The organism is Baekduia sp., assembly GCF_035685985.1.
In the GTDB taxonomy this organism is placed as follows: Bacteria; Actinomycetota; Thermoleophilia; order Solirubrobacterales; family Solirubrobacteraceae; genus Baekduia.
This window is the reverse complement of record NZ_DASRZV010000033.1, coordinates 169,320-365,972: the sequence shown is the minus strand read 5'-3', so window position 1 is coordinate 365,972 and position 196,653 is coordinate 169,320. Positions and strand designations below refer to the sequence as shown.

The window sequence follows — 196,653 nt, the reverse complement described above, 5'->3', positions numbered from 1 at the left end:
CGCGGTGAGCCGGGCGGTCAGCGAGGCGCCGTGGGCGCTGGCGATCGTCCGGGACACGGCGGTCACGCCGCTGCCGCTGAGCTTGACCTTGCCGGCGCCGAGGCCCGCGAGGCGCAGCGTGATCGAGCGGCTGCTGGTGGTGGTCTTGGCCACCGACAGCGAGCAGTCGGCCAACGACATCAGGCCCTTGCTCTTGACCACCTTGCCGGTCTGACCGGTGAAGGCCGCGACCGAATCGTCCTGGGCGGCGCAGATGTTCTCGTTGCCGACCAGGATCCCGTGCGCCCCGCCGGCCAGGTCGAGCTGGAAGCTCGTGACCGGAGCGTCGGGGATGTCGTCGAACGTCGTGACGAGGTGACCCGCGTCATCGACGGTCGAGCTGGCCCAGAGGTCCAGCGACACGCCCTCGCCCTCGAGCTTCAGCCAGAGGTTGGGGAACGTCTTGCGGACCTTGCCGGTGGTCGTCGTCCGCGTGGCCTCGACGAAGTACACCGGGCCGGTCAGGGCCTCGTGCAGCGCCGGGGTCCGCACCGTGGCCTGGCCGACGATCGAGCCCTCCGGGCAGGCCTTCGCGGCCGCCTGCTCGGGCTTGCACAGCGCCTGGGCGTTGTCGGGATCCAGCGACATCGACAACGGCAACGTCACCTTCACGTTGCGCAGGCCCGACTCACCGGACTGCTGCGTCAACCCGGCCACCAACGCCGGATGCCCGCCGTCCTTCAACTCCGACCTGCCGCTCAGGCCGAGCGTGAGCTTCGGCGCCAACGGCGTCGAGGCGCACTCGCCCACCTGGTAGCGCGTCAGGACCGGAGCGGCCTGGCCGGCGGCCGAGGCCACCGTCGTGCCCACGCTCGTCGGCGCGCAGCTGGTCGGGTTGATCATGAACCCGGGCCGATCGACGGTCACGTTGATCGTCCGGTACTGCAGCGGGAAGCCCTTCAGGATCTGCGGCAGCGGATCGCTCTTGATCGTCACCTGCGCCTTGTTGGCATCCACGAACAGCGCCGCACGCACCACGACCGTGCCGAGGTCGTACGGACCGGCCTGCGCCGGCACCACGATGCTCAACGAGAACGGCGCACCCTTGTACGGACCGCCCAGGTACACCGCCGTCGGCGCCTTGCCCGCCTGCGGCAGCGTCACCGGGTTGGCACCCGGGCCCACCGAGACCGTCGTGTGACCGATCTGGCTGTCGGCACCGCACGTCCCCGCCGCGGCCTGCGCCTCGGCGCACAGCGGCACGTCGGACAGACGGGCCAGCAGGCCCTGCGGCAGCGCGACGTCCAGCGACTGGATGTTCGGCTGGCCGTCCGGCTTGCTCACCGACAGCGTGAACGGCGACGAGGCGCCCGCGACGCTGCTCGCGTTGCCTGCCGTGACCGACGGCGTGAACGCGCCGCCCTTGTCACAGGCCTGGTCGACCGTGATCGGCGAGGTCCGCGCCGTGGCGTCGTCCGACGACCACGGCGTCAGGGCCACCGACGCCGACGAGGTGCCGCAGGCGACCGGGTTGCTCAGGACCGCACGGGGGCCGCCCGTGAAGTTCAACGAGATCCTGCTCGACGCCAGCGGCGGCAGGTCGTCGAACGTCGTCGTCACCCGGCCGGTCGCCGGATCGGTGTCGACGCGGCCCACCATCTTCAGCCGCACGTTGCCGCCCTCGACCACGAGGAACAGGCGCACGAGCTGATCGGCCGTCGGCGTGCCGAGGTAGATCCGCCCGGTCATGTCGTCGGCCAGCAGCGGCGTCTTGATCGACGCCGTGCCGATCTCCGACGCCCGCGGGCACGTCGCCGGGTCGTTGTCCTCCAGCCCGAGCTGCGCGTCGGCGCAGCCGACCAGGCCGTCGGCGGCCGACGGCGACAGCGTCATGCCCTCGGGCAGCGTGACCACCGCGCGCTTCAGCGGCGGCGTCGCGTTGGCGGACGCGTCGGTGGTCTGCGGGATGTCGATGTCGACCCCGAGCCCCGTCGGCGCGCCGGCCTCCGAGCTGCCGGGACGCACGCTCACCGTGGGCGTGAACTTCTCCTTGTCACAGCCCGTCAGCGCCGGGATGTCGGTGTCGAACGTCCGGAACTCGTCGACGTGCGTCCAGCTGTTCATCGTGAACTTCGCGCTGGTGGCCACGCCGCACTGGGACCCGTTGTTCATGAACGGGCGCAGCCCCACGCCGCTCTTGAAGCCGGCGGCCGGGAACGGGTTGAACGGGTCGGTCGTGCTCTGGCAGCCGCCGAGGTAGCACAGCGCGGTCCGCTCCGTGTCGTGGGCGGGCGACCCGGGCGTGCCCCAGAACATCATGTCGACGCCGAGCAGCGGGATGACCTGCGGCGTCTGCGGGATGTCCAGCGTCAGCCCGTGGTCGTCGGGACGCAGCGAGGCGGTCAGGTGGATCGGGATGATCAGCGCGGAGAACCCGAACTGCGCGATCGTCCCCTGCGCGGGCTCCATGTTGTAGACCGGCGTCTGGACGTCGCCGTAGAACACGAGGCTCAGCGTCACGGTGCCGACCTGCGTGTCCGCCGGGCAGACCGGGAACTCGATCGGCTTGCACGTCGGATAGGCCTGCGGGTTGCCGATCAGGCCCGGCGGCAGCTCGACCTTGATGTCGCGGACGTTCTCGTTCGGCACGTCGGTCGGCATCCCGCCGAAGTCCCCGGGCCCCTGCTCGAAGCGGAAGGCCGTGCGGACGTCCGGGTGCCCGCCGGCCTGCGTGGTCGACAGGTCGACGTGGAAGCTGCCGGGCTCCAGGCCCCAGTCGGCGGCGCGCGCCGAGCCGGCCAGCAGCAGCAGCAGCAGCGCGGCCAGCAGCGCCAGGCAGGCCGCGGCGATCCCGCCGCGCGTCGCCCGGGACATCCAGGTCATCGTCTTCTCCTCCGTCAGCGCGATGGCGCTCTGGTTCGTGTGAGCGGTCATCAGCGCGCCGCCTTCTTGCTCGTCGCCTTCTTGGTGGCCTTGGCGAACTTGAGCTGCACGCTCGCCGACGCGGCCCGGCCGTCGACGGGCGTGAACTGGACCTTCAGGGCCGCGGTGATGCTGCTGTGACGGGCCAGCGACCGCTGCCACGCCTTGGTCAGCGCCACGCGCACCGAGTAGGTCCCGGCCTTCAGCACCGTGCGCTTGGCCGTGCCGACCCGCGCGCCGCTGACGCGGATCACACCGCCGCCCGGCACCTTGGCCCGCACGAGCGCGCTCGTGCCGCGGACGGTGCCCGAGGGCTTGCTGACCTTCGGCTTGCTCGACACCGGCGCGGCCTCCGCCGGCGGCACGAGGTTGCCCGGCCCGGCGAAGCTCACCGTGGCGATGACCGGCGGAGCCGGCGGCGCCGTCAGCGGGCCCTGGCAGGCCGTGGCGCACGGATCGGGCGTCCGCGCCACCGGGAAGCCCCCGCCGATGCGGGAGGCCCAGAGCTTCTGGTAGGGGTCGGTCGAGTCGGGCGACAGCGCGCCGCCCTGGGTGAAGAAGATCGTCGACCCGTCGAGGCTCATGCCGCGCGACACGCCGGGCGTCGGCTCCGTGCCGCTGGAGAGCAGCACGCGCTTGCCGTCCTCCCAGGCATAGGTGTCGGTGATCCCGTTGGTGTCACGGGGATCGAGCGCCCCGGTGGTCTGGAAGACCACGGTCTGGCCGTCATCGCTGATGAACGGCTCCCGGACGCGGTGCCGCCGGAACGAGCCGCCCGAGTCCGAGCCGATCGACACGCCGAAGGCGTAGATCGGCAGCGGCGGCGTGACCGGCGCCTCGACCCCGCCGGGCGGCGCGCACGTGGCGCAGACCACGGTGCCGTCGCGGCTGACCCGTCGGATCTCGACGCTGGTGTTGGTGCCGGCCACGGGATCGAAGCTGTCCCCGTAGGCCAGGTAGCTGCCGTCCGTGGTGAGCATGCTCGCGAAGGCGCTGCCGCCGTCTCCGGGCCGCAGCCTCGGCGCGATCTTGTAGGTCCCGACGAGGTGCAGGGCGCCGTCGTCCCAGAGGAAGATGTTCGGCTTGCCCGGCTGGCCCGCGCCGCCGAGCGGCTGGTCGGCCTCGAACCAGACCGTCGAGCCGTCGGGCGAGACCTGCGTCTGGTCGGCGGTGACGACGCCGTCGGTGATCCGGGTCAGCTGCCCGTGGTCGGAGACGTAGAGGTCGGTGGCGCCGTTGGTGTCGCTCGCCTGCAGCTTGGCGTCCGTCGTGAAGAACACGCGCGAGCCGTCAGGGCTCATCCCGATGTACGTGGCGGTGCCGTCGGCGCCGCCGGAGACCGGCGTCGTGATGTCGGTCGACGTCCCGTCGTGCCACAGCACGAGGTGGCTCGGGACCGGCGTCGCCGGCGAGCCGACCGCGCAGGCCGGGGTCGCGACGACGACCGTGCTGCCGTCGGCCGAGACGCCCATCATCCCGTTGTCGGCCAGGCCGATCGTCGAGAGGTCCTCGCGGCTGAAGTCCGTCGAGGGGTCGTCGGCGCAGTCGGCGCCGGCGTAGCGCGACATGTCGACGTCGATGGGCTCGAAGCCGCCGGCCACCGACCAGCGGAAGAGGCCCGTGTTGCTCTCCAGGCCGGGGACGGTGCCCGTGGGCACCCGCAGGACCAGGCGGCTGCGATCCGCCGATCCGGCGAGGTAGAACGGGCGCTGCGGCCGGTCCAGGCCCGAGTCCCAGGTGATGATCTTCGTCGTATGGCCGTCGTGCTCGGTCAGGAGCCCCTCGGTGTAGCCGGGCGTCGGGTCATACGGCGAGCCGTCCTCCCAGACGACCGTCGACATGTCGGGCGACACGTCCCGGAAGACGACGGTGCCGTTGTTGATCCCGCCGTCGATCCGGGTGACCCTCCAGCCGTCCGCCGTGCGCGTCGAGAGCTTGAAGTCCAGCGGGAACGTCTCGTCGAGGTAGATCGCGTGGTTGCCGTCGAGCGAGCCCCACGCGACGCCGCTCCAGGAGGGGGTCGCCAGCTCGGTGCCCTGCGAGTCGGCCGGCGAGACCGGCTCGATGCCGCGCTCCGCGGCCTGGGCGATCCCGGGCACGGCGAGCGCCCCGGCCGCCGCCAGCGGGACGAGCCCGCGAATCATCGCGTGCCTCATGCGACGCCGCTCCCGTCATGGCGCCCGACGGCACGCCGACGGCGCGCGGCCGCCCGCTGATGCTGCTTCATCGACTTTCCTCCTCCACAGAGACAAGAGCCACCGGCCATCCAACCCCTAACGGCCTTCAGAAACGCGGGCGGCCCCCAGTGCGCCAACCGTAAACACAACGGTTCCTATTCGTCAAGCTCACCCATCGGACGACCGTTGGGAAGCTGAGGAAATCCCTGCAAATGAGCTACGAATCCACCGGCGGGAGCACCCTTCCCCGCCGGCCTGGAGTGCGTCGAAGACGCTCATCAACGGAGCCGCGGACGCAAAAATCCCCGCGTTCGGCGACCCCGGCGACGGCATCCGCCGCCGGGCTCAGCGGGTCTTGGTCGTCCGCGCGAGGCGGTGGCCGCGGCGGTCGTAGGCGCTGATCGACGCCACGGCGCTCGTCGAGGTCGCCATCAGGTCGCCGCCGAAGTAGCGGACGTCCATCTTCAGCACGTGGCGCCAGCGCTTGGGGCCGGACCGGACGGGCAGCTTGAGGTGCTTGCCGTCCTTGAAGACGACGCGGATCTCGTGCGCCTTGGCCGTGACGATGCCGCCGATGACGGCGCTGGTCGGCGTGTCGCCCGCGCGCGCGGTCGAGACCAGCGGGAAGAGCCCGTGGTCGACGCGCAGGCTGCCCGCCGCGCAGCCCGACGCGGTCCCGCCGGCGGCGCCGGCGGCGGCCGGCTGGACGTCCAGGTCGAGGCAGACGCCCGCGACCGGCCCGATCTTCTCGTGGCGGATCGACAGCTTCCACGTGCCCCCGGCGGCCACCGAGCCGTGGAGCAGCTGGGTGTCCTGGGCCGAGGCGCTGCCGGCCACGGCGAGCGGCGCGGCCAGCGCGGCGCCGACGAGGAGGGTGCGAAGCGTGGGGAGGGTGGGGAGGGTGGGGAGCACGGCCCGAACATAGCCAGGATCGGCGGAGCTGAATCCTGGGCCCGCGGCGCGTTCGCGACGCCACGCCCCGGCGCGCGCTCCCGTCATCGGCATGCAGTTGGTGGATGCAGGTTCTGCATGCAGTCCGATGCTACGGTGGTCCCGTGAGCGAGACCGGCGACGTCTACGCGGCGATGCGGCGCGACATCGCGCTCCTGCGCCTCCTCCCCGGCGCGCGGCTGGCGGAGCATCCGCTGTCGGAGCGCTACGGCGTCAGCCGCACGCCGATCCGCGAGGCGCTGCGGCGCCTGGAGGCCGAGGGGCTGATCGAGACGCAGGGCCTGCGCCGCCGGGTGCGCCCGCTCGACGTCGCGGAGATCGAGGACGTCTACCGGACGCGCACGGCCCTGGAGCGGCTCGCGGTCGCCCAGGCGTGCGAGCGCGCCGACGAGGAGGCGATCGAGCGGCTCGCCGCCGACGCCGAGCCGCCGCCCGACGCCGGCGAGGACGCGTTCGCCGCCGACGTCCGCTTCCACACCGGGCTCGCGGCGCTGTCGGGCAACGCGTTCCTGATGTCCTCGCTGGACCGCGTCAACGACCGCATCGCGATCGTGCGGATGGTCGACTTCGGCCACGCCGAGCGGATCGCCGTCACGCGCCGCGAGCACGAAGCGATCCTCACCGCCGTGCGCCGGCGCCGCGCCGACCGCGCCCAGCAGCTCGTCGCGGCGCACATCGAGGGCGCGATGCGCAACGTCCGCGCGCTGCTGGCCGAGGCGCTCACGCGCATCTACCTCGACGCGCCGGCCGAGCCGGTGGCCGGCGCACGATGAGCGCGCTGATCCTGACCGGCGCCGTGACGGCCGACGGCGCGCGCCGGGACCTGGAGGTGCGCGACGGGCGCATCGCGCGCGTGGCCGCGCCCGGCGCGCTGGGCGCCGAGGCCGGCGCCGGCGCCGGCGCGACGCTGCTGGACCTCGGCGGCGCGGTGGTCCTCCCCGCGTTCGTCGACGGCCACATCCACCTCGACAAGTCGTTCGTCGGGACGTCGTGGCGCCCGCACGAGCCGCAGGAGACGCTGGCCGGGCGGATCGCGGCCGAGGCCCGCGCGCTGCGGGAGGTCGAGCGGGAGCTGCCGCTGGCCGAGCGCGCGCTGCGCCTCGTCGATCGCGTGGTCGCGCACGGCACCGGCGCGCTGCGCTCGCACGTCGACGTCCACCCCGACGTGGGCGTGAGCGCCGTCGAGGCCGTCGTCGACGTCGCGCGCCGCTGCGCGGACCGCGTCGACGTCCAGGTCGTGGCCTTCCCCCAGCGCGGCGTGATCGCGAGCCCGGGCACCGCCGAGCTGCTCGACGCGGCGCTGCGGGCGGGCGCGGACGTCGTCGGCGGCCTGGACCCCGCGGGCTTCGACGGCGACGTCGAGGGCCAGCTGACGACGGTCTTCGACCTGGCCGAGCGCCACGGCGCGATGGTCGACATCCACCTCCACGACGACGGCGCGCTCGGCACCTTCCAGCTGCGCCGCATCGCCCGGCACGCCGCCGACCGCGGGCTGGCGGGCCGCGTCGCGGTCAGCCACGCCTACGCGCTCGGCGCGGTCGACGCGGACGAGCTGGCGCGCACGGCCGAGCAGCTCGCCGCCGCCGACGTGGCGATCATGACCAACGCGCCGGGGACGGGCACGATGCCGCCGGTCCTCACCCTGCGGGCCGCCGGGGTCACGGTCTTCGCCGGCAACGACAACGTCCGCGACGCCTGGTGGCCGTACGGGTCCGGCGACATGCTGGAGCGCGCGATGCTGATCGGCTACCGGCAGGGCCTCTACACCGACGAGGAGCTCGGGGTCGCGCTGGCCATGGCCACCACCGAGGCCGCCGGCGTCCTGGGGCTGGAGGGCTACGGGCTCCACGAAGGGGCCCGCGCGAACCTCGTCGCGGTCGACGCGCGCACGCCCGCCGAGGCCGTCGCCTGCCCCGGCGCGCGCCTGCTGGTGCTCCACGACGGCCGCGTCGTCGGCGGCACGCGGGCCGCCGACGGCGCGGGCCTCACCCGGTCCGCGCCCGCAGCGCGTTGAGGATCACCGCGACGTCGATGCGCGTCGTTGACGCCGTCGCCGACCATCATCACCGGCCGGTCGGCGGTCCCGCGCACCACGTCCAGCTTGCCCTCGGGCGTGCGGTCGGCGTGGACGGCGTCCAGCCCGAGCGCGGCGCCGATCGGCTCGGCGATCGCCGCGCGGTCGCCGGTGACCATGGCGACGTGGGCCACGCCGGCGTCGCGCAGCGCCGCCACCAGCGCCCCCGCGTCCTCGCGCACGTGATCGCGAGCGCATGCCTTCCGGCCGTCACCGCCGCTCGTCCCCGTCGGGCAGCGCCCGCTCGATCGCGTCCAGGCGCCGTCCGAGCGCGTCCAGCCGATTCATCACCTGTCGTTCGAACTCGTGCTCGTGGTCCCACTCCGGGCTCTCCTCCTCGCGGACGAGCAGCGAGGCGATCGCGGCCGTGGTCAGCGTCATCAGCGCGAAGCCGGAGACCATCAGCACGGCCGAGAGCAGCCGCCCGCCGGTCGTCTGCGGAGACCCGCCGACGAAGCCCACGGTCGTCATCAGCGACAGCGCCCACCAGACCCCGCCCCAGTACGTCGACACCGTCCGGCTCTCCAGGGCCACGAAGCCCCCGCCGGCCGTCAGCACGATGACCGACGCGAGCACGAGCAGGAACGCGACGCGATGTCGCCGATGGCTCACCATGGCGCCCCGTCCTGCGCGGTCCCGGTCATACCGTGACCTTGCCCCCGCGCCCCGCGCGCGACAACCCACGCCGTCGATGTGGGCGCCTACGGAGGAGCGACGCGCCCGTCGTCAGTCACGCACCGGCAGCATCCGGTCGACGAGGTCCCAGTTGTAGGACGCCGTCTGCTCGGCGCTCAGCGAGGCCGGCGGCCGGACGTTGCCGCCGAAGCGATCGCAGATCGCCGCGACCGCGCCGCTGGCCACCAGCAGGCGCTTCTCGGACCGCCAGCCGGTGCGCGCGCGGATCAGCGCTTCGAGGATGCTCGCGTAGTGCGACCGCATCGCGCTGATCCGGTCGGCGTCCTCCGCGGCGAGGTTGTCGATCCGCTGCTCGTCGAGGAGGATCAGCTCGTTGGTCCGCGCGAGCTCGGGATGCTCGACCTGGAACAGCGTGTGCCGGCGCACGATGCCTTCCAGCCAGTCGCCGGAGGGCTCGTCGTCGAGCGGCCCGAGCACGGCGTGGAAGAAGCGCCCGAACGCATAGAGCACCGCCTCGGCGAGGATCCGCTCCTTCGAGCTGAAGTGGTTGTAGAGCGACGGGGCCTTGATGTCGGCGACCGCGGCGAGGTCGCGCATCGTGCAGGCCTCGAACCCCTTGCGGCCGAAGAGGTCGATCGCGGCGATCACCACCTGCCGGCGCGTATCGGTGCGCAGGCCGTTGACCGGCTCCAGGTCGTCCCCGAAGCCCTCGAGGATCCGCGCCCGCGCGGTCAGGATCTGCGAGCGCGCGCGTGCGGGCAGCTCGCGCCCCGGAGACTCCGACGAGCCGACATCCCGAGGCTCACCGGATGGTCCGCTCAGCGTCGACGTCATGGCGTGCATCTTGCCACGTCGCGCCGACGCGGCGCCCGACGAGCCCCGATTCGCCGTCGTCCCTAGGAACGAACGATTGTTAGTCTACGCGGCGCATGTCCACGCACTCCGCAGACCTGTCCTGGTTCGCGCTGCGCGACCGCCTGGCCGCCGGCAGCCCGCTGATCCTCTCCGTCGGCTCCTTCGAACAGCACGGACCGCACCTGCCGATGGCCACCGACTCGATCATCGTGGAGGCCCTCGCCACGGGCGTCGCCGAGGCGGTCGGCGGCATCACGCTCCCCGTCCTGCCCTTCGGCGCGCCGTCGCGCCCGCGGTCCGGCGGCGGCCCCGCGTTCCCGGGCCCCGCGCTGCGGCTGCCCACGCTGCTGGCCGCCGTCGAGCAGATCGCCACCGACGCGCTCGCCGTCGGCGCCACGCGCCTGGTCGCGCTCTCCTGGCACTGGGAGAACGCCGCCATCCTCTGGGACGCGCTGCACGGCCCGCTCGCCGGGAGCACGACGGCGCGCGCGTTCCTGTTCGACGCGCCCTGGGACTACCTCACGCCCGAGCTGGTCGAGGAGCTGTTCCCCGGCGAGGAGCCCGACTGGCCCTCCGACCACGCCGGGCACCTGGAGACGGCGATCATGCGCCACCTCGCGCCCGACCTCGTCGGCGAGCCGCCGGCACCGGTCCCGTTCGCGCCGCGCCGCGGCTACGACGTCCTGCCCACGCCGGCCGACGCCGTGCCCGGCACCGGCGTCGTGCTCGACGCGCGGGCGATGACCGCCGCCACCGGCGAGCGCTGCGTCGCGGCGATGGTCGACGGCATCGCCGCGGCGATCCGGGCGGAGGGCTGACCCTAGGGGTACAGCCCGCGCGCCCGGTGCGCGTCGACCACGCGCTGCACGGCGAGGCACAGCGCGCCGGTCCGCAGGTCGACGCCGTAGGCCGCCGCGCACGCGACGACCGCCTCCAGCGCGGCGACCAGCCGCGCCTCCAGCCGCTCGGCCACCTCGGTGGCCGGCCAGGACATGGCCTGCAGCCCCTGGACCCACTCGAAGTAGCTGACGATCACGCCGCCGGCGTTGGCCAGGATGTCGGGCACGACCATCACGCCGCGCTCGGCGAGGATCGCGTCCGCCGCCGCCGTCGTCGGGCCGTTGGCGCCCTCGACGACGACGCGGGCGCGGACGTCGTCCGCGTTGCCCTCGTCGAGGACGCCCGCCACCGCGCACGGCACGAGGACGTCGCAGTCGGCGACCAGCACCGCCTCGCGGTCGGTGGGCGCGCCGACCGGCGCGTCGGCCAGGGCACCGCCCGCGTCGAGCCACTCGCCGAGCGTGGCGATCGCCAGCCCGTCCGGGTCCACGCGGCCGCCGCCGGCGTCGGCGACCGCCACGACGCGCATGTCCGGATCGCCGGCCAGCAGCTCGGCGACCGTCCGGCCGACGTTCCCGTAGCCGCTGATCGCGACCCGCACCGGCGGCGCCTGCCCCGCGAGCGTCGCGGCGCGCCGCAGGCACGTGACGATCCCCGCGCCGGTCGCCGCACGCCGAGGCGCGGTGCCGCCGACGATCGTCGGCTTGCCGGTCACCGACGCGCCGACCGGATGACCCATCGCCGTCGAGTAGGTGTCCATGATCCAGGCCATCTCGCGCTCGCCGGTGTTCATGTCCGGCGCGAGGATGTCCTTGTCGGGCCCGATCAGCGGCGCGATCTCGCTGGCGTAGCGGCGCGTCAACCGCTCCAGCTCGGCCGCGCTCAACTCGGCGGGATCGCAGCGGATCGCGCCCTTCGCCCCGCCGTAGGGCAGGTCGACGAGCGCGCACTTCCACGTCATCAGCATGGCGAGCGCGCGCACGTCGTCGACGGTCGCGCTCGGGTGGTAGCGCAGGCCGCCCTTGCCGGGGCCGCGGGTCGTGCTGTGCTGGACCCGCACCCCGGCGTAGGTGCTCACCGACCCGTCGTCACGACGGATCGGCACCGCGACCTCGAGCGTCCGGCGCGGGCGGCGCAGCATCTCGTGGGTCCCCTCGTCGAGACCCAGGATGGAGGCCGCCCGCGCCAGCTGCAGCTGGGCTTCGTCCCAGGCGCTAGCGGAAGACCGCGTCGATGTCGGCACGCTGGAACGTGGGCTCCGAGTCGAGGACGCGATCGCTGATCACCTGCAGGATCGCCAGCGCGGCGTAGCGCGCGGTACGCCCGCCGCCGACGTCGTACTGCGGGATCATCTCGGCGACGTCGAACGCGCCGACGAGCTCGAACTCCGGGATCACGCCGATCGCCTGGAGCACGTCGCCCGAGCTGAGGCCGTCGACCGAGATCGAGTGGGTGCCCGAGGCGAACGCTCCGTCGGTGCAGTCGATGTCGAACGTGACGTACACCGCGTCGGCGCCCTCGGAGGCGATCTCCAGCGCCTCGCGCATCGTCTCCACGACGCCGCGGCGCCGGATCGAGTCCACCGTGTAGGCGGCGAAGCCGCGGTCGCGGCAGAGCTCGAGCTGGTCGGGCTCCATGACCCGCGACCCGCTGATCCCCCACCACACCATCTTGCCCACGGCCTCGTGCTCCGAGATCCGCCGGGCGAACGTGCCGTGGTTGTAGCGGCCCATGTCCTTGAACTCGTCCCAGAGGTCGAAGTGGCCGTCCAGGTTGAGGAAGCCGACCTTCGCGCCCGGCTTGCGCGCCTGCACGCCGCGGACGAACCCGAGGAACGAGGGGTACGGGATGTAGTGGTCGCCGCCCAGGACGACGGGCATCGCGCCGTTGGCGGCGATCTCGGCCACCGGGTCGGCGATCGCCTCGGTCTGGGCGTGGACGTCGTCCTGGTGGAGGCGCACGTCGCCGGCGTCGAACAGGCGCGGCTCGTCCGGGACCTTCCAGACGTTGCCGGTCGCCACGTCGACGTAGCCGGACTGCCGGGTCTGCAGCCCGTAGTAGCCCGCGAGGTACAGCGACGCCTCGCGGATGGCCCGCGGGGCGTAGCGCTGGCCGTTGCGGCCCAGCGTCCGGGAGTCGATCGGCGCGCCGAGGACGACGGCCGATCCCTCCGGCGCGTCCTCCGGCCGGATGGCCGGGGAACGGTAGAACGTGGTGGGTCCGGCCCACCAGTGCACGGTGTCGCGCTGAGGCATGTTCGCGATCTCCTAGCGGACGAAGAGCTCGACCGGGACGTTGTTGAGGATCTCGGGACCGTGCTCGGTGATCAGCACGTTGTTGCCGAGGCCGATCGTGACGCCGTCGGCGTAGGACAGGCCCGGCTCCATCGTGATGACCTGGCCGGCCTCGATGACGTGGTCGTCGCCCTTCATCAGGCTCAGGCCGCCGATCCAGATCGGCGGATAGGAGATCTCCATCGAGAAGCCGAAGCGACCCCACGTGTTCTTCTCGTAGCCCGAGTGCAGCTGGGCGACGAGCTCGACGAGCTCGCCGACGGTCGCGCCCGGCACCATCGCCGCGGTCGCCTCGTCGAGCGCGCGCTTGGCGACGTCGTAGATCTCCTTGGTCTTGGCCGGCGGCTCGCCGATGATCGCCGTGCGCGAGATGTTGCAGTGGTAGCGGCGCTTGACGCCCGACACCTCCATGTAGATGGTGTCGCCCGGGCGCAGGATCTTGCCGGTCGGCGTGCCGTGCAGCGTGCCGCGGGCGTCGACCAGGAACGGGTAGGCGGGGAACTCGCCGCCGTTGAGCGCCGTCGCATGCTGGATCGCGGCCATGACCTCGAAGTCGGTCACGCCCTCGCGGATCGCGTTGATGCCGGCGGTCACGCCGAGGTCGGCGATGTGCGCGGCGTGACGCAGATGCTCGATCTCGGCCGGGCTCTTGACGAGGCGCAGGTCGTCGACGACCTGGGTGACGTCGACCGCCTCGGCGTCGCTCAGCGCCGCGCGGATGTCGAACGCGAACTGCGGGCGCAGGTGGTAGGACATCAGGTTGAGGCCGACGCGCTTGGGCTTGTCGAGCCCGCGGTCGCGCAGCGCGTCCATGGTGTTCTCGGTCTGGTCCTCATGGGTCCAGACGACGCGCACGTCCTCGACCCAGCAGGTCTCGTCGCACAGCGCCAGCTCCGCCTTGTTGCACAGCAGCGTCAGCGGCTCGCCGTCGTCGGCCGGGACGATCAGCGTCTGGTGGTAGAAGACCGACGTCGGGTCATAGCCGGACAGCCAGTTGTAGTGCTCGGGCTGGTTGAGCAGCAGGAGGTCGACGTCGTTGGCGTGCATCCACTCGCGCGTCTTGCGGACGCGGTCCTGGTACTCCTCCAGGGAGACCGCCATCCGGGGCGCGATGCGCGCCCCCTTGGGCGCCTGGGTCAGGGCTTCGATGCTCATGGGGTCCTTCTCGGTCGTGGGGGTGGTTCGGGTTCAGGCGACGATCGTGCGGCTCTGCTCGCGCAGGAACTGCGGGACGTAGTACGGGCCGAGCCCGCCCTTGCCGGTCGTGCCGCTGGACTTCCAGCCGCAGAACGACTGGGTCCCGGGCCAGGCGCCGGTGGTGGCGCCCGCGCCGCGGTTGACGTAGACGATCCCGGCCTCGATGCGGTCCAGGTACTCGTCGATCTCGGCCTGGTCGGTGCTGAAGAGCCCGGCGGTCAGGCCGTAGTCGGTGGCGTTGGCCTCGGCCAGCGCGTCCTCGAACGAGGCGACCCGCGTCACCGTCACGAACGGCAGGAAGAGCTCTTCGCGGGTCAGCGGGTGGCCGTACGGGAGGTCGGCGACGACGGTCGGCTCGACGTAGTGGCCGTTGAGGTCCGGCCGCCCGCCGCCGGCGACGATCCGGCCGTCGCGCTCGGCCGCGGCGACCGCGCCCTCGTAGCGCGCGACCGCCCGCTCGTTGATGACGGGCCCGACGAACGAGCCGCCGTCGAGCGGGTCGCCGACCCGGCCGAGCCGGCGCGTCGCCTCGGCGAGCGCCGCGACGAACGCGTCGTGGACGGCGTCGACGACGATCGCCCGCGAGCAGGCCGAGCACTTCTGGCCCGAGAGCCCGTAGGCCGCGCGGGCGACGCCCTCGGCCGCCTTGGCGACGTCGGCCGACGCCGTGACGATCGCCGGGTTCTTGCCGCCGAGCTCGGTGAGCGCGGGCCGCGCGTACGGGCCGGCGTGCATCTTGGCGACGATCTCGCGGCCGACCTTGGCCGACCCGGTGAACGCGGCGCCGTCGACGTCGGCGTCGACCAGCAGGCGCCCCGCGTCGGCCCCGCCGTGCACGAGGTTGAAGGCCCCGGCGGGCAGCTCGCCGGCGCCCAGCACGTCGGCCAGCAGCGCGCCGGTCCACGGCGCGTCCTCGGACGGCTTCAACACCACCGTGTTGCCCGCGACCAGCGCGGCGACGCTCATCCCCAGCGTCAGCGCGAACGGGAAGTTGAACGGGCCGACGACCGCGAACACGCCGAACGGCCGCAGCGTCTCGGTGTTCCTCTCGCCCTCGACGTAGGACGCCAGCGGCTCGGTGTAGCCCTCGTTGTCGGCGACGTGTCCGGTGTAGGTCCGGATGAGCTCGATGCCCTCCTGGACCTCGAGGATCGCCTCGGTCCGCGTCTTGCCGGTCTCGAGGCTGACGACCGCCGCGATCTCGACGTGGCGCTCCTCGATGGCGTCGGCGACGCGGCGCAAGCGCCGCACGCGGTCCTCCCAGCCGGCGCGGCGCCACGGCGTCGCGGCGTCGCGCGCCGCGGCGACGGCCCGCGCGACGACCGCGACGGTCGCCTCGTGCGCACGGCTGGCGATCACGTCGAGGTTGGCGGGATCGCGGCGCTCGAAGATCTCGCCCTCGGCGATCGGCTCGCCCGCGATCAGGTGCGCCAGCAGCGGCGCCTCCCGCTCGCGACCCGCGGCGAGGCGCGCCTCGAACTCCCCGTCGAGCTGGGCGTCGATCGCGCCGCTCGTGTATGTCAACCGCACGGCCATGTGATGCCGGCCCCTCCTGCGTCGGTGTACGAACTAACGCTCGTTAGTCTTCCACAGCGCGCGCTGGATCGTCAAGCCGACGACCGAGCGCGTCAGGAGCCGGCGCGCAGGCCGCCGACGACGAAGTCGGCGTAGATCTCGCCGATGCGCTCGGGCGAGAGCGCGCCGCCCGGCTTGAACCAGACGTCGACGCCGGTGCACATCGTCGCGATGCCGAAGCCGACGACCCGCCGGTCGCCCATCGCCCAGGCGCCGGCGGCCTCGCCCTCCTCCAGGAGGGAGAGGAGCACGGCCTCGTAGGCGTCGCGGACCTCGAGCACCGTGCGCCGGTTGGGCTCGGTCAGCGCGTGCAGCTGGTCGTCGGCCACGCGCGCGGCGTGACGGTGCTTGGCGTGGAACTCGACGTGCCAGCGGACCAGCGCGCGCAGCCGCTGCTCCGGACCCGCGCCGGCGGGCATGCGGCCGGTGAGGCCGTCGGCCAGCGCCTGGGCGGTGTCGAAGCAGATCCGGAAGAGGATGTCCTGCTTGCCCGGGAAGTGGTTGTAGAGGCTGCCCGCCTTGACGCCGACGCCGCCGGCGATGTCGCGCATGCTCGTCGCGTGGTAGCCGCGCTCGTAGAAGAGACGGGTCGCGACTTCGCGGATGCGCTCTTCGGTGGACATGGGTTCAGCGGTCGCGGTCATGGTAGCAATGCGAACTAACAGTTGTTAGGATAGCGGCCCGCCACCGGTCAGCGCGACCGGACGTCAGAGGCGGCAGCGACAGGGGCAGCGACATGACGATGCGAGACGACCAGCGAATCGGGGTGGCAGGGCTGTTCGCGGCGCGCTCGATCGCGGTCTTCGGGGCCTCCGACCGCAGCCTGCTGCACCGCACGACGCTCGAGAACCTGCTGGCGTCCGACCGCGGTCCCGTGCTCGGCGTCAACCCGCGGCGCGCCGAGGTCCTCGGCGTCCCCTGCGTCCCGCGCGCCGCGGACCTCCCGATCGTCCCGGACGCCGCCCTGATGCTCGTGCCGGACGCCGCGCTCGAGGGCGCCGTGGACGACGCGTTGGCCCACGGCATCCGCACGTTGGTGGTCTGCGGGCTGGACGACGGGCCACGGCAGCTGCCGGTGGTCGATCGGATCGCCCGAGCGGTGCGGAGCGCCGGGGCGCTCATGGTCGGCCCCAACTGCGTCGGCGTCGCCGCGCCGGGCGGGCTGTCGCCGTGGATCGGCTCGATCCCCGCCACGGTGACCCCCGGACCCATCGCCGTCCTCTCGCAGTCGGGCGCCGTCGGCGAGGCGATCGTCGGGCTCGGCCCGCGGCTCGGGCTGCGGATGGTCGCGACGCTCGGCTACGAGGCCACCGTCGACGTCGCCGACTTCTGCGCGTTCCTGGCCGACGACGACGCCACGCGCGCCGTCGGCCTGTTCCTGGAGACCGTGCGCCGGCCGGACGCGCTGGCCGCGGCCGCGTCCCGCCTCGCTCGCGCGCGCAAGCCGGTCGTCGCGCTCAAGGTCGGCCGGTCCGCGGCCGCCGCCGCGTCCGCGCGCGCCCACACCGGGGCCGATGCCGGGACGCCCGAGGCCTTCGCGGCGCTCGCGCGCGCGTCCGGGATGGTGCTCGTCGAGGACTACGCCGAGCTCGTCGAGGCGCTCGCGCTGCTGGACCGCGTCGGTCCCCTGCGCGGCAAGCGCGTCGGCGCGGTGACGTACTCCGGCGGCGAGGCCGCGCTGCTGGCCGACGTCGCCGAGCGCGTCGGCGTGCCCTTCGCGCCGGTCGACCCGGGTCTGGCCGCGCGCCTGCGCGACGCGGGGCCCGCCGGCCTGAGCGGGGCCAACCCGCTGGACGCGTGGTGCAGCGAGGACATCCTCCCGACCTTCCGCCGCGCCCTGGACGCGATGGCCGCCAGCGGCGACTTCGACCTGCTGGTCGGCCAGGCCGACCTCACGCCGCACATCGGCGAGATGGAGCGTCGCAACGCCACGCTGATGGCGCAGGCGCTCGCCGAGGCCGGCGCCGCGCACGGGATCCCCGGCGCGCTGCTCTCGATGCAGGCGTCCGAGCCGCCGCCCGAGGTCGACGCGATCGCCCGTCGCGACGGCCTGGCGCTGCTGCGCGAGCCGCGCGCCGCCCTGCGGGCGATCGGCGCGCTCGCCGACTGGCGACCCGCGGAGGTCCCGTCGGCCGTGCCCGTCGCCTGAGCTACCGCGGCGGCCCGGCCTCGACCCGGCGCCGGTGGTCGGCGAGCGTCGTCAAGACGGGGCCGAAGTCGTCCTGCAGGACCTCCAGCCACCACGTCGCGCCCGCCGCGGCGTAGCGCTGGGCCAGCGCGCGCGCCGCCGCACGGTCCGGCGGCGAGATCCCCGCGTGGACGACGTCGCGCGCACCGGTCGTCACGGCGACGCGACGGACCTGCTCGGGCGTCAGCTCGTGCCCCGCGCCCCAGCCCTCGCCGATCAAGAACGCTCCGTCGTGGCGCCCCGCGCGCGCCAGGGCGCCGGGCTTGTCGTGCGTGCCGCCGACCCAGATCGGCACCCGCACCGGCGGGTCGATGAGCCGGGCGCCGCGCAGGCGCCACGTCCCCGCGTGGTCGACCGCCTCCCCGGCGAGCAGCCGGCAGACGAGGTCGATCCCCTCGTCCAGGCGCCGCCCGACCTCGCGCGGGGTCGGGCGGTCGCCGAACGCCCGGAACTCCTCGGGCACGCCGCGGCCGACCCCGAGCACGGTCCGGCCGGGGGCCAGGCGCTCCAGCGTGGCCACCTGGTGCGCGAGCTCCCACGGCCGGCGCCGGGCCACGGGGACGATCAGCGGCCCCAACACGATGTCCTCGGTCGCCGCCGCGACCGCGCCGAGCGTCGTCCACGGATCGGCGGTCGGCTCGCCCTCGACCACGACGTGGTCGTAGAGGAAGAACCCGTCCCATCCGGCCCGCTCGGCCCGCCTCGCCAACCCCACCAACGCGGCGGGGTCGGCGAGCGAGCCGTAGCTCGCGCAGTACACGGCGTGCCGCATGGCGCCGATCCTACGCCGCGGCGAGGGCCTCCCGACGGGGCGCCAGGCGGGCGCCGTCGCCGATCGCGCGCGGCTCGCCGTGCAGGATCCAGTCGGCCGCCAGCTCGCCGAGCACGGGCGACAGCTGGATTCCCGAGCCGCCCGCGCCGCCCGCCACGATCACGCTGTCGTCGCCGGGCGCCGGGCCGACCTGCGGCACGCCGTCGGGGCTGATCGGGTACAGGCCCGCCCAGCCGTGGGCGAGGCTCGACTCCCGCAGGCCGGGCAGGCGCGACGTGATCTTCTCGGCCACCTCCTCCAGGAAGTCCGGGCTCGCCGAGCGCGCGTAGTCGTTCGGGTCGGCCGGCTCCTCGTTGGCCTCTTCGGTGTGCAGGCCGGCGATCAGCTGGCCGGGTCGCTCGTGGCGGAAGTAGAGGCCGGTCTCGCCCGAGTGCGGCGTGTAGTCCATGACCGACGGCACCACGTAGGGCAGCGGCGCCGCGAGGTGCACGACGACCGCCTCGTGGCGCTGGGGCATCAGCGGCATCTCGGTGCCCAGCAGCCCCGCGACGCGGGCGCCCCAGGCGCCGGCCGCGTTGACGACGACGTCGCACGCGAACTCGCCGCGCGCGGTGATGACGCGATGCCCGCCGCCCGGCTCGTCGGCGACCTCGCGCACGGCGTGACGCCCGAGCACCTTGACGCCGAGCGCCTCGCCCAGCTCCACCAGCAGGCCGCAGTAGAGATGGCCGTCGATGAAGCCGTCGCTCGGCCCGTAGAGGCCGCCGTCGACGTCGTCGACGCGCATCTCCGGGATCATCCGGCCGATCGCCGCGCGGTCGAGGACCGTCGCGTCCGGGACGCCGAGCTCGTGCTGGATGCGGACGGACTCCGCGAAGCCGGCCAGCTCCTGCTCGCGATGCGCGAGCCGCAGGTAGCCGTTGCGCGTGACGTGCAGCCCGTGCTCGCGCTCCAGCTCGTTGAAGAAGCTCATCGTGCGGACGCGCAGCTCGATGTCGAGCGGCGTGACGTACTGCGTCTCGATGATCCCGACCGACAGGCCGGACGAGCCCGCGGCCGGATGCTCGGCCTCGAGGACGGTGACGTCGGTGACGCCGCGGCGGGCGAGGTGCAGCGCCGTGGCGAGGCCGACGGCGCCGCCGCCGATGATGCAGACGGAGGGGTTGGACATGATGATGAACTACTCCTGGTCGAGGGATTCGAAGGCGTCGGCGACGGCGGCGGTCGTGTCCTCGTCCATCGGGGTCGAGAGGCACAGCAGGCCGTTGACGGAGATGAGCACGCCCTTGGCCCACAGCCGCCACCACAGCGCGGTCGCGTCGGGGACGTGCACGCGCAGCAGCGAGCCCTGGCCGGTCACCGTCCAGCCCTGGGCGGCGAGGCGCTCGCGCAGCGCGTCGCCGAGCGCGTTGAGCCGGTCGATCGCGGTGGCGTCCAACAGCCGCATCGCGGTCGTGCCGGCGGCGAGCGTGACGGGGTTGGCCGAGAACGTGCCGCCGTGCCCGACGGCGTCGTCGCGCCGCGGGTCGAACGCGTCCATGATCTCGGCGCGGCCGCCGATGGCGCCGACGGGCAGGCCGCCGCCGATGATCTTGCCGAGCGTCGTGATGTCGGGCTCGACGCCGTACTGGCCCTGCAGGCCACCGAGGCCGGCGCGGAACGTCAGCACCTCGTCCCACAGCAGCAGGATCCCGCGCCGGGCGGTCTCGGTGCGCAGGAGGGTGACGAACGCCGGGTCGGCCGGGCGCAGCCCGGCCCGGTTGGGCATCGCGTCGAAGACGACGCACGCCAGGCGGTCGCCGTGCGCGTCGAGCGCCGCCACGAGCGCGGCCTCGTCGCCGACCGGAACGGTGACGACGTCGTCCTTCACGCCCTGGGGCACGCCCCGCGCGCCGTGCTGGACGACCGCGTCAGCGCTGCCGTGGTAGCACCCCTCGAAGCGCAGGATCGCGTCGCGGCCGGTGACCGCGCGGGCCAGCCGGATCGCGACCATCACGGCCTCGGTGCCGGAGTTGGCGAAGCGCCAGCGATCGGCGATCGCGACGCGTTGCGAGAGCAACTCGGCGAGCTCGATCTCGTGCTCGGTCGGCAGGCCGAACGACGCGCCCGCGTGCAGCGCCCGTGCCGCCGCCTCGGTCACCTCCGGGTGCGCGTGGCCGTGGATCAGCGACGTGTAGTTGTTCTGCAGGTCGATCACCTCACGCCCGTCGGCGTCGCGCAGCACGTGGCCGCGGCCGCTCGTCGCGTAGGGCGGGTGGGGCGCGACGAACAGCGTCGTGCGGGAGTTGCCGCCGGGAAGGTGGCCGAGCGCGCGGTCGTAGAGCGCGTCGGCGACCGGCAGCGCGGGGATGGTGCTCGTGCTTGCCATGGGCGGAGTGTAGACTAACTAATGTTCGTTTGTCAGGTTTGGACGACATCCCACCCAAGGCCGCGATCGGCTACGCGCTCGCGCTCGGCGGCTCGATGCTGTCGGGCCTCAACGGGTCGATCGGCCGCTACCTCACCGACGACGGGCTGAGCCCGTGGCGGCTGACCGAGCTGCGCTCGGCGATCGCCTTCGGCGCCCTGGCCGTCGCCGTCGCCGCGTGGCGGCCGCGCCTGCTGGCGATCGGCCGCGGGCACTTCGGCGCGATGCTCGCGATGGCGCTGGCGATGACGACCGCGCAGGCCGGGTACTTCTACGCGACCACGCGCATGGCGATCGGCGTGGCGCTCGTCGTCCAGTACCTGTACCCGCTGCTGATCCTGCTGTGGCTGACCGCGGCGCACGGCCGCCGGCTCGCGCCGTCGCTGTGGGCCGCGATGGCCGTCTGCCTCGTGGGCAGCCTGCTCGCGGTCGGCGCGATCGGCGGCCACGTCGACGCGGTCGGCGTGCTGGCGTCGGTGGTCTCGGCCACGGCGTTCGCCGTCTACATCGTCGCCGCCGAGCGCGCCGGCGACGACCACCACCCCGTGACCACGACGCTCTGGACGTTCGGGATCGCGACGCTCGTGTGGTGCGTGGTCCAACCGGTATGGACGTTCCCGGGCCACGTCCTCGGCCACGGCCACTGGGCGCTCGGCGTCGCCGTCGGCACCGTCGGGACGCTGCTGCCGTTCGCCTCGATCGCCGCCGCGGTGCGCTTCGCGCCCGCCGCGCGGATCGCCGTGCTGCTCACCGCCGAGACGGTCTCCGGCGCGGCGTTCGCCTACATCTTGCACGGGGAGCGGCTGAGCGCGATCCAGCTCGCCGGCGGCGCGCTGGTCGTCGCCGCGCTCTGCTGGGTCCAGCTGCAGCCCCAGGACGCCGTCACCGAGGCGGTGCCGCGAGCGCGGCGACGTGGATGACGCCGTCCGGCGCGGGCAGGATCGCCAGCCCGCGCCGCGCGCCCTCGCGGCGGCGCAGCAGGTCCGCGAGGCTGACGACCAGTCGAGCGCCGCTGACGCCCTCCGGATCGCCGATCGCCAGCGAGCCGCCGTCGACGTTGACGCGCCCGGCCGCCGCGCCCAGGCGCGTCAGCCAGCGCGCCGCCTCGGTGCCCGACGGCTCGTGCAGCTCGATCAGGTCGACGCCGTCCCAGCCCCAGCCGAGGCGGTCGACCAGCGCGTCGAGCGCGTCCTCGCGCAGCGTCTCGACGGCGACGACCTCCGCGAGCGGCGCCGCCGCGGGCACCGTGCCCGGCGCGGCGAGCAGGACGGCGGCCGCGCCGTCGGCGAAGCCCCCGGCGACCGGATGCTCGTCGTGGTCGACGCCCGCGACGGCGATCACCTCGCGCGCGAACGCGCCGCGATGGAACGCGGCGATCCAGCGCGTCTGCGTGGCCTCCAGCGCCGTCGCGGCCTGCGCGCTGCCGTCGTCGCCCGGGCGGTCGGGCACCGGCGCCCCGGACATCCGCGCCACGGCCACCGCCAACGCGACCGGCGAGCTCCCGGCGGCCACGGCGCGGGTCGCCGCGGCGACCGCGTCCATCCCGCCCGCGAACGTCGCGGCGACCGCCTCGCGGGGCACCCCGGAACGTGACAGCAGCGGGTCCACCACGCCCTCCACGAGGGCGGCGGCCTCCACGCCGGCCAGGCCGCCGCCGCGCGCCCCGAACGGGGAGCGCGCGGCGTCGAGCACCAGCACCGGCGTCGTCGCGTCGCCGGCCATCAGCCGGCGCTGATCGGCCAGAACACAGGCTGCTGGTCGTCGTAGGTGGTGTAGCCCGTGAGCGACTTGGAGGCGATGAGGTCGGCGCCCAGCGCGAACATCGGGATCATCGGGCGCTCGCGCGTCACGATCTCCGACAGCTGGGCGTACTCGGCCGTGCGCTTGGCCTCGTCGGTCTCGGTCCGGCCCTGCTCCAGCAGCGCGTCGACCTGCTTGTTGCAGTACTTGGTCCAGTTGAAGAGGTTGCCGCACTTCACGAAGAACCCGAGGAAGTAGGCCGGGTCGTTGAACGGCGACCCGTCGCGGATCAGGTAGGCCTGGGACTTGAAGCCCGACACGCGGTCGATGAACGCGGAGGCCCCGAGCGTGTGGATCTTCATGGCGATCCCGATCTGCTTCAGCGACGCCTGCAGGATCGTCGCGACCTCCTGCTGGAACGCCTCGCCCGACTTGACGTCGAGGGTGAACGACGAGCCCTTGGCCCCGGCCGCGGCGACGAGCCGCTTGGCCTGGGCGACGTCCGGCGGCCCCGGCTCGAGCTTGGGCGAGTAGGGCATCGCCGGCGGCATCGGGCCGTCGAACGCCTCGACCTGGCCATAGCCCAGCTGCGCGACGAGGGCGTTGCGGTCCAGCGCCAGCGCCACCGCCTGCCGCACGCGGACATCGTCGAACGGCTTGACCGCGTTGTTCATCCCCAGGTAGATGAAGAACGGGCCGATGTCGTCGACCAGCGTGCGGCCCTGGCTGATCGACTTGGTGTCCTTGGCCGGGACGCCGTAGGCCATGTCGAGCTCGTTGGCCCGCACGAGCGTCTCCAGCGTCGTCGGGTCGGTCACGACCTTGATCGACACCCTGTCGTTCTTGGGCGTGCCCTGCCAGTAGCCCTTGCGCGCGACGAGGTCGATCTCGCTGTCCGGATCGTCGCCGGGAGCGATCGTGTAGGCGCCGGTCCCCGCGGTGTGGCGCGCCAGCCACGCGTCGCCCGCCTTGCCGAGGCCGCCGTGCTGGGTCAGCAGCTTGCGGTCGACCGGGCTGAGGCCGGTCTGGGTGAGCTGGCCGAGGAAGATGGGGTTCTTGGCGGCCAGCGTGATCCGCACGGCGTACTTGCCCAGCGCCGCGATCGACTTGACCGCGGCCTCGTCGCCGAGGGTCAGCACGTAGGCCTGACAGCCCTGCTTCTCGAGCACGCGCTCCAGCCCGTAGACGACGTCGGCCGACGTCATCGGGTTGCCCGACGCGAACGTGACGTCGTCGCGGAGCCTGAAGGTGTACCGCAGGCCGTCCTTGCTGACCGACCACGACTTGGCGAGGTCGGGCACGATCTGCCGCCGGCCGTCGGCGCCCTTGCTCGCCGAGTACTGCACGAGCGTGTCGTAGGTGTTCTTGACGACCGCGTACTCGTACTGGGTCGTGCACGCCAACGCGGGGTCGTAGGTCGAGATCCCCGAGCTGATCGCCACGCGGACCGTGCCCGCGCCGCCGGCGCCGGAGCCGCCCGCCGCGTCGGAGGCTCCCCCGACCGGCGTCGTGCCGCCGCATCCCGCGGCCGCCAGCGCAGCCGCCATCATGACCGCGCAGACCGCGGCCCCGCTTCTCCTCGCCATCGCCTTCTCCGTCTTGTGAGGTTCAGTATTCGTTGACCCTGAGCCACTCGGCGTACTCGGCCAGGCCGCGCTCCAGGTCCCACGCCGGGCGGTAGCCCAGATCGCGGGCGGCGGCCTGCAGGTCGACCGCCGCCACGCGGTGGTCGCCGAGCTGGTCGAGTGGGAGGTCGCCGGGCCCGACGTGCAGATCGGCGCCCGGCACCAGCGCGGCGACGCGCTCGGCCAGCTCGCCGAGGGACGGCCACTCGGGACCGGCGACGTTGTAGGCCGCCTGCGTGACCTGCGCGGCGGGCGCGTCGGCCGCGAGGATCCCGGCGGCGGCGACGTCGCGCACGAAGACCATCGGCAGCGGGTGGTCGGCGCCCTGCTGGAGGCGGAACGGGCGGCCGTCGAGCGCGGCGCGGACGAGGTCGTGCGTGTACTCCTGCATGCGCTGGCCCGGGCCGTAGACCCAGTGCACGCGCAGCGAGAGCACGTCGAAGCCGTACAGCCCGCGGTAGACCTTGCCGAGCAGGTCGCCGACGACCTTCGACACGCCGTAGGGCGTCGTCGGGTCCAGGACCGCCTCCTCGGAGACGATGCCGTCCTGGAACCCGTAGATCGAGGACGACGAGTAGTTGACGACGCGCTCGACGCCGGCCAGACGGGCGGCCTCGTAGAGCTCGACCGTGCCCATGGCGTTGGCGTGGATCGTCGCCACCGGCATCTCGACCGAGACGTCCGGATGGGAGATCGAGGCGGTGTGGATGATCTTGCCCACCCGCTGCTCCTCGATCACGCGCGCCAGCCGGGTCGCGTCCTGGAGCTCCCCGTGAGCCGCGATGACGCCGGGCTCCCCCGGCCACCAGTCGCGGTCGTAGGTGACGACGGGCCGCCCGGCGTCGACGAGCTGCCGGACGATCCAGCGGCCCACGTAGCCGCGGCCGCCGGTGACGAGGACGCGATCGCGATCAGCCATGGGACACCCGGATCCGTGGGTCGGCGACGCCGTAGAGGACGTCGGTGGTCAGCGAGAGCAAGCTGTAGGTCAACGCGCCGAGCAGGATCGCGCCCTGCACGGGGGCGAAGTCCTGGGCCACGATCGACTGGGCGACGTAGCCGCCGATCCCCGGCCAGTTGAACACCGCCTCGACGAGCAGCGAGCCGGCCAGCAGCTCGCCGAAGTACAGGGTCGACAGCGTCAGCACGGGCAGCAGGGCGTTGGGCAGCGCGTGGCGGAACAGCACGCGGCGCTCACCGGCGCCCTTGGCGCGGGCGGTCCGGATGAAGTCCAGCCGGTACACGTCCACCGTCGAGCGCCGCACGATCCGCGACAGGTACGCCGCCAGCGGCACCGCAAGCGTGATCGCCGGGAGGACGAGGTGCGCGACCGCGTTGCCGAAGGCGGTGAGGTCGCCGTGCAGCAGCGCGTCGATCGTCAGCAGCCCGGTGACCTTGGGCGGCACGGGGATGTTGCCGTCGAGGCGCCCGAACGGCGCGGGCGCCCAGCCCAGCCAGGTGAAGAACACCAGGATGAGCACGAGCCCGAGCCAGAACGGCGGGGTCCCGAGCCCGAGCACCGCCCCGGCACGCGACGCGCGGTCGACCCACCGCCGCCGCCCGGCCGAGAGGACCCCGACGGGGATCGCGATGAAGATCGACAGGAAGATCGCCGCCAGCGCCAGCTCGAGCGTCGCCGGGATGCGGTTCGACAGCTCCGCGCTGACCTGCGTGTGCGTGCGCCAGGACGTGCCGACGTCGCCGTGCGCCAGGTCCGACATGTAGTTGACGTACTGGACCGGCAAGGGCTTGTCGAGCCCCATCTCGGAGCGCAGCGACGCGACCGCCTGGGCCGACGCCTGCGGGCCGAGCACCTGTCGCGCCGGGTCGCCGGGCGACACCCGCAGCAGCAGGAACGCGATCAGCGACGCGAAGAAGAGGACCGCGAGGGTCGCCCCGATGCGGCTAATAATGAATCTTGCCATAAGGATCGAAGTAGTCACGCATCCGCTCACCGAGCGCGACGCTGAGGCTGACGAGGACGAGGATCCCGACGCCGGGGATCACGGAGATCCACCACTGGCCGGAGGTGAGGTAGGTGCGGCCCTCGGTGATCATCGACCCCCACTCGGGGCTGGGCGGCTGGACGCCGAGGCCGAGGAAGCCGAGGCCCGCGATCGCGAGCACCGCGTAGGCGACGCCCAGCGACGCCTGGACGCTGACGCCGCCGAGGACGGACGGCAGGACGTGGCGTAGGAGGATGTGCATGCGCGACGCGCCGAGCGCGCGCTGCGCGTCGACGAACTCGCGCGACTTGAGCGACAGCACCTCCGAGCGGACCACGCGCGCGTACCAGGGGATGCCGGTGATCGCGACGGCCAGGCCCGCGGGCAGCGCGCCGGGGCCCATCGCCAACGCGAGCGTCATCCCCATGATGAGCGCCGGGAACGCGAGCAGCCCGTCGAGGAAGCGGCTGATGACCGAGTCCGGCCACCCGCCGTAGAAGCCGGCGAACGCGCCCACGAACGTCCCGACGACCGCCGCCCCGAGGACCGACGTCACGCCGAGCAGGAACGAGATCCGCGCGCCGCCGAGGAAGCGCGCGAGGACGTCGCGGCCGAACTCGTCGGTGCCGAAGGGGTGCGCGCCGCTCGGGGCCTTCAGCGCGTTGGAGAGGTGGACGGTCGACGGGTCGGCCCGGTAGGCGAAGGGGCCGAGCACGGCGATCGCCAGGAAGAGGCCGAGGCCGATCAGCACGCCGCGGAATCCGGCGTCGTGGGCGGTCGCCCAGGCGAGCGCGAGGCGCCGCGGCCGGCGGCGGGCGGGACCGGCGGCGGCCCCCGTCACGGGGTCGAGGACCTGCTGGCTCATGAGGCGACCTCCGCCATCGCGATCATCGCGCCGTCGGGCAGGTGCCGGGCCTGCTCGTCGGTGAAGTGGCAGGCGGCCGCGTGACGGCCCCCGTCGGTGGCGCGCAGCTCGGGCCGCGACGCGGTGCACGCCTCCGGGTTCCCGAGCCGCTCGCGCAGCCAGCAGCGCGTGTGGAACGGACAGCCCCGCGGCGGATCGGACGGGCTCGGCGGATCGCCGTGCAGGACGATCCGCTCGCGCGTGCGCTCGCGCTCGGTGTCCGGGATCGGGACCGCCGACAGCAGCGCGGCGGTGTAGGGATGGCGCGGCGCGCGGTAGACGTCCTCGGCCGGGCCGTGCTCGACGATCCGCCCGAGGTACATGACGGCCACCTCGTCGGCGATGTGCCGGATCACGGCCAGGTCGTGGGAGATGAACAGGTAGGCGACGCCAAGATCGCGCTGCAGGCGCTCCAGCAGCGCGAGCACCTGCGCCTGGATCGAGACGTCCAACGCGCTGACCGACTCGTCGAGGACGATGACGTCGGGCTCGACCGCCAGCGCGCGGGCGATGCCGACGCGCTGACGCTGACCGCCGCTGAGCTCGTGCGGCAAGCGGCGCGCGAACGCGGGCGTCAGGCCGACGAGCGACAGGAGCTCCTCGACGCGGGCGCGGCGCTCGTCCTCGCTCGTGACGAGGCCGTGCAGCTCCAGCGGCTCGGACAGGATCCGCTCGATCCGGTGGCGCGGCGTGAGGCTCGCCTGCGGATCCTGGAAGACGATCTGCAGCCGGCGGCGCACCGGGCGCAGCTCCTTGTCGCTCAACGACGAGACCTCGGCGTCGCCGACGGTCACCGTGCCGTCGGTGGGACGGGTGAGCTGGAGGATCGCGCGGCCCAGCATGGTCTTCCCGCAGCCGGACTCCCCCACCAGGCCAAGCGTGGTGCCGGGCGCCAGCGCGAGGTCGACGCCCGCCACCGCGTGGACCGAGCTGGTCCCGCCGAACAGGCCGTCGCGGCGGCTGAACGTCACCTCCAGCTCGCGCGTGCGCAGCACGGGCTCGCCGGCCCCCGCCCGCTCCGGCACCACCGCCGGCGCCGGAGCGAGATCGGGGCTCTGGGCGGGCGCCGCCGCGCGCCGGCGCGCGTCGCCCGACAAGGGGTGGTGGCAGGCGACCCGCGCGTCCCGGGGCGTCGCCCCGGCGACCGGCGCCAGCGGCGGGCGCCGCGCGCACGCGTCGGTCGCCGCACGGCAGCGGGGCGCGAACGCGCAGCCCGCGACGACCTCGTCGGGCAGCGGCGGCGTGCCGTCGATCGGCCGCGGGCTCCCGCCCCCCGGCAGGTCCAGGCGCGGCAGCGAGGCCAGCAGCCCGGCCGTGTAGTGGTGCGAGGGGTCGCGCAGGATCTCGGCCGTCGGGCCGGACTCGACGATCCGTCCCGCGTACATGACCACGACGCGATCCGCGACGCGGCTCACCACGCCGAGGTCGTGCGTGATCAACAGGACCCCCATGCGCAGGTCCCGCTGCAGCGACTGGATCAGCTCGAGGATCTGCGCCTGGACCGTCACGTCGAGCGCCGTCGTCGGCTCGTCGGCGATCAGCATGGGCGGGTCGGCCGCCAGCGCCATCGCGATCATCGCGCGCTGGCGCATGCCGCCGCTGAACTGGTGCGGGTACTCGTCGAAGCGCTTGGCCGGGTCCGGGATGCCGACCTGCGTGAGGCGGGCGATCGCCATCTCCTTGGCGGCCGGCGCCGACATCGGCGCGTGCAGCCGGATCGCCTCGACGATCTGCTCGCCGACGCGCTTGACCGGGTTCAGGCTCGACAGCGGGTCCTGGAAGATCATGCCCGCCGTGGCGCCGCGGAGCGCGCGCAGCTGCTCCTCGTCCACGCTGGTGAGGTCGTGGCCGGCGAGGGTGCCGGCGTCCATGCTGATCCGGGAGCCCGCCGGCAGCAGGCCGAGCGTGGCCAGCGCGCTGACGGTCTTGCCGGAGCCGGACTCGCCGACGAGGGCGACGACCTCCCCGGCGGCGACGGAGAAGCTGACGCCGCGGACGGCATGGATCGGCGCGTCGGCGGTCCCGAAGTCCACCTTGAGGCCGTCGACGGAGAGCAACGTCTCTCCTTCGGCGGCGTTCGGGACCGGGTGACGCGCAGGGCTTGAGGGCTCGGGACGACTGGGCATCTCTCGTGGTCGCATCAGACTAACGAACGTCCGTTAGTCTACGCCGCGGATGGTCCCAGCGTCAAGCTCGACCATCCGCGGCGCCGTTTCGCCTGCTACTTCGTGATGTCGAAGAAGTGCGCGGTCTGGTCGTCGTAGTACGTGTAGCCCTTGAGCTGCGGGTCCACGACGATCGTGTGGTTCTTGGCCATGACCTCGATGTACGGCGCGTCCTGGATCAGGCGCGCGTCGATCCGCTTGTAGAGGTCGCCGCGCCGGGCGGCGTCGGCCTCGAAGCGCGCCTGGGCCAGCTGCGCGTCGACGCCCTTGTCGCAGTAGCGGACCCAGTTGAACGAGTCGCCGCAGCGCGCCTGGTAGCTGAGCAGGTAGCCCGGGTCGTTGACCGTCGGGCCGTCGTCGATGATGAACGCCTGCGCCTTGTAGTTGTACACCTTGTCGGTGAACGCCGACGAGCCCAGCGTCTGGACCGTCAGCGTCACACCCACGTCGCGGTAGGCGTCCTGCAGCACGGTGGCGATCTGCTCGTGCGTCGACTGCCCGCTCTGGACGACCAGCGTCAGGTGCAGGTGCGACGCGCCGGCCTCGGCCAGCAGCCGCTTGGCCTTCGCGGGGTCGTGCCCCAGCCCGGGCAGGTTGGGGTAGAACGGCATCGCCGGCGGGATCGGTCCGGAGAACGCCTTCGCCTGCCCGTAGCCGAACGCCTCGATGATGTCCTGCGCCGGGAACGCGTAGCTCAGCGCCTGGCGGACCCGGACGTCGTCGAGCGGCTTCTTGTCGGCCACCAGGCCGATGTAGGTGACGAACTGGCTCGGGAACGACAGGACCTTGCCCCCGGCCGCCCGCAGCGACGCCAGGTCCTTGGGCTGGATCCCGTAGGCCATGTCGACCTGGCGCGAGCTCGTCAGGAGCTTCAGCGTCGCGGGGTCGGTGACGATCTTGATGTCCACCTCCCCCGGCTTGGGCGCGCCCCGCCAGTAGTCGTCGCGCGGCGCGAGCACGATCTCGCTGTCGGGCTCGTAGGAGGCCAGGGTGAACGGCCCGGACCCGGCGGTGTGGGTCGCCAGCCACTTGGCGCCCTGCTTGCCGGCGCCGCCGTGCTGGTCCAGCAGCTTGCTGTCGATGATCGACGCGGCCCGGGAGCTCATCGTCTCCAGGAAGATCGGGTCGGCCTTGGCGAGCGTGATCTGGACCGTCGTGTCGTCCACGGCCCTCACCTTGGTGATGTTGCCGGTCAGTCCACCGGTGACGACGAACGCGGCGCACGCGTCGAGGTCCAGCAGGCGCCGCAGGCTGTACTCGACGTCGCGCGCGGTCACCGGGTTGCCCGAGGCGAACCTGACGCCCGTGCGCAGCGTGAAGGTCCAGACGCGCTTGTCGGCGCTCGACGTCCAGCGCGTGGCGAGCATCGGCCGGACGTTCGAGCCGTCCGCCTGACCGCCGGGCGCCGGCGCGACGAGCTGGTCGTAGGTGTTGCGGATGATCGTGTAGCCGAACTGCTCGCAGGCGTAGGCCGGGTCCAGCGTCGCGATGCTGGTGTTGAACGCGACGTTGATCGTCGGATGCCCACCGCCTCCCCCGCCGGCCGGCGCGGCCGCGCCGTCGCCGGGCGCCCCCGTGGGGCTGGTGGCGCCGCCGCAGGCGGCGAGCGCCAGGGCCACCACCGGCGCGGCGAGCGCGATCATTCGTCGCGTGACGTGCATGTGCTCCTCCTCCGTTGCTCTATGAACTAACGATCGTTAGTCTCGCCTTGCGCGTCGCCCGATGTCAAGCGGCGCACCCGACCAAGGAGTAGGAGATGGACCCCAAGACGCTCGTGCGCACGTACGTCGAGCGCGTCTGGAACGGCGGCGACGCCGCGGCGGTCGACGAGCTCGTCGCCGAGGACTACGTCGCCCACGACCCCGCCGACCCGGCGCCCGTGCGGGGCCGCGAGGCGCTCAAGGCGCTGGTGCGCGGCTACCGCGCCTCGTTCCCCGACCTCGTCAACACGATCCACGCGCAGGTCGCCGAGGGCGACCTCGTCGCGACGCGCTGGTCGTCGACCGGCACCCACCAGGGCCCGGCCTTCGGCCTGGAGGCGACCGGCCACCGGCGCGACGTCACCGGGATGATGTTCATCCGCATCCAGGGCGGGCAGGTGGCCGAGGAGTGGCACAACTGGGACACGATCGGACTGTTGCGCCAGCTCGGCGGCCTGCCGGCCGGGACGCCCGGGACGCCCGGGACGGAGGCCTGAACCGCGAGCCGGCCGCCGTCCGGACGACGGCGGCCGGCGCCACGGCTCCCGTGGTCCCGCGTCAGCCGCCGACCGACATGGTGCGGAACAGCGGCTGCTGGTCGTCGTAGTAGACGTAGCCCTTGAGGCCGGACGCCGCGACGACGACGTTGTTGGGGGCGAAGATCGGCAGGTACGGCGCGTCCTGGTCGACCTCGGCCGACAGCCGGGCGTAGGCCGTCTTGCGCCGCTCGGGGTCGAACGATCGACGGCCGGTCGCCAGGTCGGCGTCGACCTTCTTGTTGCAGTACTTCACCCAGTTGAAGGCGTTGCCGCACGCCACGAAGTACCCCAGGAAGTATGCCGGGTCGTTGACCGTGCCTCCGTCCTTGATGATGTACATCTGCGACTTGAAGCCGTCGACCTCGTCGCTGAACGCGCTGGCGCCCAGCGTGTTGATCTTGATGTCGATGCCCAGCGGCCGGTACGCGTTCTGCAGGACCGTCGCGATGTCGGACTGCAACGTCTCGCCGGATTTGACGTCGAGCGTCACCGCCGCGTGCGCCACCCCGGCCTGCCGCAGCAGGGCCTTGGCCTTGGCCAGGTCGGGCGGCGACGGCTCCAGCTTGGGCGAGTAGGCCATCGCCGGCGGGATCGGCCCGCGGAACGCCTGCGCGTAGCCGTAGCCGAAGCGGTTGGCGAGCTCCTGCGCGGGCAGCGCCGCCTGCAGGGCCTGGCGCACCCGCACGTCGTCGAACGGCGGCTTGCCGTTGTTGAGCCCGACGTAGATGTAGAACTGGCTCGGGTCGGCGAACACCTGCTTGCCCTGGGCCTTCATCGTCTTGACGTCCTTGAGCGGGATGCCGTATGCGAGGTCGACATCGCCCGAGTTGACCAGCGTCTCCAGGGTCGTCGGGTCGGTGACGATCTTCAGCGAGACGTGGCTCGCCCTCGCCGGGGCGCCCCAGTACCCCTTGCGGGCGCTGAAGTCGACCTCGGTGTCGGGCTCATAGGACCGCAGCGTGTAGGCGCCGGTGCCGGCCGTGTGCTTGGCCAGCCAGCGGTCCCCGGCCGCGGAGTCGCCGCCGTGCTGCTCCAGCAGCTTCTCGTCCACGACGCCGTTGCCGGTCTGGGCCAGCAGCTGGAGAAACAGCGGGTCCGGCTTGCGCAGCGCGATCCGGACGGCATGGTCGTCGACCTTGGTGATGGCCTTGATCGCCTTGGGGTCGCCGGTGGTCAGCACGTACTGCTGGCAGCCCTCCTTGGCGAGCACGCGCTTGAGCGAGAACACCACGTCGTCGGCGGTCATCGGGTTGCCGGACGCGAACGTCACGCCGGTGCGCAGGTGGAAGGTGTAGGTCCTCTTGTCGGCGCTCAGCGTCCAACGGTCGGCCAGCGCCGGCTCGACCCGGGCCGTCCCGTTGGCGTCGCGCCGGGTGCCCAGCGTGACGAGGTTGTCATAGGTGTTCTTGACGACCACGTAGTCGTAGGTCGTGCAGGCGAACGCCGGGTCGGCCGTGGTGATCGCCGAGTTGACGGCCACCGAGAGCGTGTCCCGCGCGGGACCGCCGCCGGCCGTGCTGGTCGAGCCGCAGCCGGCGGCCGCGAGGGCGGCAGCCAGCGTCACGGCAGCGGCGAGCGCCCCGCGTGGAGCCGCGGATGGGAACGGCATCTGTCTCTCCTCTGGGTTGGTGAGCTACGAGCGCAAGCGCTCGACCTCCGCGCCCGCCCGCAGGACGGTCGCGTCTTCGAACATCCGGCCGACGAGACCCGCGCCGACCGGGAGGCCGTCCACCGAGCCGCACGGGACCGAGAGGCTCGGATGGCCGGAGACGTTGAAGGGTGCGACGTTGTTGGCGCTCTCCAGGCCGATGGCCAGGAGCAGGCGGTCGTCGGCGCTCATGCCGCTCGGCTTGGCCGGGGCGCGCATCGGCGTGGTCGGCATCAGCAGGACGTCGACCTCCTCGAGCGCCGCGTCGTAGGCGCGCGCGAGCACGCGGCCGAGGTTCTGCGCCTGCGCGTAGTACCGGATGCCGTGGTGGCGCGTCAGGTACTCGCCGGCCAGCATCGTGACCTTGACCGTGTCGGGCAGGCCGGCCGCGGCCTCGCGGCGCAGCGCGTGGATGCGCTCGGCCAACTCGAGGTCGAACTCACCGCGGTGGTTGGTCCCGGCCTCGTCGGCGAGCAGCAGCGCCGTGAGGCCCTGCAGGCAGACGCCGTTCCAGATCGCCATGCCGTCGCGGTGCAGCGGCACCGAGACCTCGCAGATCTCGTGCCCGGCGTCGGCCAGGGGCTCGGCGATCCCGCGCACGAGGTCGTCGACCTCGGGCTCGGAGGCGCCGGGGATGCCGAAGGCCTCGGTCAGCAGCCCGATGCGCAGCGGCCCGTCCTGGCTCAGCGCCGCGGCGTGGTGCCAGGCCGGGACCGCGCCCTGCCGAGGGTCGCGCCCGTCGCCTCCCGCGATCGCGTCGAGGAGTGCCGCGCAGTCGGCGACGGTGCGCGCCATCGGCCCCACCGAGTCGAGCGTCAGCTCGACCGGGAAGATCCCCGTGTAGGGCACGAGCCCGAAGGTCGGCTTGAGCCCGACGCAGCCGCACCACGACGCCGGGATGCGGATCGAGCCGCCCTGGTCGCCGCCGAGCGCGAGGTCGACCTCGCCGGCCGCGACGACGACCGCGCTGCCGCTGGAGCTCGCGCCGGGCAGGCGCGACCGATCCACCGGGTTCTCCGGCAGCGGCTCGGGGTAGCCGATCAGGCCGGCGCCCTCGCAGCAGAACGCCGGCACGGCCGTCTTGCCCGCGATCCTCGCCCCGGCGTCGAGCAGGCGCTCGACGACGGTCGCGTCGCGCGACGGGCGGAAGCCGTCGAGCAGCGCCGAGCCATTGAGCAGCGGCGCGCCCGCGAGCGAGATGTTGTCCTTGAGCGCGACGGTGCGCCCGGCCAGCGGCCCGCCGGGCCGCCCTTCGATCGCGCAGCGCCACACCCACCCGTGGTGCGGGTTGTCGGCCGGCGCGGGGACGGTCCCGCCGCGGCCGTCGACCGGCGTCGGGACGGGCGCGTGCTCGGCGGCCAGCGCGTCGAGGCGCTCGCGGTCGGCGAGCAGCTGCTCGCCGACCGAGGTCAGCACGCCCAGCGCGTCCGGCCCGAGGCCGAGCCCGAGGTCCTCCGCGATCCGCGCGAAGGCGGCTCCCACGTCCTCGCCCATGTCAGTCCGCGCTGTAGCCGATGGTCATGCCGCCGTCGGCCATCAGCTCCGCGCCGGTGACGAACGCGGCGCGATCGCTGCAGGCGAAGGCGATCACCTCGGCCACGTCCTCAGGACGGCCGAGCCGGTTGAGCGGGCTCTGCGCGGCGGCACGCGCGCTGGACTCCTCGAGATCACGGTCGTTGGTGTACACCTCGCGCAGTCCGGGCGTGTCGGTCGCGCCCGGGATCACGACGTTGGCGCGGACGTTGTCGGCGCCGTGGTCGACCGCGATCGACCGCATCAGGCCGACGATCGCGGCCTTCGAGGCCACGTAGGCGGCGGCGTCCCGGCACGAGCGCACCGCGCAGTCGGAGCCCAGGCCGACGATCGCCCCGCCGCCGCGCGCGATCATCGACGGCAGGACCGCGCGCGCCATCAGGTAGGTGCCGCCGACGTTGGTCTGCAGCGAGAGGTCCCACTCGAACGGCTCGGTGTCGAGCACGCCGCCGCACGGGTGCAGCGTGTGGTTGGCGACGAGCACGTCGACGCCGCCCCAGCGACCGGTGACCGTGCCGACCGCCTCCGTGACGGCCGCGGCGTCGGTGACGTCCACCTGGACGCCGACGGCCTCGCCCCCGCCGGCGCTCACCTCGGCGGCGATCGCCGCCACGCCGTCGCCGTGGCGGTCCAGCAGCGCGACCTTCGCGCCACGCGCGGCGAGCAGGCGCGCGGTCGTCTCGCCGATGCCGCGACCGGCGCCGGTGACGATCGCGACCTTGCCCGCGAACTCCTGCACTTCACTCACTTCGTCGTTCTCCTGGTCTGCGTGGGAGGGGTCAGAGGCGTACGGCGGCCAGCTCGCGCTCGAGCGCGTCGGCGTACACGGCCAGGCCGCGCTCGACGGTCCACCGCGGCTCGTATCCGAGGTCGGCCCGCGCGGCACCGAGGTCGATGGCCGGCAGCTGGTGCAGCGGCAGCGGCCCGGGACCGATCTCGATCGTGGCCCGCGGATAGCGCGCGCGGACCAGGTCGGCGACCGTGCCGAGCGTCGGGACCTCGGGGCCCGCGACCGTGTAGGCCGGCCGCGCCGGGCCCTCGGCCAGCAGCGCCCGCACCGTGCCCTCGGCGGCGTCGTCGATGTAGATCAGCGGCAGCGGGTGGTCGGTGCCGGACTCCAAGGTGTAGGGCTTGTCCGTGATCGCGGCGGTCAGCATGTCGCCGACGAACTCCGGCATCCGGTTGCCGGGGCCGTAGGCCCACGTGAGGCGCAGCGAGCGGACGTCGAAGCCGTGCAGGCGCGCGTAGACCTCGGCCAAGTGCTCGGTGGCGAGCTTGGTCACGCCGTAGGGCGTGAGCGGCCGCAGCGGCACGTCCTCCCGCACGACGCCCTCGACGTGGCCGTAGACCGACGAGCTGGAGAAGTTGACGATCCGCGTCACCCCCGCCAGGCGCGCCGCCTCGAACAGGTGCACGGTGCCCATGACGTTGGCCTCGAACGTGGCGATCGGCGCGACGAGCGACACGTCGGGGTGCGAGATCGCCGCGGTGTGGACGATCGCGTCGACCGCGTGCTCTCGCAGCGCCCACAGCAGGCGCGGCGTGTCGTAGAGCTCGCCGTGGACCGGGACGACCGGCCCGTCGGAGACCCAGTGGTCGCGGTCGTAGCTGAAGACCTCATGGCCGAGGGCGACCAGGCGGTCGACCGCGCGGCGGCCGACGTAGCCGCGACCGCCGGTGACGAGGACGCGCATCAGGACCCGACGACCAACAGCACGAGGCCGACGACCACGGCCACCACGACGACCGCCGCCAGCACGAGCGGGCTCCCGAGGTCCACGAGCTCCTCGTCGTCGGCACGGACGGGCACCGGCAGGTGCGGGCTGGCCGTGTGCAGCCGCCGGCGCTCCTGCTCCTTGTGCGCCTCGTTCATCATGCGTTCGAACATCTCACTCCCATTGGCTAACGAACGTTTGTAAGCCCAGCATATTCCGACCGCGCCCGGCCGTCAATGACGAAACTAACGCTCGTTAGTCCAAGGCCCCGCTCAGGCCAGCGGGAGGACCGGCTCGGGCCGGACGCCGATCGCGGGCGCCTCGGCCTCCGCCGCCGCGCACGGGACCAGCCGCGGGCCGCGCGGCCCGAACACGTGGCGCGGCTCCGGGAACGCGAGGAGCAGCGCGAGGTAGACCGCGCCGGACACCGCCAGCGACGCGAAGAAGCTGAGGTCGACGCCGCCCGCGACGTTGCGCAGCGGTCCCGCGACGAGCGTCGTGTTGGCGAGCAGCAGGCCGGTCGCCGCCCCCAGCCCCCAGGCGGCCAGCGCGCGCGCGTTGAAGCCGCCCGTGAACCAGTACGCGCCCCCGCGCTGCCCGCGGTTGAAGACCTGGAGGTCGTCGGCGAGGTAATGGCCGCGCCGCGTGAACGCACCGATCAGCATCACCGCCGTCCACGGCGCCGAGAAGATCAGGATCAGCGTGGTGAAGGCGTCGACCGTGTCGACCATGTTGAACACGAATCGGCCGAGGAACACCAACATGATGGAGACGGTCCCGATCGTGAGGGTCGCCTGCAAGCGCGAGAACGCCGGAACGACCGACGAGAAGTCCAGCCCGGTCCCATAGAGCGAGGCGGCGCCGCCGGCGATGCTGCCCGCGAACACGACCACGACCAGCGCGACGACGTACCAGTCGGGCGCCGCGCCGACGAGGCCCGCGACGTAGTTGGCGGGATCCGGGACGAGCGTCGCCGTCGCCGCGCCGAAGACGAACGGGACCAGCGAGGCGAGCTGCGACAGGAACGTCGCGGCCATGAGCCGGCGCGGGGACTCCGTCTCGGGCACGTAGCGCGACCAGTCGCCGAGGAACGGCCCGTAGGAGATGCCGTTGGCCATGACGATCAGCAGCGCCGCCGTCCACGTCGCGGCGAACCCGCCGACGGCGTAGCCGTGCGCCGAGGGACCGGCGCCGAGGTGGAAGTGCCCGGCGAACGCGGGCACGCCGAGCAGCAGCAGCGCGGCGAACAGCGGCGCGATCAGGCGGCTCGCGGCCAGCAGCCAGCGGTAGCCGACGACGCAGATGGCGAAGATGCTGCCGCCCGTCAGCGCGTAGCCGGCCGCCGCGGTCCAGCCCGAGCGGAGCCCGGGCGCGAGCCGCGCCAGGCCCGCGGCGAGCGCGTCGCCGCCGACCCAGACCGAGATCGTGAAGAACGTGATCGCGATGAGCAGGGAGAGGAACGAGCCGACGATCCGACCGGTCACCCCGAAGTGCGCCCCGGACGTCACGGCGTTGTTGGTGTGCGTGCGCGGGCCGAAGATCGCGAGCGGCATCAGCACCACCGCGCCCGCGACCACCCCGAGGACGATCGCCGTCAGCGCCGCCCGGAAGCTGAGCCCCATCGCGACCGGCAGCGTGCCGAGCACGACGGTCGTCGTCGTCATCGTCGCGCCGACGGCGATGCGGAAGAACTCGCCGGCGCCCGCCGTCCGGTCCCGGACAGGGATCGGCTCGACGCCATGCTCCTCGATCGCGCCGCGGGCAGCCCTCGTCTCCTCGTCCATGTCGCCTCTCCCCCGAGTCAAGCCATACGAACGCGCGTTAGCGTAGGCGGCGCGCCGGGTCGGCGTCAATCGCCGGGCTCAATCACCGCCGTAGGAGAGCGTCATCCCACCGTCGACGATCAGCTCGGCGCCGGTGATGAACGACGACCGCGGGCCGCACAGGAAGCCGATCGCCTCGGCGATCTCGCCGACCTGGCCGATGCGCCCCACGAGGCTCTGGTCGGCGCAGGCCCGCAGGCTCTCCTCCAGCGTGCCGCGGGCGGCGAAGGCCGAGCGCAGCAGCGGCGTGTCGGTGACTCCGGGCGTCACGATGTTGGCGCGCACGCCGTCGGCGCCGTGGTCGACGGCGATCGAGCGCATCAGCGCGTTGAGGGCGGCCTTGGTGGCCACGTAGGCCGCCGCGTCGCGGCAGCTGCGCACCGCGCAGTCCGACGAGACCCCGACGATCGCGCCGCCCCCGGCCGGGACCATCACCCGGAGCGCCTCCTGCGCGCAGGCGAAGGCGCCCGTGAGGTTGACCGAGAGCGTGAGGTCCCACTGGTCCAGCGTCGTTTCGAGCACCGAGCCCGCGCCGTGGACGGCGTGGTTGATGACGAGGCCGTCGATGCGGCCGAGGAGCTCGACCGCCTCCGCGAAGGCCGCGCGGACGCGCTCGGCGTCCCCGAGCTCGGCCACGACGCCGTGGACCTTGGCCCCCGCGTCCCGAAGCGCGGCGACCGCGCCGCGCAGCGCGACGGCGTCGCGGTCGAGCAGGACGACGGCCGCGCCGCGCCGCGCCATCAGCTCGGCGGTCGCCTGGCCGATGCCCCGTGCGGCGCCGGTGATCGCGATGACGTGGCCCCGGAACTCCTGGGCGTCGTCCGTGGTCGGGTGCGAGATGATCGACATGATCGAAGACTAACTATCGTTCGTTCGTCTTGCTGGGCCGCGCCGCCGATCGCGAGACCGCGACGCTCGCGACGACCACCAGGACGACGCCGGCGGTCGCGCGGGCCCCGACGTGCTGATGCAGCAGCAGCGCGCCGAACAGCGTCCCGACCGCCGGCTCCAGGCTCACCACCGTCCCGTAGGCGCGCGCCGACAGGCGCCGCAGCGCCTCGAACTCCAGGCCGAAGGCCACCCCGACGGTGATCGCGCCCCCGGCCGCGGCGAGCAGCAGGTGACGGGGCGCGAGCAGCGCGGCCCCGGCCGACGCGAAGCCCACGGGCGCGACGAGCACCGCGGCCACGGCGACCGCCAACGCCAGGCCGGTCCGACCCGGCAGGCGCGCGCCGGAGCGCTCGGCGACGACGAGGTAGGCGGCCCACAGGATCGCGTTGCCGACGGCGAACGCGTAGCCGCCGAGCGAGCCCTGCCCCACCTGCGCGGGCGTGACGCCGACGACGAGCGCCACGCCGGCGAAGCCCAGCAGCGGCCACGCCGCCGCACGCGCGGTCCGCACGCCGAGCAGGCTCACGCCGAGCGGGCCCAGGAACGACACGGCCAGCGCGACGGCGAGCGGCAGCCGCGCCACCGCCTCCATGAAGCAGATCGTCGTGCCGGCGACGAGCAGGCCGAAGCGCAGGACGTGCAGCCGGTCGGCGCGGTCGAGAGCGCGCGGCGCGGGCCGCGTCGCGGCCAGCAGCACCGCGGCGCCGGCCAGCACGCGCACGCCGGCGGCGCCCAGCGCGCCGACCGCCGGGACGACCTGGATCACCAGGACGTTGCCCAGCTGGATCGCCACTATCGCCGACACGGCGAGACCGAGGCCGGCGGCCGCCGCGCCCGGCGGCCCGCCGCCCGGACCGGTCATGCCCGCAGGACGACGGCCAGCCCCTGCCCGACCCCGATGCAGATGGCCGCCAGGCCGTACCCGCCGCCGCGGTCCCGCAGCTCGTGCGCGAGCCGCCCGACGATGCGGGCGCCGCTGGCGCCGAGCGGATGGCCGATCGCGATCGCCCCGCCGCGGACGTTGACGATCTCCGGGTCGAGCTCCGGCCAGTCGCGCAGGCAGGCCAGCGCCTGTGCCGCGAAGGCCTCGTTGAGCTCGACCGCGGCGAGATCGCCCCACCCGATCCCGGCGGCGCGCAGCGCCTTGCGCGCGGCCTCGACGGGGCCGATGCCGAAGACGTCGGGGTCGACGCCGTGCCCCGCGCGGGCGACGATCCGGGCCAGCGGCTCGCGCCCGAGCCGCCCGGCCGCGGCCTCGTCGCCGAGCAGGAGCATCGCCGCGCCGTCGTTCAGCGGAGAGGCGTTCCCGGCGGTCACGGTGCCGCCGTCCACGAAGGCGGGCTTCAGGCGGCCGAGCCGCTCCAGCGAGCTGCCCGGCCGGATGCTCTCGTCGCGCGGGAGGTCGGCGCCCGGGACGGCGACCACCTCGCCGTCCAAGACGCCCGCGTCCCAGGCCTCGGCGGCCAGGCGGTGCGAGCGCAGCGCGAACGCGTCCTGCTCCTCGCGCGAGATGTCGTAGATGTCGGCGAGCTTCTCGGCGCCGGCGCCGAGCGAGATCGTCCAGCGCCGCTCCATCCGCGGGTTGACCATCCGCCAGCCGAGCGTCGAGGAGTGCAGCGTCTGCTCCGCCGCCGGGAAGCCCTTCGCCGGCTTGAGCAGGATCCACGGCGCGCGGGTCATCGACTCGACGCCGCCGGCGACGACCACCGATGCGTCACCCGCCGCGATCGCGCGCGACCCCTGGATCGCCGCCTCCAGCGAGGACCCGCACAACCGGTTGACCGCCACGCCGGTGACCGACGTCGGCAGCCCCGCGAGCAGGACCGCCATGCGGGCCACGTCGCGGTTGTCCTCGCCGGCGCCGTTGGCGTTGCCGAGAACGACGTCGTCGACCTCGGCCGGGTCCAGCGCGGGCGTGCGCTCCAGCAGCGCCTTCAGCGCGTGGGCGGCGAGGTCGTCCGGGCGCACGCCGGCCAGCGCGCCGGAGTAGCGGCCGAAGGGCGTGCGCACGGCATCGATGATGTAGGTGTCGCTCATCGGGCGATCAGCTCCTCGAGGGCGGCGCGCTCGGCGTCGGTGGCGGGCGCGGTCTCGGTCAGGCCGGCGGCGACCCGGAGGTCCCAGCCCGTGCTCTGGCGCACCTGGTCGACGGTGACGCCCGGGTGGATCTCGGTCAGCGTCAGCTCGCCGTCGGCGCCGTCCGGCTCGAGGACGCCGAGGTCGGTGATGACCGCGACGGGCCGCGCGTCGGTCGTCAGGAAGTCCAGCTTCTCCACGAACGTGCGCTCGGAATGCGGCGCCACGACCATCACCCGGCGGCAGCCCCGTGCGATCTCGGGGGCGCCGCCCGCGCCGGGCAGGCGCGTCCGCGGCGCGTCGTAGTCGCCGATCACCGTGGAGTTCAGCGCGCCCCGGGGGTCGATCTGGGCGGCGCCGAGGAACGCGACGTCGATCCGCCCGGGCTGGATCCAAGCGTTGAACATCTCGGTCACCGGCACCACGAGGTCGGCCGTCGCGGCCAGCTCGCCGTCGCCGATCGACAGCGGGACGCGCCGGGGCTTGGCCCCGATCGTGCCCGACTCGTAGACCAGCACCAGCTCCGGGTTGACGATCTCGCGCGCGAGGATCGCCGCCGTCGAGGGACGCCCGACGCCGATGAACACCGATTCGGCGTCGGCCAACCGCCGCGCGGCGACGATCGTCTGCAGCTCGCCGCTCACAGGACGTCCTCCTCCATGTAGGCGCGGAACGCGTCGCGGTCACGCGATACCTCGTCCCACCGCTTGTAGAAGTCGTTGTCGCGCTCGCCGATGCCGTGCGCGTAGGACGGGTAGGCGCCGCCCGGGACCTCGCTGACGGCGTCGACGACCCATGCCGGGATGACCACGCCGCCCGGTCGCGGCTCCAGCTCGTCGACGATCCGCTCGACGGTCACCAGCGACCGCCGGGCGGCGAGCACCGCCTCCTTCTGGACGCCCGGGATGCCCCACAGCTGCACGTTGCCCCGGCGGTCGGCCTCCTGCGCGTGGACGATCGCCACGTCGGGGTTCAGGGCCGGCACGGCCGCCAGCTCCTCGCCGGTGAACGGACAGATCACCGACGTCACGTTCGTCCGTCCCACGAGGTCGGTCCCGGAGTAGCCGCGCAGCACGGCGAACGGGAGCGCCGCGGCCCCGGCGGCATAGCGGTTGGCCATGCCCGCGTGCGAGTGCTCCTCGATCTCCACCGGCGTCGGCCACCCGTGCTCGACCACGTCGCGGATGCGATGCAACGAGCCGACGCCCGGGTTGCCGGCGTAGGAGAAGACGAGCTTGCGCGCGCAGCCCATGCCGACCATCTGGTCGTACAGCACGTCCGGCGTCATCCGGATCAACTCGAGATCCCTGCGGCCCTGGCGGATCACCTCGTGCCCGGCCGCGAACGGGATCAGGTGCGTGAAGCCCTCCAGCGCGACGGCATCGCCGTTGTGGACGAGCTCGGCGATGGCTTCGGAGAGGGAGACGATCTGCGTGCGACTTCGCGCGGCGGGCAAGCGGAGACCTCTGGCGATGGGGAAAATCGGATATGAACTAACGATCGTTAGTCTACCCGAGAACGCGGGTCATCGGGAGGCTGGACCCACAAGGGACCCACGCCGGCGCTCAGAGCAGCGGCAGCCCCTTGACCACGTCGACCTGGATGACGCGCGGCCGGTCGTCGGCGATCGCGTCGCGCAGCAGCACGCGCAGCTGCTCCAGGTCGGCGGCGTGGTCGCTGTGGACGCCGTAGGACGCGGCGGTCGCGGCCACGTCCAGGCCGGGAAGATCCAGCCCGGGGACGCCGTGGACCTGCGCCATCGAGGCGAACCACTTCAGGATCGAGTACTCGTCGTTGCGCAGGATCAGGAACGTCACCGGGATGTTGTAGGCCTGCGCGGTCCACAGACCGGTGATGGCGTACTGCGCCGATCCCTCGCCGAGCACGCAGACGACCGGACGCGACGGGCTCGCCAGCCGCACGCCGATCGCCGCGGCCAGCCCGAACCCGAGCCCGCCGCTGGCGCCGAAGTAGTAGCTGCCCGGTCGCGCCAACCGGACGCGGTCGCGGAAGAGCAGCGTGCTGGACGGCGACTCGAGCACCACGATGCCGGAGTCCGGAAGGACGTCGGCGAGCGCCTCATAGGCGTGGGCGGGATGGAGCCGACCGTCGGGGTCGCTCTCCTCTCGGACGCGCTCCGCCGCCGCTGGCGCCGCGATCGTGGTGGCGCCCCGCGGCGGGAGCGCCGCGAGCAGGGCGGCGAGCGTGAGGCCGACGTCGGCGACGATCGCGTCCCCGGCCGGCGCGCGCGCCGCCTCGTCGGGGTCATCGGTCACCGCCAACAGCTCGGTGCCGGCGGGCAGGGCCTCGCCCGGGATGTAGGGGTAGTACGGGAAGACCGACGAGCCGAGCACGAGCACGAAGTCGTGCCGGCCCAGCACCTGGCCGGCCGGCCCGATGGCCGGCGGCAGGACGCCGCGAAACCGCGGGTGGGACTCGGGGAACCCGAGGCGACCGCCGCCCGGCGCGGGCGTCGCCCAGACCGCCATGTCCTGCTCCTCGGCCAGCCGGATGGCGTCCGGCCACGCGTTCGCCGCGTCGATGCCGGGCCCGGCGACGAGCATCGGCCGCTCCGCTGCCGCCAGGCGCCGCGCGAGGTCGGCCACCGCCGCCGGGTCGGGTGTCGCGCGCCCGGTCACACGCCGGGCGACGAGCCGCCCGGCGGTCGCGGGATCGACCGGCTGCGCCCAGTCGTCCATCGGCACCGAGACGAACGCGGGCCCGGCCGGCGGCAGGCTCGCGAGGTGCAGCGCGCGAGCGAGGGCCGCGGGCACGTCCTCGGCCCGCGGCGGCTCGAAGCTCCACTTCACGTAGGGCTGGGGAACCTCCGTGGCGCGGTAGTTGGTGAGGTTGGCCTGCAGCGTCTGGTACGGCCGCACCTGCTGGCCGGCGGTGATGAGCACGGGCGACTTGTTGGCCTTGGCCGTGAAGATCGCGCCCATCGCGTTGCCGACCCCCGGCGCGGTGTGGAGGTTGGCGTGCGCCACCCGCCCCGACGCCTGCGCGTAGCCGTCGGCCATGCCGACGACCACCGCCTCCTGCAGGCCCAAGATGTAGCGGAAGTCGTCGGGGAAGTCGGCGAGCATCGGCAGCTCGGTCGAGCCGGGGTTGCCGAAGATCGTCGTCATCCCATGCGCGCGAAACAGGTCGAACGCCGCCTCGCGCACGGTCAGCATGCGGCCACCCACTCCTCGACGATCCGGCGCAGCGTGGGCAGCGGCACGGAGCCGCGGTCCAGCAGCACGGCGTGGAAGCGGCGCACGTCGAAGCGCGATCCGAGCCGCGCCTCGGCCAGCGCGCGCAGCTCCACCAGCTCCCGCCGCCCGATCGCGTAGCCGAGCGCCTGGGCGGGCGCGGCGATGTAGCGGGCGACCTCGGCCTCGGCGAACGCGGGCGGGAGCGGGACGCGACGCAGCAACTGGCTCGTCGCCTCCCCGCGCGACCATCCGAGCGCGTGGAGGCCCGTGTCGATCATGAGCCGCGTGCTGCGGAAGAGCCGCAGGACGAGCGCACCCAACCGCGCCTCCGTGGAGGAGTAGAGGCCCGCCTCGTCGGCCAGCTGCTCGGCGTAGAGCGCCCAGCCCTCGCCGTAGGCGGTGATGAACCCGAGGCGCTGCAGATCCGGCAGGTCGGTCAGCTGCTGAGCGCGCGCCATCTGCAGATGATGCCCGGGAACGGCCTCGTGGAAGGCCAGCGCCTCCAGGTTCCAGCCGCTCCCGGTCTCAGGCATGTTGGTGTTGAACCAATAGGTGCCGGGGACGCTGCCGTCCAGGCGCGGCGGCGTGTAGTGCGGCGCGTGGCCGGCGGCGGCGAGATGCGGCGCCATCGCGGCGACGTCACAGCGGCCGGGGATCGGTCCGTCGACCCACGCCGGGATGGCGTCCTGCGCGCGGGCGACGGCCGCGCGCGAGCCGGCCATGGCGGTTTCCGCGGGCACGCCCGCTCCGGAGCGCAGGAAGGCGGCCATGATCTCCTCCATCCCGTCGCAGCCGATCTCGCGGCCGAGCGCGACGACCTCGTCGGTCACCGACTCGACCTCGGCCAGGCCGAGACGGTGCACGTCGCCCGGAGCCAGGTCCAGCGTCGTGTGCGCGCGGATCAGGTTGATGTAGTCCTTCTCACCGTCCGGGAGATGGCAGAGGCCGCACCGGTCGTCGGCGCGCACCGGCAGGCCGGCGACCGCGTCGCGCCAGTCGGCGAGCGCCGGGCGGACCTCCGTCTCGACGAGCTGCCGGAGTCCGGCCCGCCAGCGCGGCTCCCGGTTCCATCCGGGTGGCGCCGGAACGCTGAGCAGAACCCCTCCCGCCTCGTCGGCCAGGTCCTGCTCGACCTGCGCGATGGCCGCCCGGACCAGGGACCCGACCGGCCGCCGGCCCGCCTCGGCTCCGGCGCGCAGCCGCTCCACGTGCCGGCGCAGGTAGGCGGACATCTGCCGGCAGCGCTCCAGGTAGGCCTCGGCCTCCTCCGGACGGGCGGGCGTGGTCCGCCCGGCCGCCGTCAGGATCGCCGACGGCCCTTCGACCATGCTCGTCGACACGACGTGGTCCAGCCCGTCGCTGGCGAGCAGGCGCGCTTCGCGATCGGCCGTGGCGAGCACGACCTCGCGCGTGATCGACGCGTGCGGCTCCAGGCCGTCGGCCGGGAGCACCCGCGCGCGGACCGACAGCTCCTCCAGGGCGGCGCGATAGCGCTCCTCGGCCTCCGGCGACAGGTCAGGAACCCGGTCGTCGTAGGTCGTGAGCCCGTCCTCGCCGGCCAGGAAGGGCCGGTGGTCGCGCCAGAGGCGGTGCAGCTCGTCGGCCAGCGCGGCAGCGGCGCTCATCGCACGACCGCGGCCGTCGCGAGGGCCTCGCGCGCGTCGTCCAGCGCGACGACCAGGGGCGTCTTGCCGGTGTCGGCGGCCCGGGCGAAGACCCCGTCGAGCCGGGCGCCGATCTCGCGCACCCGCGCCATCGCCGTGTCCTCGGGCAGGTCGTCGAGCGTCACGCCGACCTCGAAGACGACGCCGCCGGCATTGACCACGAAGTCCGGCGCCCACGTGATGCCGCGCGCCTGCAGCTCATCGGCCCAGCGCTCGTCGACGAGCTGGTTGTTGGCCGGGCCCACGATGGCCGCGCACCGCAGCCGGTCGATCGTCTCGGCCGACACGACGCCGCCGAGCGCCGCCGGGACCAGGACGTCGACCTGCGCGAAGCTCGCCTCCGCCGGCGCCAGCCACCGCGCGCCCAGCTCGTCCGCGACCGCCCGCTTGCGCGCGTCGATGTCCGAGACGACCAGCACGGCGCCCTCGGCCGCCAGCATGTGCGCCAGCGGCAGGCCGACGTGCCCGAGGCCGACGACCGCGAACCGGCGGCCGCTCAGATCCCCCGAGCCGAACGCGTGGCGAGCCGTCGCCCGGATGGCCTCCAGCACGCCGACGGCCGTCGGCTCGGGCCCGCCCGCGCCACGCTCGACCCGGGGCCGGGACGTCCAGCGGGTCCGGCCGCGCACGACCTGGATGTCCTCCGGGCCGGTGCCGACGTCCTCGCCGACGTAGTACTGGCCACCGAGCCGCTCGACCGCGTCGCCGAGGTCCTCCATCACCGCGACCCGGCGCGCCGGGCTCAGCTCGGCGCCCGGCGGCAGCGCGATCACGGTCTTGCCGCCTCCATGGTCGATGCCCGCCGCGGCGCACTTCAGCGACATCGCCGACGACAGCGCCAGCGCGTCGGCCAGCCCGTCGCGCCAGTCGGGATAGCTCCACAGGCGGCAGCCGCCGACCGCCGCGCCCAGCTTCGTCGAGTGGACGGCGATGATGATCGGCAGCCCCGAGGCGCGGCCGCGCTCGACGACGACCCTCTCGTGCTGGAGCCCGGTGTCGCTGCTCATGCTCTCTCTCCCGCTTCGACGATGGCCTGCATGACGTCCCGCCGGCGCTCGAAGCCCACGGTGTGGGCCGCGCCGTCGACGATGTGCTCGTGGACCTCGGGCAGCGCGCGACCGACCGCCCGCGCCACCGCCAGCGGCACGTTGACGTCCTCGGTCCCGTGCCAGAGATGGGCCGGCGTCGCGACGTCGGCCAGCCCGAACCCCCACGGGCGCGCGAACAGCGCCAGCTCCTGCGCCGCGGCGCGGGTGCCCTGCCGGAACGCGTCCGGCACCGCGTCGAGCCGCAGGCGGTACTCCGGGTCGGCGGTGGCACGCCGGTCGGCCGGCGGGCCCGTCGCCTCCATCCGCGCCGCCAGCCGCGGGCTCATGCTCGCGCGGCGCATCACGCCGAGCGGCAGCCGCAGGGTCACCGGCACGCAGCGGCTCAGCCAGAAGAACATGACGTTGCTGCGCCGCATGCCCTTGCGCACCCAGCGCTCGTGACCGGGGCCCATGGCCGCCAGCAGGACGAGCGTCGTCAGCCGGTCGGCCAGGACGAAGCCGAGCGCCAGGGCGTGCGGGCCGCCGCCGGACTCGCCCACGACCGCGAAGCGTCCCACGCCGAGGTGGTCGGCGAGCTGGGCGACGTCGTCGGGCCAGTCGCGCAGGGTCCGCCCCGGCGCGAAGTCCGAGTGGCCGTACCCCGGCCGGTCGACCGCGATCCACCGCACCCCGCCTTCGGCGGCGGCGCGGTCGTAGCAGCCTCCGGCCAGGCCGGACTCGGGCGTGCCCGGCATGTAGAGGCACGGGACGCCGTCCGGGTCGCCGAACTCGTACCACGCCAGCTGCCGGCCGTCGCGCAGCCGCATCGTCGCAGGGTCCGGCCTCACGGCCGGCGCGACCGTGGAGGTCATCGGCGCAGCCGCACGCTCATCGGCAGCACCCCGTAGTAGTTGGTGTCGAGCTCCGTCTTGGCCGTGCCCCAGACGGGGTAGTCGGAGAACGCGAACGGCACGACGTCGGCGTCGCGGACGAGCGCCGCGTCCGCCTTGGCCCACAGCCCGCAGGTGGTGGACGCGTCGGCCTTCAGCGCCTGAGCGGCGGAGGCGGCATAGGTGGGGTTGCCGATCGAGGCGAAGTTCTGACCGCCCTTGGCCGGGATCGGGCCCGCGAACGTCGGATAGGTCTGGGACGGGTTCTGGCCGTCGACCGGCACCCAGGCGATGTCGAAGTCGCCGGCCTGGAAGACCTGGCGCAGCATCTGGGTGTCGGTCTCGCCCTTGGCGACGACGTCGACGCCCGCGGCCTTCCACTGGCGGACGGCCAGCTCGGCGGCCGCCGCGGCGCCGGGGCCGAGCTTGGAGAGGTACAAGAACGTCAGGCGCTTGCCCGCCAACCCCGTCAGCGCCGTCTTCGCGGCCGCGGTGTCGGTGGCGGGCACGTTGCCGGTGACGGTGTCCTGCCCGCACGGCGAGACGCCGGTCAGACGGGTCGGCGCCGTACCCAGCCCCGAGGTCGACGCCTTCCGCAGCGCCGGGAGGTCGAGCGCCTGGGTCAGCGCGCGGCGCACGGCCGCGGGCTGCGTCGGCCGACCACCGGCCTGGTTGAAGAACAGCTCACCGAACATCGACAGCATCGCGTGCCGCGACAGCCCGGCGGCCTTCACGCGGCGGGAGTCGGGACCGGCCACGACGGCGGCCCCGAGCTCGCCGCGCAGCAGCAGGTTCGCCGCCGTGGTCTCGTTGTTGATGACGTCGACCTCGACAGCGGCGGGCAGGCCCTTGACGGAGGTCGAGGCGCCATCCGGGCCCCAGGCGTAGCCCGCTCGGCGCCGCAGCTGGTACTTCGATCCGGGGACGACCGAGCCGAGCACGTAGGGTCCCGTGCCGTCGGCGCCGCGGACCAGGCGCTTGGGGTCCTTGAGGCCCTTGGCGCAGACGATCGGCAGGTTGGCGACGCCCTGGAGCAGGAACGGCGCGGGCTGCGAGAGCTTCAGCGTGACCGTGCCGCCCTCGTCGTCGGCGGTGGCACGCGTGCCAGGCGGGACCGTGATGCCGATCAGCGGCGACGCGCTCTCGGGGTCGGCGACCTTGTTGATGTTGTCGGCCACCGTACGGGCGGTCAGCGCAGCGCCGTCCGAGCAGGTGACGCCCGGCCGCAGATGGAACTCGGCCGTCGAGCCGTCGACGCTCCAGCGATCGGCCAGCCCGGAGACGAAGCCGCTGCCGTGCTCGTGGATCAGCGGGTCATAGGTGAACAGCCCGAGCTGCTGGACGACGCCCAGCTGGCTGGCGTGCGGGTCGAGGCTGCCGGGGTCGGCGTTCAGCGCGAGCTTGAACGTGCCGTCGGTCGCCAGGTCGCCGGCGCCGGCGCCGGAGGCCGGCGCGGCGGTGCCGCCCCCGCCGCAACCGGCGATCGCCAGCGCCGCCAGAGCGGCGAGGCCGGAGATCGGCGTCAAGCGCCGCAGCGGTGGTACGGATGACAGCATGGAGACCTCCTAGGTCGCCGGTGACTGGGAAGGCACGGCGGGCGCCGACGGCGCCGGCGCGAGCCGGGGAACGGCGGCGATGAGCGCCGCGGTGTAGGGGTGTTGCGGCGCGGCGACCACCGCGCGGGCGTCGCCCTGCTCGACGACCGCGCCCAGATGCATCACGGCGATGCGCCGGCTGATGTGGCGCACGGCGGCGATGTCGTGGGTGATGAACACCATCCCGAAGCCGCGCTCGCGCTGGACCTCGCCGAGGAGGTTGAGCATCGCGCCGCGCGCGGAGACGTCGAGCGCGGAGGTCACCTCGTCGCAGATCAGGAAGTCCGGCTCGCTGCCCAGCGCGCGGGCGAGCGCGACGCGCTGACGCTGCCCGCCGGACAGCTCGCGCGGGCGGGCCTGACGACGCACCGCGGCCAGGCCGACGGCGTCCAGCAGCTCGCCGACACGCCCAGGGCGCGCGCTTCGCGCCACCCCGGCCGCCGCCAGCGCGTCGCCGAGCAGCTGCTCGACCGAGAGGGTCGGGCTCAGCGACGCGGCCGGGTCCTGGAAGACCAATTGGATGCGGCGCAGCGCGTCGCGTCCGCGCCGACGTCCGAACGGCTGTCCGTCGAGCTCGACGCGCCCGGCGGCCGGCGGGACGAGGCCGGCGAGCGCGCGGGCGAGGGTCGACTTGCCCGAGCCCGACTCGCCGACGATCCCGAGCGTCTCCCCGCGCGCGACCGCGACGTCGACCCCGTCCACCGCGACCACACGGCGCCGGCGGTGGCCGAACGCCACGGTCACGTCGATCGCGGCGAGGCGGCTCACGCGCCGACCTCCCGCGCCGCGGCCGGCGCGACGGGCCCGCGCACCTCCTCGTCGCGATGCAGCCAGCAGGCCGCGCGATGGGCGGGGCCTACGGGTTCCAGCGGCGGGGCCTGCTCGGCGCAGCGCACGTGGACGTGCGCGCAGCGCTCCGCGAACGGGCACCCCCGGTGGTCGTCCGCCGGCCGCGCGACGCCGGGAATGGTCGGCAGCGGCGTGCCCGGCTCGCGGTCGAGGTCGGGAAGGGTCGCGAGCAGCGCCCGCGTGTACGGGTGCTGGGCGCCGTCGGGCAGCGCGGCGACCGGGAGATCCTCGACGACGCGCCCCGCGTACATCACCAGCACCCGGTCGCAGACGCTCGCCACGACCGCGAGGTCGTGCGAGATGAACAACAACGCGCAGCCGGTCTCGGCCACGGCCTCGCGCAGGACGTCGAGCGTCGCGCGCTGCACCGTGACGTCGAGCGCGGTCGTCGGCTCGTCGGCGATCAGCAGCTCGGGCTCGGCGGCCAGCGCCATGGCGATCATCGCGCGCTGCTGCGTGCCGCCGGAGAGCTCGTGCGGATGCTGGCGCAGGCGCAGCGACGGCTCGGTGACCTTGAGCGCTCGCAGTGCCTGCTCGGCACGTTCGAGGCGTTCGCGGCGCCGCGGCGCGCGCACGGCCTCGGCGAGCTGCGTGCCGATCCGCAGCACCGGGTTCAGGGCGCGTCCGGCGTCCTGAAAGACCATGGCGGTGGGCGCTTCCGCGACGGTCGCGGTGCTCCCGACGTGCAGCGCGTCGGCCGTGACGTGGCTCTCCGGCGGCGCGAGGCCGGCGAGCGCCAGCGCCGTGAGGCTCTTGCCCGACCCCGACTCGCCGACGAGCCCGACGCGCTCCCCCCGCGCCACCGTGAAGCTGACGTCGCGCACGACCGTCAGCGGCCGGTCGTGCTCGTCGGCGAAGCCGATCGTCAGACCCCGCACGTCGGCGACGAGGCCCGGGTCGCGCACGGCGGCGGCGCTGAGGACCCCTGCGCGGCTGGAACGACGGCCGGCGGAGCGCGGTGCGGTCGCCGTCGCCCGCGCGCGATCCCGCCCGAGCGTCTCCCCCAGCAGGTTGAAGGTCAACCCGACGAGGAGGATCGCGGCGGCCGGCCCCAGCGCCGCGGCGGGCGACGTGTAGATCTCGGGGAGCCCGGCCTGCAGCAGCTGACCCCAGTCATAGGACGGCACCTGGACGCCGACGCCGAGGAACGACAGCTCCGAGAGCACCACCAGCGAGCCGCCGGCGGCGAGCGTGAGGCTCACCAGCAACGGCGCAGCGACGTTGGGCAGGACGTAGCGCGTCAGGATCCGCGCGGGTCGCATCCCGAGCAGGCGTGCCGCGCTGACGTGGTCGGCCGCCACGACGGAGGCCCCGAGCGTCTGCACCAGGCGACCGAAGATCGGCCCCATCGCGAAGCCGACGGCGAGCATGGCCCCCACGGCGCTCGCCCCGAAGATGACCGCGAAGAACAGCGCCAGCAGCAGCGAGGGGAAGGCGACCAGGACGCCGAGGAGCGCCGCGAACGGCGCGCCGAAGCGCTGGGCCAGCGACGCGCCCCCGAGCACCACCCCGAACGCGGCGCCCACGGCCGTGGCGCCGAGGGCCAGCGCGAGCGACAGGCGTGTCGCCACGAGCACGCGCGCGAAGATGTCGCGCCCGAGGTTGTCGGTGCCCAGCGGATGGCTGAGCGACGGGCCCTCCAGCAGCGCGTCGACCCGCGGGCGGTCCGCGGCGTGGCCGGCCAGCAGCGGCCCCAGGATCGCGGCGGCCGCGATCACGACGACCAGCGCGAGCCCGACCCGCTCGGCCGCCGAGCGACGCCGCGGATCGATCGACGGGCGCCTCATCGATCCGCCACGGTCGTCCGCGGGTCGATGGCCGCCAGCGCGACGTCCACCAGCAGATTGGCCAGGAGGATCACCGCGCCGTAGACCAGGACGATGCCTTGCACCAAGGCGTAGTCCTTGCCGGTGATCGACGTCACGATCGTCGCGCCGACTCCCGGCCAGGCGAAGACGTTCTCGATGACGACGGTGCCCGCGATCAGCGAGCCGAGCAGCAGGCCGCTGACCGTCAGGGCCGAGGTCAGCACGTTGGGCAGGACGTGCTTGAGCAGGATCGTCGTGGAGCGCAGGCGCTTGCCCCGCGCCGTGCGCACGTAGTCGGCGCGCGCCGCGTGCTCGGTCTCGCTGCGCACCAGGCGCGCGACCACCGCGGTGGGACCGGCGGCGAGCGCGGTGACGGGCAGGACGTAGGAGTCGAGGCCCCCACGCCCGGCGACCGGGAACCAGCGCCACGAGACGGCGAACACGTACACCAACCCCACCGCGAGCAGGAGCCCCGGGAGCACGGCGAAGAAGCTGGTGGCCGTCGAGAAGGCCAGGTCGGCCGGCGACGCGCCGCGACGTGCGCGATGGGCGCCGGCGGCGAGGCCGAGCGGCACGCCGAGCAGCAGCGTCAGGAGCGCGGCGGGGATCGCGATGCCCAGCGTCGCCGGCACGCGGTCGGCGAGCACGTCGGCGACCGGCTGGCGCATCGCCACCGAGGTTCCGAAGTCGCCCGCCAGGACGCCCTTGACGTAGTCGGCGTACTGGCGCGGCAACGAGCGGTCCAGCCCCATCGACGCCCGCGTCCGGTCGACGACGGCCTGGGAGGCCGTCGGGCCGAGCGCCGCCCGAACGGGATCGCCGGGCACGAGGTGGACCATCGCGAAGGCGGCGGTGACGAGCACCACCAGCGACAGCAGGAACCGGCGCAGGCGGCGCACGACGAACCGCGGCCCGGCGTGGTCGCCGAGGCGCCAGGAGGAGGGCGCGCGAGGCGACGCGACCGAAGGCGGGAGCGGGGTCATGCGAGCCATCGAGATAATGCGATTACGCAGATGATCGCGTTACCGTAATCCCGCTATGCCAAGATGTCAACCGTGACCAGACCCTCCCCCGCGACCCGCCTGTCCCGCATCGAGACCCAGGAGGCCAACCGCCGGGCGCTGCTCGACGCCACCCGCGAGGTCGTGGCGGTGGGCGGTGCGGCGATCCGGCTGGAGGTGGTCGCCGAGCGGGCCGGGCTGACGACCGGCGCGATCTACTCGATCTTCGGGAGCAAGAGCGACCTGCTGGTCGCGCTGCTCGCCGACGAGCTGTCGCGGGTCGACGAGGCCGCCCCGTTCGAAGCCGATCCGTCGCTGACGCTGGCCGAGGTCATCATCCGCTATGTCGAGGCGTGGCAGGCCGCCTACGCGGGCCCGTCGAAGGGCACGACGGCCTTCGAGCTCCAGGTCTTCCTCTCGGCCCTGGAGGACGAGCGCCTGCTGGCGCAGCTCAGGGAGGCGCTGGACGCCGACCTCCAGCGCCTCGTGGGGTTGCTGGTCGACCGCGTGGTGGACCCGGCGTCATCTCATCGCACGACGCTCGCCGAGGCGACGGCCGTCGCGACCGCGATCAAGGCCGTGCTCACCGGCTTCGGCCTGCGCCGGCCCGTCACCGGCGACACGGACGCGCTGGCCCGGGACGCATGCGTCGCGCTGGCGGGCCTCGTCGGCTAGGACTCCAGCCGCCGGCGCAGCGCGGTGAGGAACTGCGCTGCGTAGATGCCGTCCAGCGCCCGGTGGTCCCAGCCGAGGATGGGGTTGGCCATCGGGCGGATCGCGATGCTCTGGTTGCCGTCAGCGTCGGTGACGACGACGGGGCGCCGGACGATCGCCTCAGGCTCCAGCTGCTTGGCGCGGGCGCGCCTGGCGAGGTCCTCGACCTGGCCGGCGCGGGGCACTCGGTGTCGACCTTCTCGGTGGAGACCTCGCAGAGGGTCTCGTCGACGTCGACGTCGACGGCGTCGCCGACGGGCCGTCGAGGTCGTCGAAGGCCTGCTCGGCGACCTGCGCACCGAGGCGCATCACCATCATGAACCGCAGCAGCGCGACGCGGTCGGCATCGGCAAGGGCCACGTCCGGCCGCGACGCCACGCTGAGCGCCGTCACGCGACGCCGCTCTCGCGCGCCGACGCCGCGCCGCCCGTGATCCGCGCCTCCGCGTACTCGACCGCCAGGTCCAGCGGCGTGCGGCCCACCGCCAGCGCGTCGTCCAGCACGCTGTCCGTACGCCGTATCGCGTCCACGACGAGCCGCTCCACGTCCTCCTCCGCGAGGTCCTGCGCCTCGCCCGCGACGTGGATGATGCCGCCGCAGTTGGCCAGGAAGTCCGGCACGTACAGGATGTCGCAACCGGCGAGGCGGTCGGCGACGTCCGTCGCCTCCAGCTGGTTGTTGGCGGCGCCGGCGACGACCGCGCAGCGCAGGGAGCGCACGTTCGCGCGGGTGATGGCGCCACCGAACGCGCACGGCGCGAGCACGTCCAGCTCACGGACGACGAAGTCCTCGGGCTCGACCGCCCGAGCGCCATGGGCGACGGCGACCCGGGTCGCGCGCCCGGCGTCGACGTCGGTCAGCGTCACGTCGGCGCCCGCCTCGACGAGCAGCGCGACGAGCGCCTCGCCGACGTGGCCCGCCCCCTGGACGCCGACGCGCACGCCCGCGAGGTCGGGGCGATCCAGGCGCCGGCGAACGCCGGAGACGATGCCCCCGAAGACGGTGCGCGCCGTGACCGGCGAGGGATCGCCGCGCCCGCCGAAGTCCACCGGGAGGCCGGCGACCCAGCGCGTCGCCGACCGGACAGCCCGCATGTCGGCGGTGGTCGTCCCGACGTCCTCGGCCGTCGTGTAGCGGCCGCCGAGCTCCTCGATGACGCCTCCGACCGCGCGCATGCGCGCCGCACGGGCGCCCGGCCCCGACCACCCACCGTCGTCGATCAGGACCGCCTTGCCCCCGCCGAGATCGAGGCCCGCCGCGGCGTTCTTGAGGCTCATCGCCCGTGCGAGCTCCAGCACGTCGGCGCAGGCGTCGCCGAGCGTGGCGTACCGCCGCAGGCGCAGGCCGCCCATCGCCGGGCCGAGCGACGTCGAGTGGATGGCGATCGCCCCCGACGCTCCGGTCTGGGCATCGTTGAAGATGACCACGCGTTCGTGCTCCACAGCACCGCTCTCCTCGAACATGACCCGAGGCTACGGGCGGCCCGCGGCGCCCGGACCCGCATCCGGTCGCCTCTCCGGGATGCCCGGCTCGACAGCCGTCGAGCGCGGCGCCCCGGCCGTCAGCGATCGCGCGGAGCGCCGCCCATCCGCCAGAGCCGCAGGCCGAGGTGGAGCTCCAGCCGGTCCGCGCCCGAGCGGACGTCGACTCCGGCGACCTCCTCGATCCGGCGCAGGCGGTTGTAGAAGCTGGAGCGATGGATGTACAGCTCGGCGGACGCGGCGGCCACGTCACCGGCGTGCTCGAGGTAGGCCTCGAGCGTGGGAACCAGCGACGCCGCGTCGGGATCGGCCACCAGCCGGCGCACCGCCTCCGGGATCAGCGACGCCGGGTCGCGGTCGCCGACCAGCTCGCCCAGGAGCCGCGTCACGCCCAGCTCGCTCCAGAGCACCAGGCGCCCGAGGTCGGGCATCGACGCACCGAGCCGCGCCGCGCGTCGGGCCTGTGCCGCGGCTGCCGGCAGAGGCTCGATCGACCCCATCAGGTCGCTCACTCCGACCGCCACCGACACGCCGTCGAGGTCGGCCAGCTCGGCCTCGGCCGCGGCCAGCAGGGCCGCGGCGTGGCGTCGGATCTCCGCCGCCACGCCGGCCGAGAGCACGATGCGCGCGCCGCGATCATCGATCAGGGCCATCTGATGCCGCGGGCCGATGCCGCGTCGCAGCTGGTCCACGGCCTCGGTCATCCGCACGTCGACGCCCGGCGGCAGGACCGCGCCCGGCGCCACGAAGACGTCGACGACCAGCACCGCGTAGAGCGCGTCGGGTGCGATCCCCGGGGGGCCGGGGACGGGGCCGCCCGGCGCGCGGTCCAGCGCCTGCCGCACCCAAGCCGCCTCGCGGCGGCGCTCCTCGTTGGTCTGCTGGCGCTCGCGATAGAGCTCCTGGGCGAGCTCCGCGACGACGCGGCGGGACAGCTCCAGCTCATCCTCGGTGAGCGGCGCGTCGTCCTCGAGCAGCCACAGGAACCCGAGCAGCCGGTCGTGGAAGCGCACCGGGATGCTCACGCGCCGAACCATCTCGAACTCGGGGTTGGCCGGCACGTGGACGACGTCGCGCGCGTCCATCAGCCCGAGGCCCTCCAGCCACCGGGTGACGGCCTCCGGCGCCTGGCGCCCCAGGATCGAGGTGCGCCGGACCGAGTCGACCTCGTGCGTGTGCGAGCTGTAGGCGATCGCGCAGAACCGCCGGTCGTCCACGCCGACGGGCCGCTGCAGGCGCTGCGCGAGGCTGTCGACCAAGGTCTGGATCTCATTCACGAGCGACCGTCCCACTCGACCTGATCCGCCGCGGCGCCGCCCGGCAGGATCATCGGGAAGCACGCCTCGCCCGGATCGACGCGGACGTCGAGCACCGTAGCGCGATCGGCCTCCAGGGCCGCGGCCAAGGCGTCGCGCAACTCGCCCTCGGTGTGGACGTCGTGACCATGAGCGCCGTAGCCGCGGGCGATCGCCGCGAACGACGGCATTCCCGGCCGCAGGTCGGAGTGCGAGCGGCGCTGGTCGTAGAACATGGTCTGCCACTGGTCGACCATGCCGAGCTGCCCGTTGTTGAGGATGATGACCACCACCGCGATCTCGGCCGCGACGGCGGTGCCCAGCTCCTGCAGCGTCATCTGGAACGAGCCGTCGCCGTCGATCGCGACCACCGTCGCGTCGGGGCGGGCGAGCTTCGCGCCCAGCGCGGCGGGCAGGCCGTAGCCCATCGTCCCGAGGCCGCCCGAGGTCAGGAACGAGCGGGGCGCGTCGACGCCCAGGTGCTGCATCGCCCACATCTGGTGCTGACCGACGCCCGTGGTCCAGATGACGTCGCGGCGCGCGGCGGTCGCGGCGGCCGCGATCCGCAGGACGTCCTGGGGCTTGAGCGGTCCGCCCGCCACGCCCGGCGCGTGGCGGAGCGGGTGGCGGCGCTGCCAGCCTGCGAGCTCCTCGCGCCAGGCCTTCCGATCGGCACGGGCGACCGGCCCCAGCCGCGCGGTCATGGCGCGCAGCACGCCGCCGAGGTCGCCGTGGATGGCGACGTCGGCGTGGCGGATCTTGCCCAGCTCGTGCGCGTCGACGTCGATGTGCACGACGCGAGCCCCGGGGGCGAACGCGTCGACGCGGCCGGTGACGCGATCGTCGAAGCGCGCGCCCGCGGCGATGATGAGGTCGGCATCGTGCAGCGCGCGGTTCGCCGCGCGGGTCCCGTGCATGCCCGGCCAGCCGACGAAGAGGCGATGGCGTTCGGGGAAGGCACCCTTGCCCATGAGGGTCGTGACGACCGGGACCTGCGCCCGTTCGGCGAGCGCGCGCACGTCGTCCGCGCAGCCCTGCGCGCCGCCGCCGACGTAGAGGACGGGCCGCCGCGCCCCCGCCAGCTCGTCGAGCGCGCGGGTGACGGCGCGGACGTCGACGTCGCCGGGCGCTGCCGGGCTCGCCCCGAGGCCCGCGGTCGCCGTTGCGCCGGCGACGCGGCCGAGCACCGCCTCCTGGACGTCGCGTGGGATGTCGACGAGCACCGGTCCCGGCCGCCCGGCGCACGCCAGCGCCACCGCGTGGGCGATCGTCGGACCGACGTCAGCGACATCGCGCACCGGCCAGGCACCCTTGACGAGCGGCCGGACCACCTCGACGATGTCGCACTCCTGGAACGCGTCGGTGCCGATCAGATCCGAGCGCACCTGCCCCGTGAGGCAGACCAACGGCGTCGAGTCCATCCGTGCGTCGGCGATCGGCGTGACGAGGTTGGTGGCCCCAGGCCCGGAGGTCGCCAGCACGACGCCCGGCCGGCCCGACGCACGCGCGTAGCCCTGGGCCATGTGGCCCGCGCCCTGCTCGTGGCGAACGAGGACATGACGCAGCGTCGTCCCCCGCGCCAGCGCGTCGTAGATCGGGAGGATCGCGCCGCCGGGCATGCCGAAGCAGACCTCGACGCCCACCTCCTCCAGCGTGCGCAGGACGATGTCGGCCCCGCGGAGGCCGAGGGACGACACCCGCGCCGAGGCGGACGGTTCAAGCATGGGTCGAGAAGGCAAGGCAGAGCATCCCTGTTTGGGCGTGAGCGGATCGACGAACGAGCGGCGACGGCGAGGCGATTGATCGCGTGTCGCGAACGAGGAGCGGGCGCGGATCGGCCGCGTCGAAGCGATTCCCCTAGCGGGGAATTCGGCCCAGGCGCGAGAGCACCGACGTAGCGGCCATCGCGACCCTCAGCGCGTTGGGGCTCTCGGAGCGCATGCCCGGCGCAATCTACGCTCGGCACGGCGACCGCGGAGTCGACAGCTGTCGATGCGCGACCGGCCGGCGATCGTCAGGTGTTCCGCCGCGTCCCGCGGCTCCACCGCTCGAATGCCCTCAGCGGCGACCGCAGCGGCCCTCGGCGTCCGTCGGCGTTCAAGCCGTCGTCGCGCGACGAGCCGGTCGCGCTGGGTCCGCCGGCGGCTGGTGCGACGGGGAGCATGCGCGGGAGAAGCGGGCCCGGGCGACGACCGCTCTGCCGCACGCGATCGAGGGTCCCGATGGACCCTCGCGGACCCTCAGGCCCGCGCTGTCGTGGTTGGCGGACCGGCCCGCCAACGAGAAATCCCCGCCCAAGGGCGGGGATCTGAAGTCCTACAACCAGAGCCCTCTGCCGGATTCGAACCGGCGACCCCTTCCTTACCATGGAAGTGCTCTGCCAGCTGAGCTAAGAGGGCGTGGGGAAGCGGAGTTTACCGAGAACCTGCCGGTTGGCAGGGCGCGGAGACGGAGATGGGCGGGCGTGCAGAGCAGGAGACACGCCCGCCCATCTCGTCCTGCGGCACGAGGAGGTCCAGAGCAGGGAAGACCGCCTCGCTGATGTGGGACGAATGTGGCCGACGCACCAGAGGGGACCTGGTGAAGGGGAAGTGTCGGTGGGGGCTTCGTCCGTTGTACTCAGAGAATCGGCGCCGCCTAACGGCGTCCTCATCCCCCGGTCGAGGGAACTTCGCGCGGCGCGGCGCGCGCTCACTCGACCAGGCCGCGGCGCATGCCCTCGGCCACGGCGGCCGCCCGGTCGCTGACGCCGAGCTTCTCGTACACGTTCTTGAGGTGCGTCTTGACGGTCTCGGGGCTCAGGTGCAGCTCGCGGCCGATCGACGGCGCGCTCTGGCCGCCGGCGGTCAGCCGCAGCACCTCGAGCTCGCGCGGCGACAGCAGCGGGCGCTCCCAGACCGGCTCGGCGACGTCGACCTGCAGCCGGTCGCCGCGGGCCGCGGCGGCCACCGCGTCGCAGATCGCGTCGCGGTTGACCTCCTTGGACAGGTACGCCATCGCCCCCGCGGCCAGCGCCTCGCGCGCCTCGGGCGGCAGCACGGTCGCGCTCAGCAGCACGACCGCGGTCGGCAGGTCATCGCGCTGGACCGCGCGCAGGACCGTGTGCCCGTCCAGCCCCGGCATCTTGACGTCGAGCAGCGCGACGTCGGGCTTGAGCACCCGGATGTCCTCGAGCGCGGTGCGTCCGTCGTCGGCTTCGCCCACGACTTCGAACTCCGGCCTTCGCCGCAGCGCGAGCACGACGCCATCCCGGAAGACGGGATGGTCGTCTGCCACATAGACCCTGACCCTGGTGCCGTTGCTCATGGCGTCCCTGCCGCCTCCCACGACGGCACCCCCAGGATTCTAGAGCTGTCGGTCAACCCTCCGTCAGGCGGGGGTCGCCGAGCGCTCCTTCGCGGTCACCGTCGTGACCGGCAGCCCCAGCCCGCCGACCTTCGACGGCAGGTCCAGATGCAGCCACTTCGACACCCGCGCGGGCAGCGTCGAGATGATGATCTCGTCGAAGCCGTGCAGGTTGACCGCGTCCTGGACCGCGTTGAGCGGCTCGGGAACGCCGATCAGGCCCGTGACGGGACCGCCGGCCGCCTCCTCCAACAACGGCAGCGCCAGCTCGAGCACCGCCAGGGCGGCGTCGTCGGGCTGGTCCTCGGCGTCGACGACCCGGTGCAGGCCGCGCGCGGTCTTGGGCACCAGCAGCGTGAACGCCGCGGGCCCACCGGCGGCCCGCTCGCGAACCGCGTCCAGGAGCGCCGGGGTCGCGGCCGTGCGGTGGGCGACGACGAGGACTCGGGCCGGCGTGGAGGACTCCATCAGGAACTCCTTGTGCTCGCGGGTGTGGACGGGAGCCATGGTCCCACCGCGAGGGCCCGCGCGCCAGCCGGAAGCGTCGGTCGCTCCGGTCCCGGCGCGCGGGGTGCCGCGAAGACCCGCTAGGAGCCCTTGGAGACCTTCTTGAGGTCCACGACGAAGATCAGCGGCGCGTCGGCCGGGATCGTCGGGGGCGAGCCCGCGGAGCCGTAGGCGAGGTCCGACGGGATGACCAGCACGCGCCGGCCGCCGACCTTCATGCCCGGGACGCCCTGGTCCCAGCCCTGGATGACCTGGCCCTGGCCGATCGTGAACTCGAACGGCGTGCGGCCCTTCTTCCAGGAGGTGTCGAACTCCTTGCCGTTGCTGAAGAGCGTGCCGACGTACTGGACGGTGACCTTGTCGCCGTCCTTGGCCTCGGCGCCCGTGCCGACGACGACGTCGGAGCCCTGCAGCTCCTTCGGCGCCGCGCCGGTCGCCTTCGGGACGTCGGGCTTCTTGCCGAGGTCCGTGCTCACGCCGGTGACGCTCGTCTGCGCGGGCAGCGGCTCGCCCGGCTGACGGGTCTTGATCGACGACTTCGTCGACGCCAGCTCGGCGGGCAGCGTCGTCGCCGGATCGCCGTCGATCTTGGAGCCGTCCTTGCGGAAGCCGTCGCTGTTGTCGCTGCCGCCGCAGCCGGCGACGGCGCCGCCGGCCAGCGCGAGCACGCTCAGGGACAGTGCGATGTTGCGGATTCTGGTCATGAGGAAGGCGGCATGCTAACCGCAATTTCTTAAGGGAAGGTGGTCGGGCCGATACCTTCTGGCAGGTGTCCAACGAGGGTCGGACGATCGACGAGCCGCCGCCGGCGCCCGAGCATCGCGTGTTCGACCAGGACGGCGACGCGACCCGGCGCACGTGGCTGGCCAGCGAGCGGACCGTCCTGGCCTGGCTGCGGACCGGCCTGACCGCGACCGCCGTGGCCCTCGGCGTCGGCAAGGTCGTCCCGGACCTCAGCGCCGGCGGCGTCCAGTGGCCGTTCATCGTCCTCGGCGCCGGCTACGCGGTGCTGGGCGTGCTCATCGTCATCTACGGCCTGTGGCGCGGGCGCGAGGTCGATCGCGCGATCCGCGCCGGCGAGTACCTGCCGATGGACGCGCGCGTGATGTGGCTGATCGGGGCGCTCTCGATCGGCATGGGCGTGCTGACGACCGTCGTCATCATCGCCGACACCTAGTGTCCGGGGCCCGCCTACGCCGCGGCGTCCGGCGCCGGCCACGGCGCGCGCACCGTGCGGAACCGCCCCCAGCCCGGCACCTGCGCGTAGGCGTCGCGCGCGTGGTCGGCGTCACGGTCCACGGACGCGCCGTGCGCGGCCGCGACCGGATCGGCCGGGTAGCGCACGAGCTTGTCGGGCGTCCGCGCGCCGACCATCAGGATCGCGCACAGCTCGTCGCCGGCCGCGCCGACGAGGATGTGCCGCGTGCCGGGCGGGCAGTGCAGGTAGTCCCAGCGCCGCATCGGACGCTCCTGGCCCTCGACGATCGCGACGCACGCCCCGGAGAGCACGAGGAAGCCCTCCTGGTCGCTCTCCCAGTGGTAGAGCCCCGGCGCCTCGCCGGGCGGCAGGACGTGCACGCCGATCCCGAACTGGCCGAAGCGGCCGTCGTCGGGCTCCAGCAGCGACCAGGTGCCGGTGCCGCCGTTGTCGTCGGTCTGCCACGCCGCGTCGGCGACGTTGAGGATGAACCAGCCCTCGCCCTCGGGACGGAGGCCGGCGTCGGTCTGCGCCAGCGGTGCCTCTCGCATGACGCAGACCGTAACGGCCGAGCGGGCCGGCTCCGTCTACCGGTAGACGACCCGGCGGGTGATGTGGACGCGTCCGTAGACCGTGGTCGCGGGGGCGATCGACGAGCCCGCGAAGTGGATCCGGATGCGGTAGTAGCCCGTGCGCTTCTGCTTGAACGACTTGGTGAACGTGCCCTTGGAGGAGACGTGCACCGAGCCGATGGACTTGTACTTGCCGTAGCGGTTGTGGGCGCCGCGGCGGGCCATCGCCAGCGTGATCTTGCCGCGGATCTGCGTGTCGCGCAGGTAGCCCTTCATGGTGTACTTGGGCCCGATCGAGTCCGGGAACGACACCGAGCTGAGGTCGAACGGCGTGATCACCCGGACCGTGACCGGCGTGCTCCACGGCGTGGCGTACTGGCCGTTCTTCGCGCGGGCGACGATCGTGTAGGTGCCCGGCGCGCTGAACGTCAGGTCCAGCATGCCGGTCGTCGAGTTGACGTAGCCGGCCGACGACGCGCCGCTGATCGAGCCGTCGGGCGCGAGCACCGCGCCGGCCGCGTACTGGACGTCGTAGCCCGTCGCGCCCGGGTTGAGCGCCACCGGCAGCGAGAGCGTGTTGGTCGAGTAGGAGTTCGGGCTGCGGCGCAGGAACGGGCCGGAGGGCCCGGCGATCGCGGTCGCGCCGTTGATCGCGAACACGAACGTCTGCGTCGACGTCGGCGACTTGCAGCTCGTGTCGGCCTTGGCGTAGTTGTTGACCGTGACCGTGTAGTTGCCGTTGCCGCGGTAGTCGAGGTACCGCGTGTAGTTGTCGTTGAGGTAGCAGTTCAACGGCGTGGCCACCGAGACGCCGTCCGGCCCGGCGACCGAGAGCGTGAAGTAGCCGTTCTTGTCCGCGAACCCGACGCCGACCGTCGGCGACATGTTGCGGATCGGGGTCGCGGTGCCCGCGGCGAGCGCGACCGGGTTGTTGTCGTCACCGGTGACGGTGACGGCGGCCGTCGCGGCGTGCGCGGCGGCGCTGCCCGTGAGGGCGAAGAGGATGGACGTCGCCGTGGCGGCCATGCCGCGGCGAAGACGCGAGTACTGCAATTCGGGTGCCTCCCTGTCTGGACCAGTGCGGGAACCCCTGTTCCCCGTCAGACCCGAAACCGAACCAACGTGTTCGAGTTTCGGTGCCCGAGGCGCGAAGGCCTAGGCAGGCAGCAGGATCAGCAGCACGCCTGCCCCGGTGTGGTCCAGCGCAGCCAGCGCGTCCGGATCGGCGTCGACCAGCGCGCGGAACGGCGCCAGCTCCTCGGGGTGCGAGAGCGCGTTGTCGCAGGCCAGCAGCGCCGGGCGGCGCGTGACGCGCTTGAGGTCGTCCCAGTAGCCCGGGTACTCGGGACGCTCGGCGTCGAGGAAGACGACGTCGGCGGTCGCGTCGGGCAGCTGGGCGAGGACCGCGCCCGCGTCGCCGATCTGCAGGTCGACGAAGTCGGCCAGCCGGGCGCGCGCGAGGTTCCTCGCCGCCTGCGCCGCGCGGGCCGGATCCAGCTCGACCGACGTGACCCGGCCGCGGTTGGCGGCGACCGCCTCGGCCAGCCAGATCGTCGAGTAGCCGTTCGACGTCCCCAGCTCCAGGACGGCGCGGGCGCCGAGCGTCCGGACCATCAGGTTCAACAGCGCGCCGGTCTCCGGCTCCAGGTTGCGCAGCCGCAGCAGCCGGTCGTCGTGCTGGGCATCGTGCTCGCGCCCCTCGCGATGGAGGTCGTCGAGAAGCTGGAGGAGCCGGTCGTCCATCGCTGCGAAGTGGCGGGAGAAGGATTCGAACCTTCGAAGGCGTAGCCACCTGATTTACAGTCAGGCCCCTTTGACCGCTCGGGTATCCCGCCAGAGCGAGGGCGAAGTTTAGCCCACTGAGGCGCAACCTTCGGGCGCGCCCTACGGTCATAGATCCCGATGGCCGCCGCCATCAGGAAAACCACCTGCCCTCCTTCCTCCTCGGAGCTTTCGCCCTGATGGCCGTCGACGCACTCCCCCCTGCCCTGCCGCCCTCGATGCTCGCCGGGATGGGCGACGACACGCTCGTCGGCCTGATCGCCGCCGGCAGCGACGACGCGTTCGCGGCGCTGGACGAGCGCTACCGGCGGCGGCTGGTGCGCTTCGCGCGCGGGTTCGTGCCCGGCGGCCAGGCGGATGCCGAGGACGTCGTGCAGGAGGCGATGGTCCGCGCGGTGCGCGCGCTGCGCAACGGGTCGCGGCCCGAGTCGCTGGGCCCGTGGCTGCACCGGATCACGCGCAACTGCGCGCTGGACCTGACGGCGTCGCGCCGTCGCCATCCGGTCGTCGAGCTGGCCGACCACGCCCACCCGCCGACCGAGGACGCCGAGGCGGCCGTCGAGCGGTCGATGGGCGTGCGCGGCCTGGTCGCCGACGTCGGCCGCCTGCCCGACACGCAGCGCTCGGCGCTCGTGCTCCGCGAGCTGGAGGGCCGCTCCTACGTCGACATCGCCGACGAGCTGAACGTGACCGTGCCCGCCGTCAAGTCGCTGCTGGTCCGCGCCCGCGCGGGCCTGAAGCGCGCGCGGGACGACCGCCGCGTCGCCGCCTGGATGCCGCTGCCGCTGCTCGGCCGCCTGGTCGAGCGCGTGAGCACGCTGTGGGAGCCGGTCGCCGCGTCGGCGACGCCGAAGGTCGCCTGCGCGGCGGTCGTGGTCGCCGGGTCGCTGCCGGTGGTCTCCGGCGGCACCGCCGCCACGCCGCACGCGCCGAAGTCGGCCAAGACGCCCGCCGCCACCGCCGCGGTCGTCCACCGCGCGACCGCGACCGCCGCCGCGCCGACCACGCCGCCGCCCGCCAAGACCACCGAGTCCTCGGCGCCGGCCAAGGCGCCCGTCGCCCACGACGCCGCGCCCGTCACGATCCCCGACGGCCTGCGTCAGGACTGCGCCGACGGCACGATCGACCAGCACTGGTCCCAGGCCGTCCTGCGCGCCGCCATCGCCCGCTCCGGCTCCTGGACCGGCGAGTACGGCTCCTGCCGCCAGGCGCTGCTCCAGGCCTCCTGGGGCGACTGACCCTCGAAGCCGCTGCGCGCGCCGGCGCGTCGCGGCGCGGCGCGAGCCGTCGCTTAAAAGTGAGAGGCCGCGCTCCCCAGCGCGGCCTCTCGGGAAAGTGAGGGATGCGCTCCCCAGCACACCCCTCTGACCCCTCTCCTCCTCCGGGAAAATTCTCCCCGGACTACGAGGCGTCCCTAAGGCGCTGGGCCTCGGGGAGCGACTCGAGCTTTTTCAAGGTGTGGTTTTCGATCTGGCGAATTCGCTCTCGGGTGACGTTGAAGGCGCGACCGACCTCCTCAAGGGTACGCGGTCGACCCCCCGTGAGTCCAAAACGCATTTCGATGACCTCGCGCTCGCGCTGCGGCAGGGCCGCCAGAGCGCGGTGCACGTTCTCCTTGCGCAGGTTCTCGGCGGCCAGCTCGAACGGCGATTCCGCCGTCTGATCCTCGACGAAGTCGCCCAGCTCGGACTCCTCCTCGTCGCCGATCGGCTTCTCGAGCGAGATCGGCTGCTGGCTCATCCGCAAGATGTCTCGCACCTCGCGCGGCGTGCACTCCAGCTCGCCCGCGATCTCCTCAGGCGAGGGCTCGCGGCCGAGCGACTGGACGAGCTGGCGCTCGACGTGCACGACCTTGTTGAGCTTCTCGACCATGTGCACCGGGATGCGGATGGTCCGGCCCTTGTCGGCGATCGCGCGCGTCACGGCCTGGCGGATCCACCACGTCGCGTACGTGGAGAACTTGTAGCCGCGGCGGTAGTCGAACTTCTCGACCGCGCGGATCAGGCCCAGCGACCCCTCCTGGATCAGGTCCAGGAACGTCAGGCCGCGGCCCAGGTAGCCCTTGGCGATGGACACGACCAACCGCAGGTTGGCCTCCACCATCGCCTGCTTGGCCGCCATGTCGCCGCGCTCGATGCGCTTGGCCAGCGACACCTCCTGCTCGGCCGTCAGCAGCGCCACGCGGCCGATCGAGCGCAGGTACAGCCGCAGGGAGTCCAGGGACGGCTCGACCGTCAGGTCGATCTCCGGCTTCTTGCGCGTCTCGGTCGAGCCGTTGTTGTTGGACTGCCGTGCCTCGGCGGCCGCCTCGGCACGCCCGCTCTCCGACGTCACCGGCTTGCCGTCGGCCGTGACGATGGAGATCCCCTGCTCGTCGAGATGCGCGTGCAGCTCGCTGAGCTGCTCCTTGGTGATCTCGACCTCTTCGAGCGTGGTGGTGATCTGCTCGATGGTGAGGAACCCGCGCTCTTGCCCTTCGTGGATGAGCGTCCGGAGCTCGTCGAGCTCCGCGATGGGTGCCTCGTCAGCGAGTAGAACGTCGGTCTTGGTGCTCAACCCGATCCTTGTGGACGTCGTTCCCGAGCCCCGCGCCCCCAAGCGCCGGACCCCTCTCCTCTTCCCTGTACTGCGAACGCGGAACGCACCCCTGGGTGCAACGTGCGGATGCAGACCCGCAAAGGCTGAGCCATAGGTCCTCTTCGTGCTCTGACGGAGGGGCTCGTAGCCGACGCCGGGATTGTTAGCACAGGTTAGGACGGGCAGGGAATCCCAAAAACTGGTGGCGATAGGCTGAAAAGCGTCATGCAGCCGACCTCGAGCGTCGTTCCCTCCCCAGACGTCCAGGCCCAACGGCCCACCGTTCACGTCTCGCTGTCCCGCGTCGGGGTGACGAACGTGGAGAAGGTGATCCGCATCGCCCGCGACGGCGAGGAGCAGTTGTACTGGGCCAAGCTCGACTGCTTCGTCGACCTCGGACCGCTCCAGAAGGGCGCGCACATGTCGCGCTTCGAGGAGACGGTCAACGACGCGATCGGCGAGGTGATCCTTGGTTCCTCCGCATTCCGGGCCGAGGAGCTGGCCCGCCGGATCGCCGAGCTCGTGCGCGACCGCCAGGACGCCAAGCGCGCCGAGGTCACGATCGCCGCGCGCTACCCGGAGCACAAGCCGGCGCCGGTCAGCGGCATCCAGACGCAGGAGCTGTACACGATGTTCGGGACCGCCGTGGCGACCGAGCGCGGCACGCGCCGGCTGATCGGCGTCGCCGCCCAGGGCATGACCGCCTGCCCGTGCGCCCAGCAGCTCGTTGCCGGAGCGGCAAGGCAACGTCTGTCGGCGGACGGCTTCGACGACGACCAGATCGCCCGCGTCTTCGAGCACGTGCCGGTGGCGACCCACAACCAGCGCGGCCTCGGCACGCTGCACATCGGCTGCCCCGAGGGCTGGACGGCCGACATCGACGCCGCCCGGCTGCTGCGCATCGTCGAGGACTCGATGTCCTCGGAGATCTACGAGATGATGAAGCGCTCCGACGAGGGCGCGGTCGTCGAGAAGGCCCACCGCCGCCCGCGGTTCGTCGAGGACTGCGTGCGCGAGATGGTCAAGGGCGTCGTCGAGGGGCTGGACGGCCTGGCGCCGGGCGCGTTCGTCTCCGCCCGCCAGGAGAACCTGGAGACCATCCACCAGCACAACGTCGTCGCCGAGCGCTTCGGCCTGCTGAGCGAGCTCACGCACGAGCTGGAGTCCGGCGAGCACGCCGAGCGCCACACGACGATGCGCGAGTGGCTCGACGGCCTGAGCTGAGCTGACGCGGACGGCGGCGCTCAACCCGCCGCCGGGGATGCCGACGTCCCAGGTGTGGGGCGCCGCTCTCAAGGACAACTCCTGCGCATCGTCGCGGTCGCGGTCGCCTACGCGGCCGCCGTCCGCCTCGCGCTGGCGCTCCCGGTCCGCAGCGAGCTGATCGCGGTCTGGCCCGCCGCCGGCGTGGCGCTGGGCCTGCTGCTGCGCGGCGGCCTGGGCCTGTGGCCCGGCGTCCTGCTCGGCGCCTTCGCCGGGAAGGTGACCACCGACGGCGCCGCCGCCACGCTCGGCGGCGCGATCGCCCCGACGCTGGAGGTCGTGCTGGCCGTCGGGCTGATCGAGCGCTTCGTGCGCCCGGCGATGGCGCAGCGGCCGGCGCTCGGGCGCTTCGTCGCGGTCGTCGTGCTGAGCGTCTCGGCGCTGCTCAGCGGCGCGCTCGGCCAGACCGCGCTGGCGCTGGCCGGCCACCTGCGCAGCCCCTGGCCGGACGCCGTCGCGCGCTGGACGCTCGGCGACCTCTGCGGGATGATGCTCGTCGCCCCGCTGATCCTCGCCGTCGGCCGTCCGATCCCGCGCCCGCGGCCGCTGCGCGTCGCCGAGGACCTGCTGGCGGTCGCCGTCCTCCTGGCCGCCGCGCACTCGATCTTCTCCCGCGGCCACGGCCAGATCTGGCTGCTGATCCCGCTCGGCGTCTGGCTGGTGCTGCGCGGCTCGACCGCGTCGGTCGCGCTGGGCTCGATCGGCCTGACGCTCATCAGCGTCCCGATGACCGTCAACCACCAGGGGCCGCTGGCCTTCGGCGGCGACGCCGACGTCCTGCACGCGCAGGGCTTCGCGGTGCTGATGTCGGTCTGCCTCTACCTGCTCTCCGCGCTGACCACCGACCGCCGGCGCATGCTGGCCGAGCACGAGCGCATGTCCTCCGAGGCGGCCGCGCTGCGGCGCGTGGCGATCGCGGTCGCCGGCGGCGCCGGGCTGCGCGACGTCGCCGAGCTGGCGGGCCGCGAGATCGCCGAGCTGATGCGCCTCGACGTCGGCGTCGTCGTCGCCTTCGAGCCCGCCGGCGACCGCGTCCACGTGATCGGCCAGGGCGCCGCCGACGGCGCGCCGATGCCCCACCAGCCGGACTTCGTGACGATCCACCCGGGCAGCGCGATCGACCGCATCCGCCGCACGCGCCGACCCGAGCGCTTCGACGAGCGCGCCGCGCTGACCCTGTCGATGCCGCCCTTCCAGCAGCGCGTCGCGGCGCCGATCGTCGCCGAGGCGCGCCTCTGGGGCGCGCTGATCGTCTGCACCGCGCGCACCGACGACCTGCCGTCCGACACCGAGGCGCGGCTGCTCGGCTTCGCGGAGCTGATGGGCATGGCGATCGCCAACGCCGACGCCCGCGCCCGCCTCGTCGCGCAGGCGACGACCGACCCGCTGACCGGCCTGGTCAACCACCGCGCCTTCCACGAGCGCCTGCGCGAGGAGACCGCGGTCGCCCGCCGCCAGGGCCACGACCTCTCGCTGGCCGTCTTCGACCTCGACCGCTTCAAGCAGGTCAACGACACGCTCGGCCACGTCGGCGGCGACGTCGTCCTGGCCGAGACCGCGCGGCGCATGGCCGGCGCGGCGCGCGCCGGCGAGATCGTCGCGCGCATCGGCGGCGACGAGCTGGCGCTGCTGATGCCGGGCGTCGGCGGCGACGCCGCGCACGCCGCCGCCGAGCGCATCCGCCGCGCGGTCACCGCGCGCCCGTTCGACCTGGCCGGGGCGATGACGATGTCGGCCGGCGTGTGCGACCTGACCCAGACCGACGACCCCGAGGAGCTGCTGCGCCTCGCCGACGGCGCGCTGTACTGGGCCAAGGCCCACGGCCGCGACACCTGCGTGCGCTACTCGCCGCAGGTCGTCGAGGAGCTCAGCGCGGCCGAGCGCGCCGACCGCCTGGAGCACGCGCGGGCGCTGGCCGCCCTGGGCGCGCTGGCCCGCGCGATCGACGCCAAGGACCCCGCGACGATCCGCCACTCCGAGCGCGTCGCGGCGCTGGCCGGCGAGCTGGCCGGCGAGTCCGGCTGGCGGCCCGAGGACGTCGCGCGCCTGCACGACGCGGCGCTCGTCCACGACGTGGGCAAGATCGGCGTGCCCGACGCGGTGCTGTCCAAGCCCGGGCGGCTGACCGACGAGGAGTACGAGACGATCAAGCGCCACGCGGACCTCGGCGCGCGGATCGTGGCGGGCATGCTCGACGTGCAGCAGACCGCGTGGGTCCGCGGCCATCACGAGCGCCACGACGGCCGCGGGTACCCCGACGGCCTGGTGGGCGACACGATCGCCGAGGGCGCGCGCCTGCTGGCGCTGGCCGACGCGTGGGACGCGATGACCGGCGCGCGGGTCTACTCGGAGGCGATGTCGCCGGCCGACGCGCTGGCCGAGGTGCGCCGCAACGACGGCGCGCAGTTCCACCCCGACGCGGTGGCGGCGCTGGAGCGCGTCGCGGCGCGCGGCGGGCTGGACGACCTCTCGGCGGCCGCGGTCACGCCTGCCGCCGCGGCGTAGGCGCGGGCGCCGCCTGCGGCGGCACCGCTCCGGCGGACGGCGTGGCGGAGGCCTTGGCCTCCACGCGGCGCCGCCGCTCCTCCTCGGCCTCGCGCAGCATGCGCCGCAGGCCGAAGAAGTAGTCGATCCCCGAGATGACGGTGATCGCGACCGCGGCGTAGACGAGCAGGTCGACCCAGACCGGCGTCGGGTCGAAGGCGATCAGGAAGAAGATCGCCGCGACCTGCACGATCGTCTTCACCTTGCCCCAGCCGGCGGCCGGGATGATCACGCCCTGGGCGGTGGCGACCATGCGCGTGATCGTCACGGTCAGCTCGCGGGCGACGATGACCATCGCGATCCACGCCTCCAGCCGCCCGAGCGAGACGAGCGCGAACAGCGCGGCGACCACCAGCAGCTTGTCGGCGATCGGGTCCATCAACTTGCCGAACGAGGTGATGGAGTTGCGGGTGCGCGCGAGGTAGCCGTCGAGCGCGTCGGTCGCCGACGCGGCGGCGAAGACGATCGCGGCCAGCACGTCGTTGCCGGTCTCCCCCAGCAGCGCGACGACCAGCACCGGGACCAGGAGGATCCGGACGACGGTCAGGACGTTGGGCAGGTTGAGCGGGAGCATGCGCGGGCGAGCCTCGCCGCCCAGTATCGCCGAACCGCGCGCCGGCTACGCCTCGGGCGCCGCCGGGACCATCCGCGAGACGCCGACCGACGCCGCCACGACGAAGCCGATCGCGACCACGTCGCGCGCGCTGAGCGACTGGCCGAGCACGATGAAGCCGGCGAGCCCGGCGACCGCCGGCTCGATGCTCATCAGCACCCCGAAGACGTTGGCGGGCAGCCGCCGCAGCGACTCGGTCTCCAAACTGTAGGGGATGACGCTGGACAGCAGCGCGACGCCCGCGCCGAGCGCCAGCCACTGCGGGTGCAGCAGCGTGACGCCCGCCTCGACGACGCCGGGGACCAGCGGCACCAGCGCGCCGACGACCATCGCCAGCGCGACGCCCTCGCTGCCGTGGAAGTCCGCCGTCGCGCGCTGCGCGATCAAGATGTAGGCCCCCCAGAACGCGGCGGCGACCAGCGCGAGGAGCAACCCCACCGTGTCGATCCCGGTGCCGAACGGGTTGGACAGCAGCACGATGCCGATCGCCGCCAGCGCGGCCCACACGAGGTCCAGCCGGCGCCGCGACGTGACCACCGCGACGGCCAGCGGCCCGGCGAACTCGATCGTCACCGCGACGCCGAGCGGGATCCGGTCCAGCGCCTCGTAGAACGACAGGTTCATCGCGCCGAGCGTCAGCCCGAAGGCGAGGATCAGCCGCAGCTCGCCCGCCGAGCGGCCGCGCACGCGCGGCCGGAACAAGGCCATCAGGATGATCGCCGCGAACCCGAGCCGCAGGACCGACACGCCGGCCGGCCCGAGGTCGTCGAACAGCGTCGCGGCCAGCGCCGCGCCGAACTGGATGGACGTGACCCCGCCCAGGACCAGGCCGATCGGCGGAACGCGACCGAGACCCGGCAACCCCTGGGTGGGAGCTGTCTGAGACCCCGGCTCCACGCCGGGCACGGTAGCGCCGCCCACGCCGGCGTGGCCGCGGACGCGGGCGCCCGCGCTCGACGAGCCGGGATGGCGCGGTCGCCCCCCGGCGCGGAAGACGTCGATCGAGATCGCCGCGTCGTCCTCCAGATGCCGGCGCAGCCCGGACCCGACGAGGAGGGAGTCCGTCCCGCGGCCACGACCTTGACTTGGAGCGCGCTCGAAGTCCTACCGTGCGGGGCATGGCCACGTCGATGACGATCTCGGAGGCCGCGGAGGCCTCCGGGCTCACCGCCCACACCCTGCGCTACTACGAGCGCGCGGGCCTGCTGGACCCCGTCGGCCGCGAGGCGGGCGGACGGCGCGTCTACGACGACGCCGACCTCGCGCGCATCGCGTTCCTGACGAAGCTGCGCGCGACCGGCATGCCGATCCGCCAGGTCCGCGAGTACGCGGACCTCGTGCGCGACGGCGAGGGCAACGAGCGGGAGCGCCTGGCCCTGCTCGAGGAGCACCGCGACGCCGTCCGCGAGCGGCTGGCCGAGATGGAGCGCCACCTCGAGCTCATCGACTTCAAGATCGACCTCTACCGGGAGAAGCTTTGACCGACATCATCAAGAAGCGTGAGCTGGGCGACCTCGAGGTGCCCGCCCTCGGCCTCGGCTGCATGGGGATGAGCGCGTTCTACACCGGCGACCGCGACGACGAGGAGTCGGTCGCGACGATCCACCGCGCGCTGGACCTGGGCATCACGTTGTTGGACACCTCGGACATGTACGGGCCACACACCAACGAGGAGCTGGTGGGCCGCGCGATCGCCGGGCGCCGCGACGAGGTCGTGTTGGCCACCAAGTTCGGGATCGTGCTGAACCCGGACGACCCGGGCGCGCGCGGCGTCAACGGGCGGCCGGAGTACGTGAGGTCCTCGGCCGAGGGGTCGCTGCAGCGCCTCGGCGTCGACGTGATCGACCTGTACTACCAGCACCGCGTCGACCCCGACGTGCCGATCGAGGAGACCGTCGGCGCGATGAAGGAGCTCGTCGACGAGGGCAAGGTGAGGTACTTGGGTCTCAGCGAGGCCGGGCCGGACACGATCCGCCGCGCGCACGCGACGCACCCGATCGCCGCGCTGCAGACCGAGTACTCGCTGTGGTCGCGCGACGTCGAGGCCGACATCCTGCCCACGCTGAAGGAGCTGGGCATCGGGTTGGTGGCCTACTCGCCGCTGGGCCGCGGGTTCCTGACGGGCGCGATCAAGTCCTATGACGACCTGCCCGAGGACGACTACCGGCGCACGAGCCCGCGCTTCACGCCCGAGAACTTCGACAAGAACCTCGAGCTGGTCGCCGTGGTCGAGCGCCTGGCCGCCGAGAAGGGCGCGACGCCCGCGCAGCTGGCGCTCGCGTGGGTGCTGGCGCAGTGGGACGGGATCGTGCCGATCCCGGGGACCAAGAAGCGCTCGCGGCTGGAGGAGAACGCGGGCGCGTTGGACGTGGAGCTGAGCGCCACCGACGCGGACGCCATCGCCGCCGCGCTGCCCGAGGCCGCGGGCGGGCGCTACGGCGAGGCGATGCTGCCGCTGCTCGGGCGGTAGTCGGCAGTCGCTAGCGTCGCGCGGGTGCCCGTCGCGCCGCCCGCCACCTTCGCCGAGCTGCCCGCCACCGCCGCCCGCGCCCTGCGCGACGGGCGGCGGCGCGTGGCGGTCGTCTTCCTCGACGCCTTCGGCTGGACGTTCGCGCGGCGCCACCGCTCGCACCCGTTGTTGATGCGGTTGGCGAGCGACGGCGTCCTGGCGCCGATGGCCTCGCAGTTCCCGTCGACCACGGTCGCGCACGTGACGACGATGCACACCGGGCTGGGCGTGGGCGACCACGGGCTCTACGAGTGGCAGGTCTACGAGCCGGGCGTCGACCGCGTGATCCGCCCGTTCGTGGCCAAGGACCTGGTCGACGTCGACGTCCGCGGCCTGCTGCCCGAGGGGTCGAGCTTCTACCAGCGCCTGGCGACGACCTCCGGCGTGCCGTCGCGGGTCTGGCAGCCGTTCCCGCGCTCGGTGTACGACGAGGCGGCCGTGCGCGGCGCGCCGACCGAGCGCTACGACGGCCTGGCCGAGGGCGCGCGCTCGCTCGCGTCGGCGCTGGCCTCCTCCGACCGCCTCTACGCCTACCTCTACTTCGACGGCATCGACGCCACCGGCCACGTCCACGGCCCCTCCTCGCCAGAGTTCGACGACGCCTGCCTGCGCGCGCTCGACGCCGTCCACGCCGCCTTCTTCGGCCCCGACGCGCCGCCGCTGGACGACACGCTGCTGATCCTGACCGCCGACCACGGCCAGATCGACGTCTCCCCCGACCGCATCGACGACGTCGACCTGCTCGTCCCGGGCCTCGCCGACCGCCTCACCGCCGGCCCCGCCGGCTCACCCCGCGACCTCTTCCTGCACGTCGCGCCGCGGGACGTGCAGCGCACCATCGCCGACCTCACGACCGCGCTCGGCGACCGGGCGACCGTCCACCACGCGCCGGACCTCTTCCCCACCGCCGGCCCACGCCTCCTGCGCCGCCTCGCGCCGATCTGCGTCCTCCCGGCGCCGGGCCGCACCGCCTGGCTCTCGACCCACCACGGCACGTCCCAGACGTTCCTCGGCCACCACGGCGGCCGGACGCCGGAGGAGGCCACCACCACCTTCGGCGCGCTCGTCCTCTGACGCGCGCCGCCGGTGGAGCGTGCCCCGAGAACGACGAAGGCCTCCGCGCTCGTCGCCGAGTGGCGCCTGAACTCGCCACTCGGCGACGACCACGGAGGCCGTCGTCCAAAGAACGTTCTAGCGTGCGACCGCCACGGGGAAGGGCCGGAAGCCCGGGTGGCGGCCGGAGTCGACGACCAGCATGTCGACCCGGCAGGACGCGCGCCAGCGCAGCTCGCGGGCCAGCGAGGTCCATCCCGCGGGCACCACGATCAGCTCGGCGTCGTGCTCGCTCGCCACGGCGCAGAGCGCCGCGACCAGCCCGCACCGGCGGACGTGGCCGTTGACGGTGAGCCCGGCGGCGCTCAGGGCACCCTGGACGTCGGCCAGGACCGCGTCCACCTCGGCGCGCCGGCCCAGCGTCCGTGCCAGCTCCTGCGCGCGTGCGCCCGGCGGCTCCCATGCCGCCACGACGTGCACGGTGCCGCGACGCGCCTCGGCGACCGCGCCGGCGTACCAGGCGGCCGCTTCCGCAGCCGGTGAGCCGTCGGCGGGGACGACGATGTTCGAGGTCATGATGGCGGTCTCCAGCATCGCTTCAACTCTTCCGTGCACCGGCTAGGCGTTCACTCCGACGGAACGGCGTTCATCGGGCCCACGGAACAGCTGGTTCATCGCTCTCAGCGGTTGTGCGCGGCGGCTGTGTCCAATACGGTCGCGCCCCGTCATGGAAGGCCAAAGCACCGGACGACGGAAGGTCGCGATCCTCGGCGGCGGCGCGGGCAGCCTCACGGCCGCCTTCGAGCTGACCGCCACGCCCCAGCTGCGCGAGACCTACGAGGTCACCGTGCACCAGCTCGGCTGGCGGCTGGGCGGCAAGGGCGCCAGCGGGCGCCGGAACGTCGGCGGCGCCGAGCGCATCGAGGAGCACGGGCTACACGTCTGGTTCGGCTTCTACGAGAACGCCTTCGACGTCATGCGCCGCGTCTACGAGGAGCTCGACCGCCCCGCGGACGCCGCGCTGCGCACCTGGCGCGACGCGTTCCACCCCTGCGACGAGGTCGTCCTGCTCGACGACACCGACAAGGGCGGCCGCTGGATCCCGCGCCGCTTCCACTTCCCGCCCAACGAGGGCACGCCGGGCCTGCCGACCACGCCGCCGGACCTGCACCGCCTGCTGCACGACGCGATCCGCCAGCTGCGCCTCGTCGAGCCGCCCGAGCACGCCGCGCTGAGCCTCAAGGCGCTGGACAAGTTCTTCGACGCGTTCCTGGCGGGGCTGGAGAAGCTGCTCGGGGCCGGCGACGACTCCGACATGGCGGACCTCTTCGAGCGCTTCCTGAAGTTCGCCAAGCCGATCCTGCACCTCGGCGACCACGACGGCCACGGGCCCGAGGAGCCGCTGGTCTGCAAGTTCCTGCGGATCCTCACCGACGTCATCTGGGCGATCACCGACGGCGACCGCTACGCGATGACCTTCGACCTCACCTCGACGGTCTTCCGCGGCATCCTCACCGACCACCTCGACGACCGCGAGGCCGGCGGCTTCGCCCAGGTCAACGACATCGAGTTCACCGCCTGGCTGGCGCGCCACCGCGCCCGCCCCGAGACACTGGCCGAGTCCCCGATCCTGCGCGCCTTCTACCAGCTGTGCTTCGCCTACGAGGACGGCGACCGCGCCAAGCCGTGCGTCGCCGCCGGCAAGGCGCTGCAGGCGATGCTGCGCATGTGCCTGGGCTACCGCGGCTCGATCATGTGGAAGATGCAGGCGGGCATGGGCGACGCGATCTTCGCGCCGATCTACGAGGCCCTGAAGGCCCGCGGCGTCAGGTTCGAGTTCTTCTCCGAGGTGACCGACATCGGCGTCGGCGAGGACGGCGCGCTGGTCGACTCGATCACCGTGCGCCAACAGGCGCGGATCGCCGCGGGCGCCACCGAGTACGACCCGCTGCTCCCCGACGCCGGCGGCCTGCTGTCGTGGCCCGCCGAGCCGCTCTTCGCGCAGCTCGACGGCGACGAGGACGAGCTGCGCCAGATCCGGTTCGAGGCCTGCGAGGCCGTCCCGGACGCGACCACGCGGACGCTGCGCCGCGGCGAGGACTTCGACCTCGTCGTCTGCGGCATGTCGATCGCGTCGCTGCCCGGCGTCACCGACGCGATCGCCGCGACCGACCCGAAGTTCGCCGCCGCCATGGAGCACGGGCACACGGTCGCCACGCAGGCGCTCCAGGTCTGGATGAAGCGCGGTCCCGAGCAGCTCGGCGTCAAGCCGCTGGGCATGGTCTCCGGCGGCTACGTCAAGCCGCTGGACACGTTGTGCGACATGTCGCACCTGCTCCCGCGCGAGGCGTGGCCGGAGGAGACCGGCGTGACCTCGATCGGCTACTTCTGCGGCACGATGCGCCAGCCGCCCGGCGACACGCAGGAGGCCGCCGACGAGCGCGCCTACGACGAGGGCCTGGCGCACCTGCGCGAGCACGCCTGCGTGCTGTGGCCCGGCGCGGCGTGCGGCGACCCGTCCGGCTTCGACTGGGACCTGCTCTACGACCCCGAGGAGCGCGACGGCGAGGCGCGCGGCCGCGCGCAGTACTGGCGCGCGAACATCTTCGGCAGCGAGCGCTACGCGATCACGCCGCCCGGCTCGGTCGAGCACCGCATCCGCCCGTCGGAGGCCCGGGCCGCCAACCTGGCGTTCGCCGGCGACTGGACCCGCAACGGCGTCTGCGGCGGGTCGGTCGAGGCCGCCGTCACCTCCGGCAAGCTCGCCGCCCAGCACCTGTGCGGCAGCCCCGCCGTCGTCCCCGGAACCGAAGGCTGGCTGGAGTCAGACTGATGAGCGACACCCTTCCCGACTACGTCGAGTACGGCGGCCTGGCGGTGGCGCCCGGCCCCCTGCAGTGCGACGACACCACGTTGTACGTCTTCGGCCTGCAGGCCGACCACGCCAAGCTCGACGCGCTCTGCCGGCGGGTCTTCCGCGCGCCCACCGGCGGCGCGGTCGACTACCGCCCGCTCGGCGACCAGGTGATCCTCACCTTCGGCGTCGTCGGCGCCATCCGCCCCACGCTGGAGCCGTGGCACTCGATGGGCGCCGTCCGCGAGCCGCAGGTCGGCTTCTGGATCCCGGTCGCGCGCGTCAGGCACGAGGGCGACAAGCTCGTCGGCCAGGACTTCGGGATGTTCTGCGCGGCCATGATGTTGGACAACCCGATCTCGCTGCTGAGCGGCCGCGAGGACTACGGCTACCCCAAGACGATGGGGTGGCAGTCGATGCCGGGCGACGACGATCCGGCCGCGCCGTTCACGCTCGACGTCTTCGGCATGAACTTCGGCGGCGACGAGGCGCCCGAGCGCCGGCGCCTGATGGAGCTGGCGCCGGTCGGCGAGGAGCTGAGCGAGGCCGAGCTGGCGATCGGCGACATCCACGCGATGGCCAAGTGGTTCAAGAACCTGCTGTTCGACCAGCCGCAGGTCGACCTCGGCCTGCACTTCGCCTACGAGTTCGGCAAGGCGCTGCACGACAGCACGGTCAACCAGGTCTTCCTCAAGCAGATCCGCGCCACCGAGGACGGCCGCCGCGCCGACATCCAGCAGGTCGTCGTCGCGCCCGCGGTCACCAAGAACATCAAGGTGACCCAGCTGCGCCACGACTACGAGTGCGTCATCCAGCACCTGGACAGCCACCCGCTCCACGAGGAGCTGGGGATCGTGCGACAGCAGCGCGTCACGCTCGCGCTGCGCATGCACTTCGACTTCCTCATCAAGGCCGGCCAGGTGCGCTGGAGCGCGCCGGGCACGACCGACGGCTAGCGACGTCCGAGGCCGCCCACCACCGTGCGAACGAGCCGCCAGGCGCGTTCGCGCCGCGAAACGAGCCCTCTGGGCGAGGCTTCGCCTAGCGCTCGACCGTGACCCGCCACGAGTCCGGCCCCGACGGGCCGGGCTCGTAGGCGCAGAAGACGCCGGTGCGGATCGAGCGCTCGAGGTGGTGGCCGAGGCGCGCGTCGTGCTCGGCGATCGCCTTGACCGCGCCGCGGATCGCCCGCGTCACGTTGACGCGGGCGCGCTCGGCGGCGCTGCCCGCCTTGCGGTCGCGCCCGCCGAGGCCGACCGCGCGGGCCAGCTCCTGGCCGATGAACTCCAGCTCCTCGCGCAGCCGCGCGGCGCGCTCGACGTCGTGGAAGCGCTCGGCCTCCTCGAGGTCCTCGCGCAGCTCCTCCAGCCGCTCGCGGTAGGCGGCCTTCGCCGCGGCGTCCAGCAGCTCGCCCGCGTCGCCGCCGGCGGCGCCCAGCGCGACGTCCTGCCCGCCGGCCGACCGCCCACGCGCGGCCGCGTCGACCGGTCCGCCGACGAGGTCGATCGAGTGGACCTCGACGTCGGGGCGCTCCAGCAGCGTCGCGAGGTACTGCAGGCCCTTGCGGTTCTTCAGGCGCACGGTCTCCGTCCCGGTGACCGTCCAGAACTCGCCCTCCAGGCGGAAGGTCGCGCTCGGCGCGGCGGGCGCGGCGGGCTCCGGCGGGACGGCCTCCGCGCCGCCCGCCCCGGTGGGCGGCGGCGTCCGCGCCGCACGCGCGCCGGGGTTGGGCATCACCGGGATCGGGAGCGCGCTCAGCGCCTTCTCGTAGCCGAGCAGGCCCGCGGCGCGGCGCGCCAGCGTGGCGCTGCCCAGCCGCTGCGCCGCGGCCGCCGCGCGCTCCAGCAGCGCCCGGCCGCGCTCGCGATCGCCCGGGCCGTCGCGCAGCAGCAGCAGCCGGGCGGTCGCCAGCTCGGTGCGCGCGACCCAGATCGGCGCGCGCAGCTCGGCGTTCAGCTCCGCCGCGCGGCGCAGGTGCTCCTCGGCCTCGGCGTACCGGCCGATGACCGACGCGGTCGCGCCGAGGTGGTGGTCGACGCAGCCCCACGCCGAGATGCCCGAGTAGACGACCTGGCCCGCCCACGGCTCCAGCAGGGCGTACAGGACCTCGGCGGCCGCGCGGTCCTGCAGGTGCGCGGCGACCTCGGCGTAGATCGCCAGCCCCGGCAGCCACGTCACGTCGGGCGGCAGCTCGGAGAAGTTCGTGGACGTCTCGTGGCCGAGCAGGCGGCGCGCCTCGTCGTCGAGGTCGCCCTCGCAGCAGGCCATCGCCAGGACCGCGCGGAACGCCGGGATGCCCGGGTTCTCGGCCACGACCTGGGCGATCAGCGGCTGCAGCTCGGCCAGGCGGCCCTGCTCGTAGCGGATGTTCGTCAGCTGCGAGGTGAAGAACGACAGCGCGTCGGGCTGCGCGGAGAGCGTCGCGATCTGCAGCGCCTCGTGCGCGTGGTGCTCGGCCTCGGCCAGCGACCCGGCGATGATCTCCAGGTTGCCCTGGTCGTAGGTCGCCAGCCAGCGCATCGTCGGCTGCCCGAGGCGCTCGGCCAGCGCGGCCTCGTGCTCGACGTCGCGCCAGGCGTCGGTCAGCCGCCCGGCCTCGACCAGCGCGGCCGCGCGCCAGTGCACGGCGTGGAACTCGGCGACCGGGTCGCCGGTGCGCCGGGCGGCGCTGACGTTCTCGTCGCTGTTGGCCAGGCGCTCCTGGAGCGTCTCGGGCATCCACAGCGTCACGAAGCGCAGCGACAGCACGCGGCTCAGCGCGGCCGGGTCGTCCAGGCGCCGCGCGAGCGCCAGCGCCTCGTCGCTCAGCGCGACGCGCCGCGGCCGGTCGGCGGGCGAGAACGCCAGCTCGGCGGCCAGCGTCGCCAGCAGCACCGCGCGCTCGGGCGAGTCGGGCTCGCCGACGGCCTCCAGGGCCTCCTCCAGCGCGTGCAGGCGCTCGTCGTCCACGACGCCGGACGCCGACACGAAGCCGCGCGAGTTGGCCAGGACCGCGCGGATCAGGCCCGGGCCGTCCTTGCGGCGCCGGGCCAGCGAGGCGGCCTCCAGCAAGGTGGTGCGGAACTCCGGATCGCCGGACTGGCGCTGGGCGTCGCCCAACCCCACCAACAGCTCGAAGCGCACCTCGTCGTCGGCGCCGGTGACCTGGTCGAAGAGGTCCAGGCCCTGGCGGTACCAGTCGACCGCGTCGTCGGGCGCCAGCTGGCCGACCGCGTGCTCGCCGGCCCGCTGCGTGTAGCGCAGCGCGCGCTCCAGGTCGGCGGGCTCGGCGTTCAGCCAGTGGCGCGCCAGCTCGCCGACGCGGGAGCCCGGCTGGGCGGGCGCGCCGTCGCCGTCGGTGAGCATCGCCTCCAGCGCCTCGGCCGCCCGGCGGTGCAGCCGCGCGCGGCGCGCCGGGCCCAGGCCCTCGTAGAGCGCGGTGACGATCAGCGCGTGCGCGAAGGCGTAGCGGTCGCCCGGACGGCGCGGCGGGATGATCAGCGCGGCCTCCGACGCCGCGTCGACGGCCTCGGCGACCGCGTCGGGCCCGCCGTCGACCATCTGGCCGACCAGCTCCAGGTCGAACTCCTGCCCGACGATCGCCGCCGCGGCCAGCGGGTCGCGGACCGCGTCGCCCAGCCGCGCCAGCCGCCGCTCGAGGACGTCGCGGACCGAGCCCGGCATCTGCGCGGTGGCGAGGTCGTCGCCGTGGTGGCGCAGCATCTCGGTGACGAAGAACGCGTTGCCCGACGTGCGGCGCTGCAGCGTGCGCGCGGCGTCCAGGCCGGCGGCGTCGAGCGCGTGTCCGGTGGTCTCGCGCGCCAGCTCGGCGACCTCGCCCGCATCCAGGCCCGTGAGGTCCACGCGCGCGACGTCGGGCTCGCGGTGCAGGTCGGCCAGCAGCTTGGCCAGCGGATGGTCGTCGTCCAGCTCGGTCGAGCGGAACGTCGCGATGATCGTCAGCCGCAGGCGCAGGTCGGAGGCCACGAGGTGGCGCAGCAGCAGCAACGTCGGCGTGTCGGCCCACTGGACGTCGTCGAGGAACAGGACGACCGGCCGCTGGGCCTGCTCGGCGCCCAGCAGCCCGGCGACCGCCGAGAACAGCAGGTAGCGCTCGGTGTCGTTGTCGACGCCGCGCGGCGCGGGCGCGTCCGGGCGGCGCCGGCCCAGCGCCGGGACCAGGCGGCACAGCTCGCCGCCGTGCTCCTCGACGTGGCGCTCCAGGACCGCGTCGGCGGCGTGGTCGACCAGGTGCGACAGGGCCTCCACGAACGGCTGGTAGGGCATCCGCAGGTCCTCGTCGCAGCGGCCCTGCAGGACGGTGGAGCCGCGCGCGTGCGCGGCGACCGCCAGCTCGCGCGCGAGGCGCGACTTGCCGATGCCGGGCTCGCCGCCGAGCAGGATCACCTGGCGTCCGCCGTGCGCCGCGCGGGCGACCAGCGGCTCCAGGCGGCGGCGCTCCTCGGCGCGGCCCACGAAGTGCTCGGGCCGCGCGACCTCCAGGCGCACCGGCAGCGGCACGACCGGCTCGGGCAGCGGCTCCCAGCGGATCTCGGCCGCGGCGTCGGGACCACCGAGGCGGCGCGGCTTCTCCAGGTCGAGGTCGTCGTGAGGGCGCAGGCGCTCCCACAGCGGCGCGTCGACGAGGATCTGCCCGGCGCCCGCCAGCGCGCAGAGGCGATCGTCGCGCCCGGGCTCCAGGGCCGCGGCGATGCGCAGCACGCCCGGGACCGCCGCGGTGCGGTTGTCGGCCTCGATCCGCTGCTGCAGCTCGATCGCGCACAGCGCCGCGGCGTGCGCGTCGGCGAACGCGACGCGCAGCGCGTCGCCGTCCGGGCGGACGTCGGTGACCGCGTCGAAGGTCGCGACGACGGCTTCGAGCAGCGCGAGCTGGCGCCCGCGCGCCTCGGCACCGCCCGCGAGGGCCGCGCTCAGCTGGATCGTGTGGTGCTCTGGCTGCTCTGGGTCTCCCATGCCCCCGGCTCCGTGACGGGCCGTCCGACGCCCGCATCATGACGAAGCCGAGGGGCATGAGAGAGGTGCGGCTCGGAATGTCCGGAGGAGGTGTCCATCCCGGGTCCGTCCCTGGACTGCTCGGAGCGCGTCATCCCCGCCGCGCTCCGAACCGCTGTTCTGTCGTCCTACGCCCCTCTGGCGTGACGTCGCGTGGAACGCCGTTCAAGCGCGACGAACAGCTCGGGACGGACGGATGAACGACGCCGAAACGCAACCGCTAGGTTGTGGGCATGCCCATGGTCCCGATGGTGATCGAGCGCACCGCCCGCGGCGAGCGCGAGTACGACATCTACTCCCGGCTGCTCAACGAGCGGATCATCTTCCTCGGCTCGGCGATCGACGACCAGATCGCCAACCTGGTCGTCGCGCAGCTCCTGCACCTGGAGTCGTCCGACCCCGACAAGGACATCTCGATCTACATCAACTCGCCCGGCGGCTCGATCTATGCCGGCCTGGCGATCTACGACACGATGAACTTCATCAAGCCCGACGTGTCGACGATGTGCGTCGGGATCGCGATGTCGATGGGCTCGCTGCTGCTGATGGGCGGCGCGCCGGGCAAGCGCTACTCGCTGCCGAACTCGCGGATCCTCATCCACCAGCCGTCCTCGGGCTTCGAGGGCCAGTCGTCGGACATCGAGATCCACGCCAACGAGATCATCAAGACGCGCAAGCGCGTCGACGAGATCTACGCCAAGCACACCGGCCAGCCCGAGGAGAAGGTCCACACCGACATGGAGCGCGACCGCTTCTTCAAGCCCGAAGAGGCCGTCGAGTACGGCCTGATCGATCGGGTCATCGAGCACCACTAGCCGGGTCGCGTTTGCGCGCCGCCCGCCCGCGCCTGACGGCCCCGACCGGAGCTTGACGGGCTGGCGCCCGCCTGCGCTCGCCCGGGACCGTCAGCCACGACCGTTCGGGGCGCAATCGCGACCCGGTAGCTCAACCCCGAGGGCCTCGCGCAAGCCTGCGCGGCCCTCGTCGGTCACCCGCAGCACGCGCTTCTTCGGCTCGGGGCGGGTGACCCAGCGGCGCTCCAGCAGCTCGCTGAGCAGCGCCGCGCCGAGCGCGCCGCCGACGTGCGGTCGGCGCTCGGACCAGTCGATGCACGCGCGCGCGGTGGCGCGGCGGGCGCCGAGGACCGCGTCGACGTCGAGGCCGAAGGCGCCCAGGCGCTCCGCGCCGCGCGGGGTGATCGCGAACGCGCCGTCGCCGAGCGTGACGACCTCCGCGGCCACCAGCCCGTCGGCCAGCGCGACGCCCGCCTGGCCCGCGAGGTGGTCGTAGCAGGAGCGCGCGGCGCGCAGCGCCTCGCCGTGGTGCCACTGGCGCAGCGTCGTCGGCCGGCGCGGCGGCGACAGCGCGGCCAGCGCCTCCAGCGCGCGGCCGACCTCCGGGCCCGCCAGCCGGACTTCGCGGCGGCGCCCGACGCGCTCGGTCACCACCAGCCCGCCGCGCTCCAGGCGGTCGAGGTGCTCGGTGGCGGTCGACGGCGCGATCGACGCGGCGACGGCCAGCTCGCGCGCGGAGTGGCGGCCGCCGTCGAGCAGCGCGTCGAGCATCGCGGCGCGCGACGGGTCGGCGATCAACGCGGCGGTGGCGGCGAGGTCGACGTCCATGCGTCGCAGGCTACGCCCGCGACGCATCGGCCTGGGCCGAAGCGTCGCCCGCCCGCGTCGCCCGCCGGCGTCGCCCGCCGCGCCGCCTCAGCGGCGCCGCGTCAGGCCGTCTTGCAGGAGGCCGGACGCGGGTGCGACTTCAGCACCTTCTCGAACGCCACCGGCTGCGCGGTCATCACGCCGTCCACGCACCAGTCGATGAGCTTCTTCCACGTCGTGGGCGACTCGCCGTCGTCGCTCAGCCACGTGTGCCACGCGTAGCCGGCCTGGTGGGCGCGCAGGACGTTGCCGGCGGTCGTGACCTCGAGCGTCTGGCCGTTGAGCTCGTAGGTGATCGGCAGCTGGAAGGCGACCACGCCGTCGCCCGGCGACGTGCCGCCGAGCAGGAAGTTCGCGCTGCCGCCGATGCCCGGCGCGACCGGGATCGCCGGCGCGAGCTGGTGGAAGCGGTCGACCGCCTCCTGCTTGAACGACACCACGATCAGGTCGCGGCGCTTGGAGGACTTCAGCAGCGCGCCCAGCACGTCGGCGTTCTTGAGGTACTCCTCGACCGCCTCGGCCTTCGTGCGCCCCTTGATCTCGATGTTGATCGGGGTCTTCGGGAACGCCTTCAGCACGGCCTTCAGCGTCGGGACGCGGAAGTCGGAGGCCTTGTAGCCCTTGGGCGCCTTCCTCTTGCCGGTCGCCACGCCGCGGAACGTGTAGGACTTCGCCTTGCGATCGTGCCGGTAGGCGTTGGCCGTCGACGCGTGGAACCAGTAGGCCCCGTCGAGCTTCTCGACCTGCGCCAGCGTGTGCGACGCGATCGTCCCGCTGCCGTTGGTGACGCGGTCCAGCGTCGTGTCGTGCATGACCACGACCTGGTCGTCCTTGGTGACCCCGACGTCCAGCTCCAACATGTCGGCGCCCGCCTTCAGGGACTGCTTGAAGGCGTACATCGTGTTGGACGGGAACTCGTCCTCACCGCCCTGGTGGGCGATGTTCAAAGGCTTGGCCTCGATCCAAGGGTTGGTCGCGGCGCGCGCCCCGGCGGGGACGGCGAGCGACAGCATCAACAACAGCGGGACGGCGACACGGCGATGGGACATCGCGCCGCAGTCTGTCACATGGCGACGTCGGCGATCGCGTGCTCGATCGCGCCGAGGCCCTCGATCTCGATCCGGACGCGATCGCCGCCCGTCAGGAAGCGCGGCGGGTCCATCGCCTGGCCGACGCCGGGCGGGGTGCCGGTGAGGATCAGGTCGCCGGGCTCCAAGGTGATGGCCTCGCTCAGGAAGTCCACCACCTGCTGGACGCCGAAGATCAGGTCCGACGTCGAGGAGTCCTGGCGCGGCTCGCCGTTGACCCACGTCCTCAGCGCCAGCGCGTGCGGGTCGGCGACCTCGTCGGTGGTCGTGATCCACGGGCCCCAGGGGCACGAGCGGTCGAAGCCCTTGGCGCGCGTCCACTGGCGCTCGCGCTTCTGCAGGTCGCGCGCGCTGAGGTCGTCGGCGACCGCGTAGCCGGCGACCGCGCCGCCCGCGCCGATGACCACGGCCAGCTCGCCCTCGTAGTCCAGCCGTCGGACGACCGCGGGGATCGCGACGTCGTCGTTGGGCGGCACCGAGGACGACGGCAGCTTCATGAACACGATCGGCGCCTCCGGCACCTGCTGGCCGGTCTCGGCGGCGTGCGCGGCGTAGTTGAGGCCGATCCCGAAGATCGCGCGCGGGCGCGGCACCGGCGCCAAGAGGCGGACGTCGGCGAGGTCATGGGTCGGACCGTCGGCGGGCGTCCGATCGCCCGAGGTCAGGCGATCCAGGACGGTGGTGCCGTCGGCGAACGCGACGATCGCGTCCCCGCGCACCTCCCCGGCCAGCGGCGTGTCGGATCCGGCGGCGACGAACGTGGCGAGCTTCATGGGCCCGCGGACCCTACCCGCCTGGCGTCCCTCTCAGGCCGCCGGGCGGGCCGGACGACCTACGAGGCGCGTGCCGCGCGACGGGCGCGACGGCGCTGGGCCGCGGCGGCGCGACGACGATCGGCCGGGCTGGCGGTCGCCTCGTTCTCCTCACGACGCTTCGCCCACTTGGCGCGCTCTTCGTCGCTCATCTTGCGGATCGTCAGATCCCCCGAAGAGACCTGGTCCTTGATGCGCTCGAGCTTCGCCTCGCGCGCGGCCTGATCCCGCTCTCGCTGCGTCTTTGCCATGCCTACAGGGTACCCCGCCGAAAGCGGCGTTAGTGACGATGGTCGCTAACGTGCGTTCCCACCGGATTCGCGCTCAAGTTCCAGGCTCCACGGCCGATCGACCGGGGGAGATGAGCTGGTGGCGCCGCGACACCGAGGAACGCGTGCGCGTCCTCGTCCCGCGGGTGACGACCGTCGAGGCGATCGTCGTGCGCGCCGTCGAGGGAGCCGCCGAGCTCGCGCTCGCGCAGACCAGCGACGTCCCGCCGCGCTTCCTGCACCGCCGCCGGGCGACGATCGTCCCGCTGAGCGGCGACGGCCGCGTCGACGGCCGGCTGCTGGCCGTGCCCGGCGCCGGCGGGCGCGTCCGCGACGACCTCCTGCACTTCCTGCAGGCCGTGGTGCCGCTGGCGCCGCCGCGCACCGAGCCGCAGCGCCGCGACGACGCGCGCGTCGACCTCGTCCGGCCCGTGGCGATGATCCCCGAGGGCTTCAAAGTCGGCTGGCTGAACGGCTTCACCCGCAACGTGTCGGCCGGCGGCGTGCTCGTCGCGGGCGCCGACGCGCTCGGCCCCGGCGACCGGCTGCGGCTGCGCTTCGAGCTGGACTCCGAGGAGGACCTGATCGACCTGCTCGCGCGCGTGGTCCGCGCCGACGACGCGTGGGGCCTGCGCGGCCTGCGCCTGGAGCGGCTGACCGACCGCGAGCGCGAGCGGATCGTCAAGTTCGTCTTCGCCCGTCAGCGCCGCGCGCTGGCGGAGCTGCGCTCGCGGTCGGCCTGAGCGTCGCGCCTACCGGCGGTCGCGCACCTCGTCGGGCGCGGGCTCCGACTCGCGCTCGCGCACGAAGCGGCGGTGGTCGCCGGGGAGGTCCTCGTCGGCCAGCCCCTCCTCGTGCAGCGCGGCGCGCGACTCGTGCAGCTCGGCCTCCGCGCGCTGGGCGCGGGCCTCGCGCTCGGCACGATCGGCGTCGGCCATCCGCTCGCGGGCGACCTCGCGGTGGGCGCCCGCGACCTCCTCGCGACGGCGGGTGATCTCGCGCTCGCGCGAGCGGGCGCGCATGCGCGGCATCGCGACGGCGAGCAGCGCGATGATGACGACCGCCACGACGACGATCGCGATGATGAGTCCGGTGGACATGAACTCCTCTCCCGTGGGACGTTTGACTGCCCGTGGCGTACCCGGAGACCGCCGATGCGAAATCGGGCGCGTCCAGCGTCCACCTTCTAGGGTGGGCGGCGCATGCACGGAATGCTCGGGACGATCCTCGCCGCGGCCGGCGGCGGCTCCAGCGGCTTCGGCGGCGGAGGCGGCGGTGGTGGAGGCGGCTTCGGCGGCGGAGGGGGCGGCGGCTTCGGCGGGAGCGGCGGCAGCGGCGGGTTCTCGCCCGTCATGTTCCTGGTGATCGTCGTCATCGTCCTGCTCGTCTTCGCCTACTCCGGGCTGAAGACGATGCAGTACCGGGCGCGCCGCGCCGCGCGGGAGCGCGCCACCGTGCGCGCCGCCGCCGAGGCGGCGACCGACGACGCCGACTTCGATCCCGACACCGTCCGCACCGAGGCGTCGCGGCTGTTCCTGGCGATCCAGCGGCGCTGGTCGTCCAACGACATCGAGGGGCTGGAGCAGCTCGTCGGGCCCGACCTGATGGTCGAGTGGCGCCGCCGCCTGGAGGACTTCCGGCGCAAGGGCTGGCGCAACCACTGCAAGCCGCACGGCGCGCCGAAGGTCGAGTACATGGGGTTGGTCAACCGCGAGGGCGAGGACGAGGATCGCGTCGTCGTCCGGATCACCGCCTCGATGGAGGACTACGTGGTCGACCAGCGCGGCGACGTCGTCAACCGGACCGGGGAGCGCAGCACGCGGACGACGCTGGTCGAGTGGTGGACGCTGCACCCGCCCGGCGACCGCTGGCGCCTGATGTCGATCGAGTCCGACGCCGAGGGCCGCCACAACCTCGACAGCCCGCTGATCGCGACGCCGTCGGCCGACGCGCGCGTGGCCGACGAGGCGGTCGTGGAGCTGGCGACCGCCGACGCGGTGACCAGCGTCTCCGACATCGCGCCCGCCGAGCTGGAGGAGGACGCCCGCGCCGCCGCGCTGGACCTCGCGCTGGCCGACGGCCGCTTCGCGCCCGACGTCCTGGAGGTCGCCGCGCGCCACGCGGTCGAGGCCTGGTCGGAGGCCATCGACGGCGCCGACGACGCGCTCGAGGCCCTCGCCGAGCCGGCCGCGGTCGCCGCGCTGCTGCAGACCCAGGGCAACCGCCGCCTGGTCGTCCGCGGCGCGCGCGTCGAGCAGCTGCGGATCTCCGGGCTGGACCCGCACGCCGAGCCCGCGACGATGACCGCCAGCGTCGTCATCAAGGGCATCCGCTATGTGGAGGACCGCAACTCCGCGGCGGTCCTGAGCGGCAGCAAGACGGCGCCGGCGACGACCGCGCAGCGCTGGACGTTCGCGCTGACCGGCGACGAGCGCACGCCCTGGCGCCTGGTCGGCGTGGCCTAGGCGGCGGCCATCAGCGCCGCCACCAGCTCGCCGGACCCGGAGGCCATGAGCGCGCCGACGAGCGTGCCGATCAGCAGGCCGCGCACCTCGTCGCGCGTGAGGTCGTCGTGCTCGATCCAGTCCAGGCAGGCGCCGTCCATGAACCACAGCCAGCCGCGCACGGCGGTGCGCGCGCCGGGCGGCACCGGCGTGCCCGCCCCCACCACGCCGGCCATCAGGCGCTCGGCGGTGGCGCCGCGGACGTCCTCGACCATCGCGCGGATCTCCGGCACCTCGCCGGCGGTGATCATCAGCTTGGCGTAGGCCTCCGCGTGCTCGCCGATCCAGCCCAGGTAGGCGTCCAGCGAGCGCTCCAGCTGCTGGGCGGGCGGCAGCGACGGGTCCGGCCGGGTGCGCGCGACGAGGTCCTCGGCGGCCGCCTGCAGCGTGGCCTCGAAGTAGGCCTGCTTGGACGGGAAGTAGTGGTACAACAGCGCCTTGGAGATCCCGGCCTCCTTGGCGATGCGCGCCATCGACAGCTCCGAGTACGCGGCGCTGGTGAACAGGCGCTCGCCCAGCGCGACGAGCTGCGCGCGGCGCTCGTCGACGTCGAGCCTGCGGTAGGCGGGGCCATCGGGCACGATCCCGACGCTACTGCGTCACACTGCGCGCAGTGCGCCCGCGTCACGTCCTGCTCGCCGTCGCCGCGGGCCTCGCGCTCGCCGACGCGTCGATCGTCACGCTCGCGCTGCCCCAGCTGCTGCGCGAGCTGGACACGACCGTCGAGGGCGTCGCCGCGATCCTCGGGGTCTACACCGTCGTGCTGGCCGCCGCGCTCGTGCCGGTGGAACGCGCGCAGCGCCGGATCGGCGCGCCGCGCACGGCGGCCGCCGGCCTGCTGGTCTTCGGCCTCGCCTCGCTGGTGGCGGGCGCCAGCTCGTCGCTGGGGCTCCTGCTGGCCGCCCGCGCCGTGCAGGCGGTCGGCGGGGCCGCCGCGCTGGTCGCCGCGTTCGCGCTGCTGGAGCCGTCGGGCGCGGCGGGCGAGCGCGGGCGGCGCCTGTGGCTGGGCGCGGCGGTCCTGGCCGCGGCGGTCGGCCCGGCGCTGGGCGGCGCGCTGACCGAGGTCTTCTCGTGGCGGGCCATCTTCTACTTCCAGGCGCCGGTGGCCGCGGTCGCCGCGGTGGTCGCGCTGGCCGAGCCGCGCCGGGACACCGCCCCGCGCGAGCGCGCGCAGCGCCTCGCGCTCGGCCCCGCGATCGCGCTCGCGCTCGTCTCGGCGGCGCTGACCGCCGTCCTCTTCCTGTTGGTGTTGCTGCTCGTCGCCGGCTGGGACGTGCCGCCGCTGCGGGCCGCCGCGACCGTCACGGTGATCCCGCTCGGCGCCCTGCTGGGCTCGCGGCTGGGCGGCAGCGCCCGGACGCGCGCGACCGCCGGCTGCGCGCTGGTCGGCGCCGGCGTCCTGGCGCTGGCGTTCCTGCCCGACGCGCACCTGTGGTGGACGTTCGCGCCGCAGGCCGCCGCCGGCCTGGGCATGGGCCTGGCGCTGCCGGCGCTCGGCGGCGACCTGCTGCCCGAGCGCGACGCCCGCGACGCCTCGCACCTGCTCGTCCTGCGCCACGTCGGCATCGCGTTCGCGCTCGTCGTGCTGGCGCCGATCGTCAGCCACGACCTCCAGGCCGCGACCGAGCGGGCCAAGGAGCGCGGCGTCGCGGTCGTCCTGGACGCCAAGCTGCCGCCGACCGAGAAGCTGCGCCTGGCGCCCGACCTGCTGGCGGGCGTCGACCAAGAGCAGCCCCGCCACGGGCTGCGCGCGGCGTTGGCCGCGGACCGGTCGACGATCGACCAGCAGTACGCCAACGCCTACCACCAGCTCTCCGAGCGCGTCGACGACACGGTCGTGCTCGCGGTCGGCGAGGCGTTCCGCACCGCGTTCCTGGTCACCGGCGCGCTGGCGCTGCTGGCCGCCGTGGCGGTCCTCCCGCGCCGCCGGCCGAGCCAGGTGCTCGCCGCCGCCGCGGCGAGCGCCGTCCTGCTCCCCGTCGCCTACGCCGAGCTGCACGCGGTCTTCGCGCCCAAGCCGGTGCGGCTCGCCGACCCCTGCCACCCGCGCCCGCTGCCGGACACCGGCGGCATCGAGGGCTTCATCCAGGACCGCGCGCTGGAGCTGCTGGACACGACCGCCTGCAAGGCGGGGTCCTCGCGCGAGCAGCTGGTGCTGGCGCTGGCCGACAAGAGCGAGCGCAAGCGCTTCGAGCAAGAGCATGGGGTCGATCCGCGCTCGCTGAGCGGGATCCTCCAGACGCTGCTGGGCTAGGCGCCCAGGAAGCGCGCCACCGCCGGGCGGTCGTCGCCCGCGCGCACGAGCACCTGGACCTCCGAGCGCGCACGGCTGCTCAGCGGCACCGCGACGACCGTCGCCGGGCGGATCTCCGCCGCGCTGGCGGGCGCGATCGTCACGCCGACGCCCACCCCGACGAGGTGGAAGATCGTCACCCAGTTGGAGGCCTCCTGGACCACGCGCGGCTCGAAGCCCGCCGCGCGGCAGGGGTCGAGCAGGTTGCGCCGGTAGGCCAGCGCGCCCGCGCTGACCGGGTAGAAGACGAACGGCTCCTCGCGCAGCGCGCTCGGCGACAGCCGCCGGCGGGCCGCCAGCGCATGCCCACCGGGAAGCACCGCGACGAAGCCCTCGGTGGCCAGGACCGTCGTGTCGACGCCGTCCAGCGCCTCCGCGTCGCGCACGATCCCGACGTCGACGTCCCCGGCCATCAGCCGCCCGGCGATCTGCGACGTCTGCCCCTCGTGCAGCCGCGTGTGGACGTCCGGGAAGCGCCGGCGGAACGCCTGCAGCCGCTCGGGCACGCCGAGCGAGATCGCCGAGGAGACGAACCCGACGTCGAGCGTGCCCGCCTCGCCGCGACCGATCCGCGCGGCCTCGTCGACGCCCTCGCGCGCCGCGTCCAGCAGCCGCCGCGCGCGGACCAGGAACGCCTCGCCCGCCGCGGTCAGCGCGACCGACCGCGACGTCCGCGCCAGCAGCGGCGCGCCGACGATCTCCTCCAGCCGCCGGATCTGCTGCGACAGCGGCGGCTGGGCCATGTGCAGCCGCCGCGCGGCGCGGCCGAAGTGCAGCTCCTCGGCGACCGCGACGAAGTAGCGCAGATGGCGCAGCTCCAGCTGATCCATATGCGGACGATATCGATGGCGTCACATCGAGATATTGGACATCTCGCCGACCGAGGCGGAGCATCCTGTTCGTGACCGTGATCGCCATCGACTCGATCGCCACCCCCGAGGACGCGGCCGCGTTCGCGCGCCTCAACGAGGAGTGGATCACCACGCACTTCGCCCTGGAGGCCAAGGACCGCGAGACGCTCGCCGATCCGTTCGGGCGCTACGTCGCGACCGGCGGCGACGTCCTGCTGGCGCGCCACGGCGACGAGGTGCTCGGCTGCGTCGCGCTGGAGCCCGAGGGCGACGGCGGCGACTTCGAGCTGTCCAAGATGGCCGTGGCGCCCGCCGCGCAAGGCCATGGCCTCGGCCGCCGGCTGCTGGAGGCCGCGATCGCCCGGGCCCGGGAATTGGGCGCGTCGGCGCTCTTCCTGGGGTCCAACCGCCGGCTCGGGCCGGCCGTCCACCTCTACGAGTCGGTCGGTTTCGAACACGTCGCGCGCGAGGACATCGGCCCGATGCCCTACGACCGCGCGGACGTGTTCATGCGGCTGGAGCTGGAGCGGCCCCGGCCCGAGGAGGGCTAGTGTCGTGATTCATTCATTCGGTCGCAGCTTTCCGGGATGCTCGGCCCCGTCAGGCGGTCGTCGATGACCGCAGGCGACCCCTTGGGTCGTTGAGGATCGGCGACGAGCGCATGGCGGCGGCGAGCGCCCGGAGGCGGCCAGCGAATGAATGAATCACGACACTAGAGCAGCTCCGGCAGCGCTTCCTGCGGGTCCCCGTGCAGCAGCCAGCCGTTGTCGGTCCGCTCGACCAGGCCGCGGCGCGTGAGCACGCCCAGCGCGGTCGTCACCGACGGCCGGCGCGCGCCGACGAGCTTGCCGATCGTCTCGTGGGTCAACGAGAGCGGCACGCGCACGCCCTGCGGCGAGACGCGGCCCCAGCGGTCGGCCAGCAGCCACAGCAGCACCAGGACGCGCGCGTCCACGCGCGGCACCTGGGCGATGGCCCGCTGCACGCTCAGCTGCCGCGAGCGGCGCACGGTGCGGCCGACGAGCGTGTCGAGCATCGACGGCCAGCGCCCGGCGACGGCGGCGAAGCGCCGGTCGAGCACCGCGACGCGCGCGGGCTCGAGCACCGACCACGTGACGCTGCCGGGCAGCGGCTCGAGCGACAGCTCGTCGTCCCACGGGCGGATGACGTCGCCCTGGCCGAGCAGCTCGGTCGTCGAGCGCTTGGCCAGCTCGACGTCGCGGGTGATGAGCCCGTCGAGGACCAGGAGCCCGATGGCGGGCGCCGCGCTCTCGCCGTTGGGCGAGGGGAACTCGAACGGGCCTGTCGGCAGGGCGTGCACCGCGGCGACGGCATGTCGCCGGGCCAGGTCACGCGCGTCCCCGCTGAGGCCGGCCCCGAGCTCCGGATCGGCGTCGAGGATCGAGATCAGTGGACGTGAGGTCATTGTCTGACTGGACACCAGGACTCCGGTCTTCCCCGTCTGATCCGAGACAAACACGGTTGCGGGGTGGTGAAGCGGACGACGGCAGAGAACGAACCGGAAAACCGTTCGCTGTCGCTTGGTTTCCAGAGCTCACCAACCGATGTCCTTCATCGGACATGTAGAACAAGCGACCCCTAACCACCATAGGGCAGTTCGGGAGCGTTGCCGAGCTTTGAGCGCCCCGGGGTCGTCGGAGAGCGTGGCACCATGGACGTCCCATGGACTCGCTGCAGGGCCAGCTGCTGATCGCCGCGCCGACGATGTCGGACCCCAATTTCGCGCGCACCGTCGTGGCGATCGCCAACCACGACGACGACGGCGCGCTGGGCATCGTCCTCAACCGGCCCTCCGACACCGAGGTCGTCGAGGCGGTCCCCGAGCTTCAGGGCGTGGTCGACACCGACGAGGTCGTCTTCGTCGGCGGGCCGGTCCAGCCCGCGTCGATCGTCGTCCTGGCCGAGTTCGAGGACCCCGAGGAGGCCGCGTTCCTGGTCGTCGAGGGGATCGGGCTGGTCAGCGACCGCACCGGGCTGGACCGCCTCGGCACCGCCACCGCGCGGCGCCGCGTCTACGCCGGCTACACGGGCTGGGGCCCGGGCCAGCTGGAGTCCGAGCTGGAGCGCGAGGACTGGATCGTCGAGCCCGCGCTGCCGCAGGACGTCTTCGACGACGACCCGCTGGACCTGTGGACGCGCGTCCTGGAGCGCAAGGGCGGCCAGTTCCGCCTGCTGGCGCGGATGCCGATCGACCCGACGGTGAACTAGACCCCCAACCGCCCTCAGCTCGCCAGCAGCGCGATCACCACGACGGCGACGATCCCGACGCCGATCAACCCGTACACGATGGTCTGCGCCGGCCAGTTGCGGGCCCAGTGCGCGGCGTCGGCCTGGTCGCGCGTGTGGTGGCCCTCGGGCGGCGTGCCGACCCAGTCGTCGTCGTCTGCCATGTGCGGGTTGTACCCCGTATCGTCCGACATCGTGGCCAAGAAGAAGCCCGCACGTCCCACGCGTCCCAAGAAGAGCGCCGAGCCGACGACGGCCCAGCTGCGTCAGGAGTACTACGCCCGCCGCGCCGCCGAGCAGGCGCTGGAGGAGCTCGGGCTGCGTCTGGAGGATCGAGAACCCGCCAAGGGCGACGCCCACTGGTGGGGCGCGGCGCGCGACGCGCTGGACCGCCTGGAGATCATCCACGCCGCGTGGCGCTTCGCCGGGCTCAACGGCTACGCGCCCGAGCCCGAGGACTTCGACCCCGACCGGGGCTGGCCGACGGCCGAGGAGGTCGAGGCGGTCTTCGGGTCGTGGGACAAGATGCTCGACGAGTCCGGGCTGGACGGCGCGATCTTCAGCGTCATCGTCGAGAAGGCGCTGAGCGCGCACGAGCAGCTGCAGGCGCGCGAGAAGGAGCTGGAGCTGCGCGCGGGCAAGCTCGAGGCCGAGGCCAAGAAGATCCCGGAGCTCAAGCGCCGCGAGGAGGTCGCGCGGGCCAAGCGCGACGAGGCCGACGACGCCCGCGCCACGGCCGAGGCGGCGCGCGACGCGCTGACCCGCGAGCGCGACGCCGCGCAGGCGCGGGTCGCCGAGCTGGAGGCCGAGGTCGCCGAGCTGCGCGCCGCCGCCGCGGCCGCCGAGGACAGCCCGCCCGCCGAGGGCGAGCTGCTGGAGGAGATGGAGCGCGCGCTGGCCGACGCGGCCGCCACCCAGCAGGCGCGCGACGAGCTGCACGACCGCATGGAGCGCCTGCGCGCCGAGCGCGAGCAGGACCGCCGCGCGATCGCCGAGCTGACCCAGCTGCTGGCGCGCGTCGACGCCGAGGGCGGCGAGGCGCCCGACGGCGGCGCCGTGGCGGGCGCCGAGGACGAGACCCCGCCCGCGACCGTCCTGGAGGCGGTCGAGCGCGCGGCGGCCGAGAGCAAGCACCTGCGGTTCGCGCCCAAGGCCTTCGAGACCGCCGCCGAGTCGCCCTTCCGTCGCCCCGGCCTGGTGCTGCGGACGCTGCGGTCGCTGGACGACCTGGCCGGCCGCTACGCGGAGGGCGACATGGGCAAATCGCTGGTCCAGGCCGCCGCCGAGCACGGCATCACCCAGTACAAGCACGACATCGCCGAGACCACGCGCAAGCGCTACGAGGACGACTACTCGTTCTTCGTCGACGGCCCCGGCTCACCCAAGCTCTGGGTCGGCCCCCACATCGGCCTGGGATCGGGCAGCGGCGCGCAGTTCATCGCGCGGATCTACCTGCACGTCGCGGACGGCAGCGACCCCGAGGTGCCGCGGGGGATCTACGTCGCGGTCGTGGGTCGGCACCTGCCGGACACGACGACGTAGGCGGTGGCGCCTGTGCGCCACCCCCTCCCACCCTCCGGCTAGCCCCCGAATCGCTCGTGCACCGTCCCCGCCGTGGGTACCGTGGCGCGCGATGAGCCGGACCGCCGCCGTGATCGACGAGGATCTCCGCCCGCTGCTGCGGGGCATGTCCCACGCCTACGCGTTCTGGGTGGCCTTGGTCGCCGCCGTCGTCCTGACGGCGATGGTGCCCAGCGGCACGGCGCGGGTCGGGGCGGCGGTCTACGGGATCGGGCTGTGCGGGTTGTTCGCGGCCAGCGGGACGTATCACCGCTGGCGCTGGGATCCGCGCTGGCGGCCGCTGCTGCGGCGGATCGACCACTCGACGATCTTCGTGTTCATCGCCGCGAGCTACACGCCGGTCGCGCTGCTGGCGATGCACGGGACGCTGCGCTGGGTGATCCTCGGCGCGGTCTGGGCGGGCGCGGTCGGCGGCGTGACGCTGTCGGTCGCGTGGATCGACGCGCCCCGCGCGCTGCAGGCCCTGCTCTACGTCGCGCTCGGCTGGACCGCGCTGGTCGCGATGCCGCAGCTGATCGACGCGCTGGACGTCGCGCCGCTGCTGCTGCTCGCCCTCGGCGGCGTCCTCTACTCCCTCGGCGCCGTCGTCTACGCCACCCAGCGCCCGGACCCCTGGCCCCGCGTCTTCGGCTTCCACGAGGTCTTCCACGCGCTGGTCATCCTCGCCGCCGCCGCGCAGTTCACCGCGCTGGCCGGCTGGGTCTTTCCGTAGACACGCGGTGATTCCGCGCGACCTCGGTGGTGGGGTTGCGCGGTGGCCGCCGACCATCAGCGCAGCGTTCCGGTGTTCGGACCGTTCTGCCGTCTGGAGGCGCCCAAGGGCCAGGACGCAAATACAGTCGTCCTTCAGGTCCTGTCGGGCGAGATCTGGGGCGAGGAGGCGCGTGCCGGCGACGGTCCCACCGTCCAGGCCTACGCGCGCCCGCTCCGCGCGGGAGAGCGTGGCATCGAGTTCTGGGCCTTCCAGGCGCCCGACACCCTGTTCGGCCCCCGTCCGAGCTGGCGGACGCCGGGTTCCCACCTGGTGATCGAGTCGGAAGGCGGTCGCGAGGTGGCCAAGCTACGGGTAGCCTTCGTCCGAGTCAGCCAGGATCTCCTTCATGCCTCAACCGCCCTCTAGCCCCGTCACCTGGGACAGCCGGCCGCGGTTCTTCCGCGCGAATCCGGACGCGACGATCGCGTTCAACCGCGTGGGCTGGCAGCGGCTCGGCGCGGCGTTCGCCGAGGAGGACGACGAGATGGGCGGCGTCGCCTGGCGCGCCACCGGCGTTGCCGAGGACGAGGCCGGGACCTTCCGGTTCGCGGTGATGGACTACGACGAGGACACGACGTTCCTGCTCGTGGCGCCGGACGGCGACGAGGCCGTCGAGCACGTGCTCGCGGCGCTCGAGCGCGCGGGCGTCTCGCCCGCCGCGGTCCTCGAGCGCCTGCCCGTGGCGCAGCCGCCGTCGCTGGAGGAGCGCGTCGCCGAGCTGGAGCGGTCGATGGCCGCGCTGGTCGACGGCGCCGCGGGCCCCGCGCAGACCAACTGAACGCCACCGTTCCTACTTCCTGGTAGCTTTGGCCGCATGGCCAGCACCGCCGAGACCCCCGACGCCACCCAGGCGCCCGCCGAGCCGAAGTTCTCGCTCGCGCTCAACCAGGATCAGAAGGACCTGAGGGACTGGGTCCACGGGTTCGCGGAGGGCGTCGTGCGCCCGGCCGCGGAGGAGTGGGACGAGAAGGAGTCCACCCCGTGGCCGATCATCCAGGAGGCCGCGAAGATCGGCCTCTACGGGTGGGAGTCGATGCAGCAGTTCGCCGCCGACGAGAGCGGCCTGACGCTGCCGATCGTCCAGGAGGAGCTGTTCTGGGGCGATGCCGGCATCGGCATGGCGATCATGGGCACGGGCCTGGCCGCGGCGGCGATCGCCGGCCAGGGCACGTGGGAGCAGGTCATGGAGTGGGTGCCGCGCTGCTACGGCACGCCTGAGGACGTCAAGGTCGCCGCGTTCTGCGCCTCGGAGCCCAACGCCGGCTCCGACGTCTCCAACATCCGCACGACGGCCAAGTACGACGCGGCCTCCGACACGTGGACGCTCAACGGCCAGAAGGCGTGGGCGACCAACGGCGGCATCGCCGACGTGCACGTGATCATCGCCCAGACCGACAAGGAGCTGGGCTCCCGCGGCCACGCCGCGTTCGTCGTCCCGATCGAGACGCCCGGCATCGAGCAGGGCGCCAAGGTCAAGAAGCACGGCCTGCGCGCGTCGCACACCGCCGACGTCCACCTCGACGACTGCAAGATCCCCGGCGCCTACCTGCTCGGCGGCAAGGACAAGCTCGACGAGCGCCACGCCCGCATCCGCGAGGGCAAGAAGGGCAAGACGCAGGCCGCCATGCAGACCTTCGAGGCGACGCGCCCGATCGTCGGCTCGCAGGCCCTGGGCATCGCGCGCGCCGCCTACGAGTACGCCCTGGCCTACGCCAAGGAGCGCGAGCAGTTCGGCAAGAAGATCATCGAGAACCAGTCGATCGCCTTCGCGCTGGCCAACATGAAGATGGAGATCGACGCCGCCCGCCTGCTGGTCTGGCGCGCCTCGTGGATGGCCCGCAACGGCATCCCGTTCGAGAACGCCGAGGGCTCGATGTCCAAGCTGAAGGCCGGCGAGGTCGCGGTCTGGGCCACCGAGCGCGCGATCCAGATCCTCGGCGGCAACGGCTACACCCGCGAGTACCCGGTCGAGCGCTGGCACCGCGACTCCAAGATCTACACGATCTTCGAGGGCACCAGCGAGATGCAGCAGCTGGTCATCGCCCGCGCGATCTCCGGCATGCGCATCTCCTAGGCGGCCGACCGCCACCACCTGATGTCACGCGCGAGGGCGGCGCATCTGGGACCCGAGCTGCGCAGGCCGCTCGTCCTGGACGCCGCCCTGCCGCTGTTCGCCGAGGACGGCTACGACGCCGTCTCGATGCAGGCGATCGCCGACGCCGCCGGCGTCTCCAAGCCCGTGCTCTACTCGTGCTACGCCTCCAAGGAGGAGCTGTTCGACGAGCTGATGCGCCGCGAGGAGCGCAAGTTGTGGCACATGGTCGAGGACTCCGTCCCGATCCCGGGCGCCCTGGGCGAGAAGGAGGACCTCCTGCGCCACGGCCTCGCCGCGCTGCTGCGCGCGGTCGCCCAGGCGCCGGACGCGTTCCGCGTGCTCTACCTCCAGCGCCACGGCGAGACGCGCATCGAGCGCGGCCGCGAGCACTGGGAGCAGCGCATGTCCGAGGTGCTGGCGGCGTGGACGCGGCTCCCCGACCGCGAGACCGCGCTGCTGGGCCGCATGTTGGTGGCCTTGGCCGAGCTGGGGTTCCGCGTCCAGCTCGAGGAGCCGGGCCAGTGGGAGCCCGACGCGCTGGCCGCCTACCTCGCCCGCGTGGTCGTGCGCGGGATCCCGAGGTCGGACTGAGCGCGCGACGCCGCCCGCCGGTCAGAGCGCGTCAGCGATCCGCGCCGCCACCGCGTCGCGCGCGGCGTCGTCGGCGTACTTGGTGCGCGGCCAGAAGAACCCGCGCAGCCCGTCCTTGAAGTTGCGCGGCACGACGTGGCAGTGCAGGTGCGGCACCGACTGGCTGACGACGTTGTTCATGGCCACGAACGTCCCGGCCGACCCCATCGCGTCGGGCACCGCGACGCTCAGCCGCTGGACGAGCGCGAAGAACGGCTCCAGGCGCGCGGGCGGCAGGTCGGCCAGCGTCTCGACGTGCGTGCGCGGCACCACGAGCGTGTGGCCCTCGAACAGCGGCCGCGCGTCCAGGAACGCGACGTGGTCGTCGTCGGCGAAGACGATCGCGGCGGGCAGCTCGCCGGCGACGATCCGGCAGAAGACGCAGTCGTCGGCGGGCATCGTCCATGACACCCTATGGGCCGATGTCCGGTTCCGCGTCCCACGAACGTCACCGCCAGGAGATGACGTTCGACGCGATCCTCACAGAGCAGGCCGGGCCGCTGACGCGGCGCCTGGCGCGGATGGTCGGTGATCGCGAGACCGCCGAGGACCTGCGCCAGGAGACGCTGGCGCGCGCGTGGCGCCGCGGTCCGCGCGACGCGTCGCCGCCGGTCGTGCGCGCGTGGCTGCACCGGACGGCGACGAACCTCGCGCTCGACGAGCTGCGCCGCCGCAAGCGCCGCGAGCACGTCCCGCTGCGCGAGACGCTCGCCGCCGCGGGCGGCCACGACGGGCAGCGCGACCCGCTGCTGGCCGACGCGCTGGCGTCGCTGACCGCCCATCAGCGCCTGGTCCTGCTGCTGCGCTTCGAGGCGGGGCTGTCGCTGCGCGAGGTCGGCGCGCTGCTGGACCTCGGCGAGGACGCCGCGCGCAAGCGGGTCGCGCGGGCGCGCGCCGCGTTCCTGGAGGCCTACCGCCAGGCGGGCGACGACGACCCGCGCCCGACGATCCTGCTGCTGCTCGGCCGCGAGGACCCGGCGCCCTACGAGGCGTGGCTGCGCGCGTCGGGCGCGCGCGTGCGGACGGTCGCGGGCGGCCAGGCCGGGCTGGACCTCGCGGGCGCCGACGGCCTCGTGCTCGGCGGCAGCGAGACCGACGTGCACCCGAGCCTGTACGGCGAGCCGGTCGGCCCGCACGTCGGCGCGACCGACCTGACGCGGCACCTGCGCGACCTCGCCGCGCTGCGCCACGCGCTGCGTAGCGGGCTGCCGGTGCTCGGCGTCTGCAGCGGCACCCAGTTGTTGAACGTGTTGCACGGCGGCACGCTGCACCAGGACCTGCCCGCCGCCGGGTGGGACGCGCTGGACCACCGCGACGAGCATCCGATCGCCACCGCCGACGACACGCTCGCGCGCCGGCTGATCGGCGGCCGCCCCGGCGTGGTCTCCGAGCACCACCAGGCGGTCAAGCGCCTGGGCCGCGGCGTGCGCGTGACGTCGGTCGCGCCCGACGGCCTGGTCGAGTCCCTCGAGGTCCCGGACCACCCGTTCGCGCTCGGCGTCCAGTGGCATCCCGAGCGCTGCTCAGGCGACGTCGGCCGCCGGATGGCCGACGCGCTCGTGGCGGCCTCCGCGGCCTAGTAGCGCCGAGCAGGCCGACCGACGGCGCCTTCGTGTCGCGGAGGAACACGAAGGCGCCGTTGGTCGCCGGGATGTCCGGTCGAGGCGCGCGCGTCGTGGTGGGTCGACAGGTCGACCCGCGGGATCGCGGCGGGCGCGGTGGACGCGAGGGCGGCGCAGCACGCGAGCGCGATGACGGCGGCGAGGACGACACGACGGCGGACGGACATGGCCGCGCGACGCTATGGCGCGCCCGCGGCCGGCCGTGTGAACGAGATGGGGCCAGGGCGTGAACGACCCGAGAAGGTCGCCCGGCCTCCTAGGCCCCGCGCGGTGCCACCGGCTCGCCCGCGTGCGACGTCTCGGCGCCCGCCGGCGTCCCGGTCGCGCCCGACCGCGTGTTGCGGTCGGTCAGCCGCTCGACCGGCAGCACCGGCGCCACGTCCGGCGCGCCGAGGCGGGCGGCGTCCGCGCCGAGATCGTCGTCCTGCTCCTGGGACTGGCGCTCGGCCCGCACGCGCGCGGTGTAGTGCTCGACCTCGCGCGCGACGTGCGCCTCGTCCCAGCCCAGCGGGCCGGCCATCAGGCGCGCGGCGGGCTCGGCGGCGCTGAGGCCGCGATCCCAGGTCTCGATCGACGTCCGCGTCCGACGCGTCAGCACGTCCTCCAGGTGCGCGGCGCCCTCGTGCGTGGCCGCGTAGACGACCTCGACCTTGAGGTAGTCGTCGGAGCCCGGCAGCGCCTCGCCCAGCGACGGGTCCTCGGCGATCAGCGCCAGCAGGTCGTCGATCAGCGCGCCGTAGCGCCGCAGCAGGTGCTCGATGCGCGCGACGTGCACGCCGGAGGACTCGGCGATCCGGTGGCGGGCGTTCCAGCGCGCGAGGTAGCCGTCGGCGCCGAGCAGGCCGACGCGCTCGGTGATCGAGGGCGAGATCTCCTCCTCCAGCCCATGGACGGCGGCGTCGACCGCGTCGGCGGCCATCACGCGGTAGGTGGTGTACTTGCCGCCCGCGACCGCGACGAGCCCCGGCACCGGATGGGCGACGATGTGCTCGCGCGACAGCGCCGACGTCTGGTCGGACTCGCCGGCCAGCAGCGGCCGCAGCCCGGCGTAGACGCCCTCCACGTCGTCGTGGCCCAGCGGCGTCACGAGGTAGCGGTTGACGTGGTCCAGCAGGTAGTCGATGTCCTTCTTGGACGCCGCCGGGTGCGCCTTGTCCAGCGTCCAGTCGGTGTCGGTCGTGCCGACGATCCAGTGCCGGCCCCACGGGATCACGAACAGCACCGAGGTCTCGGTCCGGATCGTCAGCGCGGTGTCGCCGTGGATGCGGTCGCGCGGCACCAGCAGGTGCACGCCCTTGGACGCCCGCACGTGGAACTGCCCGCGCGCGCCGACCATGTCCTGGGTGTCGTCGGTCCACACGCCGGTGGCGTTGATCGTCTGGCGCGCGCGCAGCTCGATGATCGAGTCGTGGTCGCCGGACTCCAGGTCCACCACCTTGACGCCGGTGACGTGCTCGCCCTCGCGCAGGAAGCCGACGGCCTGCGCGCGCGTGGCGACCTGGGCGCCGTAGGCCGCCGCCGTGCGCGCCAGGAACATCGTGTGGCGCGCGTCGTCGACCTGCGCGTCGTAGTACTGGATCGCGCCGGTGAAGCTGTCCTTCTTCAGGGCGGGGAACTTCTTCAGCGTCTGCGTGCGCGTGTAGTGCTTCTGGGCCGGGACGCCGCGCGCCCGGCCCAGCGCCGTGCCCATCGTGTCGTACAGCACCAGGCCCGCGCCGATGTACGGGCGCTCCCAGCCGCGGTGGCTGAGCAGCGCCAGGAACGGCAGCGGGTGGACGAGGTGCGGCGCGATCCGGTCCAGCAGCAGCGCGCGCTCGTGCAGCGCCTCCTTGACCAGCGCGAAGTCGAGCTGCTCCAGGTAGCGCAGGCCGCCGTGGATGAGCTTCGACGAGCGCGACGAGGTGCCCGACGCGAGGTCGCGCGCCTCGACGAGCGCGACGCTGAGCCCGCGCGTGGCGGCGTCCAGCGCGGCGCCCGCGCCGACCACGCCGCCACCGACGATCGCGACGTCGAACTCCTGCTCGTGGAAGCGGCGCAGCGCCTCGGAGCGGGTCCGCGGGTTGATGGCTCCGCCGGCTGAGTCAGACATCGTCATCCAGGCTAGTCGGGAATCACCCAGCGTCCGGAACGCTGCAGCGCCCGGCGCCAGTCGCTCAGCAGCGACTGCCGTTGGTCGTCGCCCATCTTCGGCTCGTAGCGCTTGGACTCCGTCCACAGCGACCGGACGTCGTCCTCGGTCCAGAGGTCGGTCGCCACGCCCGCCAGGTAGGCCGCGCCGAGCACGGTCGTGTCGGCGATCTCGGGCACGACGACCGGCACGCCGAGCATGTCGGCCTGGAACTGCATCAGCCAGCCGTTGGCGGTCGCGCCGCCGTCGGCGCGCAGCTCCTTGAGGCGGACGCCGAGCGCGGTGTTCTGCGCGCGGACCGCGTCGACCGACTGGTAGGCGATCGCCTCCAGCGCGGCGCGCGCGATGTGCGCGCGGCCCGAGCCGCGGGTCAGCCCGACGATCGTGCCGCGGGCGTAGGGATCCCAGTGCGGGGAGCCCAGGCCGGTCAGCGCCGGGACGAAGTACACGCCCTCGTTGGAGTCCAGCGAGGCCGCCATCTGCTCGGTGTCGGCCGCCTGGTCGATGATCTTCAGGCCGTCGCGCAGCCACTGGACGCCCGCGCCGGTGACGAACATCGACGACTCCATCGCGTAGTCGACGCGGCCGCCGATGCCCCACGCGACGGTCGTGATCAGGCCCTGCTCCAGGACCGGCGGCCCGTCGCCGGCGTTGGCCAGGAGGAAGTTGCCGGTGCCGTAGGTGTTCTTGCTCAGCCCCGGCTCCAGGCAGGCCTGCCCGTAGAGCGCGCCCTGCTGGTCGCCGACCATCGCCGCGACCGGGACCTTGCCGCCGAACTCGGTCGTCTCGCCGAGCACCTGGGCGTTGGGGACCGGCTCGGGCAGCGAGCCGATCGGGACGCCGAGCGTGTCGCACAGCTCGCCGTCCCACGCCAGCTCGCGGATGTTGAACAACAACGTCCGGGAGGCGTTGGAGTAGTCGGTGGCGTGGCGGCCGGTGAACTTGAACAGCAGCCACGAGTCGATCGTCCCGAAGGCGGCGTCGGGGGAGACGCCGCCCTCCTTGATCATCCACTCGTACTTGGTCCCGCTGAAGTACGCGTCGAGCACCAGGCCCGTGCGCTCGCGGAACATCGACTCATAGCCCTCGGCCTTCAGGCGGTCGCAGCGGCCCGCGGTGCGCCGGTCCTGCCAGACGATCGCGCGGTGCAGCGGCTCGCCCGAGTCGCGATCCCACGCGACCGCGGTCTCGCGCTGGTTGGTGATCCCGATCGCCTTCAGCTTGGACCCGTCCAGCCCGGCCTCGTCGAGCGCCTCGTGGCAGACCTTCTTGGTGACCTCCCAGATCTCGGCCGCGTCGTGCTCAACCCATCCGGGGCGCGGGAAGAACTGCTCGAACTCGGAGTAGGCCGAGGTGACGACCTTGCCCTTCTCGTCGAAGATGAAGGCACGAGAGCCGGTCGTGCCCTGATCGATCCCCAGGATCATGTGGTGCTGCTCCTTCTCTCCGGATCCTCGGCGAAGCGCGTCTTCTCCTCGACGGTCTCCGCCCCCACCTCGACGTCCGTCGCGGGCGCCACGCCCCGCGCCAGCAGCACGTCGCGGATGAACACGTCATAGATGATCGCGCCTATCAGCGCGCCGACCAAGGGGGCGACGATCGGGATCCACATGTAGCTGGACAGGTGGACGTAGTCGCCGGGGACGGCGTTCTTGCCCCAGCCTGCGGCCCAGGCCAGCAGGCGCGGCCCGAGGTCACGGGCCGGGTTGATCGCGTAGCCCGAGTTCGCGCCGAACGAGATGCCGATCCCGACGACGAGCAGGCCGACGATGAACGGCGCGACGTTGGCCTTCGGCGGCTGGTTGCGCTCGTCGGTCAGCGCGAAGATCACGCCGATCAGCAGCGCGGTGCCGATGACCTCGTCGAGGACCGGCCCCCACCAGTTGTGGAAGTACGGCGCGGGGAACGTCCCGAAGATGCTGTAGGTCGTGATGCCCTGCGCGCCGCTGCGGCTGGCGATGTGGTTCGCCGCGTTGTAGGAGTCGATCGCGACGTGGTAGTTGAAGTACACGATCGCCGCGCCGACGAAGGCCCCCAGGAGCTGTGCCGCGCTGTAGGGCAGCACCTTCGACCATGGGAAGCCCCGTCGCACGGCGTTGGCCAGGGTGACGGCCGGGTTGAGATGCGCGCCGGTGACTCCACCGGCGACGTAGACGCCGAGGGCGACCGCCAACCCCCAGCCCCAAGCGATGAGCAGCCAGTCGCCGCTGGCCTGGAAGATCTCCGTGCCGCGACCGGACTGGTTGAGCGCGGCCACTGCCATTGCCACAGAGCCCGTGCCGAACAGGATGAGGACGCAGGTGCCGAGAAATTCGGCGGCCAGCTCTCCGGGGAGGGTTGCCCGCCATCGGGCCGTTGGGCCCGTAGGTGGATGACTGGACACCGTGGTTGGGTGCCACGGACGGTCCGCCGGCAAACGCCGGCCGCGCTCATGCGGCGCGCAGACGTCGTTCGGGACGCTCGTCGGCGTCGGGCTCGACGCCCGTGATCGCGCGCAGGGCGGCGACGCAGCGCGCGTCGAAGCCGGTGCCGGACTCCGCGACGAGCAGGCTCATCGCGCGGCCGGGCGTCCAGGCGCCGCGGTAGACGCGCGGCGAGACGAGCGCGTCCCAGACGTCGGCGACGGCGAGGATCCGCGACTCGAGGTCGATCTGGTCGCCCCGCAGGCCGTCGGGGTAGCCGCTGCCGTCGAGGCGCTCGTGGTGGCCGCGGACCGGGCGGCGGATCCGCTCGGGGTGGCCGAGCTCGCGCGCGAGCTCGTCGCCGTGGACCGGATGGCGCTTGATGACGTCCATCTCGGCGTCGGTCAGGCGGCCGGGCTTGGTGAGGATCGCGTCGGGCGTGGAGAGCTTGCCGATGTCGTGCAGCAGCCCGGCCAGCGCGAGGTCGCGCAGGCGGCCGGGCGCCAGCCCGAGGTGCTCGCCGATCTGCACCGCGTACTCCGCGACGCGGCGCGTGTGCTCCTCGGTCGAGACGTCCTTGGCCTCCAGCCGCGCCATCAGCACGCGGACGCGGGCGCCCAGGAACGCCTCCTCGGCGGCGACCAGCTCGGCCGCGGCGAGATCGCCGACGAGCGGGTGCGACGGGCGCCCGCGGTGGACGTCGAGCGCGACCGGGACGCCGACGAGCGTGATGCCCAGGAACTCGAGCGCGTGGCCGGTCCACCAGATCCACGTGCCCTGCTGGAGCATCAGGACGGGAACCAGCGCGAAGCCGAGCCAGACCGTGCCGACGACGACGACCAGGTCGGCCGTGCGGCGCGTCAGGGCGTAGGTGCGGACGGTGCGCGTGGCGACGATCGCGAACAGCAGCTCGCCGATCGCCAGCAGCGCGATCGCCTCGGGCGAGTCGTAGCCCGGGACGGCCGGGATCCGGTCGGGCATCGCGAACGCGATGCCGCCGACCGCCGCGATGCCGACGAGGATCGTCACGAGCGCGACCGTGACCCGGCGCAGGTGCTCGGGGCCGCGCAGGGACGGCAGCGCGGCGACCGTGAGGATCGCGCCGCCGACCGGCAGCGCGAGGCCGCCCGCGACCTGGACGATCCCGTTGGGGCCGATGACCACGCCGGGCGTCGCGAGGCCGTGGACGAGCAGGATCAGCGTCATCGCGGCGAACGCGCCGCCGGCGATGACCGCGCGCGTCTCGCGCCGCCGGAAGCCGGCGACCATCAGCGTGACCGAGCACAGGCCGGCGACCAGCGAGCCGACGGCCATGATCCCGAGGTGCTCGCGGGCGGTGATGGGCGCCTTGTCCTCGCTGACGAAGAAGTGCATGACCGCCGCCGGGACGGCGGCGCTCGCGGCGATGAGCGTGAGGTTCGACCCCAGGCGGCTGCGCAGCAGTCGGTCCACCACCGGGTGTGTCGACCGTGGTCGGACGGCCTTGAGGTCCGACGGCGCGTGGTCAGCGCGTGGCGGTGAAGCGCAGCGTTCCGGAGGCGCAGCGCTGACCGGTCGCGATCGACCCGACGACGCGCACGGTGCCGGTGATGCGGTGGGTCCGACGGCGCAGCACGCCGCGGACCGTCACGCGCTGGGCCTCCTCCCCCGCGCGGAACGTGAAGCGGCCGTCGGCGCCGACGCGCGCCCGGCCGGCCTCGCGGACGACCAGCGGGCCGATGTCGCCGAACGTCCGGCACCGGTAGCGCGCCAGGCCCGCGCGCACGGCGACGACCGACCGGCCGGCGACGTCCAGGACGATCCGCCGGTGCTCGGTCGTGTGCCCGGTGTAGGGGACGGCGTCGGCCAGCACGGCCATGCAGGGTGGCAGACGCTCTCGACCGGCGGTCGGACGGCCGGGCGCCCGGCCGCCGGGCGCCGCCGCGGCGCGAGGCGACGGTCAGCCCGCCAGCGCCTGCTCCTCGACCATCCGGCGCTGGACGTCGCTGAGCGGCGGCAGCGGCTCGCCGCGCTGGAGCCTGGCGGCGGCCGCCGCGAGCGTCAGCCCCGTGCCCGTGAGCACGGAGCCGACCAGCGGCGGGACGTCGGCGCCGCAGACGCCCGAGACGCAGTCGGGGTCCCGCGGGTCGCTACTCGACGGGCTGCCCATTGGCGGTCAGCGTCACGGGGATGTTGCCCCGGGTCGCGTTGGAGTAGGGGCAGACCTGGTGGGCGGCCTTGACCAGCTCGACCGCGGCGGCGTCGTCCACCGACGGCAGCGAGACGTCGAGCTGCACCGAGAGGTCGAAGCCCTTGCTCTCGTTGGGGTGCAGCGACACCTTGCTGTCGATCGACACGTCGCCGGTCTCCGCCTTCGTGCGCCGCGCGACCGCGCCCAGCGCGCCCTCGAAGCACGCCGCGTAGCCGACCGCGAACAGCTGCTCGGGGTTCGTGCCGCCGCCCTGGCCGCCCATCTCGGTCGGCAGGCGCAGGTCGACCTCCAGCGCGCCGTCGGTCGTCTTGCCGTGGCCCTCGGCGCGACCGCCGGTGATCGTCGCCTCGGCCGTGTAGAGCGTCTTCGCCATGACCCGACCATAGCTCGCGGCGCCGCGCCTCCCCGCGCGCGTGGCTCAGGCCGCGGGCGCGGGCGAGACCACGATGTCGCGCTCGGCGTCGAAGCGCGCCAGCGCCGGGAAGGCCACCACGATCAGCGCCACGCCGGCGATGCACGCCAGGCCGCCGGAGATCACCGACGCGCGCACGCTCGTGAGCGCCGCGACCGAGCCGGACTCGACATCGCCCAGCCGCGGCCCGCTGGTCACGACCATCGTGAACACCGACGACATCCGGCCGCGCAGGTGGTCGGGCGTCACCGACTGGTTGATCGCCGAGCGGCAGACCGCGCTGACGCTGTCCGCCGCGCCCGCCAGCGCGAGCATCGCCGCCGCGATCCACAGCGACGACGCGATGCCCGCCAGCGCGATCGCGACGCCCCAGGCGACGACCGCCCAGATGACGATCAGCCCCAGGCGCCGCGCGTGGCTGAGCCAGCCGGTCGTCAGCGCCGCGACCGTCGCGCCGGCGGCGACCGAGGCATACAACAATCCGGTGCCGCTGGCCCCCGTGTGGTAGACGCTGACCGACAGGACCGCGAAGAGCGCGCGCGGCATCCCGAACGTCATCGCCACCAGGTCGATCGCGAAGGACCCCATCAACGCGTGGTTGCCGCGGACGAAGCGCAGGCCGTCGCGGATCGACGCCCACACCTTCTCGGGCGCGGCGGCCGCCGCCTCGGCGCTGATCCGCGGCGGCTGGGGCGACATCATCCAGACCGCGCCGAGGATCGCCGCGCAGCTGGCCGCGTCGATCGTGTACGCCGCGCCGAGGCCCAGCACGCCGATCAGCACGCCGCCCAGGCCCGGGCCGACGACCATCGTCAGCGTGTTGAGCCCGTAGTTGAGGGCCAGCGCGCTGCGCAGCCGCTCCGGCGCGACGAGGTTGGGGACGATCGAGCCCGCGGTCACGTTCTGCACCGCGCCGAAGCCCGCCATCGCGGCGCCCAGGACGTAGAGCAGGACGAGCGGCGGCGAGCCGACGTAGGCCAGCGCCGCCAGCGCGGTCGCGCCGAGGATCAGCGCGGCCTGGATGCCCAGCAGCATCCGGCGCCGGTCGTGGCGGTCGGCGAACGCGCCGCCCAGCAGCGCCATCGTCATCAGCGGCACCAGCTCGACCGCGCCCAGCAGGCCGGTCAGGAACGCCGACCTGGTCTCGACGTAGAGCTGGTAGGGCAGCGCGACGAGCGTCGCCTGCGTGCCCAATCCCGTGACGAGCTCGCCGGCCAACAGCAGGCGCAGGTCACGGGACTCGCGCAGCGAGGAGGTGTCGACGGCGATGCGGGACGGCACGGGCGGCCCGCCACGATACGCAGAGTCGTAGCCTTCAAGCCGTGAAGCCCGAGATCCACGTCCTCGGCCTGTCGATCAAGACCTTCGGCCTGTTCTTCGCCCTCAACTTCGCGGCCTGGGGGCTGCTGGCCGCACGGCGGCTGAAGGAGCTCGGCAAGCCCGTCGACTGGGCCTACGAGCTGGTGACGGTCGCGCTGATCGGCGGCCTGGTCGGCGCGCGCGGCTACTACCTGCTGCAGAACCACGACTCGCTGAGCGTCGGCGACCTCTTCGGCGGCTCCGGGCTGATCTGGTACGGCGGCCTGGCCGGCGGCGTGATCGCCGTCCTCTACTGGGCCCACCGCAAGGACTTCCTGTCGCTCGCGCTGGTCGACATCGCGGGCCCGTGCCTGGCGCTCGGGTACGCGATCGGGCGGATCGGCTGCCAGGTCTCCGGCGACGGCGACTACGGCAAGCCGTGGGACGGGCCGTGGGCGATGGGCTACCCGCACGGCACGGTGCCGACGGCGCCGGGCGTGACCGTCCACCCCACGCCGATCTACGAGACGCTGATCATGGGCCTGCTGGCCTTCGCGCTGTGGCAGCTGCGCGACCGCGTCCGGCCCGGGCTGCTGTTCGCCGGCTACCTGGTCGGCGGCGGGCTGGAGCGCTTCCTGATCGAGTTCCTGCGCCGCAACGAGCACGTCGCGCTCGGGCTGACCGCCGCGCAGCTGGAGTCGATCGGGCTGATGGTCGTCGGGCTGATCTGGGTCGCCTACGTCAAGCGCCGCCACGGCTCGCTGATGCTGCCGCGCGACGAGGCCGACGCCGCGGTCGCCCAGCGGCGCGCGCGGTGGGCGGCCGGCAGCGCCCAGGCGCAGCCGGCGTAGGCGTAGCGCGAGCACGCGCGCGGCGCGGGCATCGGGCGCGAGCCCGGACCCGCGAGCCGCCGGAATGTGACCGCGCCGGGGGAGTCTGGGGAGGTTTTCGCGTCGAGGGTGCGCAGAGTCGTTGAGCGCTTCGCAATTCCTGATGGCTCGATTATCGTTCGGCGCGATCGCCGTGCCTTGGACGTCCGCTTGCCCTTCACGCCCTGCCTCGACGTGACCCTGCGCGTGCCCGCCGTGCCCGCGGCGCCGCAGGCGGCCTTGCGACTAGAGGCCGACTTCGTCGAGCTGTCGCGCGATCCGCATCGCTGGGCGTTCCGCTCGCTGCACGCCGAGGTCGAGGACGGCGACCTCGTCGTGCACGCGACGCTGCTGGAGCCCCTCGAGGATCTGTATGGCGTCGACCCCGACGGCGACCAGCCCGAGCAGGCGGCGACCGATGTCGTGTTGGCCCTCCTGAACGCCAACTGCCCCGCGTGGCGGGCGCTCGACGTGCGTGACCAGCGCGTCAGCGCCCACACGCGAAGGGTCCGCCGCCGGTTCTTCACCGCGCCGGCCTGAGCGCCCCAATAGGCTCGGGCGCATGGACGACGAGCTGCTCGACGTCTTCGACGAGCGCGGGTGGCACGTCGGCGTCAAGCCGCGGGCCGACGTGCACCGCGACGGGGACTGGCACCAGGCCTTCCACCTCTGGGTGGTCAACGCGGACGGCGTGCTGCTGCAGCGGCGCGCGCGCGACAAGGCGTCCTGGCCCGGATACCTCGACGCGTCGGCGGCCGGGCACCTGATCGCGGGCGAGGCGGTCCGCGACGGGCTGCGCGAGGCCGAGGAGGAGCTGGGCGCGGCCTACGCGTTCGACGATCTGGAGTCGCTGGGCATGCACCGGGTGGACGACGCGGAGCGCTCCGGCGTCGTCAACCGTGAGCTGCAACACGTCTTCGCGGTGCGCGACGCCCGCCCGCTGGAGACCTGGCGCGACTTCGACCGCGTCGAGTTGGACGGCCTGGTGTTGGTGGGGCATGACGGGTTCCTGGAGCTGGCGCGCGCGCTGGAGGCGGGCACCGATCGCGGCGAGGACCTCGCCGTGCCCGCCCGCGCGTGGGACGGCGTCGCGGTCGTCGACGCGCGGGTCACACCGGGCGAGCTGGTCCCCGCGCCGTACCTGTCGACGATCGCCCCCGCGCTGCGACGCCTCGGTCGTCGTCGCTGACCGCGCACCGGGCCGAAACGGCCCGGCGACACGGACTTAGCGGTGAGTACCAGGAATCTGTGTGCGATTTCTCGCGATTCCCCCCGGTTAAGGGATTGACGCGGGTGGTACGCCTTTGCACAATTCAGGCACGCGAACCTGCGCAGAAACTGCGATCACCGTCGCCGCGCTCGGATAAGGTTCGCTCGTACCGCCAATTACCTGAACGAATCTGGACGGACAGTGAAGCCCATCACAGCGATTGATGACCCCCGCTACGTCAAGGCGATGAGCCATCCGGTGCGGGTCCGGATCATGGCCATGCTGCAGGAGCGGAAGGCGTCGCCGAACGAGCTCTCTCAGTGGCTCGGCACGACCCTCGGCGCGACCGCGTACCACGTGCGCACGCTCCACAAGCTCGGCCTCATCGAGCTCGTCGACGAGACCCGCGTGCGCGGGGCCGTGGAGCACCACTACAAGGCCAAGGCTCGCCCGAAGGTCACGCAGGAGAACTGGTCCAAGGCGTCGCCCGTTGCAAAGCAGGCCGCGGTCGGCTCGCAGCTGAAGATGCTCGAGGACTACACCAACGCCTCCGCGGCGGCCGGCGGCTTCGACCGCAACGACGCGGTGCTCGAGCGCAAGACCGCGCGCCTGGACGAGAAGGGCTGGAACGCCCTGACCGCCGAGGCCGCCAAGTTCCTCGAGCGCATCGACAAGATCGAGGCCGACGCCGCCAAGCGCATCGCCAAGGCCGGCGACGACGGCGCGCTCGACGCCGGCGTCGTCCTGCTCGGCTTCGAGTCGGTGCCGCTCTCGACGCAGATCCCGGAGTCCACGAAGAAGCGCACGCCGATGAAGAGGACGCGCCGCGCGTCATAACGCCGAGCGGCAACGCGCCACCCTTGGGGCGGCCTCGCGCCGCCCCTTCGGAAGTTCTTCAGCGCGCCCCCGGAGACGCCAACGGCCACAGAGCCGGCGTCACCGGGGGCGTCGCTACATCGGTGAGGATCTACTCACCAATGTCCTGCCCCGGACGGGGCGGTGCCTAGGCCAGCGTGAAGCGGCCCACGAGCTCCTCGAGCTCGGTGGCGGAACGGGCCAGCTGCTCGGCCGAGGTGGCGATCTCGGTGGCCGACGCGGAGGTCTCCTCGGTCGACGCGGAGACCTGCTCCGCGGAGGCCGACGACTGCTCGGCGACCGCGGCGACCTCGTTCATGTCGCCCTGGACGCGCGTGGCGGCGGCGTCGATGGCCGTGATCGCCTCGTCGATCTGCTGGACGCGCTCGGTCATCTCCTCGATCGAGCCGCCGATCGCGACGAACGACTCGCGCGCCTGCTCGACCGTCTGGGCGCCGTCGTCGGTCCGGGCCTGGCCCGCCTCGACGACCTCGACCGCGCGGCCGGTCTCGGACTGGATCTCGCCGATCAGGCCCGCGATCGACGCGGCGGCCGACTGCGACTCCTCGGCGAGCTTGCGGACCTCCTCGGCGACGACCGCGAACCCGCGGCCCTGCTCGCCGGCGCGGGCGGCCTCGATCGCGGCGTTGAGCGCGAGCAGGTTGGTCTGCTCGGCGATCTGCGTGATCGTGTCGATGATCCCGCCGATCTCGCCGGACTTCTCGCCCAGCGCGCGGATCGCGCCGGTGGCCTCCGAGGACGCCTCGCGCACGGCGGACATCGCGTCGGTCGCCTGGCGCACGGCGTCGGCGCCGGCGGTCGCCAGCTCGCGCGCCCGGTCGGCGGCCTGAGCGGTCTCGTCGGCGCGGCGCGTGCCCTCGGCGGTCGCCGCGGTCATCTCCTCGGTGATCGCCTTGGTCGAGCCGACCGCGCGCACCTGGCGCTCGGTGCCCGACGCGACCTCGCCGACCGCGTGGGCGATCTCGGAGACGGCGCGGCCGGTCTCCTCGGAGGTGGCGGCCATCTGCTGGGACGCCGACGAGACCGTCGACGCGGTCCCCGCGACCTGGCCGATCAGCCCGGCCAGCGCCTCGCGGGAGGCGTTGTAGGAGGTGATCGACGCGCCGGTGGTCTCGCGGACCGCGTCCACCGCGCGGGCCAGCTGGCCCAGCTCGTCGGAGGAGGTGTCGGCCAGCGGCTCGGTCGTGGGCGCGATGGTGGCCGTGAGGTCGCCGGCGGCGAAGCGGTCCAGCGCCTCGCGCAGGTCGGTGGTGTCGCCGTCGCGCAGCTGGCCGAGGCGCTTGACGACCGCGCCGATGCGGGCGGCCATGCGGCCGGAGATGACCCAGGCCATCGCGAAGGCGAGCAGGAGCGCGAGCGCCAGGCCGATGACGATGTTGCGCTTGGCGGCGTTGGCGTTCTGCTCGGACTTGGCCGCGAACGCGGCGGCGGCCTTGACCTGGGCGGTCTGCCACGCGGTCATCGCGGCCTTGACCTCGTCCCAGACCGGGTTGTCGATCGCGGCGGCCGCGGCGTCGAGGTGCCCGGCGTTCTGCAGCTTGACGAACGGCGCCGCGGTGCGCTTGTACTCGTCGACGACGCGCAGGAGCTTCTGGGCCTGCGCGTAGGTCGGGTCGCCCTTGCCGATCTTCCGGTAGAGCGCGGCGATCGTGTCGTCGTCGCCCCGCAGGTCGTCGAGGACGTCCGCGCGGTCCTTGGGCCCCACCAGCAGGTAGTGCATCTGGTCCTTGCGGATCTTGTTGGTGACCGTGGTGACCTCGCCCATGCGCTCGGTCGACGGGACGGTCTTCTGGCCGAGGATCTTGACGTCGTCGCTCACCTTGCTCAGGCGGGTGAGGGCGAGGCCGCCGATGGCGGCGGTCAGGAGGAACATCGCGGCGAAGGCAGCAAGCAGCTTGCCGCGGACGGAGAAGCTCATGACCGCTGGGGTCGGCCGGCCTTCGCCCCCGTTGATCCCTCGGTCGGGGGACGGACCTTCAAGTGGGGCTTGAGCGTTCCGGATCTTACGCCGACCTGGCGCCGAGACGCTCTCAGTCGCGCGGCACGAGACGCACCTTGGGCGGCATCTCGAACGGCTTGGGCGGCGGCGCGTCGGCCGGGCGAAGGCGCGTGCGGCCGGCACGACGCTCCAGCGAATGGCCCGCCAGCTCCACTTCGTAGAGGGCCTGCGCGGGCATCTGCAGGCCCTCCCGGCGCATGTCGGCGACGGTGAGCCCGTCGTCTCCCGCCTCCTCCAGGAGCCTCAGCGCGAGACGGCCGTCGGGGGTGGTCAGCGGGCGAGCGGTGGTCATGCGGACAGGCAGGCTAACGCCCGTCCCGGCGCACCCGCTCTCGAGGCGCCGCGGGCGCCGGACGCTCGGCGAGCTCTCGTCCGCCGTTGAGGTGGCTTTCAGGTTCGCGCGCTGAAGTGCCTGCCATGACCCCGATGACGACCCTGCCCGAGGCCGCCGTCGACGGCCGCACCGCGGTAATCGACGCACTTCCCCGGGTCTCCTACCGCGACCGACGCCACGGCGTCGCGGCCGAGCGTCCCGCCCCCGGCCGGTACCTCGAGGTCGACGACGGCGCCGAGCGCCTGCTGCTCCCGCTGCGGCACGGCACGACGCACGTCGGTCGCTCGTTCACCGCCGACGTCGTGCTGGACGACATGTCGGTCTCGCGCCGCCACGCGATCGTCCACCAGCGCGCCTCCGGCGTCCGGATCCTCGACGACCGCAGCGCCAACGGCACGTTCGTCAACGGCCGGCGCGTCAACGAGGCCGACCTGCGCGACGGCGACGTCGTCGTGCTGGGCCGCGTCGTGGTGACCTACCGGGACGTGGCGGTCTAGCGACCGCCGCGCTCAAGGCGCGCGCGGACGGGACCGACCACCGGGGCATGTCCCCGGTCCAGACGACGGCGCACGCGCGCGCGATCGAGCGGTTCGAGGCGGGCGCGCCCGCGGAGGCCGCGGCGCTGCTGCGCGACGCGATCGACGCGGGGCCGCTGAACGACCTGGCGGTGATGCTGCGCGCGGCGGGCGACCACGACGGCGCCCGCACGGTGCTGGAGGCGGCGCGGGTCGTCGCTCCCGAGGATCCCGACGCCGCCGCGAACCTGGCCGCGCTGGCCGCCGAGCACGTCGACGCGGCGCCGGACGCGCGGCGCGCCGCGCTCCTGCGGGTCGTCGGCGAGGCGGCGCGCACGCACCTGGCCGACAACGTCGACCACCTCTTCGACCCGTGGGGAGCCGCGCTGCCGGATCCGGCCGGCGAGGGCGAGCGGATCGCCCGCCAGCTCGCGGTGCTGGACCGCTGCGACGTGCTGTGGGACCGGATCGGCGACGAGGCCTCGCGCGCGCTGCTGCTGCGCTTCCTGGCCTACCGTGCGCTGGGCCCGGCGCACGTGCGCCTGCAGCTCGATCCCGTCGAGTACCGGCGGGCGGTGATCGGGATGACCGCGAAGATCGTCCGCGGCGTCGGCCTGGCGGGCATGCCGGGGATGCCGTTCGAGTGGGCCCACCACCTGTATGACTTCACGCCGACCGGCACGCCGCTGGTGCTGTCGGGGCCGCCGCTGCCGCTGGCCTCGACGATCGTCTTCTCCCAGTACGCCTACCGCGACGAGGCGGCGGCGCCGATGGCCCGGCCGCGCGCGGGCGACGTCGCGCTGGACGTCGGCGGCTGCTGGGGCGAGACCGCGCTGTGGATGGCGACGCTCGTCGGGCCGTCCGGGCGCGTGCACTGCTTCGAGCCGGGCCGCTCCAACCTCGGGCTGCTGGCCGACAACCTGGAGCGCAACCCGGGGCTGATCTCCCGCGTCAGCGTCCACACCGATCCGCTCGGCTCACGGGCCGGCGAGGAGGTCTGGTTCGACGACGCGATCGCGGCGTCGACCAAGGCCCACGCGTCGGCCGAGGGCGCGCGCGGCACGGCGACCCCGGCGACGACCGACACCATCGACGCGATGGTCGCCCGCGGCGCGCTGGACCGCGTCGACTTCATCAAGATGGACGTCGAGGGCGCCGAGCTGGAGATCCTCAAGGGCGCGGCCCACACGCTGCGCACCCAGCAGCCGCGCCTCGCGCTGGCGACCTACCACCGCCCCGACGACGTCGCCGTCTTCCCCGCCTTCCTCGCCTCGCTGGGCCTCGAGTACCGCTGGTACCTGCAGTGCTCGACGATGACCGACGTGGACACGATCGTCTTCGGCGTCCCCGCGGCGGCGTAGCGCCGCGCTCCCCCGCCCCATCGACGCATGACACCCCGCCGTGGGCGCGAGTCCGCGCGCGCCCAGTTCTTGACAGCCGAACAGTTACGATATATCGTGATACTCGTTCGATAGGTCATAGACAGACGAAAGGAGTCACCACATGACCGGTGCCTCATACGCAGCGCCGCATGGGCGCTGCCACCACAAGGGCCGGGGGATGGGCCGCATGGCGTTCCCCGAGCTGATGGCGATGATGGGTCCGGGTCGCGGGCCCGAGGGCCGTGGCGGCCCGTGGGGCCGGGACTTCGGCTTCGGGCCGTTCGGCCCCGGCGGGCCGGGTGGTCCGCGCGGTCGCGGTCGGCGCGCCCGTCGCGGCGACATCCGCGCCGCGATCCTGCTCCTCCTGGCCGAGGAGCCGCGCAACGGCTACGGCCTGATGCAGGAGATCGAGGAGCGCAGCGGCGGCGTCTGGCGTCCGAGCCCCGGCTCGGTCTACCCCGCGCTGTCGCAGCTGGAGGACGAGGGCCTCGTCCGTGCCACCGAGCACGAGGGCCGCAAGTCGTTCGCGCTGACCGACGAGGGCACCGCCCACGTCGAGGAGCACCGCGAGCGCTTCGGCACCCCGTGGGAGACGGTCGGCGAGGGCGCCCACGACGAGCTCCACGACCTGCGCCGCTCGGCGCAGGCGCTGGCGATCGCCGCGATGCAGGTCGCGCAGACCGGCACCAAGGACCAGCTCGGGGAGGCCAAGGCCATCCTCGAGGAGTCCCGCCGCCGGCTCTACCGCCTCCTCGCGGGCGACGCGCCCGCCGAGGGCGACGAGTAACCCGCTCGCCCCGCCTCACCCCTCTCCCCTCCGCGGCATCGCGACGGCCCGCCTCCCCGGCGGGCCGTCGCGCGTCGGGACTACACCACCAACTTGCCGGGGTTCAGGACCCCGGCCGGGTCCAGCCGCCGCTTGACCGCGCGCAGGACCTCGACGCCCAGCTCGCCGTCCTCGGCCACCAGCCAGGGCGCGTGGTCGGCGCCGACGGCGTGGTGATGGGTGAGCGTCGCGCCGGCCGCGGCCAGCGCGTCCATGACGGCGGCCTTCGCCCGCGTCCACTGGCCGACGGGGTCGTCGGCGTCGCGGCGGGCCAGGACCGTGAAGTACAGCGACGCGCCCGCCGCGTAGAGGTGCGAGACGTGGCAGGCGACCAGCGGCGAGTCGCCGTCGAGCGCCTCGCGCAGGACGTCGCCGACCCGCGCGTGCAACGCCATCAACTCGCGCCACGAGGTCGCGGTCTCCAGCGTCTCGAGCACGAGCCCGGCGCCGAGCAGCTCGTCGCGCAGGCGCGGGGCGCGGAAGCGCCCGTGGCGCCAGGACTCCGCGGCGGTCTCGCCGAGCGGGACGGCGCCCGCCGCGTCGAGGATCGCCGACGCCGCGGCCGCGCGGTGGTCGACGTCGCTCGCGAAGCCCTCCCAGCCCAGCAGCACCAGGCAGCCGCCGGCGTGATCCTCGCCGCCGCCGCCCGTCGCCACGCCCATCGCGGTCTCGACCTCGTCGCTCAGCCGCGCCAGGTCCGGCCGCGGGCCGCGCTGCGCCAGCGTCCTCAGCACCTCGACGCCGGTCGCCAGGTCGGCCACGCGCCAGCCCTCGTGGCGGCGCGCCTCGGGCACCGGGCGCACGCGCACGGTCACCGACGTCACGACGCCGAACGCGCCCTCGGAGCCGAGGACCAGCTGCTTGAGGTCGGGCCCGGCGGCGCTGCCCGGCGCGCGGCCGAGGTCGAGGTCGCCGGCCGGCGTCGCGACCCGCACCCGCTCGACGAGCGCGTCGAAGCGCCCCCAGCCGGTCGACAGCTGCCCGGCCGAGCGGGTCGCCGCGTAGCCGCCGATCGTCGCCCGCTCGAAGGACTGCGGCACGTGCCCGAGCGTGAACCCGTGCGCGCCCAGCAGCTCCTCGGCGCGCGGGCCGGTCAGGCCGGCTTCGAGCGTCGCGGTCCAGGAGACCTCGTCGACCTCGACGAGCCGATCCAGCCGCCGCAGGTCGAGCGCGATCACCGCCGAGTACCCGCCGCGCTGGGGCGCCACGCCGCCGACCACGCTCGTCCCGCCGCCGAACGGCACGACCGCGACGCCGTGCTCCGAGCAGGCGGCCAGGACCGCGGCGACCTCGTCGTGCGTGCCCGGCAGCACGACCGCGTCGGGCGCCCGCGGCGGCTCGGCGGAGCGCCGCACGAGGTCCAGGTAGGACATGCCGTTGGCGTGCGCGGCCCGCGCGGCCTCGTCGCGGACGACGTGCGCCGCGCCCACCGCGGCGGTCAGCGCGCCCGCGGCGGCGTCGCCCAGCGCCGACGGCCCGACGTCGAGCGTCACGGCGGCCGGGGACGGCGCGGGCGGGGACGTCGCCTCGACGCCGAACGCCTGCGTCAGCAGCGCGCGCAGCTCGTCGCCGACCAGCGGTCGGTCGTCGGATGGGGCCCACGCGGACGCGGGATCGAAGGTCTGCTCGCTCGTCACGACGACCGATGTTACATTGACGGACGAAATGTCACACGGCCTGCTCAACGAGTCGCAGCGCACGGCGGACCTCATTGCGCTGCGCGAGCCGCGCGCACCGCTCGACGTCCTGGTCATCGGCGGCGGCGTCACGGGCGCCGGCGTCGCGCTGGACGCGGCCTCGCGCGGCCTCAGCGTCGCGCTCGTCGAGCGTCGCGACCTCGCCCACGGCACCAGCCGCTGGTCGTCCAAGCTCGTCCACGGCGGCCTGCGCTACCTGGCCCAGGGCGCGTTCGGCATCGCGCTGGAGAGCGCGCGCGAGCGCCACGTCCTGCTCACGCGCACCGCGCCGCACCTCGTGCGCCCGATCCGCCAGGCGATCCCGCTCACGCCGCAGGTCGACGCGCGGGCCGAGCGCGTCACGCGCATCGGCCTGTCGCTGGGCGACGGCCTGCGCCGGATCGCCGGGACGTCCGCGGGCGAGCTGCCGCGCGCCCGTCGCGCCGACGCCGCCGAGATCCTGCGCTTCGCGCCCGGCGTCTCCCCGCGGGGCCTGCGCGGCGGCCTGATCTCCCACGACGCCCAGCTCGAGGACGACGCCCGCCTGGTCGTCGGCCTCGCGCGCACCGCCCACCTGCACGGCGCGAAGGTCGTCACCCGCTGCTCGGCGCTGCAGGCCACCGGCTCCGGCGCGCGCCTGCGCGACGAGCTGACCGGCGCGACCTTCGACGTCGACGCCCGGCACGTGATCAACGCCACCGGCGTCTGGGCCGGCGAGCTGGCCGACGGCCTGCGCCTGCGCCCCAGCCGCGGCACGCACCTCGTCGTCGCGCTGGAGCGCCTCGGCGGCCTGGCCGGCCAGGTCAGCGTCCCGGTGCCGGGCGAGCGCAACCGCTGGGTCTTCGCGATCGCGCAGCGCTCCGGCGTGGCCCACGTGGGCCTCACGGACGAGGCCGCACCCGGCCCGATCCCGGACGTCCCCGAGCCGCCGGCCGCCGACGTCGAGTTCCTCATCGACACGCTCAACGCGACGCTCGCCACGCCGCTGACCCACGACGACGTCCTCGGCGCCTACGCGGGCCTGCGCCCGCTGGTCGAGGGCGACGAGTCCACGACCGCCGACCTCTCGCGCCGGCACGCCGTCGTCGCGGCGCCCGACGGGCTGATCAGCGTCGTCGGCGGCAAGCTGACGACCTACCGCAGGATGGCCCAGGACGCCGTCGACCGCGTGACCGACCGTCCGTGCCGCACGCGCGACCTCCCGCTGGTCGGCGCCGCGCCGCGCGACGCGCTGGCCGCCGTGGCGGCGCCGGCGCGCCTGGTCGACCGCCACGGCACCGAGGCGCCTTCCGTCCTCGCCCTCGCCGGCGGCGACCCCGCGCTGCTGGAGCCGGTCCTGCCCGGCGGCGACGTCCTCAAGGTCGAGGTCCTGCACGCCGCCCGCGCCGAGGGCGCGCTGGACGCCGACGACATCCTCGATCGCCGCACCCGGATCGGCCTCGTCGCTGCCGATCGTCAGCGGGCGCGTCCAGTCGTCCAGGCGCTGCTCGACGAAGGTCGTCAAGCTTCCGCGGCGTGAGCGACGCCACGACCGACGCCATCCTCGACGCCACCCGCGCCTCGATCCTCGACTTCGGCATCCGGCGCACGACGCTGACCGACGTCGCGCGCCGCGCCGGCGTGAGCCGGATGACGGTCTACCGCCGCTACCCGGACGTCGACGCGGTGCTGCGCGACCTGATGACCCGCGAGTTCCGCGCCGGGATGGAGGAGGTCGCCGCCCACCTGCCCGGCGCCGACGGCCGCGCCCGGGTCAAGAACCACATCTTGGCCTCGGTCGCCGCGTTTCGCGCCAGCCCGCTGATGGCGAAGGTCATCGAGGCCGAGCCCGAGCTGCTGCTGCCCTACATCCTGGGCCGCATGGGCGAGACGCAGCGCGCGGCGATCGGGCTGCTCGGCGTGGAGATCGCCGACGGCCAGATCGACGGCTCGATCCGCGCGGGCGACGTCCGCGTGCTCGCCCAGTCACTGCTGCTGATCGCGCAGTCGTTCGTCCTGTCGTCGGGGATCGCCGAGGACGTCCCCGAGGCGGCGCTGCGCGAGGAGCTGGGCCGGATCGTGGACCGCGTGCTGGCGCCCTGAGGCGCCCTAGCCCAGCGCCTTCACGAAGGTGATGAACAACACGAGCAGGACCAGCAGCGCGAGGATCGCGGCGATCCGCGCCGCCCAGTCGGCCCGTGAGGACTCCTGCGCGTGCTCGCGCGCCACGCGCTGGACGGGCACCGGCGCCGCGACGCCCGCGGGCCGGGCCAGCGCCCGGTCGCGCTCCGCCTCGGCGTCGGCCAGCCGCCGCCGGACCTCCTCCAGGCGCGCGTCGGCCTGCTCGCGCTCGCGCCGCGCGGCGTGCTCGGCCGCACCGTCCCGCTCGGCCCGCGCGGCGTCGCGCTCGGCCAGCGCCTCGGCGACCGCGCGCTCGCCGTCGCGGCGCGCCCGCTCGACCGCCGACTCGTTCTCGCGCCGCGCCTCGTCGCGCTCCTCCAGCGCCTGGCGGCGCCGGTCCGCCGCGCCCTGGGCGGCCTGCTCGCGCTCGCGCAGCTCCTGACGCAGCGCGTCGCGCTCGCGGAGCGCCCGATCGCGCGCCTCGGCCGCCGCGTCGCGCTCGGCCCGCGCGGCGTCCCGCTCGGCCAGCGCCTCGTCGCGCTGGCGCAGCTCGCCGCGGACCGCGTCGCGCGAGGGCCGGGCGGCGATCTCGCGGCGCGCCTCCTCCAGCTCGGCGGCGAGGCCGTCGCGCTCGGCGTGCGCCTCGTCCCGCGCGACCCGCGCCTCGTCGCGCTCCTGACGCGCGGCGGCCAGGCGCTCGTCGTGGTCGGTGATCCGGCGCGCGCGGCCCTCGCGGCGCGGCGCGGGCGCGCGCTTGGCCCGGGGCGCGGGCGCGGGCGCGGGCGCGGGCGCGGACGCGGCCGTCGGTGCCGCCGTCGGCGCCTCCTCGCCGCCCAGCGGCACGACGATCGACGGCGTCACCGCCAGCTCCAGGGACGCGACGTCGGGCGCGTCGCCGTGCCACGGGAACGCCGCCTTCCACGGGCGGCCGTCCTCCGCGGGCCACGGCTTGTGGTCCAGCGTGGCCAGCAGCGTGCGGTCGCGGTCGGACGCGTCGCGGATGACGAGCGCCGGGCGCACGAAGCGCACGCCGCGGACCCCCGACCAGGTGCCCTCGACCTCCAGCCGGTCGTCGCCGACCGCCTCGACGCGGGTCAGCGCGAACTCCGGGCTCATGGCGCCCGGTATGCCCGCTTCGCGCGGGACGCTACCCCCGGGCCATGTGGAAGCCGCGCGCCATCACGCCGTCCAGCTGGTCCTCGGACAGCGGCCCGGGCTCCAGCGGCGTGTGCCGGGCGCGCAGGCCGTCGAGCAGCAGCGTGAGGTAGCGGCGCCAGATGTCGGGCGAGACGTCGTGCGCGTACTCCATGACCGCCGTGACCATCAGCTGCAGCGTCGGCAGGTCGGTGACGTCGACGTCGTCGCGCAGCTGGCCCGACGCGCGGGCGCGCTCGAAGAGCCTGTCGACGGACGGCTTGATCCGCTCGCGCGCGCGGGCGACGCGCTCCTGGCCGTGCGCGGTGCTGAACACCAGCTCCTTGAGCGCGCGGTCGTGGCAGTGCAGCTCCAGCGCGCGCTCCATGAACGTCGCCAGCGCCTCCCAGCCGTCCTCGATCGACGCGGCCTCCTCGGCGATCCGACGGACCTCGTCGATGCGCTCCTCGAAGAGCGCGTCGACCAGGGCCTCCTTGTCGGGGAAGCGCCGGTAGACGGTGCCGACGCCGACGCCCGCGTGCTCGGCGACCGCGTCGAGCGTCGCGCTCAGGCCGCGCTCGCCGAAGACCTCGGCGGCCGCCTCGAGGATGCGCCGCCGGTTGCGCTCGGCGTCCGCGCGCAAGGGCTTCTGCGGCTCGGGGGTGGTGGTCGTCGTGCTCGACGTCACACAGCGAGCGTACCAAAAGCGGAGATCAGGTCTCCAGTTCTGTGCTAGCCTGTCGATGAGAACGGAGGAAGCATCTCCGCTTCTGAACTGCCACTCCTCTCCCCACTCCCCTTCCATGACCCACGCAGACCCTCATCACGATCGCCGCTGGCTGATCCTCGCGATCCTCGGCATGGCCCAGCTCATGGTCGTCCTCGACGCCACGATCGTGAACATCGCGCTGCCCAGCGCCCAGCACGACCTCGGCTTCGGCGACTCCGACCGCCAGTGGATCGTCACCGCCTACGCCCTCGCCTTCGGATCCCTGCTGCTGCTCGGCGGCCGCATCGGCGACCTCTTCGGCCGCAAGTGGGTGTTCATCACCGGTCTCATCGGCTTCGCGGTCGCGTCCGCCGTCGGCGGCGCCGCCCAGTCGTTCGGCATGCTCGTGGCCGCCCGCGCCGCCCAGGGCGTGTTCGGCGCGCTGCTCGCGCCCGCCGCGCTGTCGCTGCTGGCCACGACGTTCACCGACCCGTCCGAGCGCAACAAGGCCTTCGGCGTCTTCGGCGCGATCGCCGGCTCCGGCGCCGCGGTCGGCCTGCTGCTCGGCGGCGTGCTCACCGAGGCCCTCGACTGGCGCTGGTGCCTGTACGTGAACCTCGTCTTCGCGGCCGTCGCGGCGTTCGGCGCGTTCACCTACATGGTCAACCAGGCGCACCCCGACAAGCCCAAGCTCGACATCCCCGGCACGCTGACCGCGTCGGCCGGCCTGTTCGCCCTGGTGTACGGCTTCTCGCACGCCGAGCAGTCCAGCTGGGGCGACGCGACCACGATCGGCTTCCTGGCCGCCGGCCTCGTCCTGCTGATCGCGTTCGTCGCGATCGAGCGCGTCGTCGCCCACCCGCTGATGCCGCTGCGCGTGGTCCTGGACCGCGACCGCGGTGGCTCGTACCTCGCGATGGGCCTGTCGGCGATCGCGATGTTCGGCGTGTTCCTGTTCCTGACGTTCTACCTCCAGCAGACGCTCGGCTTCACGCCGATCCAGTCCGGCCTGGCGTTCCTGCCGATGTCGGCGGTGATCATGGTGACCGCGACCGTCGGCCAGACCCAGCTGCTGCCGCGCGTCGGCCCGCGTCCGCTGATCGGCGTCGGCCTGACGCTCGGCGCGGTCGGCATGCTCTACCTGACCGGCATCGGCCTGCACAGCTCCTACTGGACGCACGTGCTGCCGGGCCTGATCATCATGGGCGCGGGCATGGGCAACGTGTTCGCCCCGGCGATCTCCGGCGCGACGCTCGGCGTCGACCCGGGCGACGCCGGTGTGGCCTCCGCGATGGTCAACGTCATGCAGCAGGTCGGCGGCTCGATCGGGACGGCGCTGCTGTCCACGCTGGCCGCCAGCGCGACGACCAGCGCGATCGCCGACGCGGGCCGCCCGACGGCCGACGTCGTCGCCCAGGCCGCGGTCCACGGCTACACGACCGCGTTCTACTGGTCGGCCGCGATCTTCGCGGTGGCCGCCGTGGTCTGCACCGCGCTGCTGCGCTCCGGCGCGCGCCAGGTCGACCCGGCCGCCGAGCCGGTGCTGGCCCACTAGGGCCGCCCAAGACGGATCGGGAGAGGATCCGAGGAAGGCGTGGTGGTCGCCGCTGTCCCGACGGCGGCGGCCACCCACGCCGGATCGCGCTCCTAGTGCTGCAAGATGGCCCGCGCGGCGTGCAGCGTCGCCGCGGCCGTCACCCGGCAGACGTAGTACGCGACGGGGACGAGCACCAGGCCGGCCGCCGCGCGCGCGACGTTGGCGCCCAGGCTGTGCGCGTTGAGGAACTCGAGCGTCGCGTTGGGCTGGTCGTCGTTGTCGGGCAGCGACCAGTACCAGGCCGGCGAGGTCAGCAGGCCCAGCGCCGTCGACCAGGCGGTGACCGCGATCGTGAAGCCCGCGATGCCGATCGGGAGCATCAGCAGCCCCCAGAGCGCGTCGCGCCAGGCGCCGAGGTCGGTCGCCGCGGCCTTCGTGCGGGCGATCGGGCCGCCGGTCCAGGGGCGGCGGGTGCGGCTCACCGGCATGCCGGCCTGCGAAGCCCGCCAACGCTCGGCGTCGCCCATCCCGCGCGCGGCGTAGAGCGTGGCGAGCAGGACGGGGATGCCCAGCAGCGTGATCGCCAGGCCGCCCGCGAGCGAGAGCCCGGTGACCAGCACGGTGAACGTGACCACGCCGGCGGGGAGCCCGACGAGGAGGTAGGTCGCGTCGCGCCCGGCGGTCACGGCGTAGGCGCCGAGCCGGCGGCCGCTCGGCTCGATCGGGGCGGTCGGGGAGGAGGAGAGGGTCGTGGTGGCCATGTCCACCATGTTCGCCCCGCGCCGCCCACCACACCATGCGGGGCACCCGCGTCCCCGCCCTCCGGAAATCCCGACTACCGCGCGCGGGTCGTGACGCCGCTAGCGCCCCACCGCCGAGCCGCTGCCGCCGCCGAACTCCTCGCGCAGCTCGCGCTTGAGGAGCTTGCCCGACGGGTTCTTGGGCAGCTCGTCGACGAAGTGCACCGACTTGGGCAGCTTGAACGGCGCCAGGCGCTCGCGGGCGTGCGCGAGCAGCTCGTCCTCGGTCGCCGGCGCGCGGGTGACGACGATCGCGGTGATCGCCTCGATCCAGCGCTCGTGCGGCGTGCCGATCACCGCGACCTCGGCGACCGCCGGGTGCGTGTACAGCGCCTCCTCGACCTCGCGGCTGGCGACCAGGACGCCGCCGGTGTTGATGACGTCCTTGACGCGATCGACGACGAAGAGGTAGCCCTCCTCGTCGATCCGGACGAGATCGCCGGAGTGGAACCAGCCGCCGGCGAAGGCCTCCTCGGTCTCCTCGGGCTTGTCCCAGTAGCCCGTGCACAGCTGCGGCGAGCGGTAGAGGACCTCGCCCTGTCCGGCGCCCTCGATCGCCTGCCCGTCGTCGTCGATCACCTTGACCTCCACGAACAGCACCGGGCGCCCGGCGGAGTCGGGCCGCGCGTCGTGCTCCTCGGGACGCAGGACGGTCGCCAGCGGCGCGATCTCCGACTGCCCGAAGGCGTTGTAGAACCCGACGCCGTCCAGCGCGCCGCGCAGCCGCTGCAGCACCGGCACGGGCATGATCGACGCGCCGTAGTAGGCCTTCCGCAGCGCGCTCAGGTCGCGCGTGGCGAAGTCCGGGTGCTCGCTGATCGCGATCCAGACGGTCGGCGGCGCGAACAGCGCGGAGATGCCGTCGCGCTCGACGCGGGCCAGGATGTCGGCCGGGTCGGGCTTCTCGACGACGTGGTTGGTCGCGCCGAGCATCAGGTAGGGCATCAGGAACGCGTGCATCTGCGCCGAGTGGTAGAGCGGCAGCGGGTGCAGTGGGACGTCGTCGGCGCGCATGTCGAGCGCCACGACGCACGAGACGTACTCGTGGACGAACGCGCGGTGGGTCATCATCGCGCCCTTCGGCGCGGCGGTCGTGCCCGACGTGTACAGCAGCTGAACCAGGTCGTCGTCCTTGACGACGACGTCGTCGAGGTCCGGCACCTCGCCGGTCAGCGCCCATCGCAGGACGTCGTCCTGGCCGTCGGCGCCGTCGCGCAGCGTGCCGATGCGCCGCACGTCGCCGAGGTCGTCGGCGATCGCCTCGACGGCCGCCATCAGCGCCGGGTCGGCGAACAGCCCGGTCGCGCCCGACTGCGTGACGATGTAGGCCAGCTCGCCCCCGACCAGGTTGTACTTGACGGGCACGTGCACGAGCCCGGCGCGGGCGCAGCCGAGGTACAGCAGCAGGTAGGCGTCGGAGTTCGTGCCCAGCGCGGCGACGCGGTCGCCGTGGGCGAAGCCGGCCTCCAGCAGGCGGCCCGCGACGCGGGCGGTGGCGGCGTCCAGCTCCTCGTAGGTCCAGCGGCGCTCGCCGAACACGAGCGCGGTCCGGGTCGGCCGGCGGCGGGCGCTGCGGCGGACGAGGTCCGCGACGGTGCTCGGCATCTCGTGGGACATGCCGAGAACCTATCCGGCCGTGGACCCCCGGACGACCAGCTCGGACGGCAGGACGACGTTCCTGGGGCGCTTGCCCCGCAGGCGCGCGAGCAGGAGGCCGAAGGCGGCGGCGCCGAGGGCCTCGGCGTCGAAGCGCACGCTGGTGATGTCCAGCAGCCGGGCGACGTCGAGGTCGTCGAAGCCGACGACCGCGACGTCCTGGGGGACGCGCAGCCCGAGCTCGCGGGCGGCGGCGACCAGGCCGGAGGCCAGCAGGTCGTCGTCGGCGAAGAACGCGCCGGGACGGTCCGGGCGCTCCAGCAGCCGTCGCGCCTCGGCCATCGCGCTCGGCGCGTCGAAGTCGGCCTCGCCGACGACCATCGCCTCGGGGTCGATCCCGAGCCGGCCGAGGTGGGCGGCCCACCGCGCGCGGCGGCGGTCGAACGTCTGGCCGCCGGCCCGGGACCGCAGGTAGCCGATCTCGCGGTGGCCGAGCTGCTGGAGGTGGGCGAGCGCCGCGTCGGCGCCGGTCTCGACGTCCAGGCGCACGAACGGGATCCGCGGCTGCTCGTACTCGACGATCACGACCGGGCGGCTGCCGGGCTCGCGCAGCGCGCGCGGCACCTTGGCGGCGAAGAACAGGAAGCCGTCGATCGCGCCCTCGGCCAGCGCGACCGCCGAGCTGTCCCGGCCCTCCGCGCCGTAGTTGTCGTCGATGAGGACGACGACGTGGCCGGCCTCGCGCGCGGCGCGCTGGGCGCCGCGCAGCGTGCGCCCGAAGAACGGGTGCGTGACGTCGCGGACGACCAGCCCGACCGCCGACGCCGTGCCGCTGCGCAGCGCGCGCGCCGCGGCGTTGGGGCGGTAGCCCAGCTCCTTGGCCGCGGCGCGGACCGCGTCCTGCGTGGCCTCCGAGACGCGCCCGGGGCCCTTGCCGGAGAGCACGAGCGACACGGTCGTCTGCGAGACGCCGGCCCGCTTGGCCACGTCGACGCTCGTGACCTTGCGCGAGCGCGACGAGGCGGCACCGGAGACCGGCTGGGGCTGACGAGCGTTCGGGGCGATGCCCGGATCACACCACGCCGCGCCGCGACGCGTCGGGCGCGCGCTTGCGGAGCCCGCCTGGCGATGGGTAGTCATACGTAGTACCGTTGTACGTATGACTCCTCTCCCCCTCCCCCGCTCCACCGGCCTTCTGGCCCGCGGCGCGCTGCTCGCGCTGGTCGTCGCGGGCTGCGCCGGGACGGCCGCCTCGCGGGACCGGACGACCGCCCCCGCCCCGGCCCGCACCGCCGTCCTGGCGGGCGCCGACGCCACGCCGGCGGCCGTCGACGCGGCGACCGGACCCTCCGGCGGCGCCACCGCGACGGCCGTCGTGACCGTCCGCCGCGCCTCCGGCGCCCTCGACGCCCAGGCTCAGGCCACCCGCCTGGCCGCCGAGGGCTACGACACGATCGTCGGCGTCGGCGCCGAGGCCCGCGCCGCCGTCTCCCAGGCGGCCGCCGCCGAGGTCGGCGACGCCGACACCGTCTGGCGGACCCGCTGACCGCCCGGGAGGCGGGCCGAGCGCGGCCCGCCCCCCGAAGGCCCTGGGACGCACCACGGGAGGCCCCTTGTAACTAAGGGACGCTTTACCGGCGCCCGCCTTTCGCGCCGGTTCGGGTACGGGCCACCCCACCAGCCGCCTCATTGGGGGACCCCCTGATGCGCCCCCAGCCATGGCGCGACAGCCTGTCGCGACCATGCTCTCCCCCTCCTCCATCTCCCCTCGCGCGGCGCTGCTCGCGCTGGCGAGCGCGGGCCTGCTCGCGCTCCCCGGCGTGGCGTCGGCCGCCACCGTCACCTCCGACGGCACGACCGCGACCATCAACGGCACGGACGCGCCCGAGGAGATCGACGTCCACTACGACGGCGGCCAGCTCACGTTCGGCGGCTCGGTGGCCCCGGGCGCCGGCTGCACCGGCGATCCCGGCAGCGTCACGTGCCACGCGGGCAGCGGCGGCGTCGTCGGCAACCTCGCCGGCGGCGACGACCGGGTCCACTCCTACCTCACCGGCGCCCCCGCCAAGTACGGGCGCTACGACCTCGGCGCGGGCAACGACTTCGCCGAGGGCTACGGCTCCGAGGTCGTCTACGGAGGCCCCGGCAACGACGAGATCGACGGCCTCGACGGCGACGACGAGATCGACGGCGGCCCCGGCAACGACAGGCTCAGCGGCGGCGCGGGCGCCGACATCCTGCGCGGCGGCGAGGGCGACGACACGATCTCCTCGGACCCGATGGAGCACGACAGCCCCGACGTGATCGATGGCGGCCCCGGCCGCGACACGATCGTCGACTGGATGCGCGGCGACCCCGCGACCGAGCAGCTCGTCACGGTCACGCTCGACGGCGTCGCCGACGACGGCTTCCCCGGCGAGGGCGACAACGTCATCAACATGGAGGTCGTCGAGTCCTACGGGTCGCTGCGCTTCATCGGCACCGACGGCGACGACGTCGCCTCGGCCTCCGAGGTCGGCAACCGCGCCGAGCTGTTCGGCAAGGGCGGCAACGACCAGCTCAAGGGCACCGACCGCGACGACGTCATCGACGGCGGGCCGGGCGACGACACGATCACCGGCGGCTACGGCAACGACACGATCGTCGGCGGCCCCGGCCGGGACACGATCATGGGCGACCGCGACAGCCGCTGCAACGAGCTGCACTGCGACATCTCGCCCGGCTCGGCCAACGACACGATCGACGCCGTCGACGGCGAGGTCGACACGATCTCCTGCGGCCCGGGCAACGACACGGTCAAGGCGGACGCGATCGACGTCGTCGCCGCCGACTGCGAGACGGTCATCCGCGCGGGCGTCACGCCGGGTCCCGGCCAGACGCCCGGCACCCCGCCCAAGAACGGCGACAAGGGCGGCTCCAAGGCGGCCGAGCGCCTGAAGCTCTCGGGCAAGCCCACGCTGAAGACGTTCCTCAAGAGCGGCCTGACCGTCACGGTCAGCGGTCGCAAGGCCAACGCCAAGGTGTCGGTCTCGGCCAAGCGCGGCGCCAAGGTCGTCGCCCAGGGCTCGGCCAAGGCCTCCAAGAGCGGCACGGCCAAGGTGAAGGTCAAGGTCACCAAGGCCGGCAAGCGCGCGCTGCGCAAGGCCAAGACGGTGAAGCTCACGATCGTCGCCGGCAGCGACCGCCTCACGGTCACGCTGAAGCGTTGACCGTCAACTCTCACCAAAACGGTGCATTTGTGGCGCGTCGGCCCGAGGACCCCTCGCCAAGGCCGGCGCGCCAACTTCGCTCCGGCGCCGCGTGATCTTCGGCTCGCCGCCGTGTCTCGAGCGCTGGAATCGGTCCGTTCCGGGCCCGTGGAGCGCCCAGCCGCGCCGTCGATTCCTCAGCCCTTTGGACGGCGCGGCGGGGCCTTTGCGCGGACCAGAACTGGAATTTCTTTCAGCGCGGTCATTGCACACAGCAGTGAGTGTCGTTACAGTGGCGCGCCACTCGTCACATCGTCAACATCGCGGCACCACCGCGACCCGGGACGTCATGTCGCTCACCCCGCCTCACCCATCCGATCGCCTCACGCCTCCTCCGGCACCGCAGGAGGAGGCCTCGGCCGTCCGGCCCGACGATCCGGACGCTCGGCTGGAGGCGGCGGTCGTCGCGGCGCGCGAGGCGGCCGTCCGCGCCTTCACCTCCGCGTTGGACGGCGACGGCCGCGGCGCCGCCGTGGTCCCCGAGGTCCGGCTGATGATCACCGCGACGCGCGGCAACCCCTCGGGCGAGTACTCGACCAGCGAGGTCCGCTTCGCGGCGCCGGACGGCGTGGCGATCAGCCACCACGACAAGGTCGCGATGGCGCTGGCGAGCATGAAGGCGATCTCGCCGGAGATCTACTCCACGATGATGGCCGGCATCTCGCGCGGCCGCCGGGTCACCCTCGGGGGACTGCGCGCGTGCCTGAAGGCGGCGGCCCGCTAGTCGGCGGCCGGCTCGCCGGCCGTGGCGACGATCGCCTCGAGCGTCGCGACCAACGTCGGCCAGCCGCGGTACTTGGACGCGAACACGCGTCGCAGCAGGTTCGGGGACGCCTCGGCGGGCTCCTGCCGCACCAACTCGATCAGCCCCGCGGCGGAGAGCGCCCGCATCGCGTGGTTGACCCGGTCGAAGGGCTCGGAGAGCTCGTCGGCCAGCTCGGATGCACTCCGTGGACGCTCTTCGAGCGCCAGGAGGATCGGCAGCCGCACCGGATGGCGGAGCTCCGCCAGCATGCGGGCGGCCTGATCGGACACGACGTCCACGCGCTCGCTCAGCATTTCCCAACGACAGGAGCTTGAAACGCATGGCCTCGGCACGCGAGCAGCAGAAGCGACGCAAGACCCTGCGCCCTCATCCGGCGCGCGACCAGATCGTGGACGCGATGCGCAGCTACGGACAGCCGATCAGCCCGACGCGGCTGGCGGAGGTCACCGGCAACACCTTGGGGTCGATCGCCTACCACGTGCGCACGCTGCTGGCGGCGGGGGTCGTGGAGCTCGCCGAGGAGGGGCGCGTGCGCGGCGCGGTCGAGCACTTCTACGCGTTGGTCCCCGTCAACGAGGCGGAGATCAACGACCCGCTCGTCGGCCTGCAGAAGCTGTGCGGCGTGCTGACCCTGCCCACCGGCGAGAACGGGTACCCGCAGCCTGTCCCGCTCGACGACGAGGCGCGCGCGCAGATGCAGAAGCTGCTGGACACGATGCGCCCGAAGGTGCAGCGCATCGTCCGCGAGACCGCCAAGCGCGCGGCGGCCGGCCGGTAGCCGCGATCCACTCCGCGTCGTCACCCGTTTCCTCCCTGGCCACGCATTCGGAGCATTAGGGCCACGAGGCGCGAAGTTGTGACAAACGCACGACGACGAACTTTGTGACCGACGTTGTCCGAGCACTTGCTCGCGACCGCACCTCGCAAACTCCGGCACTTCCGCGTCCGACCCGACCACGGCCCCTTCTACGATCGGGGGCCGTGCCCGAGCCCGACCGCCATGACCGCGAGCTGGACGCCTGGGTCCTCGCCGCGGTCGCCGAGCTCGACGTCGACGGCCTGAAGCTCGGGCTCGGCGCGCGCGAGCTGCCGGTCCCCGGCGTCGCCGAGCGGGCGGGGCTCGACGAGCGCGTCGTCGGCGTCGTGGCCGATCGGCTCGCCCAGCGGGGCCTCGTCCGCCTGCTCGACCACGCCGACCCCGCGCGCGTCGTCCTGACCCCGGCGGGCCGGCGCGCGGCCGCCGACACGCCCAAGCCCGCGCGGGCCCCGGCGCCCGACGGCTCCCGCTTCGTGTTCCTGCGCCCGGCCGCGCCGCAGGGGCCGGCGGCGCCCGACGACGAGCAGGTCTGCGACTTCCACCCCAAGCGCCGGCGCAAGGGCGTCCTGGACGACGGCGGCGAGCACTGCGACGGCTCGGGCTGGATCGTCGACCCGGCCACGCGCGAGAGCCGCCCGTGCCGCTGCCGCCCGCTGCGCATCGCGCGCAACCGCGACCGGCGCCTGGGCGGTCGGATCACGACCGAGATCCTCAACTACGGGCTGGCGTCCTCCCTGCACCCCGAGCTGCACCCGGCGCTCGTGCCGGTCGTCGCGCGCTGGACCGCCGACGTCGACGCCCAGCTCGACGCCGGTCGCGGCCTGTGGATGACGGTCGCCGGGTGGGACCGCCGCGTGGCCGCCGACGCCCTCGACGAGGACGCGCGCCCGCCGCGCACGCAGGCCGAGTTCGAGGCGGCCGCCGCGCGCGCCGGCCGCCTGCTGGACGCCGACGCGCTCACCGACCAGCGCCACCGCGAGCAGGCCTCGCGCGCCGGCGGCGAGCTGAGCCTGATGGAGGTCCGCAAGGTCGCCGAGACCGCCGCCGGGTCGTCGGCCGCCGCGATCGCCCGCGCCGCCCACCACGCCGGCCGCGGCGTCGCGCTCTACTCGCTGTCCTCGCTGTACCGCAGCCTCGTGCACCTCTCCCGCCACGGCGGCTACCGCGAGCGCCTGGACGCGCTGCGCACCGCCGACCTCGTCGTGCTCGTCGGCCTCGACCACCAGGTCCTGCGGCGCGCCGCGCCGTGGCAGCGCGACTGGCTCTCCGAGCAGCTCGAGCTGATCGCGATCGGCCGCTACGAGCACCTCAAGTCCACCGTGATCGTCTCGACCGGCTGGCCGCTGGAGCACCTCCAGGAGGCGCTGTCGCCGGAGACCTTCCACCGGCTCGCGTGCGCCGCCGGCGAGCCGCTGCCCGCCCGCCGCCCGCCCGCCGCCACCCCGTCCCCCGCCGCTACCGTCACCTGAGGACCGCGATGCTCGACCCCGACTTCGACTGCCCCAACGGCTGCGACGCCAACGGCTTCCTCTTCGACGAGGTCACCCGCCAGGCCTATCCGTGCTCCTGCCGCGAGGAGCGCCTGCGCCGCCGCGCGCACGGCGACATGGAGGCCTCGGTCGGCCGCTACGCGCCGCCGCGCTTCCAGGACCTCGACTGGTCGAGCCTGCCGCTGAGCGGGATCGCCGAGCGCCACACGGCGGCGGCCACGCACGTGCGCCGCTTCGCCGAGCGCGTCGGCGACAACGTCCGGCAGGGCCGCGGCCTCTGGCTGCTGGGCAACAAGGGCACGGGCAAGACGACGCTGGCCTACTACGTCGCCCAGCAGGCGCGCGCGGCCGGCCTGAGCGTGCTGACGCGCAACACCACCGACCTGCTCAACGAGCTGCGCGACTCCTACAAGCCCGACGCGCAGCCGACGACGCGCCAGATCATCGACGCGGTCACGCACGTCGAGCTGCTGCACCTGGAGGACGTCAGCGTCCCCCGCCCCAACGACTGGGTGCTGGAGCAGCTGTACACGATCGTCAACCGCCGCTACGAGCACAACAAGGCGATCGTCTTCACCTCCGACACGCCCTTCGGCCAGGCGCTCAAGCCCGACGCGCTGGCCGACCACATCGGCGAGCGCACCTACTCGCGCCTGATGCAGATGGTCGGCGACCCGATCCTGATGACCGGTCAGGACTACCGCCTGACCGTCGGCGCGTAGGCGTAGGCGTTGGCCTAGGCCTACACCTTCCGGAACACCGAGCGCAGCGTCGGCTGCAGCACGCCGACCGCGTCCTCGGAGGCCAGCGCGCCGGCGCGCAGCTGGTCGCCGGCGGCGTGCATCAGCGCGAAGTAGGTCGCCAGCAGCCAGCCCACGGTCAGGTCATCGCGGAACTCGCCGGACGCCTGCCCGCGGGCGATGAGCGCGCCGATCGGCTCGTGCAGCGCCCGGTGGGCCCGGTCCATCGCGGCGGGCGTCAGCACGTCGGCGGCGCCGCGCGCGATCCCGCCGCCGCGGTCGAGGTGGTCCCACGCGATCGCGGTCAGCCGGTCGAGGGCCTCCAGCGCGGGGCCCTGGTCCAGCCGCGCGTCCTCCAGGGCCGCCTTCGCGCGGTCGATGACGCGCGTGACGACGCCCTCGACCAGCGCCTCCCGCGTCGGGAAGTGCGCGTACAGCGTGACGCGGGAGACGCCGGCCGCGGCCGCCACCGCCGACATCGACGACGGGGCCCCGCGCGTCAGCAGGCCCTCGGCGGCGTCGAGGATCGCCGCGGCGTTGCGCTCGGCGGTCGCCCGGCGGTGGTCGGTGCTCGGCACGGATCCCACCGTACTCAGTGGGCGGCGACGCGCACCCCGGGCGCGGGCCTCACGGCGGGCGCGGCGACGAGCGCCAGCACGGCCAGGGCGCCCGCGATCGCCGCGGCGACGACCATCGCGTGCCCGAACGCGAACGCCGTGCCCGCGGCCGAGGACAGCACCGCCACGCCGAGCGCCGCGCCGATCTCGTGCGCGGTCGACATCAGCCCCGACGCCGCCCCGGCGCCGTGGTGGCCGACGCCGCTCATCGCCGCGATCTGCACGGCGGGCAGCGTGACGCCGAAGCCGACGCCGAGCGCGAGCATCCCGGGCAGGACGTCGGCCGCGTAGGAGACGTCGGCCGCGCCCGGGGCCGACGCGCACAGCGCCGCGCCGACCGCCGCGACCGTCAGCCCGCCCGCGATCAGCACGCGCGAGCCGGCGTGGCCGATCGCGTGCGAGGTCAGGTGCACGCCGGCGCCGATCGCCGCGACCAGCGGCAGCAGCCCGAGGCCGGTGTCGATCGCCGACCAGCCCAGCGCGCCCTGCAGCTCGACCGACAGCAGGAAGAACGTCCCGGCGATCAGGCCGGTCCCGCCGAGCATCGCGACCGCTCCGGGCGCCAGCGCCGGGACGCGCCAGACCGCCGGGGCCAGCAGCGGGCGCGACGCGCGGCGCTCGACCGCCGCGAAGACGCCGAGCAGCGCGAGGCCCACCGCGCCGACGACCAGCGTGCGCGCGGCCAGCCAGCCGTGGTCGGCCGCGCCGGAGATGGCGTACACCAACGCGACCAGGCCGGCGACCGACGTGGCGGCGCCGGGCAGGTCGAGGTCGCGCACGCCGCCGGGCCGGGCGGCGTCGAGGCCGCCGGCGCGGCCCGGGCTCGGGATCACGCGCGGCGCCAGCAGCGCCGCGGTCAGCCCCACCGGCACGTTGACCCAGAACACCCACTCCCAGCTCAGCCACGACGTGAGCATCCCGCCGGCGACCGCGCCGACGCCGATCCCGGCGCTGGCCACCGCGCCCCAGACCGCCAGCGCCCGCGCGCGCTGCTCGCCCGGGTAGGTCGTCGTCAGGATCGCCAGCGCGCTGGGCGTCATCAGCGCCGCGCTCGCGCCCTGCGCGGCGCGCGCGCCGATCAACGAGCCCGCCGACGGCGCCAGGCCGCAGGCCAGCGACGCGCACGAGAAGCCGACCAACCCCATCAGGAACGTCGTACGGCGCCCGACGACGTCGGCCAGGCGCCCGCCCACCAGCAGCAGCCCGCCGCTGGCCAGCACGTACGCGGTGACGACCCACGCGAGGTCGCCGGGCGCGAACGACAGCGACCGTCCGATCGACGGCAGCGCCACGTTCACGATCGCGATGTCCAGGACGACCATGAACTGCGCCACGACCAGCAGCGCCAGCACGTCCCACGATCGCCTTCCCTCTACCTTTACATTCATGTCAAGGCAGGCTAAGCCATGGTTGACAGCGTTGTCAACCCATCGGCGGACGGGCCGCCCGCTACCGTCTGATCGCCATGGCGCTCCTCCGCATCGGCCTGGTCCTCCATCCCGTGCGCGACACCTCGGCCCAGGTCCGATCGATCCTGGACTGGGCCTCGGCCCACGACTGCGAGGTGCTGGTGCGCGGCGCCGACGCCCCGCGGGCGGCGATCGACGGCCTCCGGGTCGTCGCCGACGACGAGACGTTCGCCGCGCAGGCCGACGGCCTCATCAGCCTCGGCGGCGACGGCACGATGCTCGGCGCGCTGCGGCTCGTGGCCCGCGCGCCGGTGCCGGTGCTCGGGGTCAACATGGGGAACTTGGGGTTCCTGGCCGAGGTCGGGCCCGACGAGCTGCCCCAGGCGCTGGAGCGCCTCAACGACGACAACTTTACGATCGAGCCCCACAGCTGCCTGGAGATCCGCTACGGCGACGGAGGCACCGCGACCGCGTTCAACGACGTGGCGATCTCGCGCGTGCCGGGCAGCGGCTGGGTGCAGGCCTCGATGGCCGTCGACCGCCGCCGCTACGGCTACTACCGCTGCGACGCGCTGATCGTCGCGACGCCGACCGGCTCGACCGCCTACTCCTACGCCGCCGGCGGCCCGGTCATCTCGCCCGCCGCCGCCGGGATGCTCGTCACGCCCGCCTCGCCGCAGTCCGGCATCAGCCGCCCGCTGTTCCTCTGCCCGCAGGAGGAGCTGCGCCTCGACCTGCTCTCCGACGCCGGGCGGCCCGCGCTGGAGATCGACGGCGCGGTGTGCGACCGCCTCGGCCCCGGCGACGGCATCGACGTCCGCTGGCGCTCGGACGCCGGGCTCGTCGTCCGCCTCGACGCCGCGGCCCACGAGGAGCGCCAGCGCCTGAAGTTGTCGCTCTTGGACCTGCCGCTGCTGCCCGACGAGCTGCGCGAGCTGGGCCCGCCGCCCACCCCGGTCGACCCGCCGACCGAGATCCGCTGACGCCGCCGCGCCGCGCCGCGGCGCCGCACGCCGCTAGCCCAGCAGCTCCTCCAGCACCGCGGCCAGCGCCTCGCGGTCGGCCGCGGCCACGCGCGGCAGCCCGCCGGTGGCGCGCGTGATCATCACCCCCAACAACGCCGCGACGACGACCTCGGCGCGCAGGCCCGGGTCGACCACGCCGGCCTCGCGCAGCCACGTCTCCAGCGGCGCGGTGACGTAGGCGCGCAGCCGCCCGCCCAGCTCGTCGCGGGTGGCGGCGTCCGTGTCCGGGTCGCTCAGCGCGCGCAGGACCGGCCCGACGCCGTGCTCGTCGACGCGCCGCAGCATCGCGTCGATCACGTGGCGCGGCGAGCGGCGCTCCGCGGGCGGCTCGGCCGCCGCCGCGGCGGCGGTCGCGGACGCGGACGGCGTGGGCTCGACCGAGAGGCGATCCTGGTCGAGCACCGCCTGGTACAGCTCGGCCTTGCCGCCGAAGTAGCGGGCGATCAGCGCCTGGTCGACGCCGGCGCGCTCGCCGATCGCGCGGACGGTCGTGCCGCGGAAGCCATGGGCGTCGAACAGCTCGCGGGCGGCGTCCAGCAGCGCCTGGCGCGTGGCCGCGGCGTCACGACGCCGGGCGGTGGGCGATCCCTCGCTCATGCCGCGAGCGGGGAGGGTAAGTCAGCGGGCGATGACACGGCGCGCCCGAAGGTACCAGGCCCGGTGGCGCGCCCTCGGCGTTCCGACGCCCTCAGCGCAGCGTCAGCGCGCCGCCGCGAGTGCGCAGCGTGGCGTGGTCGCCGTCGACCTCCAGGCCGCCGCCCAGCGCCGCGTCCAGCACGTCCTCCAGCCACGTCAGCACGGCCTCCTCCGGCAGCGACGCGGTGTCGCGCGAGAGCAGGAAGCCGCGCTTGCCGAGCAGGAGCGTGATCGCCCGCGCGTGGGCGGAGACGAGCACCAGCGGCGCGCCGGCCTCGTCGGACAGCGTGAACCAGACGCCCATCGGCGCGCCGGGCTCGCGCAGCTCGATCGACGCGTCGCGATGGCGCGCGACCGTGCGCTCCACGACCGGGGCCAGCCGCGCGCGGAGCTCGCGGGACGATTGCTCGAACTCCTCCGGCATTGCGAGCGAACCTTAGCGGTCGACCGGACCAGAAGCCGGTGCGTTTTGTGAAGGTTTGAGGAACTTCGGGAACGTCCGGGTTTCACACCCGCAGCGCGAGGACCGCGGCGAGGTCGTCGGCCTCGGCGGCGGTCTTGTCGGGGCGGTAGCGCAGCACGCGCGCGAAGCGCAGCGCGACGCCGCCCGGGTAGCGCGGCGAGGTCTGCACGCCGTCGAAGGCGATCTCCACCACCAACTCGGGCTTGACGTGCACGATGTAGCCCTTCTCGGTCGAGACCGCCAGCTCCTGGAGGCGCTCGGTCTGCCAGGCCAGCAGCTCGTCGGTCAGCCCCTTGAAGGTCTTGCCGAGCATCACATAGCCCTTGCCATCGGGCGCGCGCGCCCCGAGGTGCAGGTTGGAGAGCCAGCCCTTGCGCCGGCCGTTGCCCCACTCGGCGGCCAACACCACCAGGTCCAGCGTGTGGCGCGGCTTGACCTTCAGCCAGCTCGCGCCGCGGCGGCCGGCGGCGTAGACCGAGTCGATGGCCTTGACGACCACGCCCTCCTGCCCGGCGGCCAAGGCCTCGTCGAAGTGCCGCTGGGCGACGTCCGCGTCGGCGGTGACCACGCGCGGGACGCGCAGCGCGGCGTCGGGGACCGCGGCGCGCAGCGCCTCGTCGCGGCGGCGCAGCGGCGCGTCCAGGAGGTCCTCGCCGTCGAGGTGCAGGATGTCGAAGAAGACCGGCACGACGCCGGGCGCGCCGGAGGCGATCCGCGAGGAGGTCACCTGGAAGGGCTCGGGGCGGCCGTCGGGACGCAGCGCGATCGCCTCGCCGTCGAGCACGACGCGCTCGACCGGCAGCGCGCGGACGGCGGCCACCACCGCGGGCAGGCGGTCGGTCAGGTCGTCCAGCGAGCGCGAGGCGACGACGACGCGCTCGCCGTCGCGGTGGACCTGGATGCGCGCGCCGTCGAGCTTGTGGTCGACGACGGCCTCGCCGGCCTTCTCCATCGCCTCGGCCAGCGACGCCGCGGGCGAGGCGAGCATCGGCTTCAGCGGGCGGCCGACCTGGAGGTGGAAGCGCTCCAGCCCGGCGGCGCCCTCGCGCAGCGCGGCCTCGGCGACCACGCGCGCGTCGCCGCGCAGCATCGTCGCGCGGTCGACGGCGGCGCGCGGCAGCCCGGTGGCGACGGCGACCGCGTCGGCCATCACGCCCGCCAGCGCGCCCTGGCGGATCTCGCCGGACAGGAGGCCGCGCAGCAGCGCCTGCTCGGGCTCGGTCGCGCGCGCGAAGAGGTCGGTCAGCGCCGCCCGCCGCGCCGCCTGCGAGCCGGCCCCCGAGATCTCCGAGAGCCGCTCCAGCGCGACGTCGACCTCGCCGACGGTCAGCGACGCGTCCGCCGCCGGCTCCGGGAGATCCCGCAGCGCGGCCCAGCCGACGCCGGTGCGGCGCTGGCGCGGCTCGCCGCTGAGGTACGCGACGCCCGGCTCGACCTCACCCGCGTCCAGCCGGCGCAGCGCCTCGCCGAGCAGCTCGGCCTTGCGCTTGCGCGAGCGCGTCGCGCCGACGGCGAGCGAGGTGGTGGCCAGGTCCGCGAAGAGCACCGCGCGGAGGCTAGCCTTCGGCCGCCGCCAGGTGTCCGATCGCCTCCAGCTCGGCCTCGACCGTCGCCATCTGCGCGTCGAGGACGGCCGGGTCGTCGAAGGCGGGGTCGCCGAGCAGCAGCGTGAAGGCCAGCTCGGCGCCGTCGCCGTTGGGCGTCACGCGCAGGAAGGCGCCGCGGCGGGTGTCGCCGGGGCGGATCAGGTCGGCCGTCCCGGCGGCGGCGTCGGCGCGCAGCGAGACCGGGAAGCGGACGTCGCCGCTGGTGATCAGCCAGCGCTCGTCGCCCTCGTGCTCGGCCGCCGAGGCGAAGGCGGGCGCCCACTCCGGCAGGCGCGCGCCGTCGGCGATGACGGCGAAGACGGCCTCGGGCGGCGCGGGGATCGATCGCGTCCGGGTCTCGGCGCGGACGGTGGAGATCGTATGCATGCGCAGATCGTATGCAGACTCCTATCGTATGGCAAGACGTATGCTTCGCCGGTGCCCGCCGACGACCAGGACCTCGCCGCGCTCTGCGCGCGGCTCGGCCGGCGCCTGGCCGACGCCGAGCGCCCGATCCTCGACGCGCACGAGCTGTCGATGTGGGACTACGTGGTGCTGTCGCACCTGGCGCGCGCGCCCGCGGGCACGCAGCTCGCGCTGGCCCGGGCCATCCGCTATGACAAGACGCGCCTGATCGCGCTGCTGGACGGCCTGGAGGCCGCGGGGCTGATCACGCGCGCGCCCGACCCGGCGGACCGGCGGGCGAAGGTGGTGGCCTTGACGCCGGAGGGCGAGGCCCGCCGCGCCGGGGTCCAGCGGGAGATCCGCGCGATGGAGGCCGACGCGCTCGGCGCGCTGCCCGAGGCCGAGCGCGCGCGGCTGCGGCGCGCGCTGGCCCGGGCGGTGGACGCGGTCGGCCGGACCCCGCGCGCGAGCGGGTAGCGTCCGCTCCGTGTTCGACCACGTCACGATCCGCGTCTCGGACCGCGCCGCCTCCGAGGCGATCTACGCCGAGCTGCTGGAGACCCTCGGGCTCGAGGTCACCTACAGCACGCACGCGTTCGCCGAGTGGCGCGACTTCTCGATCGCCCAGGCCGACGAGGCCCACGCGGTCACGCGCAACGTGCACCTCGGGTTCGTGGCGCCGTCGCGCGAGCAGTGCGACGCGTTCTGGGAGGCCGGCCGCGCCGCGGGCCTGGCCGACGACGGCGCGCCCGGCGAGCGCCCGCGGTACGTGGAGGACTACTACGGCGCGTTCCTGCGCGACCCGGACGGCAACAGCGTCGAGGCCGTCCACTACGGCCGCATGCGCCACGACGGGATCGTCGACCACGTGTGGCTGCGCACGCGGGATCTCGCCGCGGCCGCGAAGTTCTACACGTCGATCCAGCCCGCGGTGGGCTACGAGTACGACGACGGCACGCCGGGCGAGATCACCGCGCGCACGCCGGAGCGCGGCGGGTCGATGACGTTCGTGCCCGTCGCCGCCGGCGAGGCGGTGACCGAGCACGTGCACTTCGCGTTCCCCGGCACCGAGGAGCAGGTGCGCCGCTTCCACGACGACGCCACGCTCGCCGGCTACCGCGACAACGGCGCGCCCGGCGAGCGCCCGCAGTACCACCCCGGCTACTACGCGGCCTACATCTTGGATCCCGACGGCCACAACGTCGAGGTCGTCGACCACCACCGGGACGCGTGAGGCCGCGCACGGCGACCGCCGGCCATGTACGGGCGCGCGCCGGAGTGGGTACGCCATCGCCCGATGGCTCCCCGCTCGGTGCACCTGGAGGACGGCGCGCGCGACGAGGGCGCCGACGCGTTCCGCCTCCTGCACGACGCGCTGGAGGAGACCGGGCGCGCGGCGATCGGCCGCTTCACGTTCCACCAGCGCGAGCACGTGGTGGCGATCCGCGCCTACGAGGGCGTGCTGGCGCTGCACACGATGCGCTTCGCCGACGAGCTGGTGGTGCGCAAGGACCTCGACGCGCCGCGCGCCGCGCGCCGGCGCCGCGCCGAAGCAGAAGGAGCTGGACCTCGCCGAGAAGCCGGTGGAGTCGCTGTCGGAGGACTTCAAGCCGGGCCGGCTGCACGACGAGTACCGCGAGGCCGATGGCGCGCGGATCGAGGTCCGGCGCTTCTGCGCCAAGGAGGACGCGGAGGTCGCGCTGGAGGACATCGGCCACGCGTACGAGCTGGACTCCGGCAAGACGGTGGTGTTGACCGACGCCGAGCTGGACGCGGTCGCGCCGAAGAAGACGCGGACGATCGAGATCGCGTCGTTCGTCGACGCGCGGGAGATCGACCCGATCCTCTACGACCATCCGTACTGGCTGCTGCCGACCGGCGACTCGGCCGGGACCAAGCGCGCCTACCGGCTGCTGGTCGAGGCGACACCGCGTCGTTCGCGCGCGGCGGGCGCAACCCGCAGCGGATCCGCGATCCGTCGGCCGGGCCCGCGACCACGGCGCTATGGCGTGCCTGACTGCGGCGACTCGAGCGTCGTGCTCCGGACGCGGTGGTCGGCGTCCAGGTGGATGCGCCAGACCTGGCGGTCGGTCGAGCCGCGGCCGTAGGGCAGGTCGTAGTCGATCTCGGTGAGGCCGTCGCGATCGGGCGGGCCGAGCGTGGCGACGACGTCGGTGTCGGACCTGCCCTGGATCTGGTGGCAGTCCCGCAGCCCGTCGAGCAGCTGGACGCGGCGGTCGTAGTCGGCCTTCGACCACAGCGCGGGCGTGACGCGGAACGTGTCGCAGTCGACGCTGGAGGAGTCGTCGTGGTGGAGGGCCACCAACGCGACGAAGGCGAGCACGACGACCGCCGCCCCCGCGGCGAAGACCGTCAGCAGGCGGCGCGGAGACGATCCGATCACGGGCGCCAGCTTGACAGCCCGGCCCGCAGGAACGCGTCGGCGCGTCCGGCGCGCACCTCGACGACCGACCGCGCGCGCCGGGCGGCGCGGTGGGAGCGGCGCCCCACGTCGCGGTCCACGCGCAGCACGCTGCCGTCGCGCGCCAGCCAGACGAGGTCGAGCGCGAACCGCATGCCGAAGGTGTGCACGGAGCGGGTGCGCGGCAGGTGCAGGCCGACCGCGTCGGGGAGCGCGTCGAGCCCGGCCAGCCCACGCAGGCGCGCCAGCGACGTCGCGGCCTCGACGACGACCAGGCCGTCGTCGAGCGTCGTCGCGGGCAGCCGCGCGAGGCGGGCGGGAAGGTCGACCACGCCGGCCTGCCTAGCCGCGCACGCGGCCCGCCAAACGCGCGCGGTCCGGGGCGGGGGCCACCGGGCCTACGCTGGGAGGCGTGGACCAGGGTCCGCCCACCTCGCCGCCCGTGTCGCCCTCGGCGCCGGGCCAGCCCATGCCGGCGGGCCTGGACGCGCGCAAGCTCGCGCGGCGGGCGGTCCAGATCGCGCTCGCGCTGGCGGTCCTCGTGGCGGTCGCGGTGCTCGCGCCGGGCCTCGGCGAGGTGCGTGACCGGCTGGGCGCCGCGTCGCCCGGCTGGATCGTCGTCGCGGTGGCCTTCGAGGTCCTGTCGTCCTTGTCCTACGTGTTGATGTTCCGACCCACGTTCTGCTCGCTGATGACCTGGCGGTCGGCGACCGAGCTGGGCCTGAGCGAGGTCGGCACGGGCTCGCTGGTGCCCGCGTCCGGCGCCGGGGGCGTGGCGCTCGGCGCGTGGGTGCTGTCGCGCGCGGGGATGCGGACCGAGACGATCGCGCGCCGCTCGGTCGCGTTCCTGTTGTTGAAGTCCTCGATCAACTTCGTGGCCGTGGCCGCCGTCGGCATGCTGGTTTTCGCCGGCGCCATTGGGCCATCGCAATCGGTCTGGCTGACGCTGCTGCCCGCCGCGCTGTCGGTGCTGGCGATCGTGGCGATCGCCGCCGTTCCGAGGATCCCGGCCGGCCGCCCGGCCGCACCCGACGACGGCCGCGCGCGCCGGCTGTGGCGGGCGACGCGCGCCGCGCTGGTGACCGGCACCGCCGAGGCCGGCGTGCTGCTCAAGCGCAGGGACCCGTGGCTGATCGCCGGGATCGTCGGCTACTGGGCCTGGGACAACCTCGCGCTGTGGGCGAGCTTTCGCGCCGTCGGCGACACGCCCGGCGCCTCGGTGATCTTGTTGGGGTACCTGATCGGCCAGCTCGGCGGCCTGCTGCCGATCCCGGGCGGCATCGGCGGCATCGACGGCGGGCTGATCGGGACCCTGATCGTCTACGGCGCCGACGCGTCGACCGCCACCGCCGCGGTGTTGGCCTACCGGATCATCCTGTTCTGGATCCCGCTGCTGCTGGGCGCCGTGGCCTTCGCGTCGCTGCGCAGGTCCATGCGGCGTCCGGCGGGGTTCATCCCCTGCGCGGACTGACGTGCGACTCGACCGCCCGTCCATTCCGTATGTGATCTGAGCATTCGGTGGTTGCGCGCAGCGCGGACGATCGCGAGGATGTCCGCCGTGATCCGCCTGCGAAGCCTCTTTGCCGCCTGCCTGCTGCTGTCGATCGCCGTCGCCGCCCCGGCGCGCGGCGCGACGACGATCGGCGACACCACGACGCCCGTCAGCGCCCCAGGTGGCGGACCGATCATCGTCGTCCAGGCCACGGACCCCAGCGACGCGTCGTACGCCGTGCCAGCGGGCGGCGGCGTGATCACCTCGGTGGCAGCGACCACCTCGAACCCCACGACGTTCCTCGTCGTCCGACCGGGAGGGGCCGCGTCGTACACGGTGGTCGGCACCCAGGCGCTGACCGCGCCCGCCTCGATGACGCTGGCGACCGCGTCCACGCGCATTCCCGTCGAGGCCGGCGACCGGCTCGGCATCTTCGTGCCCTCGGGCTCGGGGACCGCCGCCGCCTCGGACCCCGTCGCGGGCTACGCGACGTTCGCGGCCTCCACCGCGCCGACCTCGGGGCAGACGCTCTCGAGCCCGGACGCGAGCGGGCTGTCCCGCGTGTCGCTGTCCGCCACCGTCGAGCCCGACGCCGACCACGACGGCTACGGCGACGAGACCCAGGACTCCTGCCCGTCCAACCCGGCGATCCACGTCGGGCCGTGCGCGACCGACCTGTCGGTCCGGGCCTCGGTCGCGCAGTCGACGATCGCCCAGGACGACGTGACGACGATCACGGCGCCGATCAGCGCGAGCGACGCCGAGGCCACGGACGTGACGGCGACCCTGAGCGTCCCCGGCGCCCTGGCCGTCGTCGCCGCCGTGGCGCCGGGCGGCGACTGCGAGAACGGCCCGGCGGGCTACGTCTGCCCGGTCGGCGACATCGCGGCCGGCCATCCGCGCAAGGTGTACCTCGTGGTCCGCGGCGCCAACCCCGGCGCGTGGACGGTCGGCGTGAGCGTGAGGACGCCGGTGACCGACACCGACCCCCAGAACGACTCGGCGTCGGTGGGCGTCACGGTGACGACGCCGCCGGCGAGCGGGGGATCGCCGCAGGTGCCGAGCGATCCGGGACCGAAGCTCTGCACGGTCCCCTCGCTGAAGGGCAAGACCGCCGCGGCCGCGAGGACCGCGCTGACCAAGGCCGGCTGCGCCGCGGGCAAGGCCACCGGGTCGAAGGCCAGGAAGGCCAAGGTGAGGTCCCAGACGATCCCGGCGGGCGTGCAGGTCCTCGCCGGGACCAAGGTCGGCTACGGGCTCAAGGCGCCGGCGGTCAAGAGGAAGGCGCCGAAGAAGCGCTGACGCCGCGCTCGCGCAGCAGCTCGACCGCCGTCCGGCCGGCGGTGCCGATCGCCGCGTCCGCGCGCGGCTGCGTGGGCGCGGGCGAGCCGGTCTGGGTGAGCACGCGACGGCGTAGCGGCCGCCGTCCGGGTACTCGACCACCCCAACTTCGTGGCGCATGGTCGGCAGCGTCGCGGTCTTGCCGCTCACGCGCACGTCGTCGGACGGGAAGCCGGACGCGAGCCGGTGGGGCCAGACCTGCAGCGAGAGCACGCGGCGCATCTCCGCGCAGGCCCGCGGTGAGGCCGCCTCGTCGCGCCAGATCGCGGCCAGCAGCGCCGTGAGGTCGCGGGGCGAGGCGCTGGAGGTCTGGTCGGGATCCAGGAAGCGCAGGCTCCGCGGGTCGCCGACGCGCGCCGCCGCGTCGGCGGGGGCTGGCGCCGCCGGTGTCCTCGCGCAACATGATGAACATGTCGCGCAGCGTCTGGCGGACGGCGATCCCGGGCAGGCCGAGCGCGCCCATCTCGACGGTCACGCGGTCGACCCCGACCGCATCGAAGAGCACGTCGGCGGCGGCGTTGTCGCTGACGGTGATCATGAGCAGCGCGAGGTCGCGCAGGCTCAGCGTGGCCGGGTCGGAGGACCGACAGGCCGGTGAAGCCGAGCGTCCGGCCCTCGGCGGCGATCGTCCGCTGGGCGGTCGGGTCCAGCTCGCGCGCGTCGGCCAGGCGGTGGAAGGCGACGAGCAGCGCGACCTTGGCGATCGAGGAGATCGGCACGCGGGCGTCGGGGTCGTGGCCGACCTGACGTCGATCGCGACCGCGATCCCGTCCGCGTCCCAGCGCCTCGCCGCCGCCCTGGCGCCCGGCCAGCGCGGCTGGATCCACGCGCGCGGCCATCGCCCGCTCCCGCGTCCCGGCGCCGCAAGGCGCCGTGGCCCACGCCGCCGCCATGATCGGCCAGGACCGCATCACCGCGACCCCGCTGGCCATGGCCTCCGTCGCCGCGACCGTCGCCGACGGCCGCCGGCGCTCCCCGAGGCTGCTCGCCGACGACCGCTCGGTGACCGGCCCTCCCCTCCCCTCCTCCGAGCTCGCTCCCCTCCGCTCGCTCATGCGCGGCGTCATCACCCACGGCACCGGCGCCTCGGCCCTGGCCGGCGCGGCCGGCGACGTCATCGGGAAGTCCGGCACCGCCGAGTTCGGCGCCGGCGACCCACCCCCGACCCACGCCTGGTTCATCGCGGCCCGCGGCGACCTGGCGGTCGCGGTGCTGGTCGAGCGCGGCCGCTCAGGCGGCGCGGTGGCGGCGCCGCTGGTGGCGCGGTTCTTGGAGGCCTACGGCGCGGGGTAGTGCGACCCCTTCATTGCGAGCGCCACTCGGATGCGCTCAGTAGTTGAAGGAGTTGTGTCGTTGCCAGTCAAGTCGCTGCAAAGCTCAAGGCTTTGCGGACTAGACATGGATGGAGTGTAACCGGGCGGAACGGACTTTGGGACCCAATGTGGCCCCTGAGATTGGGCTGCGGCACCCGAGACGCCTCTGCCGCCGGACGACAACTTAGCGTTCAGCCATGGTACCCGTCTTGTTCTCGATCGAGTGGAAGCGCCAGGTCGAAGACGACATGGCCAGCGGCGAGCGGATGCAGTCGTTGCACGACATGTTGATCCAACTCCGCGACCCGGCGTACGTCGCGTCGGCTGCCATCGTCCCCGCCATCACCCAACGCTGGGGTCACCGCGGCTACGACTGGTATGACGCGGCCGCGGTCGACGAGGTGGCATTCCTCGCCAAGGTCGGCCTACTCGCGATCGCATGGGTGCCGGTCGGCGCCGTCCCCGGCAAGGATCGCGAGCAGCGACTCAACCAGGAGCGGCTCGACGCGATCGCCTCTCCGTTTGGGGCCACCTTTCTCGGCGGCGCCGGCGACAGCGACGGCACGCTCGGATGGGACTCGCCTATTGAGCTGATTCATCAGCAGGGCGACGGCACGGAGCTGCACCTCAAGTACGAGCCGACGAGCATCCCCCTCGAAGTCGGGCACGTCGCCCCGGAAACCGTGCCGTGGCACATCCGATACGAAGGCGGCGTCGCCCGCTGGCCCTATCGCTCCGAGTCGATCGCGCTCATCCTGACTACACGCCGCTATCCGGGACGCGCCGCCGGCAGCGCGCTATACCCCGACATCATCTCGGGCCGGCGGGTTGCGGACGAAGGCTTTCCGCTCGACGCCGGATAGTGGCGCGCCCGCTGCATGCGGTCACTCGGGCTGCTGGCGGTCGGAGGCGACCCGATGTGTCGAAGAACCACGCTCAGGTCGCCGGCGAGCTCAGCTCGGCCAATCGCGATGTCTTCGCCTCGCTCCTTCCGCTATCAAGACGAAAGGCGAATGCGCTCAGCCCACTGCGGTCGAGCGGCGACCGCAGAAGGAGTCACACCGATCGGGAAGGTACGCTGCCGTCCTATGGACCTCAAAGAAGAGATTGACCAGCGTCGTCGAGAGATCCACACAGAGGGTTATCCGATGTCCGTCGGCGAGATGCTCAACGTTTATCGCGACGGCGATCTCGACATCCACCCTGAGTTCCAGCGGTTCTTCCGCTGGAGCGACGCTCAGAAGTCGCGGTTCATCGAATCTCTTCTCCTCGGGATTCCGATTCCGTCCGTATTCGTCCATCAACGCCAGGACGGCGTGTGGGATGTCATTGACGGGCTTCAGCGCCTCAGCACGATCTTTGAGTTCGTCGGAGTCCTGAAGGACGAGGACGGCAGCTCGAAGCCGCCAAGCGTCTTAGAGGCAACCGAGTACCTGCCATCACTTGCGGGCCTCCGATGGGAGGCCGACGCCAGTCACAACGGTCTATCCCCCGAGCACCAGCGTCTCATCAAAAGAGCCGCGATCGACATCAAGATCGTGAATCGGGAGAGCGACGAAGACGCGAAGTTCGACCTGTTCCAGCGTCTCAACACGGGCGGTTCTCAGTTGTCGGACCAAGAGGTGCGCAACTGCCTTCTCATCATGGAGAACCCAGAGTTCTACCGATGGCTGACCACGCTTCAGGCAACGTCGGCGTTCCAGAACACGGTCGCGGTTTCGGATCGCGCGAAGGACGAGCGGTACGACGCCGAACTCGTGATCCGCTTCCTCTCGCTCAAGGACTCAACGACTGAACAGCTCCGCGGCGTCGGCGATATGAAGGACTTCCTAGACCGGCGTTCTCGAGGGTTCGCCCGGGACGAGTCCTACGATCGAGATGCGGAGACCCACTCCTTCGAGCAGACGTTCACTCTTCTCGATGAGGCGCTCAGTGACCAAGCATTCCGTCGCTATGACGCAGCAAGCGGCAGAACGCGCGGAGGGTTCTCGGTGTCAGCCTTCGAGGCAATCACGATCGGTGTGAATACACACCTCGATGAGTGGCTCGCGATGAATGCAGACGCCAGAAATGACGAGCTTGTGAAGCGCTCGCGTCAGCTGTGGTCTGACGCAGAGTTCCGCAACAATTCCGGAAGCGGGATTAGAGCCTCGGGTCGAATCCCGAAGACGATCCCTCGGGGCAAAGAACTCTTCAAGCCGTGAAGCTGCGCAGCCTCCAAGAGTTCGAGGACGCGATCGATCGCGAAACCGCGTGGCGCAAACGCGAGCTGTCAACCGTGCTCAGTCAGGCGCGGGCCGCGCGAACTCCGCTCCAGCCTACGGCACTGCGATCCGGCGTCGCGCTGCTGTACGCACACTGGGAAGGATGGATTAAGCGCGTTGCCGAGATGTACATCGACTTTGTGGGCCAGCAGCGCTTGGCACACGATCAGTTGAGTGCTCCGTTTCTGGCGCTTGCGCTGAAGGTGCGCATTAGCGATCTAATCGAGGCGAAGTCGGTTGGTCTCCACGTTGCGTTCGCTGAGTTCCTCCAAGCCGATCTGTCAACACGAGCGCGGCTAGTCGGCCAAGGTCACGTCCGCACAGAGTCGAATCTGAGCTCTGCGGTTCTTCGCGACATAGTCGATCGGCTAGGTCTCGACTATCAGCCCTACGAACTCCAAAAGCAACTCATTGACCAGCGCATGGTGGAGACTCGAAACCACGTCGCACATGGCGAATACCTCGATGTGTCGCTGGCGGACTTCGAGACGCTCCACGATGAGGTAAGTCGGATGCTCCGTGTCTTCACCGCGGACGTGCTCAACCACGCGGCCTTGAAGAACTATCGAGCGCCGGGCGCCACCATCCCGGTCGGCCCCTAGGCGACACAGTCTGAGCGGCGCTAAGCGGGCACTGAGACCGACGAGGCGTAGACGGTCTCGCCGACCATGTTGCCATCGTCGTCCTGCGCGGTGAGGAAGACCTCGGATGCGGACTCGGGTTCGGCCTGGGCGATGCCGGCGAGGCAGTCGAGGGCGGCGGCGCGGTCGGTGAACGCGTCGAGGAGGTTGCCGGTGCTGTCGAAGATCGAGTACGTCATCGCGTCTCTTGGAGCAGGATAGGGCTCAGCCGGTGGCTTCCACAACATCGGTCACGCAGGTTGCGAGCTGAAGAGGGCGACCCCAAACGGACCAGTGGGCGGGGCCGCCGGTCTTTGCAACGCAGAGGCCGAGGTCCGGTAGGAGATCGATCGCCGCGACGTGGCCGCCGAGCTTCGGCACACGACGGGCGAGTTGGGCGGCAACGTCCGCTGAATCGAACATCGACAGCGCCATGTGGATCACCGCGGCGCGATCCTCTGGACCTCGAGGCGGTCGCCCCTGCTCGTAGTGCGACAGGAACGCTTCGCCGAACCGCTCGTCGTCCCGAGCACGGCTCACCCGATACAGCCGCTGCGGCTCCTCGACGACCTCCACCTCGACTGACCGCAGCAGCGACATCGGACCCGGCATCTCGCGTCACCGTACCGAGCGCCTCGGCGCTTGCAGACCGCAGGCGGCGCCCCGCCCTTCGGAGCCCGCGGTTCCCAAGCCACCAGGACCGGCGCACACACTTGCACTGGGTGCGGAGACGCTGGCCAACGGCCTCAGATTGACCTCCGACACCCGGTTGGCCGGCACCCTCGATTGGGCGCCGGCCAGTGCTCAGGGTCAGTCCCCGAGGCCGAACGTTTCAGCGTGCTCGTAGCCCATCAACGTCTCGCACCAGGCGTTGGCAGCTGCCAGTGCCTCGCGCAGGAGGCGCGGATCGCCGTCGACCTCATCGACGAAGTGATGGACGATGTCACGGAAGCGGTCGACGGCGGTGATCGTCGCGAGGACGATCTCGGTGCCGAGGAGCCATGTCGGTCCGGTCACGATCACTCGGTCGCCTTCGTGTCGATCGGGGTCCGCGAGCTGATCGAGGAGGCGTCGGGTCGCGCCCAACACCTCATCGGGCGTCCGGCGGTCGACGCGTTCGAGGTCGGTGGCGTCGCGGACGGCTGCCTCGGCGTCTCGCAGGCGCTCGCGAAGCTCGACTTCGAGGCCGGGGATCTCGCGCTCGCGGAAGCGAACGGTCAGGTAGGCGGGGCTGCCGCTTCCGGTGACCTTCATCGCGCAGCCTCGCGATCACGCAGATGGATAGCGTGCGAATTGCTCATGGAGTTGACGCTCCTTGGGCCATGCCCCCGGCCGTGTGAGCGGCGCGGGGGCGCTTTTCAATTGTGGAGAGGGACCTCTCCTGACCTCTTTAGGGCGGGGCGAAGGGAAACTCTCCCCCCTCCGGTCCGAACGTGTCCGCCGAGTAACGCGGCGACGCTCGGGTCAGGATGCCGACCGAGCCGCTCGGATGAGGTCGCTCGCCGGCACGCGTGGCTGGCGCCGGTGTTCGGCGAAGACGTGCGCGTAGGTCTTCAGCGTCTCGGTCGGGGAGTGGCCGAGTTGCTCGGCGAGCTCGACGATCGAGGTGTTGCCGTCGCGGATCATCAGCGAGGCGAAGGAGTGGCGGAGGTCGTAGGGGCGTGGGCGGCCGAGGTCGATTGCCTCGGTCGTTGCGTTGAAGCGACGGCGGCGCCAGTTCTTCCAGTCGTCGGGTGTCATCCATCCGCCGTCCGCCCGCCCGAAGAGAGGTGCGTCGCGTTGGGTGATGTCCTTCATGTCGCACCAGGTCATGATGTCGGCGCGAAGCTCGGGCAGGAGGTCGACGGTCCGGTAGACGCGGCCGGTCTTCTGCATCTTCAGCGACCCGTAGGAGACCGCCTGCTCGACCAGGATGGTGTCCTCGCGGATGTGCCGTCGCTCAAGTGCTATGCCTTCGCCTGGCCGGACGCCGGCGTAGGCGAGGACGCTCACCAGCGTGGCGGAGAAGTGGTCGCCGTCCGCGAGGAGCGCACGTCGTAGCCGCTCGACGGTCGCTGGGTCGAGGACCTCGATCGCGCGCGTCCGCCCCTGGCGCGGCTTGCGCACGACCGAGACCGGATTGCGCTCGGCTTCACCCCATTCGACACCGAGCGTGAACATGGCCTGCAACAACACCATCGCTCGACGCACGGTCTCGCGGCCGATCCCGTTGGCCAACATGTCGGCCCGCCACTGCGCGACCGACCGCGGCGTGATCTCGTCCAGCGCCATGTCGCCGAAGCGTGGCGCGAGGTGGCGGGCCCAGCAGCGGTCGTAGCTGACGATCGTCGCCCGGGCCAGCCGCGCGACGGCGTCGGCGCGGTAGGTCGGCCACAGCGCGGCCAAGGTGTTGTCCTTGACCGCGCCGCCGATCGTCCCGTGCTGGGCCAGCTCCAGCGCAAGACGCGCCCGCTCCAGGTCGGCCTCCTCGAACGTGTCGAAGCTCAGCCGCCGGCGGGCGCCGGCCTGATCCGTCCAGCGCACGGTCGGCGTCGTCGAGATCGAGCCGTCGGTGCGACGCCGACGGCGCAGCTCGACGCGCGGCTTGCGCGCATCAGAGGCGACGGTCATGGCGCCTCGCCATCATCGTCGGAGAACAGCCAGCGGTCCAGGTCCGCCGGGCGGATCCGGAACGCGCCACGGGCGGCGTTCGCGCCGCGGACGCGCCCGGCACGCAGCGCGCCGCGGTCGATCGCCCGGCGGATCGTTCGCTCATGGCACCGGACCCGCTCGGCGGCCTCGGCGATCGTGAGGTATCCCGGCGATGACGCCTCTGGCGAGGTCTCATCGTCGAAGGGCAGTTCGAGCTGTGTCATCCCTTCCCTAGTCGAATGAGAAGGCGAAACACCCTCGCCCAATCTCAGACGCGAGCAGCCGGGACAGACCTCGAAGGGACTCCCTGGGACCCCGTTCTGCCCCAACAACCGGGGGTCAGCGGGTTGCGCGGCACCCTCGGTCGGGTGCGAATTCAGCGCATTTGCAGCGACTCCCTGCCGAAGCCGACGATGGGACTCGAACCCATGACCCCTTCATTACGAGTGAAGTGCTCTACCAGCTGAGCTACGTCGGCACTGACGGAGGCAGATGCTAGCGATGAAGGACGGTTCGTGGGGCCTTTGCGACGGGAGATCGTGACAGTTGGCGTTCTGGGTCTGACTCGACGGTGTGGTGGCGCGGTTTGGACCGGGTGTCCGGACAGATCTCGGCGTGGTGTGCCGAATGCTTGGACGTATGCCGTTCAGGGATGGTTCGTCGCAGGCTCTCACCCGCTCCCGGCTGGCCGTCGCCGCCCGGCTGGCCACCAAGCTCGCGCCGCTGGACGACCCGCAGGCGATCGCGCGGACGGCGGTGGACGAGCTGCATCGGGCCTTCGGGTTCTTCCTCGCGGTCATCCAACGGCTCGACGACGAGCACCGCGTGCTCCGGGTCGTCGCCGCCGCCGGGCCGCTGGCCGCCTCGCCCGACTTCCTCGCCCACGAGCAACCCCTTCATGAAGGCGTCAACGGCCGTGTCGCGCGGACGGGCCGGCCGGCGGTCATCCCGGATACGGCCCAAGATCCGGACTACCTGCGCCGCGACCCGCGCTCGGACCCCGGCTCGGAGCTGTCGCTCCCGATCCACGTCGACGGCGCCATCTGGGGCGTCCTGAACCTCGAGCAGCTCGCCACCCACGCCTTCGGCGACGACGACCTCCTGCTGGCCGACGCGGTCGCCGCCCAGGTCGGCGCCGCGCTGCACCGCGCTCGGCTCACGAGCGAGCTGGAGTCCTCCTTCGCCTCCACGCTCGGGATCCTCGCCGACGTCCTGGAGACCAAGGACGCCTACACCGCCGACCACGCCGACGAGGTCGCCGCCCTGGCGTTGCGGACCGGTCGCGCGCTCCGCCTCGACGAGGCCGAGCTGCGCTCCCTGCGCTACTGCGCGCTCCTGCACGACATCGGCAAGATCGGCGTGCGCTCCGAGATCCTCACCAAGCCTGGCCGGCTCACGCCCGACGAGCTGGAGGAGATCGAGGAGCACTCCGCGATCGGCGACGCCCTCCTCAGGCGCATCCCGCTGCTGGCCGGCGTCGCGCCGCTCGTCCGTGCCGTCCACGAGCGCCACGACGGCGCCGGCTACCCCGACGGGCTCCAAGGCAAGGCCATTCCCTTGGCGTCCCGCATCGTCGCCGTCTGCGACGCCCTGCACGCGATGACCTCCGACCGCCCCTACCGGCGCGCGCGACCCCTCCGAGCGGCCCTCGCCGAGCTGCGCCGCTGCGCCGGGACCCAGTTCGACCCGGAGGTCGTCGCCGCGGTCGTCGCTCAGGCCGCCACGGGCGCCTCGGCCCCCGCCGCGGCATCGCCTTCGGCCGCGGCCGCGGCGGCCTCCGCGCGCCGCGCCCGGCGCTCCTCGCGCATCAGCAGCAGCGCCGGGACGAGCGCCAGCAGGATCCCCAGCAGCGACCACGTGTAGGCGTTGGCGAACGCGGCGCCCAGCGGGTCGGCGAAGCGCTCGCGCACCGCCGCGGGCAGCGTCCCGCCGACCGCGCCGTCGGCGCCCCCGCCGCCCGCGACCGACCCGACGTTCGACTCCAGCGAGTTCTCCAACACCACCGTCAACACGGCCACGCCCAGCGAGCCGCCGACGCGCTGCAGGACGTTCAGCATCGGCGTCGCGCGCGGCACCTGCGCGGCGCTGTCGAGCGTCGCGTAGGCGGCGGCCATCGCCGGCATCATCGTCGCGCCCAGGCCGAGGCCACGCACGACCAGCGACCCCATCAACACGCCGTAGGACGTGTCGCCGCCGATCACCGCGTAGGGCACCGTGCCCGCCGCCAGGATCAGCAGGCCGACCGGCACGATCCGGCCCGGGCCGATGCGGTCGGCCAGGCGCCCGGAGATGCTCATGCCGATCGCCGTGCCCACGCCCTGCGGGGCCATCAACAACCCGGCGTGCAGCGGCGACTGGCCGCGGACCACCTGGTAGTACAAGGGCAGCAGGATCATCGAGCCGAACAGCGCGCCGCCGATCAAAAACGTCGTCGCCGCCGCGGCGCTGAAGCCGCGCCCCGCGAACAGCCGCACCTCGACCAGCGGATGCTCGATCCGCAGCGCGCGCACCACGAACGCGGCGACGAGCACGACGCCGACCACGATCGGCAGCCAGGCGCTGATCGTCGCCAGCGTCCGGTGCGTCCCGACCTCGCTCAGGCCGAACACCACCGACGCGACGCCGACCGGCAGCAGCGCCAGCCCGATCTTGTCCAGCGGCGGCGTCTCGTGCCCCGCCTCCGACGCGCGCCCCGCGGCCCGGCCGCGCGGGAGCAACTTATAGGCCAGCACAAGGCCGACGGCGCCGACCGGCACGTTGACGAAGAAGATCCAGCGCCACGACAGGTTGTCCACCAACAACCCGCCGATCACCGGCCCGATCACCGGCCCCATCAGCATCGGCACGCCGATGACGCTCATCACGCGCCCCATCCGCTTCGGCCCCGCGGCCTGGGCGAGCGTGATCATCCCGATCGGCATGATCATGCCGCCGGCCAGCCCCTGCAGGACGCGGAAGCCGATCAGCGTCCCGGCCGACCAGGCGATCCCGCACAGCGCGCTCGTCGCCACGAACGACGCGACCGCGGTCATCCACACGCGGCGCGGGCCGAAGCGCTCGGCCATCCAGCCGGTCAGCGGGATCACCGCGGCCAAGGCCAACAGGTAGCCGGTGCTGACCCACTGGATCGTGGCCAGCGAGACGTCCAGGTCGTCCCGCAGCGTCTGCAGCGCGACGTTGACGATCGTCGCGTCCAGGATCGACATGATGGCGCCGATCACGACGACGATCGCGATCGGCCGGACGTCCTTGGGCAAGCCCTTGCTCACTGCGTCTCCTCGAGTTCCTCGTAGGCCGCCGCCAGCCGCGACAGCACCTTCGCGGCGGCGCGCCGCTCGCCCGGCGACAGCTGCGCGAACAGCGCCCGGCGCCGCGCCAGCTGGCGCGTGCGGTGGCGCTTCAGCGCGTCGCGCCCGGCGGCCGTCAGCGCGATCCGGACCGCGCGGCGGTCGTCGGCGGCGCGGTCGCGCGTGACCAGCTCGCGCTCCTGGAGGCCGTCGATCATCCGCGTCGCGGTCGGCGCGCTCACGCCGGCGGTCCGCGCCAGCTCGCGCAGCCCGAGGGCGCCGTCGAGCAGCGGGCACAGCAGGTCGTGCTGGGACGGCGTCAGGACCGCGTCGGGCTCGACGCGCACGCGGGCGCGCTTGGCGGCGCGGACGAAGTCGTCGAAGGCCTGCGCGAACGCGGCGAGCTGGGCGTCGTCGGCAGCGACGGCGTCGGTGGCGGCGGTCATCAGGTCGTTAGCAGGCTAACAAAACTCGTTAGCGCCCTAACGACCTCGGCGCGACTAGCGTTCGCGCGGAGCCGTGGCCGCCCCCACCTTCGACCTCCAGTCGCACTCGACGTTCTCCGACGGCACGCTGCCGCCGCGCGAGGTCGTCGCGCGCGCCGCGGCCGCCGGCGTCGAGCTGCTCGCGCTGACCGACCACGACACGGTCGACGGCGTCGCCGAGGCCCTCGGCGCCGCGCGCGACCACCCGGGCCTGCGGCTCGTCCCGGCCACCGAGCTGTCGTCGATCGACGGCGACCACGAGGACCTGCACGTCTGCGGCTACGGCGTCGACCACACCGACCCCGCGTTCCTGGACACGCTGGAGCGCTTTCGCGCCGACCGGGCCGCCCGCGCCGACCGCATGGCCGCCGCGCTGCGCGACGACTGCGGCTTCGCGCTCGACACGACGGTCCTGGACCGCAAGCGCGCCGCGGGCCTGCCGATCGGCCGCCCGCACCTCGCGCGGGCCGCGTTCGACCACCCCGACAACGCCGCGCGCATCGCCACCGAGGGCCTGGCGGACTTCGGCAAGCTGCTGGAGGCCTACCTGATCCCCGGCGCGCCGGCCTACCGCCGCCGCACCACGCCGACGGTCGCCGAGGCCATCGAGGCCATCCACGCCGCCGGCGGCCTGGCGGTCTGGGCGCACCCGTTCTGGGACGTCGAGGACCCCGACGAGGTCGTCGCCGCCGTCGAGCGGTTCTCCGGCGAAGGCCTCGACGGCGTCGAGGCCTTCTACGTCACCCACACCCGCGCGCAGACCGAGATCGCCTACCGCGCGGCGCGCGACCGGGGCCTGATCACGACCGGCTCCGCGGACTTCCACGGACCCGACCACCCGCTCTTCCACCGCTTCCGCGCCTTCGACCTGTACGGGTTGACGCCCGCGCTCGGCGACCTGGCGACAACCTGAACGGACGTCGAGCCGGACATCGCCGAGCAGGCCGCGTCGACTAGCCTGCCCCGCCGACCATGGACGCACTCCAGGCCATCATCCTGGGGATCGTGCAGGGGCTGACCGAGTTCCTGCCGATCTCCTCCACCGCGCACCTGCGCCTCGTCCCGGCCTTCGCCGGCTGGCACGACCCGGGCACCGCGTTCACCGCGGTGGTGCAGCTCGGCACGATGGCGGCGGTGCTCCTCTACTTCCGCCAGGACCTGTGGAACATCGCGCGCGCGTGGCTGCGCTCGCTGCGCGACCCGCGGGCCCGCGGGACGCTCGACGCGCGCCTGGGCTGGTACCTGATCGTCGGCACGATCCCGATCTCGATCCTCGGCCTCGCGCTCAAGGACAAGATCGAGACCGACGCCCGCCAGCTCGTGCTGATCGGCATCGCGATGATCGTGCTCGGCGTCATCCTGGAGATCGCCGAGCGCGTCGGCCGCAAGCGGCGCGAGGTCGCGTCGCTGACGATGCGCGACGGCATCCTGATCGGCTGCGCGCAGGCCTGCGCGCTGGTGCCGGGCGTGTCGCGGTCGGGCTCGACGATCTCGGCCGGCCTGTTCCTCGGCCTCACCCGCGAGGCGGCCGCGCGCTACTCGTTCCTGCTCAGCGTCCCGGCGGTCGTGCTGTCGGGCCTGTTCGAGCTGAAGGACGTCGGCAGCGGCGGCGGCGCGGGCGCGGTCCCGACGATCATCGCCACGATCTTCGCGTTCATCGTCGGCTACGCGTCGATCGCGTGGTTGTTGAAGTACCTGGCCCGGCACCCGGTGACGATCTTCGTCGTCTACCGGATCGTGCTCGGCGTCGTGGTGCTGACGCTGGTCGCGACCGGCGCGCTGAACGGCTGACGCCGGCTAGGACAGCACGCGCTGCGTCTTGGAGGCCAGCGCCTCCAGGGCCAGCTCCTCGGACGGGTTGAGGATCTGCATCGTGCGCGCCTCCTCGACCAGGGCGACCGCGTCGCGCAGCCGGTGCGACGAGGCGGCCGTCGTCTCGGCGTCCTTGGCGACCTGCTGGGCGCGGTCGGTGTGGTGGACCAGCTCGGGCGCGCCGTCCTTGACGACCGCGACGTCGCGCAGGTAGAGGCCGACCAGCTGCAGCGCGTGGTCGAGCGTCGCGGCGTGCGCGCGGCGGTGGGCGCGCTTGCCGAGCGTCTCCCCCTCGCGCTTGACGCGCCTGGCCTCGCGGTCGGGCAGCAGCTCGGCGTCGGCCGCGACCTGCTCGGCGACCGCGGTCGCGGCGATGTCCCCGCGGACGCGCGCGAGGTCGAGGATCGCCGTGTGCGGGCGGTCGGCGCCGACCGTGTGGTGCAGCGCCGCGCGGGCGAACTTCTCGGAGGCGTCGCGCAGCGCGGGCCCCTCGGCCAGCGCGAGCGCGATCGCGCGGGTCGCGTCGCCGAGCGCGAGGCGCGCGCAGGCGTCGGCGGTCAGCGGCGGGACGCCGTGCTTGCCCTGGAGGCGATCGCTCAGCTCCCGCGGCGTCGCGGCCTCGAAGCGCACGAGCTGGCAGCGGGAGAGGATCGTCGGGAGCATGTTCCCGAGCTTGTTGGTCAACAGCACGAGGTGCGCGAACGGCGGCGGCTCCTCAAGCGTCTTGAGCATCTTGTTGGCCGCCTGGTCGTTCATCGTGTCGGCGCCCTCGATGACGAAGACGCGGCGACGGGCCTCGAACGGGGTGCGCGACGCGGCGCCGATCACCGGCTCCTCGATGTCGCCGACGAGCATCTCGGCGGCGCCGCTCGGGGTGACCCAGGTGAGGTCGGGATGGACGCCCTCGATCGCCCGCCGGCGCGCGTTCTCCGGGTCGCTCGCGCCCTCGGCCAGCAGCTCGGCCGCGAACGCGCGCGCGGCCTCGCGCTTGCCCGCGCCGGCCGGCCCGTGGAAGAGGTAGGCGTGCGACGGGTGGCCCTGCGGCGGGATCGCCGCGTCGAGGACCGAGCGGGCGTGCGGATGGCGTTGGACGACGGCGAGCATGGCGGCGTCGTCAGGGTACTGTCACGCGCTCATGACGCTGATCGCGGTCGAGGGGATCGACGGCGCGGGCAAGACCACGCTCGCGGCCGGGCTGGCGGCGGCGCGACCCGAGGTGGTGGTGTTGCGCGAGCCGGGCGGCGCGGCGCTGTCGGAGCGGGTCCGCGCGCTGGTCGCCGATCCGGCGCTGGACGTCGACCCGCGCGCCGAGGCGCTGCTGTTCGCGGCCGCGCGGGCGCAGCTGGTGGCCGAGAAGCTGGCGCCGCTGCTGGCGGCGGGCAAGACGGTGGTGTTGGATCGCTACGTCGACTCGTCGCTGGCCTACCAGGGCGCGGGGCGCGAGCTGGGCGTCGGGGAGATCGCCGCGCTGAACGCGTTCGCGACCGGCGGCCTGACCGCGGACCTGACGTTCTACCTGCGCGTGCCGCCGTCGGTCGGCGCGGCGCGCCTGAGCGGCGGGCGCGACCGGCTGGAGCGCGCGGGCGCGGCGTTCTTCGCCCGCGTGGTCGCCGCCTACGACGCGCTCGCGGAGGCCGCAACGGACCGATATGTGGTGCTGGACGCCACCCAACCGCCCGACGCGGTGTTGGCGCAGGCGCTGAAGCACCTGCAATAGCCGGTCTTCCGGCTACGATCGGCAGGCGACGCCGGATGGGCTTCGCGCCCCGTTCATGTCTCCGCGCTTCGAGGTCGAGTCCTTCGAGCAGATCCCAGCAGGCCCCGGCACGGTGCTGCTGCGGATCGCTGGTCGCTGGTTCGGGGAGACGCGCGAGCGGCTGGCGGCCCCGTTGCTGCTGCTCGACGACGGGCGCCGGACGCACCGGCTGACGCCGCTTCCGGGGCCCGACGAGATCGCGCCGCTGTCCGCGCCCGACGGCCCGGGATGGCGCGCGGCGTTCAGCGCGCCGGCCGAGGTCGTCAACGGCGCGCGGGTCGTGTTCGCGCTGCAGGCGGGCCCGCACATCGCCGACCTGTCGCGGCCCACCGGGCGCGGCGGGCGGGTCGTGCCGATCGCCGCGCCGACACCGGCCCCGGCCATGGCGCGGCCGTCCTCCGAGCGCGAGCGCCGCCGCGGACGCGGCCGCCGTCCCGAGCCGCGCTCGGAGCTGGACGTCGGCGCGTTGACGTCGGCCTCCGACGTCGCGGCGCTGCACGCGCACCTGGCCGAGGAGCGCGCGGCGCGGGAGACCGCGGAGCGGCGCGCGGGCGAGGCGCACGCCCTGGCCCAGCAGGCGGCGGCCGAGGCCCAGCGGGCGACCGAGGTCGCGCTGCGCGCCGAGGCGGCGCGAACCGGAGCGGTCGAGGCGCTGACCGAGGAGCGCGTCCGGGCGTCCGAGCGCGCGGCGGCCGAGGAGGAGCGCGCGCGCGAGGACCGCGACCGCGCCGCGCGGGCGGCCGACCAGGCGCGCCAGGCGGTCGAGGTCGCCCACGAGGCGCGGCGGGCGCTCCAGGAGCGCGAGGACGAGGTCGCCGAGCTGCGCGCCGAGGCCGAGCGGGCGTCGCGCGCGGCGCGGGCGGCCGAGGCGCGGCTGGCGGCGGTCGACGAGGCGCGGCGGGTCGCGGAGGAGCGGGCGACCGAGTTGTCGTCCTTGCGCACGCGCGCGGAGTCGCTCGACGAGGAGCGGGCGAGCGCCGCCCTGGCCGCGGGCGCGGCGCAGCGGCGCGCCGAGCAGGCCGAGCAGCGGATCCGGGCGCTCGAGCAGAAGCTCGGCGAGGCCGAGGCGCTGGCGCGGCGCGCCGAGGCGGCCGCGCGCCGGGCCGACGAGCTGACGACGCGGGTGCGCGAGGAGCGCGCGGCACGCCGCGAGGCGGAGGCCGAGGCGCAGCGGGCCGCGCGGGAGACCGCGGACGAGGCGGCCGCGCGGGCGGCGATGCTGTCCTCCGAGCTGCGCGAGACGCGGCGCCGGCTGGAGGCCGACGGGGCCGCGCGGCGCGAGGCGGAGGAGCGCGCGCGGGCGGCGGCGCAGGAGCTGGAGGAGGTCCGGGCACGCGCCGCGGCGGCCGACGAGCGCGCGGCGCTGGCCGAGCAGGCGACGGCCGGGCTCGCACGGCTGGAGGCGCAGCTCGCCGAGGCGCGGGCGCGGGCCGACGAGGTCGACGCGCTGCGCGAGCAGGTTGATGGCCTTGTCGCGCAGCGCGACACGCGCGACGCGGCGGCGGCCGAGCTGCGGGCACGGCTGGAGGAGACGGCCGGCGCCCGCGACGCCGCGCGGGCCGCGCTGGACGAGGCGCGCGCCGACGCCGAGGGCGCCGAGCAGGCGCTGCGCGCCGACGCCGACGACCTGCGCCGCTGGCTGGCCGACGCCGAGCAGCGCGCCGGACGCGCGGCGGCCGAGGCGGCGGCGCTGCGCGAGCGCCTCCAGGAGGCCGAGCGCGCGGCGGGCGAGGAGGCCGAGGCGCAGCGGGCGCGCGTCGCGGCGGCCGAGCGCGCGGCGGCCGCCGAGGTCGAGGTCCTGCGCGAGCGGCTGACGGTCGTCGAGGCGCAGGGCGAGAGCGAGGCCGCGACGCTGCGCGAGCGGCTGGTCGAGCGCGAGCGCGAGGCGACCGCGCGGGTCGCCGAGGTCGAGGCGGCGCTGACGCGGGCGCGCGAGACGGCGGCCGAGGGCGTCGCGGCGACGGAGCGGGAGCTGGAGGAGGTCCGGTCGCGCGGCGAGGCCGAGGTCGCGGCGCTGCGCGCGCGGCTCGACGAGACGCGCGCGGCGGGCGCGGCCGAGGCCGACGCGCTGCGCGAGCGCCTGCGCGAGGCCGACGCCGCGGCGGCCGCCGAGGCCGAGGCGCTGCGGCAGCGGTTGGAGGACGCGGAGGCGACGGCGACCGAGGTCGTCGACGACCTGCAGGCCGAGCTGGCGCAGGCGCGCGAGGACGCCGACGCGGCGCGCGCGGAGCTGGAGACGGCGCGCGCCGAGGTCGACGCGCGGGTGGTCGCGGCGCGGGAGGAGGGCGACGCGCGGGCGGCGGCCGCCGAGCGCGCGGGCCGCGAGGCGCTGGAGGCCGCCGAGACCGCGGCGCGCGTGGCCGAGGCCGACCTGCGCGCCGGCGCGCGCGAGCGGATCGAGGAGCTGGAGTCGCGGCTGACCGCGGCGCGCGAGGCGAGCGAGCGGGCGGTCGCGGCCGCCGAGGCGACCGCCGCCGAGGAGGTCGCGGGGCTGCGTGACGACGTGGCGTCCGCGCGCGAGCGGGCCGACGCGGCCGAGGCGAGCGTCGCCGGGCGGATCGAGGCGCTGGAGGCCGAGGCGGCGGAGCGGATCGCGGAGGCGGAGGCGGAGGGCGAGCGGCGGGCGCAAGAGGCCGATCGGGTCGCGTCCGAGCGCGTGCGCGAGGCCGAGGAGCGCGCCGCGGAGCGCGCGGAGGAGGCCGAGCGCTCGGTCGACACGCGGATCGCCGAGGCGCGCGCGGAGGCCGCGGAGGCCGTCGCCGAGGCCGAGCGGCTGAGCGCCGCGGCACGCCGCCGCGCCGACGAGCAGGTCACCGCGGCCCGCGGCGCGCTGGAGCGGGCGCGGGCCGAGGCGGTCGCGGAGGTCCGCGACGAGCTGGAGGCCGAGCGCGCGCTGGCGGCCGCGCGGGTCGAGGAGGTCCGCGGAGAGCTGGAGGCGACGCGCGCCGAGGCCGCCGCCCGGATCGAGGAGGCCGAGGCCGCCGCGCGGGCCGCGCGGGACGAGGCGCGCGAGGAGGCCGAGGCGGCGCTGTCCGCCGCGCGGGACGAGGCCGACGCGCGGCTGGCCGCGGCCGCGTCGGCGCACCTCGAGGCGCGCGACGAGTTGGCCGGTCGCCTGGCCGACGCCGAGCAGCGCCTGAGCGCGACGCAGGACGCGTTCGCCGTCGAGCGCGAGCGCCATGCCGACGAGCTGGAGCAGGCCCGCGCCGAGGCCCGCCGCGACGCCGAGGAGCGCCTGGCGGCCACGCAGGACGCGCTGGGGCAGGAGCGTCAGGAGCACGAGGCGGAGGTCACGGCCCTCCAGGACCGGCTGGCCGCGGCCGGCGAGGCGGCCGAGCACGACGCCGCGCGGCGCCTCAGCGCCCTGCGGGCCGACCACGCCCGCGAGGTCGCCGCGCTCACCGAGCGCCTCGAGGCCGCCGCGGCGGAGCTCGCGAGCGAGCGGGCGACGCACAGTGATCATCGCTCAACGCTCGAAGACGATGCGGAATCCCGCGTCGTCGCGATCCAGACCGCCGCCGAGGACCGCGCCCGCGCCGTCGAAGGCCGGCTCGCCGCCGCGCACGCCCGCCTCCTCGAACGGGCCGCCGAGGACGACCACGCGTCCGCCCTCGAAGCCGACCTCGCCGCGACCCGCGCCGACGCGGAGCGCCTGGCCGCCGAGCTGGAGGCCGCGCGGGCCGAGGCCGAGGAGCGGACGGCGGCGCACGCGGCGGCACGGCAGGCCGACGCCGAGCGCGCCGCCCTGGGGGCGCGCATCGCCGAGCTCGAGGCCACCGCCACCGAGGCGGGCGACCGCGAGCAGGACCTTCACCACCAGCTCACGGTCGTTCAGGACGCCCTCGCCGAGAGCCGCGAGCGCGAGGCCGACCTCGCCGCGCGCCTCGACGACGCCGCGGCCGGCTCCGAGGACGACGTCGCGCGCCTCGCCGCCCAGCACGACGCGCTCCAGGCCGCGATCGCCGCCGCTGACGCGCGCGAGGCCGACCTGCAGGAGCACCTGCGCGCCGCCCATCAGGCCGCCGACGAGGCCGCCGCGCGCGAGGCCGCGCTGCAAGATCGCCTGCAGGCGGCCGAGACCCACGCCTCCGAGCGCGAGGCCGCGCTGCAGGCCGAGATCGACCAGCTCCAGGCCGCCGCCCGCTCCGCGCGCTCGGCGCCGCCGCCGAGCCCGTCGGACCCCGACCCGTCCGCCGAGCTCGTCGCCTTCGAGCACGGCGACGACGAGGACCGCACGCTGCTGGCCCCCGAGGTCCGGCGCGAGCGGATCATCGTCCTGGCCCTGCTGTTCATCGCGGTCGTCTGCGGCGTGGCGATCGTCACCGGCGGCCTCACTGACGTCCTCCACTAGCCTTTCCCTCCGGATGCGCCGCCGCCGGACGACCCAGGCCCTCGCCTCTGCCGCCCTCGTCGCGGCCCTCGCGCTGCCCTCGGCCGCCTTCGCGCAGGACGCCTCGACCACCGCCCCGGAGACCGCCACGTCGTCGCAGCCCAGCGACTCGGCCACGGTCCCGGACGCGTCGCAGGCCGTCCCGGGCACGACCGCCGGCGAGCCCGCCGGAGAGCCCGCGCCGTCCACCGCCGCTCCCGCCACGACCGCCGCGCCGGCCACGACGGCCGCCCCCGCGAGCGCCAACGGAAGTCCGCCCGCGGACAGCGCCGGCGACAAGACCGCGATCCTCCTGATCGCGATCATCGGCGCCGTCCTGCTGGCCGCCGCGCTCGCCTGGGGCGCCGCCCGCTGGTGGGCCTACGAGGCTCCCTGGTGGACCCGCTGGCGCCATGCCACGGCTGAGGCCGGCTGGCGCACGTCGGCCGCCTGGGCCGAGTTCCGGGACTGGCTGCGGCTCGGCCGCTAGCCGACCGAACGTGGCCGATGGCCGCTCCCCGGGCCTACACTGAATTAAGCCCGAAATAGCGGGCACGCCCCCTCGCGAGGGCGCTTTTCCATCCGCCCGATACGCCACCCTGCTCGACCCACCTTCACAGGTATCTCGAGCAGCGGCGGGCCGGCCGCGAGGAAGGAACACGAGGTCCATGGACACAGCACCGCAGACCACCCTGGCACCGGAGATCACCCCGGGTCGAGCGCTCACGATCGAGCGCTATTTCACGACGTCCGGCGTGGCTCCGTTCGACACCGTCGAGTGGGAGCTCCGCACCGCCGCGGTCGGCTCCTTCCGACAGGACGACGTGGAGTTCCCGAAGTCCTGGTCGCAGAACAGCACCAACATCGTCGCGCAGAAGTACTTCCGCGGCCAGCTCGACTCGCCCGCGCGCGAGCGCTCCGTCAAGCAGATGATCGGCCGCGTGGCCGGGACCATCGCCGACTGGGGCCGCCAGCGCGGCTACTTCGCGACCGCCGAGGACGGCGACGCGTTCCAGGACGAGTTGACCTACATCTTGCTGCACCAGATGGCGGCGTTCAACTCGCCGGTCTGGTTCAACGTCGGCTTCGAGGAGCAGCCGCAGTGCTCGGCCTGCTTCATCCTCTCGGTCGAGGATCAGATGGAGTCGATCCTGGACTGGAACACGCGCGAGGGCAAGATCTTCCGCGGCGGTTCCGGCTCGGGCATCAACCTGTCCAACATCCGTGGGTCGATGGAGCCGCTGACCAAGGGCGGCACGGCTTCCGGCCCGGTCTCCTTCATGCGCGGCGCCGACTCCTGGGCCGGGACGATCAAGTCCGGCGGCAAGACGCGCCGCGCGGCCAAGATGGTGGTGCTGGACGTCGACCACCCGGACATCGTCGAGTTCATCGAGTGCAAGGCCAAGGAGGAGGACAAGGCCGAGGCCCTGCGCGACGCGGGCTTCGACATGTCCATCGACGGCGACGGCTTCAAGTCCATCCAGTACCAGAACGCCAACAACTCGGTCCGCGTCACGGACGAGTTCATGCAGGCGGTCGAGACCGACGCCGAGTGGCGCACGATCGCGCGCACGACCGGCAAGCCGATCGGCGAGCCGCTCCGCGCGCGTGAGGTCATGCGCAAGATCGCGGAGGCCGCGTGGCGCTGCGCCGACCCGGGCGTCCAGTACGACACGATCATCAACGAGTGGCACACGTGCCCGGTCTCGGGGCGCATCAACGCGTCGAACCCGTGCTCGGAGTACATGCACGTCGACGACTCCGCGTGCAACCTGGCGTCGCTGAACCTGATGAAGTTCCGTCGCCCCGACGGCACCTTCGAGGTCGAGAAGTTCTCGCGCGCGGTGGACGTCGTGTTCCTCGCGCAGGAGATCGTCGTCGGGCCGTCGAGCTACCCGACCGAGGAGATCGGCGTCAACGCCCGCGCGTTCCGCCAGCTGGGCATGGGCTACGCCAACCTCGGCGCGTACCTGATGGCCAACGGCATGCCGTACGACTCGGAGGCGGGCCGCGCGACGGCCGCCGCGATCACGGCGCTGATGACCGGCCGCGCGTACCTGGAGTCGGCGAAGGTCTCGGCGGCGATCGGCCCGTACGAGCGCTACGCGGAGAACCGCGAGGACCACAACAAGGTCATGCGGATGCACCGTGACGCCACGGCGCACATCCCGGTCGGCGTCGGCCGCGACGACGCGCTGCTGGCCGCCGCCCGCGAGGTGTGGGACGAGGCGGTCGAGGTCGGCGAGGCCCACGGCTACCGCAACGCGCAGGCGACGGTGCTCGCGCCGACCGGCACGATCTCGTTCCTGATGGACTGCGACACGACCGGCGTCGAGCCGGACTTCTCGCTGGTCAAGTACAAGGAGCTGGTCGGCGGCGGCTCGATGACGATCGTCAACCGCACGGTGCCGCTGGCCCTGCAGACGCTCGGCTACGCGCAGCCGGAGATCGACCAGATCGTCGCGCACATCGACCAGTACGGCACGATCGTCGAGGCGCCGGGCATCAAGGACGAGCACCTCGAGGTCTTCGACGTGGCCGTCGGCTCGCGCGCGATCTCGCACATGGGCCACATCAAGATGATGGGCGCGATCCAGCCGTTCATCTCGGGCGCCATCTCCAAGACGGTGAACATGCCGAACACGGCGACGGTCGAGGACATCGCCGAGGCCTACACCGAGGCGTGGCGCCTTGGCGTCAAGGCGCTGGCGATCTACCGTGACGGGTCGAAGACCGCGCAGGCCCTGCGCACCGACGCCCAGAAGGAGGAGGCCGCCGTGCCTTCGCTCGACTCGGAGGAGTTCGCCGCCGCCGTCAAGGACGAGGTCGCCAAGCAGCTGGCGGCGATCGGCCCGCGCCGGAACAAGATGCCGAAGGAGCGGCAGTCGATCACGCACAAGTTCAACATCGGCGGCCACGAGGGCTACATCACGGCCGGCATGTACGAGGACGGCTCGGTCGGCGAGATCTTCATCACCGACGTCGGCAAGGAGGGCTCGACCCTCCGCGGCATGATGAACTCGTTCGCGACGGCGATCTCGATCGCGCTGCAGTACGGCGTGCCGCTCGAGACGCTCGTCTCGAAGTTCGCCTACATGCGCTTCGAGCCGGAGGGGATCACCCAGAACCCGGAGATCCCGTTCGCGAAGTCGATGCCCGACTACATCATGCGCTGGCTGGCCTCGCGCTTCCTGGACGCCGAGATCCAGGAGGAGCTGGGGATCATGACCCAGGAGGTCCGGGCCAAGAAGATGGCCGAGGACGCGGGCTTCTCCAACGACACGGCCGGCCCGGTGGCCAACGGCAACGGGAACGGCAACGGCTCCGCGCCCACGGCCTCGGCTCCGGCCACGCCGGCTCCGGCGCCCGCCGCGTCGACGCCGCAGCCGCCGACCTCCGCGCTCACCGACACGCCGCCGGTCCGCCCGGCGCGCCTCGTCGGCCTCGAGCTGGGCCCGGCCTGCCAGAACTGCGGGGGCATGATGCAGCGCACCGGCTCCTGCTACACCTGCTCCTCCTGCGGCAACAACACCGGTTGCGGCTGAGCACCAGCTGATCCGCCAGGGTCATCCAGCTCGCTGCCGGCCCGCAGCGAAGCTCGTCGAAGGGGCGCCCATCGGGCGCCCCTTCGCCGTTCTCTCCCCGGATGGCCGTCCGATGTGGCAAGCTGACCGCTGCGCGTCGCTACGTGGCGCGGCGTGGCGCGGCGCTGCGTGCGGTGGCGCGGCGCTGCGCTTCGCCGCGCGGCGCACCGCTTCGCGTCACTGCCCCCTCTCCTTCGGACCGATGCCGATCACGCACGACATGCCGTTCCGCGGTCAGGCCCACCAAGCCGTGGTGGAGCAGCTCCTGGCCGACCACGCGCAGGTGATCGCCGCGGGCAGGCCTCGGCTCTCCGTCGTGGCCGGCGCGCCCGGCGTCGGCAAGAGCCGGGTGCTGCTGGAGCTGTACCGCGCGCTGGCCGCCGACCAGGACGACCCGGCGTACTGGCCGGCGCCGGACGCCGAGTGGAGCGGCTATCCGCCCGACGTCCAGCCGGGCAAGGCGCTGATGACGTTCTTCTGGTGGGGCATCTCCTGCCCGTCGCCGGCCGGGCAGCGCACCGTCCAGATCCTCGGCGACCGGTTCACGCAGGTCGCGGTGCACGGCGAGATCCTGGTCGCCGAGCAGCGGGTCGCGACGACGGCGTCCGGCGAGGTCACAGGCGGCGCGAAGGACCTCGCCGCCGGCGTCCTCAGCGATCTCGTCCCGGGCGGCGCCACCGCGGTGGCGCTCGGCCGCTCGCTGCTGCGGGTGGTCGGCGCCGGCGCGCGCGAGCGCTCGCTGCGCCACCGGCTGGCCGAGGGCGCGGTCCTCGACGCCACCGACGCCGAGCGCCGTGACCTGGTCGAGCGCTCCGTCGAGATCCTCGACCTGCTCGCCGAACGCGTCCCCGTCGTGGTGGCTGTCGACGACGCGCAGTGGAGCGACCCCAGCCTGCGTCGGCTGCTGGAGGAGATCAGCGCCGGCGTCGGGCCGGTGCACGTCGTGCTCGTGCTGCAGGAGGCCGCGATCGACGACCCGTGGCTGGCCGAGCTGATGGCGCGCTTCCCCGCCCGAGCGCTCCACGACCTCGGCGAGCTGAGCGAAGGCGACGCGCTCGCGCTCGTCTCGGGAGCAGCGCCCAACGGGCCGCTTGCGGTCGCGCGGGCGCTGGCCCGCAAGTCGTCGGGCAACCCGCGCAGCCTGTCGCTGCTCCTCCAGCTGGCGCAGATCCACGACGGCGAGATCCGGGCCGGCCTGACCGACGTCGCGGAGATGGCCGACCGCTTCGCCGACCAGCTCGCGGTCGTCTGGGACGAGATCCTGCCGCCGTCCGTGAAGCGCGTCCTCAGCGCGGGCGCGCTGACCGCGACGCGCGCGGGCTCCTTCTACGTCCCGCCCGTGCTCGACGCGCTGCCCGCACTCGACGCGCTGCCCACGCTCGATGGCGAAGCCGCGACCGCCGACGGCCTCCGCGAGGTCGTCGCGTCCGCCACCCGCCGCGGCTGGCTTCAGCGGCAGGGCGACGTGGCGCGGTTCGACCAGCCCCAGCACGGGACCGTCGCCCGCACGCGCACGGTCCTGCTGCGCGACCAGCGGGAAGCCGTGCTCGACGACGTCGCCGGCCGGCTCGTCGAGCTCGGCCGGACCCGCGCGATCGACCGGCTGCCGCTGGACGCCCGGCGCGTCGCGCTGGAGACGCACGTGCGCCTGGCCCGCGACGGCCGGATCGACGACCCGCTGGTCGCCGCCGACGCGGCGTTCGACCTGTCGGCCCTGCTCGCCGAGGCGGGCGACACCACGGCCGCCCTGCCGCTGCGGCGCGAGGCCATCGACTGGGCGCGACGCGCCGGGGTCACCGATCGTCAGCTGCTCAACCTGCGCAGCACGCTGCTCGACCTCCTGCGCCGCGAGGGGCACGAGGAGGAGCTGGACGCGCTGCTGGACGAGCTGGCCGCGACGACCGACGAGGAGACCGCGCCGCTCTGGCAGCTCAACGCGCTCGCGCAGCGCTTGCGGAGCGACGGCCCGACGGCGGAGGGCGTCGACGAGCTGCGCCGCCTCGCGCGGCTCGCCGACGACGAGGATCCGGGCGGTCGCCTCGCGCTGTTCGCGCACGCCAACCTGGGGTACTTCCTCAACCGCCTCGAAGAGCACGACGCGGCGCTGGCCGAGTACGAGACCGTGCGCGATCGGATCGAGCGCGGCGCGACGCCGGGCCCCGAGCTGTCGGTCTTCCGCACCGACCTCAACATCGCCGCGACGCTCCGCTACCGCGACGGGATCGCGGCCTCGCTGGCGGCGTTCGACGCGCTCGACGCCGTCGCCGACGACCGTCAGCGCGAGCAGGCCACGATCGCGCGGCTCAACATGCTCGTCAGCGCGGTCGAGGCCGGCGCGAGCTTCGACGAGGTCTTCGCGCCGTTGGAGGAGGCCTTCACCCGCGCCCGTGCCGAGCTCGGCTCCGGCCGCCGCGCCGTCCGCGGAGCGGTGAACGTGCTCGGCAACCTCCTGCTCACCGCGGGCCGGGTCGAGCAGGCGTTGGACTGCTACGAGCGGTTCCCGACCCGGCTCGGCCTGCCGTCGGCCGACGACGTCGACGCCGCGACCACCTTCAACCACGCCTCGGCGCTCATGCGCCTGGAGCGCGACGCGGAGGCGGTGCCGCTGCTGGAGGGCGTCATGAGCGCGACGATGCGGTCCCAGCCGCCCGGCAGCGAGATGAACTACACGGTGGTCAGCCACCTGGTCCACGCGGCGGCCGAGGCCGGCCGCGACGACCCGCTGACGGCCGCCGTGATCGCCTACGCGCTGGCGCTCGGGAGCGCCGACGCGTGGGGGCAGCTCGCCGCCGAGCGGCTGCACGCCCTCGACGCGACGACCCGCGACCACGGCCACCCCGGCCGCGTGCCGGAGGCGTTGCGAGAGGCGGGCGCGCTGCTGGTCGGGTTGGGCGACCCCGTCGGCATCCTGTACACCGGCCTGTGGGCCGCCAACATGTTCCTGATGGTCGAGCGCTACGACGACGCCGTGCCGGCGGCGCACGCGAGCATCGCGGCGGCGACCGCGCTCGGCCACGAGGACGCGCGTCTGGCCGCGCTGATCACGATCGGCGAAGCCCAGCGCGCGCAAGGCCAGACGACCGCCGCCCTCGCCACGTATCGCGAGATCGCCGACGCCGCCGCGGCCGGGACGCCGCCCGGCGACGTCGCCCGCCGGCGGCTCGCGGAGCTGCGGGGCACCTGACCCGCGGCGGCGGACCGCCCTCCGCCTATCCTCGGACGCGATGCTGGTGATCGCGCGCTGATGGCCGTCTACGTCGACGACGCGTTCGTCCACGCCGACTGGGGTCGGTGGACCGGGGGCGGCCACCTGCAAGCCGATGCGGTCGAGGAGCTGCATGCGTTCGCGGCCGCGCTCGGCCTGCGTCGCGAGTGGTTTCAGAGCCGTCCCGGCCGTCCCGACCGCGACCACTACGACCTCACCCGCGACCTCCGCGACGCCGCGATCCTGGCCGGCGCGATCCCGGAGACGGCACGCGAGGGCGTGCTGCGCCGCCGCGCCCTGCGCCCTCGCCGCGCCGCGCGCTGAACGGCCCGGGCGCCCCGCGATCACCGTCCCGGCTGGGCGGCCTCGATCGCTCGGCGGCCGTGGTCGCTGAGCGACCAGGCGTTGCGGCGGCCGGCGCGCGCGTGGACGATGAGGCGTTCGCGGGCGAGGCGGTGCAGGTGGCGGCTGATCTGGCTCTGATGCCGGACACCGATCGCGGCCGCGACCTCGTCGTTGCTGGCGTGCGGGTGGTCGCGCAGATGCAGCAACGTGCAACGGGCGAGGTGGGTGAGCGCCGGAGGCACCGGCGCGCGGCGCTCCGAGATCCTGCGCCGTGCCGCCACGCGCGCGTGGCGCTGAGCGCGCGCTCGTCCGACGTATGGCGCGAGGACGAGCGTGACCGCGGGGACGGCCAGCCCGTCGAGCTTCCCGCCGGTGACGCCGCCGCGCTCGGCCGCGCGGTGCTGGACCAGCTCCGAGAGCGCGCCCACCGCGCCGATCGCCGCCTGCGCGAGCCGCTGGTCGTCGATCGCGCACGGCACGCCGTCGAGGAAGGCGACGAGCCGCTCGATCAGCTGCCGTCGCGCCCGCAGCGCCCGGGGCATCGCGGTCGGCGGCTGGACGACGCAGAGCCGACCGATCGCCGGCCGCTGCGCCATCACGTCGAGGAACGCCACGACCAGCGCGGCGACCGCGGCTCCCGGGTCGCGAGCCGCCAACGCCGCGCCGCCCGCCCGCTGCTCGAGCAGGGCCCACAGATCCTCGTAGGCCGCCTCCGTGGCACAGGCCAGGCCGTCCTCGGCGCTGACGAACTGCTGGTAGAAGGTCGCGCGGCTCACCCCCGCGCGATGGCAGACGCGCGCGACGGTGACGCCGCCCGTGCCGTGCTCGACGGCGACGTCACCCATCGCGGCGAGGAGCCGCGCCCGTGGCGTTCGCGGCCCGACGAGCCTCGAACGACGCACGCCGCTCCTCGCCCCGTCCGCTCAGCGCTTCGCGGCCGCGCCGCGCAGCACGATCGTCTTGACCACCTTCTTGGCCTTCCCGCCCTTGGGCGTGAAGGCGACGGTCAGCTTGACCCGCACCGCGCGGCCCCGTGCCAGCGCCGTGCGGGTCGCCCGCGTCAGCGGCAGCGCGAGCGTCGCGGCCGTCGCTCCGGCGATCGTCCGGCGCGCGGTCGCCACCCCGTGGCCCGACGCGCTCAACCGGCCCGCGCCGATCCCGCCGACCGTCACGCTCAGCGCCTTCGATCCCTGAGCGGTCTTGACCACGCCGAACCCGCACGGCGAGCCCAGCGTCACCTTCGCAGAGGCGGGCTTCCCGCTCTGGGCGGTGAACGTCGCGTCGGCGACCTGGTTGCGCGTGCAGATCCCGTCGCCGGAGGACACCGCGAGGATGCCGTGCCGGCCGCCGGCGATCGTCAGGTCGAAGACGCTGAACGGCGCGTCCGGCAGGCCGTCGAACGTCGTCACCAGCCGGTCGTTCTGGACCTCGGAGCCGGCCCACACGTCGACGGTCACGCCGTCGGCGGCCAGCGGGATGAACAGCTTGGGCAGCGTGGTGCGCACGCGTCCGCCCGGCAGGACCCGCTCGCCGCGCACGAAGTACACGGGCGTCGTCAGGTCGTGGGCCAGGATCGACCGCGCTCGCGCGGTGCCGACGATCGACGTCGCCGGGCACCGGCGGGCCGCCGCGTCGACCGGCTCGCAGAGGCCCTCCGCGTTGGTGGCCTCCAGCGCGAGCGCCAGCGGCAGGACCACCCGCACGCGGCGGCTGTTGGCGTCGGCGGCCCGCGTGGTCAGGCGGGCGGTCAGCGTCGGGTGCTTGCCGTCCTTGGTCTCGCCCTTGCCGCTCAGCCCGATCGTGAGCTTCGGCGCGTAGCCGAGGTCACCGCACCCGCCGACCTGGAACCGGTTGGCCAGGTCGACCGCGGCGCCCGCCGCCGACGTCACGTGCGCGGCGACCTGCTTGGGCGCGCACGACGTCGGGTTGACCATGAACCCGGCGCGGTCCAGCGTCACGTTGAGCTTCTGGAGCCGCAGCGGGATCCCCTGCAACATGGTCGGGATCGGATCGCTCTTGACCGTCACGTGCGCGTCGGTCGGGTCGATGAACAGCGCCGCGCGCACCACGACCGTGCCGAGGTCCAGCGGACCGGCCTGGGCCGGGACGACGAGCGACAGGCTGAACGGCGCACCCTTGTACGGGCCGGCGAGGTACACCGCGGTCGGCGTCCGGCCCGGCTGCGGCACGTAGAGCGGGTCCGTCCCGGCGCCCGTCGCGACCGTCACGTGCCCGACCTGCGACGCGGCGCCGCACGTGCCGGCCGCGGCCTGCGCGTCCGGGCAGAGCGGGACGTCGCCCACGCGGCCCAGCAGCCCGGCGGGAAGCGTCACGTCCAGGCCGCTGAGGTCCTGCTCTCCGTCGGGCCGCGCCACGGTCAGCGAGAACGCCGACGCCGCGCCGGCCGCCGGGACGACGACGCCCGCCGCCAGCGCCGGCTCGAAGCGGGCGCCGCGGTCGCAGCCGTCGCGCACGACCATCGGGCTGTCGACCGACACCGGCGTGTCCGTCGCCCACGACGTGAACGTCGCGTGCGTGGTGTAGGTCCCGCACGTCCGCGGGGCCGCCAGCACCGCGCGGCTGCCCGCGCGGAAGCTCAAGGTGAAGGTGTCGAACGGCAGCCGCGGCGCATCGTCGATCGTCGTCGTCACCTGGCCGGTCGCCGGATCGGTGTCGATGCGTCCCGGCAGCTTGATGACGATGCCCGTGTCCGGGTCGCTGATCGCGATGTACATCGCCAACAGGTTGTTATAGGGATTGTTCTGCTGCTGCGCGAGGTAGATGCCGCCGCGCAGCGGGTGGTCGACGAGCGGCGACACGACCTCGACCGTGCCGATCTTGGCGGCGTCCGGGCAGGAGGCCGGGCGGTCGCTGCCGAGGTCGACCTGCGCCGGCGCGCAGCCGACCAGCCCGGCGCCCGAGGAGGTGTTGACGGTCACGCCCTCCGGCAGCGTCACGACCGCCTTGCGCAGGTGCGCCGCGGCGAGCCCGTCGGGGTTGTCGTTCTGCGGGACCGCGAGCTGCACCGCCAGGCCCGCCGGCGCGCCGGCGTCGGTCGTCGTCGGCGTCACGTCCAGCTTCGGCGTGAACGGCAGCCGGTGGCAGCCGCTGATCGGCACCGCGCCGGCCGAGGTCCGCGTGGACGTCAGGCCCGGCGTCTGCCACGTGGTCGCCGTGGCGGCGGTCGTCAACGGCGCCGAGCAGGACGTCGGCATCGTCAGGAACGGCCGCCGCGACAGGCCGGTCTTGCACGGGTTGCCGGTACCGGGGCAGGACCGCTCGTCGTCGTGGGACGGGTCGGCAGGGACGCCCCAGAGCGTGACGGTGCTCCTCATCAGCGCCAGTCCCTGCGAGATGTCGGCCAGCCGGGTGTCGAGCCCGTAGTCGCCGCCGGAGCGAACCGCAGCGTTGAGGTGGACGACCTGGCCGAGCAGGTTGAACGCGAACTGCGCGGGGTGTCCCGGCTCCGTCTGCATGTTGAAGAGCGGAAGCTTCTGCGCGAGCTCAAAGCCGGTGAGGTCCATCACGACCTCGGCGGTTCCGACCTGCGTGGAGTTGGGACAGCCCTGGCCGCCCAGGTCACTCCCCAGGTCTTTGGGAGCGCAGGCGCCGACCGCGAAGGGATTGCCCATCAGCCCGGGCGGGAGCGAGACGGTGATGTCCCGCGGGCTGCCAATCGGATGGAAGCTGCCGTTCTCCTCGCGGGTGTTGATGCTGAAGCTCGTGGTGAACGCGTACGGGTGGGCGCCGGCCTGCGCGACCGGCGTGCCGTCGGCGTTCGTCCACGTGGTCGCGAAGGACGCCAGGCCGAAGTCCGCAGCCGACGCGGACGGCCCGCCGACGGCGAGCGCCAGCAGGCACACCCACAAGGCGGCGAAGGCGTGCCCGGGGCGGATGACGGGACGGCGGTGCATGGGGCGGTGGCTCCGATCGGTGGCGCGGACAGGGACGGGGGATGCGGACAGGGCAGCCATCACTTCCCGCCCTTCGACTTGGCGGCCGGCTGGGTGAACGTGATGCGCACGGTCACCGACGAGGCCGCGCCGCTCTTGGGCACGTAGCCCACGCGCGCGCTGACCACGAGCCGGTGCTTCTTGCGCAGGGTCGCCTTCGCCTTGGCGCTGAGCGTCACGGTCACGTTGACCGTCTGCGCCTTGCCCACCGACTTCTTGGTGGCCTTGATCCCCGCGCCCGAGAGCGAGACCCGTCCGGCGCCCGGGACGCGGACCGCCAGCCGCGCCGTCGTGCCCTTGACGGTCTTCGGCTTGGTCGCCGTCACCTTGCGCGCGGCCGCCTTCGGCGTGTCGGGCGCGTCGGGCAGATCGCCCGGCCCGGCGAACGTCACCGAGCCCGCCAGCGGGATGACCGGCGGCGCGGGCACCGGCCCCTGGCACGTGTCGCCCACGCACTCGGGCGGCGCGGGCGGCGGGTTCTGCCCCGCGAGCCCGCCGCCGACGCGGGCGTCGTACATGTCGACGTACTCGTCGCGGTCCTGCGTCACCAGCCGGGCGCGCGTGGTGAAGAACACGTCGTCGCCGGTGGCGCTGGCGTCGGCGAAGGACGCGTCGCTGTCGGTGCGCCCGTCGGACAGGAGGTACGGATGCCCGTTCTGCCAGAGGTAGACGTCCTGGCGGCCGTTGACGTCCCCCGGCACCAGCGCGTCCTTGGACTGGAAGACCACCCGTCCGTTGTCCAGGACGTTGCGCGTCGCGTAGGGCGGCGCGAACGGCGGAAGGATCCCGTCAGACAGCGACGAGGCGGCCTGCGACGCCGCACCGCTGGCCCGGCACGAGACGCACGTGAACGTCCGCGTGTCCGTGTCGTAGCGGTACACCTGGTCGTGGCCCCCGGTGTCGCTGTCCGGCGTGAGCGCCTCGCTGGTGAGCGCGAGGAGGTACTTCCCGTTCGGGCTGATCCACACGTGGTTGGCGTCGTCGGCGCGCACGTGATGCACGACACCGTGGCGGTACACGTACTGCTCGATCGGCGTCGACGCCGAGGAGGTCGGGCTCTCGGTGCCACGGAGCGTGAACACAGAGGTGTCGCCGTCCGCGCTGACCGCCTGCACCTGCACGAGCTGCTGCCGGAAGCCCGGTGCCTCGACGTCGACGCCCGCGGTGATCGTGTCGACATGGCCGTCGGCCGCGTCGAAGCGGTAGAGCTCGGCGCGGTTGGCTTGAGCCTCCGGCGTCACGCTCGCGGTCGAGCTGAAGTAGATCTCGGAGGCGTCGTCGCTCATCCGAGCGAACGAGGCGGAATGGCCCTTGGACACCGACACGCTGCTGCCGTCGGCGTCCCGCAGCCGCAGCTCGCCGCCGTCCTGGTACACCAGGCGACGCCCGTCGGACGAGACCACCGAACCAGAGTCACCGCTCGACGCGACCTGCGCGCCCGGGATCAGGCGCAGCCCGTCTGCGGCGGTCCACGAGTAGATCTGGGTCACGCCCTCGGTCGCGTCCGCGGTCAGCGCGTGCGTCTCGACGAGGTACATCCGGCTGTAGTCCGGTGCCCCGCCGAGGACGGGGGCGGCGGAGACGCCCATCGTGATGTCGGGGTTGCTCCCGAGCAGCGTGTACGCGCCCGTCGCGGTGTCGCGCAGGTAGTAGTGGCCCACGCCCGGCACCGCGTCGGGCGTCAGGGCGAGCACCGAGCTGACGACGGCGTGCGAGAGGTCCGGCGAGACCGCGTGGACGTCGCCGCTGTTGACCGCCGGGGTCACCTCGGCCCGCGGGTCGATCACCCGCGTGAGCCATGCGTCGGCCGTGCGCGAGCTGACCGGGACGTTGAAGCGCGTGGAGGCGTCAGCGCCAGGGAAGGCGCCCACGACGGCGTAGGCGATCGCGCTGCCGGAGGCTGTGGCAAACGTCGCCGCCGGAGCGCCGCCGGTGCTCTCCGGGTTCTGGACGGCGTTGCCGTTCTTCTGCACGGGCGAGACCTGCTCCCACCCGCGACCGTCCGGCAGCCGCAACGCGGTGTCGCCGGTGTCGGTCCTGAACGTCCGGTCGGGGCCGTGGGTCGTCCCCTCCGCGTTCCGCGCGACGACGCGGTAGTGGTAGGTCGTGTCCGGGGCCAGCTCATCGAGCTCGGCGTCCGCCCGATGCTCGAAGCCGTCGCCGGACACCGTGCCCGCCGCGGCGGTGAAGCCGTAGCTCGTGGTCGTCCCGTATTCGACGCTCACCGTCGCGGTGTCAAAGCCCGGATCCACCAAGCCGCGCAGGGTCGCGCCGGTGAGCCCCACGTCGCGGGCGGAGCTCGCCGCGACCTCCGGCGCCATCGGGCGCGACGCCATGATGGCCAGCCGATCCCGCGCACGGTCGACGACGTAGTAGGCACCCCCATGCGTGCCGGGCAGAGAAGCCGACGGGTTGTAGGCGGAGCCGGAGGCATCAGCCACGAGGCCCTCGCCGAACGAGCTCACGCGATCGGCGCCGTCCCGGTCGACCGTCTGGAACCGCGTCTTGCCGAAGCTGGACCATCCGACGAGCAGGACGGCGTGCGGCGCGTCGGCGGCCACGATGCGCGGCGGGGCGGATTGGAAGAGCCGCCCGAGCCCGGTCCCGAACGCGTCGAAGCGGTACAGGCCGCTCGCCGCGCCGTTGTCGTCACTGAGGAGCATGTCGCCGTTGCCGTCGAACGCGACGACGATGGGCCTCGACGTCTGCGCGGGGAAGTCCGTCAGTGGCGTCCCGGACGCGTCGAACCGCAGCGTCTGGCCCGGCGCGGTGACGTAGACGTCCCCGTCGGGGGCGACCTCCAGGACATCGACGCCGGCGACCAGTGTGTTCCCGTCATACGGCGTCCCCGGGAACGTCCGCACGAACGCGCCCGCTCCCGTCAGCTGCGCGATCGTCCCGCTGCCCTGGCTGCCGACGTACACGTCGCCCGTCGTCTGGTTGATCCCGATCCCCGTCGGCTGGTCCATCTGCCCGTCGCCGTCGCCCGCCAGGCCCGCCTGGCAGCCCGAGGTGCAGACCTCCAGCGCCGGCAGGCCGTCGTCGACGCCCCAGCCGATCGCCGAGATGAAGGTGCCGTCGGCCGCGAAGCGCTGGATGCGGTTGTTGTCGGTGTCGGCGACGTAGACGTCGCCGGTGCTCTCGTTGACGGCCACGCCGCCCGGAGCGTCGAACTGGCCGGCGCCCGTCCCGTGGGTGCCGATGGGCGAGTCCGGCATCGCGCTGAGCTCGGCGTGAGCGGCCGGCGCGGCCATGAGAACGACGACCAGCGCCAGCGGCGCGGCGAGCCTCCGCCGCGCGGAACCGAAGACGTATGACACGAGCACCTTCCTGTTGACCTCTGCGAAGACGACGACCCCTGTCGCGGCCTTCGGGGAAACGACGGCGGTGTACGGTTGCGATGCGATGAGCACCACGCGCGTTTCCAGCCCTCGCTCCCCCGGCATGCTCGCGACGACCGGCGGCTCTCCGGCCGCCGGCGGCGCAAAGCTATGCGGGGCGACCGAGAGTGGACAAGCCTCTCGTGCGGATGTTCCAATGCGTAGTGTTCCGGTGCGCAGGATCGTCGCCGCGCTGGCCGCCGCGGCCGCGGCGCTCGCCGCCGGCGCGACCGTCGCCGCGCGGGCCGCCGCGCCCGCCCGGGAGCACGTGTCGCTGTCGCTCGTGCGCAAGTCCGGGACCGACTTCCGGCACCAGGGCACGGCCACCGGCGTCGTGCCCGGCCGCGTGACGTCGCGCATCCGCCTGCGCGCGCTGTCGCTCTCGGGCACGGTGACGATCCGCGCCAAGCGCGGGACCGTCCAGCTCCGGATCGACGGGACCACGCGCTCCGGCGGCGTCCGCTCGCGCTTCGAGGGCAGCGCGATCCTCACCGCCGGGACCGGGCGCTACGCCAAGGCCAAGGGGCGCGGCACGTTCACCGGCGTCGTGAACCGCCGGACGTGGGCGGCGACGATCGACGCGCAGGGATCGCTGACGTATTGACCCGGCGCGGCACGGCAAGGCGGATCGCCCTCGGCGTCCTGGCCGCGGCCGCGCTGTCGGGCGCCGCTCGCGCGGATGCCCCGCCTCGCCCGTCCCACGCGCGGGCCGCCGCCCTCGTCGACGCCGAGCTGCACGTCGCGTTCGACCGTGACGCGCGCCTCGGCCGGCCGACCGGCATCGCGCTCGACCTGCGCGTCGACCTCCGCCACCAGCCCGCGCGGATGACGGCGATCACGATCCTGGCGCCGGCGGGCGTCGACGTGGCCACCAGCGGTCTGGGCCTGGCGACCTGCCGGCCCTCGGCCCACGCGCTGAGCGACGTCCTGGTCCGCGGCCACCGGCTCCCGGCGTGCCCGCGCAACTCGGTGTTCGGCCGCGGCGAGGCGACGGCCAGCCTGCGCAGCCGTCCCGACGAGACCGTCGGGGCGACCGGCGCGGTGCTGCTCGCCAACGGCCCGCCGTCCGGCGACGCGCCGGGCGTGGTCGCGGTCGTCGACACGCGCCATCCGCTGCGCGCGCAGCTCGTCTTCGCCGGCACCCTGCTCGAGGCCCCGTTCCCGTTCGGCCTCGGGATCCACCTGCCGCTGCCCGACATCCCGCGCTCGCCCTTCGGCGCGCCGGTGTCGCTGACCCGTCTGCGCTTCACGCTCGGAGGCAAGGACATCGTCTACTCCGAGGGCTCGCGCCGCTACCGCCCCGGCGGGCTGCCGCTGCCGACGCGCTGCCCGCGCGGCGGGTTCCGCTTCCGCGCGACGATGACCTTCGCGGACGACACGTCGCGCGCCGTGGGAGCGACGATCGCCTGCTCGGCGGTCCGGCGCCCTTGACATCCGGCGACATCGGCGGTGTAAGGTCCAGACACCGCGACGTACCTGAACGGTCACGCCTTTGTCCGCATCAACCCGCTACGCCGTGCTCGGTCTCGTCGCTCGGCGCCCCACCTACGGCTACGCGCTGCTCCAGCAGCTTCGTCGTTGGTCGGTGGACCCCGACTCGGTGCGCAGCTCCTCGGTCTACACGGCGCTGACCCGGCTGGAGCAGGACGCGCTCATCGAACCGCTCGGGCCGGCGACGGCCAGCGGGACCGACCGCCAGCCACGGCTCACCTACGGCGCCACGCCCGCCGGCGAGCAGCGGTTCGCCGAGTGGTTGGCGACCGCGCCCACGTCCTACGACGACCTGCGCCTGCGCATCGCGCTGGCCCGTCCCCGCGACCTGCCGTTGTTGGTGGAGTTCGTCGTGGCCGCCGAGGAGGCGTGCCTGCAACGCCTCCAACAACTCGACGTCCCGTCGCTGGAGTCGCTGACGACCCGGCTGGCGCCGTGGGAGGCCGTGTCCGGTGCGATCCTCGGAACACTCGACACCGCCGAGCTCGCGGGGCGCGCGAAGTGGTTGCAGGAGGTGCGCGTCGCGCTGGACTCCCTGCGCGAGTACCCCGACCCGGCGGGCACGTGACCGCGCTGCTGGCGTTCGAGGCGGTCCGCAAGCAGCACTGGCGGGGTCGGCGCGCGGTGACGATCCTCGACCGCGGCGAGCTGACGCTCGCGCCGGGCGAGCTGGGCGCGATCTGGGGCGGGCGCGGCGCGGGCAAGACGACGCTCGTCGAGCTGGCCGCCGGCCTGCAGGCCCCCGACGAGGGCCGCGTGCTGTTCGACGGCCGCGACGTCGCGCGGCTCAGCCGGCGCGAGGCCAGCGCGCTGCTGCACGCCGACATCGGGATCGCCACCAGCCTCGGCCCGGCCAGCCCGGGCCTGACCGCGCGCGACTGGGTCGGGATGGCGGTCATGGACCGCCTCTCGTCCCGCGAGGCCGCCCGCCGCGCCCATCTGGCGCTGGAGCGCGTCGGCGCGGACGACGTCGCCGCCGAGCCGTGGCGCACGCTGTCGGACGGCGAGCGCACGCTCGTCGCGATCGCGCGCGCCATGGTCCGCGCGCCGCGCCTGCTGCTGGTCGACGACCCGAGCTCGGGCCTCGGCCTCCTGGAGCGCCGGGCGATCATCGAGCTGCTGCGCTCGATCGCCCAGCAGCCGGGCGTCGCGGTCCTCATGACCGTAGGCGACCTCGCCGACGCCCAGGGCGTGGACGTCACCTGGTCGCTGGCCGGCGGCCGACTGACCGGCCGGCGCGCCGGCGGTGCGACCGTCGTGCCGTTCCCGAGCGCCGCCGCCGATGGCTGACGCCAACGGCCACGCCGGGACGCTCGAGCTCCGCGGCCTGGTCAAGCACTACAAGACGGGCACGGACGTCGTCCGCGCCGTCGACGACGTCTCGCTGACCGTCGCCCCCGGCGAGCTCGTCACGCTGTTCGGCCCGAGCGGCTCGGGCAAGTCGACGCTGCTGTCGCTCGCGGCCGTCGTCCTGCGGCCCGACCGGGGCGGCGTCCACGTCGGCGGCCGCGAGGTGTCGGCGCTGTCGGAGCGCGACGCCGCCCGCTACCGCCTCTACGAGCTGGGCCTGATCCGGCAGGCCGCCGAGCTGCTCGGCGGCGCGTCGGCGATCGACAACGCGGCGGCCAAGCTGTGGGGCACGCGGCTGAGCGTGCGGGCGGCGCGCGACCGCGTGACGCCGCTGCTGGAGCGCCTCGGGCTCGGCGACCGGCTCGACCACCGCCCCGACCAGCTGTCGATGGGCGAGCGCCAGCGGGTGATGATCGCGCGGGCGCTGTCGACCGACCCGCGCGTGCTCCTGGCCGACGAGCCGACCGGCAGCCTCGACACCCACCGCACCCACGAGGTGCTCGAGCTCCTGCGGTCGTTCACCAAGCAGCGCTCCGTGGCGACGCTGCTGGTCACCCACGACGCGCGCGCCCTCGCCTATGCCGACCGCGCCTTCACCCTCCAGGACGGCCGCCTGGCCGAAGGGGGGCCCGCCGAGCGATGATCGCGGAGCGCTGGAAGCCGCTGCCGGACCTCCCACCGCCGGGCCGCCTGCGGGTCGCCAACGTCCTCGCGCTCTACCGCGTGCGGCTGCGCCACCGCTGGCCGCAGGAGCTGCTGGCGATCGCCGGGATCGCCGTCGGCGTGGCGCTCCTGTTCGCCTCGCAGGTCGCCAACACGAGCCTCTCGGGTCCGGTCCACCAGCTCACCCGCGGGATCGTGGGCACGAGCCAGCTCGCGGCGGTCGGCCGGGGACCCGACGGCTTCGACGCGGCCGCCTTCGCCGAGGTCAGCCGGCTGCCGGGCGTGCGACGCGCCGCCCCCGTGCTGCAGGCGCAGGCCGAGATCGTCGGGCCCCGCGGCGCGCGGGCGCTCACGGTCTTCGGCGCCGATCCGCGGATCGTGCGCCTGCGCGGCACCCTCCTGCAGGGCTTCAGCGCCGACGACGCCGCGCGGGAGCAGGCGCTGATCCTCCCGGCCCGGATCGCGCGGACGCTCGGCGTCCGGTTCGGCGACCACGTCTCGCTGCACATCGCCGGCCGCACGGTCCGCACGCAGGTCGCCACGGCCGGCCGCGACGCGATCGGCGTGCTGAGCGACACGACGATCGCGCTGGCGCCGCTGGCCTACCTGCAGCGCGTCACCGGGCTGCGCGGGCGCGTGTCGCGGATCCTCGTCGAGGCGCAGCCGGGCGCGGTCGACGACGTCGCGGCGTCCATGCGCCGGATCGCCGGCGGGCGCTTCGCCGTGACGCCCGCCGACCAAGAGGCGCGGATGTTCGAGAAGGCCGCCGAGCCGATCAGCCAGGCCACGACGATCTCCAGCGCCGTCGGCGCGCTCGTCGGCTTCCTGTTCGCGTTCTGCGCGCTGCTGGTGACCGCCGCGAGCCGACGCGCGCTGGCCCTCGACCTGCGCCTGGACGGCTACACGCCGCGCCGCGTCGTGGCGGTGGTCCTGCTCGACGCGGCGATCCTCGGGGTCGTCGCGAGCGCCGCCGGACTCGCGCTCGGCGAGTTGCTGTCCCGGCGCGGCTTCGGCACCGACGTCAGCTACCTGGCCGGCGCGTTCCCGATGGGCGACCAGCGGGTCGTGACCGCGAGCAGCGTCATGATCGCCGTCGGCGGCGGGCTGCTCGCCGCGGCGCTCGGCGTGCTCGCGCCGCTGCGGGCGACGCTCGCGCCGCCCCGCCGGGAGCCGGCGCGCCCCGGCCGGCGTCACCGGCCGTGGGAGGCGGCGACCGGCGTCGCGCTCGTCGCGGCCGCCGCGGCGGTCACGGTCTTCGCCCCGAACGCCGCGCTGGCCGGGCTGATCGCGCTGGGCCTGGGCCTGATCCTGCTCGTCCCGGCGTTCCTGGGGGCGGTGATCGGCGCGCTCACGCGGCTCAACGCGCGCCGCGCCCGCGTCGTGGTCGCCGTGCAGCTCGCGCTGCCGCACCTGCAGGCGCCCGAGTGGCGCGCCCGGACGCTGGCGATCGCCACGACGGGCGCCGTCGCCGTCTTCGGCGCCGTCGCCCTGCAGGGCGCGCGAGCCAACCTCCAGGACGGGCTGTTCGCGGTCGCGCCGGCGCTCGACGACGCCGCCGACGTCTGGGTCCTGCCGCGCGGCGCGGGCGACCTGTTCGGAACCACCGCGGTGCCCGATCGCTCAGCGCTCCTGCGCTCTGTCCCGGGCGTGCGCGCCGTCAACGCCTACCGCGCGGGGTTCCTCGACGTCGGCGACCGTCGGGTGCTCGTCTTCGCACCGCCCGCCACCGACCCGGAGCCGGTGCCGTCCGCGCAGGTCCGGACGGGCGACCGCCGGGCGCTCACCGCGCGCGTCCGCTCGGGCCGATGGGTGACGCTCTCGCGCGCGCTGGCCGACGCCCTGCACGTCGGCGTCGGGGACCGGGTGACGCTCCCCACGCCGCGGCCCGCGACCGTGCGCGTCGCGGCGATCACCACCAACTTGGGGTGGACGGGCGGGGTCGTCTTCCTCGACGCCGCCGCCTACGCGCGGGCGTGGGGCACGCGCGCGGTCGGCGCCTACGAGGTGCGGGTGGCGGGCGGCGCCGCGGGCGCGAACGCCGCGGCGCGCCGGATCGCCGCCGCGCTGGGCCCGCGGTCCGCGCTGCGGGTCGAGACCGCGCAGGCCCGCGCCGTCCGCCAGCGCACCGTGATCGGCAGCGGGCTGTCGCGCCTGCGACAGGTCGCCTCGCTCACGCTGCTGGCCGCCGTGCTGGCCATGGCCGCCGCGATGGCGGGGCTGCTGTGGCAGCGCCGTCCGGCCGTCGCCCGCCAGAAGCTCGACGGCCACGGGACCGGGCTGATGTGGCGCTCGCTGCTGGCCGAGAGCGCGACGCTCTTCGGCACCGGCTGCCTGGCCGGCGCGCTGTTCGGCCTGCTCGGGCAGATCCTCTTCTCGCGCGGCCTGGAGATCATCAGCGGCTTCCCGGTCGAGCTCGGCGTCCGGCCCGGGATCGCCGCGGCGAGCCTCGGTCTCGTGGTCGGCGCGGCGCTGGCCGTCGTGGCCGTGCCCGGCTACCTCGTCGCCCGCGTCCAGCCGTCCCTGCGAGGCGAGGGCTGACCGCCGTGACGCGCGACGTCGCGCCGCTGACGCCCGCCCAGGCCCGCGCGCTGGCGGTGGCGACGGGTCGCGAGCTGGGCTGGGGCCTGCGCGTCGTCCGCCGTGAGGTCGCCGGGTGGCGGCGGGCGGCCGAGCGCGTCGCCGACCCCGTGCTGCGCGAGCACGCGATCGGCTCGCTGCGCCGCAAGCGGACGCTGGTCGACGGCGCCGCGTTCTACTGGACGCTGCCGCCCCGGCGCGATCTCGGCCTCCTGCGCCTGCTCGTCGCCTTCCAGGTCCTCGCCGACCTGCTCGACGAGATCAGCGAGCGCACGGCGGGCACGGGGGACGGCGAGCTCATGGGCGTCTTCGCCGAGGCCGTGGACCTCGGCGTGCCGGTCGGCGACCACGACCCGTACATGATGGCCTTGATCGACGCGTGTCGCGCCGGCTGCGCCGCGCTGCCCGGCTACGGGCTCGTCCGACGCGAGCTGCCGCGGCTGACGCGCCAGTGCGCCGCGCTGGACCTGCATCACATCGCCGAGCCCGGAGCGCGTGCCGAGGCGCTGCGGCGGTTCGCGTCGGCCGAGTTCGGCGCCGAGCACGACGCGACCTGGTTCGAGCAGACCGCGGGCGGAGCGTCGGCGTTGAGCATCATCGTGCTGCTGGCGCTCGCGGCCGACCCGCGGACGTGCGAGCGCGACGTCGAGGCGGCCCTGGCCGTCTACGGCGGCTGGGTCGCGACGCTGAGCATGATGCTCGACAGCTACGTCGACCAACGCGACGACGCGCGCTCGGGCCACGTGAGCTTCATCGCCTACTACGGCGACCAGGACGAGGCGCTCGCGCGCGTCGCCCACCTCCTGGACCGGTCCCTGCGCGGCGCGGCACGGCTGCGCGACGGCGAGCGCCATGTGCTGGTCATCGCCGCGATGACGGCGATGTTCCTGTCCCGCGACAGCGCGACCCACCCCGACCTCGCGTCCGGGACGCGCGCGCTGGCGGCCGCCGGCGGCCGGACGACGCGCGTGCTCCTGCCCGCCCTGCGCGCCTGGCGCGTCGTGTACGGCCAACGGGCCGGCTGACGACGCCGACCCGTCCCCCGCCGCTCGGTGCGGTATACCCGCACGCCAATGCCCCAGGACGTCGAGCTGTACCAGCGGACCTACTCCACGCTTCTGCGATCGCGTGGCGAGACGAAGCTGCGGATCCTCGAGTCGTCGCACATCGCGATCGAGTCGTCCCTGCACCCGCTGGCGGGCGGCGACGACCTCGACCTCGGCGCGTTCCTGTACGCCACCCAGCGGCTGCCGGCCAACATCTACAAGGGCCGCGTCGTCATCCTCGGGCAGGAGGAGGAGCAGTTCGCGGCGGTCAACCTGCCGCTGGCCGACTGGCCGACGACCGAGGCGCCGGCGCGCCGGCGCCAGTGGCACGAGGGGCCCGACGGGCAATATGGGGTCCTTCTCTCCTCGACCTCGGACGTCGACGACCTCATCCCCACGCTGGTCGCCTACCAGATCGAGTGGAACAAGCTGCGGCGCAAGCTCAACGCGATCGGCTGGCCGCGCCCGCAGGGCCTGCCCGGCGCCGCCGAGTGCGCGCGCGTCCTCGGCGGCAGCGTCGAGGACTGGGAGCGCCTGCAGGAGGCGTGGGGCACCGCGTTCGCCCGCCGCCTCGGCGAGGTCGCCGCGGTCAACCTCAGCCTGCGCGTCCGGATGCTCGGCGGCTCGCAGGTCTCCTACGCGCGCCTGGCCCGCCGCTGGTGGGCGCCCGTCGCGCGCACGTTGGACGACAACGACCTGCACGACGCGCCGATCTACTTCGTCTCGTCCAACACCCACTCCTTGGTCAACCTGCTGTCCGGCGACGCCCGGACGCGCGAGGCCGAGCTGGTCGACTGGGTCGAGCGCGCCGGCCCGCACGACCTCAAGGACGAGCTGCGCGCGTTCCGCGAGGAGCGCACCGCCGGATCGTGGAACAACTTCCTGTACTTCCTGGCCCGCGAGCACGCGCAGGCCGGGCCCGGCACGCGGTCGCGCCGCCAGGCCGAGGCGGCCCAGGGCATCGTGCACCGCAACTCCGAGACCGGCCTGCGCGTCGCCGCGCAGGTCATGCCGCTGGCGACGCTCGACCCGGCCCAGCTCGACGACCGCCTCGGCGAGGTCGACGCCGACGCGCTGCGCGCCTCCGACGCGGTCATCGTCAACATCGACTACCCGCTCGGCCTCGCGGCCTACAACATCCTGCGCGAGATCGCCGAGGACCGCGAGAGCCTGCGCGGGATCTACGTGCTCGGCAAGGCCGCGACGCTCAACGCCGACGTCGGCGACGTGATGATCTCCAACACGATCTACGACGAGCACTCCAACACGACCTACTGGCTGGACAACGCGTTCGGCTTCGACGACATCGCGCCCTACCTGCGCTTCGGCTCGGGCCTGGACAACCAGCGCGCGGTCACCGTCCGCTCGACGTTCCTGCAGAACCGCTCCTACCTGGACCGCTACTACCGCGAGGCCTTCACGGTCGTCGAGATGGAGGCCGGCCCCTACTGCGACGCGGTCTACGAGCTGACCGAACCCGACCGCTACCCCAACGGCGAGCAGGTCAACTTCGCCAAGCTGCCGATCGACTTCGGGATCGTCCACTACGCCTCGGACACCCCGTTCACCCAGGCCCGGACGCTCGGCGCGCGCGGCATGTCCTACTACGGTATGGACTCCACCTACGCGACGTCGATCGCGATCCTGCGGCGGATCTTCGTCCTGGAGGGCGCACTGGACTGAGGAAGCCTGACTGCTGGGATGGGCGGATCGATCGCCGCGTTCGCGGACTCGAACATCCATCGACTTTCGCGATCCTGTCCGCGCTCCAACGAGCGCCGACGCGCCCGCTCATCCTCCGATCGGAGGAGCCGACAACGGGGTCGTAACCCCCTCCCCTTCCCTTCCCCGTAGTCAGGAGTCGTTTCTTCGTGGCCTCCCGCCGCTTCCCCATCGGCGCCAAGCTCACCCTGGGCTTCGCCATCGTCCTCGCGCTCGCCGCCGCCATCGGCCTGGGCGCCCTGTCCCGCATGGGCACCATGCACCACCGCGCCGCGGTCGTCGCGACGGCCGACCTGCCGTCCGTCCGCACCATCGACGCCATCCGCCTCGCCGAGGCGCGCGCCCGCTCCAACGCCATGTCGGCCGCGCTCGTCGCCGGCGACCCCGTCCAGCGCCGCGACTCCCAGAAGCGCGCCGACGACTTCGCCGCCGAGGCCACCACCGACTTCAAGGCCTACACCAAGCTCGTGGTCGACGCGCGTGACCGCGCGCTCATGACGCAGGCCGACGCGGCATGGCAGCGCTACCTGACGCTCGCCGACCGCATCGCCGCCCTGACCCGGGCCGGACGCCGCGACGACGCCGCTCGGGTCCTGCTCGGCACCGGCCGCGAGGTCTTCAACGCCAGCCAGGACCAGCTCGAGCGCTGGGCGTCCTACAACTCCAGCCTGGTCGCCACCTCGATCAAGGCCACCGACCGCTCCTACAGCTCGGCGCGCGCGTTCGTGCTGATCCTGCTCGCGCTCGCACTCGCCGTCGGCGCGGTCACCGCCTTCCTCATCACCCGCGCGATCCGCAACGGCGTCAGCCGCGTCGTCCAGCGCCTGACCACGCTGCGCGACCACTGCACGACCGAGCTGAGCGCCGGCCTGACCCACATGGCCGACGGCGACTTCACCTACCAGGCGGAGTCCCGCACCGAGCCGATCGAGCCCACCTCCAACGACGAGCTCGGCGACCTGGCGCTGGCCGTCAACGCCGTCCGCGAGAACACCGCCCACTCGCTCGACGCCTACAACCGCAGCCGCCACGCGCTCGGCGACATGATCGGCCGCGTGACCGGAACGGCGATGCAGGTCGCCTCCGGCTCCGAGCAGGTCGCGACCGCCTCCTCGGAGTCCGGCCGCGCCGTCGAGGAGATCGCGCACGCGATCGGCGGCGGCGGCGCGAGCGCCGACGGCTGCGCCGCCCACGCCGACCGCACGGCCCACGCGGCCGGGGCCGCCCAGGAGGCCGCGCGCCACGGCAGCGAGCTGCTGCGCCAGGTCAGCTCCGCGATCGACGCCACGCACGCGTCCTCCCGCCAGGCCGTCGACGCGATGGAGAAGCTCGGCGCCCAGTCCGACGAGATCGGCGGCATCGTCTCCACCATCTCGGGCATCGCCGAGCAGACCAACCTGCTGGCGTTGAACGCCGCCATCGAGGCCGCCCGCGCCGGCGACCAGGGCCGCGGCTTCGCCGTCGTCGCCGACGAGGTTCGCAAGCTCGCCGAGGAGTCGCAGGCCGCGGCCGCCTCGATCGCCGAGCTGATCGCCCAGATCCAGTCCGACACCGGCGACACGATCGCCGCCGTCCAGGCCGGCGCCGAGCAGACCGAGGCCTCCACGACCACGGTCGCCGAGACCGAGCAGGCCTTCGGCGCCATCGACGCCGCGATCAACGACGTGCACTCGCGCGTCAGCCAGATCGCCGCGACGCTGGAGGAGGTCTCGGCCTCCACCGAGCAGACGTCCGCCTCCACCCAGGAGATCTCGGCCAGCGCCCACTCGCTGGCCACCAACGCCCAGGACCTCCAGGAGCTGACGCAGCGCTTCGTGCTGCACGTGTAGCCCCGCCCGACCGCCCCGGACCGGCCTCCTCCGTCGCGCGGAGGAGGCCGCGCCGGAGGCGTCACCGGCGCGACGCTCCAGGCCGTGGTGTCGTTTGCCGATACCGAGGGCAGGACAGGAGGGCGACAGCACCACGTCCCTGCGAGCCGCTAGCGTCATTCCCATGGTCAACGCCGAGATCCGCACGCTTCACGCCGCCGACGGCACCCCCGTCTGCAACGTGTCGTTCGACCTCTCGGCCCAGCAGCTCGCCGCCACGTACCGCGCGGTCGAGGCGATCCGCCTGCATCGCCACCAGAACGCCGAGCTGAGCACCGACGACGTGCTCGCCCTGCGCGAGCTGACCGGCGTCTCCGACGAGCTGCAGCGCCTGGCCGAGGCCGAGGCCCACGCGACGCTCGTCCTGCCGCTGGCGCGCTTCGCCGCGCTGCACGACGCGCTCACTGAGTGGGTCGCGCTGGCCGACGAGCGCGGATGGATGCGCGAGGACGACGCCGCGATCCACCCGATGGTCGCCGCGCTGCTGGACCCGATGGGCTCGCTGCGCGAGGACGCGCTGCACGCGGTGCTGGGCGAGGACACGCCCGCCCACGCGCACGACCTCGACGCCTGACCCGCGCGGTCGGCGTCGATCGCCTAGGCATCGGGTTGACCCCGCGCGCGGCGCGGGCGTACCGTCACGGCTGGGGGACGCCGTGAAAGGAGGCTCTCATGAGCCGCATGTACATCGACTGCCGCGAGATGCCGAGCGAGAGCGGCTGCGACCTGGCGATGTCGGGCAGCGAGGAGCACCTGCTGGCCGCCGCCGTCGTCCACGCCATGACCGCCCACGGCCACGAGGACTCGCCCGAGCTGCGCGAGGGCATCCGCGCCGCGATGAAGCCGGAGGTGCCGAGCGCGCTGGCCTAGCCCGTGTTCCGAAGGCCGAACGCGATCCTGGGGATCGCCCGACGGCGATTCAGCCGGTGTTCCGAAGGCCGAACGCGATCCCGGTCACCGTCGCGAGGAGCGGCGCGCGGTCGGCGGTCGCGTCGGCCCGCGTGCGCCGCAGCAGCTCGACCTGGAGGTGCGACAGCGGGTCGACCCAGGGGTCGCGGTGCAGCAGGCGCTCCTGCAGCGCGGTCGCGCCGGCGAGCAGGCGGTCGGATCCGGTGATCGCCAGGACGCTCTCCTTCACCCGCGCGTGCTCGGCGACGATCCGCGGCCAGAAGTGGTCGCGCAGCGGCGGGTCGACGAGGCGCAGGTAGCGCTCGGCGACGCCGAGGTCGGTCTTGAACAGCGCCATCTCGAGCGTCGAGATCAGCGTCGCGAAGAACGGCCAGCGCGCGTGCATGGCGCGATAGCGCTCGAAGTCGCCCTCGGCCAGCGCGGTCCCGGCGCCGTACCAGGACGGCAGCAGCACGCGGTTCTGCGTCCACGCGAAGACCCACGGGATCGCGCGCAGCGACTCGATCGTCCCGTCGCCGCCGCGCGACGGCGGCCGCGAGCCGATGTTCAGCTCCGCCAGCGCCTCGATCGGCGTCATCTGGAAGAAGAAGCGCGCGAAGTCCGGGTCGTCGTAGACCAGCGCGCGGTAGGTGTCGCGCGAGCGCGCCGCGAGCCGGTCGAGGTCGGCGCGCCAGTCCTCGGGCGCCGGCGGCCGCGCGATGTTGGAAGCCAACAGCACCGCGCTGAGCGTCTGCTCCAGCGAGCGCTCGGCCAGCTCCGGATGCCCGTAGCGCGCGGTGATCGTCTCGCCCTGCTCGGTGATCCGGATCCGCCCGCGCAGCGAGCCGGTCGGCTGCGCGACGATCGCGCGGTACATCGGGCCGCCACCGCGCGACGTCGACCCGCCGCGGCCGTGGAACAGCTCCAGCTCCAGGCCCGCGTCGGCCGCCTGGCGCGCCAGCTCCAGCTGCGCGCCGCGCAGCGCCCACTGCGAGGCGACGAACGACCCGTCCTTGCCGGAGTCCGAGTACCCCAACATGACGACCTGGCGGTCGCCCTGCTCGCGCAGCAGCTCCCGGTAGGCCGCGTTCCCGTACAGCTTGGCCATCGTCGCGGTCGCGCGGTCGAGGTCGTCGAGCGTCTCGAACAGCGGCACGAAGCGCAGGTCCAGCGCGTCGCCCGCGCGCTGCGCCAGCCAGCGCGCGCCGAGGACGTGCGACGGCTTCTCGGTCATCGACACGATCAGGCAGCGGACGACGTCCGGCCCGTAGGCCTCGGACGCCAGCGCCGCGGCGTCCAGCGCGGCGACCAGCTCGCCGGCGGTCCCGTCCGGGCGCCGCTCCAGCCCGCGGGCGCCCGCGGCGATCGCCTCGGCCAGCAGGCGCTGGCGCTCCTCCTCCCCGGCCTGCGCGAACCCCGGCAGCAGCGCGCCCACCGCGGCGTCGACGACCACCGCGTTCTGGCGCAGGTCGAGCCCCGCGAGGTGGAAGCCGAAGACGTCGACCTGCCACAGCAGCCGCCGGATCGACCCGTGCGCGACGTGCTCGGAGCCCAGCGACCCGCGGACCAGCTCGAGGTCGGCGCGCAGCGCGGCGGGCGAGTCGTAGCCCGCCTGGCCGGCGCCGTCGAGCATGTTGATGATCCGACGCTCGATGAACCCCAACTTGGTCCGCAGCGGCTCCCAGTCGTGATGGGGTCGCTGCAGGACGCGCGCGGTCGGCAGCTCGCGCGCGTCGCGCTGGAGCGACGCGGCCAGCTCCGGGGTGATCGCGATGTGGCGCTCGGAGTGCGAGAAGCGCCGGGCCAGCCGGGCGATCCGCGCGCGCAGCATCCGCAGCGCGGCGCGGCGGTGCAGCTCGATCGTCCGCATGACGGTCTCGGCGCCGACCTCCGGGTGGCCGTCCATGTCGCCGCCCGGCCACGAGGCGTACTCAAGGACCTTGCCATGAGCGGGCAGCGGACCGAGGTCGCGCTCCAGCTCCTCCAAGATGCCCGGGACCGCGTCGTAGATGACCGACTCGAAGACGTACAACGTGCGCCGCACCTCGTCCTCGACGTGCGGACGGGCGCGGCGGACCTCGTCGGTCTGCCACCAGATCGTGAGGATCTCGCGCGCCTCGGCCAGCAGGCGGCGGCGCTGGGCGCGGCCGGTGCGCGGGTCCTCGACGCGGTCCAGCAGCGCGGCCAGGTCCCACTGGTGGTCGAGCACCGAGCGCCGCGACGCCTCGGTCGGGTGCGCGGTCAGGACCAGCTCGACGTGCAGGGCGCGCAGCGCGGCGGCGCGGTCGACGTCGTGCTGGGCCAGCAGCCCGGCGGTCTCGGCCAGCGACTCGCGCTGGACCGTCCCCTCCGCGTCGTAGGCGCGGCGGCGGCGCAGGCGCTCGCGCTCCTCGGCGATGTTGGCGAGCTGGAGCTGCAGCGAGCAGGCGCGGATGATCGGCTCCAGGTCGCCCTCCGACAGCTCGTGCAGCCGGGCGAACAGCGCGTCGCCGGCGGGCGCGTCGCCCTGGCGCACGCGCGCGGCGGTCGCGTGCAGCCACTGCACCGTGTCGGCGAAGTCGCGGCCGCACTGCTCGGTCAGGACCTCGTGGACCAGGCCTTCGAGGAGGTCGACGTCGGCGGCATCCATCACGTTCAGCCACGCTAGTGCCCGAGGGGCCGCGCTTCGATGGGCGGCCGGTCAGAATGCACCCCAATGGACCTGCGACAGCTCGAGTACTTCGCGGCCGTCGCGCGCCATCGCCACTTCCGCCGGGCCGCCGAGTCGCTCTACGTGACGCAGTCGGCGGTCTCGCAGGCGGTGCGGCGGCTGGAGGCCGAGCTGGGGATCGAGCTGCTGCGGCGCGTCCCCGGCGCGCAGCCGCCGGTCGAGGTGACCCCGGCGGGCGCCGAGCTGCTGGCGCGCGCGGAGGCGATCCTGGCCGACGTCGCGCGGGCGCGCGCCGCGATGGACGAGCACGCGGGAACGCTGCGCGGCGGCGTGCGCGCGGCGGCCACGACCGGCGACGCGCTGCGCCTGGCGCCGGTCCTGGCGCGCTTCGGCCGGCAGCATCCGGGCGTCCGGATCGCGCTGCGCCACGGCGGCGCGAGCGAGATCCTGGAGCTGGTCGCCACCGGCGCGGTCGACGTCGCGCTCGCGTCGCTGCCCGAGGGCCTGGCGGCGCCCGACGGCGTCGAGGCGACCGCGCTGCGCGCCGAGCGCCTCGTGCTGCTGACCGCGCCCGACGACGAGCTGGCGGGCGCCGGCGGCGTGCGGCTGTGGGACGTCCGCGACCGCCCGTTCGTCCTGGCCGAGCCGGGCACCGGCCTGCGCGACTCGGCGCTGCGCGCCTGCGCGGCCGAGGGCTTCGGGCCGGTCCCGCTCTTCGAGGTCGGCGAGCCGACCGCGGTCCGGCTGCTGGTCGGCGCGGGCCTCGGCGTGGCGCTCGTGCCCGCGTCCTGGACCGAGCAGGCCGGCCCGGAGGTCGGCGTCGCGACGGTCGCCGGGACCGCCGCGACGCACGCGCCGTCGCTGCTCGTGCGCCGCGACGGCGCCCCGCCGGTCGCGCAGCTGCTGGCCGCGCAGGTCCGCGCGGCCTGACGCCGCGCGCCGCTAGAGCACCTCGGCCAGCTCGGCCTCCAGCTTGCGCCGCGGCCGCGAGCCGACGAGCTTCAGCACGGGCCTGCCGTGCTGGAACACCATGAACGTCGGCATCGACAGGACGCCGTACCGGGCCGCGACGGAGGGGTTGGCGTCGCAGTCCAGGCCGACGACGCGGAGGTCGTCGCGCTCGGCGGCGAGGTCGTCGAGGATCGGGTGCATCGCCCGGCACGGCGGGCACCAGGCGGCCCAGAAGTCGACGAGGACGGGGACGTCGGACTCCAGGACGTCGGCCTGGAAGGACGCGTCGGCGGTCTGGGAGAAGGAGACGGTGGTCATGGCTCCGAGTCTGCGGCGCAGCGCGCCGGCGGTCGACGCCGATCGCTGATCGAGTCCAGTAGCGCACGTCATCGGGTTGACACCCCACCGCGACTCCGGACCCGCCGAGTGGTCCCCTGACGGTGATGTCCTCCTTCCGCCGCCTGCTGCCGCTGTCCCTGCTCCTGGCGCTCGTCGTGCCCACGACCGCCGGGGCCCGCATCCCGATCCGCGTCGGGATCGGCGACCAGGACGCGTCGATGTTCAGCCAGTCCCTGTTCCAGCGCGCGAAGTTCCAACGCGTGCGGTACTTCATCGCGTGGAACGCGATCGACTCGCCGACGGCGCTGCAGAACGCCGACACGTTCATCGAGACCGCGCGCGCCAACCACTTCAGCGTCCTGCTGCACATCTCGACCGACGACTACACCATCAAGAAGGCCAAGCTCCCGAGCGTCGCGCAGTACCGCTCGAAGGTCGGCGCGCTGGTGCGCCGCTACCGGGCGATGGGCGTCAAGGAGTTCGGCGCCTGGAACGAGGTCAACCACGCCAGCCAGCCGACCTACCGCTCGCCGGCGCGCGCCGCGGACTTCTTCCGCGTGATGTACCAGTTGGTCAAGCCGAGCTGCCCCAGCTGCGGCGTCGTCGCGCTGGACGTCCTGGACCAGACCGGCGTCGAGCGCTACATGACGTCGTTCTACCGCCACCTCTCGGCGACCTACCGGCGCCGGGCGACGATCGTCGGCATCCACAACTACGGCGACGTCAACCGCAAGCGGACGACGTTCACGCGCAACATCATCCACATCACCCACCGCTACAACAAGCAGACGAAGATCTGGTTCACCGAGACCGGCGGCCTGGTCAAGTTCGGCCGCAGCTTCCCGTGCTCGACGACGCGCGCGGCGTCCCGGCTGAACAACATGTTCTCGCTCGCGCGGACCTACCGGACGGCCGGCGTGCAGCGCATCTACATCTACTCCTGGCAGGGCCCGGGCTGCCAGGCCCGCTTCGACGCGGGCCTCGTCGGACCCACCGGCGCGGCGCGCCGGGGCTACAACACCGTGCGCCGCCAGCTGTCCAATTACCTGCGCTGAAGCGCGCCGCGTCACAATGGGCGGTCGGATGGCCGACCTTTCGACAGGCAGTGAGTTCGCCGGCTGCCGGATCGAGGGGGTCCTCGGCCGCGGCGGCATGGGCGTGATCTACCGCGCCACCGAGCTGCGGCTCGGGCGGCCGGTCGCGCTCAAGCTCATCGCGACCGAGCAGGCGTCGGACCCCGACGTGCGCGAGCGCTTCGAGCGCGAGGCGCGGCTGACCGCGGCGATCGAGCACCCCAACGTCGTGCCGGTCTACGCCGCGGGCGAGGAGGACGGCCACCTCTACCTCGTCATGCGCTACGTGCCGGGGACCGACCTGCACCACCTGCTCAAGGAGCACGATCCGCCGCGGCTTCAGCCCGCGCGGGCGGCGTCGATCGTCGCCCAGGTCGCCGACGCGCTGGACGCCGCGCACGCCGCGGGCCTCGTCCACCGCGACGTCAAGCCCGCCAACATCCTCATCGGGGGCGACCACGCCTACCTGAGCGACTTCGGGATCACGCGCGTGCAGGCCTCCGACACGCGGATCACCGACAGCGGCAACTGGATCGGCACCGTCGACTTCATGGCGCCCGAGCACCTGCGCGGCGAGCCGACCGACGCGCGCGCCGACGTCTACGCGCTGGGCTGCGTGCTGTACACCGCCCTCACCGGGCGCCCGCCGTTTCGCCGCGAGACCGTCCCGGCGACGATCACCGCGCACCTGCACGACGCGCCGCCGCGGCCGTCGCGCGACGCGCCGGGGATCCCGGTCGCGTTCGACTCCGTGATCGCGCGGGCGCTGGCCAAGGACCCGGCCGACCGCTACCCGAGCGCCGGCGACCTCGGCCGCGCGGCGCGCGCGGCGGCCGCGGGCGAGCGGATGTCGACCGCGCGCGGGTCGGTGGCCACCGGCGCCGCGACGCCCGAGGAGGCCGAGCCGACGCGCATGGCGCCCGTGCCGGGCGCCACGGCGGTGCTGGAGCGCCCGACGACGGCGGCGCCGCGCGACGGCGACGGCGCGGACGCCGATGACGGCGCCGCCGACCGCGACGGCCACGGCTCCCGGCCGCGGCGTCCGGTCGACGTCAAGGTCCAGCGCGGCCGCGGGCGCAAGCAGGCGCTGGCGGCGACGATCGTCGTCCTGCTGATCCCCGCCGTGCTCTTCGTCAACTGGGTGGCGAGCACCGGCAGCGGGGTGAAGACCGGGCCGCTGAGCGCGAGCGAGGTCCGCTCGGCCGCGCAGGCCTTCGCGACCGCCTACACCAACGAGGACCCCACGGCGCTGCGCCGGGTCCTGACGCCGGGCGTGCGCCGCTACGGCACGACGCCCGGGGTGCAGCGCGGGCGCGTCGCGGTCGTCGACACCTACAAGTCACAGTTCGCGGCCGACGAGGTCCAGAAGTACGAGCTGTCGGACCTCGAGACGACCGGCGGGACCGCCGGCCGCGCCGAGGGCAGCTACACCGTCCGGCGCGGCAACGCGGCGCCGATCACCGGCCGGATCGTCTTCCTGATGGTCCGCCGCGACGGGCAGCCGCGGATCGACCTGATCGCCACCGAGCCGCGCCCGGCGTAGCGCCGCGGGGTCGGCTCAGCACTCGCGCGCCAGGTGCACGACCACGGTCGTGCCCGGGCTGACGCTCGTGCTCGCGGCGGGATCGGTGTCGCAGACCTTCGGCGAGCCGCCGAGCAGCTGGTCGAA

Annotated in this window: 180 protein-coding genes, 3 tRNA genes and 5 pseudogenes (1 of these 188 cut by a window edge); 79 read left to right on the top strand and 109 right to left on the bottom strand. The window is 73.9% G+C overall.

What is annotated here, in order from left to right; all coding sequences use genetic code 11:
- From VFG42_RS23200 to VFG42_RS23190, 3 genes are all read right to left on the bottom strand, one after another.
- On the bottom strand, positions 1-2,913 hold a 2,913-nt coding region (locus VFG42_RS23200; protein WP_324911204.1), incomplete at its 3' end, for a hypothetical protein.
- Positions 2,913-5,045 (bottom strand): hypothetical protein, encoded by a 2,133-nt coding sequence (locus tag VFG42_RS23195; protein WP_324911203.1) that lies wholly within the window; start codon positions 5,043-5,045, stop codon positions 2,913-2,915. The genes VFG42_RS23195 and VFG42_RS23200, both read right to left, overlap by 1 nt.
- A 378-nt stretch (positions 5,046-5,423) precedes the next feature.
- A complete protein-coding gene (locus VFG42_RS23190; protein ID WP_324911201.1) occupies positions 5,424-5,990 on the bottom strand; it encodes a hypothetical protein in 567 nt (188 codons plus the stop codon).
- A gap of 143 nt (positions 5,991-6,133) precedes the next feature.
- Here VFG42_RS23190 and VFG42_RS23185 point away from each other — a divergent pair, with 143 nt between their 5' ends.
- Positions 6,134-6,802, top strand: coding sequence for a GntR family transcriptional regulator (locus VFG42_RS23185; protein ID WP_324911199.1), 669 nt, complete (start codon positions 6,134-6,136; stop codon positions 6,800-6,802).
- Positions 6,799-8,043: an amidohydrolase family protein gene (locus tag VFG42_RS23180; protein WP_324911198.1), complete on the top strand. Its 1,245-nt coding sequence runs from the start codon at positions 6,799-6,801 to the stop codon at positions 8,041-8,043. The genes VFG42_RS23185 and VFG42_RS23180 overlap by 4 nt, the downstream gene beginning before the upstream one ends.
- Positions 8,044-8,123: 80 nt before the next feature.
- Here VFG42_RS23180 and VFG42_RS27465 read toward each other — a convergent pair.
- The 3 genes and pseudogenes from VFG42_RS27465 to VFG42_RS23165 form a co-directional block, all read right to left on the bottom strand.
- Positions 8,124-8,237 (bottom strand): annotated as a pseudogene (locus VFG42_RS27465) (hypothetical protein); the annotation flags it as partial.
- Positions 8,238-8,313: 76 nt separating this feature from the next.
- The gene (locus tag VFG42_RS23170) at positions 8,314-8,718 is read right to left on the bottom strand and encodes a potassium channel family protein (protein WP_324911196.1); all 405 of its coding nucleotides are present in this window, start codon (positions 8,716-8,718) and stop codon (positions 8,314-8,316) included.
- Positions 8,719-8,829: 111 nt separating this feature from the next.
- Positions 8,830-9,573 (bottom strand): TetR/AcrR family transcriptional regulator, encoded by a 744-nt coding sequence (locus tag VFG42_RS23165; protein WP_324911195.1) that lies wholly within the window; start codon positions 9,571-9,573, stop codon positions 8,830-8,832.
- A 95-nt stretch (positions 9,574-9,668) separates the two neighbouring features.
- Between VFG42_RS23165 and VFG42_RS23160 the strand changes: the two genes are divergently transcribed.
- Positions 9,669-10,412 carry a creatininase family protein gene (locus tag VFG42_RS23160; RefSeq protein ID WP_324911194.1) on the top strand — a complete coding sequence of 248 codons (744 nt, stop codon included), beginning with the start codon at positions 9,669-9,671 and terminating at the stop codon, positions 10,410-10,412.
- A 2-nt stretch (positions 10,413-10,414) separates the two neighbouring features.
- Here VFG42_RS23160 and VFG42_RS23155 read toward each other — a convergent pair whose 3' ends face one another.
- The 5 genes from VFG42_RS23155 to VFG42_RS23135 form a co-directional block, all read right to left on the bottom strand.
- Positions 10,415-11,575, bottom strand: coding sequence for a Glu/Leu/Phe/Val dehydrogenase (locus VFG42_RS23155; protein WP_324911193.1), 1,161 nt, complete (start codon positions 11,573-11,575; stop codon positions 10,415-10,417).
- Positions 11,576-11,648: 73 nt separating this feature from the next.
- Positions 11,649-12,689 (bottom strand): arginase family protein, encoded by a 1,041-nt coding sequence (locus VFG42_RS23150; RefSeq protein WP_324911192.1) that lies wholly within the window; start codon positions 12,687-12,689, stop codon positions 11,649-11,651.
- Between the two features lie 12 nt (positions 12,690-12,701).
- On the bottom strand, positions 12,702-13,883 hold the full coding sequence (locus VFG42_RS23145) for a Xaa-Pro peptidase family protein (RefSeq protein ID WP_324911191.1): 1,182 nt from the start codon (positions 13,881-13,883) through the stop codon (positions 12,702-12,704).
- A 33-nt stretch (positions 13,884-13,916) separates the two neighbouring features.
- The gene (locus VFG42_RS23140) at positions 13,917-15,461 is read right to left on the bottom strand and encodes an aldehyde dehydrogenase family protein (protein ID WP_324911190.1); all 1,545 of its coding nucleotides are present in this window, start codon (positions 15,459-15,461) and stop codon (positions 13,917-13,919) included.
- A 92-nt stretch (positions 15,462-15,553) separates the two neighbouring features.
- Complete coding sequence (locus tag VFG42_RS23135) at positions 15,554-16,123, bottom strand: TetR/AcrR family transcriptional regulator (protein WP_324911189.1); 570 nt, start codon at positions 16,121-16,123, stop codon at positions 15,554-15,556.
- A 143-nt stretch (positions 16,124-16,266) separates the two neighbouring features.
- Between VFG42_RS23135 and VFG42_RS23130 the strand changes: the two genes are divergently transcribed.
- On the top strand, positions 16,267-17,649 hold the full coding sequence (locus VFG42_RS23130; protein WP_324911188.1) for a CoA-binding protein: 1,383 nt from the start codon (positions 16,267-16,269) through the stop codon (positions 17,647-17,649).
- 1 nt (position 17,650) lies between these two features.
- On the opposite strand, the gene VFG42_RS23125 is transcribed toward VFG42_RS23130, so the two are convergent.
- Genes VFG42_RS23125 through VFG42_RS23115 form a run of 3 tightly spaced genes read right to left on the bottom strand, consistent with a single transcriptional unit; the run spans position 17,651 to position 20,828 of the window.
- Positions 17,651-18,460: an LLM class flavin-dependent oxidoreductase gene (locus tag VFG42_RS23125; RefSeq protein WP_324911187.1), complete on the bottom strand. Its 810-nt coding sequence runs from the start codon at positions 18,458-18,460 to the stop codon at positions 17,651-17,653.
- Positions 18,461-18,470: 10 nt separating this feature from the next.
- Positions 18,471-19,631: an FAD-dependent oxidoreductase gene (locus tag VFG42_RS23120; protein ID WP_324911186.1), complete on the bottom strand. Its 1,161-nt coding sequence runs from the start codon at positions 19,629-19,631 to the stop codon at positions 18,471-18,473.
- A 9-nt stretch (positions 19,632-19,640) separates the two neighbouring features.
- The gene (locus tag VFG42_RS23115; RefSeq protein ID WP_324911185.1) at positions 19,641-20,828 is read right to left on the bottom strand and encodes an aspartate aminotransferase family protein; all 1,188 of its coding nucleotides are present in this window, start codon (positions 20,826-20,828) and stop codon (positions 19,641-19,643) included.
- Positions 20,829-20,866: 38 nt separating this feature from the next.
- On the opposite strand from VFG42_RS23115, the gene VFG42_RS23110 reads away from it, so the two are divergent.
- Positions 20,867-21,787, top strand: coding sequence for an EamA family transporter (locus tag VFG42_RS23110; RefSeq protein WP_324911184.1), 921 nt, complete (start codon positions 20,867-20,869; stop codon positions 21,785-21,787).
- On the opposite strand, the gene VFG42_RS23105 is transcribed toward VFG42_RS23110, so the two are convergent.
- The 7 genes from VFG42_RS23105 to VFG42_RS23075 all read right to left on the bottom strand — a co-directional run bounded on the left by VFG42_RS23105 (position 21,750) and on the right by VFG42_RS23075 (position 30,908).
- The gene (locus VFG42_RS23105; RefSeq protein WP_324911183.1) at positions 21,750-22,589 is read right to left on the bottom strand and encodes a hypothetical protein; all 840 of its coding nucleotides are present in this window, start codon (positions 22,587-22,589) and stop codon (positions 21,750-21,752) included. The genes VFG42_RS23110 and VFG42_RS23105 overlap by 38 nt on opposite strands.
- Positions 22,589-24,193 (bottom strand): ABC transporter substrate-binding protein, encoded by a 1,605-nt coding sequence (locus tag VFG42_RS23100; protein WP_324911182.1) that lies wholly within the window; start codon positions 24,191-24,193, stop codon positions 22,589-22,591. Before VFG42_RS23100 ends, VFG42_RS23105 begins: the two co-directional genes overlap by 1 nt.
- Before the next feature lie 22 nt (positions 24,194-24,215).
- Complete coding sequence (locus tag VFG42_RS23095) at positions 24,216-25,151, bottom strand: NAD(P)-dependent oxidoreductase (RefSeq protein ID WP_324911181.1); 936 nt, start codon at positions 25,149-25,151, stop codon at positions 24,216-24,218.
- Positions 25,144-26,157, bottom strand: a complete 1,014-nt coding sequence (locus VFG42_RS23090) for an ABC transporter permease (protein ID WP_324911180.1) — start codon at positions 26,155-26,157, stop codon at positions 25,144-25,146. The genes VFG42_RS23095 and VFG42_RS23090 overlap by 8 nt, the downstream gene beginning before the upstream one ends.
- Entirely contained in the window at positions 26,138-27,043 is a 906-nt protein-coding gene (locus VFG42_RS23085) for an ABC transporter permease (RefSeq protein WP_324911179.1), read from the bottom strand. Before VFG42_RS23085 ends, VFG42_RS23090 begins: the two co-directional genes overlap by 20 nt.
- Positions 27,040-29,139 carry an ABC transporter ATP-binding protein gene (locus tag VFG42_RS23080; RefSeq protein WP_324911178.1) on the bottom strand — a complete coding sequence of 700 codons (2,100 nt, stop codon included), beginning with the start codon at positions 29,137-29,139 and terminating at the stop codon, positions 27,040-27,042. The genes VFG42_RS23085 and VFG42_RS23080 overlap by 4 nt, the downstream gene beginning before the upstream one ends.
- Positions 29,140-29,303: 164 nt before the next feature.
- The gene (locus VFG42_RS23075; RefSeq protein ID WP_324911177.1) at positions 29,304-30,908 is read right to left on the bottom strand and encodes an ABC transporter substrate-binding protein; all 1,605 of its coding nucleotides are present in this window, start codon (positions 30,906-30,908) and stop codon (positions 29,304-29,306) included.
- A gap of 95 nt (positions 30,909-31,003) precedes the next feature.
- On the opposite strand from VFG42_RS23075, the gene VFG42_RS23070 reads away from it, so the two are divergent.
- Complete coding sequence (locus VFG42_RS23070; RefSeq protein WP_324911176.1) at positions 31,004-31,444, top strand: ester cyclase; 441 nt, start codon at positions 31,004-31,006, stop codon at positions 31,442-31,444.
- Positions 31,445-31,505: 61 nt separating this feature from the next.
- Here VFG42_RS23070 and VFG42_RS23065 read toward each other — a convergent pair whose 3' ends face one another.
- The 19 genes from VFG42_RS23065 to VFG42_RS22975 form a co-directional block, all read right to left on the bottom strand.
- Positions 31,506-33,050, bottom strand: coding sequence for an ABC transporter substrate-binding protein (locus VFG42_RS23065; protein ID WP_324911175.1), 1,545 nt, complete (start codon positions 33,048-33,050; stop codon positions 31,506-31,508).
- A 69-nt stretch (positions 33,051-33,119) separates the two neighbouring features.
- The gene (locus VFG42_RS23060) at positions 33,120-34,628 is read right to left on the bottom strand and encodes an amidase (protein ID WP_324911174.1); all 1,509 of its coding nucleotides are present in this window, start codon (positions 34,626-34,628) and stop codon (positions 33,120-33,122) included.
- Between the two features lies 1 nt (position 34,629).
- A complete protein-coding gene (locus VFG42_RS23055) occupies positions 34,630-35,415 on the bottom strand; it encodes an SDR family NAD(P)-dependent oxidoreductase (protein ID WP_324911173.1) in 786 nt (261 codons plus the stop codon).
- Positions 35,416-35,446: 31 nt separating this feature from the next.
- Entirely contained in the window at positions 35,447-36,361 is a 915-nt protein-coding gene (locus VFG42_RS23050; protein ID WP_324911172.1) for an SDR family oxidoreductase, read from the bottom strand.
- Positions 36,361-36,543 carry a hypothetical protein gene (locus tag VFG42_RS23045; RefSeq protein ID WP_324911171.1) on the bottom strand — a complete coding sequence of 61 codons (183 nt, stop codon included), beginning with the start codon at positions 36,541-36,543 and terminating at the stop codon, positions 36,361-36,363. Before VFG42_RS23045 ends, VFG42_RS23050 begins: the two co-directional genes overlap by 1 nt.
- A gap of 111 nt (positions 36,544-36,654) precedes the next feature.
- Entirely contained in the window at positions 36,655-38,166 is a 1,512-nt protein-coding gene (locus VFG42_RS23040; protein WP_324911170.1) for a purine-cytosine permease family protein, read from the bottom strand.
- A gap of 78 nt (positions 38,167-38,244) precedes the next feature.
- Positions 38,245-39,054, bottom strand: a complete 810-nt coding sequence (locus VFG42_RS23035; RefSeq protein WP_324911169.1) for an SDR family oxidoreductase — start codon at positions 39,052-39,054, stop codon at positions 38,245-38,247.
- Positions 39,055-39,067: 13 nt separating this feature from the next.
- Entirely contained in the window at positions 39,068-39,958 is an 891-nt protein-coding gene (locus VFG42_RS23030) for an EamA family transporter (RefSeq protein ID WP_324911168.1), read from the bottom strand.
- Positions 39,955-41,133 carry a thiolase family protein gene (locus tag VFG42_RS23025; RefSeq protein WP_324911167.1) on the bottom strand — a complete coding sequence of 393 codons (1,179 nt, stop codon included), beginning with the start codon at positions 41,131-41,133 and terminating at the stop codon, positions 39,955-39,957. Before VFG42_RS23025 ends, VFG42_RS23030 begins: the two co-directional genes overlap by 4 nt.
- Positions 41,130-41,816, bottom strand: coding sequence for a CoA-transferase subunit beta (locus tag VFG42_RS23020; RefSeq protein WP_324911166.1), 687 nt, complete (start codon positions 41,814-41,816; stop codon positions 41,130-41,132). The genes VFG42_RS23025 and VFG42_RS23020 overlap by 4 nt, the downstream gene beginning before the upstream one ends.
- Positions 41,813-42,628, bottom strand: a complete 816-nt coding sequence (locus VFG42_RS23015) for a CoA transferase subunit A (RefSeq protein ID WP_324911165.1) — start codon at positions 42,626-42,628, stop codon at positions 41,813-41,815. The genes VFG42_RS23020 and VFG42_RS23015 overlap by 4 nt, the downstream gene beginning before the upstream one ends.
- A 109-nt stretch (positions 42,629-42,737) precedes the next feature.
- Positions 42,738-44,348 (bottom strand): benzoylformate decarboxylase, encoded by a 1,611-nt coding sequence (gene mdlC / locus VFG42_RS23010; RefSeq protein WP_324911164.1) that lies wholly within the window; start codon positions 44,346-44,348, stop codon positions 42,738-42,740.
- Positions 44,342-45,994: a DUF885 domain-containing protein gene (locus tag VFG42_RS23005; RefSeq protein ID WP_324911163.1), complete on the bottom strand. Its 1,653-nt coding sequence runs from the start codon at positions 45,992-45,994 to the stop codon at positions 44,342-44,344. The genes mdlC and VFG42_RS23005 overlap by 7 nt, the downstream gene beginning before the upstream one ends.
- Positions 45,991-47,040, bottom strand: coding sequence for a Glu/Leu/Phe/Val dehydrogenase family protein (locus VFG42_RS23000; protein ID WP_324911162.1), 1,050 nt, complete (start codon positions 47,038-47,040; stop codon positions 45,991-45,993). Before VFG42_RS23000 ends, VFG42_RS23005 begins: the two co-directional genes overlap by 4 nt.
- Positions 47,037-47,909 (bottom strand): alpha/beta hydrolase, encoded by an 873-nt coding sequence (locus VFG42_RS22995; RefSeq protein WP_324911160.1) that lies wholly within the window; start codon positions 47,907-47,909, stop codon positions 47,037-47,039. The genes VFG42_RS23000 and VFG42_RS22995 overlap by 4 nt, the downstream gene beginning before the upstream one ends.
- Before the next feature lie 20 nt (positions 47,910-47,929).
- Positions 47,930-49,507 (bottom strand): ABC transporter substrate-binding protein, encoded by a 1,578-nt coding sequence (locus VFG42_RS22990; protein ID WP_324911159.1) that lies wholly within the window; start codon positions 49,505-49,507, stop codon positions 47,930-47,932.
- A gap of 9 nt (positions 49,508-49,516) precedes the next feature.
- Positions 49,517-50,314 (bottom strand): ABC transporter ATP-binding protein, encoded by a 798-nt coding sequence (locus tag VFG42_RS22985; protein WP_324911158.1) that lies wholly within the window; start codon positions 50,312-50,314, stop codon positions 49,517-49,519.
- Entirely contained in the window at positions 50,311-52,182 is a 1,872-nt protein-coding gene (locus VFG42_RS22980) for a dipeptide/oligopeptide/nickel ABC transporter permease/ATP-binding protein (protein WP_324911157.1), read from the bottom strand. Before VFG42_RS22980 ends, VFG42_RS22985 begins: the two co-directional genes overlap by 4 nt.
- Positions 52,179-53,186, bottom strand: coding sequence for an ABC transporter permease (locus tag VFG42_RS22975; protein WP_324911155.1), 1,008 nt, complete (start codon positions 53,184-53,186; stop codon positions 52,179-52,181). The genes VFG42_RS22980 and VFG42_RS22975 overlap by 4 nt, the downstream gene beginning before the upstream one ends.
- Before the next feature lie 72 nt (positions 53,187-53,258).
- Between VFG42_RS22975 and VFG42_RS22970 the strand changes: the two genes are divergently transcribed.
- Entirely contained in the window at positions 53,259-53,879 is a 621-nt protein-coding gene (locus VFG42_RS22970; protein WP_324911154.1) for a TetR/AcrR family transcriptional regulator, read from the top strand.
- Here VFG42_RS22970 and VFG42_RS22965 read toward each other — a convergent pair.
- The 8 genes from VFG42_RS22965 to VFG42_RS22930 form a co-directional block, all read right to left on the bottom strand.
- A complete protein-coding gene (locus VFG42_RS22965) occupies positions 53,876-54,103 on the bottom strand; it encodes a 2-oxo acid dehydrogenase subunit E2 (protein ID WP_324911153.1) in 228 nt (75 codons plus the stop codon). The two genes, VFG42_RS22970 and VFG42_RS22965, sit on opposite strands and share 4 nt — an antisense overlap.
- A gap of 204 nt (positions 54,104-54,307) precedes the next feature.
- Positions 54,308-55,381, bottom strand: a complete 1,074-nt coding sequence (locus tag VFG42_RS22960; protein ID WP_324911152.1) for a Glu/Leu/Phe/Val dehydrogenase dimerization domain-containing protein — start codon at positions 55,379-55,381, stop codon at positions 54,308-54,310.
- A gap of 98 nt (positions 55,382-55,479) precedes the next feature.
- The gene (locus tag VFG42_RS22955) at positions 55,480-56,676 is read right to left on the bottom strand and encodes a helix-turn-helix domain-containing protein (protein WP_324911151.1); all 1,197 of its coding nucleotides are present in this window, start codon (positions 56,674-56,676) and stop codon (positions 55,480-55,482) included.
- Entirely contained in the window at positions 56,673-58,418 is a 1,746-nt protein-coding gene (ilvB, locus tag VFG42_RS22950; RefSeq protein WP_324911150.1) for a biosynthetic-type acetolactate synthase large subunit, read from the bottom strand. The genes VFG42_RS22955 and ilvB overlap by 4 nt, the downstream gene beginning before the upstream one ends.
- 602 nt (positions 58,419-59,020) lie before the next feature.
- Positions 59,021-59,093 (bottom strand) — tRNA-Thr (locus tag VFG42_RS22945).
- 292 nt (positions 59,094-59,385) lie between these two features.
- Positions 59,386-60,000 (bottom strand): response regulator transcription factor, encoded by a 615-nt coding sequence (locus tag VFG42_RS22940; protein ID WP_324911149.1) that lies wholly within the window; start codon positions 59,998-60,000, stop codon positions 59,386-59,388.
- Positions 60,001-60,063: 63 nt separating this feature from the next.
- On the bottom strand, positions 60,064-60,546 hold the full coding sequence (locus tag VFG42_RS22935) for a hypothetical protein (RefSeq protein ID WP_324911148.1): 483 nt from the start codon (positions 60,544-60,546) through the stop codon (positions 60,064-60,066).
- Positions 60,547-60,626: 80 nt separating this feature from the next.
- Positions 60,627-61,250 (bottom strand): FKBP-type peptidyl-prolyl cis-trans isomerase, encoded by a 624-nt coding sequence (locus tag VFG42_RS22930; protein ID WP_324911147.1) that lies wholly within the window; start codon positions 61,248-61,250, stop codon positions 60,627-60,629.
- 65 nt (positions 61,251-61,315) lie between these two features.
- On the opposite strand from VFG42_RS22930, the gene VFG42_RS22925 reads away from it, so the two are divergent.
- Positions 61,316-61,723 (top strand): YidH family protein, encoded by a 408-nt coding sequence (locus VFG42_RS22925; RefSeq protein ID WP_324911146.1) that lies wholly within the window; start codon positions 61,316-61,318, stop codon positions 61,721-61,723.
- Between the two features lie 14 nt (positions 61,724-61,737).
- Here VFG42_RS22925 and VFG42_RS22920 read toward each other — a convergent pair whose 3' ends face one another.
- The 4 genes from VFG42_RS22920 to VFG42_RS22905 all read right to left on the bottom strand — a co-directional run bounded on the left by VFG42_RS22920 (position 61,738) and on the right by VFG42_RS22905 (position 64,151).
- Positions 61,738-62,295 carry a cupin domain-containing protein gene (locus tag VFG42_RS22920; protein WP_324911145.1) on the bottom strand — a complete coding sequence of 186 codons (558 nt, stop codon included), beginning with the start codon at positions 62,293-62,295 and terminating at the stop codon, positions 61,738-61,740.
- 36 nt (positions 62,296-62,331) lie between these two features.
- Complete coding sequence (locus tag VFG42_RS22915) at positions 62,332-63,342, bottom strand: hypothetical protein (RefSeq protein ID WP_324911144.1); 1,011 nt, start codon at positions 63,340-63,342, stop codon at positions 62,332-62,334.
- A 129-nt stretch (positions 63,343-63,471) separates the two neighbouring features.
- The gene (locus VFG42_RS22910) at positions 63,472-64,059 is read right to left on the bottom strand and encodes an O-methyltransferase (protein WP_324911143.1); all 588 of its coding nucleotides are present in this window, start codon (positions 64,057-64,059) and stop codon (positions 63,472-63,474) included.
- A gap of 10 nt (positions 64,060-64,069) precedes the next feature.
- Positions 64,070-64,151, bottom strand: a tRNA-Tyr gene (locus tag VFG42_RS22905).
- Positions 64,152-64,277: 126 nt separating this feature from the next.
- On the opposite strand from VFG42_RS22905, the gene VFG42_RS22900 reads away from it, so the two are divergent.
- Positions 64,278-65,336: a sigma-70 family RNA polymerase sigma factor gene (locus tag VFG42_RS22900; RefSeq protein ID WP_324911142.1), complete on the top strand. Its 1,059-nt coding sequence runs from the start codon at positions 64,278-64,280 to the stop codon at positions 65,334-65,336.
- A 163-nt stretch (positions 65,337-65,499) separates the two neighbouring features.
- Here VFG42_RS22900 and VFG42_RS22895 read toward each other — a convergent pair whose 3' ends face one another.
- A complete protein-coding gene (locus tag VFG42_RS22895; RefSeq protein WP_414642455.1) occupies positions 65,500-66,612 on the bottom strand; it encodes a sigma-70 family RNA polymerase sigma factor in 1,113 nt (370 codons plus the stop codon).
- 288 nt (positions 66,613-66,900) lie between these two features.
- On the opposite strand from VFG42_RS22895, the gene mptA reads away from it, so the two are divergent.
- The gene (mptA, locus tag VFG42_RS22890; RefSeq protein WP_324911140.1) at positions 66,901-67,899 is read left to right on the top strand and encodes a GTP cyclohydrolase MptA; all 999 of its coding nucleotides are present in this window, start codon (positions 66,901-66,903) and stop codon (positions 67,897-67,899) included.
- 54 nt (positions 67,900-67,953) lie between these two features.
- Positions 67,954-70,443, top strand: coding sequence for a diguanylate cyclase (locus tag VFG42_RS22885; protein ID WP_324911139.1), 2,490 nt, complete (start codon positions 67,954-67,956; stop codon positions 70,441-70,443).
- Here VFG42_RS22885 and pgsA read toward each other — a convergent pair.
- Both pgsA and VFG42_RS22875 read right to left on the bottom strand, forming a co-directional pair.
- Entirely contained in the window at positions 70,421-71,056 is a 636-nt protein-coding gene (gene pgsA / locus VFG42_RS22880; RefSeq protein WP_324911138.1) for a CDP-diacylglycerol--glycerol-3-phosphate 3-phosphatidyltransferase, read from the bottom strand. The genes VFG42_RS22885 and pgsA overlap by 23 nt on opposite strands.
- A 45-nt stretch (positions 71,057-71,101) precedes the next feature.
- Positions 71,102-71,992 (bottom strand): EamA family transporter, encoded by an 891-nt coding sequence (locus tag VFG42_RS22875; RefSeq protein ID WP_324911137.1) that lies wholly within the window; start codon positions 71,990-71,992, stop codon positions 71,102-71,104.
- Positions 71,993-72,213: 221 nt separating this feature from the next.
- Here VFG42_RS22875 and VFG42_RS22870 point away from each other — a divergent pair, with 221 nt between their 5' ends.
- The 3 genes from VFG42_RS22870 to VFG42_RS22860 are packed head-to-tail and all read left to right on the top strand — an operon-like array spanning position 72,214 to position 74,678.
- Positions 72,214-72,576 carry a MerR family transcriptional regulator gene (locus VFG42_RS22870; protein WP_324911136.1) on the top strand — a complete coding sequence of 121 codons (363 nt, stop codon included), beginning with the start codon at positions 72,214-72,216 and terminating at the stop codon, positions 72,574-72,576.
- 8 nt (positions 72,577-72,584) lie between these two features.
- A complete protein-coding gene (locus VFG42_RS22865) occupies positions 72,585-73,565 on the top strand; it encodes an aldo/keto reductase (protein WP_349260450.1) in 981 nt (326 codons plus the stop codon).
- A 24-nt stretch (positions 73,566-73,589) separates the two neighbouring features.
- Complete coding sequence (locus tag VFG42_RS22860) at positions 73,590-74,678, top strand: alkaline phosphatase family protein (RefSeq protein WP_324911134.1); 1,089 nt, start codon at positions 73,590-73,592, stop codon at positions 74,676-74,678.
- 117 nt (positions 74,679-74,795) lie between these two features.
- On the opposite strand, the gene VFG42_RS22855 is transcribed toward VFG42_RS22860, so the two are convergent.
- Complete coding sequence (locus tag VFG42_RS22855; protein ID WP_324911133.1) at positions 74,796-75,251, bottom strand: universal stress protein; 456 nt, start codon at positions 75,249-75,251, stop codon at positions 74,796-74,798.
- 133 nt (positions 75,252-75,384) lie between these two features.
- Between VFG42_RS22855 and VFG42_RS22850 the strand changes: the two genes are divergently transcribed.
- Positions 75,385-77,490, top strand: a complete 2,106-nt coding sequence (locus tag VFG42_RS22850; RefSeq protein WP_324911132.1) for an FAD-dependent oxidoreductase — start codon at positions 75,385-75,387, stop codon at positions 77,488-77,490.
- Positions 77,490-78,467: a hypothetical protein gene (locus VFG42_RS22845; protein WP_324911131.1), complete on the top strand. Its 978-nt coding sequence runs from the start codon at positions 77,490-77,492 to the stop codon at positions 78,465-78,467. Before VFG42_RS22850 ends, VFG42_RS22845 begins: the two co-directional genes overlap by 1 nt.
- Before the next feature lie 85 nt (positions 78,468-78,552).
- Here the strand turns inward: VFG42_RS22845 and VFG42_RS22840 are convergent, their stop codons facing one another.
- Positions 78,553-82,464 carry an ATP-binding protein gene (locus VFG42_RS22840; RefSeq protein WP_324911130.1) on the bottom strand — a complete coding sequence of 1,304 codons (3,912 nt, stop codon included), beginning with the start codon at positions 82,462-82,464 and terminating at the stop codon, positions 78,553-78,555.
- A 272-nt stretch (positions 82,465-82,736) separates the two neighbouring features.
- Between VFG42_RS22840 and VFG42_RS22835 the strand changes: the two genes are divergently transcribed.
- Entirely contained in the window at positions 82,737-83,318 is a 582-nt protein-coding gene (locus VFG42_RS22835; RefSeq protein WP_324911129.1) for an ATP-dependent Clp protease proteolytic subunit, read from the top strand.
- Between the two features lie 90 nt (positions 83,319-83,408).
- Here VFG42_RS22835 and VFG42_RS22830 read toward each other — a convergent pair whose 3' ends face one another.
- The 4 genes from VFG42_RS22830 to VFG42_RS22815 all read right to left on the bottom strand — a co-directional run bounded on the left by VFG42_RS22830 (position 83,409) and on the right by VFG42_RS22815 (position 86,315).
- On the bottom strand, positions 83,409-84,125 hold the full coding sequence (locus VFG42_RS22830) for a winged helix-turn-helix domain-containing protein (protein ID WP_324911128.1): 717 nt from the start codon (positions 84,123-84,125) through the stop codon (positions 83,409-83,411).
- 101 nt (positions 84,126-84,226) lie between these two features.
- The gene (locus tag VFG42_RS22825) at positions 84,227-85,213 is read right to left on the bottom strand and encodes a glycerophosphodiester phosphodiesterase family protein (protein WP_324911127.1); all 987 of its coding nucleotides are present in this window, start codon (positions 85,211-85,213) and stop codon (positions 84,227-84,229) included.
- Positions 85,214-85,227: 14 nt separating this feature from the next.
- Positions 85,228-86,025, bottom strand: a complete 798-nt coding sequence (locus VFG42_RS22820; protein WP_324911126.1) for a fumarylacetoacetate hydrolase family protein — start codon at positions 86,023-86,025, stop codon at positions 85,228-85,230.
- Positions 86,026-86,084: 59 nt separating this feature from the next.
- On the bottom strand, positions 86,085-86,315 hold the full coding sequence (locus VFG42_RS22815; protein ID WP_324911125.1) for a hypothetical protein: 231 nt from the start codon (positions 86,313-86,315) through the stop codon (positions 86,085-86,087).
- Positions 86,316-86,425: 110 nt separating this feature from the next.
- Between VFG42_RS22815 and VFG42_RS22810 the strand changes: the two genes are divergently transcribed.
- Positions 86,426-87,076 carry a PilZ domain-containing protein gene (locus tag VFG42_RS22810; protein WP_324911124.1) on the top strand — a complete coding sequence of 217 codons (651 nt, stop codon included), beginning with the start codon at positions 86,426-86,428 and terminating at the stop codon, positions 87,074-87,076.
- 9 nt (positions 87,077-87,085) lie between these two features.
- On the opposite strand, the gene VFG42_RS22805 is transcribed toward VFG42_RS22810, so the two are convergent.
- Positions 87,086-87,433: a hypothetical protein gene (locus VFG42_RS22805; protein WP_324911123.1), complete on the bottom strand. Its 348-nt coding sequence runs from the start codon at positions 87,431-87,433 to the stop codon at positions 87,086-87,088.
- 102 nt (positions 87,434-87,535) lie between these two features.
- On the opposite strand from VFG42_RS22805, the gene VFG42_RS22800 reads away from it, so the two are divergent.
- Positions 87,536-88,798 carry a TIM44-like domain-containing protein gene (locus tag VFG42_RS22800; protein WP_324911122.1) on the top strand — a complete coding sequence of 421 codons (1,263 nt, stop codon included), beginning with the start codon at positions 87,536-87,538 and terminating at the stop codon, positions 88,796-88,798.
- Here VFG42_RS22800 and VFG42_RS22795 read toward each other — a convergent pair.
- The gene (locus VFG42_RS22795; RefSeq protein WP_324911121.1) at positions 88,795-89,418 is read right to left on the bottom strand and encodes a TetR/AcrR family transcriptional regulator; all 624 of its coding nucleotides are present in this window, start codon (positions 89,416-89,418) and stop codon (positions 88,795-88,797) included. The two genes, VFG42_RS22800 and VFG42_RS22795, sit on opposite strands and share 4 nt — an antisense overlap.
- Positions 89,419-89,450: 32 nt before the next feature.
- On the opposite strand from VFG42_RS22795, the gene VFG42_RS22790 reads away from it, so the two are divergent.
- The gene (locus VFG42_RS22790; protein ID WP_324911120.1) at positions 89,451-91,091 is read left to right on the top strand and encodes an MFS transporter; all 1,641 of its coding nucleotides are present in this window, start codon (positions 89,451-89,453) and stop codon (positions 91,089-91,091) included.
- Here VFG42_RS22790 and VFG42_RS22785 read toward each other — a convergent pair.
- Positions 91,088-91,960 carry a LysR substrate-binding domain-containing protein gene (locus tag VFG42_RS22785; RefSeq protein ID WP_324911119.1) on the bottom strand — a complete coding sequence of 291 codons (873 nt, stop codon included), beginning with the start codon at positions 91,958-91,960 and terminating at the stop codon, positions 91,088-91,090. The genes VFG42_RS22790 and VFG42_RS22785 overlap by 4 nt on opposite strands.
- 71 nt (positions 91,961-92,031) lie before the next feature.
- Between VFG42_RS22785 and VFG42_RS22780 the strand changes: the two genes are divergently transcribed.
- A complete protein-coding gene (locus VFG42_RS22780) occupies positions 92,032-92,532 on the top strand; it encodes a GNAT family N-acetyltransferase (protein WP_324911118.1) in 501 nt (166 codons plus the stop codon).
- A 161-nt stretch (positions 92,533-92,693) separates the two neighbouring features.
- Here VFG42_RS22780 and VFG42_RS22775 read toward each other — a convergent pair whose 3' ends face one another.
- A complete protein-coding gene (locus tag VFG42_RS22775) occupies positions 92,694-93,407 on the bottom strand; it encodes a Crp/Fnr family transcriptional regulator (RefSeq protein WP_324911117.1) in 714 nt (237 codons plus the stop codon).
- Positions 93,408-93,664: 257 nt separating this feature from the next.
- Here VFG42_RS22775 and VFG42_RS22770 point away from each other — a divergent pair, with 257 nt between their 5' ends.
- Positions 93,665-94,210, top strand: coding sequence for a YqgE/AlgH family protein (locus VFG42_RS22770; protein WP_324911116.1), 546 nt, complete (start codon positions 93,665-93,667; stop codon positions 94,208-94,210).
- A gap of 14 nt (positions 94,211-94,224) precedes the next feature.
- Here VFG42_RS22770 and VFG42_RS22765 read toward each other — a convergent pair whose 3' ends face one another.
- Positions 94,225-94,392: a hypothetical protein gene (locus tag VFG42_RS22765; protein WP_324911115.1), complete on the bottom strand. Its 168-nt coding sequence runs from the start codon at positions 94,390-94,392 to the stop codon at positions 94,225-94,227.
- Positions 94,393-94,423: 31 nt separating this feature from the next.
- Between VFG42_RS22765 and VFG42_RS22760 the strand changes: the two genes are divergently transcribed.
- From VFG42_RS22760 to VFG42_RS22735, 6 genes are all read left to right on the top strand, one after another.
- Positions 94,424-95,770 (top strand): hypothetical protein, encoded by a 1,347-nt coding sequence (locus tag VFG42_RS22760; RefSeq protein ID WP_324911113.1) that lies wholly within the window; start codon positions 94,424-94,426, stop codon positions 95,768-95,770.
- A gap of 91 nt (positions 95,771-95,861) precedes the next feature.
- Positions 95,862-96,521 carry a PAQR family membrane homeostasis protein TrhA gene (gene trhA / locus VFG42_RS22755; protein ID WP_324911112.1) on the top strand — a complete coding sequence of 220 codons (660 nt, stop codon included), beginning with the start codon at positions 95,862-95,864 and terminating at the stop codon, positions 96,519-96,521.
- Positions 96,522-96,563: 42 nt separating this feature from the next.
- Positions 96,564-96,929, top strand: a complete 366-nt coding sequence (locus VFG42_RS22750; RefSeq protein WP_324911111.1) for a hypothetical protein — start codon at positions 96,564-96,566, stop codon at positions 96,927-96,929.
- Positions 96,910-97,341: a hypothetical protein gene (locus VFG42_RS22745; RefSeq protein ID WP_324911110.1), complete on the top strand. Its 432-nt coding sequence runs from the start codon at positions 96,910-96,912 to the stop codon at positions 97,339-97,341. The genes VFG42_RS22750 and VFG42_RS22745 overlap by 20 nt, the downstream gene beginning before the upstream one ends.
- A gap of 36 nt (positions 97,342-97,377) precedes the next feature.
- Positions 97,378-98,637, top strand: a complete 1,260-nt coding sequence (locus VFG42_RS22740; RefSeq protein ID WP_324911109.1) for an acyl-CoA dehydrogenase family protein — start codon at positions 97,378-97,380, stop codon at positions 98,635-98,637.
- Positions 98,638-98,658: 21 nt separating this feature from the next.
- A complete protein-coding gene (locus tag VFG42_RS22735; RefSeq protein WP_324911108.1) occupies positions 98,659-99,249 on the top strand; it encodes a helix-turn-helix domain-containing protein in 591 nt (196 codons plus the stop codon).
- Positions 99,250-99,270: 21 nt separating this feature from the next.
- On the opposite strand, the gene VFG42_RS22730 is transcribed toward VFG42_RS22735, so the two are convergent.
- The gene (locus VFG42_RS22730; protein WP_324911107.1) at positions 99,271-99,687 is read right to left on the bottom strand and encodes an HIT family protein; all 417 of its coding nucleotides are present in this window, start codon (positions 99,685-99,687) and stop codon (positions 99,271-99,273) included.
- Between the two features lie 23 nt (positions 99,688-99,710).
- Between VFG42_RS22730 and VFG42_RS22725 the strand changes: the two genes are divergently transcribed.
- The gene (locus VFG42_RS22725; RefSeq protein WP_324911106.1) at positions 99,711-100,868 is read left to right on the top strand and encodes a sigma-70 family RNA polymerase sigma factor; all 1,158 of its coding nucleotides are present in this window, start codon (positions 99,711-99,713) and stop codon (positions 100,866-100,868) included.
- Between the two features lie 298 nt (positions 100,869-101,166).
- On the opposite strand, the gene VFG42_RS22720 is transcribed toward VFG42_RS22725, so the two are convergent.
- The 8 genes from VFG42_RS22720 to VFG42_RS22685 form a co-directional block, all read right to left on the bottom strand.
- Entirely contained in the window at positions 101,167-102,999 is a 1,833-nt protein-coding gene (locus VFG42_RS22720; RefSeq protein WP_324911105.1) for a glycerol-3-phosphate dehydrogenase/oxidase, read from the bottom strand.
- A gap of 11 nt (positions 103,000-103,010) precedes the next feature.
- Positions 103,011-104,465, bottom strand: coding sequence for a glycerol kinase GlpK (gene glpK / locus VFG42_RS22715; RefSeq protein WP_324911104.1), 1,455 nt, complete (start codon positions 104,463-104,465; stop codon positions 103,011-103,013).
- Complete coding sequence (locus tag VFG42_RS22710; RefSeq protein ID WP_324911207.1) at positions 104,462-105,421, bottom strand: MIP/aquaporin family protein; 960 nt, start codon at positions 105,419-105,421, stop codon at positions 104,462-104,464. Before VFG42_RS22710 ends, glpK begins: the two co-directional genes overlap by 4 nt.
- 46 nt (positions 105,422-105,467) lie before the next feature.
- Positions 105,468-106,892, bottom strand: a complete 1,425-nt coding sequence (locus VFG42_RS22705) for an HD-GYP domain-containing protein (protein ID WP_324911103.1) — start codon at positions 106,890-106,892, stop codon at positions 105,468-105,470.
- A gap of 52 nt (positions 106,893-106,944) precedes the next feature.
- Entirely contained in the window at positions 106,945-107,298 is a 354-nt protein-coding gene (locus VFG42_RS22700) for a hypothetical protein (RefSeq protein WP_324911102.1), read from the bottom strand.
- Positions 107,299-107,379: 81 nt separating this feature from the next.
- Positions 107,380-107,589, bottom strand: coding sequence for a hypothetical protein (locus VFG42_RS22695; protein WP_324911101.1), 210 nt, complete (start codon positions 107,587-107,589; stop codon positions 107,380-107,382).
- A complete protein-coding gene (locus tag VFG42_RS22690; RefSeq protein WP_324911100.1) occupies positions 107,570-108,004 on the bottom strand; it encodes an organic hydroperoxide resistance protein in 435 nt (144 codons plus the stop codon). The genes VFG42_RS22695 and VFG42_RS22690 overlap by 20 nt, the downstream gene beginning before the upstream one ends.
- A gap of 45 nt (positions 108,005-108,049) precedes the next feature.
- Positions 108,050-109,324 (bottom strand): MFS transporter, encoded by a 1,275-nt coding sequence (locus tag VFG42_RS22685; protein WP_324911099.1) that lies wholly within the window; start codon positions 109,322-109,324, stop codon positions 108,050-108,052.
- A gap of 41 nt (positions 109,325-109,365) precedes the next feature.
- Here VFG42_RS22685 and VFG42_RS22680 point away from each other — a divergent pair, with 41 nt between their 5' ends.
- The 4 genes from VFG42_RS22680 (at position 109,366) to VFG42_RS22665 (ending at position 112,258) form a co-directional block, all read left to right on the top strand.
- A complete protein-coding gene (locus tag VFG42_RS22680) occupies positions 109,366-110,193 on the top strand; it encodes a prolipoprotein diacylglyceryl transferase (RefSeq protein ID WP_324911098.1) in 828 nt (275 codons plus the stop codon).
- Positions 110,194-110,382: 189 nt separating this feature from the next.
- Positions 110,383-110,751, top strand: coding sequence for a hypothetical protein (locus VFG42_RS22675; protein WP_324911097.1), 369 nt, complete (start codon positions 110,383-110,385; stop codon positions 110,749-110,751).
- Positions 110,752-110,773: 22 nt separating this feature from the next.
- Complete coding sequence (locus tag VFG42_RS22670; protein WP_324911096.1) at positions 110,774-111,400, top strand: NUDIX hydrolase; 627 nt, start codon at positions 110,774-110,776, stop codon at positions 111,398-111,400.
- A gap of 267 nt (positions 111,401-111,667) precedes the next feature.
- The gene (locus tag VFG42_RS22665) at positions 111,668-112,258 is read left to right on the top strand and encodes a winged helix-turn-helix domain-containing protein (protein ID WP_324911095.1); all 591 of its coding nucleotides are present in this window, start codon (positions 111,668-111,670) and stop codon (positions 112,256-112,258) included.
- A 166-nt stretch (positions 112,259-112,424) separates the two neighbouring features.
- Here VFG42_RS22665 and VFG42_RS22660 read toward each other — a convergent pair whose 3' ends face one another.
- Both VFG42_RS22660 and VFG42_RS22655 read right to left on the bottom strand, forming a co-directional pair.
- Positions 112,425-114,215 (bottom strand): methyl-accepting chemotaxis protein, encoded by a 1,791-nt coding sequence (locus VFG42_RS22660; RefSeq protein WP_324911094.1) that lies wholly within the window; start codon positions 114,213-114,215, stop codon positions 112,425-112,427.
- A 112-nt stretch (positions 114,216-114,327) separates the two neighbouring features.
- Positions 114,328-114,588 carry a hypothetical protein gene (locus VFG42_RS22655; RefSeq protein WP_324911093.1) on the bottom strand — a complete coding sequence of 87 codons (261 nt, stop codon included), beginning with the start codon at positions 114,586-114,588 and terminating at the stop codon, positions 114,328-114,330.
- Positions 114,589-114,713: 125 nt separating this feature from the next.
- Here VFG42_RS22655 and VFG42_RS22650 point away from each other — a divergent pair, with 125 nt between their 5' ends.
- From VFG42_RS22650 to VFG42_RS22640, 3 genes are all read left to right on the top strand, one after another.
- A complete protein-coding gene (locus VFG42_RS22650) occupies positions 114,714-115,127 on the top strand; it encodes an FHA domain-containing protein (protein ID WP_324911092.1) in 414 nt (137 codons plus the stop codon).
- A gap of 47 nt (positions 115,128-115,174) precedes the next feature.
- Positions 115,175-116,506 carry an FkbM family methyltransferase gene (locus tag VFG42_RS22645; RefSeq protein WP_324911091.1) on the top strand — a complete coding sequence of 444 codons (1,332 nt, stop codon included), beginning with the start codon at positions 115,175-115,177 and terminating at the stop codon, positions 116,504-116,506.
- A 208-nt stretch (positions 116,507-116,714) separates the two neighbouring features.
- Positions 116,715-117,314, top strand: coding sequence for a PadR family transcriptional regulator (locus VFG42_RS22640; RefSeq protein ID WP_324911090.1), 600 nt, complete (start codon positions 116,715-116,717; stop codon positions 117,312-117,314).
- Positions 117,315-117,394: 80 nt separating this feature from the next.
- On the opposite strand, the gene VFG42_RS22635 is transcribed toward VFG42_RS22640, so the two are convergent.
- Positions 117,395-118,990: an FAD-binding oxidoreductase gene (locus tag VFG42_RS22635; RefSeq protein WP_324911089.1), complete on the bottom strand. Its 1,596-nt coding sequence runs from the start codon at positions 118,988-118,990 to the stop codon at positions 117,395-117,397.
- A 28-nt stretch (positions 118,991-119,018) separates the two neighbouring features.
- Between VFG42_RS22635 and VFG42_RS22630 the strand changes: the two genes are divergently transcribed.
- Positions 119,019-120,548 carry a glycerol-3-phosphate dehydrogenase/oxidase gene (locus VFG42_RS22630; RefSeq protein ID WP_324911088.1) on the top strand — a complete coding sequence of 510 codons (1,530 nt, stop codon included), beginning with the start codon at positions 119,019-119,021 and terminating at the stop codon, positions 120,546-120,548.
- Positions 120,545-121,111 carry a TetR/AcrR family transcriptional regulator gene (locus VFG42_RS22625; protein ID WP_324911087.1) on the top strand — a complete coding sequence of 189 codons (567 nt, stop codon included), beginning with the start codon at positions 120,545-120,547 and terminating at the stop codon, positions 121,109-121,111. Before VFG42_RS22630 ends, VFG42_RS22625 begins: the two co-directional genes overlap by 4 nt.
- 6 nt (positions 121,112-121,117) lie before the next feature.
- On the opposite strand, the gene VFG42_RS22620 is transcribed toward VFG42_RS22625, so the two are convergent.
- Both VFG42_RS22620 and VFG42_RS22615 read right to left on the bottom strand, forming a co-directional pair.
- On the bottom strand, positions 121,118-122,245 hold the full coding sequence (locus VFG42_RS22620; RefSeq protein ID WP_324911086.1) for a hypothetical protein: 1,128 nt from the start codon (positions 122,243-122,245) through the stop codon (positions 121,118-121,120).
- A gap of 31 nt (positions 122,246-122,276) precedes the next feature.
- Positions 122,277-122,951 carry a helix-turn-helix domain-containing protein gene (locus VFG42_RS22615; protein WP_324911085.1) on the bottom strand — a complete coding sequence of 225 codons (675 nt, stop codon included), beginning with the start codon at positions 122,949-122,951 and terminating at the stop codon, positions 122,277-122,279.
- 115 nt (positions 122,952-123,066) lie between these two features.
- On the opposite strand from VFG42_RS22615, the gene VFG42_RS22610 reads away from it, so the two are divergent.
- On the top strand, positions 123,067-124,527 hold the full coding sequence (locus VFG42_RS22610) for an MFS transporter (protein WP_324911084.1): 1,461 nt from the start codon (positions 123,067-123,069) through the stop codon (positions 124,525-124,527).
- A 92-nt stretch (positions 124,528-124,619) separates the two neighbouring features.
- Here VFG42_RS22610 and VFG42_RS22605 read toward each other — a convergent pair whose 3' ends face one another.
- From VFG42_RS22605 to VFG42_RS22595, 3 genes are all read right to left on the bottom strand, one after another.
- Positions 124,620-125,270, bottom strand: a complete 651-nt coding sequence (locus VFG42_RS22605; RefSeq protein ID WP_324911083.1) for a sensor domain-containing protein — start codon at positions 125,268-125,270, stop codon at positions 124,620-124,622.
- 99 nt (positions 125,271-125,369) lie between these two features.
- Entirely contained in the window at positions 125,370-126,926 is a 1,557-nt protein-coding gene (locus VFG42_RS22600; protein WP_324911082.1) for a fatty acyl-CoA synthetase, read from the bottom strand.
- A gap of 9 nt (positions 126,927-126,935) precedes the next feature.
- Positions 126,936-127,892, bottom strand: a complete 957-nt coding sequence (locus tag VFG42_RS22595; RefSeq protein WP_324911081.1) for a LacI family DNA-binding transcriptional regulator — start codon at positions 127,890-127,892, stop codon at positions 126,936-126,938.
- Positions 127,893-128,064: 172 nt separating this feature from the next.
- Here VFG42_RS22595 and VFG42_RS22590 point away from each other — a divergent pair, with 172 nt between their 5' ends.
- The 3 genes from VFG42_RS22590 to VFG42_RS22580 all read left to right on the top strand — a co-directional run bounded on the left by VFG42_RS22590 (position 128,065) and on the right by VFG42_RS22580 (position 130,877).
- Positions 128,065-128,451: a hypothetical protein gene (locus VFG42_RS22590; RefSeq protein WP_324911080.1), complete on the top strand. Its 387-nt coding sequence runs from the start codon at positions 128,065-128,067 to the stop codon at positions 128,449-128,451.
- Between the two features lie 196 nt (positions 128,452-128,647).
- Complete coding sequence (locus VFG42_RS22585; RefSeq protein WP_324911079.1) at positions 128,648-130,114, top strand: hypothetical protein; 1,467 nt, start codon at positions 128,648-128,650, stop codon at positions 130,112-130,114.
- Positions 130,115-130,442: 328 nt separating this feature from the next.
- Complete coding sequence (locus VFG42_RS22580) at positions 130,443-130,877, top strand: hypothetical protein (RefSeq protein ID WP_324911078.1); 435 nt, start codon at positions 130,443-130,445, stop codon at positions 130,875-130,877.
- On the opposite strand, the gene VFG42_RS22575 is transcribed toward VFG42_RS22580, so the two are convergent.
- Complete coding sequence (locus VFG42_RS22575; protein ID WP_324911077.1) at positions 130,874-131,197, bottom strand: winged helix-turn-helix domain-containing protein; 324 nt, start codon at positions 131,195-131,197, stop codon at positions 130,874-130,876. The two genes, VFG42_RS22580 and VFG42_RS22575, sit on opposite strands and share 4 nt — an antisense overlap.
- 41 nt (positions 131,198-131,238) lie before the next feature.
- On the opposite strand from VFG42_RS22575, the gene VFG42_RS22570 reads away from it, so the two are divergent.
- The 3 genes from VFG42_RS22570 (at position 131,239) to VFG42_RS22560 (ending at position 133,948) form a co-directional block, all read left to right on the top strand.
- On the top strand, positions 131,239-131,697 hold the full coding sequence (locus tag VFG42_RS22570; RefSeq protein WP_324911076.1) for a hypothetical protein: 459 nt from the start codon (positions 131,239-131,241) through the stop codon (positions 131,695-131,697).
- Positions 131,698-131,900: 203 nt separating this feature from the next.
- Positions 131,901-133,205, top strand: a complete 1,305-nt coding sequence (locus tag VFG42_RS22565) for a hypothetical protein (protein ID WP_324911075.1) — start codon at positions 131,901-131,903, stop codon at positions 133,203-133,205.
- Positions 133,206-133,213: 8 nt separating this feature from the next.
- Complete coding sequence (locus VFG42_RS22560; protein ID WP_324911074.1) at positions 133,214-133,948, top strand: ATP-binding protein; 735 nt, start codon at positions 133,214-133,216, stop codon at positions 133,946-133,948.
- A 20-nt stretch (positions 133,949-133,968) separates the two neighbouring features.
- Here the strand turns inward: VFG42_RS22560 and VFG42_RS22555 are convergent, their stop codons facing one another.
- The gene (locus VFG42_RS22555; RefSeq protein WP_324911073.1) at positions 133,969-134,544 is read right to left on the bottom strand and encodes a TetR/AcrR family transcriptional regulator; all 576 of its coding nucleotides are present in this window, start codon (positions 134,542-134,544) and stop codon (positions 133,969-133,971) included.
- A 14-nt stretch (positions 134,545-134,558) separates the two neighbouring features.
- Positions 134,559-135,935, bottom strand: a complete 1,377-nt coding sequence (locus VFG42_RS22550; RefSeq protein ID WP_324911072.1) for an MFS transporter — start codon at positions 135,933-135,935, stop codon at positions 134,559-134,561.
- Between the two features lie 113 nt (positions 135,936-136,048).
- Between VFG42_RS22550 and VFG42_RS22545 the strand changes: the two genes are divergently transcribed.
- Positions 136,049-136,975, top strand: a complete 927-nt coding sequence (locus tag VFG42_RS22545; protein WP_324911071.1) for an NAD(+)/NADH kinase — start codon at positions 136,049-136,051, stop codon at positions 136,973-136,975.
- Positions 136,976-137,008: 33 nt separating this feature from the next.
- On the opposite strand, the gene VFG42_RS22540 is transcribed toward VFG42_RS22545, so the two are convergent.
- The 4 genes from VFG42_RS22540 to VFG42_RS22525 form a co-directional block, all read right to left on the bottom strand.
- Positions 137,009-137,614 carry a helix-turn-helix domain-containing protein gene (locus tag VFG42_RS22540; RefSeq protein ID WP_324911070.1) on the bottom strand — a complete coding sequence of 202 codons (606 nt, stop codon included), beginning with the start codon at positions 137,612-137,614 and terminating at the stop codon, positions 137,009-137,011.
- Positions 137,615-137,705: 91 nt separating this feature from the next.
- Positions 137,706-138,077, bottom strand: a complete 372-nt coding sequence (locus VFG42_RS22535; RefSeq protein WP_324911069.1) for a hypothetical protein — start codon at positions 138,075-138,077, stop codon at positions 137,706-137,708.
- A gap of 82 nt (positions 138,078-138,159) precedes the next feature.
- Positions 138,160-139,662: an ATP-dependent DNA ligase gene (locus VFG42_RS22530; protein ID WP_324911068.1), complete on the bottom strand. Its 1,503-nt coding sequence runs from the start codon at positions 139,660-139,662 to the stop codon at positions 138,160-138,162.
- A gap of 10 nt (positions 139,663-139,672) precedes the next feature.
- Positions 139,673-140,089: an SRPBCC family protein gene (locus tag VFG42_RS22525; protein ID WP_324911067.1), complete on the bottom strand. Its 417-nt coding sequence runs from the start codon at positions 140,087-140,089 to the stop codon at positions 139,673-139,675.
- 51 nt (positions 140,090-140,140) lie between these two features.
- Here VFG42_RS22525 and VFG42_RS22520 point away from each other — a divergent pair, with 51 nt between their 5' ends.
- The 4 genes and pseudogenes from VFG42_RS22520 (at position 140,141) to VFG42_RS22510 (ending at position 142,215) form a co-directional block, all read left to right on the top strand.
- Entirely contained in the window at positions 140,141-140,584 is a 444-nt protein-coding gene (locus tag VFG42_RS22520) for a MarR family winged helix-turn-helix transcriptional regulator (RefSeq protein ID WP_324911066.1), read from the top strand.
- 10 nt (positions 140,585-140,594) lie between these two features.
- Complete coding sequence (locus VFG42_RS22515) at positions 140,595-141,341, top strand: VOC family protein (RefSeq protein ID WP_324911065.1); 747 nt, start codon at positions 140,595-140,597, stop codon at positions 141,339-141,341.
- A gap of 24 nt (positions 141,342-141,365) precedes the next feature.
- Positions 141,366-141,596, top strand: a pseudogene (locus VFG42_RS27580) (Ku protein); the annotation flags it as partial.
- Positions 141,597-141,690: 94 nt separating this feature from the next.
- A complete protein-coding gene (locus VFG42_RS22510) occupies positions 141,691-142,215 on the top strand; it encodes a Ku protein (RefSeq protein WP_324911064.1) in 525 nt (174 codons plus the stop codon).
- Here the strand turns inward: VFG42_RS22510 and VFG42_RS22505 are convergent.
- Both VFG42_RS22505 and VFG42_RS22500 read right to left on the bottom strand, forming a co-directional pair.
- A complete protein-coding gene (locus VFG42_RS22505) occupies positions 142,110-142,511 on the bottom strand; it encodes a hypothetical protein (protein WP_324911063.1) in 402 nt (133 codons plus the stop codon). The genes VFG42_RS22510 and VFG42_RS22505 overlap by 106 nt on opposite strands.
- Entirely contained in the window at positions 142,508-142,861 is a 354-nt protein-coding gene (locus VFG42_RS22500) for a DUF192 domain-containing protein (RefSeq protein WP_324911062.1), read from the bottom strand. The genes VFG42_RS22505 and VFG42_RS22500 overlap by 4 nt, the downstream gene beginning before the upstream one ends.
- Before the next feature lie 80 nt (positions 142,862-142,941).
- Here VFG42_RS22500 and VFG42_RS22495 point away from each other — a divergent pair, with 80 nt between their 5' ends.
- Entirely contained in the window at positions 142,942-144,000 is a 1,059-nt protein-coding gene (locus VFG42_RS22495; RefSeq protein WP_324911061.1) for a flippase-like domain-containing protein, read from the top strand.
- Positions 144,001-144,078: 78 nt separating this feature from the next.
- The gene (locus VFG42_RS22490; protein WP_324911060.1) at positions 144,079-145,323 is read left to right on the top strand and encodes a PASTA domain-containing protein; all 1,245 of its coding nucleotides are present in this window, start codon (positions 144,079-144,081) and stop codon (positions 145,321-145,323) included.
- Positions 145,324-145,485: 162 nt separating this feature from the next.
- Here the strand turns inward: VFG42_RS22490 and VFG42_RS27575 are convergent.
- Together VFG42_RS27575 and VFG42_RS27570 are read right to left on the bottom strand one after the other, a co-directional pair.
- Positions 145,486-145,626, bottom strand: a pseudogene (locus VFG42_RS27575) (serine hydrolase); the annotation flags it as partial.
- Positions 145,627-145,831: 205 nt separating this feature from the next.
- Positions 145,832-146,201: pseudogene (locus tag VFG42_RS27570) on the bottom strand (serine hydrolase); the annotation flags it as partial.
- Positions 146,202-146,253: 52 nt separating this feature from the next.
- Here VFG42_RS27570 and VFG42_RS22475 point away from each other — a divergent pair.
- The 4 genes from VFG42_RS22475 to VFG42_RS22460 all read left to right on the top strand — a co-directional run bounded on the left by VFG42_RS22475 (position 146,254) and on the right by VFG42_RS22460 (position 149,541).
- Complete coding sequence (locus tag VFG42_RS22475; RefSeq protein WP_324911057.1) at positions 146,254-146,655, top strand: penicillin-binding transpeptidase domain-containing protein; 402 nt, start codon at positions 146,254-146,256, stop codon at positions 146,653-146,655.
- Positions 146,656-146,884: 229 nt separating this feature from the next.
- On the top strand, positions 146,885-147,538 hold the full coding sequence (locus tag VFG42_RS22470) for a hypothetical protein (RefSeq protein ID WP_324911056.1): 654 nt from the start codon (positions 146,885-146,887) through the stop codon (positions 147,536-147,538).
- Positions 147,539-147,763: 225 nt separating this feature from the next.
- Positions 147,764-148,879 (top strand): DUF262 domain-containing protein, encoded by a 1,116-nt coding sequence (locus tag VFG42_RS22465; protein ID WP_324911055.1) that lies wholly within the window; start codon positions 147,764-147,766, stop codon positions 148,877-148,879.
- On the top strand, positions 148,876-149,541 hold the full coding sequence (locus VFG42_RS22460) for an MAE_28990/MAE_18760 family HEPN-like nuclease (protein WP_324911054.1): 666 nt from the start codon (positions 148,876-148,878) through the stop codon (positions 149,539-149,541). The genes VFG42_RS22465 and VFG42_RS22460 overlap by 4 nt, the downstream gene beginning before the upstream one ends.
- A gap of 20 nt (positions 149,542-149,561) precedes the next feature.
- Here VFG42_RS22460 and VFG42_RS22455 read toward each other — a convergent pair whose 3' ends face one another.
- From VFG42_RS22455 to VFG42_RS22430, 6 genes are all read right to left on the bottom strand, one after another.
- The gene (locus VFG42_RS22455; protein WP_324911053.1) at positions 149,562-149,759 is read right to left on the bottom strand and encodes a hypothetical protein; all 198 of its coding nucleotides are present in this window, start codon (positions 149,757-149,759) and stop codon (positions 149,562-149,564) included.
- 25 nt (positions 149,760-149,784) lie between these two features.
- Positions 149,785-150,159, bottom strand: coding sequence for a hypothetical protein (locus VFG42_RS22450; protein ID WP_324911052.1), 375 nt, complete (start codon positions 150,157-150,159; stop codon positions 149,785-149,787).
- Between the two features lie 210 nt (positions 150,160-150,369).
- Positions 150,370-150,813, bottom strand: a complete 444-nt coding sequence (locus VFG42_RS22445) for a hypothetical protein (protein ID WP_324911051.1) — start codon at positions 150,811-150,813, stop codon at positions 150,370-150,372.
- 210 nt (positions 150,814-151,023) lie between these two features.
- A complete protein-coding gene (locus VFG42_RS22440; RefSeq protein ID WP_324911050.1) occupies positions 151,024-152,169 on the bottom strand; it encodes a tyrosine-type recombinase/integrase in 1,146 nt (381 codons plus the stop codon).
- Positions 152,166-152,456 carry a helix-turn-helix domain-containing protein gene (locus tag VFG42_RS22435; protein WP_324911049.1) on the bottom strand — a complete coding sequence of 97 codons (291 nt, stop codon included), beginning with the start codon at positions 152,454-152,456 and terminating at the stop codon, positions 152,166-152,168. Before VFG42_RS22435 ends, VFG42_RS22440 begins: the two co-directional genes overlap by 4 nt.
- A 139-nt stretch (positions 152,457-152,595) precedes the next feature.
- A tRNA-Thr gene (locus VFG42_RS22430) sits at positions 152,596-152,668 on the bottom strand.
- A 149-nt stretch (positions 152,669-152,817) separates the two neighbouring features.
- Between VFG42_RS22430 and VFG42_RS22425 the strand changes: the two are divergent.
- Positions 152,818-153,873: pseudogene (locus VFG42_RS22425) on the top strand (HD domain-containing phosphohydrolase); the annotation flags it as partial.
- Positions 153,874-153,902: 29 nt separating this feature from the next.
- Here the strand turns inward: VFG42_RS22425 and VFG42_RS22420 are convergent.
- Together VFG42_RS22420 and VFG42_RS22415 are read right to left on the bottom strand one after the other, a co-directional pair.
- The gene (locus tag VFG42_RS22420; RefSeq protein ID WP_324911048.1) at positions 153,903-155,459 is read right to left on the bottom strand and encodes a DHA2 family efflux MFS transporter permease subunit; all 1,557 of its coding nucleotides are present in this window, start codon (positions 155,457-155,459) and stop codon (positions 153,903-153,905) included.
- Entirely contained in the window at positions 155,456-155,923 is a 468-nt protein-coding gene (locus tag VFG42_RS22415; RefSeq protein ID WP_324911047.1) for a MarR family winged helix-turn-helix transcriptional regulator, read from the bottom strand. Before VFG42_RS22415 ends, VFG42_RS22420 begins: the two co-directional genes overlap by 4 nt.
- Before the next feature lie 73 nt (positions 155,924-155,996).
- On the opposite strand from VFG42_RS22415, the gene VFG42_RS22410 reads away from it, so the two are divergent.
- Both VFG42_RS22410 and VFG42_RS22405 read left to right on the top strand, forming a co-directional pair.
- The gene (locus VFG42_RS22410) at positions 155,997-156,875 is read left to right on the top strand and encodes a PHP domain-containing protein (protein ID WP_324911046.1); all 879 of its coding nucleotides are present in this window, start codon (positions 155,997-155,999) and stop codon (positions 156,873-156,875) included.
- Between the two features lie 59 nt (positions 156,876-156,934).
- Positions 156,935-157,753, top strand: a complete 819-nt coding sequence (locus VFG42_RS22405) for an undecaprenyl-diphosphate phosphatase (protein ID WP_324911045.1) — start codon at positions 156,935-156,937, stop codon at positions 157,751-157,753.
- Positions 157,754-157,759: 6 nt separating this feature from the next.
- Here the strand turns inward: VFG42_RS22405 and VFG42_RS22400 are convergent, their stop codons facing one another.
- On the bottom strand, positions 157,760-158,878 hold the full coding sequence (locus VFG42_RS22400) for a hypothetical protein (RefSeq protein ID WP_324911044.1): 1,119 nt from the start codon (positions 158,876-158,878) through the stop codon (positions 157,760-157,762).
- 31 nt (positions 158,879-158,909) lie between these two features.
- Between VFG42_RS22400 and tmk the strand changes: the two genes are divergently transcribed.
- The 6 genes from tmk (at position 158,910) to VFG42_RS22370 (ending at position 171,012) form a co-directional block, all read left to right on the top strand.
- Positions 158,910-159,491, top strand: a complete 582-nt coding sequence (gene tmk / locus VFG42_RS22395; protein ID WP_324911043.1) for a dTMP kinase — start codon at positions 158,910-158,912, stop codon at positions 159,489-159,491.
- Positions 159,492-159,546: 55 nt separating this feature from the next.
- Positions 159,547-163,881, top strand: coding sequence for a hypothetical protein (locus tag VFG42_RS22390; RefSeq protein WP_324911042.1), 4,335 nt, complete (start codon positions 159,547-159,549; stop codon positions 163,879-163,881).
- 13 nt (positions 163,882-163,894) lie between these two features.
- Entirely contained in the window at positions 163,895-164,389 is a 495-nt protein-coding gene (locus tag VFG42_RS22385) for a hypothetical protein (RefSeq protein WP_324911041.1), read from the top strand.
- A gap of 178 nt (positions 164,390-164,567) precedes the next feature.
- A complete protein-coding gene (locus VFG42_RS22380) occupies positions 164,568-167,444 on the top strand; it encodes a vitamin B12-dependent ribonucleotide reductase (protein WP_324911040.1) in 2,877 nt (958 codons plus the stop codon).
- 241 nt (positions 167,445-167,685) lie between these two features.
- The gene (locus VFG42_RS22375; RefSeq protein ID WP_324911039.1) at positions 167,686-170,667 is read left to right on the top strand and encodes a hypothetical protein; all 2,982 of its coding nucleotides are present in this window, start codon (positions 167,686-167,688) and stop codon (positions 170,665-170,667) included.
- A gap of 60 nt (positions 170,668-170,727) precedes the next feature.
- Entirely contained in the window at positions 170,728-171,012 is a 285-nt protein-coding gene (locus tag VFG42_RS22370; protein WP_324911038.1) for a DUF4031 domain-containing protein, read from the top strand.
- 20 nt (positions 171,013-171,032) lie between these two features.
- Here VFG42_RS22370 and VFG42_RS22365 read toward each other — a convergent pair whose 3' ends face one another.
- From VFG42_RS22365 to VFG42_RS22355, 3 genes are all read right to left on the bottom strand, one after another.
- Complete coding sequence (locus VFG42_RS22365) at positions 171,033-171,878, bottom strand: TetR family transcriptional regulator (protein ID WP_324911037.1); 846 nt, start codon at positions 171,876-171,878, stop codon at positions 171,033-171,035.
- A gap of 78 nt (positions 171,879-171,956) precedes the next feature.
- Entirely contained in the window at positions 171,957-174,947 is a 2,991-nt protein-coding gene (locus tag VFG42_RS22360) for a hypothetical protein (protein ID WP_324911036.1), read from the bottom strand.
- A 59-nt stretch (positions 174,948-175,006) separates the two neighbouring features.
- Positions 175,007-178,306: a hypothetical protein gene (locus VFG42_RS22355; protein WP_324911035.1), complete on the bottom strand. Its 3,300-nt coding sequence runs from the start codon at positions 178,304-178,306 to the stop codon at positions 175,007-175,009.
- A 232-nt stretch (positions 178,307-178,538) separates the two neighbouring features.
- Here VFG42_RS22355 and VFG42_RS22350 point away from each other — a divergent pair, with 232 nt between their 5' ends.
- The 11 genes from VFG42_RS22350 to VFG42_RS22300 all read left to right on the top strand — a co-directional run bounded on the left by VFG42_RS22350 (position 178,539) and on the right by VFG42_RS22300 (position 189,953).
- On the top strand, positions 178,539-178,970 hold the full coding sequence (locus tag VFG42_RS22350; protein WP_324911034.1) for an autotransporter: 432 nt from the start codon (positions 178,539-178,541) through the stop codon (positions 178,968-178,970).
- Positions 178,967-179,797, top strand: a complete 831-nt coding sequence (locus VFG42_RS22345) for a hypothetical protein (protein WP_324911033.1) — start codon at positions 178,967-178,969, stop codon at positions 179,795-179,797. Before VFG42_RS22350 ends, VFG42_RS22345 begins: the two co-directional genes overlap by 4 nt.
- Before the next feature lie 61 nt (positions 179,798-179,858).
- A complete protein-coding gene (locus VFG42_RS22340; protein ID WP_324911032.1) occupies positions 179,859-180,425 on the top strand; it encodes a PadR family transcriptional regulator in 567 nt (188 codons plus the stop codon).
- A complete protein-coding gene (locus tag VFG42_RS22335; RefSeq protein ID WP_324911031.1) occupies positions 180,422-181,147 on the top strand; it encodes an ATP-binding cassette domain-containing protein in 726 nt (241 codons plus the stop codon). The genes VFG42_RS22340 and VFG42_RS22335 overlap by 4 nt, the downstream gene beginning before the upstream one ends.
- Positions 181,140-181,850 (top strand): ABC transporter ATP-binding protein, encoded by a 711-nt coding sequence (locus VFG42_RS22330; protein ID WP_324911030.1) that lies wholly within the window; start codon positions 181,140-181,142, stop codon positions 181,848-181,850. Before VFG42_RS22335 ends, VFG42_RS22330 begins: the two co-directional genes overlap by 8 nt.
- Positions 181,847-184,408 (top strand): ABC transporter permease, encoded by a 2,562-nt coding sequence (locus VFG42_RS22325; protein WP_324911029.1) that lies wholly within the window; start codon positions 181,847-181,849, stop codon positions 184,406-184,408. Before VFG42_RS22330 ends, VFG42_RS22325 begins: the two co-directional genes overlap by 4 nt.
- A gap of 5 nt (positions 184,409-184,413) precedes the next feature.
- A complete protein-coding gene (locus VFG42_RS22320) occupies positions 184,414-185,472 on the top strand; it encodes a DUF2600 family protein (protein WP_324911028.1) in 1,059 nt (352 codons plus the stop codon).
- Positions 185,473-185,520: 48 nt separating this feature from the next.
- On the top strand, positions 185,521-187,176 hold the full coding sequence (locus VFG42_RS22315) for a DUF6909 family protein (RefSeq protein WP_324911027.1): 1,656 nt from the start codon (positions 185,521-185,523) through the stop codon (positions 187,174-187,176).
- 188 nt (positions 187,177-187,364) lie between these two features.
- Positions 187,365-189,044, top strand: coding sequence for a methyl-accepting chemotaxis protein (locus tag VFG42_RS22310; protein ID WP_324911026.1), 1,680 nt, complete (start codon positions 187,365-187,367; stop codon positions 189,042-189,044).
- 163 nt (positions 189,045-189,207) lie between these two features.
- Complete coding sequence (locus VFG42_RS22305; protein WP_324911025.1) at positions 189,208-189,657, top strand: hypothetical protein; 450 nt, start codon at positions 189,208-189,210, stop codon at positions 189,655-189,657.
- A 98-nt stretch (positions 189,658-189,755) separates the two neighbouring features.
- Entirely contained in the window at positions 189,756-189,953 is a 198-nt protein-coding gene (locus tag VFG42_RS22300) for a DUF1059 domain-containing protein (RefSeq protein ID WP_324911024.1), read from the top strand.
- Positions 189,954-190,002: 49 nt separating this feature from the next.
- Here VFG42_RS22300 and VFG42_RS22295 read toward each other — a convergent pair whose 3' ends face one another.
- Positions 190,003-192,600 (bottom strand): phosphoenolpyruvate carboxylase, encoded by a 2,598-nt coding sequence (locus VFG42_RS22295; RefSeq protein WP_324911206.1) that lies wholly within the window; start codon positions 192,598-192,600, stop codon positions 190,003-190,005.
- A gap of 66 nt (positions 192,601-192,666) precedes the next feature.
- Between VFG42_RS22295 and VFG42_RS22290 the strand changes: the two genes are divergently transcribed.
- The gene (locus tag VFG42_RS22290) at positions 192,667-193,551 is read left to right on the top strand and encodes a LysR family transcriptional regulator (RefSeq protein WP_324911023.1); all 885 of its coding nucleotides are present in this window, start codon (positions 192,667-192,669) and stop codon (positions 193,549-193,551) included.
- A 12-nt stretch (positions 193,552-193,563) separates the two neighbouring features.
- Here VFG42_RS22290 and trxA read toward each other — a convergent pair whose 3' ends face one another.
- Positions 193,564-193,890, bottom strand: a complete 327-nt coding sequence (gene trxA, locus VFG42_RS22285; RefSeq protein ID WP_324911022.1) for a thioredoxin — start codon at positions 193,888-193,890, stop codon at positions 193,564-193,566.
- Between the two features lie 125 nt (positions 193,891-194,015).
- On the opposite strand from trxA, the gene VFG42_RS22280 reads away from it, so the two are divergent.
- On the top strand, positions 194,016-194,966 hold the full coding sequence (locus VFG42_RS22280) for a hypothetical protein (protein WP_324911021.1): 951 nt from the start codon (positions 194,016-194,018) through the stop codon (positions 194,964-194,966).
- A gap of 28 nt (positions 194,967-194,994) precedes the next feature.
- Positions 194,995-196,527, top strand: coding sequence for a protein kinase domain-containing protein (locus VFG42_RS22275; RefSeq protein WP_324911020.1), 1,533 nt, complete (start codon positions 194,995-194,997; stop codon positions 196,525-196,527).
- Between the two features lie 15 nt (positions 196,528-196,542).
- Here the strand turns inward: VFG42_RS22275 and VFG42_RS22270 are convergent, their stop codons facing one another.
- On the bottom strand, positions 196,543-196,653 hold the end of the coding sequence (locus VFG42_RS22270; protein ID WP_324911019.1) for a PASTA domain-containing protein. 435 nt of this gene lie beyond the right edge of the window; only the last 111 of its 546 coding nucleotides appear in the window; the start codon falls outside the window, past its right edge; it ends in the stop codon at positions 196,543-196,545.

Coding starts and splice junctions, on each gene's coding strand:
- VFG42_RS23195 (WP_324911203.1), bottom strand. CDS start 5,045: ATGATTCGCGGGCTCGTCCCGCTGGCGGCGGCCGGGGCGCTCGCCGTG.
- VFG42_RS23180 (WP_324911198.1), top strand. CDS start 6,799: ATGAGCGCGCTGATCCTGACCGGCGCCGTGACGGCCGACGGCGCGCGC.
- VFG42_RS23170 (WP_324911196.1), bottom strand. CDS start 8,718: ATGGTGAGCCATCGGCGACATCGCGTCGCGTTCCTGCTCGTGCTCGCG.
- VFG42_RS23165 (WP_324911195.1), bottom strand. CDS start 9,573: ATGACGTCGACGCTGAGCGGACCATCCGGTGAGCCTCGGGATGTCGGC.
- VFG42_RS23160 (WP_324911194.1), top strand. CDS start 9,669: ATGTCCACGCACTCCGCAGACCTGTCCTGGTTCGCGCTGCGCGACCGC.
- VFG42_RS23155 (WP_324911193.1), bottom strand. CDS start 11,575: ATGCTGCGCCGCCCGCGCCGGACGCTCGAGGTCGCGGTGCCGATCCGT.
- VFG42_RS23150 (WP_324911192.1), bottom strand. CDS start 12,689: ATGCCTCAGCGCGACACCGTGCACTGGTGGGCCGGACCCACCACGTTC.
- VFG42_RS23145 (WP_324911191.1), bottom strand. CDS start 13,883: ATGAGCATCGAAGCCCTGACCCAGGCGCCCAAGGGGGCGCGCATCGCG.
- VFG42_RS23140 (WP_324911190.1), bottom strand. CDS start 15,461: ATGGCCGTGCGGTTGACATACACGAGCGGCGCGATCGACGCCCAGCTC.
- VFG42_RS23135 (WP_324911189.1), bottom strand. CDS start 16,123: ATGTCCACCGAAGAGCGCATCCGCGAAGTCGCGACCCGTCTCTTCTAC.
- VFG42_RS23125 (WP_324911187.1), bottom strand. CDS start 18,460: ATGCGGCACGCCGTGTACTGCGCGAGCTACGGCTCGCTCGCCGACCCC.
- VFG42_RS23120 (WP_324911186.1), bottom strand. CDS start 19,631: ATGTCCAACCCCTCCGTCTGCATCATCGGCGGCGGCGCCGTCGGCCTC.
- VFG42_RS23115 (WP_324911185.1), bottom strand. CDS start 20,828: ATGGCAAGCACGAGCACCATCCCCGCGCTGCCGGTCGCCGACGCGCTC.
- VFG42_RS23105 (WP_324911183.1), bottom strand. CDS start 22,589: ATGGCCGGCGACGCGACGACGCCGGTGCTGGTGCTCGACGCCGCGCGC.
- VFG42_RS23100 (WP_324911182.1), bottom strand. CDS start 24,193: ATGGCGAGGAGAAGCGGGGCCGCGGTCTGCGCGGTCATGATGGCGGCT.
- VFG42_RS23095 (WP_324911181.1), bottom strand. CDS start 25,151: ATGGCTGATCGCGATCGCGTCCTCGTCACCGGCGGCCGCGGCTACGTG.
- VFG42_RS23090 (WP_324911180.1), bottom strand. CDS start 26,157: ATGGCAAGATTCATTATTAGCCGCATCGGGGCGACCCTCGCGGTCCTC.
- VFG42_RS23085 (WP_324911179.1), bottom strand. CDS start 27,043: ATGAGCCAGCAGGTCCTCGACCCCGTGACGGGGGCCGCCGCCGGTCCC.
- VFG42_RS23075 (WP_324911177.1), bottom strand. CDS start 30,908: ATGCACGTCACGCGACGAATGATCGCGCTCGCCGCGCCGGTGGTGGCC.
- VFG42_RS23070 (WP_324911176.1), top strand. CDS start 31,004: ATGGACCCCAAGACGCTCGTGCGCACGTACGTCGAGCGCGTCTGGAAC.
- VFG42_RS23060 (WP_324911174.1), bottom strand. CDS start 34,628: ATGGGCGAGGACGTGGGAGCCGCCTTCGCGCGGATCGCGGAGGACCTC.
- VFG42_RS23050 (WP_324911172.1), bottom strand. CDS start 36,361: ATGCGCGTCCTCGTCACCGGCGGTCGCGGCTACGTCGGCCGCCGCGCG.
- VFG42_RS23045 (WP_324911171.1), bottom strand. CDS start 36,543: ATGATGAACGAGGCGCACAAGGAGCAGGAGCGCCGGCGGCTGCACACG.
- VFG42_RS23040 (WP_324911170.1), bottom strand. CDS start 38,166: ATGGACGAGGAGACGAGGGCTGCCCGCGGCGCGATCGAGGAGCATGGC.
- VFG42_RS23035 (WP_324911169.1), bottom strand. CDS start 39,054: ATGTCGATCATCTCGCACCCGACCACGGACGACGCCCAGGAGTTCCGG.
- VFG42_RS23030 (WP_324911168.1), bottom strand. CDS start 39,958: ATGACCGGTCCGGGCGGCGGGCCGCCGGGCGCGGCGGCCGCCGGCCTC.
- VFG42_RS23025 (WP_324911167.1), bottom strand. CDS start 41,133: ATGAGCGACACCTACATCATCGATGCCGTGCGCACGCCCTTCGGCCGC.
- mdlC (WP_324911164.1), bottom strand. CDS start 44,348: ATGCTGACCGTGCGCGAGGCGGCGTTCGACCTGTTTCGCGCGCATGGG.
- VFG42_RS23005 (WP_324911163.1), bottom strand. CDS start 45,994: ATGAGCGCCGCTGCCGCGCTGGCCGACGAGCTGCACCGCCTCTGGCGC.
- VFG42_RS23000 (WP_324911162.1), bottom strand. CDS start 47,040: ATGAGCAGCGACACCGGGCTCCAGCACGAGAGGGTCGTCGTCGAGCGC.
- VFG42_RS22990 (WP_324911159.1), bottom strand. CDS start 49,507: ATGCTGTCATCCGTACCACCGCTGCGGCGCTTGACGCCGATCTCCGGC.
- VFG42_RS22980 (WP_324911157.1), bottom strand. CDS start 52,182: ATGAGGCGCCCGTCGATCGATCCGCGGCGTCGCTCGGCGGCCGAGCGG.
- VFG42_RS22975 (WP_324911155.1), bottom strand. CDS start 53,186: ATGACCCCGCTCCCGCCTTCGGTCGCGTCGCCTCGCGCGCCCTCCTCC.
- VFG42_RS22960 (WP_324911152.1), bottom strand. CDS start 55,381: ATGTTCGAGGAGAGCGGTGCTGTGGAGCACGAACGCGTGGTCATCTTC.
- ilvB (WP_324911150.1), bottom strand. CDS start 58,418: ATGCTTGAACCGTCCGCCTCGGCGCGGGTGTCGTCCCTCGGCCTCCGC.
- VFG42_RS22940 (WP_324911149.1), bottom strand. CDS start 60,000: ATGAGCAACGGCACCAGGGTCAGGGTCTATGTGGCAGACGACCATCCC.
- VFG42_RS22935 (WP_324911148.1), bottom strand. CDS start 60,546: ATGGCTCCCGTCCACACCCGCGAGCACAAGGAGTTCCTGATGGAGTCC.
- VFG42_RS22930 (WP_324911147.1), bottom strand. CDS start 61,250: ATGACCAGAATCCGCAACATCGCACTGTCCCTGAGCGTGCTCGCGCTG.
- VFG42_RS22920 (WP_324911145.1), bottom strand. CDS start 62,295: ATGCGAGAGGCACCGCTGGCGCAGACCGACGCCGGCCTCCGTCCCGAG.
- VFG42_RS22915 (WP_324911144.1), bottom strand. CDS start 63,342: ATGGCCGCCACGGCGACGTCCATCCTCTTCGCCCTCACGGGCAGCGCC.
- VFG42_RS22910 (WP_324911143.1), bottom strand. CDS start 64,059: ATGGACGACCGGCTCCTCCAGCTTCTCGACGACCTCCATCGCGAGGGG.
- VFG42_RS22900 (WP_324911142.1), top strand. CDS start 64,278: ATGGCCGTCGACGCACTCCCCCCTGCCCTGCCGCCCTCGATGCTCGCC.
- mptA (WP_324911140.1), top strand. CDS start 66,901: ATGCAGCCGACCTCGAGCGTCGTTCCCTCCCCAGACGTCCAGGCCCAA.
- pgsA (WP_324911138.1), bottom strand. CDS start 71,056: ATGCTCCCGCTCAACCTGCCCAACGTCCTGACCGTCGTCCGGATCCTC.
- VFG42_RS22870 (WP_324911136.1), top strand. CDS start 72,214: ATGGCCACGTCGATGACGATCTCGGAGGCCGCGGAGGCCTCCGGGCTC.
- VFG42_RS22855 (WP_324911133.1), bottom strand. CDS start 75,251: ATGCTGGAGACCGCCATCATGACCTCGAACATCGTCGTCCCCGCCGAC.
- VFG42_RS22850 (WP_324911132.1), top strand. CDS start 75,385: ATGGAAGGCCAAAGCACCGGACGACGGAAGGTCGCGATCCTCGGCGGC.
- VFG42_RS22845 (WP_324911131.1), top strand. CDS start 77,490: ATGAGCGACACCCTTCCCGACTACGTCGAGTACGGCGGCCTGGCGGTG.
- VFG42_RS22840 (WP_324911130.1), bottom strand. CDS start 82,464: ATGGGAGACCCAGAGCAGCCAGAGCACCACACGATCCAGCTGAGCGCG.
- VFG42_RS22835 (WP_324911129.1), top strand. CDS start 82,737: ATGCCCATGGTCCCGATGGTGATCGAGCGCACCGCCCGCGGCGAGCGC.
- VFG42_RS22830 (WP_324911128.1), bottom strand. CDS start 84,125: ATGGACGTCGACCTCGCCGCCACCGCCGCGTTGATCGCCGACCCGTCG.
- VFG42_RS22825 (WP_324911127.1), bottom strand. CDS start 85,213: ATGTCCCATCGCCGTGTCGCCGTCCCGCTGTTGTTGATGCTGTCGCTC.
- VFG42_RS22820 (WP_324911126.1), bottom strand. CDS start 86,025: ATGAAGCTCGCCACGTTCGTCGCCGCCGGATCCGACACGCCGCTGGCC.
- VFG42_RS22815 (WP_324911125.1), bottom strand. CDS start 86,315: ATGGCAAAGACGCAGCGAGAGCGGGATCAGGCCGCGCGCGAGGCGAAG.
- VFG42_RS22810 (WP_324911124.1), top strand. CDS start 86,426: ATGAGCTGGTGGCGCCGCGACACCGAGGAACGCGTGCGCGTCCTCGTC.
- VFG42_RS22805 (WP_324911123.1), bottom strand. CDS start 87,433: ATGTCCACCGGACTCATCATCGCGATCGTCGTCGTGGCGGTCGTCATC.
- VFG42_RS22800 (WP_324911122.1), top strand. CDS start 87,536: ATGCACGGAATGCTCGGGACGATCCTCGCCGCGGCCGGCGGCGGCTCC.
- VFG42_RS22785 (WP_324911119.1), bottom strand. CDS start 91,960: ATGGATCAGCTGGAGCTGCGCCATCTGCGCTACTTCGTCGCGGTCGCC.
- VFG42_RS22775 (WP_324911117.1), bottom strand. CDS start 93,407: ATGACCTCACGTCCACTGATCTCGATCCTCGACGCCGATCCGGAGCTC.
- VFG42_RS22770 (WP_324911116.1), top strand. CDS start 93,665: ATGGACTCGCTGCAGGGCCAGCTGCTGATCGCCGCGCCGACGATGTCG.
- VFG42_RS22765 (WP_324911115.1), bottom strand. CDS start 94,392: ATGGCAGACGACGACGACTGGGTCGGCACGCCGCCCGAGGGCCACCAC.
- trhA (WP_324911112.1), top strand. CDS start 95,862: ATGAGCCGGACCGCCGCCGTGATCGACGAGGATCTCCGCCCGCTGCTG.
- VFG42_RS22745 (WP_324911110.1), top strand. CDS start 96,910: ATGCCTCAACCGCCCTCTAGCCCCGTCACCTGGGACAGCCGGCCGCGG.
- VFG42_RS22740 (WP_324911109.1), top strand. CDS start 97,378: ATGGCCAGCACCGCCGAGACCCCCGACGCCACCCAGGCGCCCGCCGAG.
- VFG42_RS22735 (WP_324911108.1), top strand. CDS start 98,659: ATGTCACGCGCGAGGGCGGCGCATCTGGGACCCGAGCTGCGCAGGCCG.
- VFG42_RS22730 (WP_324911107.1), bottom strand. CDS start 99,687: ATGCCCGCCGACGACTGCGTCTTCTGCCGGATCGTCGCCGGCGAGCTG.
- VFG42_RS22725 (WP_324911106.1), top strand. CDS start 99,711: ATGTCCGGTTCCGCGTCCCACGAACGTCACCGCCAGGAGATGACGTTC.
- VFG42_RS22720 (WP_324911105.1), bottom strand. CDS start 102,999: ATGTCTGACTCAGCCGGCGGAGCCATCAACCCGCGGACCCGCTCCGAG.
- glpK (WP_324911104.1), bottom strand. CDS start 104,465: ATGATCCTGGGGATCGATCAGGGCACGACCGGCTCTCGTGCCTTCATC.
- VFG42_RS22700 (WP_324911102.1), bottom strand. CDS start 107,298: ATGGCCGTGCTGGCCGACGCCGTCCCCTACACCGGGCACACGACCGAG.
- VFG42_RS22695 (WP_324911101.1), bottom strand. CDS start 107,589: ATGGGCAGCCCGTCGAGTAGCGACCCGCGGGACCCCGACTGCGTCTCG.
- VFG42_RS22690 (WP_324911100.1), bottom strand. CDS start 108,004: ATGGCGAAGACGCTCTACACGGCCGAGGCGACGATCACCGGCGGTCGC.
- VFG42_RS22670 (WP_324911096.1), top strand. CDS start 110,774: ATGGACGACGAGCTGCTCGACGTCTTCGACGAGCGCGGGTGGCACGTC.
- VFG42_RS22665 (WP_324911095.1), top strand. CDS start 111,668: ATGAGCCATCCGGTGCGGGTCCGGATCATGGCCATGCTGCAGGAGCGG.
- VFG42_RS22660 (WP_324911094.1), bottom strand. CDS start 114,215: ATGAGCTTCTCCGTCCGCGGCAAGCTGCTTGCTGCCTTCGCCGCGATG.
- VFG42_RS22655 (WP_324911093.1), bottom strand. CDS start 114,588: ATGACCACCGCTCGCCCGCTGACCACCCCCGACGGCCGTCTCGCGCTG.
- VFG42_RS22650 (WP_324911092.1), top strand. CDS start 114,714: ATGACCCCGATGACGACCCTGCCCGAGGCCGCCGTCGACGGCCGCACC.
- VFG42_RS22645 (WP_324911091.1), top strand. CDS start 115,175: ATGTCCCCGGTCCAGACGACGGCGCACGCGCGCGCGATCGAGCGGTTC.
- VFG42_RS22640 (WP_324911090.1), top strand. CDS start 116,715: ATGGCGTTCCCCGAGCTGATGGCGATGATGGGTCCGGGTCGCGGGCCC.
- VFG42_RS22630 (WP_324911088.1), top strand. CDS start 119,019: ATGTCACACGGCCTGCTCAACGAGTCGCAGCGCACGGCGGACCTCATT.
- VFG42_RS22620 (WP_324911086.1), bottom strand. CDS start 122,245: ATGAGCCCGGAGTTCGCGCTGACCCGCGTCGAGGCGGTCGGCGACGAC.
- VFG42_RS22610 (WP_324911084.1), top strand. CDS start 123,067: ATGACCCACGCAGACCCTCATCACGATCGCCGCTGGCTGATCCTCGCG.
- VFG42_RS22605 (WP_324911083.1), bottom strand. CDS start 125,270: ATGGCCACCACGACCCTCTCCTCCTCCCCGACCGCCCCGATCGAGCCG.
- VFG42_RS22600 (WP_324911082.1), bottom strand. CDS start 126,926: ATGTCCCACGAGATGCCGAGCACCGTCGCGGACCTCGTCCGCCGCAGC.
- VFG42_RS22590 (WP_324911080.1), top strand. CDS start 128,065: ATGACTCCTCTCCCCCTCCCCCGCTCCACCGGCCTTCTGGCCCGCGGC.
- VFG42_RS22585 (WP_324911079.1), top strand. CDS start 128,648: ATGCTCTCCCCCTCCTCCATCTCCCCTCGCGCGGCGCTGCTCGCGCTG.
- VFG42_RS22580 (WP_324911078.1), top strand. CDS start 130,443: ATGTCGCTCACCCCGCCTCACCCATCCGATCGCCTCACGCCTCCTCCG.
- VFG42_RS22570 (WP_324911076.1), top strand. CDS start 131,239: ATGGCCTCGGCACGCGAGCAGCAGAAGCGACGCAAGACCCTGCGCCCT.
- VFG42_RS22560 (WP_324911074.1), top strand. CDS start 133,214: ATGCTCGACCCCGACTTCGACTGCCCCAACGGCTGCGACGCCAACGGC.
- VFG42_RS22545 (WP_324911071.1), top strand. CDS start 136,049: ATGGCGCTCCTCCGCATCGGCCTGGTCCTCCATCCCGTGCGCGACACC.
- VFG42_RS22540 (WP_324911070.1), bottom strand. CDS start 137,614: ATGAGCGAGGGATCGCCCACCGCCCGGCGTCGTGACGCCGCGGCCACG.
- VFG42_RS22535 (WP_324911069.1), bottom strand. CDS start 138,077: ATGCCGGAGGAGTTCGAGCAATCGTCCCGCGAGCTCCGCGCGCGGCTG.
- VFG42_RS22525 (WP_324911067.1), bottom strand. CDS start 140,089: ATGCATACGATCTCCACCGTCCGCGCCGAGACCCGGACGCGATCGATC.
- VFG42_RS22490 (WP_324911060.1), top strand. CDS start 144,079: ATGTCCGCCGTGATCCGCCTGCGAAGCCTCTTTGCCGCCTGCCTGCTG.
- VFG42_RS22475 (WP_324911057.1), top strand. CDS start 146,254: ATGATCGGCCAGGACCGCATCACCGCGACCCCGCTGGCCATGGCCTCC.
- VFG42_RS22465 (WP_324911055.1), top strand. CDS start 147,764: ATGGACCTCAAAGAAGAGATTGACCAGCGTCGTCGAGAGATCCACACA.
- VFG42_RS22455 (WP_324911053.1), bottom strand. CDS start 149,759: ATGACGTACTCGATCTTCGACAGCACCGGCAACCTCCTCGACGCGTTC.
- VFG42_RS22450 (WP_324911052.1), bottom strand. CDS start 150,159: ATGTCGCTGCTGCGGTCAGTCGAGGTGGAGGTCGTCGAGGAGCCGCAG.
- VFG42_RS22445 (WP_324911051.1), bottom strand. CDS start 150,813: ATGAAGGTCACCGGAAGCGGCAGCCCCGCCTACCTGACCGTTCGCTTC.
- VFG42_RS22440 (WP_324911050.1), bottom strand. CDS start 152,169: ATGACCGTCGCCTCTGATGCGCGCAAGCCGCGCGTCGAGCTGCGCCGT.
- VFG42_RS22415 (WP_324911047.1), bottom strand. CDS start 155,923: ATGACCGCCGCCACCGACGCCGTCGCTGCCGACGACGCCCAGCTCGCC.
- VFG42_RS22405 (WP_324911045.1), top strand. CDS start 156,935: ATGGACGCACTCCAGGCCATCATCCTGGGGATCGTGCAGGGGCTGACC.
- VFG42_RS22400 (WP_324911044.1), bottom strand. CDS start 158,878: ATGCTCGCCGTCGTCCAACGCCATCCGCACGCCCGCTCGGTCCTCGAC.
- tmk (WP_324911043.1), top strand. CDS start 158,910: ATGACGCTGATCGCGGTCGAGGGGATCGACGGCGCGGGCAAGACCACG.
- VFG42_RS22390 (WP_324911042.1), top strand. CDS start 159,547: ATGTCTCCGCGCTTCGAGGTCGAGTCCTTCGAGCAGATCCCAGCAGGC.
- VFG42_RS22385 (WP_324911041.1), top strand. CDS start 163,895: ATGCGCCGCCGCCGGACGACCCAGGCCCTCGCCTCTGCCGCCCTCGTC.
- VFG42_RS22380 (WP_324911040.1), top strand. CDS start 164,568: ATGGACACAGCACCGCAGACCACCCTGGCACCGGAGATCACCCCGGGT.
- VFG42_RS22375 (WP_324911039.1), top strand. CDS start 167,686: ATGCCGATCACGCACGACATGCCGTTCCGCGGTCAGGCCCACCAAGCC.
- VFG42_RS22370 (WP_324911038.1), top strand. CDS start 170,728: ATGGCCGTCTACGTCGACGACGCGTTCGTCCACGCCGACTGGGGTCGG.
- VFG42_RS22365 (WP_324911037.1), bottom strand. CDS start 171,878: ATGGGTGACGTCGCCGTCGAGCACGGCACGGGCGGCGTCACCGTCGCG.
- VFG42_RS22360 (WP_324911036.1), bottom strand. CDS start 174,947: ATGCACCGCCGTCCCGTCATCCGCCCCGGGCACGCCTTCGCCGCCTTG.
- VFG42_RS22330 (WP_324911030.1), top strand. CDS start 181,140: ATGGCTGACGCCAACGGCCACGCCGGGACGCTCGAGCTCCGCGGCCTG.
- VFG42_RS22325 (WP_324911029.1), top strand. CDS start 181,847: ATGATCGCGGAGCGCTGGAAGCCGCTGCCGGACCTCCCACCGCCGGGC.
- VFG42_RS22315 (WP_324911027.1), top strand. CDS start 185,521: ATGCCCCAGGACGTCGAGCTGTACCAGCGGACCTACTCCACGCTTCTG.
- VFG42_RS22305 (WP_324911025.1), top strand. CDS start 189,208: ATGGTCAACGCCGAGATCCGCACGCTTCACGCCGCCGACGGCACCCCC.
- VFG42_RS22300 (WP_324911024.1), top strand. CDS start 189,756: ATGAGCCGCATGTACATCGACTGCCGCGAGATGCCGAGCGAGAGCGGC.
- VFG42_RS22295 (WP_324911206.1), bottom strand. CDS start 192,600: ATGGATGCCGCCGACGTCGACCTCCTCGAAGGCCTGGTCCACGAGGTC.
- VFG42_RS22290 (WP_324911023.1), top strand. CDS start 192,667: ATGGACCTGCGACAGCTCGAGTACTTCGCGGCCGTCGCGCGCCATCGC.
- trxA (WP_324911022.1), bottom strand. CDS start 193,890: ATGACCACCGTCTCCTTCTCCCAGACCGCCGACGCGTCCTTCCAGGCC.
- VFG42_RS22280 (WP_324911021.1), top strand. CDS start 194,016: ATGTCCTCCTTCCGCCGCCTGCTGCCGCTGTCCCTGCTCCTGGCGCTC.
- VFG42_RS22275 (WP_324911020.1), top strand. CDS start 194,995: ATGGCCGACCTTTCGACAGGCAGTGAGTTCGCCGGCTGCCGGATCGAG.